Below are 213,784 nucleotides of genomic sequence, written 5' to 3'. Positions count from 1 at the left end.
TGCTCATTTTGTAGGTCTGATAAGACGCGGCAAGCATCGCATCAGGCATCTGAGCACAGTGCCGGATGCGGCGTGAACGCCTTATCCGGCCTACGGGCTGCCTATTTTGTAGGCCTGATAAGACGCGGCAAGCGTCGCATCAGGCATGATGCACCAGTTGCCTGGTTTTTTTACTCTTGTGGCCATAACCATGCGGCGCCGCGTACGCCGCTCGAATCCCCATGCTTCGCCTTACGCACGGGCGTTTCACATTCGCCACCGAAGACAAATTGTTTAATCAGCGGTGGAACTGTTTGATATAAACGGTCAACATTGCTCATCCCTCCGCCCAGGACAATCACATCCGGGTCGAGAATATTCACCACATGCGCCAGCGACTTCGCCAGTCGTAGCTCATAACGACGTAATGCCAACTCAGCAACCGGATCGTTTTCTTCAACCAGGCGGATAATTTCACTGCCTTTCAGCGCATGTCCGCTCAAACGACGATAATCCGTCGCGAATCCCGTGCCCGAAATAAAGGTTTCAATACAGCCTTGTTTACCGCAATAACAAGGGACTTCCTCGCGATAACGTAGTTCGTCTTCGTCCATCCACGGTAGCGGATTGTGTCCCCACTCGCCTGCCGTGCCATTGCCGCCGATATGCGCCCGACCATTGAACGCCACGCCCGCGCCGCATCCCGTGCCGATAATCACAGCAAATACCGTCTGCGCTCCCGCTGCTGCGCCATCTACCGCTTCCGAAACCGCCAGACAGTTGGCGTCATTTGCCAGCCGCACTTCCCGCTGCAACCGCGCGCTTAAGTCTTTATCGAATGGCTGACCGTTAAGCCAGGTTGAATTGGCATTTTTCACCACGCCGGTGTAAGGCGAAATCGAGCCTGGGATCCCCATCCCTACTGTTCCACGCTGTCCTGTCGCCTGCTCCGCCATCTCTACCAACGTGGCGATCGTTTCTATGGTCTGCCGGTAATCATCACGCGGCGTGGGCAGACGATGACGGTACAACTGCTCCCCTGCATCGCCCAGTGCAATCACTTCAGTTTTGGTGCCGCCTAAATCGATACCTATACGCACGGTACTCTCCTTATTTTTTTCAATATCAATAGCGTAGAGACGGACAACCGGATTGGCAATGCAAGGCCGCCGACAATTCGTTATCATGCCCGCTAAATTTAACGACAAGGCCGTGGAAATTATCATGCTGTGGTTCAAAAATTTAATGGTTTACCGTCTTAGCCGCGAGATTTCGCTGCGTGCAGAAGAGATGGAAAAACAGCTAGCCTCGATGGCATTTACCCCATGCGGCAGCCAGGATATGGCGAAGATGGGCTGGGTTCCTCCGATGGGATCGCACAGCGATGCGTTAACGCACGTTGCCAATGGTCAAATTGTCATCTGCGCGCGCAAAGAAGAAAAAATTCTCCCGTCTCCGGTCATTAAACAGGCGCTGGAAGCGAAAATCGCCAAACTGGAAGCTGAACAAGCGCGTAAGCTGAAGAAAACCGAAAAAGATTCGCTGAAAGACGAAGTGCTGCACTCTCTGCTGCCGCGTGCTTTCAGCCGTTTTAGCCAAACCATGATGTGGATCGACACGGTGAACGGTTTGATTATGGTGGACTGCGCCAGCGCCAAAAAAGCGGAAGATACGCTGGCACTGCTGCGTAAAAGCCTGGGGTCGTTACCGGTTGTGCCATTGAGCATGGAAACCCCGATTGAACTGACGCTGACCGAATGGGTACGCTCCGGTAGCGCGGCACAGGGCTTCCAGCTGCTTGATGAAGCCGAGCTGAAATCGCTGCTGGAAGATGGCGGCGTGATCCGCGCGAAGAAACAAGATCTGACCAGCGAAGAGATCACCAATCACATTGAAGCCGGAAAAGTGGTGACTAAACTGGCGCTCGACTGGCAGCAGCGCGTTCAGTTTGTGATGTGCGACGATGGTTCGCTCAAGCGCCTGAAGTTCTGCGACGAACTGCGCGATCAAAACGAAGACATCGACCGCGAAGATTTTGCCCAACGCTTTGACGCCGATTTCATCCTGATGACCGGCGAACTGGCAGCGTTAATTCAAAACCTGATCGAAGGATTGGGCGGCGAAGCGCAACGTTAATAGCTGGTTTGCCTTCAATGCCGGATGCGACGCCTCGGTGCGTCTTATCCGGCGTACGAAGCCATGCCAGGCATTAATCTAATCATTCGCTACGTCGGATGATGATTTTTAACGCTGCAATATTGTGTGTTTTACGCCGTAACCTCATTTTAATTCCTCAAGCTTATTGCGCGCTTCACTGCGAATTTGCCGTGTTGATCCGGTTTTAACTAATTCACGTAATTGTTGTGGATCCGGATGATCGGCAAATAACAGTAATGACGGATCCTCTTTTAACCACGCCGTTTTCACCTCAGCAGGCAGTTGCGGATTGGCAATCGCTCCCTGACGATCCTGCGGTGTAACCAATGCTGTGAATGCGGAAGTCGGCGTATGCGCATTAATCAACGCCGTTTTACGTAATTGTTCATGCCGACTTTGCAGTAATGCCAGCCAAAACTCGTCATCAGGCTTATCTGTCAGCTTATCCAGCTCGATTAAAATAACGCTATCATCATCATTCCAGCGACGTAATCCTCTATCACACTGCCTACGATTACTATTTGTCATGTCTGTAACAGACAGCGCCCAGTCAGCATTAAAGCGATATTGCTTATCAAGACGGGTAATAATCTCTGAGGGTAAATCATTTTTATCAAATAACTGATTGCGCATCCGGTAACGATATTCAGCCGGTAAATCAGGCAGCAAATCGATGGCGTCATTGAGCATTGCTTCATCTACCATGCCATTATCAATCAGTTCCAGTTGTATATCATACGCCTGCTCCTGATCTTCTTGCCGTTTGCTCATCATTAATTGCAATGTGCGCTGCCACAATTTTTTCTTATATTCCAACGGCAGCAGTTTATCGTGTGCTAATTCATTCCAGACAGCGGGGTTATCATGATGTGTCAGGAGATAGTTAATCACTTCAGTTGACGTCAGATAACGCGCACCTTCACGTAAATGTTGTATATCTTCTTTTGCCAGCGACAGTTGGCGCGCTTCAGGTAAAGCAATAAATAATGCCATCACGATATTTTTATGGTCTTTATTATCGAGATACATTTGATCTGCAATACGTTCAATATCGGGAATACTCATGTTTGCAGAAAGTCGCGTAACTTTGAGTTCCGCAAGGGCATGAGCTACGGCTTCACGGACCTTAAGTGATTGATCGTTACTCAGCGCCACGGCTTGTCGTGTAGTCAAATCGGCACCAGCAATTCGTTCGCGTAGTTCATCATCATCGCTATTTATCAGTTCATCCACCACAGATGTTGGCGCCAGCCACGCGTAATCGTACTGGCTGACTAACGTCTTACGCACAATCGGAAACGGACTCTGACTTAATAGGGCAATGATTTCCGGAGAAAGATTATCCTGTCTGGCCTGTTCGAGTTGGACGCTCTCGACAGGAGTCGACATTAATTTTTCATTCACTTCTGGTGAAATATCGCTGTTTTTAATCAGTCCTTTCGCCACTGCCTGGTCTTTAATAAAAGGCGCGGTGAGTAAATGCATTTGCCTGGCGGGCCAACGCTGCGCCATATATTCTCGTGTCTGGTCATCAGGATGCTGTAGCAATTGCAGCATAACATCGGTTGGCAGACTCTCCATGCGAGTCAGAAAACGCGCCACCAGCGGATCTTCATGCTTAACGTTGCCTGCCGCAAATTTTTCGACCTTGCCCTGTTCAATCCACTGCAATTTTTCACTTAACCCCGATACAGGTTTATCGCGAAACAACGGCAATCCCTGGACAATACTGGCCGCTACGCTGTCATAATCAGGATAGGCATTTAAAACATTGTCGGTTTCAATTTCAGTAATCTCATAGAGATCGGGCTCAAACAGAGAATACGCTTTTCGAATATTCGCATCCCAGTCATAATTTTCATTGCTGGTATCTTCGTTGATATAAAACTCAGCGTTATTAACCTCAAATTGCGTCGCCTTGTCTGAAACAATAATTCCGCGAGCCGTAATACCTTTCATTACTTCAAAGTTATGATCATTATAATCAGCATAGACTAAACCTTTCGCTTGCATCTCACCTTTGACGTATGCGAAATCATGATTAATAAAGTTATCGACAATCACATTGCCCAACACTATGAGTTGACCATCACCTGCCGAATAATCATCATAATCACCATTAATGGTTAAATTCCCCTTGACCACCAGAGTATGCTTATTACTAAAATTGCTGGGTATTGATAAATCTCCATTATGGTAATACCAACGAATGTTATTTTTAAGCATATAAGAGGCTTCCATACTATCACTGGTTTCCTCTTTCACTCCATTACGTTCTTCTGCGGTCATGATATGGAAATCTGACTTAATAAGATCATCGCTAGTGATCCACTCTGCAGCATAAACATTTTCGGTGGCAATAAATACAACCATACAGACGATCAATATTTTTATTTTATTCATAATCTTCACTGATATTAATATCAACCTTGATAGATTATGAATATATCGAAAATAGAAAAATTAGCAGCAACGGAGATTTTATTATTCGTGAAATAAGGAATATTTCAGAAAAATGCCCTCCCATTCAGACGGGAAGGCGCGATATTACAGATAGCGGCACAAATAGGAGGTCGGTTCGGCAACTTGCAGATGGAACTCGCTGTGGCCGGGAACATTAAATACTTCACCAGCTTCATACACGCGCCAGTCGGTAGCGCCAGGCAGCAAAACATTCAGCGCCCCGCTGACCACCGTCATCTCTTCGGGTTCCGCAGTACTGAACGTGTATTCACCTTCAACCATCACACCGACGCTGGCGCGGCCAGTATCGCTGCTGGTAAAGCCGATCGATTTCACTTTTCCGGAAAAGTATTCGTTACTTTGAAGCATAAACTGGCCCTGTCAGGTGGTTTAACATCTTCTTCACTATAGGGGCCAAAGGTGCTAACTGTCACGTAAAATTACACCAGCAATTCCGCCGCCAGCCTTGCAATCAATACGTTAGAGAGCAAAACAGGTACATCGAGCTTTTTTTGCAGTAAATCGCGATGACGCTGATTAAATCCTAAACAATCCAGCATGATGACATCCGCCCCATTCGCCAGCAATTCTTTCCCGGCATCAACGATTTTCTGTTCAGAATCGTGAATGGGATTTCCCAGCGAAAATAGTGGTGTTCTCTGCAAAATTTGCCATTTTTGCGCCTGAACGGCCAAAAGCTCTTCTACTGGAACAATAACACCGACCTGGTGACCTTCAACAATGGAGGAAACCAACGGTGGGAGAATGCGCAAAGGCTCGAGGAAGATCGTATTTCGCGCTGTCATATTACTAATGTTGGCCGTACTCATTAGCAAAATAACGTCATAATCCTGATTATCGAGTACCTCAATCACGCTTTGTAGATCACGCTCCACTTTACGGCGTGAAACGTGGGCCAGCTGGTTGTCATTTAATAATGTAAGAATAGTTTCTTCGCCTGCTTCTGGCGCATACTCCGCCATCACCTCTTCGCGGCTTAATTTCCCCAGCAGGCTATGATGGGAAATATTATTTTCGTCAATGTACTCCGTCAGAAGCGGCAAAACTTCATGCATTGGTACAATGCCGATGGTCAGAATCGCCAACGACGCGCTCATTGTCTTCCACCTTTCTTTTTCGTCGTTAATTACCGGGCAAATACTAAGCACCACAGCGGGCGCTTGCCGATGCTACAAATGCAAAAAAGCGTAGCAGCAGACGCGCACGGCATAATGTAAAGATTCCCAATAGTTCCAGTAATGGATTGTTATTGTTTAATATTCTAATTATTTGAAAAACATGAATTGTGAAAAGTGTGATGCAGGTCCGTTGTAATAGCACTCAGAGTCCCTTCCGAGCAGTCTGATGCGGTCACTCTTTATCAGGATCCTCATAGCGTTTTTTAGCATCCATCGCCTCCTGGGCCGTAGGATGTTCGCTGATCAAAGAGTCTGGTTTGGGATGTTCGGCTCGCAGCTGATACCAGGTCACAGTCTGTCCTTGCTGGCCTTTTTCTACCGTAACAATTCTGGCTTCTCGGGGATAAGGCGGTTTCGTTGGCATTGTTCTTCCTTATTTCACGGGATGAACATTAAGTATAGGTGCCAGGACAATGACAATTTGCCGTTTGTGCCAAAGCGGTTCGAATTTCAGAGATCACCTGACTGGGTTCGTTGTTAGCATCGACGATAATATGCGCAACTTCACGATATAATGCATCGCGTTCTTCCAGTACTTCCTGAACTTCTTCACTTAACGGTTTTCCTGTAAGTGTTGGCCGTAAATCCTCTTCTGGCGCAGCTTGCAGACGATTTACCAGCACTGACACCGGCGCGCACAAGTAAACCACAATCCCGTTATTACGCATGTAATGGCGATTAAATTCCGTCAGAATAATACCGCCGCCCGTCGCGATAACGGTGGATGGTGCAGTTACTGCTTCCAGAGCGGCGCTCTCCCTCGCGCGAAATCCTGCCCACTCTTCCCTTTCGACGATCTCTGCTACCGTCATATTGAGTTGTGATTGCAACCATTGGTCGGTATCAACAAACCGACAGTTGAGCGAATCGGCAAGGGCCATTCCGACCGTTGTTTTACCACAGCCCCGAGGCCCGATCAGAAAAAGAGGTTGTGTCATCGTGGGTTTTCCCCAAAAGGTCGCAATGCGGCGAAAGCCGGTTTCGTAAGAATAACGATCATACCATCAAACTAGTACAATTTCGATTGTAAAGAAATAATTCCACTTAAGGAGCGAACTTCAATACATTCCTTACTATATCAAGAAATGAGCGAGAAAGAAGTGTAAATAATATATTACATTTACGAACAGTTACGTTGAACTTCCAGCCACCATTTTTCAAGTTCAGCCGCAAATGCCTGGCGGTCACGTTGCGAAAGACTATCTGGCCCTCCGGTCTGGATCCCGCTGGCTCTAAGGGTATCCATAAAATCGCGCATCGTCAGACGTTCACGAATAGTCGCAGGTGTGTACCGTTCGCCACGCGGATTAAGTACTGCCGCGCCTTTCTCGATGGCTTCAGCAGCCAAAGGAATATCTGCGGTTATTACCAAATCGCCCGCCTCACACTGACGTACAATTTCATTATCGGCCACGTCAAAACCTGCCGCGACGCGCAGCGTGCGAATAAACCGCGATGGCGGCACGCGTAAACTCTGATTTGCCACCAACACCAGCGGCATCTGCATACGTTCTGCCGCGCGATACAGAATCTCTTTAATTACATTGGGACACGCATCGGCGTCCACCCATATTGTCATAAGGCTATCCTCTGTTGGGTAATCTTCTATTGTGTCGCGCTTTTGCCTTCCGGCATAGTTCTGTTTATGCTTCTGACCAGGCGCTTTTCAAAATAATGAATTCACGGCAGGAGTGTGCAATGGAAAAGAAAATCGGTTTTATTGGCTGCGGCAATATGGGAAAAGCCATTCTCGGCGGTCTGATTGCCAGCGGTCAGGTCCTTCCAGGGCAAATCTGGGTGTATACCCCCTCCCCGGATAAAGTTGCCGCCTTACATGAACAGTTTGGTATCAACGCTGCAGAATCGGCACAGGAAGTGGCGCAAATCACCGATATCGTCTTTGCTGCCGTCAAACCGGGCATCATGATTAAAGTCCTTAGCGAAATCACTTCCAGCCTGAATAAAGACTCTCTGGTGGTTTCTATCGCCGCAGGCGTTACGCTCGACCAACTTGCCCGGGCGCTGGGTCACGACCGGAAAATTATTCGCGCCATGCCGAACACCCCCGCGTTGGTCAATGCCGGGATGACATCCGTAACGCCAAACGCGTTGGTCACTCCTGAAGATACTGCCGATGTGCTGAATATTTTCCGTTGCTTTGGCGAGGCGGAAGTCATTGCTGAGCCGATGATCCACCCAGTGGTTGGCGTGAGCGGTTCTTCGCCAGCCTATGTCTTTATGTTTATCGAAGCGATGGCCGACGCCGCCGTGCTGGGCGGGATGCCACGCGCGCAGGCTTACAAGTTTGCCGCCCAGGCGGTAATGGGTTCCGCGAAAATGGTGCTGGAAACCGGCGAACATCCGGGCGCCTTGAAAGATATGGTCTGCTCACCAGGAGGCACAACCATTGAAGCGGTACGCGTTCTGGAAGAGAAAGGATTCCGTTCCGCGGTAATCGAAGCGATGACGAAGTGTATGGAAAAATCAGAAAAACTTAGCAAGTCCTGATGACTCTCACCGGACGTCAGGCCGCCACTTCAGTACGGTTACGTCCGGCTCTCTTTGCTTTGTAGAGCGCCATATCAGCCGATTTCAGCCACTCACGGTAGTGACTCATTTGCGGATTCAGCGGCGCGATACCGACGCTTATCCGTAATATCACCTGCGGCGTATTTGGCAGGCGTAATGCATTTAATCCTTCATGCACACGTAACATAGCGGTAATGGCGTTTTCGGCTGGCGTACCTGACATAATTACCGCAAATTCATCACCACCAAAACGACCAATCACATCGCTGCCACGCAGGGTAATTTGTAATTGTCGGGTAAGGGCAACGATGGCTTCATCACCCACATCGTGACCCCATGTATCGTTGATACTCTTAAAATGGTCGATATCAATAATCAATAGCGTCGCATCGCGATTGTGTCGGCGACAGTTATCAAACTCATTACGTAGCATGATTTCCCAGTGACGCCGGTTGTAAACGCCCGTCATGCCGTCGCGGGTACTCATGACCTGCAATCGTCGTTTATGTTCAGCCAGTTTGGTCGCTGTCTGGTAGCTAACCCAGCCAAACAGCAGAGGATAAATGACGATAATGGGAAGGGAGAGCCACCATTCCAGCGGCGCACTCTTGAGCGACACAGTGATCCCCGTGAGTTCGAGTGTGACAAGGCAGGAAACGACCATCAACACCAAACCGGCGACAAACAGACGGGGGCCGCCTGCCCCCATCAAATTCAGGCACATAATCATCAGCATTGCGATCGAAGGCAGCACGTTTACGCCCATCACGCCTACCCACATACCGGCTAACACTGCATCAGTTTTTAAGTTGTATATTTCCCGGCCAAGCGGATCAACGGCCCTGCTCGCCAACTGCCAGGCTAAATGTGGCCAGACAAATGCCCAGCCAACCAACACCAGCCACCACCAGCCTGACAGCGGGTGCGAAACCAACGTCGAGGCGATTGGTAAGAACATCCCAGCCAGTCCTACCGCCCGCGGTAGTCTGACGCGACGGGCGAAGCGCAGCCCGGATCGCTGATGTTCGTTTTGAGGAGTTATTGGTGGTATCTCCCCGTGTGCCGCCGCTTTTTTGTAAAAATTTTCATCATTCATTATTTTTGGGAACATTCAGAAACAATTTTCCCAAATTATAGAGATGGGGCGAAAGGCGGGAGTATGATATTTCGGGTGAGCCATTTTCTTAACTCACCCGTTAGCACTATAGGTATTACGCGGCTTTCTTGAGGCAGGTACTCATAAACTTATTACGATCATCACCTTTCAGAGATTGCTGCGTCGCCTGACTATTACATTCGCGCATCTTCTGCTGCTGCGGTGTCAAACTCTTTTCACCGGGCGCAGATTTGCTGTTCTTCAGGCAATCACTCATGTATGTCTTACGGGCATCCCCTTTCAACGCCTGCGCTGTCGCCTGTTGATTACAGGAGGTCATACGCTGTTGTTGTGGGGTTAACGTTCTCTCGGCAGCGCCGACAGTGGTTAAAAAAACCAGGCCGAATAGCAGGGTAACCAGTAATGTTATTTTCATAGCACCATCCCTCTTCACATTTTAACCAGGAGCGTTTGCGCCCTTGATCTGCTTTTAAGTCTGGTTGCTAACAGCAAAAAAACCACCCGACAGCCAAAATTAGCCGCCGGGTTCGGTGTTATTTCAGCCCCAGTGCAGCTTTCATGGTGTAGAAGAGATCGGTCTGATCGGTCAAACCAACCACATTCGCAGCCTGCGGACCATATGCAGCAATACGCAACTGGCTACCGGTATGCTCTTGTGAATCCTCTTCGGAATTCCCGTAACTCATCACCATCACTGCGCCATCTTTGGTGTTTAACGCCTGAGTCAGACCCGGTGCTTTGGTATCTGGCGCGACAATCTGGCTGGCGTGGGCGTGGTCAGCGGTGACCACCACCAGTGTGTTGCCATCCTTTTTGGCAAATTCCAGCGCCCGCTGTACGGCTTCATCGAGATCGACCGTCTCGCCAATTTGGCCACAAGGATTCGCGGCGTGATCCTGTTTATCGATCGACGCGCCTTCAACTTGCAGGAAGAATCCTTTCTCATTTTTGCTCAGTAGTTCAATGGCTTTATCGGTCATCTGCGCCAGCGTAGGCACACTGTCATTGCGTTGCGGATTCGGGGTACAGGTGACTGCGGGCTTATCGATATTACCGTGGTACGTTGCTTTCGGTCCTTGCCAGCGCACTGGCATATTGCCGTCAGCAAACAGTCCAAGCAGGGGTTTTTGCTGGTTCGCTTCCGTCACCGCATTCAGCGATGCGGTATCGCTGACTAACTGATAACCACGCGCCTGCGCCTGTTCACGCAGCGTTTTTCCCTGCCATTCACCGGCGGTAGCCGTTTCAGCAAAGGTTTTTGCGCCGCCGCCAAGCGTAACATCCGCACGGGCGTTAAGCAGTTGTTCAGTAATCGATCCTTTTCCACCTTTTTCCAGCGCGTTGCTCGGGCATTTTTCGCTGGTAACGCTCGGACCATAGCATTTGCGCGAGGTCACATGTGCCACTAGCGCGGCGGGAGTGGCATCCTGTATTTCAGCCGTTGAAACGTTGCCGGTCGCCAGCCCTGCGGCTTTTGCCAATTCCAGAATCGTTGGATGATCTTTTTCATGAATATCGACACCCAGCGCGCCGTTATACGTTTTGACGCCAGTTGACCAGGCCGTTGCTGACGCTGCGGAGTCGGTCACGTAGTCTGGTTTTCCGGTTTTTTTATCCAGCGCATAATGGGTGTATTGTCCGGTAAGCGGTAAGGCATCGATCCCTTTAAAAAAACCGCCCGCGCCTTCAGCATAATTGCGTGCGGCAGTGATTTCCGAATCCCCCATCCCATCACCAATCAATAAAATAATATTTTTCGCGGGTTTATCGCTAAGAGAATCGCGTAAGGCAGCTGTCTGATCGCTCGTTAATCGGCGAGCACCGCCAGGTGCGGTAATATCCCCCTGTGCCGCCCGGTTTTCCAGAATTGGCATCTCTGGGGTCCGGGCTTTAGTAACAGGGGTAAACAGTAACGGCAAGAGAGCCAGTGCAATAGTGCTTTGTTTCACTTTATTTTCTCCATGTACAAATACATTAAAAAATAAAAACAAAGCGACTATAAGTCTCTGGCATGACAGCATTATGACAACTGTTGGAAGGCTTAACTTTTTACTGACGAGGATGCCTCAATAACTTCTTTACGTAATCGCGCAGCAGCTCCGTATCGTCATCAGGAATGCTGGCATCGGGCTTTACCGAGTATAGCGCCCCTTCAACCTGATCAATCAACCGCTGTTGGTCATTTTGCGCCATATTGCGAAGCATCGCAGTAACGATAATCTCTAGTGCTTCGACCTGTGCGCACAATTCTTTCGATTCCTCTTCCTTTTGGGCAAGCTTAAATAACAACTCAGCAATGAGATTTTTCATATCTGTATTTCCTTATCCAAAGTATGGAGAAGTTAACATTATGTTTCACAACTGCATAGAGTCTTGATGTAGTATTTTTATGACAGAGGAAATAGTTTTAGCAAATATTTTTTTCACATTTATCAGCGAAACGTTTCTCTATTTTTAAATAATTCCACACATAAAATATAGGTATACAATTATTAATGTTTTTATAATAAAAAGTTATGCAATATATCCTCTTGGTTAACTTATTATTACGTATAATAACCATCCGGGCAGCAATTCACACCAGGAATAAATTAGTTTCCCGTTCATCATTTTTGTGATCTTACGCACATAATTTAGTCAGCGATGAATCTTACCCCGCAAGCTGCACGGTTTATCAGCAGAAGATTGCAACAAACTGTCAGAAGGCCGCGAATCCCCCGTTTTGTCGTGGTAATGTATGCTCTTTGTGTTCTACGGGATAGGTTTTTAAGATGGAAAAACTGCGGGTAGGAATCGTTTTTGGTGGAAAGTCAGCAGAACATGAAGTGTCTCTGCAATCGGCAAAAAACATTGTCGATGCCATTGATAAAAGTCGCTTTGACGTTGTGCTGCTGGGCATTGATAAACAAGGGCAATGGCATGTCAGCGATGCCAGCAATTATTTGCTGAACGCAGACGATCCTGCCCATATTGCGCTGCGCCCTTCGGCCACCAGTCTCGCGCAGGTGCCGGGTAAACATGAACAACAACTTATTGATGCGCAGAACGGCCAGCCGTTGCCGACGGTGGATGTCATTTTCCCAATTGTCCACGGTACGTTGGGTGAAGATGGTTCCTTGCAGGGAATGCTGCGGGTCGCCAATCTACCGTTTGTCGGTTCCGATGTTCTGGCTTCTGCTGCATGCATGGATAAAGACGTAACCAAACGTCTGCTGCGTGACGCTGGATTGAACATCGCGCCATTTATTACCCTGACGCGCGCCAATCGCCACAAAATCAGCTTCGCCGAAGTGAAGTCTAAACTTGGGTTGCCGCTGTTTGTAAAACCAGCTAATCAGGGTTCCTCTGTTGGCGTCAGCAAAGTGACCAGCGAAGAGCAGTATGCCCTTGCTGTCGATCTAGCGTTCGAATTCGATCACAAAGTGATCGTTGAGCAAGGGATCAAAGGTCGTGAGATCGAATGCGCGGTATTGGGTAATGACAATCCGCAAGCCAGTACCTGTGGCGAGATCGTACTGACCAGCGATTTCTACGCCTACGACACCAAGTACATTGACGAAGATGGCGCGAAAGTGGTGGTTCCGGCGGACATCGCGCCGGAAATCAACGATAAAATTCGGGCGATTGCCGTTCAGGCTTACCAGGCGTTGGGATGTGCTGGCATGGCGCGTGTAGATGTCTTTTTAACGCCGGAAAACGAGGTGGTGATCAACGAGATCAACACGCTGCCAGGCTTTACCAACATCAGTATGTATCCGAAGCTGTGGCAAGCCAGTGGCCTGGGCTACACCGACCTGATCACGCGTTTGATTGAGCTGGCGCTGGAGCGTCACGCAGCGGATAACGCATTGAAAACCACCATGTAATTTTTGGATGCCCAATAACTTTTTTGTTGGGCATTTCAGGCTGATGGCAAACGTAAGATTGCCTGATGCGCTTCGCTTATCAGGCCTACCAGATAATTGCAATATACTGATTTTGTATGATTTTGTATGATTTTGTATGATTTTGTATGATTTTGTAGGCAGGATAAGGCGTTTACGCCGCATCCGGCATAAACAACGAGCACTTTGCCAGCACTCCAGAACGCCCAATCTTCTGTTATTGGGCGTTTTCAGTATCGTCATCGCGACGACGAATAATCAGCCCCGCCAGCCAGAAACTCATCACCCACGTCACCAGACCGACGGCATAGGTCTGCCAACCTTTAGCTTCAAACCCCAGCAACCCCACCACGCCATTAAGAATGAATATAAGGCCAATGGCGAACGCATAGTAATGCCAGTCGCGGCGGATTTTTACAGGCAGATTCATGGCAGCTCCGTTAACGAAAAACAACATCCTTGCATATTCTGCAACATCCGTCTGTGGTATAGACAGCATTTCCAGAACCGTTAAAAAAATTTAACTTAAGGTTGCAATTTTGTGACTCATAACGAAGATTCTCGCTTCGGGAATATTCCCAACACCAATTTACCATGATTCTGATATTGACAATCCCAATGACCTGTCAGACTTGCCATAAGCCGCTGGTATCACACCAGAAGAGAAGCAGATGACTTCCGGAGGTTTTTATGGCTGATTTCACCCTGTCAAAATCGCTGTTTAGCGGAAAATATCGCGATGCCTCTTCAACGCCTGGCAACATTGCCTATGCATTGTTTGTGCTGTTTTGCTTTTGGGCTGGAGCGCAATTGCTGAATTTGTTGGTACATGCGCCAGGTGTCTATGAGCATTTAATGCAGGTCCAGGAGACAGGCCGCCCACGGGTGGAAATTGGTCTGGGAGTCGGCACCATTTTCGGGCTGATCCCGTTTTTGGTTGGCTGCTTCATCTTTGCGGTGGTTGCGGTGTGGCTGCACTGGCGACATCGCCGCCAGTAAGATTTATTTGGCCAGATGCGACGTAAACATCTGGCCTACGATTACCTATTGGTCACGGCTTCATACAGCGCGCTCGTCTTTCATCGACGCGCTTCGCAAACCATGCGGTGGTAAGGTTACGGGTGATTTTCGGGCTTTCCAGTTGAATACCCGGCAACATTTCACGCGGTAGCGATTTACCCGTTTTCGCTTCGGCGAGTTGATAAACCTTCTTATACAACGCCGTCTCTTCAAAAGAGAAACTATCCCCTTTCTCGAGCTGACGACGAATTTCGCTGTCGCTCATTCCCAGTTTGCCCGCCAGCTTACGCGTCGCCAGTTCTGTTTTACCCGGCTCTTTACTGTCATAACGAATCAAATCACCATCCAGCGCCAGCTTCACGCCGCTGGCTTTGCTGACCGCATTCTGAAACGCGGCATTACGACTGGCGTACCAACCAGCATTAAAATCGGCGAAACGGAAAATCGGCGCGCTATAGCTGGCAGGATAATTGAGTAAATGGTAAGTCCCGAACCATAATCCGCCGCGACGACTGAAGACCTCCTGACGTACCGTACCGTCCATTTTCCACGGATACCCCCTGGTATGCTGTTCGGCAAAAGCAATGCTGACCTGCATCGGCCCACCGGTGCGCACCGGGTTAAGCGAACCAAACAGCGTCTGCCCCATCGGCACCATGCTGATCAGATCGTCAAAAATTGCACTCAGCTGCTTTTCCGTGCGCACGGAATCTAACCGTTCGCTGTAGCTTTTGCCGTTTGGCGATTTGATTTTTAGCGCGGTATGAACCAGAAAAGCAGGAATGTGCATCCGTTCGGCGCGGCGGTCAATCTCTTGCCAGGCGATTTTACTTAATCCAGGAACGACCGGATCCGCCTGATAATTTGACTCCTGCTGCGCCACCGCCAGCACCGAGCAGACATTTTCCAGTGTCGGTGCCAGCCCCTGGCTTTCAAAAGTGGTGGCAAGATCTTTCGCCCAGGCATCGCGGTCTTTTACGCTGGCGGGTAACTTCTGCCGCACCACGCTCGCCACATCTATCGCTTTTTCGCCCTTTTTCAACGGCTGTGGCGCCTGACTGCTACACCCCGCTAAAACCAGAACCGCCAACAATGAAAGCGAAGACAGATGATTGACTCGCGACATTACCTCTCCTTTTTAACTCAATGTATGGGTTACTTCCTGAATTTTGTCATTATCCAGTTCATGTTCAAAGCTGCGCAGACGTTTGTAGATCGACATCAACTCGACCAGCGTGGTCCATGAGTTAATCAGATACTGGAAAGCGCCGCGAACCTGACCAAAAACGTTGGTTATTTGGGTCATCAGGCCGAGCGTAATCGTACCGGCAACAATCGACGGAAACAGCAAGAACAAACCGAAAACGTTATCGACCTGCAGGTAGAGAATGCGGGCGATGTTGAAATACATATAGTGAAAATAGAGGCGGAAATAGTTCTTCCGTACCGCACTGAATAACTCGCGCACCGTTGGCGGTGTCGCACGCGTGGCGTCGTCTTCACCATAGACCAGCTCTTTACGGTAAGCTGCCTCTACTCGCTGGTTTTTAAACTCAAGTCCCGGCAGTTTGATCCCCACAACCGCCAGTAATCCGGTCCCCATCAGCGACCAGATAATCGCGGCAATCACCAAACCATACGGAATGTGCCCCACAATCGGCAACTCTGGCACGTGTGCGGAGAGCGTCACCAACACCGGCAAGAAGGCGATCAGCGTCATGATGGCGTTAATAAAGCTGACGCCCATATTCTCAAGCGTTGAGGCAAAACGCATGGTGTCTTCCTGCACACGCTGCGCGGCCCCTTCGATATGGCGCAGTTGCTGCCAGTTCGCCATGTAGTATTCGTTCATCGCCGTACGCCAGCGAAACACGTAGTGGCTGACAAAGAAATTGTTCAACACACTGATAACCACCGCGATCAGCGCTATCCCCAGAAAGACACCCACCTCGCGATAAAACTGTTCGATGGTCACTTTATGCGGCGAACTGAGCGCGGTTTGAATCAGGTCATAAAACGGTGCATACCAGGCGTTAACTGCAACCCCAACTTCCACCAGAAACCAGGTCACGAAGATAATTAGCGCAGTGCCGAGTATTGACCAGTATTGCCAACGATGTGGGCTGTAGATAAACCAGAACAGCGCGAAAAGTCCTACGCAAACAATGTAATAAGCGTAAAAAACCAGGAAGTCTAACGACCAGAAACGGGCAGCGCTAATCGGTATCTGCCCAGAAGCCCCGGTGATGTGGGCAACCCAGTCACCTCCTCCGGCTTGCCAGAAGATGACGGCAATCAATGCCCAAACAAAGGCCGAGAGAAAAAAGGCTCCCGGTTTTGGGAAAAAAGACTTAAACATATGCTCTCCTGCTAGCTTCTTATCGTTTTAGCAACTGCTGTGTATTAACCGCATGGCCGCTTCAAAGAATCAGCCAAATGAAACCGCCCATTGTGACCAGCCGCGGGGCGCTTAGTTCGTCCTCCTGACGGGAAGAATTGTTTCGACGGATTTCACAAACAAAGGATTGTTTACATAAGCGCATTAACACGAACAGGATCACAAATGCAGACATTGGTGAGCAGGAAAAAGATCGTGTTTACGCGCCGTTACGTTTTTAACACTATTATTGCACTAATTTGCGCTTTGCAATCCATCAACGAGTAGTATAAATACGCTCAGTTACCTTCATTTAATTTATGGACACCACCGTTGAAACGTAGTCTGCTTTTTTCTGCCGTGCTGTGTGCGGCGTCATTGACCTCTGTCCACGCGGCGCAACCTATCGCCGAACCTGAATTCGCCTCTGATATTGTTGATCGCTATGCCGATCATATTTTTTACGGCAGCGGTGCCACCGGGATGGCGCTGGTCGTTATCGACGGTAATCAGCGTGTCTTTCGCAGTTATGGTGAAACTCGCCCTGGTAATAACGTTCGCCCGCAGTTGGATTCGGTAGTACGTATTGCTTCGCTCACCAAGTTGATGACCAGTGAGATGCTGGTGAAATTGCTGGACCAGGGGACAGTGAAGTTAAACGATCCACTGAGTAAATATGCCCCGCCAGGCGCACGCGTGCCAACTTACAACGGAGCCCCCATCACATTGGTGAATCTGGCAACCCACACCAGCGCCCTGCCCCGTGAACAGCCCGGCGGCGCGGCAAATCGTCCGGTGTTTGTCTGGCCGACGCGAGAGCAACGCTGGAAATATCTTTCTACGGCGAAGCTAAAAGCCGCGCCAGGCAGCCAGGCCGCGTACTCCAACCTTGCGTTCGACCTGCTGGCGGATGCGCTGGCGAATGCGTCCGGTAAGCCTTATACCCAATTGTTTGAAGAGCAGATTACCCGTCCGCTGGGGATGAAAGACACCACCTATACACCATCACCGGACCAGTGCCGCCGTTTGATGGTTGCCGAGCGCGGCGCCAGTCCGTGTAACAATACGCTGGCGGCCATTGGCAGCGGCGGCGTTTATTCCACACCTGGCGATATGATGCGCTGGATGCAGCAATATTTGTCTTCTGATTTTTATCAGCGCAGTAACCAGGCGGATCGCATGCAGACGCTGATTTATCAGCGTGCACAGTTTACGAAAGTGATTGGCATGGATGTGCCAGGCAGAGCGGATGCACTCGGTTTAGGCTGGGTGTATATGGCACCGAAGGACGGACGTCCGGGTATTATTCAGAAGACCGGTGGTGGCGGTGGTTTCATTACCTATATGGCGATGATCCCGCAAAAAAATATCGGTGCGTTTGTGGTCGTGACCCGCTCACCATTAACACGGTTTAAAAATATGAGCGATGGCATCAATGATTTGGTGACCGAACTTAGCGGGAATAAACCGATGGTCATTCCCGCGTCCTGATTAATACTCTGAAGGCAAACGGTTGATGGCGACCAGTTTGCCTTTATTCATTTCGATATAGCCGCCCTTGCGTAAAGCCGCAAGAACTTCTGCCACGACGGAACGTGATATGCGTGTACGTTGATGGATATAATTCATTACACCAATGCGTGATCGTAACTCATCATTCCAATCAATCATTGATAATAACGTCGCACGGATTTGCTCGTAGGAATTATGCCCAATGAGTTGAACGTCGCGTAATTCCAGAATTTTATTTTGCCAGGCTAACCAGTAAAAAGCGTCGCGCCAGAGTTGATTTTGTTCAATAAGAGTAATGGTTTGTTTGGCTGGTAGATGATATCCCGTACAGTTTCCTTCTGATATTAATTTGTATGGTATATCGTTTTTCATTAAACCATCAGTCAGTCCCATAATATAGGGGGCCTGCGTAATACCGATAAGTACGTTTTCTTCTCTACGGAGAGAGATAACACCTTCTAAAATAACGAATGTGTCTTCGCTGTTTACATCACTGGAGAATATGACTTGTTTTTCATTATTAAACTCGAAGCGCGTGCCGTATCTGGACAAACATTTATCGAGCTTACCAAATTCCTGAAGAGGTTTAACTACAGATAACATTTGCGCGTCCTTTGCAGTAATGCCCGTCAAATCCTTGACGGGCATTATTTAGATTAAATTACCAGTATTTCTTCAGAGTGAAGAATATTACCAGGTATATTTAACACCCACGTTCGCGGACCAATCTTGATCTACGTCACCACCACCGAGGTAGCTAGCATCGGTATAGGCGCTGAAGTTCTTGGTGAAGCTGAACTGAGTACCCAGACCAACACGTACCGCAGACCCTTCAGTACCGTTATCGATGGAATCGCCGTTCACATCGTTATCGTTGTTAGAGTCGTCGTAGACGTAAGCCAGTTTGAAGTACGGAGTCAGAGCCTGGTCTTCGCTGTAAGTGAAGGTATAACCTGCATCTACACCCAGTTCATAACGCATGCTGTCGTAAGACTGACCGTCAACTTTCATGTCGTTGCTCAGCTGGTAGTCATCACCAGACTGGAACAGACCAGAAATGCTACCGTAAGGAGTTACGTAACCAGCATCACCCAGTTTGAAGTCGTAACCGGCTTTCAAACCGAAGCCCCATGCGTCAGAGTTGGTGCTACCGTCAACGTAAGTACCGTTGCTCATGGTTGCAGACAGATCGTTGTTGAAGTGAGAGTAGCTCAAGCTACCATCAACAAAGATGTTGTTCGCGAAGCGAGCAGAAGAGTAGATGTAGGCAGACTGGCTGTCTTGATCCACCTGACCAGAACGGTCATTCATGTCGCCTTTACCGAAGCCTGCAGCCGCACCGACGATCCACTTAGCGTTGTTACCATCAATTTTGGTATCAACACCGACCATGATGCCGTTAACATCCTGATCGTAGTCAATGGTACCGTTGTTGCCGTTGAAGTTACCACCGAAGTAGCTTACCCATGCGCCGCCGTTATCAGCCAGACCATGACGAGAGTTGGTCAAACGAGTACCAACGGTGTCTTGTTCCAGGTTCCAGATATTGGTGTTTGCAGACGGGATGCTCAGCGCCATGTTAGCGTAGTCAGTCAACTCGGTCTGATGCAGAACAACGGTGTTACCTTCCTGACGAGCTTCGTAGGTGTATGCACCCAGGTCAGCTTTGTTAGCAGCAGAGAAGGTCGCGTCGCTGTTTTTGTCGTTAACGTAGATCAGCTCGTTGCCGTTGTAGTCAGCGATAGAACCAGCACCAGTAGCGTTGTCGATACGAACTTTGTAGTTACCGGTTGCAGCTGCAACATGGTCACCATTGTTATCAACTTCGTTCTGACCAGCTTCGATAGAAGCAGTGTTATCGTTATCGCCGTTACCGTTAATGGTCAGGTGACCATCAGAGTTCATTGCGATTAAGCCATAACCGTAGTTTGACTTGGTAGTGTCGTTGGTACGGTCGTTGGTCAGGTCTGCATCAAGTACGAAGCGGTTGCTTTCGATGTTGAATACACCAGCGTGAATGTTACCACTGGTATCAGTGGTGCTGGTCAGGTTCAGAGTATCAACCTGAAGAGCATTAGCTGCTGTGTTACCTACATCCAGAATACCGTCGTTAGTAACGTTGATGGTATTCGCATACAGAGCGGCATCACCTACAGCCCAACCAGCAGTAACTTCATCAGAGATAGTTACGGTACTGTTATCGATAGTCAGTGAATCAGTTGCAACGTGACCATCTTCGTTGATGTTCAGCGCAGAAAGACCTGTCAGAGAGATAGAATCAGAAATCAGCGTTGAATCAGCAACATTAACAGTTGAACCACTGTTGATGCTCAGAGTATCAATCAGAGAAGTTTTGGTGGTATCCCACTGTGAACCGGTATTCAGGGTCACATTGAACAGACCGCTCTGGTAAACTTCGTTACCGATGATGTGATCAAATTCGCTGTATTCAGAGTCGCTGTTTTCTACACCAACAGTTGATGAAGGCCACAGGCTGTTAGCTGCGATGTCGATCAGAGTTGCAGTGGCATCGGAACCCATCGCATAAGCATCGTAAATGCCATCCAGCGGACTGTCTTTATCGATCTTACCATCGAGGGTATCGTTATCAGCATAACCATCGCCATTAAGATCTGTCCCAATATCTGAACCCAGATCAACCTGATGCGCAGACATTGCTGCACCAACCCACTTGCTGCCATTGTTCAGGGTCAGATCCAGGCGATCAGTACCATCCCAACCGTTAGTATCTACATCACCGTCAGCATCACGGTAGCTATCACGACCATGTGGGAAGAAGTTCTCATCAAAGTTGCTTGAGAAGAAAACATCACCCATCAGTGTGGAGTTATCGAATGTTGCAGTAGTCTGCATTGCGTTATCAGCATCAGGATGTGCAATAACAGCTAATGCGATATCGTCAGCATTCCAGCCATTACCGTTGTAATCACTGGCATTGCTGGTATTACCAAACCAACCAGTAGTACCTTCATCAGTCCATGAACCAGAGGTCACGGTAGAATCTTTAACAGTGATGGTGTTATTAAACACTTCGCTGCTATTTACACCGGTGCTGACAGTGTTGTCGTCGATATCTTCCCACTCATAACCCTGAGTCAGCGTAATACCTGCTACGTGAGAGTTATTAGAGATGGACAGATCAACTTCCTGATCCAGAGTGATGGCAGTACCGATGTTATAAACGTCTACAACATGAGTATCAGCGGCATTATTGTAGGTGCCGTTATATGTGTAGTGTTCGTAGTTGTCGTCGATCGTTGAATTATCAACAGTCAGCGCCAGACGGTCATGGTAGTAATCATCCGCACGATCAGCACAATCTGTTGTCATGCACTCGGAATAAATCATACCGTGAATAGTGCTGTTTTTGATTGTCAGACTATTGGCGTTGGTATTGGTAGAAATACCGTCGTCCAGATAGTAGGTAGAAATTACGCCGTTAACGGTAGCGTTATTAATGACCGGGTAGATATCGCCGTTGTAATAGCTATCAGCGGCATAGTTGTTCCAGCCTACATAACCATCATAGTAAACGTCATCAGCATAAGTGGTGTCGTTGTAGTGATGAAAAGTATTGTAAGTTTGACCAGAAATATCGTTGGTCGCTGCATTAGCCTGAGAGGTGATAGCCAGAGTGCAAGCCAATGCTAATTGTGATACTACAAGTTTCTTTTTCCAGGAGTGCATTTGTCATCCCTCCTCAGGGACGTAATAAGTTGATCCATCAATTATCAATGCATAGAAAACATCTTATGTTTCGCGTTTACGATTATGCGGCGTTATAGAGGAATGGTTCAATTATTCTTTCCCCTAAGTCCGATTGTGGACATATATAAAAAACATCTACACACGCAAAGAAAAAACTGACAAAAACACAGTTTTTCAACACGTTAATGAAAGCGTTAATTTTGAATTATAGCTTCTAAAAATATCAAACCAACAAATCAGATAAATAATTTATCAATAAACAATGAACTTTAAGCCATTCAATTTTTGACAGCTCAACCAAATCAACAAAAACAATAATTGAAGATTATAAATAAAAATTAAAAATATTTGCAGTGAATATAAAATCATTGCTATTTCTATTACAAAGATGTCCTGACCTCTCTTTCGTTCTCTTCTTATCAACATCGCGACAACTTTCGTAAAACACTCCGGCCCCGCTTCAGGTATACTGTGCGCCTTAATTCCACAAACATCAGGCAGACCATGACAGACTTAATCCAACGCCCTCGTCGCCTGCGCAAATCTCCTGCGCTGCGCGCTATGTTTGAAGAGACAACACTTAGCCTTAACGACCTGGTGTTGCCGATCTTTGTTGAAGAAGAAATTGACGACTACAAAGCCGTTGAAGCCATGCCTGGCGTGATGCGCATTCCAGAGAAACATCTGGCACGCGAAATTGAACGCATCGCCAACGCCGGTATTCGTTCGGTGATGACTTTCGGCATCTCTCACCATACTGATGAAACCGGCAGTGATGCCTGGCGGGAAGATGGTCTGGTGGCGCGTATGTCGCGCATCTGCAAGCAGACCGTGCCTGAAATGATCGTCATGTCAGACACCTGTTTCTGTGAATACACTTCTCACGGACACTGCGGCGTGCTGTGCGAGCATGGCGTCGACAACGACGCGACTCTGGAAAATTTAGGCAAGCAAGCCGTGGTTGCTGCTGCTGCAGGCGCAGACTTCATCGCCCCTTCCGCCGCGATGGACGGCCAGGTACAGGCGATTCGCCAGGCGCTGGACGCTGCGGGCTTTAAAGATACGGCGATTATGTCGTATTCGACCAAATTCGCCTCTTCCTTTTATGGACCGTTCCGTGAAGCTGCCGGAAGCGCATTAAAAGGCGATCGCAAAAGCTATCAGATGAACCCAATGAACCGTCGTGAGGCGATTCGTGAGTCACTGCTGGATGAAGCCCAGGGCGCAGACTGCCTGATGGTTAAACCAGCTGGTGCGTACCTCGACATCGTGCGTGAGCTGCGTGAACGTACGGAATTGCCGATTGGCGCGTATCAGGTGAGTGGCGAGTACGCGATGATTAAATTCGCCGCGCTGGCAGGTGCTATAGATGAAGAGAAAGTGGTGCTCGAAAGCTTAGGTTCGATTAAGCGTGCGGGTGCGGATCTGATTTTCAGCTACTTTGCGCTGGATCTGGCTGAGAAGAAGATTCTGCGTTAATGATCATTATGCCGGGTTATCCCAACCCGGCATTTCCCCTTCACCCCGCCCGATAAAATGGTTTATCCCCGAGAATCGTCGCGCGATGCATAATCCGCCGCTGTGGCAAATAATCGGCATTAGCATAGTGCTGAGTCACGCGGTTATCCCAAATCGCAATATCATTCGGTTGCCAGCGCCAACGCACCTGAAACTCCGGTTTGGTGATATGGGCAAACAAAAAGCCTAACAAGGCTTCGCTCTCTTTCTCGCTGACATCGACAATTCGCGTGGTAAATCCTTCATTAACAAACAGTGCCTGTTTGCCGCTCACCGGATGCGTACGCACCACTGGATGTAACAACGGCGGATTCTTCGCGGCCGCCTCGCGCCAACGTTGATGTTCCTCTTCGGTTTTGCGGTACTTGTATTCCGGGAACGATTTACGGAAATCATGCTCCGCACGCAGCCCGCTCAAAAGCTGGCGGAAAGGAACAGAAAGCGCCTCATAGGCAGCAATACCGCTGGTCCAGAGCGTATCGCCGCCGAACGATGGCAACTCTTTCGCTGCGAGAATCGCCCCTGCTGGCGGCGTCTCAATAAATGTCACATCGGTGTGCCAGTTGTCGTTATCCGGCGGATTATCGTTATGGGTGTCCAGTACGATGATCTCGTCAACCCCTTCGGCATGAGGATAAACAGGATGAATATGCAGTTCGCCAAAACGCCGGGCCAGCGCACGTTGCTGCAGTGGCGTTATCGCCTGTTCACGCAGAAAAACCACCTGATGACGCAGCACCGCATGGTAAAGCTGTTCAAACTGATTATCGCTTAACGGGCGCGTCAGGTCGGCACCCGAAATTTGTGCGCCAATATACGGCCCCAGCGGGGTAATGCTCAGACGTTCACTCATTGTACTTCTCCATGCCAGGGCGTCAGGCGGCGTTGTAACGCACGCAGACCCAGTTCTAAAAGAAAGGCGATAATCGCAATCACCGCGATCCCCGCCAGCACCACGTCAGTCGCGAGGAATTCACCTGCTGACTGGACCATAAAACCTAAGCCCCGCGTTGCGGCAATCAGCTCCGCCGCCACCAACGTAGACCAGCCCACACCCAGACCAATGCGTAATCCGGTGAGGATTTCCGGCAGCGCGCCAGGCAAAATGACAAACCACAGCACCTGTATACGGCTGGCCCCCAGCGACTGCGCGGCACGAATGCGAACCTGCTGCACGCTTTTCACCCCCGCCAGCGCCGACATCGCCACCGGTGCAAAAATCGCTAAATAGATCAGTAAGATCTTCGACGTTTCGCCAATACCAAACCAGATCACCATCAGCGGCAAATAGGCCAGCGGCGGCACCGGACGATAAAGCTCGATTACCGGATCCAGAATGCCGCGTACCGTAGGGCTAAGTCCCATCGCGATCCCGACCGGAATACCGATCAACACCGCGGCAAATAGCGCCAGCATAATGCGCGTCAGGCTGGCTGCCAGATGCTGCCACAGCGTGGCGTCCATAAAGCCTTGCGGTCCGGCAATGGTGAGTAGTTTTTCCAGTACCTGTTGCGGCGGCGGCAAAAATAGCGGGCTAATCAGTTGCAGCGTCGCCACCGTCCACCATATGGTGAGTAAAACCGCTAACGTACCAATGCTTAAGGTCACTTGCCGTGAGAGCGGCCAGCGCCATTTCAACCGACTCGAATGCAGTTTTTCGTTAATGAGCACACTCATGAGAACGCCTCCCGTTGCTCAAATACGCGGCTTAAAACATATTCGCGAATGGCAATAAACTGTGGATCGGACTTGATGCTGCGACTCGATTCTCCCGCAACAAAGCGGCGAGCGAAGTCGAGCGGAAGACGCTCCAGCACACGCCCTGGCCCTAGTGAAAGCAGAACCAGTTCAGTCGCCATAAACACCGCTTCTTCTATATCGTGGGTAATCAACAGCACCTGCTTTCCCGTCTCCTGCCAGAGTTTCAGCAACAAGGTTTGCATCTGGTCGCGGGTAAAGGCGTCCAGCGCACCAAACGGTTCGTCGAGTAATAACAGTTGGGGATTTGCCGCCAGCGCGCGGGCAATCCCCACTCGCTGACGCTGGCCTCCAGAAAGCTGCCAGATGAAGCGTTTTTCTGCGCCTTCCAGACCTACTTTTTTCAGCATCTGGAGAGCAATTTCCAGACGCTGCATTTTCTCCATCCCCGCCAGTTGCAGACCGAACGCCACGTTATCCTGCACATTGCGCCACGGTAGCAATCCTTCATTCTGAAAAACCACGCCGCGTTCTGCTCCCGGTCCCTGAATGTGTTTGCCCGCCAGTTGAATGCTGCCGTGCTGATAAGGCACAAAACCAGCAATTAAATTCAGCAACGTGGTTTTGCCGCAGCCGGACGGTCCCAGCACAACCAGCAGCTCGCTGCTTTCCAGCGTCAGGTTGATATCTTCCAGTGCTGGTTTACCGCCATAATCGGCGTAAAGATGAGAGATTTGCAGCATCTGCGCCTCCTTTTATTGCACGAAGCGAGAGGTAACGTACTGGCTGTAATCATTCGCCACGGCGGGGACTTTGCCCTGATCTTTCAAAAACTGGGCAGTGTCGATGATCGCTTTGTTCACCGGTCCGGTCAGTTCTGCCGTTTGCTGCTGCGGCGTCAGATAGGTGTTTCCCTTCACTAGCCCCGGCACATCGCCTTCCGGCACGCCGCTTAAGCGCGCCAGTTTGCTGATGTTTTCCGGCTGTTTCAGCCACGCGTCTGGGTTAGCAATGTACGGTTGCTGGGCCGCGATGGCGCTTTTGGCGAACGCTTTCACTACCTCTGGATGTTTCTCGGCAAAATCTTTCCGCACTACCCAGACGTCCAGCGTTGGCGCCCCCCACTGCCCGACCTGTTCAGAATCGGTCAGCACCTTGCCGTCTTTTTCCAGGGCGTTAACCGCCGGCGCCCAAACATAAGCGCCATCGATATCTCCCCGTTGCCAGGCGGCGATAATCGCGGGCGGCTGCAGGTTCACTATCTCCACTTGCCCAGATTTAATGCCCCAATGTTTCAGCGCCGCCAGCAGGCTGTAGTGTGTCGTGGAGATAAACGGCACGGCGATACGTTTACCAATCAAGTCTTCCGGTTTGCTGATGGCTTTCTTCACCACCAACGCCTCAGAGTTGCCCAGTTTTGACGCCAGCAAGAAGACTTCAATCGGCACCTGTTGGCTGGCAGCTACCGCCAATGGGCTGGAACCAAGATTACCGATTTGTACATCGCCCGAGGCCAAGGCCCGCACGATGCTGGCCCCGCTGTCAAACTTACGCCAGTCCACGGTTGCTCCGCTTTCTTTAGCAAAGGTGTTGTCGGCCTGAGCCACTTTCGCCGGTTCGGCGGAGGTTTGATAGGCCACGGTGACGTTCACCGCCTGCGCCTGAAAAGCGATGAATGCCAGTGCGGCAAGAAGTGTGTTACGCGATGAAATTGCCATGATTGTCTGCTCCCCTGTCTTGTTATGGGAGCAGTATTCGCGGACAAAGACATTTGATAAAAGAATTAGTCGTTATGGTACAGATGATTTTATTCTTAGCAAAAAAACAGCAAAGGAAAGGTTAATTATGCAATTGGCATCATCTCACAACTCGGGGAAATTGCTGCACTGCATTTTATTGATGCATAAAAAGTCAGATTACGAGATTTACTATCTTCTTATTTTTATTAAAACCAAAATATATGATAAAGTTATTATATTCGCATTAAATATACTACTGTATTGTTTTTCACCCACCGCATATTACATTCACAACATGTATATAAACAATATCCGTTCATTAAACATATTTTTTAAATGCAATTAATTGACAAACTAATTCACATCTAAATACAATGCACAAAAGAAAATAACTATACATAGCAAACACACAAAAACATAACATATGAACTACGTAAAAAAAACTTTACCCTGTCGATTTTCAGGCCCTCATAGCATCCTGGCACTAAGTTATTAGCAACTTTCACTACGTATAAATTTTAACGTCTGCTTGCGCCAGAGATTACGTCTCTGCGCGTATCGCTGCGCTTGCAGTATAATAATTAAAATGGAGTGTCATTAAGTGGATAAGGTTTTAAATTCTGCTCTCCTTTCTTCAAAAAATAAAAAGAAAGGTATTCTTGCTATTGGCGCACACCCTGACGATATAGAATTAGGCTGCGGCGCATCGCTCGCTCGTCTTGCGCAAAAAGGAATTTATATTGCTGCCGTAGTTATGACTACCGGCAATTCTGGTACCGATGGAATAATCGATCGCCACGCAGAGTCACGCGAAGCCCTAAAGATATTAGGATGCCAGCAGACTATTCATCTTAATTTTGCTGATACCCGTGCTCATTTACAGCTCAATGATATGATTACCGCCCTGGAAAATATCATTAAGTCTCAGATTCCGTCTGATGTTGAAATCATTCGTGTCTATACCATGCATGATGCCGATCGCCATCAGGATCATCTGGCCGTTTATCAGGCGTCAATGGTGGCCTGTCGGGCAATTCCTCAAATTCTCGGCTACGAAACGCCAAGTACCTGGCTCTCATTTATGCCCCAGGTTTTTGAATCCGTGGAAGAGAAATATTTTTCTATAAAGCTAAACGCGTTACAAAAACATAAAAGTCAGAGTCTGCGTGATTATATGCGCCCGGAACGTTTGCGTGCTGTCGCACAATTTCGCGGACAACAGGTCAATAGCGATCTGGGTGAAGGCTTTGTTATTCATAAAATGATTCTTTGAGCAGATTGCATGAAAACCTGGATCTTTATATGTATGGCCGTAGCAATATTACTATGGTTCCTGAGTACGTTAAGGCGTAAGCCCAGCCAAAAAAAAGGCTGTATTGACGCAATTATTCCTGCCTATAACGAAGGCCCTTGTCTGGCACAGTCGCTGGAAAATCTGCTACGCAACCCTTATTTTTGCCGGGTAATTTGCGTTAACGACGGCTCCACTGATAATACCGAAGCAGTCATGGCAGAAGTAAAACGTAAATGGGGCGACCGCTTTGTTGCCGTCACGCAAAAAAATACCGGTAAAGGCGGTGCGCTAATGAATGGCCTCAACTACGCCACCTGCGACCTAGTTTTTTTAAGCGATGCCGATACTTACGTCCCGCCCGATAAAAACGGCATGGGCTATATGTTGGCGGAAATTGAGCGCGGCGCTGACGCCGTAGGCGGCATTCCCTCCACCGCGTTAAAAGGCGCTGGCCTGTTGCCGCACATCCGCGCGACGGTGAAGTTGCCAATGATTGTTATGAAGCGCACGCTACAACAACTATTGGGCGGTGCGCCGTTTATTGTCAGCGGAGCCTGCGGGATGTTTCGCACCGATGTGCTGCGTAAATTTGGTTTCTCTGATCGTACCAAAGTCGAAGACCTCGACCTTACCTGGACGTTGGTGGCTAATGGCTACCGTATTCGTCAGGCGAATCGCTGCATTGTTTATCCGCAGGAATGCAATAGTCCGCTTGATGAATGGCGACGCTGGCGGCGGTGGATTGTGGGCTACGCGGTATGTATGCGCCTACATAAAAAACTTTTATTTAGCCGCTTTGGCATATTCAGTATTTTCCCCATGCTGCTGGTTGTGCTTTATGGCGTTGGGATTTATCTCACTACCTGGTTTAATGAATTCATCGCCACCGGGCCACATGGCGTAATATTGGCAATGTTTCCACTTCTCTGGGTCGGCGTAGTTTGTGTTATTGGTGCTTTTAGCGCCTGGTTTCATCGTTGCTGGTTATTGGTGCCTTTAGCGCCTTTTTCCGTTGTGTATGTATTATTAGCTTATGCCATCTGGATTATTTATGGACTTATTGCCTTTTTTACTGGACGCGAACCTCAGCGCGACAAACCCACTCGTTATACCGCACTGGTGGAAGCGCCAACCGCTTATTCCAACTCTTCTGTCGCAGGAACTGAAAAGCTATCTGAAGCTTAATGTTAAAGAGAAAAATATTCAGATTGCAGACCAGGTAATTATTGATGAGAGTGCTGGTGAAGTTATTATTGGCACCAATACCCGTATTTGCCACGGTGCAGTGATTCAAGGACCGGTAGTGATTGGCGCAAATTGCCTGATTGGCAATTATGCTTTTATTCGCCCCAACACGGTAATCAGCAATGGTGTAAAAATTGGTTTTGCCACAGAAATAAAAAATGCGGTTATTGAAGCGGAAGCAACGATTGGCCCACAATGTTTTATTGCCGACTCGGTGGTAGCAAGCGGGGCATATTTAGGCGCGCTGGTGCGTACCAGTAATCATCGCCTGGATGAACAGCCAGTATCGGTTCGCACCGCGGAAGGTACTATCGCTACTGGATGCGATAAATTAGGTTGTTATATCGGGCAGCGTTCACGCCTTGGCGTGCAGGTTATTATTTTACCGGGGCGAATTATTTCTCCGAATACACAGCTTGGTCCACACGTTATTGTAGAACGTAATTTACCTACCGGAAATTACTCACTCCGGCAAGAACTTATCCGTACAGGAGATTAAAATGATAAAACGGACGTTATTAGCGGCAGTAGTCTTTAGCGCATTGCCCGCTTATGCCGGATTAACATCTATTACCGCAGGCTACGATTTTACCGATTATTCTGGCGATCATGGTAACCGTAATTTAGCGTATGCCGAACTGGTCGCAAAAGTTGAAAACGCAACACTGCTTTTCAATCTTTCCCAGGGACGTCGAGATTACGAGACTGAAAGTTTCAATGCCACACGCGGCCAGGGTGCTGTCTGGTATAAATGGAATAACTGGCTGACGACCCGAACGGGTATTGCATTTGCGGATAATACGCCGGTCTTTGCCCGCCAGGATTTTCGTCAGGATATTAACCTGGCCCTGCTGCCAAAAACGGTGTTCACGACCGGTTATCGCTACACCAAATATTACGATGACGTTGACGTTAATGCCTGGCAAGGTGGCGTTTCGCTTTATACCGGCCCGGTGATCACCAGCTATCGCTATACCCATTATGACTCAAGCGATGCGGGCGGCAGTTACAGCAATATGATTTCCCTGCGCCTGAACGATACGCGCGGCGGTGGTTATACCCAGCTTTGGCTAACTCGCGGGACCGGAGCTTACACTTATGACTGGTCGCCAGAGACACGACACGGCAGTATGAAGAGCGTCAGTTTACAGCGTATTCAGCCTTTAACAGAGCAACTTAATTTGGGGCTGACGGCAGGTAAAGTGTGGTACGACACCCCAACCGATGATTATGACGGCTTGCAACTCGCAGCCCATCTGACCTGGAAATTTTGATTCCTTCTGCCGCCCGCTATCCAGGGCGGCCTTCCCTGCCGATTAGCGCCCAAACACTTTCCTTTTCGTTTTCCACCCACATTCACCGGATAAATTTTATTCTCCAGTGTTATATACTATAGGGGGGTATGCATTGACACATAGAATACCCCCTATAGTATATTGAGTGCAGATGATGAGGTGCGAAATGCCCAGTACTCCGGAAGAGAAGAAAAAGGTCCTTACTCGAGTTCGTCGTATTCGGGGGCAGATTGATGCTCTGGAACGGTCGCTGGAGGGTGATGCCGAATGCCGTGCCATACTCCAACAGATAGCCGCCGTTCGGGGCGCGGCTAACGGGCTGATGGCAGAAGTGCTTGAAAGCCATATCCGGGAAACGTTTGACCGAAATGACTGCTACAGCCGTGAAGTCAGCCAATCCGTTGACGACACTATTGAACTGGTTCGAGCCTATCTTAAATAGCTGAATCTATTACCATATTGAGGAAGAGCGAAAGATGAAATCACGAGCTGCCGTTGCCTTTGCTCCCGGTAAACCGCTGGAAATCGTTGAAATTGACGTTGCACCACCGAAAAAAGGTGAAGTGCTGATTAAAGTCACCCATACCGGCGTTTGCCATACCGACGCATTTACCCTCTCCGGCGATGACCCGGAAGGTGTATTCCCGGTCGTTCTTGGTCACGAAGGGGCTGGCGTTGTGGTTGAAGTCGGTGAAGGCGTAACCAGCGTCAAACCTGGCGACCATGTGATCCCGCTTTATACCGCAGAGTGCGGCGAGTGTGAGTTCTGTCGTTCCGGCAAAACCAACCTCTGTGTCGCGGTTCGCGAAACCCAGGGCAAAGGCCTGATGCCAGACGGCACCACCCGTTTTTCTTACAACGGGCAGCCGCTTTATCACTACATGGGCTGTTCTACATTCAGTGAATACACCGTGGTCGCGGAAGTGTCTCTGGCCAAAATTAATCCAGAAGCAAACCATGAACACGTCTGCCTGCTGGGCTGTGGTGTAACCACCGGCATTGGCGCGGTGCATAATACCGCTAAAGTCCAGCCAGGTGATTCTGTTGCCGTGTTTGGTCTTGGCGCGATTGGTCTGGCAGTGGTTCAGGGCGCACGTCAGGCGAAGGCGGGACGGATTATCGCTATTGATACGAACCCGAAGAAATTCGATCTGGCGCGTCGCTTCGGTGCCACCGACTGCATTAATCCGAATGACTACGACAAACCGATTAAAGATGTCCTGCTGGATATCAACAAATGGGGTATCGACCATACCTTTGAGTGCATCGGTAACGTCAATGTGATGCGTGCGGCGCTAGAAAGTGCGCACCGCGGCTGGGGTCAGTCGGTGATCATCGGGGTAGCAGGTTCTGGTCAGGAAATCTCCACCCGTCCATTCCAGTTGGTCACCGGTCGCGTATGGAAAGGTTCCGCGTTTGGCGGCGTGAAAGGTCGTTCCCAGTTACCGGGGATGGTTGAAGATGCAATGAAAGGTGATATCGACCTGGAACCGTTTGTTACGCATACCATGAGCCTGGATGAAATTAATGACGCCTTCGACCTGATGCATGAAGGCAAATCCATTCGAACCGTAATTCGTTACTGATTTCCCGCAGGTTTGCCCCGTCCAGTTCAGACGAGGTTCTTAATACCGTCCCCGGGCAGCCGTCCGGGGAATTAACCGTGAGATAATGACTGATGGAACTCATTGAAAAACACGCCAGCTTTGGCGGTTGGCAAAATGTGTATCGGCATTATTCCCAATCACTGAAACGTGAAATGAATGTCGGCGTCTATCTCCCACCAAAAGCCGCGAATGAAAAATTGCCGGTGCTGTACTGGCTTTCGGGCCTGACCTGCAACGAGCAGAATTTCATTACTAAATCGGGGATGCAGCGTTACGCGGCTGAACACAACATTATTGTTGTTGCGCCGGACACCAGTCCGCGAGGCAGTCATGTCGCAGATGCCGACCGTTACGATCTCGGGCAAGGTGCTGGTTTTTACCTGAACGCGACGCAAGCGCCGTGGAAAGAGCATTACAAAATGTATGACTATATCCGCAGCGAGCTGCCGGATTTAGTGATGCAACATTTTCCGGCAACGGCCAGAAAGTCTATCTCAGGTCATTCTATGGGCGGGCTGGGCGCGCTGGTACTGGCGCTGCGTAACCCAGATGAGTATGTCAGCGTCTCGGCGTTTTCGCCCATTGTTTCCCCTTCGCAAGTACCGTGGGGCCAGCAAGCCTTTGCCGCGTATCTTGGTGAAAATAAATATGCCTGGTTGGATTACGATCCGGTGAGCCTCATTTCACAAGGTCAACGCGTTGCGGAAATCATGGTTGATCAGGGGTTGAGTGATGATTTTTACGCGGAACAGTTGCGGACTCAAAATCTTGAAAAGGTCTGTCAGGAGATGAATATCAAGGCGCTAATCCGTTATCACGAAGGTTACGACCACAGCTATTATTTTGTCTCCAGTTTTATTGGCGAGCATATTGCGTACCACGCCAATAAATTGAATATGCGTTGAGCATTTGCGCACGCCTGCCGGATGCGGCGTGAACGCCTTATCCACCTACATTTCGCCCGTAAACCGTAGGCCTGATAAGACGCGCAAGCGTCGCATCAGGCATCTGCGCACGACTGCCGGATGCGGCGTGAACGCCTTATCCGGCCTACATTTCGCCCATAAATCGTAGGCCTGATAAGACGCGAAAAGCGTCGCATCAGGTATTTGCGCACGGCTTATCTATGTTTACCACATCAAATCATCAGGCACTTTGAAGTCGGCATACGGATCATCTTCATTCTGCTCTTCGGCGCTGAGTGCACTATGCAACACAATACTACTGGCATCACGCTGAGCAATTTTATCGGCAACGCTGGCGGGAATAATGGCGTATTCACCTTCGCTATTGTTATCGGCCAACAAGCGGGCAATCGCCAGACGACCATTAATCAACTGCGCCTGTGTGAGCTTATCAACAAAAATCTTCTTAATCAGATTACCATCGGTAAAGTTAAAACCAATATCGCCATTGGCAATGGTGATTCGGTTCATTTCAATAAGCTGCTTCACCTGGGCTTTATATTCTTTCGCCAACGCCGCTTGTTTTTGTTGCTCGCTAAGCTGTTTATCACGCTCAAGCTGTGCCTTTTTATTTTCTTCTACCGCCGCCCGAGCTTCACGCGCCTGAACGCGCGATTTTTTCGCCGTTCTCTCGACCTTCGCCGCTTTTTTGCTGGTGACTAATCCTGCTTTGAGCAACTGCTCTTGTAAGGTAAGTTTTGCCATCTTTGTTTCCAAACCCGCTGAATAATTTTTAGCGAGTATACCTGTAAACGCCGTAGGTGTATTGAGGGCAAGTTCCTTTCGCCCCTGCTTAATAAGGCGCGTCAGGCATCGGCGCACGCCTGCATTCTTGATTTTCGACTCATCAAAATAAACACCGCCAACCCAGCAACAAGAATACCCGGCGCAGAAGCGGCCATTACGCCAACCGTGCCAGTGCCTAATGCCAGCATTTTCCCGGCCAGCAACGGGCCGCTCATAGCCCCCAGACGCCCTACCGCCACGGCTGTTCCCACACCTGTTGCGCGGATCTGCGAGCTGTAAAACAACGGTGCCAGGGCATACAAAACGCTTTGCCCACCTGTCGCAAACAACCCCGCGACAAATCCCGCCAGCAACATACCGTTAAATGACGACACCGTTCCCAGCGCCAGCAGCGAAGCTAACATGCCGCTATAAATCAGTAGCGACATGGTTACTGGACGCAGCTTATCCATCAATGCGCCCAACATTAACGTCCCGCTCGCCGCCCCCATTTGCAGTGCAAACATCACCCCTGCCGCCTGCGATGGCTGGAATCCTTGCTCCACCAAAAGCAGCGGCAGCCAGTTGATCAACATGTAGACCACTAGCAGAGTGAAGAAATAACACAACCACAGCAGCAGCGTCGCGGTGGCCGTTTCTGGCGCAAATAACGCACGCAGTGGTGGCGCAGCCTGTTTTTCGCCAGCGAAAACCGCCGACTCCGGCAGCCAGCGCATTAATAGCGGCACCAGAATCAACGGCACCACACCACCTACCCAAAACACCGTTTGCCAGGCTAAGTTTGCCCCCGCGAAACCCAGCGTCGCCGCCAGCGCCGCGCCAATGGGAACACCGCAATACATCAGGCTCACTGCCGTCCCACGAAAACGTGGACCCGCGGCTTCAGACGTCAGGGCGATAAGATTCGGCAACGCGGCCCCCAGTCCGACACCGGTCATCAGTCGTGCAAAGACCAGTGAGGGGAAATCCCAGGCAATCGCCGTTGCCAGCGAGAACAAACCAAACAGCGCAACTGAGCTAATCAAGATACGCTTACGACCATAACGGTCCGCCAGCATTCCGCCAACCAGCGCGCCGGGTAGCAAACCGAGTATTCCGGCGCTGAATATCCAGCCCATTTGCATTTTATCGAGTGCGAAAGCCTGTGCGATGCCACCCGCAGCAATGCCAGCCGCCTGAAGATCCAGCCCTTCCATCAGGGCGACCAAAAAACAAAGCCCGATGGTCAGCATCAGGCGGGATGAAGATGATGAAGGGGTACGAGTCGACATAAGATGAACCTCGTTGTGAGTGCAGGTGAATCGCGGCTGATACATTGCCAGCCGCGTAATCAGAACCATTTAATGACAGCCTGCAGGCGAAATGTAGGCCGGATAAGGCGTTCACGCCGCATCCGGCAGTCGTGCGCAGACGCCTGATGCGACGCTTGCGCGTCTTATCATGCCTGGGATGGGCATACAAAATGCACGTTCTCGGCAGTCATCATTATTTGTTGTTGCGCAGATCAAGCGCCACGTCGACGATCATATCCTCCTGGCCGCCAACCATCCGGCGTTTGCCCAGCTCAACGAGAATATCCACCGCGCTTAAGCCATAACGCGCCGCCGCCGTTTCGCAGTGACGCAGGAAGCTGGAGTAAACACCAGCGTATCCCAGCGCCAGCGTTTCGCGATCGACTCGTACCGGACGATCCTGCAACGGACGCACCAGGTCGTCAGCGGCATCCATTAACGCATAGAGATCGGTCCCATGCTGCCAGCCCAGTTTATCCGCGGCGGCAATAAACACTTCCAGCGGCGCGTTACCTGCGCCCGCCCCCATTCCCGCGAGACTGGCGTCGATTCGGTCACAGCCCTCTTCCACCGCCGCGATAGAGTTCGCCACGCCAAGACTCAGGTTATGGTGAGCATGCATGCCGGTTTGCGTTTCCGGTTTCAGCACTGCTTTCAGGGCGCGGAAACGGTCACGGATATCGCTCATGTTCATCGCACCGCCAGAATCCACCACATAAATACAGGTCGCACCGTAGCCTTCCATCAGCTTTGCCTGCTTCGCGAGATTTTCCGGCGTGGTCATATGGCTCATCATCAGAAAACCAACGGTGTCCATTCCGAGCTCGCGGGCATACTGAATATGCTGGGCGGAAACATCAGCTTCGGTACAGTGCGTAGCCACACGAACCACCCGCGCGCCAGCCTGCCAGGCATTTTTCAGATCGTGAATAGTGCCGATGCCTGGCAGCAACAACGTCGCGATTTTGGCGTGCTTCACCACATCCGCCGCCGCTTCAATCCATTCAAGGTCGCTATGTGCGCCGAAACCATAGTTAAAGCTGGACCCCAGCAAACCGTCGCCGTGGGCCACTTCAATCGAATCCACACGAGCATCATCCAGTGCTTTGGCAATCTGGCGAACGTTTTCCAGCGAATACTGATGACGAATGGCGTGCATACCGTCACGCAACGTGACGTCCGAAATATATAGTTTTTTACCGTTCATGCCGCTTCTCCTGCCTTGCGCGCCAGTGACTGGGCCATTTTTTCTGCTGTCGCCAGCGCACTGGAAGTCATAATGTCGAGGTTGCCCGCATAGGCAGGCAGATAATGCGCTGCGCCTTCGACTTCCAGCCAGACCGCCGTTTTCAGCCCGGAGAACTGCCCCACGCCCGGTAAATTAACCGGTTTATCCTGCGGGATGACTTCAAACTGCACGCGCTGTTTCAGGCGATAACCCGGTACGTAAGCCTGCACCGCCTCAGCCATTTCATTGATTGAGGCTTCGATATCATCTTGTGAAGCTTCGTCGCTCAATACATACACCGTGTCACGCATCATCAACGGTGGCTCTGCTGGGTTAAGCACAATAATCGCCTTCCCTTTTGCCGCGCCGCCCACCACTTCAATGGCTCGGGAAGTGGTTTCCGTAAATTCATCGATATTGGCACGCGTGCCAGGTCCGGCAGATTTACTGGCGATAGAAGCGATAATTTCGGCGTAATGAACACGCGCCACGCGTGAAACTGCCGCCACCATTGGAATGGTGGCCTGGCCGCCGCAGGTGACCATATTGACGTTCAGTTGTTCGACATTCGCATCAAGGTTGACCACCGGCACGCAGTAAGGACCGATGGCAGCAGGCGTCAGGTCGATTAAGCGAATATCCGGTTTCGCTTCGCGCAAAGCGGCATCGTTTTTCACATGCGCGCCCGCGCTGGTCGCATCAAATACAATGTCGATATCAGCAAATTCAGGCATGTTCATCAGCCCGATAACCCCTTCATGGGTAGTGGCGACGCCCATGCGTCTGGCACGCGCCAGCCCGTCGGACTGGGGATCAATGCCGACCATCACCGCCATCTCCAGATGCTGACCGTGACGCAAAATTTTAATCATCAGATCGGTGCCAATATTGCCAGAACCGATAATGGCGACTTTACGCTTACTCATGACTGACTTCCTTTTGTAGCTGCGTTTGAAAATGTCGCAGCAACTGAACCTATGCCTTCGATATGGGCTTCAAAACGATCGCCCGCATTCACCGCCACCATCGGACCTAATGCCCCGGTAAGAATGATATCTCCGGCGCGCAGCGGTTCACCCAGGCTGGCCATTTTGCGTGCCAGCCAGACAGCGGCGTTAAGTGGATGCCCCAGGCATTCGCTGCCGCGCCCGCTGGAAACCTCTTCGTTATTACGCGCCATCTTCATGGCGCAGTTTTTCAGATCTAACCCCGCCAGACGTTGCGCCGGACCGCCGATGACATACACCCCGCAGGAGGCGTTATCTGCCACGGTATCGACAAACTGAATCGACCAGTCGCGGATGCGGCTACCCACCACTTCCAGCGCCGGAAGTACCCATTCAATGGCGTTATACAGTTCGTTAAACGTGGTATCGGTCGCGGGCAAATCGCGGTTCAAAACCAGTGCGATTTCCGCTTCAATGCGCGGTTGCAAGACGCGGGAAAAAGGAATGGTTTCATTATCGCCATAACACATGTCGGCAAATAACGTCCCATAATCCGGTTGATCAACGCCCAGTTGTTGTTGCACTTTCGGATGCGTCAGTCCCACTTTGCGCCCCACCACTCGCCGTCCCTGAGCGACGTCATGTTGCACATTGATGCGCTGAATGGCGTAGGCGGCTTTCGCGTTTTCAATACCAATCAGATCGCGCAGCGGCGCAATCGCTTCGCCCTGCTCTGCGGCGCGGCGTAAATCCGCCGCCAGTTGCTCAAGAGTATGCTTCGTCATGACCATTCCTTAAGGGCGTGCGAGGAAATTCAGCACCAGTTGATTGAAAGCGCCGGCATGTTCCCACTGCGCCCAGTGACCACAGTCGCGGAAGATATGCAGTTCAGAACCGGCAATGCCGGAAAGCAGACGCAGCCCCGCATCCATCGGCACAAAGCGGTCGTTGCGCCCCCAGACAATCAGGGTTTGTGCTTTGATTTCCGCCAGACGTGGACCAAAATCCGGGAACTGTTTCGGATTGGCCTCCAGGCTCTTAACGAAGTTTTCCAGGTGATCGCGACGCGACAGCATATTATTCAGGCGCGCTTCAAACAGGGCGTCGGTCAAATCGCTGGTATCAAAAACGAAGATATCCATCATCAGCTTCAGGTTTTCGATAGTAGGCTGACGATAAAGCTGATTCAGTCGCTTAATACCTTCGGTTGGCATCGGCGTAAACAAACTCATGCCGCCCGTACCGCCGCCCATCAGCACCAGTTTGCCGACGCGCTCCGGCCAGTTAAGGGTGAACGCCACAGAACTATGGCCGCCCATCGAGTTGCCCAGCAGGTGGATTTTGGCGATATCCAGTTGATCCACCACGCTTTTCAGGATTCGTGCATTAAGATCCGATCGCGAACCACTATTAACGATCGAATCGCTCTTGCCCCAACCCGGACAATCCAGCAGGATCACCCGATAGCCCGCCTCTACCAGCGGATCGATATTGCGGCTGAAGTTCGCCCAGCCAGTAGCACCCGGGCCGGAACCATGCAGCAGGACAACGGTTTCGTCGCCTTGTCCGCAGTCATTAAAATGGATGCGCAGCGTTTTACCCGCTTCTTCTACATTCAGAAAACGGCTGGTGGCGGCTTCGGTTTGTGGCTGATAACTCATCATCTTCTCCTGCATATTCAGTTCTCTGTTCTGGCGCTTAACGAGCCAAATCCGGCAATCCACTCCGGGATTGGGCGGTAATAACGCCCTTCGCTACGCCAGTTGCCAAACGCAGAAATAGCGGCAAAAGCGGCGACCCAGGTTTTGATTTCATGTGTCGACTTTCCGGCAATGGCGGAAAGCTCTTCGTTACTGACGGCATCCAGTTCCTGTATGCGTCCCTGCTCCAGCAAAGTCATGAACTGGTTATCCCAAATCGGGTTGAGCGGATGCAGAGTTCTCTGATCCTCAACAAACTTCTCAGCGGCGCTGATCACCCGTTGCTGGCGCATTTCGCGCTCACTGGCGGGTAAATCTTTCCCGCTCCCCAACAGACGGTCGCGCATATGGGCATCGGCTTTCGCCAGTTCGGGCACCGGCGGCTGATGGGAAAGCCCACCGGACCCAAGGAACAGCACGCGTTTATTGAGAGTGCTGGTGAAACGTCCAATGGCTTCACCCAACATGCGGGTACGCTGGAAACCGGGCAGTGGCGTGGCGACACCGTTGATGAACACAGGCAGAACTGGCACCTTATCCAGCCCACCGAGCAGGAACTCCAGCGGCTGGGCGAACCCGTGGTCCACCTGCATACAGTAAGAAACGGCAAGATCGATCCCGCTCTTCATGACGGCATGCGCACAGGCCTCCGCCAGCTCCACAGGCACGGCCAGCTCTCCTGCCGCACTGCCGAAATCACCAATTGCCGTCGCCCCAACGCCTAAACAGAACGGTGGCATCACGTCATAGAAAAAACCGTTGTAGTGATCTGGCGCAAACAGCACCACCAGTTCAGGGGAGAAAGCCGCAATACGCTCGCGGGCACTGGCAATCACGCCATTGACCTCATCGAGTACCTCTTGCGCCGGGTCGACATACCCCACCAGCGGCGAGTGGGAAAGACAGTGAAGATAAGCGTGCATATCAGGCTACCTTTTCGACAGAAACGTCGGCATCAGGGCGAGTCAGCGTCATCACCGACGCCAGTTTATTCAGCGTATTGCCCAGAGTTTGCGGAATGGCGGTGGCGGCAACAAAGCGATCCGGGCGCATCACCACCAGCGAAGCATTGTGTTGTGCGAACCAGCTACGCAGGCGACCTTGCGTATCGCCCACGCGTAGCACGCCGTCGTGGTTATCCTGTGCGGTATGAATTTGCACTTCCGGCACCACCTGAATGAAGCGTGTGCCCAGCGCGCGCCACTGCTGGATTTGCTCGTCGCTCATCCCCCACAGTGGATTGCATCCCCAGCCAATTACCGCGAAGTTCGCGCCAATCGCGTTATCGAGCAGCGTCACGTCGCCGTTTTCCAGCGTGACTTTCGGCTGAATAAACATCTTGCCAACCGGAGAGTGCTTCGCTTCGCCCTCACGCACCAGCGCACCGCCGTAATATTGCGGCATCGGCTTGAAGCGCATTTCGAGGAAGTAGCGTTTTACTGGCGGCAGATAATTCAGCAGCCAGGAAACGCCGTCACGTAACGAACCCTGCCAGCGTTTCGGCGGAGCCAGCACGTTGCCCGCCGTCACGGACAGGTCAATCATCGCTTTGGCGTGATCGCGACGTTCTTGTTGATAGGTATCGAGCAGCGCATCACGGGCTTTCCCCTGGATAACCAACGCCAGTTTCCAGGCGAGATTAAAGGCGTCGCGCATACCACTGTTATAGCCCTGCCCCTGCCACACCGGCATGATGTGCGCGGCATCGCCCGCCAGCAGTACGCGATCAATACGAAAACGTTGCGCCAGTCGCGCGTTGTGGGTGTAGACACGCTGGCGAATCAATTCAACATTGTCCGGATTAGGCAGCACTTTGCTTAACAGCTTGCGCATATTTTGCGGCTCACGCAGCTGTTCTTCGGTTTCTCCTGGCATCACCATAAATTCAAAGCGACGTACCGCATGAGGCAGCGCGGCAGAAACATACGGGCGCACCGGATCGCAACACAAATAGATGTGCGGCGTACTTAACGGATCGTTGGCGATATCTACCACAATCCACTGATTTGGCGCAGTTTTACCTTCAAACGGCACATTCAGAGTGCGACGGACAAAACTTGCTCCACCGTCACAGGCTACCAGCCACTGGGCTTTGACCGTTTCCCGCTGCCCTTCTGCCGTTTTCAGGTGCAAGGTCACTTCGTCATTTTGCTGGCTGAAGGCCTCCAGCTCGCGGGCAAACAAGCAGCGCACATTCGGAAAACGCGACAACCCTTCCAGCATCACCGCATCGACCTGCGGCTGAATAAAGGCGTTACGGCGCGGCCAGCCAAATTCATCGGTCATTGGCTGAATATCAGCAAAACAGCGGCCTTTCGGGGTGAGAAAACGCATCGCGTGCCACGGCGTAGTGTGCGGCAGAACATTCTCGACCAGGCCAACCGACTGCATGGTGCGCAGCGCCTCGTCATCAATACCAATCGCACGGGGGTAGTCGATCAACTTATCGAGTTTCTCCACCACCAGCACGTCAATGCCCATCTGGCCGAGATAGTTCGCCATCATCAGCCCGACCGGACCGGCACCAGCGATCGCCACCTGAACGCTATGGTTAACAGCAGGCTGGATGTCAGGGTGTTGTATTGCCATTTCAGTACCTCACGACTCGGACAAAATGCCGTTGCGCGCACAGTACAGCGCAACTTATTTTGTTAAAAACATGTAAATGATTTTTTATTGTTCGCTCAGTATAGGAAGGGTGTTTTCGGCTACAATCAAAACATGCCCGAATGTGCACCAGGTGCACAACGTTGTTTTAACTATAGAAATGTCAATGAATATGCAGAACGATGAGCAGACGGAATACAAAACCGTGCGCGGATTAACCCGCGGTCTAATGTTATTAAATATGTTAAATAAACTTGACGGCGGTGCCAGCGTCGGGCTGCTGGCGGAACTCAGCGGTCTGCATCGCACCACTGTGCGGCGACTGCTGGAGACGTTACTGGAAGAGGGATATGTCCGGCGCAGTACCTCCGATGACAGTTTTCGTCTGACCATCAAAGTGCGGCAATTAAGCGAAGGGTTTCGTGACGAACAGTGGATTTCTGCACTGGCGGCCCCGCTGCTGGGCGATCTGTTGCGCGAAGTGGTATGGCCGACAGATGTGTCCACGCTGGATGTTGATGCAATGGTGGTACGCGAAACCACTCACCGTTTCAGTCGATTATCCTTTCACCGGGCAATGGTCGGGCGGCGTTTACCGCTCCTGAAAACCGCCTCGGGCCTGACCTGGCTGGCCTTTTGCCCGGAAAAAGAACGCCAGGCGTTAATCGAAATGTTAGCCACCCGCCCCGGTGATGACTATCAACTGGCGCGGGAACCGTTAAAGCTGGAAGCCATTCTGGCGCGCGCGCGCAAAGAGGGGTACGGACAGAACTACCGCGGCTGGGATCAAGAAGAAAAGATCGCCTCTATCGCCGTACCGCTGCGCAGTGAACAACGGGTGATTGGCTGTCTGAATCTGGTGTATATGGCCAGTGCGATGACCATCGAACAGGCGGCAGAAAAACATCTTCCGGCGCTGCAACGGGTAGCAAAACAGATTGAAGAAGGGGTTGAATCGCAGGCTATTCTGGTGGCCGGAAGACGAAGCGGCGTGCATTTGCGTTAACGCCGCCGAATGGCGAAAAACCTTCCGTGGTATGGCATGATAGCACTCGGAAGAAAGTGAATTCAGGGTGGTGAATGTGAAACCAGTAACGCTATACGATGTCGCAGAGTATGCCGGAGTCTCTTATCAGACCGTTTCCCGCGTGGTGAATCAGGCCAGCCACGTTTCTGCGAAAACGCGGGAAAAAGTGGAAGCGGCAATGGCGGAGCTGAATTACATTCCCAACCGCGTGGCACAACAACTGGCGGGCAAACAGTCGTTGCTGATTGGCGTTGCCACCTCCAGCCTGGCCCTGCACGCACCGTCACAAATTGTCGCGGCGATTAAATCCCGCGCCGACCAACTGGGTGCCAGCGTGGTGGTGTCGATGGTAGAACGAAGCGGCGTCGAAGCCTGTAAAGCGGCGGTACACAATCTTCTCGCGCAACGCGTTAGCGGTCTGATCATCAACTATCCGCTGGATGAACAAGATGCCATTGCGGTGGAAGCCGCCTGTGGTAACGTGCCAGCGTTATTCCTTGATGTCTCCGACCAGGCCCCCATCAACAGTATTATTTTTTCCCATGAAGACGGTACGCGGCTTGGCGTGGAGCATTTGGTCGCATTAGGTCACCAGCAAATCGCCCTGTTAGCGGGCCCATTAAGTTCTGTCTCGGCGCGTCTGCGTCTGGCGGGCTGGCACAAATATCTCAAACACAATCAAATTCAGCCGATAGCAGAACTGGAAGGCGACTGGAGCGCCATGTCCGGTTTTCAACAAACCATGCAGATGCTGAATGAGGGTATTATTCCCACCGCGATGCTGGTTGCCAACGATCAGATGGCGTTGGGCGCAATGCGCGCCATTACCGAGTTCGGGCTGCGCGTCGGCGCGGATATCTCGGTAGTGGGATACGACGATACCGAAGACAGCTCATGTTATATCCCGCCGTTAACCACCATCAAACAGGATTTTCGTCTGCTGGGGAAAACCAGCGTAGACCGCTTGCTGCAACTTTCTCAGGGGCAGGCGGTGAAGGGAAATCAGCTACTGCCCGTCTCACTGGTGAAAAGAAAAACCACCCTGCCACCCAATACGCAAACCGCCTCTCCCCGCGCACTGGCGGATTCATTAATGCAGCTGGCAAGGCAAATTTCCCGTCTGGAAAGCGGACAGTGAGCGCAACGCAATTAATGTGAGTCAGCTCACTCATTAGGTTCCCCAGGCTTTACACTCTATGCGTCAGGCTCGTATGTTGTGTGAAATTGTGAGCGGATAACAATTTCACACAGGATACAGCTATGACCATGATTACGGATTCACTGGCCGTCGTATTACAACGTCGTGACTGGGAAAACCCTGGCGTTACACAACTTAATCGCCTTGCGGCACATCCCCCTTTCGCCAGCTGGCGTAATAGCGAAGAAGCCCGCACCGATCGCCCTTCCCCGCAGTTGCGCAGCCTGAATGGTGAGTGGCAATTTGTCTGGTTTCCGGCACCAGAAGCGGTGCCGGAAAGCTGGCTGGAGTGCGATCTTCCTGACGCCGATACTGTCGTCGTCCCCTCAAACTGGCAGATGCACGGTTACGACGCGCCCATCTACACCAACGTGACCTATCCCATTGCGGTCAATCCGCCATTTGTTCCCGCAGAAAATCCGACTGGCTGTTACTCGCTCACATTTAATGTTGATGAAAGCTGGCTACAGGAAGGCCAGACGCGAATTATTTTTGATGGCGTTAACTCGGCGTTTCATCTGTGGTGCAACGGGCGCTGGGTCGGTTACGGGCAGGACAGTCGTTTGCCGTCTGAATTTGACCTGAGCGCCTTTTTACACGCCGGAGAAAACCGCCTCGCCGTTATGGTGCTGCGCTGGAGTGACGGTAGTTATCTGGAAGATCAGGATATGTGGCGGATGAGCGGCATTTTCCGTGACGTCTCGTTGCTGCATAAACCGACCACACAAATCAGCGATTTCCATGTTGCCACTCGCTTTAATGATGATTTCAGCCGCGCTGTACTGGAGGCTGAAGTTCAGATGTGCGGCGAGTTGCGTGACTACCTACGGGTAACAGTTTCTTTATGGCAGGGTGAAACGCAGGTCGCCAGCGGCACCGCGCCTTTCGGCGGTGAAATTATCGATGAGCGTGGTGGTTATGCCAATCGCGTCACACTACGTCTGAACGTCGAAAACCCGAAACTGTGGAGCGCCGAAATCCCGAATCTCTATCGTGCGGTGGTTGAACTGCACACCACCGACGGCACGCTGATTGAAGCAGAAGCCTGCGATGTCGGTTTCCGCGAGGTGCGGATTGAAAATGGCCTGCTGCTGCTGAACGGCAAGCCGTTGCTGATTCGCGGCGTTAACCGTCACGAGCATCATCCTCTGCATGGTCAGGTCATGGATGAGCAGACGATGGTGCAGGATATCCTGCTGATGAAGCAGAACAACTTTAACGCCGTGCGCTGTTCGCATTATCCGAACCATCCGCTGTGGTACACGCTGTGCGACCGCTACGGCCTGTATGTGGTGGATGAGGCCAATATTGAAACCCACGGCATGGTGCCAATGAATCGTCTGACCGATGATCCGCACTGGCTTCCCGCGATGAGCGAACGCGTAACGCGAATGGTGCAGCGCGATCGTAATCACCCGAGTGTGATCATCTGGTCGCTGGGGAATGAATCAGGCCACGGCGCTAATCACGACGCACTCTATCGCTGGATCAAATCTGTCGATCCTTCCCGCCCGGTGCAGTATGAAGGCGGCGGAGCCGACACCTCCGCAACCGATATTATTTGCCCGATGTACGCGCGCGTGGATGAAGACCAGCCCTTCCCGGCTGTGCCGAAATGGTCCATCAAAAAATGGCTCTCGCTGCCTGGAGAGACGCGCCCGCTGATCCTTTGCGAATACGCCCACGCGATGGGTAACAGTCTTGGCGGCTTCGCTAAATACTGGCAGGCGTTTCGTCAGTACCCCCGTTTACAGGGCGGCTTCGTCTGGGACTGGGTGGATCAGTCGCTGATTAAATATGATGAAAACGGCACCCCGTGGTCGGCTTACGGCGGTGATTTTGGCGATACGCCAAACGATCGCCAGTTCTGCATGAACGGTCTGGTCTTTGCCGACCGCACGCCGCATCCGGCGCTGACAGAAGCAAAACACCAGCAGCAGTTTTTCCAGTTCCGTTTATCCGGGCGAACCATCGAAGTGACCAGCGAATACCTGTTCCGTCATAGTGATAACGAGCTCCTGCACTGGATGGTGGCGCTGGATGGCAAGCCGCTGGCAAGCGGTGAAGTGCCTCTGGATGTCGCTCCACAAGGTAAACAGGTGATTGAACTGCCTGAACTACCGCAGCCGGAAAGCACCGGGCAACTCTGGCTAACGGTTCACGTAGTGCAACCGAACGCAACCGCATGGTCAGAAGCCGGACACATCAGCGCCTGGCAGCAGTGGCGACTGGCGGAAAACCTCAGTGTGGCACTCCCCTCCGCGCCCCACGCCATCCCGCAACTGACCACCAGCGAAATGGATTTTTGCATCGAGCTGGGTAATAAGCGTTGGCAATTTAACCGCCAGTCAGGCTTTCTTTCACAGATGTGGATTGGCGATGAAAAACAACTGCTGACGCCGCTGCGCGATCAGTTCACCCGCGCACCGCTGGATAACGACATTGGCGTAAGTGAAGCGACCCGCATTGACCCTAACGCCTGGGTCGAACGCTGGAAGGCGGCGGGCCATTACCAGGCCGAAGTGGCGTTGTTGCAGTGCACGGCAGATATACTTGCCGACGCGGTGCTGATTACGACCGCTCACGCGTGGCAGCATCAGGGGAAAACCTTATTTATCAGCCGGAAAACCTACCGGATTGATGGTAGTGGTCAAATGGCGATTACCGTTGATGTTGAAGTAGCGAGCGATACACCGCATCCGGCACGGATTGGCCTGACCTGCCAGCTGGCGCAGGTCGCAGAGCGGGTAAACTGGCTCGGATTAGGGCCGCAAGAAAACTATCCCGACCGCCTTACTGCCGCCTGTTTTGACCGCTGGGATCTGCCATTGTCAGACATGTATACCCCGTACGTCTTCCCGAGCGAAAACGGTCTGCGCTGCGGGACGCGCGAATTGAATTATGGCCCACACCAGTGGCGCGGCGACTTCCAGTTCAACATCAGCCGCTACAGCCAACAACAACTGATGGAAACCAGCCATCGCCATCTGCTGCACGCGGAAGAAGGCAGCTGGCTGAATATCGACGGTTTCCATATGGGGATTGGTGGCGACGACTCCTGGAGCCCGTCCGTTTCGGCAGAATACCAACTGAGCGCAGGGCGCTACCATTACCAGTTGGTCTGGCGTCAAAAATAATAATAACCGGGCAGGCCATGTCTGCCCGTATTTCGCGTAAGGAAATCCATTATGTTCTATCTAAAAAACACAAACTTTTGGATGTTCGGCTTATTCTTTTTCTTTTACTTTTTTATCATGGGTGCCTATTTCCCGTTTTTCCCGATTTGGCTACATGACATCAACCATATCAGCAAAAGTGATACGGGTATTATTTTTGCCGCTATTTCTCTGTTCTCGCTATTATTCCAACCACTGTTTGGTCTGCTTTCTGACAAACTCGGGCTGCGCAAATACCTGCTGTGGATTATTACCGGCATGTTAGTGATGTTTGCGCCGTTCTTTATTTTTATCTTCGGCCCGCTGTTACAGTACAACATTTTAGTAGGATCGATTGTTGGTGGTATTTATCTTGGCTTTTGTTTTAACGCCGGTGCGCCAGCAGTAGAGGCATTTATCGAGAAAGTCAGCCGTCGCAGTAATTTCGAATTTGGTCGCGCGCGGATGTTTGGCTGTGTTGGCTGGGCGCTGTGTGCCTCGATTGTCGGCATCATGTTCACCATCAATAACCAGTTTGTTTTCTGGCTGGGTTCTGGCTGTGCGCTCATCCTCGCCGTTTTGCTCTTTTTTGCCAGAACGGATGCCCCTTCTTCCGCCACGGTTGCCAATGCGGTAGGTGCCAACCATTCGGCATTTAGCCTTAAGCTGGCGCTGGAATTGTTCAGACAGCCAAAACTGTGGTTTTTGTCACTGTATGTTATTGGCGTTTCCTGCACCTACGATGTTTTTGACCAACAGTTTGCTAATTTCTTTACTTCGTTCTTTGCCACCGGTGAACAGGGTACGCGGGTATTTGGCTACGTAACGACAATGGGCGAATTACTTAACGCCTCGATTATGTTCTTTGCGCCACTGATCATTAACCGCATCGGTGGGAAAAACGCCCTGCTGCTGGCTGGCGCTATTATGTCTGTACGTATTATTGGCTCATCGTTCGCCACTTCAGCGCTGGAAGTGGTCATTCTGAAAACGCTGCATATGTTTGAAGTACCGTTCCTGCTGGTGGGCTGCTTTAAATATATTACCAGCCAGTTTGAAGTGCGTTTTTCAGCGACGATTTATCTGGTCTGTTTCTGCTTCTTTAAGCAACTGGCGATGATTTTTATGTCTGTACTGGCGGGCAATATGTATGAAAGCATCGGTTTCCAGGGCGCTTATCTGGTGCTGGGTCTGGTGGCGCTGGGCTTCACCTTAATTTCCGTGTTCACGCTTAGCGGCCCCGGCCCGCTTTCCCTGCTGCGTCGCCAGGTGAATGAAGTCGCTTAAGCAATTAATGTCGGATGCGGCGCGAGCGCCTTATCCGACCAACATATCAGGATGGAATGATCGCAATGAACATGCCAATGACCGAAAGAATAAAAGCAGGCAAGCTATTTACCGATATGTGCGAAGGCTTACCTGAAAAAAGACTTCGTGGGAAAACGTTAATGTATGAGTTTAATCACTCGCATCCATCAGAAGTTGAAAAAAGGGAAAGCCTGATTAAAGAAATGTTTGCCACAGTAGGGGAAAATGCCTGGATAGAACCACCTGTCTATTTCTCTTACGGTTCCAACATCCATATAGGCCGCAATTTTTATGCAAATTTCAATTTAACCATTGTCGATGACTACACGGTAACGATCGGTGATAACGTATTGATTGCACCCAATGTTACTCTTTCCGTTACGGGACACCCTGTACACCATGAATTGAGAAAAAACGGTGAGATGTACTCTTTTCCGATAACGATTGGCAATAACGTCTGGATCGGTAGCCATGTGGTCATTAATCCAGGCGTCACCATCGGGGATAATTCTGTTATTGGCGCGGGTAGTGTCGTCACAAAAGACATTCCACCAAACGTCGTGGCTGCTGGCGTTCCTTGTCGGGTTATTCGCGAAATAAACGACCGGGATAAGCAATATTATTACAAAGATTACAAAGTTGAATCGTCACTTTAAATTATAAAAATTGCCTGATGCGCTTCGCTTATCAGGCCTACAAGTTCAGTGATCTACGTAGGCCACATCCGGCATGAACAAAGCGTAGGAACAAGCGTCTCATCATGCCTCTTTGACCCACAGCTGCGGAAAACGTGCTGGTGCAAAACGCAGGGTTATGATCATCAGCCCAACGACGCACAGCGCATGAAACGCCCAGTCCATCAGGTAATTGCCGCTGATACTACGCAGCACACCAGAAAACCACGGGGCAAGCCCGGCGATGATAAAACCGATCCCCTGCATAAACGCCACCAGCTTGCCAGCAATAGCAGGTTGCGCAGAGTGATCGAGCGCCAGCAGCAAACAGAGCGGAAACGCGCCGCCCAGACCTAAACCACACACCATCGCCCACAAGACCGGCAATTGCAGCGGCAGCCAGATAAAGCCGCAGAAACCCACCAGTTGTAACACCAGCGCCAGCATTAACAGTTTGCGTCGGTCCTGATGGCGAGCCATAGCAGGCATTAGCAATGCTCCTGCGGCTTGCCCAAGCGTCATCAACGCCAGCAAGGAACCGCTGTACTGCGCGCTGGCACCAATCTCAATATAGAAAGCGGGTAACCAGGCAATCAGGCTAGCGTAACCACCGTTAATCAGACCGAAGTAAAGGCCCAGCGTCCACGCGCGGGGAGTGAATACCACGCGAACCGGAGTGGTTGTTGTCCTGTGGGAAGAGGCGGTCTGGCGGGCGCTTTGCCACCACCAGGCGAAGAACGCAACAACGGCAGGCAGCGCCCACCAGGCGAGTGTTTTATACCAGGTTTCGCTATGTTGAACTAACCAGGGCGTCACGGCGGCGCCAAGTCCCCCACCGCCCATTAGTGCTGCGGACCACAGCCCCATCACCAGTGGCGTTCGCTGCTGAAACCGCCGTTTAATCACCGAAGGCATCACCGCCTGAATGATGCCGATCCCCACCCCACCAAGCAGTGCGCTGCTAAGCAGCAGCGCACTTTGGGGGTAAAGCTCACGCATCAATGCACCGACGGCAATCAGCAACAGACTGATGGCGACGCTGCGACGTTCGCTGACATGCTGATGAAGCCAGCTTCCGGCCAGCGCCAGCCCGCCCATGGTGACCACCGGCAGAGCCGTCAACAGGGCAGCCACGCTAAAGCTCATTCCGCTCGCCTGGCGCAATTGCGGTAGCAGTGGCCCGACGGAGGTGAGCAGTGGTCGCATATTAAGACCAATCAGCACCAGAACCAACAGCATCGTGAACGTCTTTTGATGGTCGCGCATGACTGTCAGAACGGTTTGGTCGGCAGATATTTACCATCTAAGGTGATGACCGCACGTTCGCCACCTTCCGGGTCCGCCACTTTCTTAACGTCGAGTTTGAAGTTAATCGCGCTGATAATGCCATCGCCAAACTTCTCATGAACCAACGCTTTCAGGGTTGTGCCGTACACCTGCAACATTTCATAGAAACGATACATCGTTGGGTCGGTTGGAATACGGTCATCAATGCAGCCACGCAGTGGAATCATCTGCAACAGTAGAATGGCGTCTTCGTCGAGATCCAGCTTCGCCCCGACCTGGCGGGCGGCGTCGGCAGGAAGCGCCTGCTGCCCCAGCAAAGCCGCGGTTACGAAGGCTTCTGCCAGACCGGTACCGTCGGCAATCTCGGCAAATGAGAGATCTTTTTTAGCTTTGCTGAGCAAAATGGCATCGGCAAGATCAAGACGAATATTGCGGTTAATTTGCGACTGAATCATGGTGAATCTCCTGATGGATTAATAAAAAAAGTTACGCTGCGGTTGGCTGGCGTAGCGGTATGGCACAAACGCGAGGATTAGCTGCCAGTGGCACAAACTGGCGGGTTACGCCGTCAAAAGCTGCGATGCTGCCGCTTTCAATGTCGTAGACCCAGCCGTGCAGGGCGATCCGCCCCTCTTCGAGCGCCAGGCGCACCGATGGATGAGTTTGCAAATTAGCCAACTGAGCAATGACGTTTTCACGTACCATCGCCGCAGCTTTTGACGGTAAATCGTGATGCGGGCGCGCCTCATTAACGACGCGGGCTGAATCGGCATAACGCAGCCAGTGGGAGACGGCCGGCATATGGTCCATGCACTGACAGCTGGCAATGGCGGTCATCGCGCCACAGTTGGAATGACCGCAAATCACAATGTCAGATACCCGAAGCGCAGCGACGGCATACTCCACCGAAGCAGAAACGCCACCGGGTTCCGGTCCGTAGGAAGGGACAATATTGCCTGCGTTGCGAATAACGAACAGATCGCCAGGCTCACGTTGCGTCACCAGCTCAGGGACCAGACGGCTGTCGGAGCAGGAGATAAAAAGTGTGCGCGGGCTTTGCTGTGTCGCCAGCTGTTTAAACAAGGCTTCCCGCTTCGGAAATGCCTCGCGCTGGAATTTAAGGAATCCATCAATAATCTCTTTCACCGTTAACCTCTGTCTGTCTCTGGAATGAGAGGCAGACTACTCGCCGATTGTCATAAGGTAAAAGTCTCATTTATGATGAGTTCTATTGGATTTACTTATAGGTTGGCGAATGCTCTCTCGACATATCAATTACTTTCTTGCCGTGGCTGAACATGGCAGCTTCACCCGTGCAGCCAGTGCGTTGCACGTCTCCCAGCCTGCGCTTTCCCAGCAGATTCGCCAGTTAGAGGAAAGTTTGGGCGTGCCGCTGTTTGACCGTAGCGGGCGAACGATTCGTCTCACCGATGCGGGGGAAGTCTGGCGACAGTACGCCAGCCGGGCGTACAGGAACTGGGGGCGGGGTAAACGGGCGATTCATGATGTTGCCGATCTGACGCGAGGATCGCTGCGTATCGCCGTCACCCCCACCTTTACGAGCTACTTTATCGGCCCCTTAATGGCGGATTTCTATGCGCGCTACCCCGGCATCACGCTCCAGCTACAGGAAATGTCGCAGGAGAAAATCGAAGATATGCTTTGCCGCGACGAGTTGGACGTTGGGATTGCCTTCGCGCCTGTGCATTCGCCGGAGCTGGAGGCAATTCCTTTACTGACAGAAAGTTTAGCGTTAGTCGTGGCGCAACATCATCCGCTGGCTGCCTGTGAACAGGTGGCGTTGAGTCGCTTGCATGATGAAAAACTGGTCCTGCTCAGCGCGGAATTTGCCACCAGAGAGCAAATTGACCACTACTGCGAGAAAGCGGGGCTACATCCACAGGTGGTAATTGAGGCGAACTCAATTAGCGCGGTTCTGGAGCTGATTCGCCGCGCTTCCCTTTCCACATTGTTACCAGCAGCGATTGCCACACAACATGATGGGCTTAAAGCGATTTCTCTTGCCCCGCCACTACTGGAGAGAACGGCGGTTTTGTTGCGGAGGAAAAATAGCTGGCAGACAGCCGCCGCGAAGGCATTTTTGCACATGGCGTTGGAGGAATGCGCGGATGTTGGCGGGAATGAATCACGGTAGCCACTGACACAGGTCAGTGGCTCTTCAACACAGAGGAAATTACCGTTTGTAATCGATGGCTTCTGGCTGCTCCAGATATACGGTGGTTTGTGCCGGTTGTGTGCTGGCAATCACTTTACCGCCACGTACCGAATAACGTACCGGAACCTGACGGCGCAGCGCATCAAACCCATTTTCAGCCGGCACGATAATCAGGTTGGCGCTGTTTCCGGCGGCAATGCCGTAATCCTGCAAATTCAACGTCCTGGCGCTGTGGTGGGTGATCAAATTCAAGCCGTCGTTAATCTGCCCGTAGCCCATCAACTGACAAACATGCAGCCCCATATGCAGCACTTGCAGCATATTCGCCGTTCCCAGCGGATACCACGGATCGAAGACATCATCGTGACCAAAGCAGACGTTAATGCCGGACTCCAGCATCTCTTTAACGCGCGTGATGCCGCGACGTTTTGGATACGTATCGAATCGTCCTTGCAGATGAATATTGACCAGCGGGTTGGCGACAAAGTTAATACCGGACATTTTCAGCAAGCGGAACAGGCGTGAGGTATACGCCCCGTTATAGGAGTGCATTGCCGTGGTGTGGCTGGCGGTGACTCGCGCACCCATGCCTTCACGGTGCGCCAGGGCAGCAACGGTTTCGACAAAGCGTGACTGTTCATCATCGATCTCATCACAGTGAACGTCGATGAGACGGTCGTATTTTTGCGCCAGGGCGAAGGTTTTATGCAGCGACTCCACGCCGTATTCACGGGTAAATTCAAAATGCGGAATCGCCCCCACTACGTCTGCCCCTAAGCGTAACGCCTCTTCCAGCAACGCTTCACCGTTGGGATACGACAAAATCCCTTCCTGCGGGAAGGCGACGATTTGCAGATCAATCCACGGCGCGACTTCCTGCTTCACTTCCAGCATTGCTTTCAGCGCAGTTAGCGTGGCATCCGAAACATCGACATGGGTACGCACATGCTGAATGCCGTTGGCAATCTGCCATTTCAGCGTTTGCCAGGCGCGTTGTTTCACATCGTCATGGGTTAATAACGCTTTGCGCTCGGCCCAGCGTTCAATGCCTTCAAACAGCGTGCCGGACTGATTCCAGTTCGGTTGTCCGGCGGTTTGCGTGGTGTCCAGGTGAATATGTGGCTCCACAAACGGCGGTAAAACTAAACCTTGTTCGGCATCCAGGCTGTTTTCAGTTATGGGCATCACGCCGGATTGCGCATCAATGGCGCTGATTTTTCTGTCCAGCAGATGAATCTGCCACAGCCCCTCTTTGCCGGGTAACCGGGCGTTAATAATTGTTTGTAAAGCGTTATTCGACACTGTTAGCCTCCACATGCGTCATTGCAGCTGTCGTTTTACGATTCAAAATCGGGTTAAGGATCAGATAGCTCAGCGCGCCACCTAATACAGCATTGACCGGAACAATTCCCGGTAACCAGTGGCCTGCGGCAATCCCCAGCCCGACCGCCAGAATCGCCACCCAATTGACACTCATCATACGCGTGGTCGCAAAGTGCTCATAGCGGCGACGGTTCATCAGATAGTCGGCGATGATCACGCCCCCTACCGGAGGAATAGCTGCCGAAAGGAAGGTCAACCAGCCGACAAAATTGTTATACAGCCATAATGCGCAGACCGTACCGATAATACCGTTAATCACCGAAAGGGTTTTGCTCGACATACCGGTAATGTTGGCGAAACCTAAACCCGACGCATAGAGCGCGTTATCGTTGGTGGTCCAGATATTCAGCCCCAGCACCACAATCGCAGGCAGCAGCAGGCCCTGAGCAATCATCACATCAGAGATATCTGCCATCCCCAGTGCCGCAGCGCCCGCTGCACCGAAAATAAACATCAACGAGTTGCCGAGGAAAAAGGCCACCATCGCCACCAGCACCGCCAGTTTGGCATTGCGACCAAAGCGGACAAAGTCAGCGGTGAGCGTACCCGCACTGATAAATGACCCCACAACCAGCGCCAGCGCGACATTGAAATCTAACGGTTGTGCGGGAACGACCGCTTTTAATGCGTCCAGGCCGCCCATGCCGTTAACAGCCAGCCACACGGAATAACCGCCAAGGCAGGCGATAGCCGGAACTGCAATCACCGAAAGAACCGTCAGCGCCGAAATGCCAAAGAAGACGGTGACGGTCATCAGTAAACCGGAAACGGCAATCAGCAAATTAATATCCAGCCCAGTTGCCTTGCCCACCGGAATAGCAAACATCGCCACACCAACGCCAAACCAGCCAACCTGGGTGCCGCCCAGCAGCAGTGAAGGCAGCCATGAGCCTTTAACACCAAAAGAGAAGCGAGCAAGAAGATGAGTGGTCAGGCCGGTTTTTGCGCCAATGTAACCAAGAAATGAAGTGTAAATACCGAGGAGAAGATTACCGATGAGGACTGCGAGGAAGAAATCATGATAGCTAAGACCGGTTCCGAGAGTGCCGCCGGTCCACATGCTGGCGGAAAAGAAGGTTAATCCCAGCATGACGAACGTCAATGCCAATACCCCTTTCCGCGCCGACTGCGGGACTGGCCCCTGGCTAAAGTTGTTATCTTGCGACACGAAATTCCTCCTTTTTGCTGTTTGAAACCCAAAAAATCCGCCGCATTCTATTCATCTGAAGATAAAAAGCAATCGTTTTCGTAGGGAGATATATTTTTTATATGAATGAGTGCAAAAAGGTGGGGGAAAATTATCGGTGTAAAAACAGTGGGTAGGCATGATAAGACGCGTCAGCGTCGCATCAGGCATCTGCGCATCAGGCATCTGCGCATCAGGCATCGGCGCATGGTGTCGGATGCGCCACCCGACGCATCCGACACTAACCTACTCTTCCATCGCCTGGCGGATCTGATCCAACGACGCAGGATCATCAATGGTCGTCAGATCCCCCGGATCGCGTCCTTCGCAAATTGCCTGGATCGTGCGGCGCAGCATTTTTCCGGATCGCGTTTTTGGCAATTGCGAGACAAACCAGACGTGCGCCGGGCGGCCAAAGTTGCCAATCTGGCTGTCCACCAGCGCCATAATCGCCTTCTCTTGCGAATGCGCCACATCACGATCTTCCAGACTGTCGCTCTCTTTCGGAATGACAAACGCCACCGCCACCTGCCCTTTCAGCGCATCTTTTACCCCAACCACCGCCACTTCGGCAACGCCGGATGACTGGAGATACTCTCTTCAATCTCGCGCGTCCCCAGCCGATGCCCGGCAACGTTAATCACATCGTCAGTGCGCCCGAGAATAAAATGATAACCGTCAGCATCGCGGATACCCCAGTCAAAAGTGGCGTACACCGGGCGGGAAAACAGCGACCAGTACGTCTTCACAAAGCGGTCGTCGTCGCCCCAGATGGTCTGAATACAGCCCGGCGGCAACGGCCCTTCCACCACCAGCATCCCTTTCTCATTGACGCCGCACGGTTCGCCGGTGACTTCATTGAGCAACTGCACGTTATAGCCATACATCGGCACGCCGGGGCTTCCCAGGCGCGTCGGCCTGTCATCCAGACCGCGAGCAATCGCCATAATCGGCCAGCCGGATTCGGTCTGCCAGTAGTTGTCGATGACCGGCACATCCAGCGTATTGCTCACCCAACTGGCGGTCGGCTCGTCCAGCGGTTCTCCAGCCAGATAGAGCACTTCCAGCGACGAGAGATCGTGTTTGCGAATTTCAGCGGTAGGGAATTTTTTCAGCACGCGAATGGCGGTCGGCGCTGAGAACATCCGGCTAACCTGATATTTCTCGACGATTTTCCACCACACGCCGCAGTCCGGCCAGGTCGGTAATCCTTCGTAAACGATAGTCGCCATCCCCGCCAGCAGCGGCGCGTAGACGATATACGAATGCCCCACCACCCAGCCGATATCCGAAGCACAAAAGAACACGCCGCCCGCTTTGCCGCCAAAAATGGTGTCCATCGAGGTCGCCAGCGCTACCGCATAACCGCCGACGTCACGCTGCACGCCTTTAGGTTTGCCGGTGGTGCCGGAGGTGTAGAGAATGCAGGAGGTTTCGTTGGATTCCAGCCACGCCACCGGCACCCGCGCGCCGATGTGTTGATGGCGCAACGACGCGAAATCGACATCCCGCCCGCTGACGCGCGCCATTTTCGCCAGCCCGCGATCCACCAGCAAAACGTGGCGCGGCTGGTGCTGTGCCTGACTTATCGCATCGTCGAGCAATTTTTTATACGGAATGATTTTGCCACCGCGCGCTCCGGCATCTGCCGAAACAATCAGCACCGGTTTAGCGTCATCAATTCGCGCCGCCACGCTGTGCGAGGCAAAACCACCAAATACCACCGAATGAATAGCGCCAATGCGCGCGCAGGCCAGCAGGATAATATGCGCTTCGGCAATCATCGGCATATACACCAGCACCCGATCGCCACGCTGCACGCCCAGCGAGCGCAGCATTGACGCCACCGCGTTCACTTCGTCATGCAGCTGGCGAAAGGTAAAGGTGCGCTCTTCTTCTGTTTCCGAAGAGACGGCAATCAGCGCCAGCGCCTCTGGCTGTTTCTCCAGCCAGCGGTCGATAGCGTTGTGGCACAAGTTGGTTCGGCCTTCACAAAACCAACGGGCAAACGGCGGATTGCTGTGATCGAGCGTTTGCGTAAAGGGCGTCTGCCAGTCAATACGCCGGGCCTGCTCGGCCCAGAATTGCTCCGGTTCGTTAATCGAACGCTGATAAAATTCGCTAAAAGACATAATGCTCTCCTGTTGAACTTACGCCTTACCGCCGTTTACTTAAATGACGTACAGGTCGAGATACTCATTGACCGGCATCTGTTCGAGGCGAGTTCTGTCGAGAGAAACCTCCAGAATGCGCTGCTGTTGGCGAGTCGGGAACTGGCGCGCGAGATTGATTTTGAATTTATCGACCAGTTTCGGAATACCATCCTGACGGCGGCGAGCATGACCAATGGGGTACTCCACCACCACTTCTTCAAAGCGCGTACCGTCGGTGAACTCAAGGGTTATGGCATTGGCGATGGCGCGTTTTTCCGGGTCGTGGTAGTCAGCGGTAAACGCCGGATCTTCAAAGCAATTGATCTTCTCGCGCAGGGCGTCAATGCGTTTATCTTGCGCAACGTTGTCCTCGTAATCTGCCGCCGTTAAGCGCCCGAATAGCAGCGGGATCGCCACCATGTACTGAATGCAGTGATCGCGGTCTGCCGGGTTATTGAGCGGCCCTTTTTTGTCGATGATGCGAATACAGGCTTCGTGGGTGCGAATGGTCACTTTTTCGATATCCGCCGCCGTTTTGCCTGCTGCCTGCATCTGTTCATAGAGCGTCATCGCTGCTTCAACTGCCGTCTGGGAGTGGAACTCCGCCGGGAAGGAGATTTTGAACAGCACATTTTCCATCACGTAAGAACCGTACGGACGCTGGAAGCGGAACGACTCACCTTTAAAGGAGACGTCGTAGAAACCCCACACTGGCGCAGTCAGGGCTGACGGATAACCCATTTCGCCCGTTTTCGCCATCAGTGCCAGACGTACCGCGCGGGAAGTGGCATCGCCCGCCGCCCATGATTTACGCGTGCCGGTGTTCGGCGCATGGCGATAGGTGCGCAGCGACTGACCGTCCACCCACGCCAGCGAAACAGCGTTGAGAATTTCCTCGCGGGTCAGGCCGAGCATTTCGGCGACCACGGCGGTGGAAGCCACTTTCACTAACAGAACGTGGTCGAGGCCGACGCGGTTAAAGGAGTTTTCCAGCGCGATGCAGCCCTGAATTTCATGAGCTTTAATCATTCCGGTCAGCACTTGTTTCATGGTCAACGGCGCTTTGCCGCTGGCGACCGCGTTGCGCGAAAGCCAGTCCGCCGTTGCCAGAATGCCGCCGAGGTTGTCGGAAGGATGCCCCCACTCCGCCGCCAGCCAGGTATCGTTGAAATCGAGCCAGCGGATCATCGCGCCGATGTTAAATGCCGCCTGGACGGGGTCGAGCTGGAACTGAGTTCCGGGGACGCGCACGCCGTTGGGTACGACGGTGCCGGGGACAATTGGCCCCAACAGTTTTTTACAGGCCGGGTATTCGAGAGCTTCCAGACCGCAGCCGAGAGTGTCGAGCAGGCAGTAATGGGCGGTGTCGTAGGCTACTTTGGAGCTGATTTCGTAGTTCATCACGTAATCGACGATATCAACGATTTCACGGTCGAATTCCGGGCGGATGTTGTTGATTTGAGCTGACATTGGGTACGTTTCCTTATTGTTATGCGTAGAGGTTTACTGGCGCTTATCCAGCGCGACAAACTGGCGGTCTTCCGGTCCAACGTAATTGGCGGAAGGACGGATAATTTTGTTGTCCTGACGTTGTTCGATAATGTGCGCCGCCCAGCCGGTGACGCGGGCGATAACAAACAGTGGTGTGAACATCTCGGTGGGAACGCCCATCATGTTGTAGGAAACGGCGGAGAACCAGTCGAGATTGGGGAACATTTTTTTGCTCTCCCACATCACCGTTTCCAGGCGATCGGCGATGTTGTACATCTTCAGCGAGCCGCCTTCCTGCGAGAGCTGCTTCGCCACGCGTTTGATCACCTGATGACGCGGGTCGGCGATGGTATAAACCGGATGACCAAAACCAATGACCACTTCTTTGTTTTCCACCCGCTTGCGGATATCGGCTTCGGCTTCGTCCGGCGTTTCGTAGCGTTGCTGGATCTCCAGCGACACTTCATTCGCTCCGCCGTGTTTCGGCCCGCGCAGTGCGCCAATCGCGCCAATAATGGCTGAGTACATATCCGAGCCTGTACCCGCAATAACCCGGCTGGTAAAGGTGGAGGCGTTAAACTCGTGTTCGGCGTACAGCACCAGCGAGATATGCATCGCCTTTTCCCAGCTTTGCGATGGCTTTTCGCCGTGCAGCAGATGCAGGAAGTGACCGCCGATGGAGTCGTCATCGGTTTCCGGCTGGATACGTTCGCCGTTATGGCTGTAGTGATACCAATAAAGGAGAATCGAGCTAAGTGATGCCAGCAGTTTGTCGGCAATATCCCGCGCACCAGAGATGGTATGCCCCTCTTTTTCCGGCAGCGTGCAGCCGAGCGCGGAAACCCCGGTGCGCATAACATCCATCGGGTGCGACGCCGCCGGTAAGGCTTCCAGCACGGTACGCACGTTAGCCGGTAAACCGCGCAGGGCTTTCAGTTTTGTTTTGTAAGCGGCGAGTTCGTCACGGGTCGGCAGTTTGCCGTGGATCAGCAGATGCGCCACTTCTTCAAATTCGCAATGTTCCGCCAGATCAAGAATATCGTAACCACGGTAATGCAAGTCATTGCCACTTTTACCCACGGTGCAGAGCGCCGTATTGCCCGCCGGAACGCCAGAAAGTGCTACCGATTTTTTCGGTTTAATGACATGGGTACTGTTTTGCAGGATCGTTGTGTCGCTCATGTTGTCCTCGTCATTGTTATCATTTGTAGGGTCGAGATTGTTGTCGGATGCGACGCCATGCGTCTTATCCGACCTACAGTTCAGTTCACCCCGTAGGCCTGATAAGTCGCGTCAGCGGCGCATCAGGCATCGGTTGTCGAATACAACCAACGGGCGTTTTTATTTCACCTGGCTACGGGCAAACAGGTCGTCGAGCTTATCTTCGTACTGGTAGTAGTTGATGCTTTCGTACAGCTCGTTGCGGGTCTGCATGGTGTCGATGACGCTTTTCTGCGTGCCTTCCTGACGCAGGACGTTGTAGACATGTTCGGCGGCGCGGTTCATGGCGCGAAACGCTGAAAGCGGGTACAGCGCCATCGCGACATGAGCGCTGCGTAATTCGTCGGTGGTAAACAGCGGCGTGGCGCCAAATTCGGTAATGTTGGCGAGGATCGGCACCTGCACCGCATCGGCAAACTGGCGGTACATGGTAAGTTCGGTAATCGCTTCCGGGAACAGCATCTCGGCACCGGCTTCAACGTAGGCTTGCGCGCGCTCAATCGCCGCATCCAGCCCCTCTACCGCCAGCGCATCGGTGCGCGCCATGATCACAAAATCAGGATCGGTTTTCGCATCCACCGCCGCGCGGATCCGATCCACCATTTCTTCTTTCGAGACGATCGCTTTATTCGGGCGATGGCCGCAGCGTTTCGCGCCGATCTGATCTTCAATATGCAATCCCGCCGCGCCCGCTTTAATCATCGATTTCACGGTGCGGGCGACGTTAAAAGCCGAAGAACCAAAACCGATGTCTGCATCCACCAGCAGCGGCAGCGAACAAACGTCGGTGATACGACGGATATCGGTCAGCACATCATCAAGGGTAGAAATACCGAGATCGGGCAGCCCCAGCGAACCTGCCGCCACGCCACCACCGGAGAGATAAATCGCCTGATATCCGGCACGCTGTGCCAGCAGCGCATGGTTAGCGTTGATGGTGCCGACAATTTGCAACGGGGTTTCTTTGCTTAGTGCAGCGCGAAACGCTTTACCTGGAGAGTGTAGAGACATAGCCCATCCTTTGTTATCAACTTGTTATTTGCATTGATAAACACAAAGCAAGGGGTATGCCACAATTGCCTTAATAAAATTAAATGTTTAATTTCAATCTGTTAAATATAAAGTCATGAAGTAATCTGCAAATATGCGTTTCAGTTAACGTTTCAGGCAATGTTTCACCGCGTTTCATTGCAACATTTATGAAACAAGGCTAAACCCAATATTCGGTTTCTTAACTTTGCGGTGCGCTATGGCACATCCACCACGGCTGAATGACGACAAACCAGTTATCTGGACGGTATCTGTAACGCGCCTGTTCGAGCTGTTTCGCGATATCAGCCTCGAGTTTGATCACCTGGCGAATATCACCCCTATCCAGCTTGGCTTTGAAAAAGCGGTGACCTACATCCGCAAGAAACTGGCCAACGAACGCTGCGACGCCATCATCGCTGCTGGCTCTAACGGCGCATATCTTAAAAGTCGCCTGTCAGTGCCAGTTATTTTGATTAAACCGAGCGGCTACGATGTGTTACAGGCACTGGCAAAAGCCGGAAAACTCACCTCTTCTATCGGCGTTGTCACCTATCAGGAAACCATTCCAGCGCTGGTGGCGTTTCAAAAAACCTTTAATTTGCGCCTCGATCAACGTAGCTACATCACGGAAGAAGACGCGCGCGGGCAGATTAACGAGCTAAAAGCTAACGGCACCGAAGCGGTGGTCGGCGCGGGGCTGATTACCGATCTGGCAGAAGAAGCCGGAATGACTGGAATTTTTATCTATTCCGCCGCCACCGTGCGCCAGGCGTTCAGCGATGCGCTGGATATGACGCGCATGTCGTTACGCCATAACACTCACGATGCCACCCGTAACGCCCTGCGTACTCGTTACGTGCTGGGCGATATGCTCGGTCAATCACCACAGATGGAACAGGTACGGCAGACTATTTTGCTGTATGCCCGCTCCAGTGCGGCGGTGTTGATTGAGGGGGAAACGGGAACGGGCAAAGAGCTGGCGGCCCAGGCGATTCATCGGGAATATTTTGCCCGCCACGATGCGCGACAGGGCAAAAAGTCGCATCCGTTTGTTGCCGTTAACTGCGGGGCGATTGCCGAATCGCTGCTGGAAGCGGAGCTGTTTGGCTATGAGGAAGGGGCGTTTACCGGCTCGCGACGCGGAGGACGCGCCGGGCTGTTTGAAATCGCCCACGGCGGCACGCTGTTTCTGGATGAGATAGGCGAAATGCCTCTGCCATTGCAGACTCGCCTGTTACGAGTGCTGGAAGAAAAAGAGGTCACCCGCGTCGGCGGGCATCAGCCTGTTCCGGTGGATGTACGGGTTATTAGCGCCACTCACTGCAATCTGGAAGAAGATATGCAGCAAGGACGTTTTCGCCGTGATCTGTTTTATCGGCTGAGTATTTTGCGTCTGCAATTGCCACCACTGCGCGAGCGGGTGGCGGATATTCTTCCGCTGGCGGAAAGCTTTTTGAAAGTGTCTCTGGCGGCGCTCTCCGCCCCGTTTTCTGCCGCATTACGCCAGGGGTTACAGGCAAGTGAAACTGTGCTGCTGCGCTACGACTGGCCGGGCAATATTCGAGAACTGCGCAATATGATGGAGCGACTGGCGCTGTTTTTAAGTGTGGAACCGACGCCGGATTTAACGCCGCAATTTTTGCAGCAATTATTACCAGAGCTGACACAAAAATCAGGTAACGTCATCGCCCCACCCTTGCTGACACCACGACAGGCACTGGACAAATTTAATGGTGATAAAACAGCAGCAGCGAATTATTTAGGCATCAGCCGGACGACGTTCTGGCGGCGGCTAAAAAATTAAATTGCCGGATGCAGCGTTAACGCCTTATCCGGCCGACAAAAACATGAATTTCAATATATTGCGTTCACCGATAGACGTGCGCATCGGGCTTGTTTACATGAGCTTCAGAATTACTTCTTCTTATAAAGATCTGCCGTGCCGTGGATCTTATTGTCAGTCTGACCGGAGGTCAGAACCAACACATCCGCACCTTTTTCATCCGCTTTTTTGATCAGATCTTCTTTTGCATCTGCGGTCGACATTTCATTACTGGTTGAAATATCACCTATTTTTTCATATTGCGATTCAACTTTTTCAAATTCCGCTTTGGTCATCAATTCAGCGGCATAGACATTTGTGACAACAAAAGCTAACGCACCAACTAAGAGCTTAGTTCCAGTTTTCATCGATGAACTCCATAATGTGTGATTGGCCAATGCCCTGAAGCTAACAGTCATCATCAGGGTTGATTAATAAGTAGTTCAGCGGTTAGGAAAAATCTATAGGAAAAGAGAATATATTTGTATTTTTCTCAACGATAGCCACATTCCCCCAGTTGTTTAATAACGCTCACTACAATTATCGCAGGTGTTCCTTAAATTAATTTTCATAAAAATCTTAAATTCCTTCTTCCGCTAAAATCCAATATAAAATTCACATGAGCCGTATTACTTTTCTGAACAATAAACCACCAACTATATATTGATATGATTTCCATACCTTTTCTTTATTTCACTTACATGCAGTTTAGGATTATTAGATGTATTTTTTCTAAACGACATAAAAAAAACCGCATTAACTCCACTTACAAACCACTAAAACCAATCAATGCAATGAACAACTAACACTTTAATAAATTTATTACATCTAATATTACAGATATTCTTATTTAGTAACTTGCATGTTTGTGCCTTACAAGGCTTCAGGAAGAAAAACAGTGCAATAAAAAGCATCTCGCCATTTAATTTTTAAGGATAAAAGTGAGTGATATGAAACCAGCAAAAAAAAGCTTATCGACACGGGCGATAGCCATTTCTACCATATTATTTACGCCAGTATCCTTGGCTATTACCCCACCTACAAATTCAGATAGTAATGTTATCATTAATAATAATGAAGAGATAAAACTCATTGCGTCAGAAGGCTACGATCCCGGATGGGAGCATTTTAACTCATTGAAAGTAGGTGAAGACTCTAATGGTTCATTACTCATTGATAATCTTTCACTTACCACTTCAGCAGCCAGCATTGGTAATAATGCTGAAGGCTCCGTCACTTTAACAAACCATACCAACTGGCAGTTCGACACCACTACCTCCAATATTTTTTTAGGCACTAACGAAGGCTCCGGTACGTTATACGTGTTAGAAGGTAGTAAGATAAGTGGCCTGCAATCAATAAGAGTTGGTGAGTTTTATGGTGACGCCAGGGGGACGTTGGTTATTGATGGGGAAAGCTCATCAGTCACCTCTAACATTGCTATTGTTGGCGATCAGGGAACAGGGAAAGTATCTGTTACTAACGGCGGTACACTCACTTCCCTGACTCAACTGAATATTGGTTATGTTGACGCCCATTCTCCTCTGTCAGCTAACCAGAGTAGTTATGGAGAAGTTCAGGTTGCCGATAAAAATTCAACAGTGAATGCCCCAAATATACTTATTGGCGGATATAACACATCTTCTACTTCTGATACTACCGGAGTTCTCACTGTCAGCAACGATGGTGTAATCAATGCGAATTCATATATCTGGGTTGGTGTCTCCTCTAACGGAACAGGAATATTAAATATTGGAGGTGCGCAAGGTGAGTCTGCCCAACCTGCTGGTTCAATTAATACTCCCCGAATTTATTTAGGGGGGACAAATGCATCAACCACTTCAATATTAAACTTTAATCACACCAACGCTGATTTTGTTCTGACCTCGTACATAGACGGTAAAGGCCAGGTTAACCAGGTAGGTTCCGGGACAACCACATTATCCGGCGCGAATATCTATACCGGTAATACTTATATTAGCAACGGAAGTCTGCGCGCTGGCACGGTTGATACTTTCAGCCCAAACTCCGATTATATTGTCGACAGTGAAGGCCATCTCGATTTAAACACTTATTCGCAAACATTAAATACTCTGGCGCTGGCTGGAACAGCAACGTTGTCTTCGTATGAACAGGGTCACGCGTTCACGCCGACCACGCTGACCATTAACGGCAACTATACTGCCAATGATGGCCTGTTAGTCATGCATACTGTATTAGGCGATGATAATTCCGTAACGGATAAACTCATCGTAAAAGGGGATACTTCCGGTAGTACCCGCGTCATGGTCAACAATGCGGGCGGTCTGGGCGCGGATACCCTGGAAGGAATAAAAATTGTCGAGGTTGACGGCCTGTCAGAGGGCGTTTTCAGTAAAGAAGGTCGTATTGTTGCCGGTCCCTATGACTACAACGTGGTAAAAAGCGACAACCAGAACTGGTTTTTAACCAGTGAAATTCCCGCAGGACCGTATACTCCGGTACTACCCGTCATCCCGGACCCCGATCCTGAGCCACCTGTAACACCTGAGCCCCCTGTAACACCAGAACCGCCTGTGACACCGGAGCCGCCTGTTACGCCATCTGTTCCACAACCAGAACGAAAACATCTGTATCGCCCGGAGATTGGTAGCTATCTGGCCAATATTCAGGCGGCAAATACGCTGTTTAATACCCGGCTGCATGACCGTCTGGGGGAAACACAATACACCGACCTGCTCACTGGCGAACAGAAAGCGACCAGTTTGTGGATGCGTAACATTGGCGGACATAATCGCTTTAAAGATCGTTCGGATGAATTGAGCACTCAGAGCAACCGTTATGTTCTGCAACTGGGTGGTGACCTCGCACAATGGAGCAGTAATGACCTTGATCGCTGGCATCTCGGCCTGATGGCTGGCTATGCCAACAGCAAGAGTCACACGCATTCCAATCTGACCGGGTACAGCTCACGTGGGCAAATCGACGGCTACAGTGTGGGCATGTATGGCACCTGGTACGCTAATGAAGCGGACAAAACAGGGACTTATGTTGACAGCTGGTTGCTCTATAACTGGTTTGATAACACCGTCTCCGGCGAGTATCTGCCCAGTGAGAAATATCACTCTGACGGCATCACCGCCGCCATTGAAGCGGGTTATACCTTCCGTCTTGGTGAAAGCGCAGATGCCCGCACCAGCTACTGGTTGCAGCCCAAAATGCAACTGACATGGATGGATGTGAAGGCAGACAACCATACGGAAGACAATGGCACGCTTGTTGAGGACAGCACCGAAGGCAACCTGCAAACGCGTCTGGGGGTGAAAGCGTATCTGCAGGGTCATCATGCTATTGATGATCATAAAGAGCGTTCTTTCCAGCCTTTCGTGGAAGCCAACTGGATTTATAACTCCCGCAATTACAGCGTGAAGATGGATCACATCGGCGATGAGATCATCGGCGCGCGTAACACTGGCGAGTTAAAAGCGGGGGTGGAAGGTCAGATTACTCCGCGTCTGCAACTGTGGGGCAACGTCGCCCAGCAGTTGGGTGACAACGGTTACAGCGATACCCAGGGAATGTTGGGCATGAAATATCTCTTTTAATGCCACTTTGCCACCTGTCACGTACAGGTGGCTCTCTTTTTAGATCCACGGCCTTTGTTAGGAAAAATCTACAGAAAAAGGGAATATATTTGTATTTTTCTCAACAATAGCCACATCTCTCCTGTTGTTTAATAACGCTCATGACAATTATCGCTGGTGTTCCTTAAATTAATTTTCATAAAAATCCCAAATTCCTGCGTCCGCTAAAATCCAATATGAAATTCACATAAGCCGCATTATTTTTCTGAACAAAAAAGCCACCAACCATCTATTAATGTGATTTTCATACCTTTTTTTATTTCACTTACATAAGCTTTAGGATTATTAGATGTGCTTTTTTCTTAAACGACATAAAAAAAACCGCATTAACTCCACGTACAAACCACTAAAACCTATCAATGCAATGAACAACTAACACTTTAATAAATTTATTGCATCTAATATTACAGATATTCTTATTTAGCAACTTGCATGTTTACGCCTTACAAGGCTTCAGGAAGAAAAACAGTGCAATAAGAAACATCTCGCCATTTAATTTTTAAGGATGAAAGTGAGTGATATGAAGTTAACAAAACATGCTTTATCAACCCTGTCCATAGCCATTTCAACGATATTATTTACACCCATATCCCTGGCCGTAACCCCACCCACAGATGTAGATAGCGTTGTTATCATTAATAATGGCGAAGAGGTAAAAATCATTGCCTCTGAAGGTTACGATCCCGGATGGGATAATTTTACTTCTTTGACTGTAGGTAAAGACTCTAATGGCTCATTACTTATTGATAATCTTTCATTTATTACTGCCAGTGCTACCGTAGGTAATAACTCTGAAGGTACCCTCACTTTATCCAACCATACCAACTGGCAGTTTAATAGTTCTACATCCAACTTGTATTTGGGTACAAATGAAGGTTCCGGCACGGTATATGTGTTAGAAGGCAGTAAGATAAGTGGCCTGCAGGAACTAAGGATTGGTGAGTATTATGGTGATGCCAAAGGGTTGATGGTTATTGATGGGGAAAACTCATCGGTTTCCTCTAACATTGCTCTTGTTGGCGATCAGGGAATTGGCAATTTACGTATTACGAATGGCGGTACACTCACTACCTCAGCTCAGGTAGCTATTGGATATTCTTATCCAGGCAATAGTGCATCAAAAAATCGTGATAGTTATGGCGAGGTTCTGGTTGATGGTAAAAATTCAACATTGAATGCTAAATATGTTTATCTTGGTGGATTCAGCCCAGATGTTGCTTTTAATACTACCGGTATCCTTACCGTTAATAATGGTGCAACAATCAATGCCAATTCGTTTATCTGGGTTACTCTCGCACCTGGCGCCACAGGCGTTTTAAATATTGGTGGTGCGCAAGGTGAGGCTGAACAGGCTGCTGGTTCGATTAATACGCCATTTATTCATTTGGGAGCCGCAGATGCTTCTTCCTCTTCGATAGTAAACTTTAATCACTCCAGTACCGATTTTATCCTGGCCTCACCTATCCAGGGGAACGGCCAGGTTAACCAGGTAGGTTCCGGGACAACCACATTATCCGGCTCGAATAACTATGCTGGTGATACCTATATAACCAAAGGCAGCCTACGCGCAGGTAAAGAAAATACCTTCAGCCCAAAATCCGATTATATTGTCGACAGTGAAGGCCATCTCGATTTAAACGGTTATTCGCAAACATTAAATACTCTGACGCTGGCTGGAACAGCAACGTTGTCTTCGTATGAAAATGGCCACGCGTTCACGCCGACCACGCTGACCATTAACGGCAACTATACTGCCAATGATGGCGTGTTAGTCATGCATACTGTATTAGGCGATGATAATTCCGTAACGGATAAACTCATCGTAAAAGGTGATACTTCCGGTAGTACCCGCGTCATGGTCAACAATGCGGGCGGCCTGGGCGCGGATACTCTGGAAGGGATAAAAATTGTCGAGGTTGACGGCCTGTCAGAGGGCGTTTTCAGTAAAGAAGGTCGTATTGTTGCCGGTCCTTATGATTACAACGTGGTAAAAAGCGACAACCAGAACTGGTTTTTAACCAGTGAAATTCCCGCAGGACCATATACTCCACCAGAACTGCCCGTCATCCCGGACCCCGATCCTGAGCCACCTGTAACACCTGAGCCCCCTGTAACACCAGAACCGCCTGTGACACCGGAGCCGCCTGTTACGCCATCTGTTCCACAACCAGAACGAAAACATCTGTATCGCCCGGAAATTGGTAGCTATGTGGCCAATATTCAGGCGGCAAATACGCTGTTTAATACCCGACTTCATGACCGTCTGGGGGAAACACAATACACCGACCTGCTCACTGGCGAACAGAAAGTGACCAGTCTGTGGATGCGTAACATTGGCGGACATAATCGCTTTAAAGATCGCTCGGATGAACTGAGTACCCAGAGCAACCGTTATGTTCTGCAACTTGGCGGCGATCTTGCGCAATGGAGCAGTAACGCACTCGATCGCTGGCATCTCGGGCTGATGGCTGGCTATGCCAACAGCAAGAGTCACACGCATTCCAGCCTGACCGGGTACAACTCACGTGGGCAAATCGACGGCTACAGTGTGGGCGTGTATGGCACCTGGTACGCTAACGAAGCAGACAAAACCGGAACTTATGTTGACAGCTGGTTGCTCTATAACTGGTTTGATAACACCGTCTCTGGCGAGTACCTGCCGAGTGAGAAATATCACTCTGACGGCATCACCGCCGCCATTGAAGCGGGTTATACCTTCCGTCTTGGTGAAAGCGCAGATGCCCGCACCAGCTACTGGCTGCAGCCCAAAATGCAACTGACATGGATGGATGTGAAGGCAGACAACCATACGGAAGACAATGGCACGCTGGTTGAGGACAGCACCGAAGGCAACCTGCAAACGCGCCTGGGGGTGAAAGCGTATCTGCAGGGTCATCATGCTATTGATGATCATAAAGAGCGTTCTTTCCAGCCTTTCGTGGAAGCCAACTGGATTTATAACTCCCGCAATTACAGCGTGAAGATGGATCACATCGGCGATGAGATTATCGGCGCGCGTAACACTGGCGAGTTAAAAGCAGGGGTGGAAGGTCAGATTACTCCGCGTCTGCAACTGTGGGGCAACGTCGCCCAGCAGTTGGGTGACAACGGTTACAGTGATACCCAGGGAATGTTGGGCATGAAATATCTCTTTTAATGCCACTTTGCCACCTGTCACGTACAGGTGGCTCTCTTTTTAGATCCACGGTCTTTGTGATCGCGCTCGCATTCAGTCATTTTTACTATAAATATGATGAAGTTAATTCAGCTTATTTATGGGTGAAATCACTATGGACCCTTTGCACGCCGTTTACCTGACCGTCGGACTGTTCGTCATCACCTTTTTTAATCCTGGGGCAAATCTTTTTGTCGTGGTACAAACCAGCCTGGCCTCAGGCCGTCGTGCAGGTGTACTCACCGGGCTTGGCGTGGCGCTTGGCGATGCCATCTATTCCGGGTTGGGATTGTTTGGGATGGCGACGCTCATTACCCAGTGTGAAGAGATATTCTCACTCATTAAAATCGTCGGCGGCGCTTATCTTTTATGGTTTGCCTGGAACAGTATGCGCCGACAATCAACACCACAGATGAGTGCATTACAGCAGCCGCTTAATGCTCCCTGGTATGTATTTTTCCGCCGTGGACTCATTACCGATCTTTCTAATCCACAGACAGTTTTATTTTTTATCAGTATTTTCTCAGTGACGTTAAGCGCTGAAACGCCGACCTGGGCGCGGTTTATGGCCTGGGCGGGGATTGTGCTCGCATCTATTATCTGGCGTGTATTTCTTAGTCAGGCGTTTTCTTTACCCGCCGTGCGTCGTGCATACGGGCGTATGCAGCGCGTTGCCAGTCGGGTTATTGGTGCGATTATTGGTGTCTTTGCGCTACGGCTGATTTATGAAGGAGTGACACATCGGTGAGCTGATAATTGTAACCAACCCAATTGAGAAATTGGACCGCCATCGAGGCCTCGAACCCCGTACCATACAACAATCCTGGTTGTCGTCTGCTCTTCCTGATGAGCTAATGGCGGTTTTTTGATACGAACCTTACAGCATATTTCCTGTCAGGCCCTGGTGCGATGCATAAGATACAGAAACTGCCCTACGCGAACATGACGGAATTATGATTTTTTTCATATGAATGTCAACTCATACATTCACAAAATATCTTTGTTGATCATTTAGTAAGCAACACTGAGTTTATGTCGGCTGAGCACTTTACACAGGCAGCGAACTCTTGCCCCTGCGCTGAATGTTGTCGCTCTCTTAGTGCCGGAGAGCGACGTTATATGCAGCACTATGCGCTATATTTAATTTTTCAGTCCGTTAGCGTGCCATTATCAATCACAAAGCGATATTTCACATCGCCGCGCAACATTCGCTCATAGGCTTCGTTAATTTGATCGGCCCGAATCATCTCTATATCAGCAACGATGCCATGTTCGGCGCAAAAATCGAGCATCTCCTGAGTTTCTGGAATGCCGCCAATCATCGAGCCGGCAATCGAGCGACGTTTCATGATCAGGTTGAAAACCTCCGGCGACTTATGCGGCGTTGCGGGAGCGCCAACCAGCGTCATGGTGCCATCGCGTTTCAGCAAAATCGTAAAATCATCGAGATTATGCGGCGCAGCAACTGTATTTAAAATGAAATCGAAACTCTTCACGTGGGCCGCCATTTCATCGGCATTACGCGAGTTAACGACTTCATCAGCCCCCAGGGCTTTTGCCGCTTCGCGTTTTGATTCAGAAGTGGTAAACGCCACCACATGCGCCCCCATAGCGTGGGCCAGCTTGATTCCCATATGCCCCAGACCGCCAATGCCGACCACGCCCACTTTTTTACCTGGCCCGGCCTGCCAGTGGCGCAACGGTGAATAGGTCGTAATGCCTGCACACAGCAACGGCGCAACGGCGGCAAGCTGCTCTTGCGGGTGGCGAATACGCAAAACGTAACGCTCATGAACAACAATTTGCTGCGAATAACCGCCCAGAGTATGGCCCGGCTCGTCTGGCGTCGGCGCGTTATAGGTCCCTGTCATGTGATCACAGTAATTTTCCAGCCCGTCTTCACACTCTTCGCAGTGTTTACAACTGTCGACAATACAGCCGACGCCCACCAGATCGCCTGGCGCATGTTTTTCCACCTGATCACCAACGGCCACCACGCGACCCACAATTTCATGGCCTGGCACGCAGGGATAAACCGTCCCCGCCCACTCCGAACGGACCTGGTGGATATCGGAATGACAGACGCCACAATAAGCGATTTCGATTTTGACATCATGCGGTCCCGGTTCACGTCGGGTGATGTTCATCGGTTCCAGCGGTTGTTTAGCGGAATATGCACCAATAGCTTTGATCTTCATTGCGTTTACTCCTGGTTAGCTATGTGTGTTTGGCGATGCCTGATATGTCATCGCGGCAAAACGCGTCCATTGAATATAGCCAATATTTAAGCCACCCGATCCAGCCCCAACATACCGCGTACCTGAATGAAACAGAGCAGCAACGTTCCCCATAAGGCGAGCGCCTATAAGTGTGATATTTGCTATCCGTAAAAGACTAAAATCGGCAAAACTGATGATATTTTCACGTAGACAAATAGTTATCTACACAACGTCAATAAGGGCATATTCCTCAAAGATAATGTCCATTTCTGCCGACACACTCATATTCAGATAGCCCCACTCCCTGGGGCTTAAATCTCTTACTGTTCACCGTTGCAGACATATCAAATGCGTATCAACCTGCCACACTCCCCCACACCAGTTGTCCTTTATGGAACGTCGCCGTTCTCGGCGAGATACGCGCCACCGCCTCGGCGGAACAGGAGGCGTCCACCAGCACAAAGCTGGCGTCATCCTGCGCTTTAGGCCACACACGCTCGCCTTTTTCGTTGAGCGGCAATACATCGCCAGTGGCTAAAAACAGCGAACGGGAGAGGTTCTGTTCGTTAGGACGAATATAGAGCTGCGCGTACAGGTTGGCTTTTTCCAACATGTCGCCCAGGCCGTAAGGCGACCAGTGGTCGATAACGCTGTCGGTGCCAGTCATCACTTTTACGCCTTTGTCGTGGAGCTGTTTGAGCGGCATATGCAACGTGCCAATCGGCACCGTCGAGGCGATAGAAATTTGCTGCGCCACCATCCGGTTCGCCAGTTCATCAACCTGTTGCTCGTTGAGCGTTGCCAGCGCAAAGGCGTGACTGATGGTCAGCTTGCCTTTCAGCTGCGGCGTTTTCTCTACCGTTTCAACCATATAATTGATGGCTGCCACGCCCGCCGGAGTGGTTTCGTGCAGGTGAATATCGACGCCTTTGTCGTAGTCCAGCGCAATCTGGAACATGGTGTCGAGGGATTTTTCCATCGCGCCATCAACACTGGTCGGGTCCAGCCCGCCGACGTAATGTGCGCCTGCCTGCATCGCTTCGCGCATCAAAGGTTCTGATTTCGACAGCAGCAAACCGTGCTGCGGGAAGGCGACGATTTCACACTCGAAGCCCGCCTGACGTCGCGCCAGCACCGCCTGCAAATTTTGCAGATTTTTCAGGCCGGAAACCGGTTCGATATTGCAGTGGCTGCGGGCAATGGTAGTACCTTTCGACTGCAATAAATCGATCAGTTTTTCCGCCCGCTCCTGAGTGTACGGTTGCAACTCCGGCAGCATTTTCTGCTCGAGTTTGATCATGTCCTGGATGGTGGTGCCTGCCGGGCGATTGAGCGAGCGCCACGGCCCGCCGTAAAAGGTTTTGTCGAGATGAATATGCATGTCGCGGGTGGTGGGCAGCATCAACTTACCGCCAGCATCATAGTGCGGCAGCGTGGCGTCAGGATGCTGTTTGTTCTCGCGCAGGGCGACAATTTTACCGTCCTGAATCTCCACGGTCTGGCGCGCTGTGCGGGTCTGCACCGCCACGCCATTTTCGTAGTCAAATCCAGTTTCCAGCAGCACGTTGTCGAGATAGTAATGCGGGTCAGTGATTTTCATGATGTTGTTCGCTTCGCAGTTTAGGGTGCCAGCTACCGCCGCATGGGCGAGCGGCACAGAGGTACCAAACAGCGCGGCGGCGGTGACCATCTTACCGCTCTGACTCAGAAACTCACGGCGGCTATTGCTTTCTTTCATCTTACGTCCTTACGTTTTAATAATATGGGTGCCCGTTTCACCGCGCAGCGCCGCAGGCAGGCATTCCGGCGTGGTGATAATCACTTCTTTGCCGCCCTGTTCCAGGAACGTCAGGCTGGCGATGATTTTTGGCAACATGCTGCCGGGCGGGAAATGCCCTTCCTGCATATAGCGGGTCATGGTGGCAATATCTACGCGATCCAGCGCCTGCTGCTCGGGTTTGCCAAAGTGAATACACACTTTTTCCACGCCGGTGGTGATCACCAGAATGTCGGCGTGAATTTCGCGAGCCAGTAGCGCGGTAGAGAGATCTTTGTCGATAACCGCGTCCACGCTTTGGTAATCCCCCGCTTCGCTGCGCACCACTGGAATTCCGCCGCCGCCCGCGCCAATCACTACAAAGCCTTGTTGGATCAGTGCCTTAATGGCAGGTGCTTCGACAATACGTTTCGGTTCCGGCGAGGCGACTACGCGGCGATAGCCCCGTCCGGCATCTTCAACAAAACGCCAGTCAGGGTTTGCCTTTTGTAATTCGTCACGCTGGCTTTCACTGAAGAATGCGCCGATGGGCTTGGTGGGATGGGCAAACCCCGGATCGTTTTTATCCACTTCCACCTGAGTCACCACGGTGACGGCTTTTTTCTCGCTGTGACGCGCCAGTCGGTTGTTCAGCGCCTGCTGGATCAAGTAGCCGATGCCGCCTTGCGTATCTGCCACACAGTTCGCCAGCGGCGTTAAGGGCAGCCCTTCACGCTCGTGGGCTATCTCCGCACGGCGTAAATCCAGCCCGACCTGCGGCCCGTTGCCGTGGGTCAGCACAATGTCGTAATCGGAAGCCAGCATTTCCAGCACCGTATCGGCGACGGCTTTCACCGCCTCCGCCTGATGCTCAATCGACTGGCTGGCGTTATCTTTGATAATGCTGTTGCCACCAATGGCAACGACCACAAGTTCTTTCATGTTGTTATGTCCGCTACAGAGGGTGATGGGGTCATGACCAACGCCAGACTGCCTGATGCGCTACGCTTATCAGGCCTACAGATTCTTGCGCCATCCGTAGGCCGGATAAGGCGTTCACGCCGCATCCGGCAGAAACAACGCGCACTTTACAGTTCAGACGCCGTAACGTTCGCACCAGCCAAGAATGGCTTTCTCGAAGCAGGCGAATGGTGGATGCACAATGCCCGCACCAATCATGCCGACGCCCGCATCTTTATGGGCAATGGCGGTGTTGATCACCGGCAGAATGCCGCTGCTACCGACGCGGGTGATGTCGATAGCCGACGGCACGCCCATAAAACCGAGCAGCGGAATGGTGACGTTCGGGTTTTCACCGAGGGTGATTTCACGCATCTGACGGGAGAAATCGATAGCTTCTTCCACCGTGCCGCCCACCAGCGCGACGATTGCAGGCGCGGTCGCCATAGCAAATCCGCCAATACCGTAGGTTTCGGTGATGGCGCTGTCGCCGATATCCAGCCCCGAATCTTCCGGCTTATAACCGGCAAACATCGGGCCGATCACCTGCTGCGCCGGACCGGTAAACCATTGCCCCGGTAATCCGCTGACCCGCAGGCCAAACTCGACGCCGTTACGCGCCATCGTGGTGACCACGGTGCTGTATTCGATGCCGTGCGCCGCATCCATCGCCGCTTTACACATCGCCATCCACGTCGGGCCGGAGAAGTAGTCGCTGCTGGCGACAAACTCAAACACTTCGCGCTGTTGCTCGACGGAATAACCGGCCTGAATAATCCCCGGCGTCAGCGCCTGAATCAGCAGCGTCGTCCCGGCGTTATTGCGGTTATGGCACTCATCGCCCATATGCAGCGCCTGCGCCAGCATTAAGCGCAGATCGATCTCGCCGATAATTTTCATCGCGTCGCGCAGCATTGGCCCCTGCACATCGCGCATCCAGTTGAGGCGGTCAATCACGCTCTGATCGTTGGCACCCATACGCAAAATCTTCGCCATCTGCTCGCTCATGTTGGTGTAAGCGACGTTGCCGTAGGTTTTGTTTTTCACGATGTGCATAAACATCGAGGCCGAGGTGACACCCGCCATTGATCCCACACAGTCGTGTTCGTGGCACGGCGAGAAGGTGATCTCCCCGGAAGCCGCCAGTTCAGCCGCCTCGTCGAGATCTTTCGCCAGCCCTTCGAACACCAGTGCCCCGGTGACCGCGCCTTTCATCGCGCCGCACATTTTTTCCCAGGTAACCGGCGGCCCGGCGTGAAGAATGGTTTTCGGCGTCATGCCCGGTACCACGTTGATCGCCTGATCAAAACCAATCAGCACCGGATGCGACTGGATAATGCGCTCCAGCGCCTGCTGGTTAGCGGCGGCGATTTTGTCTGCCAGCGGCGAATCGGCAATGTTATCCAGCGCCTGTACCACCTGCATATTGCCCTGCCCCGGCGGCGTCCAGTCGAGTTGAGTCACTTCTACATGCTGCATTTTCAGGTCATCGCTAAACATGGCGATACCGACGTTAATAACGTTCAACGGTTGGCTAAACAGTGACGGGCTCATCAGGCTTCCTCCCCTTTGCAGATAAATTCACGCGCCAGCAATCCGGTATTGGTGCTGCTGCTGGCCAGAATCACTCCGGCATCAAGCAGCATCTGGCTTTGTTGTGTTAACGATGGCGTATCGAGATCGGTACCCAGCACATAGGCGAGAATGATCAACTCGCGCCCTTCGGCAGCGGCGATCGCTTTCGCTTCTTTGATCGCCTCAATGGTGGAGCCGACCGGATCTTCATGCGATCCAAACCCGAGCACAAAATCCATCACGATCACCGCCACTTCTGGATCGCGCGCTTCTTCGATCAAACGGCTGATACGGTTGGTCGGGTCAATCATCGGGTGCGGCTTGCCGTTGGTGAAGTCGTCATCGCCAAAGTCGAGGAAGGTGTGTTTGATGCTGCGGTTGATATCTTTCAGGCGGAATTCAGGATCGGGCTGAATGTTGCTGTAGACATCGCCATGTTTTTCCATCACCGCGAACATGGTTTCGTCACATAGCGTGCCGCCGCAGAACAGGCCACGAATGTACTTCTGCTGCGGTTGCAGACGCGCACGCACATCAGCAATCAACGGCTGGTTCAGGGTATGCAGGTCGAGATGTTCCTGTTTCACGCCGGAGAGCATCACTGCTTTCAGCGCCGCCTCTTTGGTGCCGCGGGCAAACTGTAGCCCCTGCTCGTCCACTGGCGTTTCACCACGACCGAGGAAGCAGACCACCACTGGCTTACGGCAGGTGCGCGCGCGTTCCAGCACTTTGCGGGCCACCGCAGGCGCAGGCGGTTTGGAGATCAGCGCGATGATTTCAGTTTGCGGATCGTTTTCCAGCATCCCGATAGCGTCGAGCATCATCAGGCCGCCGATTTTCTCGCTCAGGTCGCGCCCGCCGGTGCCGATCAGTTGTGAAACGCCGCCGCCAAATTCATGGATACGGACGCTCAGTTCCTGGCTACCAGTGCCGGATGCGCCAACAATACCGATATTGCCGCGACGCACGGCGTTACCAAAACAGAGCGCCGCGCCGTTAATAATCGCCGTGCCGCAGTCTGGCCCCATCATCAGCAGCCCTTTTTCGTGGGCCAGTTGCTTGAGCGCCAGTTCATCTTCAACCGAGACGTTATCGGAAAACAGCATTACGTTAAGATCGTTTTGCAGCGCCTGACGCGCTTCGCGAGCGGCAAACAGACCGTTGACCGAAATCACCGCCAGGTTACTTTCCGGGATATGCTTTTTGGCGCTGGCAATAGTGGCGTAACGCGCCTCGTGCGACCCGCTTTGCGCTTTGGTGTTGAACAGCTCTTCAATCTCCACCAGCAACTGCTCGTTGTCCGCGCCCGCTTTACCGTTGATGACAATCATCAGGTCGCCGTTTTTCGCCTGTTCCAGCTCCGGCGTCAGCAATCCTAAATTTTTCAGCACACCTTTGTTCATTTCGGTCGCCATCGCCACAAATGCCTGCTCGACGCCGTCGAGTTTATTTGCACGCGTGGAGATAGACATCAGCGAGACAGAATCAAAATAGGTATTCGGTTTAATGACTATTTTAACTGACATAATTCCCTCCGTAGGTTTGGCTCAGCGCACAACCATCGGCCATGCCATACAGCATGTCGCAGCCGGAACTGGAGCCAATATGTTTAATTTTTTCTATTGCCTGAGTTGCGTTCCCAGGGATGTCATAAATAATGTTGTGAATAAAGCGATGAATATTTTCCCGGCAACGTTGTTGTAATGCGGCTTCCAGCGTTATGGCACTTAATAACGTGGTATTATTTTTGCCGCGTTGCAGACCGAGATAAAATTCCTCTTTGTATTTTTCCGCCGGATGCCCGGATATAAATAAAATAAGTGCCAGACCTGTTAAATAATCGTCGGCTGATGGCGTAAGGCCAATCCCTAAGCCCATCATACTGGCGACCGCTGCGGCGATATTTTGTTTTTCGTTTACTGCCTGAATAACTGCCCGTCGTTTAATATGTAATTCTTTATTTAACGCCTGATAAAACGGATTATCGCCGCGATAATTAAACAGGGTTTCATTTTCCCCCAGGTGCTGATGAATAATGTCGTGCCACTGTTGCCAGGCGATAAGGTGAAAATTCACAGCGGTCATTTGCAAGGTTGGGGACAGCCAACGCCGACAACGACTCATCTCTATATGAAGATGTTGACCAACCGTAATGCCTTGATCGTCAAACTGAACCTTATCACCATGCCGGAACAGACCATCAAAGTGAGTGAGTGCCAACCGACAACTGTTTGGCGCATTGTCGTACTCTTCACAAAGCAGCGTCAGCAACTGCTGGCGGGCCGGGAGTGCGATATTTACCGCTCTGGCAAAGACCTGTTCGACCTGTCCTTGCCCCCGCTGCGCCAGAAAATCCGCATCCGCAGTTAGCGCCCACACACACCGTCTTTCTGGTGTGTCGATAGCCAGCCTCCTGGTTTATGCGCCTGCGGCAATCAGTAACTGCGCAATCTCTTCAAAGCCCCGTTCCCGCGCCAGTTCCAGCGGCGTTTTGCCATATTTATCCGTCATGTGCGGGCTGGCACCGTGTTCCAGCAATAGCTGGACAATCGCCTGCTGTTTAATCCCGCCATCGTTAAGCACAATCGCTTCCAGTAGCGGCGTCCAGCAACATGGTTGGTCTGGTTAACGTTAATCTCCGTATGTGCCAAAAGCTCTTTTACAATACTTAAATGGCCTTTTTCACAGGCAGGCGTCAGGCCGACACCACCGAAACGGGTGACGCAATTAAGGTCTGGTTTAGCCGGTAAAATAATTCGTAGCAGCGTTAAATCACCGTTCAGGCAACTCATTAAAAAAGGATTTAAACATGTCAGGTCTTGTTTATTAATATCCGCTCCGGCATCAATTAATGCCTGAACGCAAGCATATTGCTGATATAAACTTGCCAGCGTAATTGCCGTTTTCCCCTGGCGATCGCAGGTATTAATATCGACACCCAGCGCAAGACAGGTTTTTACTTTATCGATATCGCCCTGTTGTGCAGCCAATAAATAGTCGGCAGGTAGATTTTTTATCGTCATTCACATTCCCCTGGTTTTTGTGGCTGTTTTCGATGAATTGAGAATAGCAACGATAATCTGATAAAAGAACCCGCTTAAATTTAATTCGCCGTATTTCGCCTTTTTGTTGAATGATGTTCAACAATCTTTTCGCAGTGTGCGGTAGTGCAATATTTGTTTCTTTGACCCGATACCCTTTCACTCAATCAGGTTTTATTTCTCTATAGTCTGCACATGTAAGAGTAGCTTTCGTCCATGTCTAACCAGAGGGGAACAAGATGAACGGACTCACGGCAACGGGTGTCACCGTCGGTATTTGTGCAGGGCTTTGGCAGTTAGTGTCTTCACATGTCGGGCTCTCTCAGGGATGGGAATTATTAGGTACGATTGGGTTCGTCGCCTTTTGCAGTTTTTATGCCGCAGGCGGCGGTAAATCGGGGTTTATCAGAAGTCTGGCGGTTAATTATTCCGGGATGGTGTGGGCGTTTTTCGCCGCACTGGCTGCCGGTTGGCTGGCCTCTGTAAGTGGACTGTCCGCGTTCTGGGCGAGCGTAATTACTACCGTACCCTTCTCGGCGGTGGTGGTCTGGCAAGGGCGTTTCTGGTTACTGTCATTTATTCCCGGTGGCTTTCTCGGCATGACGCTGTTTTTTGCCAGCGGGATGAACTGGACGGTGACGTTACTGGGTTTTCTGGCGGGTAACTGCGTGGGGATAATTTCAGAATATGGCGGACAAAAATTAAGCGAAGCGACGACTAAACGCGACGGGTATTAAAAGTTATTCAAAAATGATTATCTATCTTTAACCGATACCTCTACAGTCATAGCTGGAGAAATTCATAGTAGATAATGGCGGGAATGGTTTAATGAACTCAATTTTTACCGAAGAGAATCTGTTGGCATTTACTACCGCTGCGCGTTTTGGCAGTTTCAGTAAAGCGGCAGAAGAGTTGGGTTTAACCACTTCCGCCATTAGCTACACCATCAAGCGTATGGAGACGGGGCTGGATGTGGTGCTGTTTACTCGCAACACCCGCAGCATTGAGTTAACCGAGTCCGGGCGTTATTTTTTCCGCAAAGCTACCGACCTGCTGAATGATTTTCACGCCATTAAACGCAGTATCGATACTATTTCGCAGGGCATAGAAGCACGGGTGCGCATTTGTATTAACCAACTGCTTTATACGCCCAAACACACCGCACGCTTATTACAGGTGCTGAAAAAGCAGTTTCCTACCTGCCAGATTACCGTCACCACCGAAGTATATAACGGCGTCTGGGATGCAATTATTAATAATCAGGCAAATATCGCCATCGGCGCACCCGATACACTACTGGACGGCGGCGGTATTGATTACACTGAAATTGGCGCGATTCGCTGGGCTTTTGCTATCGCGCCGGATCACCCGTTAGCCTTTGTGCCGGAACCCATCGCCGAAAGCCAACTGCGTCTCTATCCTAATATCATGGTGGAGGACACCGCGCATACGATTAATAAAAAAGTGGGCTGGTTGCTGCACGGGCAGGAGTCAATTCTGGTGCCAGATTTCAATACCAAATGTCAGTGCCAGATTTTAGGTGAAGGGATTGGTTTTTTGCCGGATTACATGGTCCGTGAGGCGATGACGCAATCCCTGCTGGTTACCCGACAAATCCATAATCCGCGCCAGGATTCGCGCATGTTACTGGCGACTCAGCATTCTGCTACGGGTCAGGTGACGCAGTGGATTAAAAAACAATTTGCGCCAAATGGCATATTAACGGGGATCTATCAGGATTTACTGCATCGGGAGAATTAATCGCTGCCAACCTCCCGATGCGCTGTGAATAGCGGTTTACATCAACCACCTGCTTTCATTACCCATTCAGAGATAAATTTATTACCCGGAACTGGCGGGGAGTACAAATAGCCCTGCAAAAAGTGAACGCCTTTACCGATCATTAAATCCGCCTGCTCCTGGGTTTCTACCCCTTCCGCTACGATACTCAGACCAGGCTTACGCGCCAGTTCGACAATATTGTCGACAATATGACCGGAGATTTCGTCCACGCTCGCCATTTGCACAAATGACTTATCGATCTTAATAAAATCGACCGGGAACGCCTGCAAGTAACGATAGGTCGCATAACCCGTACCAAAGTCATCCAGCGCAAAGGTAATATTGTGCTGATGAAGGCTATCAAATATCGCTCTGGCTTCTGGCGTTACCGGAATAGGATTACGTTCCGTCAGCTCAAGAACCAGTTTGATTTTATCGTTACCTAATTTCTTAACCAGGTTCAGACACTCTTTTTCAAATCCCGCAGCCAAAAAACAGCCCGCCGAGACGTTGATACCAATATGGAAGTTGTCCGGCAGCAAATGTTTTACCGGCATCAGAATATCCGCAGTCTGTTTCATCAACTGGCGGGTCATTATGACGATAAGACCAGATGACTCCGCCAGAGGAATAAATTGATCCGGCGGGATGATTCCCGTTTGCGGATGTTCCCAGCGAACAAGCACTTCACAACCTGTCAGTACCCCTGTCTGAGCACAAAATACCGGTTGGATCCACGGTTTGAATTCATGGTTTTCCAGCGCCAGACTGATGGCTTCAGGTGTGACAATATGGTGACAACGGTTGTCAGGAAGATAAATTTTATTTTTATTTCCCGTAGCAGTGGTTACCTGCGGGTGATACTGAAAAAAGATATCCCGCCAGAAGGTAATATCACTCTGGATGCCTAATTTCTCATACAACTGCTTCTTTTGATGTGAAATTGTCTTTGCACTGCGATTTCTGTACTGTGAGATTTCTGTAACCGACATCCCCTCCATTAGCAGCTTGAGTAAAAGCCGTTCTTTTTCGGACACAATACCAGGCAACGTCAAATTCACCGTTGCGCCGAACTCTTCCAAAAAAACACTCAAATCATGCGAAGCCATTTAACACACCTTGATTAAATCTTGTGCGCCAGCTTAATCTGCTTGTCTTCACTCTGGCAGGAAAAGCTGGCTGCAAGAAAATGACACAGAGAGCCGAATTAGCACCCATTCGGCTCTCTCCTTTTACTTATTATTCAGATCAGAATTGCCACTTAACGCCAACCATTGCAGAGGTGTCATTATATCCCTTATCAGCAACCTGAACGCCCACATTTCCCCAGACATTCAGGTTGGCATTTAGCTGTCCTTCAACACCCGTCTTTATCTCGGCAATATTTCGGGCTCCATCCTGAGTGACTGACACGCCATCCATACTGGTGCTGAAATCCTTACTGTTATGCAACCAGTTCACTTCTACAAACGGCTGGAACTCGCGGGATTTACCGTCGTCCATTTTATGATGACTCTTCAGCCAGGTTTTTACACCAAGTCGAGTCTGAATGTTGCCATCACCGTTGCTATGAACGAGGGTTCCGTTGCTTTCGCGGTGCTTATCGGCTTTGACTCCCATCCAGGTAACCTGTGCTTGTGGCTGAACATACCATTCATTACGCGTTCCCTGGCTGCCATTAAATTCAGCTAATTTGTGTTTGTATCCAGCTTCCAGTGAAGCGGTAAATCCTTTTGATTTATAGGATTCACTTTGTAAGTCATCCCCTTTCACTGTGTTATCAAACCAGCTGTACTGCGCCCAACTGTCGAGATACGCGCCATTATGCGATTCGTCATCGGCATACCAGGTGGCATACAGGCCGGTGCTATATCCGTTCACACTCGCTTTTGCACGATAACCGGTTCGCGAGGAAATGGTTTTGCTGTCGCTGTTGCCATATCCCGCCATGACCCCAACATGCCAGCGGTCGCTGCCGTTTTGGCTCCACTGCGCGATATCGCCTCCCAGTTGCAGAACATAGCGATTGCTTTGGGTTTTCAGCTGGCCGCTGCCATCGCGCCATTTATTATGACCACCTTCATGGCGCATCCACATAGCGGTTTGTTTCTGCTCACCCGTCACCATGTCGGTATAGTCCGTATTACCCAGACGCTCATGCAGACGCGTGGTGAACATGGTATTCGCTGCTGCAAGGTTCGCGATGTAGCTACCCGCCTCCGGTCGCAGGTCATTATCCACATTCAGATCCGGACCCGGCGTAGGTGTCGGGTTAGGGTTCGGCTCTGGATTCGGGGTTGGCTCCGGATTCGGGTTTGGCTCCGGGTTCGGCATCGGCTCTGGCTCCGGTTGCGGTTCAGCTGAATCACCACCACTGGTCAGATACCAGTTTCCGCTGTTTGCCCCCTTACCACGCGCGAGAGTGTAGTCATATGCGCCCGCAACGATACGTCCCGCCTGAACAAATTCCCCCTCAGACTTACCATCAACATGGATAAGTTCAATGCCGTTAAGCGTTTTAGCACCTGTACCACCAGCGTTATTCACCGTAACGGAGGTCGTGCCGCTGGTATCGCCCTCAACAACCAGTTTATCCGTCACTGAATCATCGCCATTCAGTGCTGTATTCATCACCAGTCGGCCGTTATCACTATGGTAGTTCCCCTTCACCACTAACGCGTTGCCCGCTTGCTGTCCAGACTCTCCGGTCATCAGCGTACCGTTGTTGGTCAGATTGCCGCCCAGGGTGTAATTCACAGGCACAGCCGCTCTTTTTTCAGCGCTATTATTCAACACCAGGGTACCGTTGTTCTCAACGTTTGCGCCCCCCAATCCCTGTGCATGACTTACCAGCACTTTAGCCGAGCTGGCAATATTCATATTAGCCGTCAGGTTGCTGTTATCGCCCGCGACGTCCAGCGTGCCGCTCTGAATATTCAGCTCTCCGTTCCCCGTTAACGAACCTGCTGAAGTCCCCCCGTTGGCAAGCGTCAGACTGCCGCCGTTTAAGTTCAGCAGCGAATCGGCGCCGCCATTGAGCGTACCCACGGTCTGGCTGTGACCATTCATATCCAGTTCAGTCTCCGCCGCCAGACGCAGTTCCTGGGTATTACCCAACACGTTATCGTTATTCAACAAGAGCGTCCCGCTGCGCAGATCGGTAATACCGGTATAGTCGTTGTCTTTGTTAGAAAGCGATACGGTCTGACCTTTCTGGCTGCTGAATGCCAGGTCACCACTGCCGGTAATCTTTGCGCTGAGATCGGCGGCATTCTCGCTTTTACCGTTAGAGCTCAGCACCAGAGCATCGCTGTCGGTAGCGTGTAAATCAAGCTGGGTCAGGCCGTAACCGATATACAGACCGTCATTGTTTACCCCACTCGTCAGACGATAGTCGTAAGTGCCGACGGCGGCTTTTTTCCCATTCTGCTGAATATCACGTTGGGCGTTGCTGGAGAGGATTTGCCCATTTTTATCCTGCAATTGCAGATTGCCCGCATCCCCCAGAACTTCCGCACCTTGCGCATCAACCAGCTTAATGGCGCTGTTACCATCATCAACTTCAGTAAGCGATAACGCGGAGTCAATATCACGAGATACTGAGCGGACAACATCACTGTCAGAAACCTGAATCACACCCTCGCCGCGCAAATCCAGCGTTTTACTAACGTTGACTGTCCCTTCTGTCATCTGTGCACCCGCTGTCAGGGCACCAAAATCAACGGTTCCGCCGGAGAATCCCAAAGTGCTAATGGAGTGAGCGCCCTTACCCACTGTTACCTGGCTTCCCTGACCCGCAGTGATCCCGCCTCTCTGCAGAAACTCAGCATTCTTTTCCAGGTTAAATGTCGTGTTCTGGAACGCCAGTGAACCCTGGAACCAGTCTGTATAAGCAAAATCATCGAAGGAGAATTCGTGATTCCCCATGTTTATTTCAACAATGCCTTTACCTTCAAGATCGTTATCAAATACCCAATCTTTGTTGGCATTAATTTGCAATTTGCCATCAACATCCAGATCCGCGTTGCCAATGTTTTTTTCTTCAGAAATAACCGCGACAGCATCGGAAGCAACATCAATATATCCGCTGAATGCATAGTTATTGCCGGTCAACTCCACCGTCCCACTGTCGATACTTATTGTACCGTTGCCGGAGATCTTATTGGCAAAGGTCATGCTATCGTCAGCCTTCAGGTGTAATTTCCCGCGGTTGTTGATCTCTGCTGTACCTATATTTTGGGTGATCCCTAAAGCGCCATTTTGCTCAATTTTGACTTTACCGCTAAAGGCAGAGTTATCACCGGTTAAGTAAGTCGTGCCATTGAGCGCATTGATATAGCCCAGGCCCTCGCTGCCACTAACAATATCCGCGGAAATAGTCGCATCTTTATCCGTGTGGTTTAAGGTGATTTTCTTATCGGATGTCGAAGCCCACACAAACTCAATTTTTTCGGCATCAATAATCCCTGCTGCCTTCGCAGTACTTCCTTCCTGTGCACCTAACGCTAACTCAGAGTTGGTACTTAAACTAATAGTCGGCGCAGAAATTTTACCACCTTCCGAAACGGCAAGTGTGGTATCGGAGTTTTGATTATAATAGCCCAGGCTAATTTGCTTCCTGGCATTAACTTCACCGCCGTTATTAACTGACAGGTACTGATCACCACCGTAACTGCTGTAAACGCCCATAAAGAAGGTTTCGGAATTTACCTGGCTACCTTCACCACTGACATTTCCCTGCGTATAAGTCAGACGGCTGGTGCCCTTAACATGAATTTTGCCGCCGTTGGAGACGTTAAAATAGCCGCGATCATGTCTCATGCCTGAGTTTGACTCATACAAATCATCAGCATATAACTCGCTGCCAGCATTGGAGACATTCAGGAATCCCGTACCTTTCAGCAAAAAGTTAAGTGGGCCATTGATACGCACCTTCCCTCCGGTGATATCCAGCCCACCACCAGAGTCGAGCGTAAAACGTGGACGAGAAGATTCTGTCGCATTGATAACCAGATTAGCATTATTGGTCACCGTAATATGGTAATCAATGCTCTTGTTCTCTTTGCCAAAATCAATAGTCGCATCCTGGTTTACGATGACATTATCAGCGAACGCCAGAGATGAATATAAACTTATCGCGCTAATTAAAACAGCCCGGGACTTTTTTCCTTTTATTTTGCTTCCCAGTTCAGAGCAGACGCTCCAACAGTTACGGGACCTGTTCCACTTTAGCCGATATATTTTATTCATCACAATCTCCAGCAATACATCCAAATAAAACCAAGATTGCATAAACAGCAACGTATAAAATGCCATCCCGGTTGCTGCTCATGGCATATATAAATTCAAAAAAATCGCATAACATTGATAACCACATACCTGGGTATGCAGTTCAGAGAGTAATAATAGATTAACTTACTACCGGATACCTATTTCAAATTAACAATCTTAACTTTATCCTTACATTAGCACCCAGTCTCGAACATATGAGCATTATATGTATCTAAGAGCTCAAATCAACTCAAAATATAAACAAGAAGCAGGCGTTACACATTTAATATATAACCAACAAAGGTGATAACTCTTATTGGGTATTTAATTATAAGAATTGTCTTATTAATAAATATATATGCGCATAAGACTGAATCCATTCAGCTTTCATTCATATAAAACCGTTAATTAATAGAATATAAGATTTAAAAGTGTCTAAGAGGAATTACAAGATATGAAGTTACAACTATATATAATATATGCATAAAATTCTACAGTGGTTCAATGATTCCCGTACCATATGCAGACATGGCGCAGTTTTATGCACGTCCTGGAACATCACACTATTCCCTGTGTGTCGATTGTCAGACCGATGAACACCTCAACGAACTTGTGCGTAATTGCACCGAAAACGCCTTTCCCCCGTGCGATGCGTACAGAACAGACTACGACGAGACGGCGGGCCGTATACGAACTGGAAGGCCTGCGCGTGGTGGAAGCATCAATTATGATTGGCGAGAAGCACGGCTGCGTATTTTGTGGCGAATAGAATACTGCTAGAGCTAAAAATTCAGTCGCGACTTGATTTGACTGTAGGCTTTGCAAGGTTGAGAGTTACCGTTTTGATACGGGACCGAATCCTGCTATAAAAACGTGAGGTAACTCTCATGTTACTCTCTCTCAGCAATCCTCAATAATCAGGTATACCGCTTTCACCGGGCCATGAACCCCGACGACTTTGATAAGCTCAATATCCGCCGTTGAACTAGGGCCGCTAATGATGTTAATGCAGGACGGCATACGTTCACCGGACTGCGCTTTCTGATGCAATTTTTCTGCGAGTTGCGCCACACGTGGCAGGATGGTGCTTTTACGCAGGATAAAAATTGAGGACTCAGGGAGCAAACTCAACGAGCGCCCACGCTCAGCAGCGGAAAAAAGCACCACGCCTCCCGATTCTGTTAAGCCATATTCAGCATACACTACGCCAACTTTAGCCTGCTCTGCCTGCGAGATATTCTCGGCACCTTTCAGCGGATCCCACACGGCGGCATTGCATTCCTGTTGTAAACGCTCACGGATCCCCAGCTCTTCCAGTCGCCTGTCACCGCTAATCACCACCGACTGCTCTCCCAGCTCTTTACACAGGCGTAATGCAGCATCCGCGGCCTGCGCCTCGCTGGTCAGTTCACAACGCGTCAACATGACATCACTGGCAAACTGGATAAACGCGTCACAGCGCTGTTGCTGGTTAAGTTCAGTAAGACGCTCGTTTGCATAGTTGTTAAGCGGCACATCTTCCGTTTGCGGTTCGAGTCGCAGCGGGCGGCCCAGTGCCTGAGCAACGTTTTGCAAAAATTCGCTTCGATTATCCATTCTTTTTCTCCTGCGCCTGATGTTTCTTAAACCAACTACGGAAACTCTCGCCGTCAGCTTCAGGAAGATCGCGGGCTTCCATCCAGTCGCTAATCGCACCGATCCTGAGTGGTGTTTTGCCACCACTGATAAACCAGCTTGCCGCATGAGCGCCTGCCATCATTCCGACTTTCCACAATCCCGGATGACTATTGGCATAAGCGAACATTTTAATCGCCCGTTGCCCTGCTTTTGCGGTGATCCCTTTTTCAGCCATCACCCGACGATGGCGCAAAATCAGTTTTGACAGAGGAATACGCACCGGACACACGCTGTCACAGGCCGTGCATAAAGAGCAGGCGTAAGGTAAATCTTTAAAATCTTTATAGCCGCCAAGTAGTGGAGAAATCACCGCGCCGATTGGCCCTGGGTAAATAGATCCGTATCCGTGACCTCCAATGTGGCGATATGCCGGACAAGTATTCATACAGGCTCCGCAGCGAATACAGCGCAGCACATCCCGAAATTCAGAGGCCAGCACTTCAGAACGCCCGTTATCAACAATAACCAGATGAAACTCTTCAGGCCCGTCCACATGCCCCGCTTCGCGCGGCCCTGTCAGCCAGGTGTTGTATCCCGTCAAACGTGCGCCAACGGCACTACGCGCCAACATGGTGATCAATACATCAACCTCGGCAAACGTGGGGGCAATACGCTCCATCCCCATCACCGCGATGTGCGTTTTAGGTAGCGTGGTACACATTCGCGCATTGCCTTCATTGGTCACCAGGCATACCGAACCGGTTTCTGCTACCGCGAAATTACAGCCGGTTATACCGATTTCGGCACTGAGGAAATCTTCACGGATCTTTTGACGAATGAATAAGGTCATCGCTTCAGGCGTCTCCGGGCCATCATAGCCCAGACGTTCGTGTAGCACCCGGCGGATCTGGTGGCGATCTTTATGGATAGCCGGAACCACAACATGAGATGGCGGATCTTGATCCAACTGAAGAATGTATTCACCCAGATCGGTTTCAATCACCTGAATGCCAGCATCCTGCAACACATGATTGACGCCAATCTCTTCGGTCACCATCGATTTAGATTTCACCACCTTCCGGGCATTTTTGCGTTGGGCGACCTGTAAAATGTAGCGGGTCGCGTCTTCTTTGGTTTTTGCAAACCAGACGTGACCGCCGTTTTGCGTCACTTTTTCGGAGAGCTGATACAGATAAGCGTCGAGATTACTCAGAACATGATCACGTATCTGGCTGGCACGATCGCGCCACTCCTCCCAGTGACCTAATTCATCGACCATTTTTTGCCGATTTGCCCCAATACGCTGCTGCGCGTTTGCCACCGCTTTGCGCATGATCGGATCTTCAATTTGCTGACGGATGCGTGTCTTGAATTCTGTATTACTGGTTTTGATCGACATCTTTATACCCTCAGCGGCTCATCAGCACTTCAGCAATATGCATCACTTTGACTTTCTGCCCTTCCCGTTGTAATCGCCCACTTATATTCAGCAAGCAACTAATGTCGGCACCAATTAAATACTCAGGACAAACCTCCATCAGGTGTGAAACCTTTTCTTTCACCATCTCGCCGGAAATTTCGGCCATTTTGACCGAGAACGTACCGCCAAACCCGCAGCAAGTATCCTGTTCGGCAAAGGGCAACAGCTCCAGTCCACGTACATTTTTTAGCAGCGTAAGTGGTTCTTCCTTCACACCCAGCTTACGGGCCAGACTACAGGATGGATGATATACCGCCCTCCCTTGCAAGCTGGCGCCTACATCGACTACCCCTAATGTATTGACAATAAAAGAAGTGAGATCCTGCATACGCGCGGCAACCTTTTCTGCACGTGATGCCCATTCTGGTTCGTCAGCCAGATATGTTGGGTAACTTTTTACGGCGTAAGTGCAGGAACCGGCGGGAGAAATAATGGGATCGTCGTTATCTTCAAGTGCAGCGATCAGATTTTTCATTCCTGGGATCGCTTCTTTGATATAACCACTATTGATCGCAGGCTGACCGCAGCATCCCTGTTTCTCAGGAAAATTTACGCGACAGCCGAGTTTTTCCAGGAGCAGCACGGAGTCGCGTGCCATCCTTGATTTCAGGGCATCACCGATACAGGTAACAAAGAAATTTACATTCACAACCAATACTCCATTGCTTCATTTCTATTTATGCCTGATCGCAACCACTCCTTCCGGGTTATCAGACATCAATAAAAATGGCGGCTTTTTTATTGGGTAGCAGAATACAAATTCAAACTGATTTGTATGACAAATCAATAATCCATCATTGGATACCTGGATGCAATAGCTAATTTTATTTCTTTCGGCGTCGCTCACATTTTTATAATGATCGCCACTAACAACACGGAATCATGCATTCGATAAAATAACGTATTGAATTTCATTGGATTTATCTTGAATGCCTATTTAAAGATACTCATTTGGTATCTATTAGAACAGTCCCCCAAATGAGTATAAATGAAATTATTAACAATAATTTCATAATCATTAATAACTGTAATTTTATCTTACTGAAGCGATTCAGTGTGCATTTTTACTTTTATAATGAGATCCCGCCTTCGGAAAATATATAATAACATCTGCTATAAGTTATATTTTCAGAGTGCGGGTCAGGTAGCATCCTGATAAGTCTAATTAGTTATGTATTTTTACGCCAAGACAGCCACGAACAAACTCAGGATTAAAATGTTTTACGGATTCGCCAACATACCCTAGATCAAGTGAGCTTATTTGCGCCATTTCTTTCTCTGTCAGTGAAAAATCCCAGATAGCGAAGTTCTCTTCAATACGATGCTGATGAGTCGATTTTGGAATAACAACCACTCCCCGTTGAATATTCCAGCGTAGAATTACCTGAGAAATCGATTTTTGGTGGGCATTTGCAATACCCTGAAGCAGGCTGTTTTCAAATGGTTTATGTCTTCCACCGCCTAATGGTGCCCATGCTTCAGGCTGCACGTTGTAGTACTTCATGGTTGCCAGCGCTTCTGGTTGGGCAAAATAGGGATGCAACTCAACCTGGTTGACCATTGGCTTAATTCTGACTGTTTCACAAAAGTTTGCCAGAGCATGAGGATAGAAATTGGAAACCCCAATCGCTTTCAGTTTGCCCTCTTCATAGGCCTCTTCCAGTGCACGCCATGCACTGAAATAATCGCGCATTGCCTGGTGCAATAAATAGAGATCAAAGTATTCAAGTCCCGATTTTTTTAATGACGCTTCAATACCTGCTTTTGCCGTATCCTGATCAACCATGTCCTGTACCCACAATTTAGACGTAATAAATAACTCCTCGCGGGTACAGAAACCTTCCGAAATGGCTTCACGAATAGCGTCGCCGACGGCGTCTTCATTACCATATACCGCTGCAGTGTCGATGAGTCGATAACCGGTTCGGATAGCATTCAACACTGATTGTTTACATACTTCTTTATCGGTAACCTGAAAAACACCAAATCCCATCATCGGCATTTTCAGATTGTTGCTTAATACGGAAAATTCCACTAGCAGTCCCTCCATTACGTATGAATCATTAGTCTACGTTAAAACATGACCGCAGATTAGTATGTGGATTTTGATATCACTTATGTAAAAATTTCATTAATAATAGGGGACTGTAATTTCTCTATTATGGGAAAAATGAAGCAGACACGATGAGATTGATGACAAGCACAAAATTGCCTGATGCGCTATGATTATCATGCCGACCAGAGAATCGCAATTTATTGAATTTGCGCTATTTTGTAGGCTGAATAAGTTCCGGTATACACAACAAGCATTTGTCAACAATCTGAGATACTGTCAGTCGCCTGGCCTCGGACCTTTCTGTTTTTGATACACTAATAGCCTTTGTCATACGAAAAATGTACGAAATGGCGAAGGGTAAATGGAGAATGTTATGATCAGGCAGAAGATTTTGCAGCAACTCCTGGAGTGGATTGAGTGCAATCTCGGTAACCCTATCTCAATCGAAGATATCGCACAGAAATCTGGCTACAGTAGACGCAATATCCAGCTCCTGTTCAGAAACTTCATGCATGTGCCGCTGGGAGAATACATTCGCAAACGAAGACTTTGCCGGGCAGCTATTCTTGTCCGACTCACAGCGAAATCTATGCTTGATATTGCACTATCTTTGCATTTTGATTCACAGCAGTCATTCAGTCGCGAATTTAAAAAGTTGTTCGGATGCTCTCCCCGAGAATACCGGCTCCGTGATTATTGGGATCTGGAAAATATCTTCCCTCCATTTTTAGCACGCCAACATACAAAAACTGATTGCACATTAATTCATTTCCCTGAAACACGTATTTTTGGCAATTCATTTAAGTATGATACTGAAATATCGAACAAATCACCGGATGAAGAAGTCAAATTGCGGCGTCATCATTTAGCCAAGTGCATGAAGGATTTTAAGACGGATATCTATTTCGTCTCAACGTTTAAACCATCAACAAAGTCGGTCGATTTACTCACAGTTGAAACCTTTGCTGGTACGGTATGTGAATATGCTGACATGCCGAAAGAGTGGACAACGACCCGAGGACTTTATGCATCTTTCCGTTATGAAGGAAACTGGGAACATTATCCTGACTGGGTGCGGAACATCTATCTGATAGAGTTGCCTGCCAGGGGGTTAGCCAGAGTGAACGGCAGCGATATTGAGCGATTTTATTACAATGAAGATTTCGTAGAAAAGGATGGCAATGATGTTGTTTGCGAAATTTTTATCCCCGTTCGTCCGGTTTAGTTTGTCGCTATGTCTTATTGAGTTTTATCCTGGCCTGCTACTGTTTAATCAGTATCAGGCCAGGTATTCAGTGAATAATGGCGTTGAACATGTCAACACCATTATTCTTTATTAGATCGTAACGTTCATACTATTCAAATTATGGCATCTCCTCCTCGCCCTTTTCAGTATCTGCAGCCTCGGCGTTAATTGTCACCTTCACAGGCGTCATTTCGTACCCGCCATACGTCAGTGCGTGGAATGTGAACGTATAGAGACCCGGCTTCTTGGTACTAAATGTACGCGTAATTTTCCCGCTCGAGAAATGGTCGGCCTTCGACGGCAGGAATTGATAATCCGCCTCTGTCACGTCTTTCGGAGCCTCAATGTCGACCCACATAGTTCCTCCTACGGGGTTGTTTGCCGAGAACAGGGTAACCGTCATTGTTGCGGTCGTTACCCCATCCGCCACCAGAGACTCATCAGATGATACGGCGAGCTTCGCGTTTTTATCATCCGCGACGAATTTAGATTCGGCAGTTTTCGTCGATACCTGACCGTTGGCCTGTTCCACTTTAGCCGTAAGTGTATATTTCGCTGCGACAGTGGTCGTGGCGGTGAAAATAGCCTGCCCTTGCTCATTAGTTTTCGCCGTCCCATCGGGATCCAGAGCTAAATTCGCCGGGCTGGCAGTCAGCGTCACGTCACTATCTTTCAACAGGTTGTTATTGGCATCAGTCACCGTAACTTTATACGTCTGTTTGGCTTTGCCATCCGCCAGTGCATAGTTGCCAATCACCTCAATACCGGAGACGGTTGCGGTAGCCTTATCGGCCACAAACGTTATAGTCTGCGCATCCGAAGGCTTGTCATTTCCTGCCGACGCCGTGACCTCATACGTTCCGGCAGTCACGGAAACCACTTTCAGTTCCGCTTTACCCTCCTCGTTGGCGTTCACCATGATATTACCGTCTGCAAACGGTTTGACGCCCCGAGGCAGATTAAAGACGACCACAGCGCCAGGAAGAAGGTTGTCGTATTGATCCTTAACCGTTGCCGTCAGCGTAAAGGCATCTTTGTCGTTTGCCACTTTTGGCGCGGCGCTATCAACCTCCAGGCTCGCCTGACCGGTACTGAAATCCGCCTTGAATTTCACCGTAACCGTCTTCTTAGCACCATTCACCGAAGCCGCGATGCTGTGTTCCCCGGCAACCGTTGACATCAGCTCAATGTCGGCTTTACCTGCCGCATCGGTTGTTACCGTATTCCCCGTCTTGCTGGTCACTCCTTCCGGCAGAGTCAGCGTCACATTTTGTCCCTGCAACGGGTTGCCATAGTTGTCCACAACGGTCAGGGTTACCTGGTTAGCAGACTGTCCATTAGCCACTTGGTTATCAACCTTCACCGTCATATCACGTATCTCAGCCTTAGATGCGTCACCTGCAACATTCAGCACCAGTGGCTGAGCAACGGCATTTTGGCCGTTCACTCGCGGCATCACAGACAACTGACCCGCGGCAGAGCCCAGAGTTAAGGTCGCCACATAGACCCCGTTACTTTTCTCTGCCCAGTTTCCTGCTGAAGGACGCTCAGTCCCCGTGCTGGCGGCACCACTAAACTGCGGTGCATCTGGCTTCAGCCCGGTGACAAGGTTCCCGTACGCATCCTTCGCGGTGAAGGTGAGTTCCGTCGTCGCTTTGACGGTCGGAGCATCATTATCCGCAACAAGCGTAGAGTTCGCTGATGACATATCCCCGGCGACGACAGTCAAATGCGCAGCATCGGTGGCTGCTGGCTGGCCGTTGAATAGCGGCATGACGAGAAGCTCACCTGTCTTTCCGCCTGTGGTCAGCGTAGCGACATAGGAACCATCGCCTTGCTCGGTCCAGTTGGATACAGTCGCCCCTTCAGATGCAACACCCGTCAGGCTTGCCGACAGGGAAAGGCCACTGATAGCGTTGCCATGCGCATCTTTTGCAATAAGCGTCACGGTTGTGCTTTCGCCTGCTTTTACGCGATCTTTTGCCACAGAGACTGTCGACTGGTTCGAAGATAACGCATCAGCTACCACGGTTACTTTCGCCGCCTTTGCTGCCGCGTCCTGCCCATTGAGCTTCGGCATAACCTCTAATTCCCCCGCCGTAGTGCCGAGAGTAATCTGCGCAGTCCAGGTCCCGTCGCCATTATCCGTCCAGCCTGAGGCCTTAGAACCTGCAGCGGCTGCGCCCGATAATGACGGTGCATCCGGATTGAGGCCAGTTACAGGGTTGTCATTAGCATCTTTTGCCGACCAGATTGCCGTAACTGTACCGCCAACCACCGGTTTATCCGGATTCAGGGCGATGGTCGAATGTGCTGCATCAAGCGGCCCGGCGACAAACTTCAGCGTTTGTTGTAATGAGCCCAACTGATACTGCTCGCTAAAGGCACGCACAACAACGTTTCCGGCACGGGTCGAAGAAACCGTAGCGCTGTAAACGCCTGGTTTTACCTCCGAAATGGTACCAATGGTGACACCATTGCTATCCTGCGGAACAAATCGCAAGCGGCTGGCCTCTCCCGTCACCGGGTTGCCATCAGTATCCACCGCAGTCAGCATCAGCGTGTGGGATTGCTGACCATCGGCAACCACGTCTCCTGAAGATTCATTCACGCTCAGAGTAGACTTCGACACATCCATCATCGTAGCGCGCAATTCTGCAGTGACGGTTTTGCTCATGCCATCAACGCTAACCGTAATCGTTGCCTCACCTGATTGCGTTCCGGTAGTAAAGACAGACTGGTACACCCCAGCTTCAGTTTCGGTGAACTCACTCAGTGTTGGCTGTGCCTGTGATTTAGTGGCCTTCAGGGTACGAGTCACAATATTTCCAGCTGGCTTGAACGTCAGCTCAGACTTGATCTGATCTTTCATACCCGTGACTGGCTGCCCCTCGGCGTCGCGCAGAGAAAGCACCAGTGGCTTTTGCTCACTACCGTTAGCAAGCATTTGGATACGGCTCTGACCGTCAAGCGTTAACGCCGTGCGCTCGGCACTCATACCTGCTCCGGTAATGACCACCTCTGTCTGCACGCGTTTTGAGGCATTGCCTTTGTTATCGTAGGCAACCGCAGAAATCGCATAATAATTGTTTTTGCCTGCCTGGTAAGCCGGGAGCGTCACTTGCCACTGATTGCCCTGCCCGGTAATTTTTCCGCCTGCGGCCAGCAAAGATGGCGCTTCCCATTGAACATTTTTCAGACCGTAAGTTGCTTTACTCACCACAAGCCCCAGGGAAACCGTCTGCCCGCCCTTACCTGCAATACGCTCAGGCAGAGCAATACGGATCACTTCAGATTTGCGATACTCAAGAACGATATTGTTATTACGCTCAACCAGGTCATAGCGGCTGCCTGCCAGTACCCGACGCTCGCGAATGCTATCCGTATCGAGTTGTTTCGCCAAAGGTTCGCCAATTCGGTAGTTAACTTCCAGGCCAAAGCGAGTGTCATTCTCACCGCTCTTGCCCTGCTTATGCCCGGCGCTCAGTGTCAGAAGAGGCACTGGCGTATAGGTCACCTCGGCAGAAATAGCATGCGGGTCTTTCTGGCGCTTATCTTTACCAAACAGCCCGACTTCATCGCCATAATACTGTTCATACATCAGGCTTGCGCCAAGCTGCGGCCAGGCAGGTAAATAGCCCTCTGCGCGGATATCCCAACCATTCGCCGGGCGTTCCTGATAATCCTCAATATCCGGCGATTTTTTCCAGCCAGAAGCGCGGATATAACCATTGGCGCTCAGTTTCAAATAATCGCGCCAGTATTCCGCACCAACACCAATACGGGTATGATTACGGGATAAATCATGGTCAATAAAGGTGTTCACTCCCGCCATCCATTCATTACCTGAAAAATGACGCCAGCCAAAACCAATATTTGACTGAGTACGATCGTCTGTACGATGTATTGCCCCCTGAGTGAACAACATATTTGTCGGCGTATCATAAATCGGATAAAGCATTTCCAGCGAAGAATCCTTCAGCGAGAAATCTTTATCGACATTCAGTTTAACGCGCGCAGTACCATATTTCCCGAGCCACTCCTGGATTTCCTGGGTAGCTTTAGTGGTGGCCATCCCGGTAATAAAATTACGTGTCGCATCGCTATCTGGCTGACTACTCAAAAATGTCCCGGCATTTGCGGCAAACGACGCGACATTTTTCTCCACATTATTATCAGCAGTTACCGTAGTATTTTCCATGCTCAACCGTGGCTGAACCGCATTCTGCGCACGTGCCGCCATTACTGGCGTAAAGGTGACTGCAAGTGGAAAAAGAACCTGAACAGAGATATTTGCCCACGCCACGCAGCGGGCCAGAACTGAATAACGAAATCGTGGTTGTTTATGACCTGTTTTATAACGTGACATTGAGATAATTTCCTGATGAACGAATTAACGAACATAGGCAGACACAAATAATGGCGTCCGCTTGTCAGAAAAACCGGGAATTTCCCGGTTTCCTTTTCCGCAGAAAAGGAAATACCTTTATGTAAGAAAGTACACCGCCACCTAATATATCCAGTGTCTGTAGCCACTCATCAGGTGGTTGGGCGCGGGATTATATTTTTATTTATGGGTGAAAATTTAGCTTTTTGTGCAACTCATTAAATAGCTACCTAAGTTATATTTCTTACTCTGCGGACAGTGAATAATTCATTATTCAGAGTGAATAATAATGACCTGTCTTTAATTTGCCACGATTGGCAATACGTCGAAGTAGGTATATACGCCAGGATAAACCAATATATTTTTTATGGATATTCATTTTCCTTCATCGGACTGTAAATTCCGGGGATATCGAACTTGCACGACTCATCTCAACACTCAAACAGATTTATGAATTTCGTTCATAACCCCTGACAAATCCTGCCGTCTAATCGAGCTCTTCCCTTTACGTTATGCTTCTCATGAACGATAACGGAAGGATAACACCATGCAAAAAGTAAAACTGAACAACGGTATTGAAATGCCTCTGCTGGGCTTTGGTGTATTTCAGATGACCGATGCCGCCGAATGCGAAAGAGCGGTCATTGACGCTATTAACACCGGTTATCGACTGATTGACACCGCCGCCTCCTATCAAAATGAAACCCAGGTCGGGAACGCACTGAAACAAAGCGGCATTGCGCGTAACGAACTCTTTGTCACCACGAAACTCTGGTTGCAGGATACCAGTTACGAAGGGGCCAAAGCCCAGTTCGAACGCTCTCTGAATCGACTGCAACTTGATTACGTTGACCTGTATTTGATTCATCAGCCTTACGGTGATGTCCACGGTGCCTGGCGCGCCATGGAAGAACTGCAACAGGCAGGCAAGATCCGCGCTATTGGCGTCAGTAACTTCCATCCTGACCGACTGGCTGACCTTATCGCCTTTAATAACGTCGTTCCGGCGGTAAACCAGATTGAAGTTAACCCCTTCAACCAGCAATTACAGGCCGTTCCGTGGATGCAAAGTCGTGGTATTCAGCCAGAAGCCTGGGCACCGTTTGCGGAAGGGAAAAATGGTCTGTTCCAGCATCCTGTTCTCACGGCAATTGGCGAGAAGTATGGCAAAAGCGTGGGCCAGGTTGTTCTGCGCTGGATCTACCAACGAGGCATTGTTTCACTGGCAAAATCAGTGCGCAAAGAACGCATGGAAGAGAACATCAACATTCTCGATTTTGAACTCAGCCCTGAAGATATGCTGCAAATTACCGCCCTGGATACCGCAACCAGCGCGTTCTTCTCTCACCGCGATCCCGCAATGGTGGAATGGCTGACAGGCCGCAAACTTGATGTTTAAGCCGCGATAAAAGAGGTATTCATTCAATGCAAAAACGTTATCTGGGTAAATCCGGACTCGAAGTCTCCGCCCTTGGGCTCGGTTGCATGGGCTTAAGCCACGGCTACGGCCCGGCGACCGATACCCGTCAGGCTATCGAACTTATTCGTGCTGCGGTTGAACGTGGCGTCACCTTCTTCGATACCGCCGAAGTGTATGGTCCGTATCTGAATGAAGAAGTGGTCGGCGAAGCCTTAAAACCGTTTCGTGACCGTGTGGTGATTGCCACTAAATTCGGTTTTACCTTCGGCGATGATAATAAGCAGCAGATTTTAAACAGCCGCCCGGAACATATCCGTGAAGCCGTTGAAGGCTCATTACGCCGCCTTAAGACAGATGTTATTGACCTTCTGTATCAACACCGTGTTGATCCGGATGTTCCTATTGAAGATGTTGCAGGAACGGTGAAAGACCTAATTGCAGAAGGTAAGGTCAAACATTTCGGCCTGTCTGAAGCGGGAGCACAAACCATTCGTCGTGCACATGCGGTACAACCTGTCACCGCCCTGCAAAGCGAATATTCCATGTGGTGGCGTGAGCCTGAACAGGAAATTCTGCCGTTGCTGGAGGAACTGGGGATTGGTTTTGTCCCCTTCAGCCCACTAGGTAAAGGTTTCCTGACGGGGTCAATTAAGCCAGGAACCACTTTCGGCAAGGATGATTACCGTAGCACCGTACCGCGTTTCGCGGCACAAGCCATTGAAGCCAATGAAAAACTGGTCACCTTGTTAGGTGAACTGGCCGCGGAGAAAGGGGTAACATCTGCACAAATCGCACTGGCATGGCTGTTAGCACAAAAGCCGTGGATTGTTCCCATCCCTGGCACCACTAAACTGCATCGGCTGGAAGAAAACCTGGATGCTGTCGACATTGTTCTTTCGCAGAAAGATACGCAGCAGATAACCGAGGCACTGGAAACAATTAAAATCGTCGGTGAACGTTACTCGCCTGAGCACCAGGCACGCGTAGGCCGCTAATACCCAAACGGGTCCACAACAAAATGTGGACCCGTTACTCTGAATAGCGAAGTGCATCGATCAACAGCGCAAAAGCTGGCGGATGCTGCTTGCGGCTGGGGTAGTAAAGGTAATATCCGGGAAAAGTTGGACACCACTCCTGCAACACCTGAATAAGCTTGCCTGACTTTACATACTTCTGAACCATGTCTTCAGGGACACTCATGAAGGGGCTCATAGATGCAATTATTTTAGCCACATTATTGGTGATAATGATAATTGATATTATGGCTGTAGCGAAAACAAGCATTAATTATCAGAATATTTATTATGAAAACGCGTCCTCACGATGGTGTTATTCTTCTTACCGATATTCGCCCAGAATAATCATCAATTACACATATCATCAATTTTCGAGTTTTACTCTTTTCTCCACCATAAAATCAATAAAAGCACGAACTTTAGAGGGCATTCTCACTCGTGAGGAAACATAAATATAAAATCCAGGAAATGAAACGGCCCAATCCTCAAGAATCAGCTGTAACTTGCCCGCATTGATATGTTCGGCGATGGCAAAATCCAGATGTTGGATGATACCGGTCCCATTAAGCGCCATTCGTATCATGCTTTCGTCATCATTAGAAATATACTTACCTGACACCTCTATTTCGAACTCTTCATTATTCCCCGTGACATTAGAAAACTCCCATGCTGAGAGTGCTCCGCTACTTTTATGCCGCAATCGAAGGCAATTATGGTTACTCAGTTCCTGAGGCGTTTCAGGAATACCGTGTTCTCTTAAATAATCTGGCGATGCCACGGTAACCAGTTTAATAAGCGGAGAAACAGGAACGGCAGTCATATGCTCATCCAGTCCTTGCTCAAGGCGTATGCCCACATCACAGCCGTCCGCAATAATGTTAGATAAACCGTCATCCATAATGAGTTCTATCTTTGTTTTGGGGTAACGAGTAAGAAACTCGCCAATATGAGGCTCAACAAGCATCCTTGCTGCAACACGGGAGGAATTTATTCTCAACAGGCCAGTAGGTTCAAGTTGGGTATCACCGACATCTTTCAAAGCATCATCAATTTGCCCCAAAGCCGACACCAGCACTTCATACAGACGCTGGCCTTCCTCGGTAAGCGACATATTGCGGGTCGTACGGTATATCAGCTTGGTGTTAAGACGTTCCTCAAGAGATTTTAAATTCTGGGACAATGCGGCCCGCGTAATACCCATTTCAGAGGCTGCTCTGGAGAAACTTCCGGCGCGAACAATCAGCGCAAACCAGGCAAGAGAAGGCAAAATTGAAGGCTCTATTTTCATCATTGTAAACCTTAACTTAACACTGTGATAGATATTAGACCATTGATGATAACCAATACAAGTCATACTATTACGCCGTTCGCGATAAGAACACGAATGCCAGTTGCGGATAATAGAAATGATATTTAAATCTGTTTAGGCAAATCCCCGGAGCTTGAAATGAAAACTGTTTCGATAAAACACACTTACTGGGATATAGCTGCTGATATCTATTTCCCTGACGATTTTAATAGTGAAATAAAGTATCCAGCCATTATCAGCGCCCATCCAATTGGAAGCTGCAAAGAACAGACATCGGGTAGCGTGTATGGTGCCGCCCTGGCAAAAGCTGGCTTTATCGTCATTGCTTTTGATGCCAGTTTTCAGGGAAGCAGCGGTGGAGAACCGCGTTATCTGGAAGATCCAACAATGCGAGTAAAAGACTTCAGCATTGTCGTTGATTACCTTAGCACCTTACCTTACGTTGATGCCGGGCGTATTGGCGTCCTGGGCATTTGCGGGGGTGGTGGATATGCCATTAATGCTGCAATGACAGAACGTCGAATTAAAGCCATTGGTACTGTCACGGGTGCAAACTACGGGCGTCTTATGCGTGAAGGTTTTTCGGCATTTAACCCTGTCGGAGCACTCGAAGCAATGGCGCAACAAAGAACAGACGAAGCTAACGGCGCAAAACTTCGCGTAGATGATTTACTCCCTTCTTCTCCGGATGCAGCTCTTGAAGCGGGATTAACAGAAATAGACCTTTTTGAAGCCACAGAATATTATCGTTCGCCACGAGGCTGTGCGCCTAATGGGGTAAATCGTTCGCTATTTTCACATCAGACTGTTGCAGTGGGCTGGGATGCTTTTCATCTTGCAGAAGTCCTGTTAACTCAACCACTAATGGTTGTAGTGGGTGATAGAGTGGGCGCTTTTGGTGCCTATCGTGACGGCTGCGAAATTATTGGCCGCGCTGCTTCAAAACATAAAGAGCTGGTCGTGGTTGAAGGTTATTCACATTACGACCTGTATGATAAGCCAGAACCTGTGAAACAGGCGCTCGATAAATTAATTCCTTTTTATAAAACACATTTATAAAAATGCTGCAGGGAGATTCACTATCTCCCTGATATTTATCCTTTATTGACTACACGACAATAATAAAATCACTCAAAAAGAAATTTTATCAAAGAAACAAAAGCATCAAAAAAGCAGCAATTCAACTTATTAAAATTATAAGCAACTCTTTGAAGTAATTATAAATAAAATCAAACCAGAAATCGTGGTTCCAAAGCTGGCAACAACTCACCAGTTAAAATATACGCATCAAAATCAGATAAACATTTGAGGTATTGTTATGTCAAATAAACGCCCATCATTGTTTTCTCCTTTTATGCTGACAGAAAAAATAAAGCTACGTAATCGTATCGTTATGGCGCCTATGACGACCTGGTCAGCGAATCCTGATGGAACCATCTCTGAGCAAGAACTCGAATTTTATAAACGTCGCTCACAAAATGTTGGTTTAGTAATAACAGGATGTACCTATGTCACACCAAGCGGCATTGGGTTTACTCATGAATTTGCCGCGTATGACGACCGTTTCATTAACAGCCTTGAAAAGTTAGCGACTGCTGCCAAAAGTGGCGGTGCTCCGGCTATTTTGCAGATTTTCCACGCCGGTAATAAAGCCATCCCGGAGCTTGTGCCAAATAACGATGTTATTAGTGCCAGCGCATCAAGCGTAAAATCTGGTGACTTTATGAAGAGAGTAGTACAAAGCAGGGAAATGACTGAAAACGAAATTCAGGAAACCATTAGAGCATTCGGAGATGTCACAAAAAGGGCGATTAAAGCAGGTTTTGATGGCGTTGAACTTCATGGCGCGCACGGATTCCTTCTGCAGAATTTCTTCTCCCCTCTATTTAACCAGCGTAATGACCGATGGGGAGGAGATCTCGAAGGACGTATGCGCTTCCCGCTGGCCGTATTACAGGAAGTAAAAAATGTCGTCTATGAATATGCGACAAAGCCCTTTGCCATCGGTTACAGAATATCTCCTGAAGAATCTGCAACAGGGGGACTGCGGATAGAGGATACTTATAAACTCCTTGATCGGCTCATTTCATCCGGTATTTCGTATATACATACCTCACTGGTCAGTGTTAACGATAGCTACCCTGTAGAATCGCCAAATGGCCCCCGAACCATTGAGCTGATTTTAAATCATATTGCAGGCAGAGTGCCGGTAATCGCCGCAGGTAAAATACGCACACCGTCTCAGGCTCAAGAAGCAATTTCCGCTGGCCTGCCACTTGTTGCGATCGGTAAAGGGCTAGTGATAAATCCAGAATGGGTGGCTTTAGCTGAATCAGGAAAAAGTCATGAAATTCAAACAACCCTTAATCCACAACTCGTTCCTGAATTAACCATTCCGGATAAACTATGGGATCAAATTCAGGCATCGAAAGGAACTGGCTGGTTCCCATTAATGGATTAAATATCTATTTTTTGCTTAGAGAGGTGATTATCACTAATTCACCCGGTAGTAAAACGATTGAACAAATTCGAACTCTATATGTATTCCAGATCTCCAGTATCGATATCTACAGCTCAGTTCACCCCGTAGGCCTGATAAGTCGCGTCAGCGGCGCATCAGGCATCGGTTGTCGGATGCGACGCCACGCGTCTTATCCGACCTTGTATAACACCCTGAGAGCTGCGGCACTCTGAAGAGGTGCAGTGTGCTCACTCTGCGCCTGCGAACGCCAGGATAAGGCCGCTCGGGAGAACAGACTCATCCCCGGATCTGATTTCAGGTGGCGTATATCGATGATTTTGGTGCAATAAATAACAGTTGATGTAATACATCTATTCAAATTTGTGATACATCTCAAAAAACTGGTTGACCAAACTCGTTATTTATATAGGGACGCTTACGAAGCGCACTATTTTTAAAGCGAGGAACTACAAATGAAAGAGAATAATATACACAGAATCAGTAATAAACTGATCAATATCGTTGTTTTTGTTGCCGTTGTAGAGTACGCCTATTTGTTCCTCCACTTCTATTAATAACGTCATAAAACAATTTACTTTAGTGATATTTAAAATAAGCATCCTTTCACTGTTTTTCACGCTATTCAGCGGCGTAAGAAAAAGTGTTGATTATGAATTAGACGGTTTAACAATATCTGTCTGATTGGCAATCATCTGTGATTAATGCTGGCCTATTCATTACGCCAGCATTAACCTCTTATTTCTTCGGACTGAACAATGCAAAACATCATGAATCTTGCTATGCAAAACAGAAGGATATATAAATTTTGCTCTCGATTTATTTAATAAAACGTGAATATAAACGTTATCCTTCAGTTTGCAGACGCGGTGGGTCTGATGGTAATTTCGGTTGTATCAACGCTTTCGGGAGATTCAATAATATGCCTTACAGCACGGGCAATATCCACGGGTTGAAGTGCAACAGAACGGTAGGCGTCCATTGCCTTCATGGTTTCCACATGGGTAATGGTGGAAGCCAGTTCACTTTCGACAACGCCAGGATTTACGCAGGTCACGCGGATTTTCGAGCTTTCCTGCCGTAAGCCATCAGAAATAGCCCGTACTGCAAATTTTGATGCACAATAGACTGCGCCCGTGGGCACAACTGAAAGGGCACCAATAGAACCAAGATTGATTATCTGACCGGAGCCCTGCGCTTCCATCACTGGAAGTACAGCGCCAATTCCCCAGAGTACCCCCTTGATATTCACATCAATAGTGAGCTCCCATTCATCCTGTTTTCCTGCTGCAAGCGGTGAAAGCGGCATAACGCCCGCATTATTGATAAGAACATCAACTCGCCCCCAGCTATCCAGCGCTGCTTGCACGAAATCTGCCATGGACTGTCGGTCTGTGACATCCAACTCCCGCGCTTTAGCAATTCCTCCTGCGCGGCAGATTTCTGTTGCAATGGCATCGATACGCTCAAGTCTGCGTGCTCCCAGTAAAACCTTTGCACCTGTCGTTCCCAGCTCTCTGGCAATGCCTTCCCCAATACCACTTGATGCGCCGGTGATTAATATGACCTTATCCATTACGTTCTCCTTCAAATGTGTTCGGAGAGAGAATAGAACTTTATGATTGGTTCCAGTATCCTGCTTTCAATGTACTCAGTGGTTAGCGGCATTAAACAATGAAAATCGATCTTAATCTTTTACCCATTTTTATCGCGGTAGCAGAAGAGAGTAATTTCAGTAAAGCCGCTGCACGGCTTGGCGTTACCCGTTCAGCGGTCAGTCAGGGAATAAGACGCCTTGAAGATGCATTCGGGACAATGCTTGTAATGCGGACCACGCGCTCAGTTAATTTGACGGAAGCGGGAGAACGGCTGCATAAATCGCTGTCATTACCTTTATCCGGTATTGAGGCAGCGTTCGAAGAGATGGTTTCTGATCATGTACCACGTGGACTTCTCAGAATCGCGGTGACGTCGATAGCTGAAGAATTTCTTTCAGGTCCGCTAATCGCTTCGTTTGCAACAGCCAATCCAGCCGTTACGCTTGATATTGTTGTCACGGATGAGGAATTCGATATCGTGGCCGCAGGTTACGATGCTGGCGTAAGGCTCGGAGAAGTCATTGAAAAAGACATGATTGCGGTTCCCCTTACCGGCAGGCAGCGTGAAATGGTCGTTGCCTCTCCCTCCTATCTCGCAGCCAACAGCACACCTGTTCATCCGCGTGAACTTGTGAATCATAAGTGTATCGGCTGGCGTCAATCCTCGGATGTTGCGCCTTATCGCTGGCCATTTGAAGAAAACGGGAGAGCTTTCGACCTTGCGATTGAACCGCAGATTACGACTAATGATCTGCGTCTGATGTTGAAGCTGGCTCTTGCCGGCGCAGGCATAACAATTGCCACTCAGGAAACTTTCAGGCCGTATATTGAAAGCGGTAAGCTTGTATCGCTGCTTGATGACTTTCTTCCACAATTTCCAGGCTTCTATCTGTATTTCCCTCAGCGTCGCAATATTGCACCAAAGCTCCGCGCCCTGATTGACCACGTCAAAGAATGGCGGCAGCAATTGGCTTAAATATCTGCACCTGCACTCTACAGGCTGTGCTGAGTATCTGGATGCGCCAGAACGGCTTATAGAACTTCTGTTGAACCATGTTCCGAAAGACAGATTAATCAGAACTTATCAGGTCGGGCAGCAGGCGGAAAAATTACGGGATCTTTTTTTGAAATGGGGGGATTTTATTGAGCATGAGATCATCAGATCTAACAATGATGCTCCGGATAATGTTATTCAGATCAGCTTTGGTAAGAGATAGTTTCGTATTTCCATGAGCAGAGATCGTCTAATCACTCAGCGATCTCTTACTCGATGGTGCTATGTATTGAATTAAATGAATATGTTTGAATTATTGCAACGAAGTTATTCATATAACCAAAGCACCATGGCCCATTTCAGAGTCCATGGACAGCGCTAAGAATATTGCTCCAGTACCCTCTCTAGCTTATTCACCGCCGCCACATACTTCGCCGGATTTTTATCTTTCAGCACCGCCAGATTGCGCTGCTTCCAGCGAATAGCGGGAAGATGCTGAATTTCAGAATAGCGATACCGCGACCAGTCAGGGCTGTTTTGCTTAAAACTGAGCAAGAACTCGCGATCCCGATCCGTAAGATGTGACTTCAACGCCTGCGGCAGCAAAGTCGTTACTGACAGCAGCGATTCCAGCGGCGTTTCCTGCTGAGTCATCCCCGAAAATTCCTGAGCGTATAACGTGGCAATCCGATCTGTATCCCAATTTGGGGCCAGCAACTCGCCAATGGGGCCGGGATGGCCTGCCAGATAACAAAGAAAACCGTCAAAGATCTCCCGCATCAGTCCCGGTTTCTCCAGCATATTCAGCACATCAAACAGATCGCGCGGGTGCTGACGATCAAGCGCTGCGCAGATTTTACCGCCATAAAGATCCGCCAGCGAAACGACACTCATAGTGGTGAAGCCATACTCCATTTCCACACGTTCGCACACCGACATTTCTGCCGGAGGCAACAACAGCCCACGCCAGACCGGACTAACCTCGATCTTAATCTGGGCATCAGCCGTATTCACAATGATGCGCTTTTCATCCGTTTTATTTTCCTGCCGAATCGCGGTAATCCCCGGTTTACTGTTCAGCGATGCAGTAATTCTCTTCAAAGCGTCGTTGATCGCCGCCAAATCGGTATCGCGATCCGCAAAAGTCTTATACGCCAGATCGATATCCACCGACAGACGGGGAAAATCCTGCACAAACAAATTGATTGCGGTGCCGCCTTTTAATGCGAAACAGGACTCCTTCGCCACATGCGGCAGAGCTGCCATCAACAGTTTGACCTGCCGGGTATAGCTATCACGCAGATCCATCTTCGACTCCTTCCGGTTTAAATTCGCGTGGAACAGTAATTTGATAATCCGGCTCCAGCCAGCCACCGGGTATGATTTGCCGCTTTCCCGTACCTGTTTCTATACCGCTTTGATCAAGATACTGAAAATAAGGGTGTCCATTACGCCGGGCAAGGTAAAGCATCACCCGGTTGGTTTTAACCGAATGGCTGGCGCGAAGCAGTACCTGTAATTTACGTGGGCTGAGAAGATTCAACCCCTGAAACAACGCATCGGCATGTTCGAACGAGATTAACGAAGGAACCCCGCAGGCGATCTCATACGCGGCCAGTTCCGGAACACTGCCCGCTAACTGCCGATCGCCAATTTTCAGCTCCGTGATAAATGACGTTACATCAACGGTAAGGCCCGATGTATACAGCGTGATAAATGTGGCAGATTGTTCGAAGGCAGCAAACGATCCCGGCAGTTTGACGTAAGCCGGAAGCGCGAGCCAGACCTGCGGCTTACCCGGTTCGGTATAGTGCGCATGGCCCTGAAGCGCAAGGCTGGTTAGCCCCGCCACCCGAACAGGCTTTTCCCACTGTGTTTGAAGGCAGTAAACCGCGTCTACCCAATCCGGCTCACGGCCCGTCCGGCAGTACACACCGTGAGCGATGCGCCTGAGCCAGCCATTCTGAACATAGAGATAAGAAAGCTTACGATCTACGCCGTTGCGGGTAAGCCATGACTGGAGCAGCACCTGACCGGGTAGTGTATGCTGCATCAGCCAGTTTAGATAGTTTGGCAAATGTCGCTCCTGAATAGACATTAGTACAAATATTTAAACCAGTGTAGGTTCAGGGATACCCCACAGCAAGAAATAGTTTACTTATTCCTTATTTTGTCTATTTAAAATCGACATTAAACAAAAAATTCAAACCTACCCATATTCGGGCAAAGTGCGACAAATATATGCTCGGACTGGTTGCGGGGAGCGTGTAACATGGATACAAATCAAGATTATTGCCAGCCTCACTGATGGATTACTGGTGTCAAGAGCACCCCTTCGGGCATGAAACGGCTGGCTAATTCTGTACAGACTGTAATCTAAGGACGATAACGCATGACATATCAGGCAATTTTCACTGGCTGGGATGATCTGACGATTGAAGACCTTCTGGTCGCTTACCGGAAGGCAAAAGCCGATAGCTTCTTTGAGAATACATTTCCTGTTGCTATCAAATTTGCCGAGTATGAGCAGGAATTACTTGAAAACCTGCAAAAACTCTTAGATCTTTTGCAGAGCGAAGATGGATTCAGTAGCAATAAGAAGTTGATTGGCAAATTTCGTTTGTTACCGAAAAAATTAACCACAAAGAAAAAACATGAATCCCAAAATGGACACGTCCACTTTTCTAATCCTAAACGAGCAGCCGACCATTTATTTAATAATTTTGATCTGATACCAGAGTTTCGTATTATTGGTGACTTCCCGGTTGATAGTCACATTATCTCTGCACTATGGATTAACATGGTCGGGCATAAATTTGATGCCAGCTTAGATAACTGTTGCTATGGCGCGCGGCTAAAACGTATTCGTAATGATCAATTATTTAGCAATGAGCAGGATAATCCATTCCATATCAGTGCCGTGGGTTCTTTTAGCCCCTACTTCCAGCCCTACCAAAAATGGCGTGGTGATGGCTTAAAAGCTATACGTGACGAGTTGGAAAAAGATCGTGACATTATCGCCGCCTCACTGGATTTAAAAAGTTACTATCATTTTATTGATCCACTGGCTATAACCTCTGATGATCTCTATAACACACTAAACATAAAACTGACTGAGGATGAAAAAGCGTTTACTGCACAGTTAGCCGTATTCTTAAAGCACTGGTCTGACGGCGCAGCGGCATTTGGAAAGAAAATAGCGTACAAAACACCTGTTATTAATGGTGGTCTGGTCATTGGATTAACAGCCAGTCGGATCATTTCAAATATATTGCTACACCATTGGGATAAATTAGTCATTGAAAAACTATCACCAATTCACTACGGTCGTTATGTCGATGATATGTTCCTTGTAATACGCGATACAGGGAAAATTACTAATAATTACGAATTTATGTTATTGCTGCAAGATAGGCTTGGCAATGATTGCGTTTATTTGAAAAACGAGCAAAAACAAATATGGCAAATACAGCAGGGCGAGCATTTCCAGGGTAAGACCACCATCCAGTTACAATCCGATAAGCAAAAACTTTTCGTGCTTCAAGGGAGGGCTGGAATAGACCTGCTCGACAGTATCGAAAAGGAGATCTACGAGCTTTCTAGTGAACACCGCTTGATGCCTTCACCGGATCAACTGGAACACTCTACCGCAGCTAAAGTCCTTTCCGCTGCCGGTAGTGTAGGTGAAAATGCCGATACTCTGCGCCGTGCGGATGGATTAACCATTCGGCGTTTGGGCTGGTCACTGCAATTACGCTACGTTGAAACACTGGCACGAGATCTGCCTCCAAGTGAATGGAAAGAACAGCGGGAAGAGTTTTATCAGTTTGCCTACAACCATATTCTTAGGGCTGATAATCTATTTGCACATTTTAGTTATCTGCCAAGGCTGCTTGGCTTTGCTATCAGTATGAATGAATGGCAGCACGCGGAAAAAATTGTACTTAAAGCTTACGAATCCATCAACCTGTTGGCATCGGTGATTACTTCAGGTAAAGAAGTGAATATAAATGGTTGCAAAACTCGAGCAGTAAATGATCTTTGGCGCTGTATAAAAGGCACATTAAGCTGGTTATTTGTTGATGCAGCGACACGATATTACAGTCCTGACAGATTATTTCTTGATAAACGGTCAAAGAAAGAAGAGTGCCTTGCGGATACATTTTTTAATCATATTTCACAAAGTCTGACGAATCTAAAGGATTTACTGGATCTTCGCTTTGATTCAGCAGATTTTTATTTAAAAGCGCCATTGGTAGCTCGAGCTGATTTAGCAAAGGAACCTTATAAACAGATCGTAAAGAGTCAGTCGGCAGAAAAACTTGTTAATCAGCGTGATAGTAAAAAAGAAGTTAAAATACTGAAATTAATGAGCGACTCATCGCTTATTGATATTGACGTTATTAAGCTATTTTTGAAATCAACCAAGAATACCCGACTGGAAAAAGTGGCTAAAGGAAATCGTAAGAACGAAAGTTACCTGCCTTACATTTTCCCTACACGTCCTTTAACACCCGCTGAAATATCAGAACTGGCCCCCGAATGTGTTGGATTACCCTCCACATCCGACAAAAAACCAGATGAGAGACCGTCCACCATTTGGGCAAAATATACTCAAGCATTACGCGGAGTATGGATCAAACCGACGTTACTAGCATCGGAGCAGGACTCAGATGAAGCGACAAAAAAAGCTCGGCCTAAGAAATTTATTCATATTGGCACAGACAGGAAACATAAAGTTGTCGTTGCGCTAACCAGCATTAAAACAGAGGAGGACGACTGGGCTAAAATGGCCTGCAATAAATCTAACTTGTCCCGTTCAAGGTACCAGCGGATTTCTGAACTGGTTAATGCAACATTGAAACTATCTCCTAAACCTGATTATGTTTTATTCCCTGAGCTTTCAATCCCGTTACGCTGGGTTAACAGTATTGCTGATCGTTTGAGTTCGGCGGGTATCAGTCTAATTGCGGGAACAGAATACCGCCACTTAGACGATAATCAACTGAAGAGTGAGGCCGTACTTGTCCTTTCAGATAATAGACTCGGCTATCCAGCGAGTGTCAAAATATGGCAACCCAAGCTGGAACCCGCCGTAGGTGAAGATGAGGCATTATTTTCAACTTATGGTAAGTCTTGGGACTCGACACTTAATGTTAAACAACGTAAGCCGGTATATATTCATCACGGCGTCAATTTTGGCGTTATGATTTGCTCTGAACTCCAGAATAGTAAAGCGAGGATCCGTTTTCAGGGCGCACTCGATGCATTAATGGTATTGAGCTGGAATAAAGATCTAGATACGTTTGCATCGTTGATTGAATCAGCAGCGCTGGATATTCATGCCTATACTATTTTAGTGAATAACCGAAAATACGGCGATAGTCGCGTACGTTCCCCGGCAAAAGAACCCTTTATGCGTGATATTGCTCGTGTGAAGGGCGGTGATAATGACTTTGTGGTCGCTGCAACGCTGGATATCGACTCGTTAAGGGCATTTCAGAGCAGGGCAAAACGCTGGCCTAAAGGCGGCGATAAATTCAAACCGTTACCTGAAGGATTCCAGTTGGCAAAGAACCGCAAAAAGCTACCGCCAAAATAAGAAACTGATTTTCGCTATTAATAATCAGGGTATTTTTGCGTGAGATGTCGGTAAACATGATGTAGCCCTTGCCACTCATGACCAATCGCAGTATCTTTCTCCCGCGCCTGCAAAATCAGGCGTCGGGATTGGAACCCTGAATTACTTCATCGACGACATATGGCGCGTTAGCGCTTTTTTTGTGTCGTGCGTTCGGCTACACCTCAATGGCGGGCCGGGCGGGGGCGTCGCAAGACGCGCCGGTGTCGATGAGGCCGGTAGTTCCAACCCCGTCCGGTTCCGCCACCCAAGAGATTGGAACCTCTGGTGGTGGTAAACATTACTCATCGGAGGTTGCCCCATGGCTACAACCCTCACCCCTGACTGCGGTTTACTCGATCTGCTGTCCGTTCCCTTCAATGCCACCACGGATTTCACTGTCCTTGCTGACTACTGCGCCCGCTTTGCCGAAACCCTGATTGAAACCGACGATCCAGCGCTACGACTGGCGCTCTGTGGGCGGCTTTACGCGGCTCTTGCGCTATTGCAACCCACACTACACGACCCCATCCCACCGCATCTTACCGAAAGCCTGACCGTGGATACCCTTCCCGCCACACCAGAGCACTTTATTTCCGAACCTGATTCCTTGTGCGAATACTGCCTCGCACTACTCCAGCTTCTGCTGGAACGTCCGGCGGAACCAAAAATGGAGCAAACCCTGACCGGGCTGCTGTGTGAGCTGGTCTGGTATTTCACGGAAGGACTCAAAGCCCCGCGCTGGCTGCGTACCGCCGACGGCGTAAAATTTATCAGTGAGGTGGCCGCATGATGCAACAGGACTGGCATTCCGCCTACATTATTGCGGTGCTGAAAAAGCGAGGAACGTCTCTGGCGGCACAGAGAAAAACTCATTGCGGAAGCGCTGTAAATATCGCCAGAAATCATCTGGTCCTCAAGGTACTTTGATAGCAAAGGCAAGCTGGCTGGTTCAGTCCGGAGTCTCTCTTCTTGCACTTAAAGAGATGGGAGGATGGGAAACTCTCAAAAAGGTTCAGAGATACGCTCACCTTTCAGCCGGGCATCTCCCCGAGCACGCAAGCAAAATCGGCACGATCATAAGTCGCAATGGCACAAATACGGCACAGGAGGAAACGTGGTGTATTTAAATATGGGGTAACTTATTGATTTAAATGGTGCCGATAATAGGAGTCGAACCTACGACCTTCGCATTACGAATTATAAGAATCCGATTCTAATTCAAAGCATTACCCCATCAACACTGCGCTCACACGTCCCACCACATCAAAACATGTAAAGCCTTGCAAGCCATTGTGAGGCCTTATGTGTCTCAGTTTTGTCCCATCTTGTATTACGACTCGCATAGCTAATGAAGATAAACGTGACGACAAACGGCGAAGCAGTCTTCTTTTCTTTCGCTGCTTCCCCACACCCAGCATGCATACCTTTCCGTCATAACTGGAGTGAATGTCTGTTATGAGCGAGGAGCGGACATTTTTCAGCAACCCATAGTTTGTTAACTTAGCTCCAGGGGAGATGGGCAGTGACTGCATTCTCAATACTTGGAATAACGCGATTAAATCAGGTGACATTTTCACACTCCTTCAATCTGAGAGGGGGGCTAGATGACGCAACTGCCAACATTCAGGTAGTCAATTGCATAGCCCGATTTCATTTTTAATAAAAGGTGTTTAAAATAGATCTAATATAGTACTTTAAGGCGTTATGTGAATAAATAAGTATTGTTAATTTTTTAATAAGAGGGTACATGAATAAAAAAATAGATACAAACCATCAAGGTCAGATTGGAGTCGCTTGGGTGCAATGGATTGTTGAAGGATTGTGGGGTGCTGGTTTGGAAGTACTCTCGGCACATAATGATGATGGTGTCGATGTTATCCTTCTCCTAAAAATCAGAAAGCACAAACAAACAGCCAATTCAACAGGGGATATTATTTTTGCACAAATTAAAACAGGTTATGTTTCTCAGGTACCAAGTAAAGATTATAATTTGAATTTAGGCAAGAAGCATATTGATTTGCATATGAGTCGTTGGCGTGCTTATCCGGGGCCAGTTATAATGATAAACGTTATTCCTCCGAGGATTACCAAAGGGGACCCCGTAGCGTACTGGACGAATTTACGTTCAGAAAAAAACAAACTTTCAGATGGTTCAATACACTTTGAAATTAAGGATAAGTTTGATGCTGCAGCTAAAGTTAATATATATAATTTATGTTGGCAGTGGGCAAGATTAAGGAGCCTGCCTCGTTTGTCAGCAAATATCCCCACATCACCTGCAATAGATGAAACAGCATTTTCAAAAATAAGCCCTTATGCAGAGAATTTGTATTTAATAGCAAAAGAGTATTATAAAAATCTTATGAAAGAATCTAAATCGCCTTTAAACCCTTTTCAGGTTGTTTTTACCCGTAGAGGATGGGAGCACATAACTAGAAAAAGCCGACCTAGTGAGACAAAAATACAGTCCTTAATTTTACTACCTGTAGCTATGAGAATCTTGCTTAAAACAACTCAAAGTGAGTCAAAAAAGATAACCTTCACGGATGAAAAAAGTGTTGGGCAATTAAGAAGACGGTGGTATGAAAGTCGAACATGTAACGCTACTTTCTATGCTCGAGATGCTGCTGTAGTTAGGGTAATTATTGAAAGGACACAATTATTCCATAAAGGCATATTGAAGCAAGACGTTAGCGTATTTTATTCAGTGCATGAGGTTGCTCGTAGAAGATCATTTGTATGAGGCGAAGCGTCGTGTCTGACATCTAACATCGTACCGAAGTGCTTGTGCTCATTTGAGCACCGCTACCTTCTTGATTACGTCCAGTGACACTAGCTCCACCCCATACAGCGTCTTATTGTAAGATCATATACTGTCGCTGTCGACAGCTATCATCTTATATGGGGAATGGCCATGTTTGGATTAAACACTCTTTATGCTTTTTTAGCGACATCAAGGTGTAAACGGATGCCAAATATCAAGCAGGCAAATCGCCGAATTTTCATATAAAAGTGCTTAGGCTACTTCTGCTTTTGGCACAGGGCTGCCGTTGCAGCCCTGACAACCTTAGACTTCAATCGATTCAGAAATCTCTAACGCATCATCGACTTCAATGCCCAGATAACGGACTGTACTTTCCAGTTTCTTATGACCCAACAGAAGTTGGATCACCCGGAGATTCTTAGTTTTCTTGTAGATAAGGTAAGGTTTTGGAGAAAAAATAGGGGGCTTTACATCCAGATACGAAGGGAGCGACCGGAGTGTCCTATTAAACTCTAAAGCAATCATCATCCCACCTCACCAAAGCTGAAAATAGTCTCACTCTAATGATTGATTAGTTATTCTATGCCTACAGCCGCTTATGACACGAAGCGGGCTGTAGGACAGTTCTTCAAGGATAGGTAAGTAATCTAGGAGGATTAATCGGCTTATAATGGTGTTACCCCATAAATTCACAGTAATACTTTAAAACCTATATCGTTGTCGGCATATACAACCAAAGAGTACAAATTACTAAAAGTAATGTACTCTAAGAGCACATATAAAATAAATTCCTATGTGAAAGTTACTCTTTAACGATAGCTGCAAGCCGATTAACCTCTTGTGTAGCCAATTTAAAAGCGGCTTCACATATTTTCAAAACCTCTTGAGAGCCTTGATCAAGCTCATTGTAAGAATCAATAGTTGGCTTGTTATTTTCAGTATGTAGTGACTCCTCCATACACCGCTCCCATAAGGTTGCTATTTCCTCGAGAGATGGACCTATAGCCAACAGATCTAGAGCTAACATCCCCTCTGGTATTTCAAATAAATTTAAATTATCAATTGCACGTTTTGTATTACGCATAGTCCAAGGAGACACTTGCTGAAAGTCGCTTTCTTCGCCACGCTCAATTGCCTGACGAACCTCATTCATTAAAGTTAACGAACGTATTATCAGCGCTCTTACTATATGCATTTTAGACAAATCTGACTCTGCTACCTTTCTCTTTTCAAGCTGTTTCTCATGTTTAATTTGATTGGCCGAGATCATACCGGCAATAATAATTGCTAAAATGCTACCAATGGCTTGAATCCAAGCAGGAATGATTGACTTGATCATGTCTTTTTCAGAAAAATCAATATAGGCGATACATCTTAACGCCAATAATAAAGCCACAGCCAAAGAAAAAGTATATATTATTTTTTTCATGATGATTAATCCCTCTATACTTCTTCACATCATATCATATCATATCATATCATATAATTTTCATCATCTTAAACAAAGAAAAGAATTACGAATACTAAAATCTTTATATAACGAGCTTATGATAAAGTAATGACTAATGGATTTCACCATTTATTATCCACTTGGCGCTAATACGAATGAATTCAAGCCTAGCGATCACTAGTCTGCTACTGGCACATAGCAGTCCTAGAGACAGTGGCGTAAAGTCATGGAGGATCGGTGGGAGGAAGCGCTAATCCTTTCATACAAAAAATATGTAAAATCAATAACGGCTGTAAATCATTCAATACTCGCACTATCGGAAGTTCACCAGCCAGCCGCAGCACGTTCTTGCATACGACGAGCCTGCGGTTTCATTTATCTCCGACCGGAAACATCTTATACAGTGTCGATACACCAACATCATAGATGATCGCCACCTTCTGGCGAGGAACGCCTGATGCAATTAATCGCCCGGCCTGCGCCCATTGTTCTGGTGTAAGTTTGGGACGACGTCCACCAATTCGTCCCTGTGCGCGAGCAGCTTCCAGTCCAGCTTTTGTTCGTTCAACAATCAGTTCTCGTTCCATTTCAGCCAGGGCTCCCATGACATGAAAAAAGAAACGGCCCATTGGGGTACTGGTATCAATACTGTCAGTCAGGCTTCGGAAATTCACGCCACGCTGGCGCAACTCTTCTATCAGCGTAACAAGATGCCGCATACTGCGCCCCAACCTGTCCAGCTTCCAGACAACCAGAGTGTCACCTGCCGATAATGTCCTGAGCAGTTTTTTCAGTCCGGGCCTTTCGGACTTCGTACCGCTTATCTTGTCTTCAAAAATCAGTTCACATCCTACACAGTTCAACGCATTACGTTGTAGATCGGTGTTCTGGTCATTTGTTGATACGCGTACATAGCCAATAAGCATGGTGGATCTCCCTGACAAAAGCAGGAATGATGCCATTTGCTCGTTATTTCTGCATTTTCATAAACGTTGGTTTGGGAGAAGGCTCTGCATTACCTGTTGGTGTCCCTGTTCCGTGGCCTTCAGCCACTCCGCCAACAGGCTGGCTGAAATGCAATGGTGCGGCTTTTTCCGCTGAAGAATACCCAGAACTGGCAAAGGCTTACCCGACAAATAAATTGCCTGATTTACGCGGTGAGTTTATTCGTGGCTGGGATGACGGTCGTTCAGTAGATACTGGTCGCAGCGTTATGTCTGCACAGAGCGCGCGTGTTGGTTATATTAAATTTGATATGGGAATTTATGGTATTCCTGCAGGTACAGGCTCACTTATTTTGTCCAATGATATCTTAATTACGGGTCATGACAGTAATGGCTCAAGCCTATTGCTGAACAACTCTAATGAGCGGGCAATTGGTGAAATGTATGTCGTTCCTGCCGATACTCGCCCACGGAATATTGCATTTAACTATATCGTGAGGGCAGCCTGATGAATAAAGCCGTATTAAATATCGAGCTTATTGCCACGAAGGCGGGGAATATTACCGTCTATAACTATGATGGCGAAACACGGGAATATATTTCCACATCAAATGAATATATCGCTGTCGGCGTCGGTATCCCGGCAAGTTCCTGTTTAGATGCTCCTGGCTCATATAAAGCTGGTTATGCAATTTGCCGTTCTGCAGATTTTAACTCATGGGAATATGTGCCAGACCATCGCGGTGAAACGGTCTATAGCACTGAAACAGGAGAATCAAAAGAAATCACAGCTCCGGGTGATTACCCTGAAAATACAACCACTATCGCCCCATTAACGCCATACGATAAATGGGATGGTGAGAAATGGGTGACCGATACTGAGGCACAGCATAGCGCCGCAGTAGACGCGGCAGAAGCACAGCGCCAGTCACTGATTGATGCTGCAATGGCTTCCATTAGTCTGATTCAGCTGAAATTACAGGCCGGACGGAAACTGACGCAGGCAGAAACAACCCGGCTTAACGCTGTGCTGGATTACATTGACGCGGTGACGGCAACAGATACCAGCACCGCGCCGAATGTCATCTGGCCTGAACTGCCGGAGGCGTAGGCCATTCAATATCTGGAGCACTGGAGGGATCAACCAGTTCCAGTGCGTCTAGATAATCCAGCCATAAATTATATTGCTCCAGCTCGTTACCTTTCAGACGACCAATAGCAGCTTTGCCAGGCCACTGATGGGTGTTGATGTAGGTATTGGCTTCTGAAACCAAAGATATTTTTTTCATTTCAGCCATCAACACCTCATCCTCTTTTGAAGGCGGTGGGGAATTAATCCATATTGGCCGTCCTGAACTGTCAGCGCCAATTTCTTTCCCTTCTGGATGCAGCCCAAGAAATTGCTCATATGTTTCTCGGGTAATTTCAATAACATCATCTGGAAGCGTTCCCGCATCCTCATATTCTGGAAACAATTCTTGTAGATAAAAACTTTTACTTCCGGGTGAAAAGAATACTGAGTTCATTATTACCGTCCAATGATTAACGCTGAGACGCTGGTATCTGAAGGAAAGGCTGCATTCAGTGGTTTGTCGACTTTGAATACAATCGTATTATTCCCCCGGACAGCGGCAAAAGAACAAACCGCCGTCGCGTATGAACCTGTAATATTACTGGATACACCACCATAGGTTGTTGTTGATACCAGAGGGATAACGCCCAGCACCTTATTAGGAAATACAAAGGGCAATGTGGCTGTGGCAATATAAGACTTATTAGAACCTGTAATGGCATAAGCATTATCAGTCATTCCATTCATCGCCACTGGACCGCTTATACTTACAGTAACCATCTGAGTGATTAGCCCGTCAGGTTGACGAATCACAAAATTTCCATTGCCACCAGTAACCGTCCAGAAAGACATATCAGGGATTTGGTTTTCCCCGTTGCCCACATTCCGTTTTGCCGCTTCTCCCAAACCAAGGTTTTCGAGAGCCGTTTTCACCGTGCCATCCGATTTGATATCGCCAAACGGATTCTTGCGGCTTAACAGCAGCGCACGAAGCGCGGTAAGCAACTGGTCGTGCCGCGCCTTCTCCAGGCTGGCACCGGATGCCTCCACCACGCTGCAGAGTTCTTCCTGCAACATATCAAAGTAGTCATCATCCAGATCGGTGGCAGGCGTGCCAGTCTGGGGGTTACCACGGGTAAAACCGTTCTTACCCGCGCCGAACTTATCCTTCTGCGCGGTTTTCGTGTCTATACGATGCATGGATTACTCCGGATATTTAAAAATTACGTAGGTATGCGACGGGCAGAGTTTGTTAAGCACACACTCGACAACGGTGTCACCCCAGATACGCAGTGCGGAATCACAGGGATCGCCACATGTCATCCAGGTGGTGTTGGTGTTGGTGGTGGTTGGCATGTTGACCTGCCAGTAATACCGCCATTCCGGCGCATTCACCGCGTCAGTACAGGCCGATGAGCAGGTGAACGTGCTTTTGTCGTATCGCGTGATGGTGGCATCTGGTCTGCCCAGGGCAGCAAGCTGTGCAAGATAAAAATCCTCGTTGATGCCGCCCGCCAGGTTAACCTTCGCATCCAGCCGTTGCTGACGCTGGCGAAGGGTCTGCGTTCCCGCCGGAATACATTCATCCGGCAGACCGCACAGACGCTCCCAGCGGTTTATCAGTTCAGTGGTGGTGCGCGGATCCAGCTCCCGCATCAGGGCATCCGCACGCTGATGAACACGGGTTAATGACGGTGCCGCACCGGCAATCGCCGGATCGCTGGCTGACCACGCCGGACCGGGCGGCAACAGTGCCGATAACAGGCGGATGTAATCATCGTTTGTCACGTCCATGAAATCGTCCCCAGTACCGCCAGTTCATTTTTTGCAATGGAGATATTGTCCGCCGGAGCAAGCAACTGATGGCTGTATTCCCCGTTCGCACCGGAAATCGCTTCACTGATACGCGATACCTTAAGCTCTCCCTGCGGATAACCATCACGCAGCAGGAATGAACGCAACTCCGCGGTGATGGCAGCCCGTATTTCCGGTGTGTCCGGCGTCACGCGGATATGAAAATCCACTTTGTGCGCCACCGGCCTGAATACATACAAATCAGAGCCTGCCACCGGGGCCAGTGGCTCGATATGTTGTCTTGCCGCCGTTTCCGTTGATTCTTCCGGAATGGGGTTAATCAGGTCACTGCTGGCAATCATCACACCGACAGTCCCCGTTCCCATCCAGTGTCGGTATGTCCATGCGCGGGTAATGCCGGGCACTTCTTTAGCCCAGACGACATAGTCCCCGTCAGCCCCGCCCTGAGGCGTCCAGTAATACCGCTCAATGACGCGGGCGCGCCACGTTTCCAGCTCTTCAGTATCAAATCCACCTGTCAGGGTATCTGCCTCGCCGGAAGACGGCAGACCATTAACCGGCGTGACCAGGATTAATGACGTACCGTCGTCAGCGTTACCGACCGCGCCTGCACTTGAGCAGGCGATCGGCACGCGCAGGACACCACCGGTGCTGGTTGCATCGGCAGTTGCCGTGTACTGAACCAGGTCATCGCGCTGAATAACACTTCCGGCGGTCACCTTCAGGCCATCGCTGACACCTTCCCAGCGCATATACCCGCTGGCAGCCGTGGCCCCCTTGCGCGGACACCGTTTCATCGCAGCATGTCGCGCCAGCCAGGACTCATCGCACAGGTCAGGCAGCATGTTCATTGCCAGATAATCGATGTACCCGTAAACCGTATGCAGCGCCGCCGCATACACCTTTGCCCGCACGTCTTCATCCATGCGCCGGAGCGTGTCGCTGACGTCCAGCCTGGCGAATAAATCGTTACGGAGCATACTGATATTTTCTGCCAGCGTCGGGCGCTGAAATTCACTGTCCGCCATGCGTTATCGCACTCCACAGATAATCAAAAGAAATCATTACCGGTCCGTCACGACGCCAGAGAGTGATACTGTTACCCAGTTCATTAATCCCGGTGCGGCGGATATCCAGATCAATACGGGACACCACGCCGTCATCAATCATCCATTGCAGGCATTCGCGGATATACCCCCTTACCGTCTGCACCAGTTGATTGGTCAGTTTGCTGCGCTGAAGCAGCCACAGTCGGGAGCCGTAACGGTCATTCTGTCACCGCAGGCCAGGTATCCCCCCACCATCCCATCGGGACGTCGGCATTGTCATCAGGCTCCGCCCGCCGCCAGGTAAACAGGGAAATCACCACGGCGCGGGTCAGCGGATCCAGCGGTGCGCTGGCGCAGGTGCGTTTACCGTTCACCGTCAGCCACAGTTCCATCATGCCTCCATCGCTTTATCAGGTTTGTCGGTGTTACTGCCCTGACCGTTCTCTCTGTGACGATGCCCGTTATAGGCAAGCCGCATCGCTGACATGGTGGTGCCGCCGGAGTCGCACAGGTCTTTCACCTGTCCGGTCACTTCAAGGTCCATTTCAAAACGTGCTTTAGGTGAATTGCAAAACGTGATCGTTTTACCTGCACCGTCCACCACGATCCCCTCCCGGGTCAGCGTCACGGACTGCCCCTGATCGTCATAGACAGCCACCTCACCCGTCTGCAGCCCTTTCAGGCGGTAGCGCCGGTCCGACACCGTAACAACCACCGCATGAGAACGGTCGCCATCCGGAAACAACACCACCGCTTCCGCACCGCTGTTTGCCCTTGCGGTAAAACCGTAGGGTTCAAGATGTTCAACCCCGGCTTTGGGTTCACCGGCAATCAGGGACACATCCACGGTCTGACATTTCGTGGCGGCACTGATGCTTTTCACCACGGCCCGCCCAATCAGGCCGAGGAGTTGTCGCTGCATGGCTTCAATCGTACTCATCAGAACGGGTCCTCCTGTACTCTGGCTTTTTTCTTTTTCCGCGCGCCGGGGGCTTCGGGTTCAGGCAGATAAGCATCAGGTGGGCCGACACGGATTTCCGTCAGGGTGCCGTTCTGGTCCTGAGTAAACGTGACTTCCGAGACAAGCAGTTCGGTATTGTCGAAACCACAGACCGGATCGAAGACAATCACCCGCTGGTTGGGCTGCCACAGCGTACCGTTACCCTGTCGCCAGCCCTGCACCACATAGGTGGTTTCATCCGTCCGCGCCGCCCGTTGTCGGGCTTCAAAGTCAGCACGGGCAATACAGCCTGCCCCCGTGGCCTGCCCTGTCTGCCTGATATACATCGGACGGTAACGGGAAATAAATGCGTCCTCTGTGCGGGCCCGCAGCGCGGTGGTGGTGGCCTCACCGAAATCATCGTCGTTTCCGGCACGCTGCCCCGCCACCTGGTAAACAGAAAACCGCTCCCGGATACTCTTCTCCGTATCGCAGGAAAGGATGTTTTCCCCGAGTACCAGCGCGGTATGTGCCCGCGTTGAGCCAATACCGCCAATCACCAGCCTGCCGTGCGGGTCGTCGTAAGCCAGTGCCTGCTGCTGACCGAGTATTTTGTTGATCACCTCAATCACCGTTTCGCCGTGATCAGGCTGGACATCAGGAATAACGCCCGACGGCGCACCGTTGTTCACCACCTCAATGCCGAAAGGCGCAGCAAGCGCCTGCGCAATCTGTACCAGCGATCGTCCGTTAAACTGTGTCGGTTCGGCTGCACAGTCAATCAGGTCAGCGGTCAGACTACGTCCGGCAATACCGGTGCTGACCGAACGGGCATCGTAACGAACGGGAGTCGCCTCCACCCAGCCGGTGATCACCAGCTCATCACCAATCAGCACTTCCACTTTTGAACCGTTTTTAATGCGCGGCTGAAGCGTGGTGATACCCTCATCTCCCGGCCACTGGCGGGTGATCTCCACACTGAAATCCCGCGCCAGCCGTTCAATACCGGCACCGATGCGCACCGATGTCCAGCCATTCCACTCCCGGCCATTTACCCGTAGCGTGACATTGTCGTTCATTGCACTGGCACCTTCAGAGGGATCACCGGCACAAAGCCGGGATGCGTAATGGCATTACGCCGGATAATGTCCGCGTCACGCGCCGCGTTATCAAACCAAGTCGCCGCCAGCACCAGCGCGGGTAAAACCTCATCCGGCGTGCGCTGAATGATCCGAGCAGACTGTTCAAGGCGCGTGTTGATATCCGCATTCAGATCTGCTTTCACCCGGCGCAGCGCCAGAAACAGCGCATCACTGGTTGTACGGGACAACTCCTTATCAATTGCCGTATTCAGTGTGTCGCGAATGTCGGTCAGTTCTTCCCACGTTGGCAGGTCAACCGTGTTTTTCACCGCCGGTGCATTGTTCAGCACCGGATGCGTGACGGCAGGCCAGCCGGAGCTCTGCGCGGGTGTTGTTGACTGCCCCACTGCGGCATTCTGCATCACCGCAGAAGTTGTTGGCGCAGGCAATCGGGTAACGGCATACGCCGCTTCGCTGATTGCAGTCGTACGAAGGGTGCTGGCAACCATGTTACGCTGCTGCGTCGCTGTGGCGGTGGTTTTACTGTCCGTTTTCCAGACGCCGCGCGGTTGCAAATCGCTGCCGAGGCTGACACCAGAAAGCGTTTTGATCATGGTGACCAGGTCGCTGGCGTTACCATAAAGGCGTTTCCCGGTACGCCACATTTTCTGCACCTGCTCAACGAAATTTTTTCCTGACGATGGCGGCGGCATAAGTACCGAGATATCCCCCTGCAACAGCCTGGCGGCATCCGATACAGCAGAATCCACCACTTTCATCGCATCAGAAACATACCCAAGCATTGTGCTGGCATTACCGATAACGTCGTTCTGCACAAAATCCGCCACGCCATCGATACTGAAACCGCTGAAGCTGTCACTGATGCAGTCATCCAGTGCAGAACAGGATGACATCAGCGTCTGCGCCGTCGCCACGCCTGATGTGGGGTAAGAGAGTTCTCCCGCTTCGACAAACTTCAGGTCAAAGCGGACAATACGCCCTTCACTTTTCGATGTGCTGACCCGAACTTCCCCGTCAACACAGACTTTCAGCTCACCATATGTCGGGTGGACAAGCGTGCCGGGACCTGGTTTATTCAGCGCTTCAATCAGGCGATCGCGCTGGTCAAAGCAGTCATCTCCCACCACATAAGCTGTGATGGACGGGCGGAAAGTGACTTTTCCCAGATCTTCGGTATAGGGCTTGTCGCGGTTCGGGTATTCATGTGTTTCCACACGGCGACCGGTTCCCGCACTTTCTTCTTCAACCTTAAACGGCACACCTCGAAATGACGCATCCTGAAGCCTGTCTTTCCACGTCATATACACTCCGAAAATAAAAAAGCCACCTATTAGAAGGTGGCCTTGTAATGAATTTTATTAATTAGCGAGTCAGAAACAACGAATCTTTATACTTTTGCTGTTGTTCATTTAAATACTTAGCTGTTTCATCGCTGGCAAATGGAAATATTACCGTATTTTTAGGCATGGTAATTTCTTTTTTGTCCAGCGTCAGAGTAAACATAGGAACATACTGAGCAGAGTAACGCACCGCAGAAACGAGCTCTAGTTTAGACTCTTCAATAACACTTAAATTATCCAGGCTAACTTTCTCTTCATCTTTTTTCTTTGACGCATTTAAAGTTTTTATTACTTTATTTAATTTCTCCTGAAAATCCTCCTTAAAGTTTTCAGGATTGCCGTCGACAACAAGAATCTGTTCACCCTGATTATCTGGAAAAATAATCTTTGCACTTATCAATTTATTTTCTTTATAAACATCACCAAGTTTTATGGCTCCTCCAGATAACTGAATAATATGTTCATCTTTAAAGGAGATGTTGCCAGAGATTATGAGAGATGAAAAAATAGCCGCTGCTCCAAGAATTACACTTGCTGTGATATAGCCTTTCATTTTTCGCCTATTAACATTTTTCTAAATGTGCATTAATTCTATCACTCTATTTATGACTTACAACCAGCAATACATGTGAGGGGAATCCTGCCTACCAAAATCGGGTATAGCCAACATCGTGATTTATATCAATGCCACTGGAGCGTGTTTCCGTAACCCGCATACCTGGTGGCATATTTATAAATGATACCTTGATCTCACCATCAACTTTTGGCGCGGTAGCTTTATTAATCATGAAGGGATTCGAGCCTGTGGCATCGGAGGCGTTGTTTGCCTGAGCCGGATCCACCGCCGGATAAGGAGTGTATCCCCGTGCCGGTATTCCCGTCCCATAAGCATCATAAGCACCCGCGCCCCACTGCGCCGAGTTAATGGTATCGTCCGTGTCACCGGAACTGTCGGTAAACCATTCAATAATCGGCTTCAGCTTATCCCACATATCCTGAAACCACTTAACAACCGGTCCCCAGTTATTGATCACCATCCCCAGCGGCGACCAGGCAAAAACCTTCTTCAGAAGTTCCCGGCCAGCCTCAAAATAAGGACCAATGGTTTCCCAGAGCTTCTTGAAATAAGGTCCGACAACATCCCAGTTAGTGATAATTAATCCCGCAGCCAGAGCAATCGCCGTCGCAATCATGCCAATCGGCGTCATCGACATGATCCTGCTGACAATACTGATGGCACTGCCCACGCCCATCCATCCCAGTTTCAGAATCGCAAGACCGGCAGCAAGCCCGACGACGCCGCGAATAACCCGGGGATTTTCATCCGCAAACTTCGTGAATTTTTCCCCCAACTCCCCCAGCCATTGCGTGATATTTTTAGCGTCACCAGAAAATGCGCCGCCAATAGCTGCAAGACCGTTAGTTGCGGTCCCCGTCATTGCCTCCCACAGGTTGGACAGCGTACCAAGCTGTGCCTGAACACGTTTATTCAGGCTGGCCTGTTTATTCATCTTCTGCTGGATCTGATCGTAACCATCCTTTCCTTTATCGATCAGAGCATTGACCACCTGAAGGGTTTCGGCATCATCACCAAATATTGCCTTAAGTACACCTGTTCGCTTAACGTCGGTCAGTTTTCGCAGCTTTGCCAGTTGCTTAAACATGTTATCAAGACCGCCAAAACTCCCTTTGCCATCAGTAAAATCGAGCTGTACCCCGAGTTTCTGGCGGGCCATGATTTTATTGACGTCCCTGATTTTCTTAACGCTTAATCCGGACTGGATAACTTTTCGCAGGGCATTACCTGCCGACTCCCCGTTCATCCCCATCTGATCCATCATGACACTGATGGGGGCAAGACTCTGTGCAGCCTGAAGACCGTCCTTATTCACCATCTTCAGAACAGAGCTGGTTTTAGTGAAGAAGGACAACATGTTGGTATCGTCAACGCCCAGATAAAACGCCTTCTGGATAGTGTCGAACAGCCCCATCATGTCTTCTGACGCCGTTCCGGTAGCATCCTGCATCTTTGCAGCAAACTCAGCAGCCGCTTCCGGTGTTTTTTTCAGTTGTACCGCAAGATAAGCTGTCGCTTTACCCACACCACCCAGAATGTTTTCTGCCGGGATCCCCTGACGCACCAGCATCTGCATCATGTTCTGGAAATCAGCCGTTGTACCGGGAAGCTGGTTACCCAGGCCAATAGCCAGTTTATTGATGTCCTGAAAGCTCTTTCCAACCTCGCCATTCGCATCCATCATGGCGACTTTCAGCCCGGTGGCGGCGTTTTCCTGATCGGCATAAGATTTCAGGGAAAGCGTCAGCCCCGCTGCCAGTCCTCCACCAAGCGCCAGCCCACCCTGTGACGCTTCTTCCGCCTGGCGTTTAAATCCCCGGATTTTCTTTTGCATTTTCGACAGCGCGGGTGAAAGCCTGTCGACACCGGTGATCAACGCCTTAAGCTCAAATTCAGCCATGTGTGCGTTTCTCCTGCTCTATCCTGTTTGCCTGACTGACCAGCAAGGGAATTTCACTGATCGGCATATTCAGCAATTCGAAGGGATTAATGCGCCAGTAGCTGGCGCAGTCAAAGAAGCGATCAGTGAGGTATTCAGCCGTCAGGCCTGGAGGAAAAAACCAGCCACAAGCCACGCCGCTGCATTCAGGTCTGCCGGAGACATCTGGTCGACAGAGCTTTGCGGCACTTTCGCCAGCCGCACAATGTATTTCGACACCACATGCGCCAGAAGTCTGACGGACTCATCCTGATTCATCTGGTAGGGATACCCCAGCTCGCGGACATCCTTCCCGGTGGGTTCATCAAACTCCAGTACGGAGAGTGTCTCACCATGAGCGATAATCGGTTTCTTTAACTCAAGCTCTTTCATTACTGGTAATCCCCTTCTTCACCGTGGAACTCAAGATCAACCGTGCCTTCTTCGGCATTATGGTTCGCTTCGCCGTGCAGCCAGGCGGACGACAATACATAGACCTGACCGTTCGCCAGCTCGGCAGTGATGGTCATCTCATCAGACGAGGTGATTTTGCTCACCGGAAAATTCTTCGGTACCTTGAAGGTCCCTTTGACATAAGGTGCACGGTGAGTTTCCTTGCGGTCCACTGAACCGTCCAGACCGATGATGTCATCATTAACCGTTTTGTTCATGGGCACCTCAATGCCGCCGGTCAGCGATAGCTGCTGACCGTCAATTTTGAAATAACAGGTTCCCCCGATACGGGCCATTATGCGGACTCCTCTGAATACTGAAGACGGAACTGGTTAACCACGGCAAAGACACGCAGCTGGTTAACATAGTCAGGTGGGAACAGCGTGTTCAGGCGATTTGGATCGCTGGCATCACGCTCCACAACCAGGTACTGCTTAAAGAGTTCGTAGTTTTCCACGATGCCCGCACGCTCGAGCTGACGGTAGGTTGCCAGCAGTTCCCCTTTGATCACCGCCGGGGTGACAATCGCCTGACCGGGACCAAAGCGGGTACCGTCGCTGGCAAGCTTGTGACGCCCGTACTTACTGGTAATGACGGATTTCAGTTTGCGCAGTACATACGCACTGGTATGCAGCGTCTCGCTGTCGAGGTAGCTGTTATCCGCAACCCCGTAAGCGTTTTTCCTGTACGTGGTGACATCACGCTGAATGCGCAGTACCCCACTTTCGACATACGCCGTTGCCACGCCATGAGACAGCAGGGTCTGTTGTTCTGTCATCGTGAACCGTTTCCCCTTCGGCGCAGGCAGCATACCCACCAGCTCACCGGTCTGCGTGGGACGTGCCGGATCGTTGCGGATAAACACCGCTGCGCGGGCGGTACGGCTTGCCGCCAGCTCGTCGGCAGGTGTCTGGGTTTCTTTTTCGTACCCCGCCAGGGTAATGTGCTGCTGGTTAAACTGGTCACCTGCGGTCACCAGTTCTGACAGCGTGCCGGTCTTTGCCGTATACACATGACCATACAGCTGACGCGCATAGCTCCAGCGACCGCTGGTATCGTTCATCTCGGTCACCAGCGTGTTAACGGAGGCCGTGTCGTTGAACGGCAGACCGATATAATCAAACGGCTCATCCGCCATTGCAGCCACCGCACCGGTGAGAACAGGAGCGCCCGTTCCGGCGGTACCCGTCGCCACAGCAATCTGTACGCCCGCTGGCAGCACTTCGCCCCCACCAAAGCCGTAGTAATTGAGGCTGACAGGAATTTCATTCCCGCAAAGCCCCTTATGACGCGCGGTCAGTGTGACCACGCCTGCCGAAGATGAGGCCGTAAACGGCAGGGTCGGAACGGCATTGATGGCATCCTGGATACTGCTGGCAATCGTCGTGACGTTATCGCCATTGGTCACCGGTGCCTGCACGCGGGTACGTCCCACATACACATTCACCGTGCCGGTTTCGGTTGCCGCCCCGGTCACCGTCAGCGTAACCGTTGCCGCCGCGCCTGTGGATTCAGGAACGGCAATCACATACAGCTCGCCAAACGGGTCAGTCTGGCGATAAGCCTCGACCATACGCGCCAGCTGACTTCCCGCACCACAAATCAGGCGTGCATAGTCTGCCGACGGCATCAGTACCAGACTGTTGGCAACAATCTCTGCACCGTTATTGGCATGACCAATCAGCAGCGATGCTCCGCTGTCCTGTGCAGTATTCGCCGCCTGGTTATCCATTTCCGCATAAAACAACGGAACCAGCGTATTCGACGGAATGGTGTTAAAGCTTATCGTCATCGGTATTCACCTTTTTATTCACGCGCCGGATATCACCCGCTGCTTCACGGCGCAGCCAGTAGTTGTTCTCGTCAACATTTCGCCCTTCGGCGGGCAAAAGGTCGCCGCGGGCAGGGTCAGGAACTGACCGCCCTTTAACAGGTTTGACAAACATGAGGCTCCTCAGGAAGGAAGGGTTATTTCGGTGTGATGTTCGATATCGCCGTCAGGCCCGTTACCGGGCTCGAGATAATCAACATCAATCGCCAGCGTTTGCAGTTCATCCAGACTGTTCAGATCATCCTGCTGGCGGGTATCGTCTTCAGTCAGCTCGCTGATGACCGAAAAATCGAACTGATAAATCAGCTCATGACGATTCAGATCCAGCAGCGTGCCGCCGTCATAGGTAATCGGGTTACCGCACGCCTCCGGGTTCCAGCCCAGCAGAGCCTTAAAGAGCATCTGCCGGACATCGTCCACCACATCATACGAGGCAAACTGACCGCGCTCATCATGCCCGTTACTCAGTATGACAACCACGGAGAAACCCTCTTTCAGCTCCTGCCAGTAGTCGGTCTGGCTTTTGTTTTCTCCCGGAGAATCATCACCCGGTACAACATATGCCGCCGGGAGTTTCAGCTTTCCGACCTCCGGCAGATTTTTGAACTGGGCCGCGCCTGCAACCCGGTTTTCAAAATATGGACAGCGGGCACGCAGTGCAGCAATAACAGGCGTCAGTTTCATCTGTGTCGTCGCTCCGGCTTCAGTGATTTACGCAATTCCCGCGCCAGAAAATAGCGTGTCCAGCTGCGGTTCTTTTCAAGAGTTTCCACCATGAAGTTATTACGTGGAGCCAGTCGCCAGCCGCTGCCACCGGATGCACCACGATGATGGCTGCGACGACGCTTTGCCCCTCGCCTCACGCCATAGAACAAAAAAGCCGGATAAAAATCACCGGTGATACGGCGGTTTCCCTCTCCATTACGCTGGTTAGGGGCTATACGTGCCATAAAACCAGGGCGATGTTTACTGGCTCTGGGTACCATGTAACCAATTGAACGAGCCAGGCGTCCGGTCTGATAACCGGGGTTTTCACCCGGTGCCGACCGCGCACGGCGCATCACCAGCCGACGGGCATCACGCATATGACGCTGACCAATCGTGACAAACGCCCGCCGGACACGGGCGCGGTTAAAGCGCATCTCCGCGGGCTGCTGAAAATCAACGTGCAAAAAGGAAGTCGTCATTGTTGCCTCCGTGACTCTGCCTACATTCGCCCAGCTCCGTACACTCCAGCAGCAGAAAGCGCCGCGCCCCGTTCAGATCGCGCTGACGTTTCACCCGGTACACACTGTCACCGCAGACCACCTCATAATCAGCGGTGATCCCCCGGCGGTAACGAATGGTGATGTAATGGGTGATGGCGTCCCCGGTCTGCGCGGTTTCCTGCCAGGTGGTGGCACTGGTCTGGATAACCTTCGCCCATGTCCGAAACGTAACCGGGTATTGAGACTCCACGCCAAAGTTATCCGCGGGCATATCCACCCGCAGGCGGATCAGGACGCGTTTATTCAGTTCACCGGGGTCCGGCAGAATGTAGGTTGCGCTGGTCTGCGCCTGACGAATTTTCATTGCGGAAAGTACCTGTACGGGCCGACAAGCCAGCCAAAACTCTGCGGCATGTCGAGTTTCTCCACTTCCGTAACCGACGAGCGGTTTTCGTAAAAATGGCTGATAAGCATCAGCATCCCCAGACGAATATCATCCGGCAGGTGCAGCCCGTCCGGATCGCTGTCCGGAATGGATTCATCCGGTGCATAGAGCTTCCGGTTCAGATACGTTTCCGTCCGCTTTTGCGCCGCACAGGCCAGCAGTTGCAGATGGCGGTCATCAGCATCGAAATCCTCATCCAGCCGGAGTTGGGCTTTAATCTCTTCCATTGTCAGAAGCATACTCAGCTCTCTTTACTGGTCGTGGCTTTTTTCTCTTTTGCCGCTTTACTGCTTTTTGCACTGGTTCCGCGCTCAGCTAACCCGGCCTGAAGTGCAATCTCCTGCACCCGGGCAGGAAGCGCCCCGTCGTCATACTCACCGGCCCGAATGACCTCAACACGCATACCGTCCGGTGACCATTTCAGATCTTGTTTCAGGATCATGATTCTTCACCCGTCAGAACAGGGGGCGCGGTTCCGCGCCCCTGAATGATTACGCCGCTGCAATCTTCAGCAGTTTGATGGCCTGCGAATCGACCAACATCCCGCCGGTGCGCTTGGTGGTATAAAAACCGACAAACGGTTTATTGGTGTACGGATCACGCAGAATGCGGGTGCCGATACGGTCAACGATGGTGTAACCCCGTTTGAAGTTACCAAATGCAATGGCTTTCGCATCAGCGGCGATATCCGGCATCTGTTCGTTTTCAGCGATACCGTAACCCGCCAGAGAGGACGGCTGCCCCAGTTCCAGCCCCGGACGCCACAGATAGTTACCCTCGGTGTCTTTCAGCAGACGGATGGCAAACAGGCTGTTGTTGTTCATCATGAACTTCGCGCCAGTGCGGTGTGCCTTTCGCAGCGTGTAAATCAGTTTGATAATGGCGTCTGCGGTCACCGCAGTCGCGTCGCCGGATACAATATGCTGAAGTTTGCCGAACGCCCGGACCTTATCGGTTTCATCCGTGGATTCATACGCCAGGAACCCTTTCGGCTTCTTGGTACCATCGCCGGTGGTAAAGGCAATTTCTTCCTGTTCGGCAAATTCGGTTGCCAGCTCGCTGTTGATCCAGGCCTCCACGTTGAAAAAGGCATCATCCAGCATTTTCTGGGTGGCCTGCGGGTTACCGTAGATTTCCCCCATGAAAGGTTCAATCAGCCCCAGTTTTGAGGTGGCAGTCTGGGAGCGCGCGTCAGTCTCGCCAACCCATCCGGAATCCGTGCTGCCCAGATTCACCAGTTTTTTGTAGTCGGAACCACCAACGGTGATCACCGTGGCTTCCTGACGCATCACCACTTCATCTTTCAGCAAGGTCAGAATGTTGCGATCCAGCGCTTCCGGCACGGCATAGCCACCGTCTTCATCGGTGCCCACCTGTAATGCCTTGCGCTCCAGATCGCGCAGACCATCTTCACGGCCTTTACGCAGGAAGCCCACAAACGCTTCTTTATGCTCGGTGGCCAGTTTATTTTGCGCACCACCTGCCGGACGTTTCAGCTCAAGCAGCTCTTTTTCAAGGTCGCTTTTGAGATTTTCCAGCTCGCTGAGTTTTCCGTTCAGGGTTTCCACCTGCCCGGCAAGTTTGCCTTTTTCCTGCTCAATCGCCTCAACGCGCTTGTCGTTCTTTGCTTTGAAGTCGTCAAACTTCTGCTGCAGCTCCTGCGCGACCTGTTCGACATCTTTAATATCAACCGCCATCGTATTTCTCCTGATTAGAAGTTCAGATTTTTCAGTGCATTCAGTGCAGAGCCCACATCCTCAGCCTCGCGCAGGGACAGTGCGCCATAGCCCCCGGCCATGAATGCTTTGGCCTGGGTACGGGAGAGTCCGACATCACGCAGGACTCTTTCGATTTTTTTCTGTTCGGGGATTTCCCCGCGGGCCAGTGCGTTCTTGACGTCGCTGATCCGCGCCTCGTCGTTAGACGGGAATGTCACCAGACTGACTTCCCAGAGGTCGATTTCTTTCAGCAGAAAGGCTTCTTTCGTCCGGTCGTATTCCCAGTCCTTTAGGACGTACCCAATAGAAAGGCCGGTTAACGAACCGGCCTTCATGTGTGCATGTGCGCGTTTTGCCAGGGGATCATCATCAATGAGCAACCGCCCCCTGACGTAAAGCCCGACATCGTCTTCCTTCATTTCGGTGTAAACACCGATGGGCTCATCCATGCGGTGCTGCCAGAGCAGCGCAGGTAACGCTTTTCTGTCACTCCACACCCGCAGGGAAGCAGCAAATGCCCCGGACATCACCACATCATCGTGGCTGTCCTTTACACCAAAGACGGAGCCATACCCTTCAAACTCACCGGAGTCACTGACAGATTTCAGACTCAGCGGTACATCAAGACGTTGTTTCGTCTGCATTGGCGTTATCCTTCTGCTTACCGGCTTTACTGCCATCGGAGGGTTTCGTGGTCATGTTCATCGGTGTGAGATAGACATCACCACCGGGACGTGGATTCATATCTTCCAGGTCGCGGCAGTCATTGGGAGAGTAAATTCCCCAGTTGATCCCGGTGGCGTAGGCTTCAAAACGGGACTTCATATCCCCGCGCAGTAACGCCCCGGCGTTAAATTTGGCGTAATAAACGCCCTGCTTACTTTTTCGTACCAGTCCGGTGTTGATCCGCTGTTCGATGCGGGTCAGATACGGCACCAGTGAATAGTTGATAAATCCCAGCCCCAGCTCTTCGATATTGTTGAAGGTGGCGCGATCGGTGTTCTGCACCATGTGCAACGGCACCCGGAACAGACGACAGATTTCTTCAAGCTGAAACTTGCGGGTTTCCAGGAACTGGCTGTCCTCGGCGTTCAGCGCCATCGACTTCCAGTCCAGCCCCATCTCAAGGATCATCGGGCGGTGAGCATTGCCAAGCCCGGTGTGACGCTCCTCAAAATCTTTCTTCAGGCGCTCATAAGCCTGATCTGACAGCGTCTGCTCTGTACGCAACACACCCGACGTCACCGCGCCATTGCTGAACAGTCTGGCCCCGTGCTCTTCGGTCGCTGCCGCCAGCGATATTGCCTCGCGGGCATAGGCGATGGGATTCAGCCCCACCAGTCCGTCCAGCGTCAGCGTGCGCACATGCCAGATATCCTCCTGGCTCAGTACATCCGTGGAGCCATCCGGGAATGTGACCTGATAGACCGGCTCCCAGCTACTGTTAAGCTTCGGTACCACACAGCCGGGATCGACGGGCAGCAGTTCAGCCACTTCGCCAAATGCTTTCACTTTGTAGGCGTAAAAGTTTCCCCGCAGGCACAGACAGGTGACCACCAGCTCCCAGAACTCCTGCGGCGTCATATAGCCATTGGGATGCGTGGAGATCAGCTTATGCAGACGTTCGCCAGTGGCTCTCTGCTTCAGGCTGCCGTTCAGGTGATACAGGTTGCAGGGCAACATCCCGACCGACTCCGCCAGCACCCTGACACAGGAAAAAACCGCCGTCAGTCGCATGGCCCGCTGGCTGCTGATCTGCTTTCCGGTATAGGTGTCGTAGGACAACCCGATAGCATCCGCCAGCTCTGCTGGCGTGGTCACCGGTGCGTCACTTTTTCGTTGAAATAATCCCGAAAAGAACACTATTTACCTCCGCCGACAGACGACTGTGTACGGTCGAGATATCGCGCCACCAGCCACGACCAGAACAGACACAACGCCCCGGCAACAACAAACCCCGCCGGGGGATAAATCAGCCAGGCACCATACGCCAGCAAAAGCGCCCCCAGCACGCCCACCAGAGGCGCGAGAATCAGCATGATCATAATTACCTCAGTTAAAGCGAGCGGATCCCATAGGACTCAATGTGGTCAGACAGCGTGTCTTCTTTCTCGTACAGCATGGCTCTGCCAACCGCCATAATCAGCGCAACTGCACCATCGATTTTGTTTTCCGCCTGCTCTTTGACGGGTTTCACCACATCATCGTTACCCGGAATGGTTTTGCCGACCACGTTGCCGATACACCAGGTCATGATGGGATTGCCGTCATGATGAAAGCGCCCCGATTCAATTGCCGCTTCCAGCTCTTTCATCGGGTCGGACATGTTGGTGTAGTTCTGAATGATAGTGATGGGGTTCAGGTCTTCATCAGCAAGGTCATGTGACAACCCGGTCGCCCCGAAGGGGTCGATGGGTGACTCACTGACCGGGCTGATTTTGTTCGCCGCTTTGGCCTCCTCGAGGAGGTAGCGATAATCCACCTCTGCACCATCGGTAACGGTCAGGACGCCCATTTCCACCCATTTCTGAAAGCGTTCGGCTGTCCGTCGATCTTCATTTTTCTCGACGCTGTACACCGTGTCATACGGTACCCAGAAACGCGGGGCCACACTGTAGTAATGCGTTTTACCGTCAATCTCGCGGGTATAAAGTCGCGCCATGCTGTTCATATCCAGCTTACGCGCCAGGTCAAAGGCCAGAATGCACGGCTGCCCCTCGAACTGCTCAAGGGTCAGTGATTTATCCTCGCAGCTCTGCCAGCTTACCAGGTTGAAATACGCCGAACGCGCCGACACCCAGATATTGAGGTGTTTTGTTTTAAAGACGTTTGCCAGACGGGCGTTATTTTTCGCACGCTGCTGCTGACTTAACAAAAATTCGCGATAAACCGACACGCCAATATTTGGATTGGCTTTTTCCAGCACCTGCGGGTCGGTCCAGTCGTCACCTTCATCAACGGTATAGATGATCCCGAACAGTTCATCGTTAGGCACCGAGCCGTTGAGCATCTCGATGACTTCCCGCCGTTTGTCGTAGCACGGCCCCTCAATGTTGTACCCGGCGGTAGTGATAGCCCACATCAGTGGCTGACGTCGCGCCCCCATCCCGGTAAGCATCGTGGTGTAAAGCGCATCTGTGGCGTGCTCGTGATATTCATCCACCACCGCACAGTGGGGTGATGAACCATCACCGGGGTTACCGATCAGCGGTTCAAAACGCGCACCATCCTCCGGACGGTTCATGTTTGAGGCGTTAACCTCAATCCCGAACGCTTCCGTCAGCATGGGTGTGCGTTTACACATCAGTCTTGCCGGACGAAAGACTTCCCATGCCTGTTTCTCCGTCGTGGCACCGGAATACACTTCCGCGCCGAACTCGTTATCACAGGCAAAACAATACAGGGCGACACCGGCAGAGATTGCCGATTTGCCGTTCTTACGGGGGATTTCGGTATACACCTCACGGAAGCGGCGCAGCCGGGAGCCTTTATTGACCCAGCCAAACGCGCAGCAGATCACAAAGAGCTGCCACGGCTCCAGCGTGATGGGCATCCTCTTAAATGCCCACTCACCCTTGGTGTGCGGCAACAGCTGAATAAATTTGGCGGCCCGTTCAGCCAGGTCCTTGTCGAAGCGGTAACGAAACGACTTACTTTTTTCCGCCATCAGGTCATCAAGATGGCGCTGGCAGGCCTGAATCACAAACTGGCAGGCCACAATCTTTCCGCGCACGACATCCCGGGCATACTGATTGGCAGCATTTACGTTGGGGTAAGATTTCCGGCTCATGACTCGATGATTTTCAGAAACGGGTTAGTGGCTTTCTTCTGCCCCGCCAGGCCAATCAGACGCTGGCGGCTGCTGGGGTCGAGTCCGAGCATTGCCCCCGTGCTGCTCATCTCGGACTCCTGTTCTTTTTTGGCGGTCAGCTCCGGATTTTTGACCCTGCCGCCCATTGCACCGGTGATGGTGTTGCCCTGTATGGCAATATTTTTCACGGCACGTCGCCAGAACTCATAGGCCACGCACCACCGCTCAAGCACCGCGAGGTCAGTCACGCACAGCAGGCCCTGACCGCAGAGTTCTTTAGTTGTCAGTTGCCACATGATCGTGGCGAGAGGGAGATCTTCTTCAGCGAACCACTCCGGTGGCTCAACACCTTTGATGGGCGTAAAAACAGGTTCATCTTTATTCAGGGCTCGCTTGCCGGGGTTTCCGGCCAGCGCCTTGCGCGCCGTTGGCTTGGGGCGACGCCCGGAACGCCCCGCCGTTCCAGCCATATGCGGCACTCCTGGTTAAATTTCATTTTTCGCGGGTATAAAAAAACGATGGGGCGGGCAGTCCGGAAGACGTCAGGCCGCAGGGATTTGACCCGCCCCTCCCCTCTGGCAGTGGGAACTGGTTCTTACTTCAACCGTTCACGGGCCGTCTTCGCCTTATGACACGGCCAGCACAGGCTCTGCAGATTGCTGTCGGCATCAGTGCCGCCATGCGCTTTAGGGATGATGTGGTCAACGGTTTTCGCCTCACGCACCACACCGGCACGCAGACATAACTGACATAAACCTTTGTCACGCTTCAGCACACGCGCGCGGATAACATCCCACTTCGAACCGTAGCCGCGCTGATGACGGGATTGTCCTGGCTTGTATTGCTTCCAGCCTTCGCTTTTGTGGCTTTCGCAATAACCTGACGGGTCAGTGGTGGTATGGCGGCACCCGCGAACACTGCAGGCTTTTGGTGTGCGTGGTGGCATTATCCGTCCTTCGGTGATGTAGCTGCTTCTGTTGGGTTCATAGTTGAAATCCTGTTACGCCATAGCAATGTATCTGCCATCATAATGGCAATAAAAAAAGCCCCGCGATTGCGGGGCTGATGGTTATATAAAATATTAGCCAATTAAGTCGTCAATTTTTTTCTGAATATAACCATCCAGCAAACGCCTTGAAACGTCAACTAATGTTCCAATGCTTGCATCTTTAAAGCCGGTCTTGAGAGAATTCCAAACCTCTTTATTCCTGAGAGCTTCAAGGAAGTCATGACCGCTTGAAGTTAATCGTAACGGTATAACGAACCATGATCCTCCATCAGCAGCCTCAGAGAAACCAAACCCATACTTGCCGTCTGTTCTAGCAATTAGTTGACGATCAGCCAATAAACGCATATGGAATAAAAATTCATCGGTGCTGTAGTCATACCCAGCCAGCTGCAGCTGCTTTATATCAGTATGCGGCTCTTCAGACGCCTCGAAAGCTTCCAAAAGACCTTTCAAATACTCGTGATCTATTTTCATAACATTCCCTTTTATGAATGAGGGAATAATTTAACATTAAACTAGGCACTTGATGAATACTTGGCGTAATGTCGCTAGTGGTCGAGTTGCAATACACCGTGATTCAGTAACTCTAAATAAGCGATGAGCCCGGCATAAACGGGGATAAACTCACAATCATCTTCGAATTCTGGGATTATTCCGGTTGCGATGGTGTATTGAGGCTGGCTATCTTCCTTCGCGAAGGATGCAAGGTCTTCAAACTGCTTAGCTGTAAGAACCACTGTCATACCTCTGTCGTTAAAAAGCCTCGCTATTGCGAGGCTTGGTTCGGAAGCTGATTATTACTTGGTGAAGTGTCTGATAGCCTTCTCAACTTTTTCGTCAGTGACCATACCGTCACAACGTGCGACGTTATAACTTATCCCGTCTAGTTCGTACTCCTCGATAGGCATAGTAAGCACGCCGCCCTTGTCACCCCTGAAGGTAACAATCTCCAGGTCGTCCTGGACAACAACATGATCAAACGCGTCACCCGGTAAAATAGCTATGACATTCTTTGGCATTTTTATCCCCTTTTTTTTGCGGAGGATTAAATTACCACATTCATTCACTTATGAACCAGATTCAGCTTCAAACCACAGTAGTGTGTCTTCCGACTCTTTGATAGCTTTCGTCGTTCTGGCTACCAGCCCGCTTTCAGATGTTACCCAGCTTAACTGGTTCACAAAGATTTGATACTTCAACGGATCCTCACCAACAAACTTAATCGCGTCTGCTGCAGCGGCGGTGTCATAGTTCAGTTTCGCCAGCAGGTTTAAGCGGATCTGCTATGCAGGTGTAACCGTGATTTTAGACATTGTTTATCCCCTGGTGGGTATATTTATTGTCTTATCCGCTTGTTGGGATATCCATTATCAAAGCCACTCTGCAAGGAATGGCTTTTATGATGGCAATAAAAACAGTCGTAGGAGGTTAGATTAAGTCTTCACGTTTTTCATATTCATCGATATGATAAAGATGCATAAACTTTTCATCATGCCCACCAAATATCTGTGTTATCGATTCGTCATCCCGGCCTTCAACAATTAAATGCTTTTCATGTGTTCCTGGCATAAATAACGCCTTTACAACATATTCTAAGTGGTGTTTGAACTGTACGTGAAGCTCTCTTGCATCCTCAAAAGGAATATTTTCGGTAAGTTCAAAATAACGAAATGCCATATCTACCTCCCGTATAATGAGAGCTCATCATTAATGAATTTTCTTGTCATGACAATGACAAATTATTTCAGGTTCCATTAGATATAGCTTTGTAATGAACTGGCACTTATCTCAACACAGCCCTTACCGCGCGCCAGATGCTCAATATCAAGCATCAGCAATGAGATGTTTAATCTGGATTCGCTCCAGAAGTAAGCACCACCCTGTCTACAGAGCCAGATGTGAAGGATGATGAGTAAAATTATCGCTATCATCGAAGGCATTGCGTCCTGATGTATTCCTGCAGGTAGTTAACCTGCGCGGTTATCCTGTCGATTCCACTTCGGAGACGGTAATAATTGAGTTCAGCATCTGCTGTAAGTCCTGGGCTTTCTCCATCGCCCATGCTGCTGGCTCCGGTCGTTGACTTTGCACAGGTGGCGGCGACTTGCAGGCGCTTACGCCCAGCAGAAACATCAGCACGGAGACTTTCGATAGTCGCGTTAGCATCAGCAAGCTCCTTTGTATATCTGGCGTCGAGTTCTGCTACATCACGTTGACGCTTCTGCATGTCAGCGATGATGGATGTGGCTTTATCGCGCTGCTCTTTGTAGGCGATGGCGTTATCACGGTAATGATTAACAGCCCATGACAGGCAGACGATGATGCAGATAATCAGAGCGGAGATAATCGCGGTGACTCTGCTCATACCTTAATCTCTCTGACCGTTCCGCCAGCCTCTTTGAATTTTGCAATCAGGCTGTCAGCCTTATGCTCGAACTGGCCATAACCAGCGCCCGGCAGTGAAGCCCAGATATTGCTGCAACGGTCGATAGCCTGACGAATATCACCGCGATCAATCATCGGTAAAGCGCCACGCTCCTTAATCTGCTGCAATGCCACAGCGTCCTGGCTTTTTGGAGAGAAGTCTTTCAGGCCAAGCTGCTTACGGTAGGCATCCCACCAACGGGAAAGAAGCTGGTAACGTCCGGCGGCTGTTGATTTGAGTTTTGGGTTTAGCGTGACAAGTTTGCGAGGGTGATCGGAGTAATCAGTGAACAGTTCGCCACCAACAATAACATCATAACCGTGGTTACGTGTCGGTTGTCGCCCGTTATCCGTTCCTTCTGACCATGCCACCATATCGAGGAAAGCTTTACGCTGGGAATTTAGTACCTGCATAAATTACTCCTTAGAGCCACCAAACTTATTACCGATTACTCTCATTGCAGCCCCACGAATAGCATCGACACCGATCAGCCCCACCCCACCACCAATGGCAACAGAAAGCGATTTAGGCCATCCGACATACTCAAGAGCGGATGCAAAAGTCAGCGTCAGAGCGCCACAGAGTAGAATTTCGAGTGTTTTTCGCTTCCAGCCACCACCACCGCCAAAATAGGCAATGCGCAAACCAGCCATAACAATCGACATAATCACTGCGCCCAGCGGTGTGTCTCCACGCCACCAGCTCTGGACCAACTCCAGCCAAGTATTTGGGTTATGAGGCATTTGTAGTTATCTCTCACCTCGCCGATACAAGAGGTGCAAATTGAGGGAGTACCACGAACCGCAAATCAGAAGCGGAAACGTAAAAGAAGCCGAGCCAATGGATAAGAGCTAGATAGACCAAGCCCAACGAATACCAAAGCCCAGAAACGACAAAACCCGCTCGACGGCGGGTTTAAGCTGTGTGGCGAAGTAACCACTCTTAACAGAGTACCGTATTTTTTGCGTACGCATTAGTATTTTTTGAAGTATTATCAACACCAATTGTTCAAAACCATTAAAAGGATGTTGTTATGACTGCATCAGCGACCCCCACTAATATCACTCATAAGTTTATTGTTCACATTATGAACAAGGAACAACAGGGGTTAGCCACCATTATTCCTTGTCCTTCAGAAAAACCTGTTCAGCAAGCATCAAAAGACCTCTCTAACGCACTTACTGAAAGGTACTCTGGGAGAGCAGGTAAAGGATATGGGAAATTTGAAGATGACCGCGATAGTTACCCTATGGGTAATATCGTTGATGATTATTTCGTAAATAAAACACATAGTTTTTATGATACTAGTATCCGAATGATCAATCATTTAAAAGCCAGAGCCGATGATGAATCAATGTCTACTGGTGGTTATGTAATAATTGCCCATAATGAGGTAAATGGAAATCATTATTTGATGGTTGCAATCCTAACATCAGCAGTTGGCTCTTCAGTCCACGATTTTGAAATTCAAGAAAGTGAATATCTAGACATTGCTAAACTTCGAGTAGCGGGACGAATTGACTTAACTGGGCGCCAGAATGGCAAAGAGAGATATATTAGCTTTCTAAAGGGGCAAAATTCAGTAGCAGGTTATTTCAAAAAGTTTTTAGGTTGCAACGATATTCTAATTGCCAAACAAGAAACAACAAAATTACGGAATGCACTTTTAGAATTTGCTACTGAAAGAGGTTTTGAACCAGAGGCACGTGAAGAGTTCCTAAATAAGGCTCATGAAAAATTAAAAAATTTAAATCGTTCTGGTGAAACTTTCGACACTCAAATTTTTGCAAACGAGATATGGCCAACTGCTCCTGAGTTGTTAGTTGAAAAGTTAACCAATGACGATCTGGAGTTCTCTGATGGGTTCGTGCCTGATGGCAACGTTATACGTGGGCTTGTTAGTTTCAAAGGAAAGTCCAAACATTGGTCTCTGAAATTCGAGCGTGCGGCCTTGCATGATGGCAGCGTTCTTTATGATTCAGAAAACGATAAATTGATACTTACCGAGATTCCGGATACGCTAAGATCAGAGATCTTATCAGAATTAGGTGAAGAGGATGAGCAGTAACAATCAGAGAACCTTCAAAGACTTAGTGACTATTTACAAGGCCGCTACATTTGCAGGTACCCTATCTGAAGCATCACTCATTCTTTCAAACGAGGAGCTCTGTGACATCATCAACGATATCACAGAGAATCCCCATGATTTTGGCATCACCCTTGAATCTGGCAACATTAAGTTAGGCCAAACTATAACCTTACATATAACCCCCCCCAAATTACGATTGGGGCAGCTACATTTCTCTTTTAATGAGTATTTAAAAAATCCTAAAAATAGGATAAAGGAAGCCAGTAACTTCTTTATAATCGAACTTAATTATCACAACAGGGATAAAAAGTCGCCTGCTATTATATCCAAGTACAGAGATGTTTTGAGCTTAATTACTTTATTCAAAGATTGTTCTGCTTATTTAGATGAAACAAATTTTGAATTGGTATTCGTCGAATCCAACGTACTAAAAATTCCAGTAAATTATTCTAGCGATGATCTTATGAATGTTAATGGAGATCTGATTCATAATTTGATCGCAAACTTTGCAGAAGATACGCATAAAGATCAAAAACTTACTATTTTAGCAAGTAGTATAAAATCATCATGTGAATCTAAAACTAAAGAAACCTCTTTTTCCTTCATGTTAAGGGATTTAGGACAACTTTATGAAAGTTATCAAAAAGGATACAAAGTATTCGTTTCTGGTTTTTCTTACGAGAAAATACTGGATCAGTTACGAGTAGCCAAAATAGAAGAGATGGGGAAAATACATAAAGTATTCAGTGACATACAAAATCAGATATTAGGTATCCCCGTCGCAACAATTATCGTTGCGACTCAAATGAAGCAGGCTAATGGTTGGGATAGTCAAGCATTAATAAACACAGCTGTAGTGTTGGGTGCATTGTTCTTCACTATTATGATTCTATTTGTTCTATTTAATCAATGGCAAACTTTAACAGCAATAAATGATGAGTTAAATCATAAAAAACAACAAGCAGAATATAACTTCAAGGCTATTTACGAAGATATAAAGGATACATTTGATAGTTTAACCACAAGATTGCTTGTTCAGAAAGTTGTTTTTGCCTCATTAGGAATTATAGTTTTATGTGGCTTATATCTTACATTTAGATTCTACTTTTTACTTACGCCTTATGCTATTACATATTTATTTAGCTGACGGCCAATATGGCCGTCTAATAAATTACCCATGTATTATATATATAACTGCATCAATAAATCCCAATGCAGCTTGCAACTTTTTTCTTATAGTCCCATCAGAGCATTTTCTCTTCTTCGCAATAGTGCGTAATGAGATACCGATAACAAAGTGAGCAATTATCAGCTCATACTCTTCCGGCTTATATTTACGCAACCTAGCCACACAACTATCTATCATGATGCCTTCATCATCATCACACTGGAGACGTGACTTTTTACCGTGTGGTAAAAGTCCCTTGAAACCAGCCGCTATCGGCTGCCAGTCCACACCACTATTTTCTGCTGCAGCCCATGCTCCCCAGCGGTCCAATACTTCATACATATCACGCATCAACTTTCTCCACCAAATCAGGCCAGCACGCCAATTGCCAGCGCACGATCAATAAAACGAAATATCAGCTCCAACTGGGAGCCATACTTCTCTTCAAATACCACGGTATCCGCATGCAGCTCGTCGTGATGCTTTCTGCACAAAGGCAACACAAAAAGGTCATGCGCTTTTGTACCCATTCCACCCTGACCGTGACCTATCAGGTGGTGGGCATCATCAGCAGGCTTTCCACAACATGCGCACGGCTGCGTCTTAACCCAGCGCGTGTACTTTTCATTAACCCAGCGGCGACGTTTGGGGCGTAACATAAAAGACTCCGGCGACTCCGGATCCACTTTCAGCGCCAGCATCTTTTTCGCCTTATCCTGGATGATGCTGGTGGCAGGAACCGAAGGCACAAGGTCACTTTCCCGGGTGACAGACGGCACAACAGGCTTCGGTAATCTCAGTGCCTTACGGGCTGCACTTTCCGGTAAGGCATCCGCCAGATCATTACGAATCAGCCACCAGCACAGTTCCGGCATTGTCACAACGTGACTGTCATCAAAACCGAGATCCCGACGCACAACAGACAACACCCAGCGGGCACAGTTATCCGTTGCCATTGATTCCAGCCGTTCCGTGAACTGATCGCGCAGCTGGTTATCGCAGTGCCAGCACAGACGGATTGCGCCCGGAGCGTGTCGCATTGTGGTAATGTTCTCGCTGTGCCAGTCGGAATGAGGCCACTGACAGCCCTTTTCACGAAGTAACCAGCTTTCAAGACATTCCACGCCACCAGCACGACGGATCACTGCCTCATTGCGGAACACGGCCCGAACGGCAGGATCATCCACCAGCGGTTGTGATGCCGCCGGAACGGCACCACTGGCGAAAGATGAATAACGTTCCGGCTCAGGCTCCAGCAGGACACGCCCCTGCATAAACAGGGGCATCAGCTCTGAACCTGGCCTGAACAATACGATCCCCATACGCGGGGCAATTTCAGGAGTCAGTAGTGCTCTCACGGTCACCTCAATGAACGGTATCGAGCAGCTTTAACAGCTCAGGGAATCGGGATTCGAAGAAATGCGGCTGCGTCTCGCGCGGATTTGCGGGACTGGTGATGTTCTTGCCGAACATGCAGCCTTTCGCTGTCAGCGACCAGAATTTTTTGATGTTGTTAATCGCGGTACGGCTGTATCGTTCGCGCTGCTCGACGATCCCCAGCTTCACCATCTGGTGATATGCCTGATTAGCCGTCAGGCGGATACCATACTGTTTCAGCAGTGCACTCAGCGACAGCGTGGGGCGACTTGAGCCATCAGGCGCGTCAGCAGGAGCATCAATGGCATAGCGCGGTGCCAGATTCGGTAAGCCAACAGCCTCCTGGAGTTTCTGACAGGCACCAAGCACTGATGAGTTAGACAGGTTTAATTCCCGGCGCATAAAGTCCAGCAGAATCACGCCAGCCTGCATCTTGTCAGCAGCCTGTCCGGATAATTTTTCAGGTGCGCTGGTTACCATGTCGAAAGTACGGATCACCTTCAGATGGAATGACGGGCTGATCCACATTGCATAGGCATACACCAGTTCTTTGCAGACATACGTCCCCTGGTTATTTCCGCCACGAATAACGTTAACTGGCTCTATATTGACCGAGTTGCAAATCTGCAACTCGCTTATTAAACGTTCAGTTTGCTCATTGCGGAGCCAGAATGCAGGCTTATGCTTATCCAGAGAACCGGCAGCCCTGTGCAGATCGTTCAGGCTGTAACGACCATAAGCATCACGACGAACTTCAATACCATCAATGACCATCAGATTATTCATACTTCGTTTCTCCTCTTAATCAGGCGGCTGCACCCGCCGTTTTCTCGTACTTACTTATAGTGATCTCGACCTTCCCTTCCGGGATAACCGGTCCCCACTCCACCAGCATTCTTTTCACCTGACTGTCGTCTTCCCACACACCCGCGTGGGTCAGAGCGTCAAACAGCGCCTTGTTATAGTTGTCCAGATCGCGGATCCGGTTATCCGGAGGAAACAACACGATCTCCACTGAAGCAGGTGCCGACGTTGGTTTTGGCAGACGACGTAACTGCTCAACTATTGCTGCACACGCCGCGCTCTGGAATTTGCGCCCCGCCGCGCTTATCAGGCTCTTACCTGCAAACGCCCCTTTGTTGGGGTGTCGCCAGTACGTGTTCACGCTGGGCGGGAAAGGCAGGATCAGCTTCATACTTTCAGGCCCCTCTCATGTAACCAGTGGGCTGCACGCAGCCTGGCGTTTTCCTCACCGACAAGCAGTGAGCGGATAATCCCGACCGCCTCGCTGTCGTCGTCCTTCACCGCGGTATGAAGCGTGATGCCCCGGGCCACGCCACGCTTTATCGTGATGACGCCTTTTTTCTCCAGTGCGCGAAGATGTTCTACCGCTGCATTCACTGAACGGTATCCCAGCATGGTTGCCACCTCCTGATTGGTTGGCGGGAAGCCACGTTCTTTCTGATAAGAAATCAGCATATCCAGCACCTGCTGCTGGCATTGAGTTAACGTCGTCATGCCACCATCTCCCTGACCAGTTTTTCTGCCTGCTGGCGAACCTGCGCCAGAAAGGCCTCACCACATGCCTCAAGTTCATCGCGCCCGATGTAGCTGATTGCCGGTCCCTTCCAGGTCTTGTCGAAAACAGCAATAGCACCAGCGAAGAAAGCTCCTGTCGGCACCTGCTTCTCATCCTTCGGGATAAACCAGGCTGGCAGTTCAAAACCAATACGCCCGCGAATAAAAGCAATATGGTCTGCATCTTCCGGCCACCAAACTTCGCTGGTGGCAGCTTTGATCAGGAAAACATAGCGCCCGCCTTTATCACGCATAGCACTGGCATGTTTCATGATGTAACGCATGCCGGTGATGTATTGCCCCTCATGCTGACTGGCGCGGCTGTACGGGGGATTACCAAAGGCAGCACCTTTAAGCTCCGCAAGACGTTCAGACCAGTCATGCGCCAGCGCGTTGTCTTCCGCAGTGTAATAAGCGGCACATTTGGCGTTATCACCATCAGTGAACAGATCCAGAACAAACGGGCCAAACAGGGTGTTAATTCCCCAGAAAATGTTGTCCGGCGTGCGCCACTGATCGCCCACTTCCTTCAGTTCATGGGCTGGTTTGTTCCGCAGCTCCACCAGCGCCTGGCAATATTTATTACTCATTAAGCCCCCACGTAATTCCCTGACAGATACCACTCTTCACCCGATGCAGCGCGCTTGCTGCTTTTCCGTAAGCACCACTCTCGATGCGCCAGAAAATTGTTTCGTTCTGGCTGGGAGTGGCTTTCACGGAATGCCTCCATCCACACCGTTGCAGCTCGACGGAATAAGCCCCTGGACTCCAGTTCTTCAGCCTGGCGGGTCAGGCACAAAATCACCCGGGGGTCGTTAGTGCCGACATAGAAATTGCGCACAGGTCTGGTTTCACGAACTGGTTGTGGTTCCGGCTCCTGCGCTCTCTCAGTCAGGCGCGGGAAATGTCTGCGTGTATCCCCTTCACAACGGTGAGCCACACGCCCACTCTGACGTAACTTGCTTGCTGACTGCAGAACGCGCTGCCGTGAGTAACCAGCAAAAGCATCCGCAATGTCTCCGGAAGTACACCCCGGATGGGCTTCAATGAATTTCTGAACGTCATTTAACAGACTCATGATCACCCCCTGAATCCTGCTGGGATCTGGCTGTAGTCCACGTTGTCGTAACTGGCTTTGAAGTACGGGTCTTCACGTTTTTCGGTGTACGTGCTGACGGACGGCGATAAGCGCAGGGAAAGCTCATCCCATTTTTCCCGCAACTTCGACGGGCTGAGCACGTTACGGCACCAGAACGGATCGCGGCTGACGCGGCTGTACATCTCGCAGATTTGTTTGTGAGTACGACCATCCTGCACACACATCAGGCGAATTTCGTTTGCCCAGGCTGTCCAGTTCGGTTCTTTGGGACGAACCACCTCGCCGTCACATTCGGCGGCCTGCTCGTACAGGGCGATGATTTTTTTCCAGAGCCACTGTGCGCAGGTCAAATCATCCTGCGTTCCCCACTGGCGCTTTTTAGGGCTGAATACAACCGCATCAGGATGGCGAGTTAAAAACTCCTGTTCAGCCGTCTGCGTGTCCGGTTGCGAAGCGTCCGGACGAGAAGTTTTTTTATCTGACGGATCATGTTTTGATTTTACTGACGGATCCCCGCCAGATTCTGACGGGTGAAAACCCGCTTTTTTGCCAGATTTCGACGCATCAAATTTTGACGGGTCAGATTTTGATGCGTCAGATTTTGACGGGTCAGAATCTGACAGTTGAGAAAATGCCGCTGCCTGAAGCTTCGCAACGTTAAGCTGATAAACATTCGACGCATTGCGGTTACCCTGCCGACGCGCCTTACGCGTTAACCAGCCTTCTGCTTCCAGCCGTGCGATAGCCGTTCTGACGGTACTCATTCCCGCGCCAATCTGGCGGGCAATGGTTTCAATTGATGGCCAGCACACACCTTCGTCATTACTGAAATCAGCCAGGCGGGCCATAATTGCCACGCTGGATAATTTCATGCCTGATGCAGCGCAACCATCCCATACATAGCCGGTTAATTTAGTGCTCATGACCGACCTCTATTTCCCTGAATTTACGACGAAACTGTTCGAGCGGGCTGAAGCACTCATGCTCATAGCCTTCGCGGAGGTAGATAACACGTTGTGTTTCCGGCTCCCAACGAATGACTCTGACGGGCACTCCGTAGTGATCTTTGAACCAGCGGTTAACTTGTCGCAAAGGACTGTCTCCTTCTGCCGGTTGAAATCACCCACAGCCCACTCTGCAAAGCTGTGGGTTACAATTTCCCTGTCACCTGGTACATTTACTGCATAGCAATACTCCACCTTCGCTTTTCCACCCGGTACAGGAAGCGCAATCAGTTGCGAGCGACGGTAGTGTGTTGTTAAACTGTTCATGCGTTAGTTTCTCCACAGTCACGACACGCCACGGCGCCCGGAGCTGCACACTCGCGGGCGTCACTACTTTCTGAAACGCAAAAGATTTTGTAGACCAGAGCTGCATGCTCCTGCAGCTTCGAAATTGAGAGGTACAGCTCATCGTTAATTGCTGTCTTCTCATGCGGTTCCACTACACCGTCTTCAATTGCTGAACGAATCTGTTTTGAATAACTGCCGATCTGTTCAATGACTTCCAGCAGGCGTTGGTTGATATCGGCGTTGTCCACATCCTCGACATCAGGAAGAGACACAAAGACGCCATTTGCAGACTGCGCCACAGCGTCAGCAATGAAGTGAGTTCCACCAGCACGTTGCAAAATCATTGCCCATCCCAGCGGGAAAATCTGATCGCCATCGGCACGAAGGCGGTTAAATAATGCGTGCTCTGTTACATCCAGCCAGTCAGCAGCTTCAGCGTACCCCCCCGGCAACGCTGCGATAGTTTTTCTGACAGCTTTCACGTACCACTCAGGCTGTTTTTCTACTTTCCAGTGATGCTTACCCACGGTTCACCTCCTGTTCCTGTGGTTTAAACCCATTCTGGTTTTGGCTAGATTGAAAACGTGCCGGATAAAGAATCTGCATTTCGCTGACTTCACCCTTAAAAAAATTGGCTAAACGTTCTGCAAGCTCGATAGATGGAATCTGCTCCAGCCTCTCAATACGACTCAACGTCGCTGGATTGACTTGAACACCTGCAGCAACATGCTGCAAAGTGAAACCATGCGCCTTACGCACATTTCGTAATGGTGATTGCATACGCCCTCCAAATATTGCGCGTTATGCATGTTATTTCACGCAATTATTTTGCGCAAGTTGATTTGCTTATCACGCAATAAAGAAATGTAATAAACGCATGAACATAGGAAACCGAGTCAGACAACTTCGCCAAGCGAAGAACATGAAAATCGCCGATCTCGCTGAAGCAATAGGAGTAGATGCGGCGAACATCTCGCGCTTAGAAACGGGTAAGCAAAAACAATTTACCGAACAAACACTGAGTAATATTGCCAAGAGCTTAGGTGTTGATATTGCTGATCTCTTTACCTCTGCCCACAAAAGTAATACTGTATATAAAAACAGTAATGATGAGGATGTTGCGCAGGTGAAGGATGTGTTCCGTATTGAAATGCTGGATATCAGTGCCAGTGCGGGAAATGGCCTTATCCAGGGCGGTGATGTCATTGATGTGATTCATGCCATCGAATACAGAACTGATAATGCTGTATCAATGTTCGGCGGACGACCAGCCAATCACATCAAAGTTATCAACGTTCGTGGGGACAGTATGTGTCCAACCATTGAGCCAGGAGATCTCATCTTCGTTGATGTCAGCATCAATCAGTTTGATGGTGATGGTATATATGTCTTTGGTTTTGATGACAAAATATACGTTAAAAGACTTCAAATGATTCCTGACAAACTGCTGGTGATTTCTGATAACCAGATTTACCGTGAATGGGGAATTACTAGCGAAAACGAACACCGATTCATGGTCTTTGGAAAGGTCTTAATCAGTCAGTCGCAAACCCTTAAGAGACATAATTAACCTCAATATCCTTCCATCGGCCACCGAAAGGTGGCTTTTTATTACCTATCAATTTGCATATCACGCAAATACCACTTGCATATATCGCAATTTAATTTTATCTTTTGTTCCAGACCAACTACAGGATTACAACAAAATCTGGTTGCAACACGGTGCATGTGTCGTAAGCAGTCAGTAAATGTCAAAAACGAACAGGCAGGACGCCCACGAAGTAGCCGCCTGGGGCATATGAAGTCCAGGATGATTCGTTGAGTCATGTTGTGCCACTAGGCACTCATGTTAAAGCAGGTGTATGAAATGAAAGTCCAGATTTTAAACAATAACTGTGAAGTCGTTTGGTCATACGACATAGCCGCCCCTGTAGATCAGAGCGGCGATAGCTGGACCAATGGGAAACATCAGATTATGGCTGGAGTTGTGTTCTCTTTACGCCGTGCTTTGGAACAGGCTGAAGTATTTCCATCAGACCCTGAATGGAAATGGCCTTTTTCTATTTGTCCAAATTCGGAGAGCACATTTCAGAAAATTGGTCAGAAAGTCGCACTCGAAGAGCATCAGCCAACTGTTTCCTGATTTTTTCAGGTAACTCGTCGGCATCGCAGAAACAACAACGCTCGATCATGTTGAAAGCCGATTCGTAGAACTGTTTCTGCTGAGTGTCGCTGAGACAGGAAAAGAGCGACGTTACGATGATTTTATTAATTGCATTATCAAGTTCTTTTTCATCAAAAGTCATTTGATTTTCCTTTTATGTATACGGGCTTAAAAGGATACCACCGAGCCTGAAGTGGTGAAAAGACAGGCACATAACAGCTAAGTATTTTCAACCAAAGAGAATCCTTAGCGTTGTGGTGAATGCGGCTCAGCGCACGCGGGTTAAGGTTGAGGCTGACAGTCGACCTTCTGTGGATACCCACCCGCCTGGTGTGCAACCTTCGCCAGGCACCGGGAGGCACCCGGCACCACAACTTTATGCTGTGTGTAGTCCTGGCGGTACCAGCTTGTACCCTTGCTTCCGGCTGGTACCGTCCTTTTTACAAAACAGAGAAGAGCATCACCGGACGACGGGCTCATAACCCAATCCATCCGGGCGGCTGCCACCGCAGGTGTTCTTCTCTGTTTTGTGGAGAAACTAATCGGCCTTGCAGGGTCGATATGATGAGGAGCAGCAAAATGGCTAGCGAACGCAGTACTGATGTGCAGGCATTTATCGGGGAGCTGGACGGCGGCGTATTTGAAACCAAAATCGGCGCAGTTCTCAGTGAAGTCGCTTCCGGTGTGATGAACACGAAAACCAAAGGTAAGGTCTCACTCAACCTGGAAATCGAACCATTTGATGAGAACCGTGTGAAAATCAAACACAAACTCTCATATGTTCGCCCGACTAACCGCGGGAAAATTTCCGAAGAAGACACCACCGAAACGCCGATGTATGTCAATCGCGGTGGTCGCCTGACTATTCTGCAGGAAGACCAGGGACAGTTACTGACTCTTGCCGGTGAACCTGACGGAAAACTCCGCGCAGCAGGTCGTTAATATCGTTTTTAATTAACTGATTATTTATCTCATCACTGAATATCTTTATATAGTGAGGACTTATTATGTCTCAGAACTTAGACGCAACCGCAATTAATCAAATCCATGCCCTTATTTCTGCTCAGGGTGTTAATGAAATTATCAGTAAGATTGGTGCCGATGCTGTGGCATTGCCTGAGAATTTCCGCATTCATGATCTGGAAAAATTTAATTTAAATCGCTTCCGTTTCCGTGGTGCGCTTTCCACTGCCAGCATCGATGACTTTACCCGTTATTCTAAAGATCTTGCAGATGAAGGCACCCGCTGCTTTATCGATGCTGATAATATGCGTGCCGTCAGTGTGCTTAACCTGGGTACTATTGATGAACCAGGTCACGCAGATAACACCGCCACACTCAAACTGAAAAAGACAGCACCGTTCTCTGCTCTGTTGTCTGTTAACGGCGAGCGTAACTCCCAGAAGTCACTGGCAGAATGGATTGAAGACTGGGCCGACTATCTTGTGGGCTTTGATGCTAATGGTGACGCTATTCAGGCAACAAAAGCGGCTGCGGCTGTCCGTAAAATCACGATTGAAGCAAACCAGACCGCTGATTTTGAAGATAATGACTTCAGCGGCAAACGCTCCCTGATGGAGTCTGTCGAAGCGAAGACCAAAGACATTATGCCAGTGGCATTTGAATTTAAATGCGTTCCGTTTGAAGGTCTGAAAGAACGTCCGTTTAAATTACGCCTTAGTATTATCACTGGCGATCGTCCTGTACTGGTTCTGCGCATTATTCAGCTGGAGGCGGTGCAGGAAGAAATGGCTAACGAATTTCGTGATCTGCTTGTTGAGAAATTCAAGGACAGCAAAGTAGAAACCTTTATTGGTACTTTCACCGCCTGATTTCATTACTGCAAATGCCCCTGCGGGGGCATTTATGGAAACGTAATTTACTCAATAATCGCCGGATGGTGAGGGATTCTTTTTACCAGAATTCAGCGCGGTGCAGCGCATATACGTGGAGAACAAAATGTCATTTATTAAAACTTTTTCCGGGAAGCATTTTTATTATGACAGGATAAATAAAGACGACATCGATATTAACGATATCGCGGTTTCCCTTTCAAATATCTGTCGCTTTGCCGGTCATCTTTCGCACTTCTACAGCGTCGCCCAACATGCGGTTCTTTGCAGCCAGCTGGTGCCGCAGGAATTTGCTTTTGAAGCGTTAATGCATGATGCAACAGAAGCGTATTGCCAGGACATTCCCGCACCACTGAAACGCCTTCTTCCTGACTATAAACAAATGGAAGAAAAAATAGACGCCGTAATCCGTGAGAAATACGGGTTACCCCCAGTTATGAGTACGCCCGTGAAATATGCCGATCTCATCATGCTGGCAACCGAACGCCGCGATCTCGGGCTTGATGATGGCTCTTTCTGGCCTGTACTGGAAGGTATCCCGGCAACAGAGATGTTCAACGTGATTCCACTGGCACCGGGCCATGCCTACGGGATGTTTATGGAACGCTTTAACGAGTTATCGGAGTTACGCAAATGCGCATGAATGTTTTCGAAATGGAAGGGTTTCTTCGTGGGAGATGTGTACCGCGAGATCTGAAAGTAAATGAAACAGATGCTGAATACCTGGTGCGTAAATTCGATGCGCTTGAAGCTAAATGTGCAGCACAGGAAAACAAAGTAATACCAGTGTCAACTGAACTGCCACCAGCAAATGAAAGTGTTTTGTTATTCGATGCTAACGGAGAAGGCTGGCTAATTGGCTGGCGTTCTCTCTGGTACACCTGGGGACAAAAAGAAACCGGAGAATGGCAGTGGACATTTCAGGTCGGGGACCTTGAAAACGTCAATATCACTCACTGGGCAGTAATGCCAAAAGCACCGGAGGCTGGAGCATAATGACCACTTTTACCGACAAAGAACTGATTAAAGAAATTAAAGAGCGTATCAGCAGCCTTGACGTGCGAGACGATATTGAGCGCCGTGCTTATGAAATCGCACTCCTATCTCTGGAAGTAGAACCAGATGAACGCGAAGCTTATGAATTATTCATGGAAAAGCGTTTCGGTGACTTAGTAGATCGTCGGAGAGCAAAAAACGGCGATAACGAATACATGGCATGGGATATGACTCTCGGTTGGATCGTCTGGCAGCAACGAGCTGGTATCCATTTTTCAACAATGTCACAGCAAGAGGTGAAATAATGGAGCCATACAGCCTCACACTCGATGAGGCCTGTCATTTTCTCAAGATATCCAGACCGACTGCCATTAACTGGATACGCACAGGGCGTCTTCAGGCAACACGCAAAGATCCCACTAAGAATAAATCTCCTTACCTCACAACACGACAAGCCTGCATTGCGGCTCTTCAGTCTCCGCTGCATACTGTCCAGGTGAGCGCGGGTGATGGCATAACAGAGGAAAGAAAATGTCACTCTTCCGCAGAGGTGAAATATGGTACGCCAGTTTCACATTGCCGAACGGTAAAAGATTTAAACAGTCTCTTGGAACAAAGGACAAAAGGCAGGCGACAGAACTCCATGACAAGCTAAAGGCTGAAGCATGGCGGGTCAGCAAACTTGGTGAAATACCTGATATAACGTTCGAGGAAGCGTGTGTCAGGTGGCTTGAAGAGAAAGCACATAAAAAATCACTGGACGATGACAAAAGCCGGATCGGATTCTGGCTTCAACATTTCGCAGGAATGCAACTAAGAGACATTACTGAATCAAAAATTTATTCAGCAATGCAGAAAATGACGAACCGGCGTCATGAGGAAAACTGGAAACTCAGGGCAGAAGCATGCAGAAAAAAAGGGAAACCTGTTCCAGAATACACGCCAAAACCAGCGTCCGTTGCAACGAAGGCTACGCATCTTTCATTTATAAAGGCCCTACTAAGAGCCGCAGAGCGTGAATGGAAAATGCTGGATAAGGCACCAATTATTAAAGTGCCTCAACCAAAGAATAAACGGATCCGCTGGCTGGAGCCCCATGAAGCACAAAGGCTGATTGATGAATGTCCGGAGCCATTAAAGTCTGTTGTTGAATTTGCACTGGCAACAGGCTTAAGACGCTCGAACATCATCAACCTTGAATGGCAACAAATAGATATGCAGCGCCGGGTGGCATGGATAAACCCGGAAGAGAGTAAATCAAACCGCGCAATTGGCGTTGCGCTGAATGATACTGCATGTCGCGTATTGAAAAAACAAATCGGGAATCATCACCGTTGGGTATTTGTGTACAAGGAAAGCTGTACCAAACCAGACGGAACGAAAGCGCCAACAGTAAGGAAGATGCGGTATGACGCAAACACAGCCTGGAAAGCGGCGCTGAGACGGGCTGGTATTGATGATTTCAGATTTCACGACTTGAGACACACCTGGGCAAGTTGGCTGGTTCAAGCCGGAGTCCCATTGTCAGTGTTACAGGAAATGGGAGGCTGGGAGTCTATCGAAATGGTTCGTCGATATGCTCACCTTGCACCTAATCACCTTACCGAACACGCACGGCAAATAGACTCGATCCTGAACCCATCGGTCCCAAATTTGTCCCAGTCAAAAAATAAGGAAGGTACTAATGATGTGTAACTTATTGATTTTAATGGTGCCGATAATAGGAGTCGAACCTACGACCTTCGCATTACGAATGCGCTGCTCTACCAACTGAGCTATATCGGCCCTGAAAGGACATGTTCACGAACGTGAATCACGGTGGACAAGGTTAAAACTAACCGGGCGATGCGTCAATGGCCTTGTGAATCAAATGGCTACTTTTGCATCACCCGTTTTTATTTACGCACGAATGGTGTAATCACCAATGCCGATCCACTTGTAAGTGGTCAGTGCTTCCAGCCCCATTGGGCCACGCGCGTGAAGTTTTTGTGTGCTTACCGCGACTTCCGCCCCCAGACCAAACTGGCCGCCGTCGGTAAAACGCGTAGAGGCGTTAACGTAAACAGCGGACGAATCCACTTCGTTGACAAAACGCTGGGCGTTGCGCATATCGCGGGTCAGGATCGCATCGGAGTGTTGTGTGCCGTGTTCACGAATATGGGCGATGGCATCGTCAAGATCGCTGACGATTTTGACGTTCAAATCTAATGACAGAAATTCATCGTCATACTCTTCGGCTTTAACTGCCACCACCTTCGCGGGACCTGCCTGCAACTGCGCCAGCGCGGCAGCATCTGCGTGTAATGTCACGCCGCTTTCCGCCATTTGTTTGCTTAATTCGGGCAGGAAGCTTTCAGCGATGCTTTTATTCACCAGCAACGTTTCTACCGTATTACATGTGCTCGGACGCTGGGTTTTCGCGTTGACGATCACTTTCAATGCTTCAGCGATCTCTGCACTTTCATCAACGTAAATATGGCAGACGCCAATGCCACCAGTGATCACCGGAATCGTCGACTGTTCGCGGCACAGCTTGTGCAGGCCAGCGCCACCGCGCGGGATTAGCATGTCGATGTATTTATCCATACGCAGCATTTCACTGACCAGTGCGCGATCCGGATTATCAATCGCCTGCACGGCACCCGCCGGTAAGCCACAGGATTTCAGGGCGTCCTGAATCACCGCCACCGTTGCCGCGTTAGTGCGACAGGTTTCTTTACCGCCACGTAGAATCACTGCGTTACCGGTTTTCAGGCACAGTGAAGCAACATCAACCGTCACGTTCGGGCGCGCTTCATAAATCACGCCAATCACCCCCAGCGGCACGCGACGACGCTCCAGACGCAGGCCGCTGTCCAGCACGCCGCCATCAATCACCTGCCCCACCGGATCGGCGAGGTTACACACCTGGCGCACATCATCGGCAATGCCTTTCAGCCGTGCGGGCGTCAGTGCCAGACGGTCAAGCATCGCTTCGCTAAGGCCATTAGCACGCGCGTCAGCAACATCCTGCGCGTTAGCGTTGAGAATGCTTTCGCTTTGTGCTTCCAGTGCATCGGCAATCTTCTCCAGCACACGATTTTTTTCGCGGCTGGAGAGTTGCGCTAATTTATACGAGGCTTGCTTCGCGGCAATGCCCATTTGTTCCAGCATCGGCCAGCTCCTTAACGGGTAATCATGTCATCACGGTGAACGGCAACCGGGCCGTATTCATATCCCAGTATTGCATCAATTTCTTGCGAGTGGTGTCCGGCAATACGGCGTAATGCATCGCTGTTGTAACGACTGACGCCGTGGGCAATATCACGACCTTTGAGGTTACAAATGCGGATGACTTCACCACGCGAGAAATTGCCAGTCACGCTTTTAATGCCTTTCGGCAACAGGGAGCTGCCGCGTTCCAGAATGGCGGCAGTTGCCCCTTCATCTACCGTGATTTCACCCGCAGGCGGCGCACCGAAAATCCAGCGTTTACGGTTTTCAAGCGGAGTCGCCTGGGCATGGAACAGCGTACCGACGGAAATGCCTTCCATCACATCACCAATGACGCCCGGCTTGCTGCCCGCGGCAATAATGGTGTCGATGCCCGCACGGCAAGCCACGTCCGCGGCCTGCAATTTAGTGCTCATGCCGCCGGTTCCAAGACCTGAAACGCTGTCACCGGCGATCGCGCGCAGTGCGTCATCAATGCCGTACACATCTTTAATCAGTTCTGCCTGCGGATTGCTGCGCGGGTCAGCGGTATACAAACCTTTTTGATCGGTCAGCAGCAACAGTTTATCGGCACCCGCCAGAATCGCCGCCAGCGCAGAAAGGTTATCGTTATCACCGACCTTAATCTCTGCCGTAGCGACAGCATCGTTCTCATTAATTACCGGAACGATATTGTTATCGAGCAACGCACGCAGGGTATCGCGGGCGTTCAGGAAGCGTTCACGATCTTCCATATCAGCACGGGTCAGCAACATCTGCCCGACATGAATGCCGTAAATTGAAAACAGCTGTTCCCACAGTTGAATCAGTCGACTCTGCCCTACCGCCGCCAGCAGCTGTTTTGAAGCGATAGTCGCTGGCAGTTCCGGGTAACCCAGGTGCTCACGTCCGGCGGCAATCGCGCCCGACGTCACAATAACAATCCGATGCCCGGCGGCATGTAACTGCGCGCACTGGCGAACAAGTTCAACGATATGGGCACGGTTCAGGCGGCGCGATCCGCCTGTTAGCACACTGGTGCCGAGTTTTACCACCAGCGTCTGGCTGTCACTCATGATTCTCTGCCATTCAATTTTAGGAAAAAATGATATCAAACGAACGTTTTAGCAGGACTGTCGTCGGTTGCCAACCATCTGCGAGCAAAGCATGGCGTTTTGTTGCGCGGGATCAGCAAGCGTAACGGCAGTTGTTTACGCTTTTATTACAGATTTAATAAATTAGCACATTTTAAGAATATTATTAAGCTGTAATATATCTTTAACAATTTCACGTTAAAAACTTTCCTGTTTTCAACGGGACTCTCCCGAAGAATATTCGCGCGTTAATTAAAATCAGGAATGAAAATGAAAAAGAGCACTCTGGCATTAGTGGTGATGGGCATTGTGGCATCTGCATCCGTACAGGCCGCAGAAGTATATAACAAAGACGGTAATAAACTGGATATTTATGGCAAAGTTAAAGCCATGCATTATATGAGTGATAATGACAGTAAAGATGGCGACCAGAGTTATATCCGCTTTGGTTTTAAAGGTGAAACACAAATTAACGATCAACTGACTGGTTATGGTCGTTGGGAAGCAGAGTTTGCTGGTAATAAAGCAGAGAGCGATACCGCACAGCAAAAAACACGTCTCGCTTTTGCCGGATTGAAATATAAAGATTTAGGTTCTTTCGATTATGGTCGCAACCTGGGCGCGTTGTATGACGTGGAAGCCTGGACCGATATGTTCCCGGAATTTGGTGGCGACTCCTCGGCGCAGACCGATAACTTTATGACCAAACGCGCCAGCGGGCTGGCGACTTATCGTAACACCGACTTCTTCGGCGTTATCGATGGCTTGAATTTAACCTTGCAATATCAAGGGAAAAACGAAAATCGCGATGTGAAAAAGCAGAATGGCGATGGCTTCGGCACCTCGTTAACCTATGACTTCGGCGGCAGCGATTTCGCCATCAGTGGGGCCTATACCAACTCTGATCGCACCAACGAGCAAAACCAGCAAAGCCGTGGCACGGGCAAGCGCGCAGAAGCGTGGGCAACGGGCCTGAAATACGATGCTAATAATATTTACCTCGCAACCTTCTATTCTGAAACACGCAAAATGACGCCAATCTCTGGCGGCTTTGCCAATAAGACGCAGAACTTTGAAGCGGTCGCACAATATCAATTCGACTTTGGTCTGCGTCCGTCGTTGGGTTATGTCTTATCGAAAGGGAAAGATATTGAAGGAATCGGCGATGAAGATCTGGTCAATTACATCGATGTCGGTGCTACGTATTATTTCAACAAAAATATGTCAGCGTTTGTTGATTATAAAATCAATCAACTGGATAGTGATAATAAGCTGAATATCAACAATGATGATATTGTCGCGGTTGGGATGACGTATCAGTTTTAATGAATATTGCCGGATGCGGCGTGAACGCCTTATCCGGCCAACGAAAACCAATATTTCAGGCCGGAAGAGATGCTCTAACATCGCATCCGGCACATTTCACTCACGCCGTTAACTTCACCGGCTCATCGCGAAAATCATCCGCCGGTTCCAGCTTAAGATTCAGCGTCGTCAGCAATTCACGCAGCTTCTCATGAAACTCACGCAGGGTGTGCTCCAGTCGCTCAACCACTTCCGCATCTTTTACCTGAACACGCGTCCAGTCACCTGCTTTATCAAACAGACCGAACTGGTAACTGTAGGTAAAACGGGATTCCTGCGCTTCCAGTTCCATCCACCAGCCCCAGAACTCACGCACTTCCGGCGCTGGTTTCACGTTGACGCATACAGCCAGACAATCGAAAAAGAATCGATTATCTTCGCACTTACCTTCACGAATATACGGGCCTAGTGCGGTAAATTTTTTGATCAATCTGCTTTTCGGGTGTCCACTCGGTAACGTCATTGCGATCTCCTGTTGTGATGCAACTGTTTTACCAAATTGACAAAATTTAGCAAATTTTTAACACAATCGCTTTTCGATCCAGTCAGTGATTTCCTGAAGCGCCTTGTCAAAATTCCGATACACGGGGTTAAACGGAATCTCTAACAATTTACCATCAGCAGATGACGACGTGATTAAGCGTGAGTCCTCTTCCGGGCTGAACGGATCGTTCTTCCAGTAGCCTGATAACATTGGCGTTGGGCAACGACGCCCCAGCAATCCTTGCACTTTTAATGAGTAGCGATTCAGCTCAACACGCAACGCTTCATCAGATGCATCATGCATTCCCAGTCGGCTTGCCAGAACGTCAAGATACATTTCTGGCACTTGTTGCTGGCACTTAAAATCACTCAGCAAAGTGTGAACCACCGGGCCAAGACAGGCCACCGCTTTCAAACGTGATGCCTCGAGATAAGCCAGGCGTACAGCAACGTTAGCACCAAAACGGAAACCAAAGGCTGCGACGCGCGTGTGATCCACCCACGGCACGTTAGGCAGTGCCTTTAAGACATGCTGATGCAGTAGGCTGGAATCCTGGGTGAGTTTCCATTTTGAGGAAAAACCGACCGAAGGCATATCAATAGTCAGCATCGCAATGCCGCGCGGTGCAAAATAGCGCTCATAAAGGGAGTAATAGTCTGTTTGCATCGCATCCAGACCACCACACATTAATACTGTCGGGAATGGGCCATCACCTTTTGGCATATGCAAAAAGCCAGTGATGGGCGCGCCCCCCGGAACGGTAAACTCCATTTGCCGCATTGTTCCAGGCAGACGTTGCGCAGCTTCTTCATACGCGCGATTTGACAACGCCTGTACCTGTTCAGCCAGATCATCGCCCTTCAAGTGCGGATAGGCGGCAATATTGTACAACGTAGCTGCGTGCAGCCAGTGACGCCCGCTGAGTTGCGGATCTTCTTCCGCACAGGCTTTCTGTTGCCACACCATCGCCTGGGTGGCCCACTCGTAAATCCAGTTGCCGCCGCGGTAGCCAATCACCGTATCGTATAAATCATTGTCGGTGCGTTCAGCATCGCTCATCACAATGCGCGCCTGAACGTCGAGGATTTCACGCGGATCAACACCGCGCCAGATCCACATCAGGCGGTTAATCATGCGATACCAATGAGGAATATTTTTGCCATCGAGGGCCGACTGCACCGACGGTTGCGCACCGTGGTTAAAACGGCGGACTAGCGTCGAGGTTTCAGGATGTTTAAAGCGGGGTTTGAACAGGGTTTCGCTCAGGTTAGCCTGTGTCATGGATGCAACCTCCAGGAATACTTACTGGAAGCTATTGTAACCTGCCTGACGTTAAAAAGAACAACGCCCGGCAGTGCCAGGCGTTGAAAAGGTTAGCGGCCAGAGATAGGCGGAACGAACACAACGCCCATATCCCACGGTTGCTCAATCCAGGTATCTTGTGGGATATCAACCACATAATCATCTACCAGAGGACGACCAGCCGGTTTCGCGAAGATAGTCACAAAGTGTGCTTTAGGATACATTTCACGAATCGCAACCGCAGTACCACCAGTATCTACCAGGTCATCAATGACGATAAAGCCTTCACCGTCACCTTCTGCGCGTTTCAGTACTTTCAGTTCGCGCTGGTTGTCGTGATCGTAGCTGGAAATACATACGGTATCGACATGACGAATACCCAGTTCACGCGCCAGTAACGCACCCGGTACCAGACCGCCACGGCTTACGGCAATAATGCCTTTCCATTGTTCAGAAGGCATCAGTCGGCTTGCGAGTTTACGTGCATGGATCTGCAACATGTCCCAGGTGACGATGTATTTTTCGCTCATGTGAAGTGTCCCAGCCTGTTTATCTACGGCTTAAAAAGTGTTCGAGGGGAAAATAGGTTGCGCGAGATTATAGAGATCTGGCGCACTAAAAACCAGTATTTCACATAAGTCCGCGTCTTTTTACGCACTGCTACTACCTGTCGCTAGATAAAGTGGTATTCTCAAACATATCTCGCAAGCCTGACTTGTGCTGACAACATTTTCTGCTAACCCTGTGACCTGCAATACTGTTTTGCGGGTGATCGACAAGGAGACTTAACGTGTCTGAACTGTCTCAATTATCTCCACAGCCGCTGTGGGATATTTTTGCAAAAATCTGTTCTATTCCTCACCCGTCCTATCATGAAGAGCAACTCGCTGAATACATTGTAGGTTGGGCAAAAGAAAAAGGTTTCCACGTCGAACGCGATCAAGTGGGGAATATCCTGATTCGTAAACCTGCCACCGCAGGTATGGAAAACCGTAAACCGGTTGTCCTGCAGGCTCACCTCGATATGGTGCCGCAAAAAAACAACGACACCGTGCACGACTTCACCAAAGATCCTATCCAGCCTTATATTGATGGCGAATGGGTTAAAGCGCGTGGCACCACGCTGGGTGCAGATAACGGCATTGGCATGGCGTCTGCGCTGGCGGTTCTGGCTGACGAAAACGTGGTTCACGGCCCGCTGGAAGTGCTGCTGACTATGACCGAAGAAGCCGGTATGGACGGCGCATTCGGTTTACAAAGCAACTGGTTGCAGGCTGACATTCTGATTAACACCGACTCCGAAGAAGAAGGTGAAATCTACATGGGATGTGCGGGGGGTATCGACTTCACCTCCAACCTGCATTTAGATCGTGAAGCGGTTCCAGCTGGCTTTGAAACCTTCAAGTTAACCTTAAAAGGTCTGAAAGGCGGTCACTCTGGTGGCGAAATCCACGTTGGCCTGGGTAACGCGAACAAACTGCTGGTTCGCTTCCTGGCGGGTCATGCGGAAGAACTGGATCTGCGTCTTATCGACTTCAACGGCGGCACACTGCGTAACGCCATCCCGCGTGAAGCCTTTGCGACCATCGCTGTCGCAGCTGATAAAGTCGACGCACTGAAATCTCTGGTGAATACCTATCAGGAGATCCTGAAAAACGAGCTGGCAGAGAAAGAGAAAAATCTGGCCTTGTTGCTGGACTCTGTTGCGAACGATAAAGCTGCCCTGATTGCGAAATCTCGCGATACCTTTATTCGTCTGCTGAACGCCACCCCGAACGGTGTGATTCGTAACTCCGATGTAGCCAAAGGTGTGGTTGAAACCTCCCTGAACGTCGGTGTGGTGACCATGACCGACAACAACGTAGAAATTCACTGCCTGATCCGTTCTCTGATCGACAGCGGTAAAGACTACGTGGTGAGCATGCTGGATTCGCTGGGTAAACTGGCTGGCGCGAAAACCGAAGCGAAAGGCGCATATCCTGGCTGGCAGCCGGACGCTAATTCTCCGGTGATGCATCTGGTACGTGAAACCTATCAGCGTCTGTTCAACAAGACGCCGAACATCCAGATTATCCATGCGGGTCTGGAATGTGGTCTGTTCAAAAAACCGTATCCGGAAATGGACATGGTTTCTATCGGGCCAACAATCACCGGTCCACACTCTCCGGATGAACAAGTTCACATCGAAAGCGTAGGTCATTACTGGACACTGCTGACTGAACTGCTGAAAGAAATTCCGGCGAAGTAATTATTTGATTTGCTGCCGGATGGCGTTTAATCGCCTTCCGGCAGTTTCATCCTTCATTATCCTTCGATAAATGCCATCCCTGTGAACGTTCGTCGTGGGTTGCCACGTTCAATCTGGTGATGGAACATTCGCCGCTGTGATTTCAGCACCGCGCTATTTTCCTGTTGCTGCTGCTCCAGCTTCCAGGCAAGCAGCAATCGCGCCAGCCGTTTGTTAGCATGCTGGCTGCGCTCTGACTGAACCTTCACGCTAATCCCGGTAGCCAGATGCGTGGCACGTACTGCCGAGTCGGTTTTATTGACATGTTGACCGCCCGGCCCCGACGAACGCAGCGTCTCATACCGGATCGCATCCGATTGTTCCTGCTCATCAGCGGTAAAACGCCCAATGCCCAGAAACCAGTTTTTGCGCCCATGATGAGGCCGATACGGACTCGGACAAATCCACTGAATAGTGCCACACCAACTTTCGCTTAACGCCCATGCGTTGTCGCCATCCAGAGAAACCAGCGCCGAACGCAGCGTGTCAGAGTCGCGGCCCGTTTCTGTTTCCAGCACCGTTACCGCGACGTCTTGTCGGGTAAAAACGACCAACAGAGAAGAACGCTGCGCCAATCGGGTAGCCGCGTCCGGGGTGTAAATCTGGCATCCCCACTACGCGCTGCATGTTGGGTAAATTTGCCGTGGTGTGTAATTGTTGGATCGCTAAACTCTCGATCCACAGGTCATCAGATGCGATGGTAAATACCGCATCGGATAAGGGACGAATATATTTGCCCATGTACCATTCCATTTATACTCGTCATACTTCAAGTTGCATGTACTGCGACTGCGTTCGTTCACCCCAGTCACTTACTTTAGTAAGCTCCTGGCGATTCACTCGCTTGTCACCTTCCTGCAACTCGAATTATTTAGAGTATATAAATATTAAAAATCAGGAAATGGCAGACGAATCCAGGGCAAGAAAAAAAGAATTAATCCTGGAAAGGTCTGCAAAGAGTCATTGATAAAGGATTTGTCATGATTTACCTCCTTGCAGTTTGTGGAATAAGAAAACGCGCACATATTAGTCGGGCGTTATTTTCATTGCAAGCTGGATTTAATGTTGCGGTTTATAACGCATATAAAAATTAATAAACCACGCTCCCCGGCATTCAACGCGCAGCTGCTTAACTGTCTGAAAACCATAACGTTCAAAAAAGGGTTTTGCGGTTATGCTTGCGTCCACCGTAAGTTCGGATTCAGACTTAATCAAAGGTTTTAACAAAGCGCTGGCAACCCCACGGCGGGTGTATTCAGGGTCAACAAATAACATATCGATATAGTGTTCAACGCAGGTAATAAAGCCGACCAGTTTTGCATTAATGACTGCAACCCGCACTTGTGATTTCGCGAGTTTCTCCTTCCAGCGAGATTCGTCAATCTGCGCCCAGGCGGCAATTTGTTGTGGTGAATAATGCTGACTGGCGGTCATCGTAACCGCTCTAATGAAAATAGCGCATAGTTGCTGAAAATCGCCAGGCTGATAATCTCTTATTTGTATGTTATTCATAATATAAATTCAAAAACGCATGCGAAACGCTTCTGCCATTTTTCCAATTTTATGCATTTGGTTGTTATCTCGAGCCAGTTTATGAGGTTCAGGCTTCAGAATGGCAATGAGCAACCATGCTTGCTCATCAAACGCACCCTGACAATATACCAAATGCGCTTCGTCATTCGTTCTGCTGAATTGGCGCAACTGTGGCGGAAATGGATTATTCACATTTGCCAGATGAATATGAGCAACTCGCTCAAATTTGATTAATGGCCAGGTAAACGAGTCGTCGTAGAGTGCATCGCGACCAAATATATCTGGCAAAACACCGTCACGCTTATAGGAAATAAAATCCGCCGTTAACGCATCAAGTTCCTCTGCTGTAAGTTGCAGGCGAATAAGTTTTGTTTTGAATACCCGCATCCTTATTCCTTAAAGTCATTGAAATCATCATCCGTCATATCATTAAGATATTGTTCAGCGCGGCGTGTAATTTCCTCTAATCTTGCAGCACTCGGACGAAAGTGCGCCTTTATGGGCTTTTTCTCCTCTTGTTCAGCAAGCATGTCCATTAATGCTTCAAATGCGCTGGCACTTAAGAGATATCCTGCGGGGCGATTATTAGAAAGAACCGCAACCGGTTGATCAATAAAGTATTTAGCTGGGTTTTTACGTAACTCAGTGATATTGACCGATTTTTCAGCGAGAATTCGATGCATACAGTGATCCCCTCATAATAATGCACACTATAATAGACATAATAGTATACATCATAATCCCAGCACCAGTTGTCTTTCCATTTGCGGGTCAAGCAACGTCACATGCAGCCCCACCAGCCGCACACCGCGCCCGCCGCGACGTTCATCCCAGGTTTTACGCGCGGTGGCGATTAAGTCAGCTTTATTCAGCCGCGGCCAGACGTGCTCCTGAGTGGTTTGCTGAAAATCATCAAACTTTAATTTCACTCCCTGACGGGCGATCAGCAAATCAGGTTTTACCTTTGCCAGACGGCGTTCAAGTTCCGGATACAGCCGCTCGATAATCGCTTCACATTCAGACCAGTGATGAATATCTTCCGCCATCGTGCGTTCCACGCCGACGGATTTTCGCAACCGTTCGCTGTTAACGTCGCGCTCGTCAATCCCCTGACTACGCTCCCACAAAATGCGGCCAAATTTGCCAAAGCGTTTAAGCAGAATCACCAGATCACACTTTTGTACATCACCGCAGGTTCGTAGCCCCATCGCTTCCAGTTTTGCCGCCGAGACTTTGCCTACGCCGGGAATTTTTGCCAGCGGTAAGGTTTGCAGAAATGCCGGAACTTCTGCCGGCGTAATCACAAACTGGCCGTTGGGTTTATTCATGTCGGAGGCGATTTTGGCGAGAAACTTGACCGGCGCAACGCCCGCAGATGCCGTCAGTTGCAGCTCGTAGAAAATCGTCTGGCGGATTTCCTGGGCGATGAGGGTCGCAGAACCGTGGCAATGGACGCTATCGGTGACATCGAGATAAGCCTCATCCAGTGACAACGGTTCAATGCGCGAGGTGTAGCGCGAGAAAATTTCGCGAATATGATTTGAGGCTTCTTTGTAGGCGTCAAAGCGCCCCGGAAGCAAGGTGAGATGTGGGCATAATTTGAGCGCCATCCCTGTCGGCATAGCGCTGCGTACGCCAAATTTACGCGCGGGATAATTGGCGGTGCTGATCACCCCCCGACGTTCGCGGCTGCCGCCAATAGCAATAGGGATATCGCGCAGGGCGGGATTGTCGCGCATCTCCACCGCTGCGAAAAAGCAGTCCATATCCACATGAATGATTTTACGCATTGCTCACCTCTCAACACTGGTAAAGTATACAGTGATTTCAGGGTTTGAGAAATGCGTAAAGATTCAGCATTTAACGCGTTCGCTGCGAAAGCACCTGCTGCTTATCCAGCTTTTGCACCAGTGGCTGCACCACTTTATCTCCATGCTGACCAAAGTATTGATACAGCGTATCGGACGCACTTTTGGTCAGCACCATAATCTCAATGCGCCGGTTGCCCGCGCTTTGCGGATTTTTGGCATCCAGCAGCATCTGGTCCGCCATTGCGCTCACCTGCATCACTTTATCTTCCGGCATTCCGGCCTCTTCCAGCACCCGACGAGCCGAAAGCGCGCGATCGCCCGAAAGGTTCCAGTTGTTGTAGATATTGTTTTTGTAGGCCATCGCATCGGTATGCCCGGTAATAATAATTTTGTTATCGAGCGAGTCGAACACTGGCGCGAGCTCCACCAGCAGCGTTTTAAAGAACGGCATAATCTTCGCGCTGCCACGTTCAAACATATTGCGGTTCTGGTCGTCTTTAATCAGCACGCGTAATCCCTGGGGAACAATCTCCATCTCCAGATTCGCTTCCATATGTGCATCACGGGCAATGGTGTTGATACTGGTTGCCAGCTCGCCAAGCTCGGTGGCGGATTTCTTCTTCAGCAGCGCCGTTTTCTCGTTGACGTCACGCACTTTTTTCTCCGTCTCTTCCGGCACCGCCACGGTGGCAGGTTTTGGCGGATGAGACGGGCTGATTTTATTTAACGGCGACAGCCCGCCGCCATTGAAAATCGACTGCCCGTGCAGCGCGGCGATAATGCTTTCACGCTCGGATTTACTGACGCTGTTGACAATCCACAGCGTCATAAACAGCGCCATCATTGCCAAAGTAAAGTCGGCGAACGCCACCTTCCACGCCCCGCCGTGATGCCCGGCATGATTCTTTTTGATCTGCCGCCGGACGATGGTGGTTTTTGCCCCACGCTCGCGGCGGTTACCCGTCTTTCTCATGCTTATTCTTGCTCCAGCATCGCATTCACCCACGCGTCGAGGTTAGCGAAGGTCGGTTTGGACGCCAGATGCAGCAGCTTACGCCCGGCGTCCACCGCCAGCAGCGTCGGTTTGCCGCCTGCCTGCGCCACCAGCACGGTGCGCACGCATTCCAGCAAAGAATGTTCCGCCCGCGCCTGTTGTTCCATGGCGTTGGCGAGCGGGTCCATCAGGCAGTAGCAGATAAACACGCCTAAAAACGTCCCCACCAGCGCCGCCGCCACTTTCAGGCCAATCAGGGCGATAGATCCATCAATCGACTGCATGGTGATGATGATGCCCAACACCGCCGCGCAAATACCAAATCCCGGCATCGCTTCGGCGGTACGTTGCAGCGAGCGCGATGGCGTTAACAGCGACTCTTCCGCGGTGTCCAGTTCCTGATCGAGAATGCCTTCCAGTTCATGGGCGTCAATCTTGCCCATCGCCATCAGGCGAAAGTTATCGGCAATAAAGGTCACCAGCCGCTTCTGGGTTAATACCAACGGGTATTTCTGGAAAACGGTGCTCTCTTCCGGCTGCTCAATATGCTGATCCAACATGCGCAGACCGCCGTTTTGTACCATTTCAAGCAACTCATACAGGCACATTAATAGCTGGCGCTGAAACTCCGGCCCGAGCTGTTTTTTACTGATCACACCTTTAATTTGATGGGCAATCTCTTTCAGCACATGTTTCGGATTACCAATAATCATCGCCCCGAAACCTGCGCCCAAAATAATGATCATCTCCGCCGGTTGCCAGATAGCCACTAATTGCCCGCCCGCTTCAAAATATCCGCCAAATACGCAGCCGAGCACCACCAGTAAACCTAATATTTTTTGCATGATTTTTTCACTTTAATTCGGATAGACAAAATCACGAATTTTCTGCGCGATCTGTTTATTCAGTTGACAAATTCGGGCCTCAGTTAGCCCTAATACCAGCGCAATCTCTTTGAGATTCATCTCATGCTGGTAATACATGGAGAGGATCAGTTGCTCTTTTTCGCTTAATTGTGAAAGCGCCTGTTGCAACATTTGCTGGGTGACAAACTGATCTTCCAGTTCCCGGCCAGCAAGCGGAATGCCAGGCCCTTCGCCGTTCAGCAGTTCGTCAAGGCTGGCGAGCGTTTCCGCCCCTTCCAGTTGCTGATATTCGAGATAATCTTCATGCGAGATCCCTTCCACGGCCAGTTCTGACCACTCAGGCTCGTGCCCCAGTTTTTTACGCGTTTCGCGAATCAGGTCTTTCATCTGATGATATTTCTGTCGCAGCTGGCGCGGTCGCCAGTCGAGAGCGCGCAGCTCATCCAGGATCGCGCCGCGAATACGGTGCACGGCATAGCCCGCAAAACCTTCGTCCGGCAGCCCGTAGCGGCGAATGGCGTTAAGCAGCCCTATTAATGCCGTTTGTTCCATGTCCTGACGATCAATAATGCAATTACACTGCGGGGCAAGGTGTCGCACCACTTTACGCACCAACGGTAAATAGGCCTGCAAGTAGTGGCTCTCCTGCTGCGGGGTTAATACCGGCGCGGCAGCAAATTCTTCTGACTCGAATACGTCCTGTAGCATGTTTATATCCGCCTGGTGATTACTGGAAGACCACTTTTTTCACCAGCAAATCCTTATACGGTGCACTCATTTTGCGACGCTGAAGATCTTTCTTTAACGCGTCAGAAATCAGTTTGCGGATGGCTGATATTTTCATGCCGCGCAAATCTTCAAATTTCATTTCCGTCAGGCATTCAACCGCAATACTTTGATACAGCGGCTCCTGATGTTTTATTTTTTCCGCTTCTTTGTCACTGGCGACCACCATCACTAATTCCGCCGACAAATAATGGTCCGCGCCGTTGTTGTCATGCAGCGTGACAATGGTTTCCGGCAACGTCACAAACACGCTTTTGCTTTCATCCAGGGTTTCCACCGCTTCCGCCCGTGCAACGGCCGTCGGTTTTCCTTTTCCGGCATAATGATGCCAGACACTCCATCCAGCTCCGGCCCCCACCACCAACGCCAGAACGGCGCTGACCACGCCCGCCACCACGATTTTCTTCATATTGCCTTTACACTTTGATCAAAACGGATTCGTTCTGTTGAAATTGAGGCGCATCATCAAGCTGTAAGGCGGCACTCACCTCTTCCTGCTGATGGCCCGACTGTTGTTGCTGCTGCGACTGCCCTTCGGAGGAAACCTGTACGTTCACCTCCATAAAATTTTGCGCCGTCAGATGCTGGCGGAGATCGTCGCTAAACTGCTGTAACGCGCGGCAAACTTCACTTTGGTTCGCGCCGATGTGCACCATCAGTTTGCCGTTGTCGAGTTGTACGGCGATCTCGAGCTTGCCAAGCGACGGTGGATCGAGACGGATGGTGGAGATCTGCTGTTGTTTGTTGAGCTGAAAGTGGATCTGATCTTTCAACAGCGTCGTCAGTTTTTCGCCCAGTTCGTCCATCGAAAGCGTGGCTGGTTTGGCGACAATCTCCTGATGATCGCTGACCAGCTCCGGCGTTTTAACCTGCAACACCGCACGCGCAATAACCGGTTCGCTGTCTGCTACTTTTTCCGTTTTACGCTCGACCTGCGGGCGTACGGTCACACGGGTTAGTTCAGGTTTCGGGCGAGCTGGCTGTGTTGAGACGCGCGGCTGCGTCGGCGCAATGGCATGTAAATCTTCACTGGCGTAAGTCGCTAATCTGGCCTGCTGTTCGGGCTTCGCCTGCGGCAACTGACTGATCAGTTCCTGCAACTGCGGCGGCAACGGCGTGAGTTCCTGCTGTTGCGTCGGGCGTTGCGGCGCGTTTTGCACCACCGCTTTCGTCAATTGCTGGATAACCGGCGATGTTGCGACGTTTCGCGGCTGCGGCGTGTCCTGATGCGGCGCGGCAGATCGCGGAAGTAACAGCGCCATTAGCGCCTGCATCGCCACCGGATCGTTCTCCTGCGGGCGCGTCGCCTGTTGCTGACTGGTTTTAGCGCTATGAACGCGCTCCGCCACCGCCGCGACCGCCATTTTCGGCAGGGTAAACGCGGGCGCGTTTTCACCGCTCACCGGCGGTAAAATATCCGCCTTCAACGAAGCGGTTTCCGCAAGCGTTCCGAGCGTGGCAAGCAATGCCGGATTCATGACTTCTCCGAAAGTAAATTAACAATTGAGTAGGCCAGTACGCCTTCCTGATGCCGCTGATGCTGTTCCATACGCGCCTTCAACACTTCTGCGCGCTGCTCGCGCCGTTTAATCAGGGCATTAAACGCGTCATACAGCCGCGCCTTCACCGCATCCAACTGCGCCGCGTCGGTTTCCGCCGCCGCGTAATCGTGAAACTGGCGCATCAACTGCTGATGCAGTGCCGGAAGGCGTCGCCAGCGTTGCTTGTCGAGGGCTTCATTCATCGCCTCAACCAGCGCGAAAAGTTGCCTGCGTTGTTTTTCCATCGTCTTAACCCAGCTTGCCCGAAAGCCCTTCCCAGCCTTCGCGCAGGTTGCTTAAGATCAGCATCACTTCATCGATTTTCTCTGCCGACAGTTCGCCGCTGGCTTCATACAATCGGTAAACGCAGTGGTCATAGAGTCGCGAAAGGTTGACCACCAGCTCGCCGCCAGTTTCAAACTCCAGCGAACTGGTGAGCGCATTAAGAATGTCGATGCATTTATTGATGCTCTGGGCTTTCTTCTCGAAACGCCGCCCTTCAATATGGCTTTTGGCGCGTTCCAGCTCGTCCATCAGGCCAGAAAACAGCACCAGCACCAGTTCCAGAGGCGATGCCGCCGCAGTACGCGCCGCGAGATCGATCTCTTTGTATTGCGAATAACCATCCTGTACTTCATACATCTTTAGGGATATTCCTTATGAATTACGCGAATGCCGCCATGCTGGCTTTCATGGTGTACACCTCAACCAGCGTGTTGGTGTACTCCTCCAGATAACGGTCGTAGTTGGCGTTATAGGTATCGGTCAGCTGATCGCCTTCGTCCTGAATTTTGCTCATCTGATCGTCAATGTTCTGCTGGCGCAGGGTGATGATGCCGTTGCTGGAGTCCGTGTAGGTGTTAATCAGGTCGTCCATCTGCGCCACCATGCTGTTGTCACCAACGAAAATAGACGTCAGGCCATCAGGATTTTTCGCCATTTCGTCGCTGAACTGGTCGGAGTCGATCTGTAAGTGGCCGTGAGAATCGAGGGTGATGCCATAGTCAACAATCGACACGCCGTTGTAGCTGGCATGGGCGATGTCATCGAGCTGGTTCGCCAGAGAACTGAGTCCTGCGTCGCCTGCAAATACCCCGGCGCTGGTACTGTCATCACCGTGAGTGGTCAGCGAATCAACCGTATCAATCAAGGTGTTATAGGCATCAACAAAGGTCTGTACTTTCTCCTGGCTGGCGCTGGAATCTTCGCTGATGTTAAAGGTGGTGAGATCGCTGTCAGAATCGCTGACTTCGGTGAAAGTCATGGTGACGCCGGGGATCACATCATCAAACGTATTGCTGCTGTTGGTGATCTCTGGCCCTGTGGCGCTACCGAGATGAATAATCGCGTCCTGAGCGGAGGAAACATCCGTGGCAACGGGCGCGCTGGCGCTATCGTTGCTGGCGTCATGCCCCGTTACGCTCACCGAAAACGCGCTCTGCGCCCCGGTGCTGTCTGAGGTCAGCATAATCGTGGTGGTGCCGTCGGTTTTTACCAGTGCCGCCGACACGCCCGGATTGTCATCGGAGTCGTTAATCGCATTCACCAGTTCGCTGGCGTCGATAAAACCGTCGCCATCACCGTTCTGATCCGCCGCCGACAGATCGATATCCATGGTGCTGTCGCCCATCGTCAGTTCAAAAGTGCCGGTGGCGGAAAAAGCGTCGTCGCCCATACTGAACGTGGTTTGCTGCCCCTGCGCCAGTTGCTCAACGAAAAATGAGTAGCTTCCCGCCTGCGCCTGCGAGTTAGCGGAAACAGTTGCCGAGTCATTATTGCTGGTGGCGGCAAACGTCACCGGGCCGTCGGTATCGCTGTTCAGCGCATCGACGGCGCTCTGGAAATCGCTCAACGCCGAGCTGAGCGAGTCCAGGCCGCTGCTTTCAGCATCCAGCTCCGTTTGCTTCTCCTGCAAATTTGCTGCCTGAGTGGCGACATCTGCATAAGCGATTTCTTGCGCAATGGTTCTTGGGTTGATCATTGATGACTCCGGATAACGATGTCAGGTTATTGGCAAAAGGCGTGCCAATATTTTTTATGTGAATAATCAATAGATTGAAAAACATGCGGAAATGGCGTTTCCGGCCTGGCGGAAGAGTGTCTGCCGCAGAAAGCACAACACCGCCCGCAGGCGGTGTTGTTCGTGGCCGGATAAGGCATTTACGCCGCATCCGGCAATCCCGCACTACTGCAGCAGGCTGGAAACCATGCTGGACATGCTGTTGGACTGTTTCAGCATGGTGATACCAGTCTGCATCAGCACTTGCTGTTTGGTCATATTGGACGCTTCCGTCGCGTAGTCGGTATCCATGATGTTACCGATAGCAACTTCGGTGTTGTCCTGCATGCTGGTCAGGTTATTAGCCGTGTCGTTCAGACGGTTGATAGACGCACCCAGCTTGGACTGGATCTGCGAAACATCATCCATCGCGGTAGAAATGCTGGTGATCATCTGGTTAGCCGAGCCAGACGCAGTCAGTTCAGTACCGCCAGACACGCCTGCAGTGCCGGTGGTGTCTGCCTGATCCGCACTAAAGGAGTTGCTGATAGCAGAAAGGTCAGTCACCAGCGTGTTCAGTTGGCTTGAAATGTTCACGGTCATGGTGTCGGAAGATTCCGCGCCCACCTGGAAAGTTACCGCGCTCTGGAACAGGCCGTCAGTACCGGTGTTGCTGGTGCCGGAAACACCGAACAGGTTGGTGCCGCCGTAAGTGGTGTTTTGCAGCATGTCAGACATCTGCTGGCCCAGTTCGTCGTATTCGTCCTGCATCGCCTGCAGGTCGTCATCGCTGTAGGTGCCGTTCGCTGCCTGAGTAGACAGGTCTTTCATACGACCCAGCACGTCAGACATTTCATCGAACATGCTGTCGGCGGTTTGCAGCATCGCGGTGGCATCATTAATGTTGCTCAGCGCCACGCCCATACCGCTGGACTGTGCAGTCAGACGGTTAGCAATTTGTTTGCCCGCGGCGTCATCGGCAGAAGAGTTAATCCGGTTACCTGTCGCCAGGCGTTCCATAGATGTAGACAGAGAAGAGCTGCTTTTGCTGATTGCATTAACGGCGGCCATTGAGGCGTTATTGGTGTTAATAGATAACATGATACTGCTCCTTGGGATTAATCGTTTTCATTTCGATACCCTGTAAAAACGACACCTAAGGAGCAAACTTAAAATCGCCGTTAAAATTTTTTCGCCACATATTATCCGATGCCACTTTTAGCTAAAAAAAGCAGAAGTTAAATTCAGATAAAAAGATTATTAGCAATATCTGCCACATGGCCAGGTGTCAAAATATGTCGTTATCAATTGCTTGATATGATTAAGATTACTTTCAGTAAAATCGTTTTTTTCTCAATGTACTGATGCCAAAACTTACATTGCGTTGCAAATAGTACACATTTTACTATTGTGACGGACCCGCCATTTCGTTACATTCCACCACATAGTGATTAGGAATAATCCTATTACCATAAAATATTAATTATCACGTAAACAAATCATCTTCTCAGGGACGCATAAAACACTGTTCTATGCAGTGTGCTATCAGGAAACATTTATCCCTTGCTAAGGTAAACTCAACCATGAGTATTATTATCAACAACTGGCGGATGGACCCGTCGCTTAATGCCTTAATACATTGCGAAACGGGTGAAACACGTCGTCTCGGCGAATACCATTTTATTTTGCTGGAAACATTAGCAAAAAATGCCGATGTGGTTTTATCGCGATCTTATTTATGTGCCGAAGTATGGAAGAACCGCATTGTCGGCGGTAACAGTCTGCCGACGGCGATCCATGCGTTGCGCGTTGCTATCGATGATGATGGCAAACAACAGAACATTATCAAAACCATCCCGAAAAAAGGTTACTTGTGCAATAAAGAGTATGTGTCTTTGCCGGAGTCATCGCCTGCGGAAGAGATGATTATTACCGATCACGTACAGGAAACTGTGCCGCCTGTTCCGGAAGAAATACAGCCAACAGCACCACCTGTGACGGGAAGAAAAAAACATAAAGGACTGATGGGGTTAGCGTTAATTGCGGCAGTTATATTTGTTGGTTCGACCGTGGGCTATTCTCATATAAAAAATACGCCTGACGCCCCGCAACTGGTAAAAGAATCCGTTAATAGCCCAAGAATAAAAATATTTCATCTTAGTTCTGGAAAAGAAAATAATTCCATACCGTTACTGTCACAAACCCTCGCACCAGGAAAAGACAAACTCGATAATTTATTGTCAGCGCATAATATGACCATGACAACCTATTATAAATATGTTCGTAACCGACTGGAGAGTGATATCGTTCTGCGTAACCAGTGCAACGGTAGCTGGCAATTAACGTTTAATGTGGAAAGCTGGCAGAATAGTGATATTAATAGCGCGATGTATCAGAATTTAGAGAAGTTGTTAAATACTGTGCAGAAGTGCTGATGAGTGCCAATATATGCCGGATACGACGCTAAAGGCGTCTTATCCGGCCTACGCCCCCCGAATGAAATCAATCGGAATTGCTGATAGTTTTAGTTATTGGTAACTCTTGCTTTTTATTAATGACAGTTTGCCGGATTCGTTCCGCTTTTTTTATTATTCGTCTACGACTTTCAGGGCTTTGCTTATCCATCAGTTGCTTGAGAGTGGCCATTTCATTCCTTTTTTAACCCGCAGAGTTATAGCATATTCTGCACTGAAATGATTTTTTACGACAGCCTCATTTGATTGATTTTCAATAACCCTAACCCAATAAATTCCTCACCGTCTGGCTGGAAATTCGCGCCTGACCGTTCACCGCCTGCAATAAAACCTGATAGTTATGATTGGCGCTATCGAGCACGCCGCCGAGGTTCTCCGATGCCTGCACCGCGTTTTCCGTTTGCGGGAAGCGCGACATGCCGTCGATCAACTGCCGCGCCTTTTCCTGCTGTACCGCCATCTGCGCACGCTGCTGATTAATGCTTTCTAACGTCTGAGAAATCCCCGCTCCGCCCTGTTGCAGGCTTTGCACTAAGCGGTCCGCCTGCGACGGTTCGGCAAAGGTTTTTAGTGGCATAAACGCTGATTTATCACCATCGGTGCGCACGCTTAAGGTGCTTTCAATGTTGGGCCACTGTTTTTCAGTGGTGGAGAAACTTATACCATCGGCGTTTTGATGCATCTGCACGCCCACGCGGCGCAGGGCGTTGGTCAGCCGCGTCTGGTACTGCCCAGCGCTGTCATCCTCAGACAGCATCACCGCCGAAAGCTGGGTCTGCCGCCCGTCAGAGACGCTGAACATGCGCGTTCCCGGCGTGGGATTGTTTACCAGATTCGCCAGATCCGGCGAGTGAAAGCTCACTCGCGCTTCGCCCTGCAACACCGGCTGCAACTGGCGGTCCACCGCGCCGCCGGAAAGCGCGGTGCGTTTGTCCAGCATCTGCATCAGCGCTGAACTCTGCGCCTGCCCGCCCTTACGCTGGCTATGACGATAATCGAGCAACTGCTGTTCCAGTTGCCCGAGGTAGTGATCCGCCTGCTGCAACGTGGTGAGCTGATCGTTAAGCTGTACGCTGTAACGCTGCGGGCGAGTGGTAATCAGCGGCGAGGCCGGATATTCACTCGCCGTCGCCGGGAGTTTTTGCCGCACCGCCTGAGTGGGCGCAACGGTTGACGACGATACCGCAGCGCTATGCGCGCCGCCGGTGGCGAGTGATGAAGATGTAAGTCCGACCTGCATACTGTTCCTGAAAGAGTTAGAGAACGCTGAATAAATTCAACTCACTCACTTTCGAGTAAGTCTTGAGGGTAGCTTCCATTGCCACTTCCAGTCCGGTAAAGGTGATCGACGCCGGGCCGTAATCGAGATCCTGTAGTGAACCAATCAACTCATCATTAGAGGTAGAGATATCGGTCTGCGCATCGCTCAGCATCGACATGGTGTTTTGCGTCTCGCCGAGCGACGCAATCGAGGCGTTGAGGTCATCCGAAGCGGTGTCCACCACATCAACGGCGTTCTGAATATCGCTCTGCACCTGCGGATCTGCCGGGTCAACGTCCGGGTTTTGCAGCTCCTGCGACAGGGAATTAAGCGTGTTGAGCACGTCTAAATTGCTGCCGAAGAAATCGCTCGCCGCCACGTTGGTGTCCACTTCCACGCCGTTCGACACGGTAGTCTGGCGGTGATCGCTGTTGCCCTGATAGCTGTAGCTGTCGGTCACGCCGTCGCCGTCGTCGTCCACTGCCACAATCGGCGGCTGGTCGTTGATAGTGCCGCTAAACACGTAGTGCCCGTCTTCATCCTGATAGTTCAGCGCCGCGACCATCGATTCGGTGAGCGACTGAATATCCTGCCCGAGGCTTGCGAGCGAATCAGCGGTATTGGTGCCGTTCGCCGCTTCCAGCAGATCATCGCGCACCGCCAGCAGGCTGTTGTTGACGCCATCGAGAATCGATTCCTGCTGGCTTAAGCCCGCCGATGCGGAGTCGATATTGCTCTGATACTGCTCAATCGCTGACTGCTGGCGGTTCAACTGGGTGATACGCGTGGCGGCGATGGGATCGTCCGACGGCTGCAAAATTTCCTTGCCGGTTGCCATCTGCTCGACCACATGCGCCAGATCGCTGGAGAGATTATTAAAACTTTGCGTCATCGAGACGTAGGTTTGTTGGGTGGTTACTCGCATTCTCGCGCTCCCGCTTAGCTGCACATTTCCAGCACCGAATCGAAAATCTCGGCCCCGGCGGAAATGACTTTCAGATTGGCTTCATAAATTTGTTGATAAGTGATGAGGTTCACCGCCTCTTCGTCCATGCTGACGCCGCTGACGCTGCTCTGCTGGTTTTGCGCTGCGGAATAGACATTGGACGCGGCATCGACTTCCGTCTGATTTTGCTGACTGTAAATGCCGATATTGCTGATGATTGACGAGCACGCCTGCCCAACCGTCACGCTGCCAAGATTGTCTATCTCCAGCGGTTCGCTGGAGATGTTGATCAGCGCCTGGAGGTTGTCGCTGTTCCCGCTTTCATCCGGCGAACTGGAAAACGCCAGCTCATCGGCGGTGATATCCGGGTTAACGGTCAGCGGGCCATCGGCATTGCTGGCGTCGTAAATAAACAGCGGCTCGCCGGGGTTACCGTTGAGATCGTAGCCCTGCGCCAGCTGGTTGTTGACCGCATCGGCGAACTGCGACGCCATGCTGTTGATGGTGTCAGTCAGCGGCGTCAGCACATCGTTTTGATAATCAAACAGTGCGCCTAATGAACCGCCGGTGTCGGTGGTCATCGTCGAGGTGGTGCCGGCGAAGGTCAGCGACATGGTCGGCGTGCCATCGGCATTGGTTTCCAGCGCGATGGTCGAGCTTTGCTGCCCGCTTACCAGCGGCTGACCGTTTTGCAGAGTAACGTTGTAGTTGCCCTGGTCGTCGATATTGACCTGCACATCCATCATCCCGCTGAGTTCTTCCACCATCTGATCGCGAGCGTCGTACAGCGCGGAGGCGTTATCGCCGTTGGCTTCGGCCTGAGCGATTTGCTGGTTATAGCTGGCGATGCCGCTGGTGAGCGTATTGATTTGCGACACCATCGCCTGCTGCTGGCTGATGATTTCCGTGCTTTGCGAGTCGACGTAATCGAGCGTGTTATCGATACGCAACGACAGCGCCCCGGCTTCGCTGATCACCTGCTCGCGCAGGGCGGAATCATCGGGGCTGGTGGTCGCTTCGTTAAGGGCGGCGAAGAAGTTATCGAAGCCGCCGCTCAGGCTGCTGTTATCGTCGCTTAGTACCGCTTCCAGTTGGCTGAGATACCCCTGCTGGGTGCTGTAATAGCCGTAATCGCTGGCGGCATACCACACCTGATTCACCTGATACTGGTTGGAGACGCGGCGAATGCTGTCCACCTGTACGCCGTTACCGGCGCTGTTCGGCGAACCGCCGCTGGCACCGATGGTGCTGATCTCCGCCACCTGACGGGTGTAGCCCGTGGTCATGGCGTTAGCGGTGTTTTGCGCCGTGACGTTCAGCTCCACCTGCGCGGTTGATGCGCCGCTGTAGCCGATGTTAATCATGTCCATGTTGGATCCTTACCGGTAAATCGTGCCGGTTAAAAGCGGCGTGAAGATGGGGATTCTTAAGTTCCCGTAAACCGGGTGCCGAACGCCGGATGCGGCGTACATACGGGCGCAAACATAAAAATATGCGCGGACTCGTAGGCCTGATAAGACGCGACAGCGTCGCATCAGGCATCGTGCACCGAACGCCGAAGCTCATTTATGCTTCGGCGACAACTGCTTCACAATCATCGCCGCAATCCCAATCCCGTGCTGCTGCGCCAGGGTGTTACACAACTCATCGTCATAAAACCCCTGCATCATGCGCACCGAATCGCTGTTAAACGGGTTATCTTTCGAATCGAACAACTCGTTGGTTTTACGCATCTCTTTGAGCATGTTGCGTAAAAAAATCGCCTCAAACTGTTCCGCGGCCTGCTTGATATCATTGGCCTGAACCTTCGGCCCCATTAACGCATCGCTGCCGTCAATCCCGCCGCTGGCGTTAACTTTCATCAGATCACCTCCAGATCGGCATCCAGCGCGCCCGCTTCATGCAGCGCCTGCAAAATCGACATAATGTCATCCGGTGTTGCGCCTAAACTGTTCAACGCATTGACCAGCGTTTTCAGGTTGCTCGACTCCGGCAAACTCACCACGCCAGGGCGGGCATGATTCACCGCGATATTGCTCTGCGGCGTTACCGCCGTGCGCCCGCCTGCAAAGGCATTCGGCTGGCTGACGTTGCTGGTTTCGTTAATCGAGACGGTCAAACTGCCGTGCGACACCGCCGCCGCGTGTAGCGCAACGCCATCGCCCATCACCACCGTGCCGGTACGCGAGTTAAACACCACGCGGGCGCGGATTTTCTCCGCCTGCACCTGTACATCGTCCAGTTGCGACATAAACGCCACCCGCGCGCCGGGGCTGGTGGGCGCGCGCACGGTAACGTTGGTGGAACTCTGCGCGGTGGCAATGCCGCCAAACGAGGCGTTAATCGCCGCCGCAATGTTGTTAGCGTCTTTAAACGACGGACGTTTCAGGTTGAGGGTGATTGTATCGCCCATCTGAAAATCGCTGGGGATCTCGCGCTCCACCGTCGCGCCGTTGGGAATTAACCCAGCGGTTGGCGTATTAACCGTTACGCTCGAACCGCTGGCCCCGGTGGCGTTCATCCCGCCGACTACCACGCTGCCCTGCGCCAGGGCATAAACTTCGCCATCCGCGCCGTGCAGCTGGGTCAGCAACAAGGTGCCGCCGCGAATACTTTTCGCATCACCAATCGACGAAACGGTGACATCAATGGTCTGCCCGCGCGAGTACATCGGCGGCAACGTGGCGCTCACCGCCACTGCGGCGACGTTTTTCACCTTCGGGTCGATTTTATTCGGCAATTGCACGCCAAACTGGCGCAGCATATTGGTGATGGTCTGGTTGGTGAATTTGACCTGATTTTTATCGCCAGTGCCGTCGAGGCCCACCACCAGGCTATAGCCGACCAGTTGGTTTTCGCGCACGCCCTGTACATTGACCAGCGACTCCAGCGATTGCGCCAGCGCCACGCCGGGCAGCGTCAGGCTTACGGCTACCACCACCGTTTTTATCCAGTTTTGCATTGCACTCTCCGGCATTAAATCGGGAACAGAGGATGGTTAAACAGCCGCGTCAGCCAGCCTGCGGCGTTGGCGTCGCTTAACGCGCCGCGTCCGGCATAGGAGATGCGGGCATCGGCGATCCGCTGGGAGGAAACCGAGTTGTCGTTCTGGATATCGTCGGCGCGCACCAGGCCGCTTAAGCGGATGTACTCATCGCCCTGGTTGAGGGTCAGCCATTTTTCGCCGCGAATTTCCAGGATGCCGTTAGGCTGCACACCATGTACAGAAACGGTGATCTCCCCGCGCAGGCTGTTCTGCTGCTGGGAAGTTGCGCTGCCGTCAAAGTCGCGGTTGGCGTCGATGGAACCGGAAAGCTTATCTTTGGTGTGACCAAAAATCGTCGGCGCGCCAATATCGACAGTGTTGTTTTTGCCGAAGTTGGTTTTCGCCTGTTTGCTCGACTGGGTGGATTCTTCGAGGATCACCGTCAGAATATCGCCCACGCGATAAGCCCGCCGGTCGGCGGTCAGCGACCAGTTGTAGCCGGTTTCAAACACGCCCCCGGCACGCCCGTCTGCCGGAGGCGGCGCTTCGGTGGTTGGTGGCGCAAAGTATGCGTCGTCTTTTTTGACCAGAATGGCCTGCGATTCACACCCGCTAAGCAGGGGAAGCAGCGCCACCAGCCAGAGATAATTTTTCACGTTCTGCCTGTTTTAAATACAGTGAGTTATGTGCTCTTGTAGGTCGGATAAGACGCGTCAGCGTCGCATCCGACAACAAGCATGTGCACATTGCCCGATGCGCGTGTGGACAGTTTATTAACGGTTAATCAACCAAACTATGTGCACCGTCCACTCGCTTATCGTGCCTGGAAGGGCGTCAGCGTCGCATCCGACATTTCGCCTTACAGCGTCTGGCTGATGTACTGCAACATATCGTCCGCCGCCGACACCATTTTGGCGTTCATCTCGTACGCGCGTTGCACCGTAATCATCGCCACCATTTCGTTGACGATGTCCACGTTCGATCCTTCCAGCGCGTTGTCCTGCAAAGTGCCAAGCCCATCTTCGCCCGGCACACCTTCGGTCGGCTGACCGCTGGCGGCGGTTTCCAGATAAAGGTTGTCGCCTTCAGCAGAAAGCCCCGCCGGGTTGGCGAAGTTCACCAGCGTCAGTTGCCCTAACTCGGTCACGTCGCTGTCGCCGGGTAAGATCGCCGTCACCGTGCCATCCTCACCAAACGCGACGCTGGTCGCCCCCGCCGGAACGTCGATTTCAGGCTGCAACGGCAAGCCCTGCGAGTTGGTTAGTACGCCATCGGCGTTCACCTGCAAATTGCCGTCGCGGGTATAGGCGATATCACCGTTGGCCTTTTGCACCTGCAAAAATCCCTGCCCCATAATGGCGACATTCATCGCGTTGTCGGTGGTTTCGACGTTGCCTTCGGTAAAGGTTTTCTGAGTGCCGACAATGCGCACGCCGCTACCGAATTGCAGCCCGGTCGGCATGATGTTGTTCTGGTCGAGCATCGCGCCCGGCGCTTCCTGGGTCTGGTAAAACAGATCCTGAAACATCACCCGGTCGCGCTTAAAGCCAGTGGTGTTAACGTTGGCGATGTTGTTGGCAATCGCGCTCATTTCAGCATCCTGCGCCGAGAGGCCGGTTTTGCTGATCCATAATGCTGCGTTCATGGTGGTAAATTCCGTGTTATTTTTGGGCTGCTGTTGCCGGATGCGGCGTGAACGCCTTATCCGGCCTACGATGTGCGGTTACGAGCCGCGCAATAAGCGGTTGCCCGCGTCGCTGATATCTTCGGCGGTTTTCATCATCTTGATCTGCGCTTCAAACTGGCGGTTCATGGCGATGGACGACATCATTTCGCTCACCGCCGAGACGTTGCTGCCCTCGAGAAAACCGCCGCTGACTTTGATATTTTCATCGCGCTGGGCCGGAACGCCGTCCGCCGTTATCAACATCCCTTCAGGATTTTTCGCCAGGTTAGCGACCGGGATATCCACCAGCTTCAGGCGGTCGATATCCATCGTCGCGGTCACGTCGCCGTCATCGGGCGTCACCGACAGCGTGCCGTCGCTGCCAAACGAAGCAATGGCGTTCGGCGGCAGAATGATCGGCCCGTTATCTCCCAGCACCAGATTGCCGTCGATGGTCAGCTGCCCCTGGTCGTCCTGCTGAATATTGCCGTTGCGGGTATACACTTCGTTGCCGTTTTTATCCTGCACCGCAATGTAACCCGCGCCCTGAATCGCCACGTCCAACGGGCGTTCGGTTTTCTCCGCTACACCCGTGCTGTCGTTCACGCCGCTGGCCCCTTCCTGCGCCATATAGCGCGTGTCGAAGCCGACGCCTTTCACCTTGTCGTTGGTCGCCATCGCCATATCGGCGCGAAAACCGTTGGTGTTGACGTTCGCCAGGTTGTTGGCGCTAATCTGCTGCTCGTACAAAGTCTGAGAAGCCCCGCTCAGGGCGGTATAAATCAAACGGTCCATTACATTGCCTGGAACAGCGCGTCATCGAGCTGCGTGCTGGTGGCGATAACTTTAGTGTTGGCCTGATAGTTACGCTGGGCGGTCATCAGGTTGACCAGTTCGCTGGTGATATCGACGTTAGAGCTTTCGAGCACGCCCGACGACAGCGTGCCGCAGGTGCCGGAGCCGGGAACGCCAATCAGCGGGGTACCGGATTCGCCGGTTTGTACCCATGCGGTGCCGCTCACCGCTTCGAGGCCGTTTTCATTCGGGAAGGTCGCCAGCACCACCTGCCCCTGCAACATGCGCTCGCCGTTGCTGTAGGTAGCGTAAACTTTGCCATCGTCATCGACCTGCACACCGTTTTGAGTCGCGGAAGCGTAGCCGTTGGCAGAGTTGGTGGTGACCGAGAAGTCCGAGCCGTATTGCGTACAGGTCGAGTAATCGACGGTTAAATCGATGGGTGCAGCGGCGTCGGTCTGAAACTCAATGGTCTGCGGCGTGGTTGGCGAAGTCAGCTTCCCGGTGTTCGGGTCGAAGGTTAACGTCGTCGCCGGAACGCCGGTCTGCTGCTGACCGTCGAAGGTGTACTGCACTTCCCAGGTGTTATCGCTGGTTTTGGTGAAGTACTGGCATACCGAATGTTCGTTGCCTAATGAGTCATATACCGTGGTGGTGTAGCTGTCGGTGTACGAGCTGCTGTTGGTCGCGTCGAACGGCACGGTGGTGCGGTCGATAGCCGCATCGCTGGCATCGAAGTTGGCAGTAAAAGTCAGGCTGCTACTGGCCTGCGCCGGGATATTGCCGGTTTTGATCTGGATGTCTGTGACCGTACCAGTTTGCAGGGTGCCAGTGTCATCCACCGGATACCCCTGCAAATAAGCGCCTGAGGCGTTGACGATATAGCCGTTTTTGTCGGTTTCAAACGATCCGGCGCGGGTATAAGAAATGTTGCCCGCGCTGTCGCAGGTAACAAAAAAGCCGTCGTCGTTAATCGCCAGATCCAGCGCGTTGCCGGTCGATACCAGAGAACCGCCGCGAGAGATACTTTGCGCGGTACCCGCCACGCTGACGCCCATCGCCTGACTTCCGGCATACATGGCGGAAAACTGGGTGGTCATCGACTTATAGCCCACCGTTCCGGCGTTGGCGATGTTGTTACTGATCCCGTCCAGCTGTTCGTTAACGGCATTCAGCCCCGTTGCGGCAATTTCATAACTCATTGTTTCTTCCTGTTAATTCAGATTTTTGACAGCGTGCCCGTTGTTTTGCCGGATGCGGCGTGAACGCCTTATCCGGCCTACAAAACCATGCAGATTCATGTAGGCCTGATAAGCGAAGCGCATCAGGCAATTTGGCACCGGACATCACGCCACATCACTGTCGGCATCGGGTACACCAAACTGGCTAATCATGGTGAACGGCACTTCGCCTACACCTGCAACATTGAGCACCGGAGAGCTGCCGTCGAGCGGGATGCGCACATCTTCCACTTCGCCGGAAACTTCAATCGGCACCTCTTCTTCCCCGGTGTTGGTCACCACCGAGACGTCGTAATCACCAGGCGGGATGCCGTAATCCGCCGGATTCACCGAGAAATCAACCGGGCCTGGTCCAACGGACGAACTACCCTGCGGGATCAGCGACACCGTGTAGTCATCGCCTGCGGCATCGGTAAAGTGGAGATCGGCGGTAGTACAGGCGTCGTCCAGCGTGGCGCGACCGTTAATGGTCTGGTCGCTCACCTGCAAAGCGGTGGTCTGCACCATAATGTCGTCGCCCACCAGGTTGCCGAGCGCCATCACCTGAATGTTGCTCATCAGCACCGCGTTAGTGTTGGCCTGCACGCTCATCTCTTCCATCATCGCCACCTGTGCCATTGACGAAAGCTGGTCGATATATTCAGTGGCGTCGGTTGGGTCGGTCGGGTCCTGGTTTTGGATCTCGGCGACAAACAGCGTCAGAAAGGTATCAACGGGTGACGAATCCGTGGACGTTGTCGTACTGCTGGTATCGGTGGTAGCTGCACTATCGCCCACATTACTGCTTTGCGTGGTCGCCCCTACATTGTTTTGCGCCACCGCACTACTTCCCACAGAGGAAGAGTGCGCCTGTGATTGCGCATTCAGCGCCAGGGTATTCATCAGGCTTCTCCCAGTTTCAGCAGGCTTTGCTGCATACTTTTCACGTTGTTGAGCACATCGACGTTGGTTTCAAAATCGCGCGAAGCCGACATCATGTCCGCCATCTGTTCCACCACGTTGACGTCGGGATACCAGACATCGCCGTTAGCGTCGGCGAGCGGCGAATGCGGTTCATAGCGTTTCAGCGCCCCGCCGGTTTGCAGCACGTCCTGCACCTGCACGCTGGCACCGTCAATGGCATGACGATGTGTACCCGCCAGCAAGCTGTGGTGATACACCGCCGCAAACACCGGGCTGCGCGCTTTATACGCCTGCGCCTCGCTGCTGGCGGGCGCATTGGCATTCGCCAGGTTACTGGCAACGGTATTCAGACGTAGCGTTTGCGCCGTCATCGCCGAGCCGGAAATCTGATAGATATCAGTAAAAGACATGCTTATTTCCCTTCAATGGCCTCTCTGATGCCGCTGATTTGCAGATTCAGAAAGGTCAGACTGCTTTGATAATCCATACTATTTTGTGAAAACCGCGCCTGTTCGCTGTTCAGTTCCACGGTGTTGCCATCTTCCGACGGCTGCATCGGTACGCGGTACTGGACATCCACCGCCGCGTTATTTGCCCGTTGCATCTCCCTGGCAAAATCAATATCTTTAGCCTTGAAATTTGGCGTATCGACGTTCGCCAGATTCGCAGTCAGTAGCTCGGTCCTCTCAAGACGTAACTTCACTGCCTGCGGATGCACTCCCAATGCCTGTTGAAAACTGATCCCCATTTCCTGCGTCACTCCTGCTTCAATCCGCATACGCTAAGCAATCGCCGTGCCATTTTTTAAGTGACTGATGAGAAAGGGTTTATGAGTTTTCAATTTTGCAGGCGGAAGTTTTATTTCCTCCTGGCGCTGGCCTTACCGGGCTACGCCGCCGTCCATCCCGTGCAACACAGCGCGCGGGAACAAGTCAACGCCCAGGTGCTGAATGCCGCCAGCCAGCAGATTAAATCGCTGGCGCAGCAGCGGCATTGGCATGACTATCGCTACACTTTTAACGTCTACATTCCCTCGCAGATTGCGACCGCCGCGCCCTGTGCTACAGCACCCGCCGTAACACTGACGTCGCCTGCGGAAATCGCGCTCAACCGGATGAACTTCACCGTCAGTTGCCCGCAAAGCTGGCAGATAAACGTGGCGGTGCGCCCGGATGTGCTGGTGCCGGTGGTGATGACAAAGTCACTGGTTGCCCGCGATACGCCGCTCACCGCGAATGATGTGGAGCTTAAGCCCTACAACGTCAGCGCCCAGCGCCGCGATGTGTTGATGGATCTCGATGATGCGATTGGTTTAAGCAGTAAGCACGCGCTGCAACCGGGCAGGCCGCTCACCAAAGAAGAGTTGGTTTCGCCTGTGCTGGTCGAACGCGATCAGCCGGTGATGATTGTTTACCAGAACGCGGGGATCACCGCCTCGATGCCCGGCGTGGCGCTGAAAAATGGTCGTAAGGGCGAGATGGTGAAAGTACGTAACGCCAGCAGCCAGCGGGTCATCAGCGCAATGGTGGAGGAAAGCGGCGTGGTGACAACGGTAAGCGCGGAGTAATTTGCGCAGGCGATTAAAGTTTTGCCGCCTGTTAACCGCTTTACCGGAGTAACCCACCCAAATACCGAGACGAGGTTGCGATGAAAATCACCCCGACTATGCCAGGCAATCGCCCGACAGCCACGACGGCAGGCGCCAGCCAGCCGCGCAAAAGCACGGCGACCACCGCCACGACGATAAGTGCCGACGACATTACCCAGGCGGGATTGCAGTCCGCCCAGCAAACGCTGAACGACCAGCAAGAAAGCGATATCGACAGCGACAAAGTGGCGCAAATGCAGGCGATGCTGGCCTCCGGTAGCCGGCAAGTAGATACCGAACAGTTAGCCAGCGATATGCTGAGTTTTTTCCAGAACTAAGAGGCCGATGAAGTGAGTATCCGGTTACAACAGGTGAAGGCGCTGCTGCAGGGCATTCGCGACGACGACGTGCGGTATGATTGCCTGCGTGAACTTCTCCAGCGCCAGCGGATCTACATGATTCGCCGCGCCAGCGAGGAGTTGCTGGCGGTAAACGATGAGATTACGCATCACTATGAGCAGTTACACAGCCATAGCCATCAGCGGCACAACCTGCTGAAAATGCTCAACGTTAGCGTAAATCGTGACGGTCTGGCGCAGGTTTTCGCCTGGCTTCCGGCGGTACAAAAAGCGGCAGCACAGCAGTTGTGGCAACGCCTTGAGCAAAAAGCGGAACGCTGCAAAGCCTACAACGATAAAAACGGCGAGCTGTTGATTCGCCAGTATGAATTTATTCAGTCTTTTTTAGGCAGCGAAGCAGATTTTCTCTATCAGGAATAACGACAATTCCTTCCCCCATCGCGGAAACGGATTTTCCGCCTGATTCTCAATCCTTTGTTTTTGATTACAAAAATTCCCGGCACGCTTATTGCACATTCCGCGAAGTAATAAAGACTGGAAGCCACCTATGAGTTTTATTGAATGTTACGAACCGGAATATGTGCGCAATTTTTTGGCGCAGCACCCCGGTTCACCTTTATATGTCCGTAAGGTCTGGAAGAATGAGATTCGTCAGAGCCTGATGCTGACAGAGTCAGAAAGCTGCGAAGCGGTGCTCAACGATGCCAGGGCCTTTGATTTACAGCTCACCTATCGCCCTGTGGAAGAAAATACCGCGGAACTCTCCGCGCGCGATGCGATAGTAAACCAGGTGATTTTGAGCACCCTTACGCTACCCGGTTTAACACCAGAGCTTTCACTGTATGCCGTCGGTATCCTGCTCTCCCGCGCCAGTAAAATGCCAGGCAGGGATGGCGATACTCTTGCCCGACTGACAACGCTGCCACAGGCGCTGGCCGATCATGCGAAAAAAGGCACGCTGCAGGCACAGTTCGCCCAGCTCCCGCCCGTGCCACAGCTGGCACGGCAGCTGGTGACGCTGCTCGGAAGTTTTGCATTTGACTGGTCGATTCTGCCGGAAAGCCCGCGCAAAGCCTCGCTGCCGTTGCAGGTTACCTTACTGACGCTGCATGACGCCAACAGCGAAGCCCTGTTACAACAGCAGCTTCAGGCGCAGTGGCAAACCACGTGGCAACAGCATTTTGCCGCCGCACCGTGGATGATGCGCAACTGGCTGATTTACCGGGTTTACCACGATGTGATTGGCCAGGCTGACGGGGCGGATTATTTCCTGCTGGTATGTGATTTTTATCTCATCCGCACGTTAATCAGTTTGTGGACGCTGGATGATTCACCGCTACGACAGGAGGATATTTTCGCCCTCTTCGCGGTGTTTGAACGCTGGCGAGAGAGTGAAAATGCGCTGCTGATTCGCCAACAAATTCAGGCTGAATGTTGCGCAGAGCCGCTGCTTTATGCGTTTTCGCTGCTACCTTGCTAACGCTTTCAGGCCGGTTTTTCCCGGCCTTATCTACTTCGTAAACATATCATGCAAACCGTCATCAAAACACTCGCCACCCACCGCGAAAAACCGTTCGTCAGCGTCGTCACGCCAACCTGGAACCGCGGCGCATTTCTGCCGTACCTGCTTTACATGTACCGCTATCAGGATTACCCGGCAAACCGCCGCGAACTGGTCATCCTCGACGACTCGCCGCAAAGCCATCAGTACATCATCGACCGTTTGACCGATGGCACGCCGGAAGCCTTTAACATCCGCTACATCCATCATCAGGAAAGACTGCCGCTGGGCAAAAAACGTAACATGCTCAATGAACTGGCAGTGGGGGAATATATCCTCTGCATGGATGACGACGACTACTACCCGGCAGATAAAATCTCCTGGACCATCGCCATGATGCAAAAACACCGGGCGCTCATCTCCGGCTCCGACCAGATCCCCATCTGGTACAACCACATCAACCGTATCTTTCAAAGCCGCAGCTTTGGCCCGCATAACATCCTCAACGGCACCTTTTGCTATCACCGTAACTACCTGAAAAAACACCGTTACGACGATGATTGCAATTTAGGCGAAGAGAAAAGTTTCACCGACAATTTCAGCGTAAACCCGCTGCAACTGCCCGGAGAGCGCACGATTCTGTGTATCTCACACAGCCACAACACCTTTGATAAAGACTTTATTCTCGGAGCCAGCACGCCGGTAAACGCGGCGCTTACGGATATCGTCCGCGATCCGCTGCTACGCAACGCTTATCTGAGTCTGCATAACGCCACTCATCATCAGGCGATCAATCATCAGGCGATCGATCAGATCGTTCTGCTGAATCTGGATAAACGCCCGGATCGCTTACAACAGATCCGTGAAGAACTGGCATTGCTGCATATTCCACCCGAGAAGATCACCCGCCTTGCCGCCTGTGAAGATGAAAACGGTCAACGGGGCCGCCGCCAGTCACACTTGCAGGCGCTGCGCCTGGCGCAACAGCACGGCTGGCAAAACTATCTGCTGCTGGAAGATGACGCGGTTATTCTGAAGCAGGAGAAACATATTCAGGTGCTGAACACGCTGCTGGCGAGCCTGGCGAAAATTCCCTGGCAGGTGATGATCCTTGGCGGCGAAATTTCGCAGGGAACGATGCTAAAAAGTTTGCCTGGGTTGGTGCACGCGCGGGACTGCCGCAAAGTGTGCGCTTATCTGGTGAACAGCCGCTACTACCCGCAACTGGCGCAGCAGATGAGCAACGATGAGCACTCGCTGGAAGCCTGCTGGCAGCCGCTGCTACGCGCCGACAAATGGCTGGCCTGTTATCCGAGCCTTTGCTACCAGCGACCAGGCTTTAGTGATATCGAGAAAAAAACAACCGACAATATTGGCCACTATTTCAATAAGTTATCCGTAACTACAAAGCCATCTACATTACCCATCGCCGACACCATCGGCTTTTTTATGGAAACCTCATTCCACTACGCGCTGTACCGCCAAATCATCACCGCCCTGCAGGCGCAGGGGCAGAGCTGCACGCTGGTGATCAATGACCGCGTGTTTAAACCGTTTCTTGATGAAATGCTGGAGACGCTAAAAAGCATCGACGACCCACAACTTAAAGGTATGCGTCTGTCAGAAATGCAGGCACATGGTCAGCGGGTGAAATGCCTGGTCAGCCCCTACCACACGCCCGCGCTCAATGGCCTGGCAGCGGTGAACGTCCGCGCTATGTACGGCTTAGCCAAAGAAACGTGGAACCATGCAGACTGGAACCGTTTTTATCAACGCATTTTGTGTTACAGCCACTACAGCCAGCAGGCGCTGGAACATTTCGGCAGTGCGAAAGTGGTCGGCAACCCGCGCTTCGACGCCTGGCATAACGGCACGTTCGATCGTTCGTTGCCGGAAAATATCCAACCCGATTACCGTAAACCTACGGTGCTCTACGCCCCTACGTTTGGCGCATTAAGCTCCCTGCCCCACTGGGCAGAAAAATTGGGGCGCTTAAGCGGTGATGTGAACCTGATTTGCAAACTGCACCACGGCACCTGCTCGCGCCCGGAAGAAGCTGCATCGCTGGCCCTGGCGCGCAGGCATTTAAAACAGCGCACCGACTCTGCCCGCTACACGCTGACGCTACTGGCAAAGGCCGATTACGTGCTGACCGATAACAGCGGCTTTATTTTCGATGCTATCCACGTTGATAAGCGGGTGATCCTGCTCGATTTTCCGGGCATGACGGAACTGCTCGACGGCGAGAAAAGCTACTCCACACCGGAGAGTGCAGACCAGCGAATCCGCGAAGTATTGCCGGTCGCTCATGATATGGCAGAACTGCGTTACTTGTTGTCAGAGGCGTTTGACTGGGGTGCGTTGCTGGCGAGGCTTACGGAAATTCACCATCACTATTGCGATGCGTTTATGGATGGCAAGGCGGGAGAACGGGCGGCGATGGTGATTGTGGAGGCGCTGGCGGGCAAGGAACCGTCAGGGATATGTCGATAAAATTCGATTTTTTAAACATGTCGTTGGAATACGTTTATGCCATCGACATGTTTTGGCGATATGTCGAAAAAACGCGATTATTTAAACATATTTAACATAGCCAAACGGCAGACGGCATCATCTTCTCTCACTGCGGGAATTAAATCAGTAGGTGGCTTATGTATGTTCCCCCCTAATCACCTCAATAATCCCCGTCGTCGACACCGACGGCGTGCGGGGAAAATACACCACCTCACAGACACACGAGAAATCGTCAAACTTCCCCGCCCAATCATCGCCCATCACTAAAATATCCGCACTGTACCCCCGCAAATACTCCGCTTTCTGCTCCAGCGATTCCTCCAGAAATACACCATCCACGCACTCCAGCCCGGCGATAATCGCCATGCGGTCATCCTGATGGTAAACCGGCGCTCTGCCCTTTTTGGCAATATTTAAGGCGTCGGACGATACGCCGACCAGCAGTTGCTCACCCAGCGAGCGGGCGCGTTGTAAAAGGCGCAGATGACCGACATGAAATACATCGAAGGTGCCGAAGGTGATGACCGTTTTCATGGCTACTCCGCTAATTTATGCCGCAGCCAGCACTGCACGGCAATATCGTCCACCGCTTTTTGCGCTTTCGCGGTGGCACTTTCCTGTTGCTCGCGACGTTTGTCGTCCAGCGTCAGGGCCACCACTTTCTCTTCGCACGCCGCCGCCGTCAGGTTTTTCTGCATTCGCGTGGCTTTGATGTTAGCCAGCGTTTTTTCCTGTTCCTGCCAGGCGATTACCTTGCGCAATGTGCCTTTGTAGCCGCTGACGTTTTTCAGCGATTCCACCGACGCCGCCGCGCCCGCAGACGTTTTTTCGACAAGGTAGCCTAATGCTTTGATATTGTTGTCATAGCCCGCGCAAATCTGTTTTTGCTTTGCCAGCTCAACGGTTTTGTCTTTGACCGATTTATCCCGCAGGCGCTGCAATTGCGCCAGGGTGTCAATGATTTGTCGCATAGTTACTGTTCTGCCTTTTTGGCACCAGGAAAGAGAATTTGCAGGCGGCTTTGCACCAGTTCGAGGGAGGCGGGTTCGCGCATCTCCTGGCGCAAAAATCGCTCGATTGCAGGGAACATTTTCACCGCTTTGTCGACGCTGGCGTCCGCGCCTGCCACGTAGCCACCGAGTGGGATCAGCGGTTTGATCTCCATATAGGCGGCGTAGTTTTGCTTTAACGCGCGGGCGGATTGCTGATGTTCCAGGCTGGTGACCTGGTTCATGCAGCGGCTGATCGACTGGCCGATATCAATGGCCGGATAGTGCCCCGCTTCCGCCAGTTTGCGGGTTAATACGATATGCCCGTCCAGCACCGCGCGGGCGCAGTCGACGATGGGATCTTGCTGATCGTCGCCTTCCGCCAGCACGGTGTAGATGGCGGTCATCGATCCTGCGCTTTCGCTGTTGCCTGCGCTCTCGACCAGTTTGGGGATCATGCCGAATGCCGATGGCGGATAACCTTTGGTGGCGGGTGGTTCGCCGAGCGAGAGGGCGATTTCCCGCTGGGCCATCGCGTAGCGGGTCAGGGAATCCACCAGCAGTAAAACGTGATGCCCGCGGTCGCGAAACCAGGCGGCGATGGAGTGACACAGTTCGGTGGCTTTCAGGCGCATCAGCGGCGATTCATCGGCAGGCGCGACAACAACGATAGACTTTGCCAGCCCGTCCTCGCCCAGCGAGTGGTCGATAAACTCTTTCACTTCGCGCCCGCGTTCGCCAATCAGCCCGACCACCACGATGTCGGCTTTGGTCTGGCGGGTAATCATCCCCAGCAGCACGCTTTTCCCGACGCCGCTGCCCGCCATCAGCCCGACGCGCTGGCCTTTGCCGATGGTCAGCAGGCCGTTGATCGCTTTCACGCCCACATCCAGCGGTTCGTCCACTGAACGGCGAGTTAAGGGATTAACCGAGGGCGGCAGCGGCGGCAGAAGGTCGTTGCCGTTCAGGCGGCCTTTGCCATCCAGCGGTTCGCCGAGGCCATTCACCACGCGGCCTAACCAGCTTTCGCCAATCAGGATGTCGTGGGCTTTTTCTTCCGGGAAGACGCGTGCGCCCGCCATCAGCCCGACCGGCTGTTTAAACGGCATTAAGTAGGTGATGTCGCGATTAAAGCCCACGGCCTGCGCATCGATCAGCGTGTGATTGGCGCTTTCGATGCGGCACAGCTGCCCGGTCATTAGCGGGCAGCCGACGCTCTCCAGCAGAATGCCGTTAAGGCGCACCAGCCGCCCGGCGACGCGGGCCAGCGGGATCGACTCCAGCGAGCGCAGCGCGTTATCGAAAGCGGAAAAATCACTCACCCTGCGACTCCGGCGTCAGCGTCTCTTTCAGCGCGGTCATGCACTGTTCCAGGCGGTGCTCGCAGCCGATATCCAGTTCCGATTTGTCGGTGATCACCCGGCATTCGCCCGGCGGCAGATCCGGCGAAGGCGTCAGCCCCCATTCGCTGACCTTTTCCGGCACCGCGTCGCGCAGGCGGTTAAATTCTTCCGTGCTCAGCATCACCTGTAATGTTTCCGGCATTGCCTGGAAGGCCGCCAGCGCCTCTTCCACCAGCGCCAGCAACTGCGTGGGTTGCAGCGCCAGTTCACAGCGGATCACCTGGCGGGTGACTTTTTCCACCAGTTGCAGCAAATCTTCCCGCTGTTTACGTTCGATATGGGCGAGGAAGTCGTTCACTTTACCGGTGATGGCTTCCAGCGGCTGCGCCGCGTCAACAAACTGTTTGCGCCCTTCCTGCTGCCCGGCGAGGCTGCCTTCGGTGTAGCCCTGACGTCGCCCCTCGGCAAAACCTTGCTGATGACCTTCGCTAAAGCCCTGCTCCTGGCCTTCGGTCATTCCCTGAGCAAACCCTTTTTGCAGCCCTTCCTGAAAACCGTCCATCAACTGGCGCTGGTAATCGGCAGCGCTGATGCTGGCGGTAAGCGGTTCTCCGGTCACCGCACGCTGGCGCGGCGGAAAACGGTGCAGGCGATAGCGCCCGCGCAGTGTTTCAATGGTCATGGGTTACTCCGCCGTCTGTTCCGCAAACAGCTGTAGCTGAAGTTCGCCCGCCTCTTCCAGTTCACGGGCGATGCCCATGATTTCGCGGCGGATCTGTTCGATACGGCTGACCGGCACCGGCCCCAGACGCGCGGTGATCGCTTCCAGTTGCTGCGCCTGCCGTTTTGGCATTACCGCGTAAATCGAGCGGCGCAGCAGGGCTTCGGTACCTTTCAGCGCCACCGCCCAGTCTTCCATCGGCACTTCGTCGAGCAGACGTCGACGCACCTCTTCGTTCTGGCGGCTGAGGATAAAGAAGTCGTACATCTCATCCTGGAGCTGCTCCAGCACGTTTTCGTCGCGCTCGCGCATCTGGTCGAGGATCACCTGCTGGTTACCCTGGAAACGGTTGACGATATCCGCCGCCTGTTTGATGCCTTTCACCTTTGAGCCATGTTCAGACAGCACCGACAGGCCGCGTTCGATCAGACGATCCAGTTCATCCACCACGTCGCGGTTAACGTCGTTGAGTTTCGCCACCCGATAGAGAATTTCGTTTTGCACCGATTCGTTGAGATACGAGAGCACCGCCGCTGAGATTTCCGGCGTCAGAAACGCGAGGAATACCGCCTGCAATTGCAGATGTTCTTCGGAGATCAGCATCGCCAACTGGCGTGGTTCCACCCATTGCAGGCGCGCCATCCGCGAGCGGATCTCATCGCCGTAGATGCCGTTGATCACGCTGCTGGCGATCTCGGTGCCCAGCGCTTTGTTGAGAATACCCTGCAACATGGATCGCGATGCGCCGTTGATCCCGCTCTGTTCGCGGAACTCATCAAAGAAGTTATTGATCACTTTGCGCGCCATGCTGGTTTTGACGCCGGAAAGCCGCGCCATGTTTTCGCTCAGGCGCACCACTTCTTCACGGCTGAGTTTTTGCATCACCGTCGCCGCCGCCTCTTCGCCCAGACACAGCAGTAGGATCGCCGCCTGTTCCAGGTAGCTGTTGCTCTTATTTATTGTCAATTCGCTCATTGCTGGTGATCCATTGTCTGAGAACTTCGGCTACGCGATCGGTGTCGCTCATGGCCAGTTTTTGCAGGAACTCGAGTTTTACTTCGAGGCCGGAACTCTGGGACGGCAGGCTGTCATCGCCGGGCAGCGACGGCAGATCGACGTTTTTACGCTCCTCTTCCGGCATGGCGATCCACGGTTCGCTGACGGTTTCCGGTTCTGGTGTGATAACCGGCGCACGCACCGCCGTCAGGCGTTTCATTACCGGGCGCACCACAAAGAACAGCAACAACAGCGCCAGCAGGCCGCAGCCAATCAGGCGTACCCAGGCCAGAACGCTGTCATCTTTCCAAAGCGGAATGACGGGTTCGATCGGCACCGCCTGCGGGACAAAGTTAAGCAGTGAAAGCGTCAGGTTGTCCCCACGTTGCGCGTCGATCCCGGCGGCATTGTTCAGCAATGCGGTAAGCTGTGTGGTCTGCTCCGGTTTCCAGTTTTTCAGCGCCGGGGCGTTTTGATTGAGCACCACCGCCACGTTGAGGCGTTTCACCGCAAAGCCGGGATGCTGAATATGCTGGACGCTGCGGTCGTAAGAGTAATCGCGCTTGCTTTCGCTGTGTTTGGATAACGCTTCGGGCGAGCGATTTTCTTCCGTACCGTTGGTCATTTGATTCGCCGCAACCGGCGGACGGTTGCTGAGCGAACCAGGCACGCCCATCGCCACCTGATTGGTGTCGCTGTCCAGCACGCTCTCTTCGCGGTTGATTTTCGGCGCGTCGCCGTAGTGTTCCTGGGTTTCGTCGATGGTGCTGAGGTCGAGATCCGGCATCACGCTGACGCGGTAATTCCCCGTGCCAACCAGCGAATCCAGCACGTTTGCCACGCTGGCGCGGGTTTTGTCCTGGATATCTTTGAGGATCTGATCGCGTTTACGGGTAGCGGCAGAAACCGCCTCGCCCGCGCCAATGCCGTCGGTGAGCAAATTTCCCGCCTGATCGACGACGCTGACTTTGCTGGCGTGCAGCCCCGGAATGCTGCCGGACACCAGATGCACAATGGCGTTCACCTGGTCCATATTCAGCTTCGCACCGTAGTGCAGACGCACCACCACCGAGGCACTGTTTTGCGGCTCATCGCTGACTACAAACGAGCTTTCTTCGTTGAGCGCCAGATGCACCCGCGCGCTCTCCACCGCGTCCAGCGACATAATGCTCTGCGCCAGTTCCCCTTCGAGGCTGCGTTTATAGCGCACGTTCTGCACGAACTGGCTGCTGCCGAGCACTTCGTCTTTGTCCATCAGCTCGTAGCCGCTGGGCAATATCGCCTGCACGCCTTTGGCGGCAAGGGTCATGCGCGTTTTCGACAGCGCCTCTTCCGGCACCAGAATTTGCCCGCTCTGCGGGTCGATGCGGTAGCTGAGCTTTTCGCCATCCAGCACGGTGACAATCTGCGACACGGGCAGATTTTCCTGGCGTCCGTAGAGCGAGACGTAGCCGCGATTACCGGTCCACAGCACGCTGACGATAATCGCCGTCGCCGCAACGGCAAGCCCCACACCCGCCATCAGCGCCCAGCATTTGTTATCTGCGAGACGCAGTCGAAACGCCGGAAACGCCTGGGTCAACTTTTTGATCAGTTCATTCATAGTGTTAGATCGACATGCTCATCAGATCGTTAAATCCGGTGGCAATTTTGTTGCGCACCTGCACCAGCGCGGAGAAAGAGAGCGACGCCTGCTGGCTGGCGATCATCGCACCTGCCAGATCATCGCTTTTGCCCATGTCGATAGCCGTTTGCTGCTGCTCCGCCACCTGCTGGAACTGGTCAACGTGTCCGAGCGCGCCATACATAATGCGGTTAAACGAAACGTCCGGGTCGGTGGAACTGAAGGTCATGGGGGGCAGCACCGGCGCCTGGGCGTTAGCCTGCATCCGCTGCACGTCCTGCATGATTTGCGCCTGCATGGTGCTGTTGATTGTGGTAATGCTCATTTTTAACTTCCGGGTCAGGAGAAAACTTCGATACCTTGCTTGCGCATGGAGGCCAGTCGATAGCGCAGTGCGCGCGGGGTAATGCCTAACAGGTCGGCAATTTTGCTGCGGTTGCCCTGATATTTACGCATCAGGTCGGCAATATATTGATACTGCGCGCTTCGTCCGTGCTGGCCTAAATCGCTGGTTTCGGCAATGTGGACGGCGGGCTGAACAGGCCATTGCAGTTCGCTGCGGTCGGCAACGTCAGTTTCCGGCAGGCCTAAGGCATCCGGGTAAATTACGCCGTCGCGGTTCAGGATCATTCCCCGCTGAATGGCGTTCTCCAGCTGGCGCACGTTACCGGGCCAGCGGTAATTCAGCAGCGCGCGGCGGGTAGATTCTGAAAGGGTGATATTTTTCACCAGCACCGTGGAGTATTTTTTAATAAATGACTCTGCCAGCGGAATAATATCGTTCAGACGTTCACGCAGCGGCGGCATGGTAATAGGAATAACCGCCAAACGATAATAGAGATCTTCACGAAAACGCCCTTCGGCGACTTCCTGCTCAAGGTTTTTATTGGTGCAGGCAATCAGGCGAAAATTGAGTTTAATTTGTCGGTTGCTGCCTAATCGCTCAACCTGCTGTTCCTGTAATACGCGTAATATTTTGGCCTGTAGCGCCAGCGGCATTTCACCAATTTCATCAAGCAATAAGGTGCCGTTATTTGCCAGTTCCATTTTGCCTGGTACGCTGGCAATTGCGCCGGTAAATGCGCCTTTGTCGTAGCCAAATAGCGTGGCTTCCAGCATATTTTCCGGAATCGCCGCGCAGTTCACGCCGATATAGGGCGCATTATCATTTTCACCAAAGGCTACGGTGTGAATATATTTCGCCACGCATTCTTTGCCCGCACCGGTTTCGCCCTGAATGAGCACCGGCACGTTAAAGGCGGCGACACGCTTTGCCAGAGTAAAAGCGTTAATGCTGGAAGCGGCAGTTGCAATAAGTTCAGACATAGGGTGAACGATATCAGTAGCGACAGAAAACAGGATGTTCTGAAGCGTATCACCGGCGGGATTAACAAGTTTGAATTAAACGATAATAAAAATATTATTTGTTTATAAACAACGAGTTATCCATGTAGGCCGGATAAGGCGTTTACGCCGCATCCGGCAATTGTGCACCGATGCCTGATGCGACGCTAACGCGTCTTATCAGGCCTACCGTTCGTGCAATGTTTTATGACGATGCCCGAATCACTCCCTTTAATAATTTAATTATTTTTTCTCCCTATTAATAATTTGCCCCTTTCACGCCCCCTCTATTTAATACCTCACCTTGTGTCACTGCCGGAATTGCGTGCACAAAAACGCCCACACCATTACAGCAGAGAAAGTAAGCTATGCTGAAGTACAGTAAAACGCCAGGCATCTTTAAATTAGAAGGTAATCGGCTCGGACGCCCCTACCATCGCCTGCCGACCCTGTTTACGGGGAATTTTGACGTGATTGATTCGCATCTTGGCAGCTACTTTCTCAAAAAGCATCGCAGCAATATCACCTTAAAAAAGATTGGCTGCGAAATGGATATTATCAATAAAAACGCCGAACTGATGGTTTCCCAGGTCGGGCATCTGGCGTTTGATATTGATCGCTCCTTATTGTTAATGCTGCTGGGCAATTTTTATGGTCTGGAGTCCTCTCTTGAAGAGGCGAAAGCGCATAACGGCCTGCCGACCAAAACCGAAACGCGATTAAAAAACCGCCTCGCGCTGGATATCTGCACGCTGATTTTTAATCTGCAAACCTCCGGTATTGCGCTGAAGTTAAAGCTGGACAGCAGCACGGTGATTACCCACTGGGCGTATCAATTAACCTTTACCCTTGCGGGCGATGAAGAGAGCAGTTTTCGTATTTTGCTCGACGACGCCCACACCGATTTTATTTTAAATCTGATCCGCCACAGTGAGCACAGTAAACCGCAGCAGGTGGCGAAATCGGTCAACAAACCGGCATTAATTAAAGAAATCATCCGCTCCCTGCCGTTGACTCTGAACGTCAAAATCGCCGAGCTGTCGCTGAATGTCGCAGATCTCACGCAGATAAAAGCCGGGGATATTTTACCCATATCACTGGGAGAAACCTTCCCGGTGGCGATTGGGCAATCTGAATTATTTAGCGCCCTGATTGTGGAAGACAAAGACAAACTGTTTTTGTCGGAGCTGGCGGGCAAAAATGAGAATAGCCATGAGTAAACAAGACGATATTTTAGCCGGGGATTTTGGCCTCACCGATGAAGTTGCGCCTGTCGTGAAATCCGCCGACGCCGCAACGCGGGTCACCCGCCAGGAAGACCGTTTTTCCGACTCGATGACGCTGCTGAAACGCATTCCGGTGACCTTAACGCTGGAAGTGTCGTCGGTGGAAATCATGTTAGCCGACCTGCTTAACATCGACGACGACACGGTGATTGAGCTGGATAAACTCGCCGGGGAGCCGCTGGATATCAAAGTGAATAATATCCTGCTGGGCAAAGCGGAAGTGGTGGTGGTTAACGAGAAGTACGGCCTGCGCGTGCTGGAATTTAACACCCGCGACATCAACGAACTGGCACCATGAAACGCCGCATTCAACTGACGCTGGGCCTTGGGCTGCTGGCGCTTGCGCCGCTGGCGTTGGCCCAGGGTGGCGATATTGCGCTGCTTAACGTGGTGACCCACGGCAACACTCAGGAGTACAGCGTCAAAATTCAGGTGCTAATTCTGATGACCCTCGTCGGTTTGCTGCCGACGATGGTACTGATGATGACCTGCTTTACGCGTTTTATTATCGTGCTGTCGCTGCTGCGCCAGGCGTTGGGGCTGCAACAAACGCCGCCGAACCGCATTCTGATTGGCATTGCGCTCTCCCTCACCATGCTGGTGATGCGCCCTATCTGGCTCAATATTTACGACCACGCGGTGGTGCCGTTTGAAAACGATCAGATTACCCTGACCGATGCGTTAAGCACCGCCGCGACGCCGCTCAAACGCTTTATGCTGGCGCAGACCGATAAAAAAGCGATGGCGCAAATCATGACCATCGGCGGCGCGAAAGGCAATGCCGCTGATCAGGATCTCACGATTGTGGTGCCCGCCTATGTGTTGAGCGAGCTGAAAACCGCCTTCCAGATTGGCTTTATGATTTACATCCCGTTTCTGGTTATCGACCTGATTGTCGCCAGCGTATTGATGGCGATGGGGATGATGATGCTGTCGCCGCTGATCGTTTCGCTGCCGTTTAAACTGATGCTGTTTGTGCTGATCGACGGCTGGTCGCTGACCATCGGCACGCTCACCACCAGCATTCGCGGGCTGGGGCTGGGCTGATTATGTTGACCGTAGACGTAGCCGCCGACATTGTCGCCAGCGGCATAAAAGTGGTGATTTTACTGGTTTCGGTACTGGTGGTGCCAAGCCTGCTGGTCGGCCTGCTGGTGAGCGTGTTCCAGGCGGTGACGCAGATTAACGAACAGACCCTGAGCTTTTTGCCGAGGCTGATTGTCACGCTGGTGGTGCTGGGGGTGTGCGGCAAATGGATGATTATCCAGTTGCATGATCTGTGCATTCATCTGTTTACCCAGGCCGCCCTGCTGGTTCATTAAGATGCGCACAAGCGACGTTACACAACTGACGGATATGGCGCTGGGACTGTGGTTTCCCTTCGTGCGCATTATGGCGTTTCTGCGCTATGTGCCGGTGCTGGATAACAGCGCCCTGACCGTGCGAGTGCGGATTATTTTGTCGCTGGCGCTGGCAATCATCATCACGCCGTTGATCCCCCATCCCATTCCCCACGATCTGCTTTCGCTCAACAGCCTGATCCTGACGGTGGAACAAATTTTATGGGGCATGTTATTCGGGCTGATGTTTCAGTTTCTGTTTCTGGCGCTGCAGCTGGCGGGGCAAATTCTCTCGTTCAATATGGGGATGAGCATGGCGGTGATGAACGACCCGAGCAGCGGCGCATCGACCACCGTGCTGGCGGAGCTTATCAACGTCTACGCGATCCTGCTGTTTTTTGCGATGGACGGGCATCTGCTGCTGGTAAGCGTGCTGTATAAGGGCTTCACTTACTGGCCGATTGGCAACGCGCTGCATCCACAAACCCTGCGCACCATCGCGCTGACCTTTAGCTGGGTGCTGGCGTCGGCATCGCTGCTGGCGCTGCCGACCACTTTTATTATGCTGATTGTGCAGGGCTGCTTTGGCCTGCTCAATCGCATTGCGCCGCCGCTGAACCTCTTTTCGCTCGGCTTTCCCATCAACATGCTGGCGGGGCTGGTCTGTTTTGCCACCCTGCTCTACAACCTGCCGGATCACTATCTGCATCTGGCGAATTTCGTCCTGCAACAACTCGACGCGCTGAAAGGTCACTATGGCGGATAGCAGCAGCGAAGAAAAAACAGAGAAACCCTCGGCGCAAAAGCTGCGTAAAGCGCGTGAAGAGGGGCAACTGCCGCGCTCGAAGGATATGGGGCTGGCGGCGAGCCTGTTTGCGGCGTTTGTGGTGATCTCCAGTAGTTTCCCGTGGTATGCCGATTTTGTACGCGAGAGTTTTATCAGCGTGCATCAGTATGCGCAGGAGATTAATAACCCAGAGGTGATCGGCCAGTTTTTGCGCCATCACCTGTTAATTCTCGGCAAGTTTATTCTCACGCTGCTGCCGATGCCCGCCGCCGCGCTGCTCTCTTCGCTGGTGCCTGGCGGCTGGCTGTTTCTGCCGAAAAAAATCCTCCCGGATTTCAGCAAAATCAGCCCGTTAAAGGGCATTGGGCGGCTGTTTTCCAGTGAACATCTGGCGGAAACGGGAAAGATGACGGTGAAGTCGGTGGTGGTGCTGGTGATGCTGTGGATTAGCCTGCGCAATAACTTTCTCGCCTTTCTTGGCCTGCAGGCACTGCCGTTCAAACTGGCGATGAATGAGGGTTTATCGCTCTACGCCAGCGTGATGCGCAACTTTGTCATCCTGTTTATCTTCTTTGCGCTGATCGACGTGCCGCTGGCGAAAGCCCTGTTTACCAAAGGGCTGAAGATGACTAAGCAGGAGCTGAAAGAAGAGTACAAAAATCAGGAAGGTAAGCCGGAAGTGAAGGCGCGCGTGCGGCGGCTGCAACGGCAGCTGGCGATGGGGCAAATCCGCAAAGTGGTGCCGAAAGCCAACGTGGTGATCACCAACCCGACCCACTACGCCGTGGCGTTGCAGTATGACTCGTCGCGTGCCGCCGCGCCGTTTGTGGTGGCGAAAGGCACCGATGAAATCGCCCTCTATATACGCCAGGTCGCTGCTGAGAATCAGGTGGAAGTGGTCGAGTTCCCGCGGCTGGCGCGCTCGGTTTACTACACCACGCAGGTGAACCAGCAAATTCCGTTTCAGCTTTACCGGGCCATCGCCCACGTTCTGACCTACGTCCTGCAAATGAAACACTGGCGCAAGGGCGCACAGCCGCGCCCGGCCCTGAACAGACATATTTCCATTCCCAAAGAGGTGCTTAAACTGGATGGCGAAAACAACTAAATCGTTCCTCGCGCTGCTGCGCGGCGGCAATCTCGGCGTGCCGCTGGTGATCCTGTGTATTCTGGCGATGGTTATTCTGCCGCTGCCGCCTGCGCTGCTGGATATTCTGTTCACCTTCAACATTGTGCTGGCAGTGATGGTACTGCTGGTGGCGGTGTCAGCGAAAAGGCCGCTGGAATTCAGCCTGTTCCCGACCATTTTGCTGATCACCACCTTAATGCGTCTGACGCTTAACGTTGCCTCTACGCGCGTGGTGCTGCTGCACGGGCATCTCGGCGCGGGTGCGGCGGGTAAGGTGATTGAGTCGTTTGGTCAGGTGGTGATTGGCGGCAACTTTGTCGTCGGCTTCGTGGTGTTTATCATCCTGATGATCATCAACTTTATCGTCGTCACCAAAGGGGCCGAGCGTATTTCCGAGGTTTCTGCCCGCTTTACCCTGGACGCGATGCCCGGCAAACAGATGGCGATTGACGCCGATCTTAACGCCGGGTTGATCAACCAGGCGCAGGCACAAACCCGGCGTAAAGATGTTGCCAGCGAGGCCGATTTCTACGGCGCGATGGACGGGGCATCGAAGTTTGTGCGCGGGGATGCCATCGCCGGGATGATGATTCTGGCGATTAACCTGATCGGCGGCGTCTGTATCGGGATCTTCAAATACAACCTGAGCGCCGATGCCGCCTTCCAGCAGTATGTGCTGATGACCATCGGCGACGGCCTGGTGGCGCAGATCCCTTCCCTGCTGCTCTCCACCGCGGCGGCGATTATCGTCACCCGCGTCAGCGATAACGGCGATATCGCCCATGACGTGCGCCACCAGCTGCTGGCAAGCCCGTCGGTGCTCTACACCGCCACCGGAATTATGTTTGTGCTGGCGGTGGTGCCGGGGATGCCGCACCTGCCGTTTTTGATGTTCAGCGTCCTGCTGGGTTTTACCGGCTGGCGAATGAGCAAACAGCCGCAGGCGGCGGAGGCGGAAGAGAAAAGCCTCGAAACGCTGACCCGCACCATCACCGAAACCAGCGAGCAACAGGTCAGTTGGGAAACCATTCCGCTGATCGAGCCCATCAGTTTAAGCCTCGGTTACAAACTGGTGGCGCTGGTAGATAAAGCGCAGGGCAACCCGCTCACCCAGCGGATTCGCGGCGTGCGGCAGGTGATTTCCGACGGCAACGGCGTGCTGCTGCCGGAGATCCGCATTCGGGAAAATTTCCGCCTCAAGCCCAGTCAGTACGCCATTTTCATCAACGGCATAAAGGCCGATGAAGCGGATATTCCGGCGGATAAACTGATGGCCCTGCCCTCCAGCGAAACCTACGGCGAGATTGACGGCGTGCTGGGGAACGACCCGGCGTACGGGATGCCGGTCACCTGGATCCAGCCCACGCAGAAAGCGAAGGCGCTGAATATGGGGTATCAGGTGATCGACAGCGCCAGCGTGATTGCTACCCATGTAAATAAGATTGTGCGCAGCTATATTCCTGATTTGTTTAACTATGACGACATCACGCAGTTGCATAACCGTTTGTCGTCGATGGCACCGCGCCTGGCGGAAGATTTGAGCGCGGCGCTGAATTACAGCCAGTTGCTGAAAGTGTACCGGGCGCTGCTGACCGAAGGCGTTTCCCTGCGCGATATCGTCACCATCGCCACCGTGCTGGTCGCCAGTAGCACGGTGACTAAAGATCATATTCTGCTGGCGGCTGATGTGCGCCTGGCGCTGCGGCGCAGCATTACCCATCCGTTCGTTCGCAAGCAGGAGCTGACGGTATATACGCTGAATAATGAGCTGGAAAATCTGCTGACCAACGTGGTGAATCAGGCGCAACAGGCCGGCAAAGTGATGCTCGACAGCGTGCCGGTTGACCCGAATATGCTCAACCAGTTCCAGAGTACGATGCCGCAGGTGAAGGAGCAGATGAAAGCGGCGGGGAAAGACCCGGTGCTGCTGGTGCCACCGCAGCTGCGCCCTTTGCTGGCGCGTTATGCAAGGTTGTTTGCGCCGGGGCTGCATGTGCTGTCATATAACGAAGTGCCGGATGAGCTGGAGTTGAAGATTATGGGGGCGTTGAGTTGATTGGGGATTCTTTTCCATGCTTTGCACCATCTGACACCATTGATTGACGTCACACTGCAAACAGACTACGATGACACCATACAATGACGTCATGGATTGATAGTATGATTAAGGTCAGCGCGCTAGGCTCTCGTCATAGAAAAACATTCGACGATGTAATGACGGAGCCGCCAAAATCTGGAATTAAATGGGATGATGTTGTTGCACTCATTAAAGCGGTGGGTGGAACAATAAAAAATAACAATGGTTCCAGAAGGAAATTTCAGATTGGTACGACCAAATTCAGTACTCATGAGCCACATCCAAAGAATGTGATGGATAAAGGCGCAGTAACAGGTCTTAAGGAGTGATTTGTTAACTGTGTAGGGGTAGATTATGAATAAAGCATCAAACATTATCACCATTAAAGGTCAACCGGCTGCAGTAACATTTGAAGCTGATATCAACGCATTTCGCGGCAAATTCCTCAATGTAAATGGTTATTGCGACTTTGTGGCGACAAGCATTGAGGCATTGTACCGGGAAGGTGAAAGTGCGCTGGATGAGTGGATGGCGGATTGTGAAGAGGACGGCATTTCCCCTTTTCGTGAAGAAGAAGAGCAAAAACGCCTGACGCTTCGTGTTCCTCATCACATCGATTCACGGCTGACCATTGTCGCCAGACAACATTCCATTTCAAAAAATCAGCTTATTGTTGATGTATTAGAACGTGAGTTTTCATCCCAGATGTAAACAGGTCGGATGCCATATGGCATCCGATTTTTTGCCTGATCGTCAGTATTCTCCATTTACAAAATCGTCTCTTCCGTCAAAATCCGCCGCGCGCCCAAAAAATGGTTCTGCCAGAAAGGTTCGGATAATCGGCTTATCCGAATGGTTTCGCCGGTACGTGGCGACTCGATAAATTGCCCATCGCCCAGATACACGCCCATATGATCGGCTATCTCGCGGCTGTGGATATGGAAAAACAGCAAATCTCCCCGGCGCAGGTCGTGATTCGCCACAATCGTTGCCCGATGGTAGTGATACATCTCATTGGCCGTTCGCGGGAGCTTCGCATCGAGGATCTTGTTGTAGGCATAAAAAACCAACCCGCTACAGTCGAAGCCTTGATCGGGCCGCGTACCGCCCCAGACGTAAGGCTTGCCAATCTGCTGCTCCAGGCGGTGAATCGCCACTTCGGTAATATTGTGCAGATGGTCGCTGCTTAAGAAGTGGTTGTTTTCCGCCAGCGCCTGCCAGCGTCTGTCACTCGCCTTGAGCGGCGCAGGAAACCATTCTGGATGCTGTTTTATCTGTTCCCGGTTGTGCTGGCGTAGCGCCCTTCTGCTTTCGGCATTGCCTTCCACAATGTAGCTGGCCTGTTTTTTCAGATGTGCCTGGTACAGTTTGAGTACCCGCGCACGGTTTTGCATCCGCTGGCGGGCGGCGTAGCTGAAAGAGATATGTGATGTGGTGGCGCTGGCAAGTAAAGGAAGCAAAAGGGACAAAGAAAACACGCCCAGGCGCAGCAATCTGTCGTGAGAGAACAAATACATGAAGGATATAAACCGGCTGAATGAAGATGAGAATATTAGAGGAAAGGAAGGAGAAGCGGGATTATTAATTGCTTATTTGCATATTACTATCGAGGTTTCATAACATTAGGAAATAAGAAATAAACCCGCTTTACATGCGCTTTTCGGACTTTTGAAAATCGCCACTTATGCTAAATTTGTAAACCCAGCGCCGACAGGCTTGCGTAAAACTCTTTTGGTGATAATGTGAGCCTTCCAAATCCAGACTATTCCGATTTGGGATCTATTTTGCCGTCCTGGCGTGTATAACCGTTTTATCAAGGAATAAGCAGTATGCGTAAAATCGCATTAATTCTTGCGATGTTGTTGATCCCGTGCGTTTCATTTGCCGGTTTGCTGGGCAGCAGTAGCTCTACCACGCCAGTGAGCAAAGAGTATAAGCAGCAGTTGATGGGATCCCCTGTCTACATCCAGATCTTCAAGGAAGAACGTACGCTCGATCTCTACGTCAAAATGGGCGAGCAATATCAGCTGCTCGACAGTTATAAAATCTGTAAATATTCCGGCGGCTTAGGCCCAAAACAGCGTCAGGGCGATTTTAAAAGTCCGGAAGGGTTTTATAGCGTTCAGCGTAATCAGTTAAAACCAGACAGCCGTTACTACAAAGCGATTAATATTGGTTTCCCCAATGCCTATGACCGGGCGCATGGTTATGAAGGGAAATACCTGATGATCCACGGCGATTGTGTTTCCATCGGCTGCTACGCAATGACCAATCAGGGTATTGATGAGATCTTCCAGTTCGTTACTGGTGCGCTGGTGTTTGGTCAGTCAAGTGTGCAGGTGAGCATTTACCCATTTCGCATGACCGACGCCAACATGCAGCGTCATAAGTATTCCAACTTTAAGGACTTCTGGGAGCAACTGAAGCCGGGCTATGACTACTTTGAACAGACCCGTAAGCCACCGACCGTTTCTGTGGTCAATGGTCGTTACGTGGTCAGCAAGCCGTTGAGCCACGAAGTGGTGCAACCACAGCTGGCATCAAACTACACGCTCCCCGAGGCAAAATAAGCGCCATTCGCCTGGCATAATCTTTTGCCAGGTTTCATTGCCCGTCAGCGGCTGTGTCGCAATCACCGTGACCACATCATTCGGTGTGGTCTGCGAGCTGAAGTCGATTTCCACATCCTGATCCAGCAACGTTGCCACGCCAAACGGCGCACGGCGGGTGATCCAGTGCAGATTGGTCGAGCAATACGCCATTACATAGCGCCCGTCCGAAAGCAGCATGTTGAAAACGCCCTTCTGCCGCAGTTCGTCCGCCAGTGAGGCGATATATTTAAACACTGCTGCCATGTTGCCCGGCGTGCGCGGGTAACGCTGCGTTAATTTATGCAGCAGCCAGCAAAAGGCTTTTTCGCTATCGGTTTCACCGACCGGACGGAAGTTGCCGGTTTCCAGTGATTTGTAGCCCGTCAATTGCCCGTTATGGGCGTACGTCCAGTTGCGTCCCCATAACTCGCGGGTAAATGGGTGAGTATTTTCCAGCGCCACCTCGCCCCGATTGGCCTGGCGAATATGAGCCACAACCGAACAGGATTTTATCGGGTAGTCCTGGACCAGTTTGGCGATGGGGGAATTAAAGCTGGGTTGTGGATCTTTAAATGTGCGACAGCCTTTACCTTCGTAAAAGGTGATGCCCCAGCCATCTTTATGTGGCCCGGTTCCACCACCACGCTGCACAAGCCCGGTGAAACTAAAGCAGATATCGGTAGGGACGTTGGCGCTCATCCCGAGCAATTCGCACATGGGTAACCTCCACAACAGCGGGAGCGCATGGCCCCCGGCGAAGATTGATTTAAGAATTTTCAGGTCGGATGCGGCGTAATGAACGCATTATCCGGCCTACGGTTCGGGTACAGATTTGTAGGCATGATAAGACGCGTCAGCGTCGCATCAGGCATCAGAGCACAAATGCCGGATGCGGCGTAAACGCCTTATCCGGCCTACGCCAGATTTACTTAACCATCTCTTTTTCAATCAACTGGATCAGGATATGGATCACTTTAATGTGGATCTCCTGAATGCGGTCGGCATAACCAAAGTGCGGAACGCGAATTTCGATATCCGCCGTGCCAGCCATTTTTCCGCCGTCTTTACCGGTCAGGGTGATCACTTTCATCCCCTTCTCACGCGCCGCCGCAATCGCTTTGATCACGTTTGCAGAGTTACCAGAGGTGGAGATCCCCAGCAGCACATCGCCTTCGCGTCCTACTGCTTCAACGTAGCGGGAGAAAATATCGTTAAAGCCAAAATCGTTGCCAACACAGGTGATGTGGCTGACATCTGAAATGGCAATCGCCGGATAGCCCGGACGGTTTTCACGGTAGCGACCGGTCAGTTCTTCTGCAAAGTGCATGGCGTCGCAATGGGAGCCGCCGTTGCCACAGGAAAGCACCTTGCCACCGGCTTTAAAGCTGTCTGCTAACAGGACCGCCGCGCGCTGAATGGCGTGAATATTGGCGTCATCTTTTAAAAAGTTAGCCAGCGTTTCCGCCGCTTCGTTCAGTTCGTTACGAATAAGATCCTGGTACATGAGGATATCCTTCAGCATAAATGAATTAGACAAAATGCAGTGTACCGGATACCACCAAAAGCGAGAAGACCAGCGCGGTGGAATGACCAGGACTTTTTGACCCGAAGTGCGGATAAAAACAGCAACAATGTGAGCTTCGTTGTAATTATATTGTAAACACATTGCTAAATGTTTTTACATCCACTACAACCATATCATCACAAGTGGTCGGACCTCCTACAAGTAAGGGGCTTTTCGTTATGATGATTTTGAGTATTCTCGCTACGGTTGTCCTGCTCGGCGCGTTGTTCTATCACCGCGTGAGCTTATTTATTAGCAGTCTGATTTTGCTCGCCTGGACAGCCGCCCTCGGCGTTGCTGGTCTGTGGTCGGCGTGGGTACTGGTGCCTCTGGCCATTATCCTTGTGCCGTTTAACTTTTCGCCTATGCGTAAGTCGATGATTTCCGCGCCGGTATTTCGCGGTTTCCGTAAAGTGATGCCGCCGATGTCGCGCACTGAGAAAGAAGCGATCGACGCAGGCACCACATGGTGGGAAGGCGATTTGTTCCAGGGCAAGCCGGACTGGAAAAAGCTGCACAACTATCCGCAGCCGCGCCTGACTGCCGAAGAGCAAGCGTTTCTCGACGGCCCGGTAGAAGAAGCCTGCCGGATGGCGAATGATTTCCAGATTACTCATGAGCTGGCGGATCTGCCGCCGGAGTTGTGGGCGTACCTTAAAGAGCATCGCTTCTTCGCGATGATCATCAAAAAAGAGTACGGCGGACTGGAGTTCTCAGCTTATGCCCAGTCTCGCGTGCTGCAAAAACTCTCCGGCGTGAGCGGGATCCTGGCGATTACCGTCGGCGTGCCAAACTCATTAGGCCCGGGCGAGCTGTTGCAACATTACGGCACTGACGAGCAGAAAAATCACTATCTGCCGCGTCTGGCGCGTGGTCAGGAGATCCCTTGCTTTGCACTGACCAGCCCGGAAGCGGGTTCCGATGCGGGCGCTATTCCGGATACCGGGATTGTCTGCATGGGCGAATGGCAGGGCCAGCAGGTGCTGGGGATGCGTCTGACCTGGAACAAACGCTACATTACGCTGGCACCGATTGCGACCGTGCTTGGTCTGGCGTTTAAACTCTCCGACCCGGAAAAACTGCTGGGTGGCGCAGAAGATTTAGGTATTACCTGTGCGCTGATCCCGACCACCACGCCGGGCGTGGAAATTGGTCGTCGCCACTTCCCGCTGAACGTGCCGTTCCAGAATGGACCGACGCGCGGTAAAGATGTCTTCGTACCGATCGATTACATTATCGGCGGGCCGAAAATGGCCGGGCAAGGCTGGCGGATGCTGGTGGAGTGTCTCTCGGTAGGCCGCGGCATCACCCTGCCTTCCAACTCAACCGGCGGCGTGAAGTCGGTTGCGCTGGCAACGGGCGCGTATGCGCACATTCGCCGTCAGTTCAAAATCTCTATCGGTAAGATGGAAGGGATTGAAGAACCGCTGGCGCGTATTGCCGGTAATGCGTACGTAATGGATGCTGCGGCATCGCTGATTACCTACGGCATTATGCTCGGTGAGAAACCTGCCGTGCTGTCGGCTATCGTTAAGTATCACTGTACCCACCGCGGGCAGCAGTCGATTATTGATGCGATGGATATTACCGGCGGTAAAGGCATTATGCTCGGGCAGAGCAACTTCCTGGCGCGTGCTTACCAGGGTGCACCGATTGCCATCACCGTTGAAGGGGCCAACATTCTGACCCGCAGCATGATGATCTTCGGCCAGGGGGCGATTCGTTGCCATCCGTACGTGCTGGAAGAGATGGAAGCGGCGAAGAATAATGACGTCAACGCGTTCGATAAACTGCTGTTCAAACATATCGGCCACGTCGGCAGTAACAAAGTTCGCAGCTTCTGGCTGGGCCTGACGCGCGGTTTAACCAGCAGCACGCCAACCGGCGATGCCACTAAACGCTACTATCAGCACCTGAACCGCCTGAGCGCCAACCTCGCCCTGCTTTCTGATGTCTCGATGGCGGTGCTGGGCGGCAGCCTGAAACGTCGCGAGCGCATCTCGGCCCGTCTGGGTGATATTTTAAGCCAGCTCTACCTCGCCTCTGCCGTGCTGAAGCGTTATGACGACGAAGGCCGTAATGAAGCCGACCTGCCGCTGGTGCACTGGGGCGTACAAGATGCGCTGTATCAGGCTGAACAGGCGATGGATGATTTACTGCAAAACTTCCCGAACCGCGTGGTTGCCGGGCTGCTGAATGTGGTGATCTTCCCGACCGGACGTCATTATCTGGCACCTTCTGATAAGCTGGATCATAAGGTGGCGAAGATTTTACAAGTGCCGAACGCCACTCGTTCACGTATTGGTCGCGGTCAGTACCTGACGCCAAGCGAGCATAACCCGGTTGGTTTACTGGAAGAGGCGTTGGTGGATGTGATTGCCGCCGACCCGATTCATCAGCGGATCTGTAAAGAGCTGGGTAAAAACCTGCCATTTACCCGTCTGGATGAACTGGCGCACAACGCGCTGGCGAAGGGGCTGATTGATAAAGATGAAGCCGCTATTCTGGTGAAAGCTGAAGAAAGCCGTCTGCGCAGTATTAACGTTGATGACTTTGATCCGGAAGAGCTGGCGACGAAGCCAGTAAAGTTGCCGGAGAAAGTGCGGAAAGTTGAAGCCGCGTAATTGAATAACGGAGCCGAAAGGCTCCGTTTCTTTATCCGCTAATTATTTAAAATTAAAGCCATCCGGATGGTTTTCCAGGCTGCCGGTCAACGCCGCGAACAGCACCGTTTTACCATCAATCGAAAGCGCATCGTTCACATTCAACCAGGTGAGTTTCTCTTGCGACGTTTTCTCATCAATAGTCGAGAACAGCCCCGTCATCTGATTAGATTTCTCGGACCACATCACAGCGATACGTTGCGAGCCACAGTCATGCGGTTTGCACGCGCTCATCACCTGATACGTCTCATCTCCCAACGTTACGTTTTGTGCGGGAGTATACGTACCGCCTTTCATCACCCAGGCAGGCAGCTTATGCCCTTGCACCATCTGATTAAATGCAGCTTTGGTGGTTTCGCCCTTTGCCAGGCTGCTAATAGTTAAATCATCCTGCGCCATTGCACTGGTGGCGATGACCAGTGCTGCGATTGTCGTTATTGCCTTAAACATCATTCCTCCCGAGCTTATCCTGCCCATGTTATTAACCTCCTAAAGCCTGGCGATAACACGATAATTTGCAAATCAGATATTTCCAATATCAGCATTTGTTATCAATTTATTCCGCAGTAAGGTAATAGCCTGATAAGGTGTTAAAGTTATAAAACCCTTCGCATAAAGGAGTTGTACACCGTGCCTGGTTTGAAGATTACGCTTTTGCAGCAACCGTTGGTGTGGATGGATGGTCCTGCCAACCTGCGCCATTTTGATCGTCAACTGGAAGGTATTACCGGGCGCGATGTGATCGTTCTACCGGAGATGTTTACCAGCGGCTTTGCCATGGAAGCGGCAGCTTCGTCGCTAGCACAAGATGACGTAGTGAGCTGGATGACCGCCAAAGCGCAGCAGTGCAATGCACTGATTGCAGGCAGTGTTGCATTACAAACGGAGTCTGGTTCGGTTAACCGCTTTTTGCTGGTTGAGCCGGGCGGCACGGTACATTTTTATGATAAGCGTCATCTGTTCCGAATGGCAGATGAGCATCTGCATTATAAAGCGGGCAATGCGCGAGTGATTGTGGAATGGCGCGGCTGGCGTATTTTGCCGCTGGTGTGCTACGACTTACGTTTTCCGGTGTGGTCGCGCAATCTCAACGATTACGACCTCGCCCTGTACGTCGCCAACTGGCCTGCCCCGCGCTCTCTGCACTGGCAGGCATTGCTGACGGCCCGCGCGATTGAGAATCAGGCGTATGTGGCGGGATGCAATCGCGTCGGCAGCGATGGCAACGGCTGCCATTATCGCGGTGACAGCCGGGTGATTAATCCACAGGGCGAGATTATCGCTACTGCCGACGCGCATCAGGCAACGCGCATTGATGCGGAGCTGTCGATGGTGGCATTACGGGAATATAGAGAAAAGTTTCCGGCATGGCGGGATGCGGATGAGTTTAGGTTGTGGTGAAATCAGCGCCAGATAGGTGAGAGAAGCGGGAGTTGAGATCGGCACGGGCCTTACCGTGAAGATCTCGGAGGGATGCCTAAGCCTGATCGCTGAAAGCGACGAAGTGCAGAAACTGAGGAAGGAACTTTATCAGATTAAACAGGTGGTTAAGGGGATGCGGGACGGGATGTTTAGTGTGCTGAACGAGAATTAAATAATAAAAAAGCCGGCAAGATAATGATTAACGACAGCTAATCTGGTTTCGGGAGAATATTTTGGCTTTGCCATAAAAAACTGCACCTTAATCAGTTGGGTGTCCAACTTTTGGGGTGCAGTCCAAATACACGGAGATGTTTCCCGGCTTTTTATTTAACTTTCATGCTATAGATTAATAATTATCCTTCATCAATTTAACCTCCCATGAGGTACTATCTGATATAGTTATTAAAGCCAAGCAATGTGATAAATCACCATTGTCTAGCACGCTATATTTAACTGGCTTCACTAACGCAACTAAAAAGCAATTCTTTATGTCACTTAATGAGTTGGAAAAATTTTCAACCTCATCCCATGATAATTTAAATCCGGTATCCATGGATAAAACTCGTTGCTCAAAATCAGGCATTGACATGTCTCGCGGCGCAATGCCAATCGCTTCTATTTCATATAGATACCAGTCCCATTCATTAGTTGGTACTTTATCTAATAAATGAGATAAGCGGACCTTTTCTCCATTGTTCCACATCGCCCCTTTACTCACATTCATTATGGGATCTCCAGATCTTTTGCAGGACCATGTTGCGGCGTTCCTCCTGTAGGGTTAGGAATATAATCATGCTGATGAGGATTGGGATGTTCCCAGGGCAAGATTACGAAAGCCCGCTCCCCGCAAGGACTGACGCGAGATAGTTTCTGTCCATGGCTGCTTTTCGCATCTTACGTCTTAACCCTGCCTTGAATACCTTATCATTCGTCAAAATATTAATAGCAATGTGCCGTATCCCTGAAAATAATTCTGCTGCATTTCCTCTTCTTATTTTGCAGTCGTCTTCATTCATTACCACGTCCAGACGCCAGTGCAGCTTATTCTCCACGTGCCAGTGATTTCGGATCGCTGTGGCGAACTTCTCAGCGGTTAAATCAGCAGAACTGATATAATATCTGACCGTCATTTCTGGCTCTTTCTTTTGTTCTGCTATTATGGACCGAAAGGAGACTGCCACGCATAATTTCTTCAGCCCTTTCCATTCAAACGTGAAATCAATAAGTTCATCAGGGACATCGCAAACAATATGAAGACGGATCTCTTCTCTGCCGTGACTCTTTTCACTAATTGCGTAACTGTCATGCTCTGGATTATTTAATTCTTTCAGCGGAAATTTTTCC

At 50.9% G+C, this 213,784-nt stretch carries 214 protein-coding genes, 1 tRNA gene and 13 pseudogenes (1 of these 228 cut by a window edge); 73 read left to right on the top strand and 155 right to left on the bottom strand.

Going from position 1 to position 213,784, the window contains the following annotated elements; translation table 11 throughout:
* Window positions 1-170: 170 nt before the first annotated feature.
* Window positions 171-1,079: a fructokinase gene (gene mak / locus FFT88_RS06985; protein ID WP_135384910.1), complete on the bottom strand. Its 909-nt coding sequence runs from the start codon at window positions 1,077-1,079 to the stop codon at window positions 171-173.
* A gap of 124 nt (window positions 1,080-1,203) precedes the next feature.
* Here mak and rdgC point away from each other — a divergent pair, with 124 nt between their 5' ends.
* A complete protein-coding gene (rdgC, locus tag FFT88_RS06980) occupies window positions 1,204-2,115 on the top strand; it encodes a recombination-associated protein RdgC (protein ID WP_135404451.1) in 912 nt (303 codons plus the stop codon).
* Between the two features lie 144 nt (window positions 2,116-2,259).
* On the opposite strand, the gene FFT88_RS06970 is transcribed toward rdgC, so the two are convergent.
* From FFT88_RS06970 to FFT88_RS06945, 6 genes are all read right to left on the bottom strand, one after another.
* Window positions 2,260-4,539, bottom strand: a complete 2,280-nt coding sequence (locus FFT88_RS06970; RefSeq protein WP_135404450.1) for a DUF2773 domain-containing protein — start codon at window positions 4,537-4,539, stop codon at window positions 2,260-2,262.
* Window positions 4,540-4,683: 144 nt separating this feature from the next.
* Window positions 4,684-4,968 (bottom strand): pyrimidine/purine nucleoside phosphorylase, encoded by a 285-nt coding sequence (ppnP, locus tag FFT88_RS06965; RefSeq protein WP_064527100.1) that lies wholly within the window; start codon window positions 4,966-4,968, stop codon window positions 4,684-4,686.
* Between the two features lie 71 nt (window positions 4,969-5,039).
* A complete protein-coding gene (locus FFT88_RS06960; protein WP_130206197.1) occupies window positions 5,040-5,717 on the bottom strand; it encodes an AroM family protein in 678 nt (225 codons plus the stop codon).
* Window positions 5,718-5,970: 253 nt separating this feature from the next.
* Window positions 5,971-6,162, bottom strand: coding sequence for a protein YaiA (gene yaiA, locus FFT88_RS06955; protein WP_135404449.1), 192 nt, complete (start codon window positions 6,160-6,162; stop codon window positions 5,971-5,973).
* A gap of 28 nt (window positions 6,163-6,190) precedes the next feature.
* Entirely contained in the window at window positions 6,191-6,736 is a 546-nt protein-coding gene (gene aroL / locus FFT88_RS06950; protein WP_130223263.1) for a shikimate kinase AroL, read from the bottom strand.
* A 182-nt stretch (window positions 6,737-6,918) separates the two neighbouring features.
* Entirely contained in the window at window positions 6,919-7,377 is a 459-nt protein-coding gene (locus tag FFT88_RS06945; RefSeq protein ID WP_135404448.1) for a YaiI/YqxD family protein, read from the bottom strand.
* A gap of 119 nt (window positions 7,378-7,496) precedes the next feature.
* Here FFT88_RS06945 and proC point away from each other — a divergent pair, with 119 nt between their 5' ends.
* Entirely contained in the window at window positions 7,497-8,306 is an 810-nt protein-coding gene (gene proC / locus FFT88_RS06940; RefSeq protein ID WP_130206189.1) for a pyrroline-5-carboxylate reductase, read from the top strand.
* A gap of 16 nt (window positions 8,307-8,322) precedes the next feature.
* Here the strand turns inward: proC and adrA are convergent, their stop codons facing one another.
* The 4 genes from adrA to iraP form a co-directional block, all read right to left on the bottom strand.
* Window positions 8,323-9,438 (bottom strand): diguanylate cyclase AdrA, encoded by a 1,116-nt coding sequence (gene adrA, locus FFT88_RS06935; protein WP_135404447.1) that lies wholly within the window; start codon window positions 9,436-9,438, stop codon window positions 8,323-8,325.
* A gap of 100 nt (window positions 9,439-9,538) precedes the next feature.
* A complete protein-coding gene (gene psiF, locus FFT88_RS06930; protein WP_130206185.1) occupies window positions 9,539-9,859 on the bottom strand; it encodes a phosphate starvation-inducible protein PsiF in 321 nt (106 codons plus the stop codon).
* 118 nt (window positions 9,860-9,977) lie between these two features.
* A complete protein-coding gene (gene phoA / locus FFT88_RS06925) occupies window positions 9,978-11,393 on the bottom strand; it encodes an alkaline phosphatase (RefSeq protein ID WP_130215400.1) in 1,416 nt (471 codons plus the stop codon).
* Window positions 11,394-11,493: 100 nt separating this feature from the next.
* Window positions 11,494-11,754, bottom strand: coding sequence for an anti-adapter protein IraP (iraP, locus tag FFT88_RS06920; protein WP_064527081.1), 261 nt, complete (start codon window positions 11,752-11,754; stop codon window positions 11,494-11,496).
* A 461-nt stretch (window positions 11,755-12,215) separates the two neighbouring features.
* On the opposite strand from iraP, the gene ddlA reads away from it, so the two are divergent.
* On the top strand, window positions 12,216-13,310 hold the full coding sequence (ddlA, locus tag FFT88_RS06915; RefSeq protein WP_130215396.1) for a D-alanine--D-alanine ligase: 1,095 nt from the start codon (window positions 12,216-12,218) through the stop codon (window positions 13,308-13,310).
* A 235-nt stretch (window positions 13,311-13,545) separates the two neighbouring features.
* On the opposite strand, the gene FFT88_RS06910 is transcribed toward ddlA, so the two are convergent.
* Complete coding sequence (locus tag FFT88_RS06910; RefSeq protein ID WP_130206179.1) at window positions 13,546-13,758, bottom strand: DUF2754 domain-containing protein; 213 nt, start codon at window positions 13,756-13,758, stop codon at window positions 13,546-13,548.
* Window positions 13,759-14,018: 260 nt separating this feature from the next.
* Here FFT88_RS06910 and FFT88_RS06905 point away from each other — a divergent pair, with 260 nt between their 5' ends.
* Complete coding sequence (locus FFT88_RS06905; RefSeq protein ID WP_130215394.1) at window positions 14,019-14,327, top strand: YaiY family protein; 309 nt, start codon at window positions 14,019-14,021, stop codon at window positions 14,325-14,327.
* A 52-nt stretch (window positions 14,328-14,379) separates the two neighbouring features.
* Here the strand turns inward: FFT88_RS06905 and yaiW are convergent, their stop codons facing one another.
* Together yaiW and sbmA are read right to left on the bottom strand one after the other, a co-directional pair.
* Entirely contained in the window at window positions 14,380-15,474 is a 1,095-nt protein-coding gene (gene yaiW / locus FFT88_RS06900) for a surface-exposed outer membrane lipoprotein YaiW (RefSeq protein WP_130215392.1), read from the bottom strand.
* A gap of 12 nt (window positions 15,475-15,486) precedes the next feature.
* Window positions 15,487-16,707: a peptide antibiotic transporter SbmA gene (gene sbmA, locus FFT88_RS06895; protein ID WP_130215390.1), complete on the bottom strand. Its 1,221-nt coding sequence runs from the start codon at window positions 16,705-16,707 to the stop codon at window positions 15,487-15,489.
* Window positions 16,708-17,058: 351 nt separating this feature from the next.
* On the opposite strand from sbmA, the gene ampH reads away from it, so the two are divergent.
* Window positions 17,059-18,216: a D-alanyl-D-alanine-carboxypeptidase/endopeptidase AmpH gene (gene ampH, locus FFT88_RS06890; protein WP_130215388.1), complete on the top strand. Its 1,158-nt coding sequence runs from the start codon at window positions 17,059-17,061 to the stop codon at window positions 18,214-18,216.
* Here ampH and iprA read toward each other — a convergent pair whose 3' ends face one another.
* Together iprA and ehaB are read right to left on the bottom strand one after the other, a co-directional pair.
* Window positions 18,217-18,840: a hydrogen peroxide resistance inhibitor IprA gene (iprA, locus tag FFT88_RS06885; RefSeq protein ID WP_130206171.1), complete on the bottom strand. Its 624-nt coding sequence runs from the start codon at window positions 18,838-18,840 to the stop codon at window positions 18,217-18,219.
* 87 nt (window positions 18,841-18,927) lie between these two features.
* Complete coding sequence (ehaB, locus tag FFT88_RS06880) at window positions 18,928-21,945, bottom strand: autotransporter adhesin EhaB (protein ID WP_130223275.1); 3,018 nt, start codon at window positions 21,943-21,945, stop codon at window positions 18,928-18,930.
* Between the two features lie 525 nt (window positions 21,946-22,470).
* Here ehaB and hemB point away from each other — a divergent pair.
* Window positions 22,471-23,445, top strand: coding sequence for a porphobilinogen synthase (gene hemB, locus FFT88_RS06875; protein WP_001295337.1), 975 nt, complete (start codon window positions 22,471-22,473; stop codon window positions 23,443-23,445).
* A 40-nt stretch (window positions 23,446-23,485) separates the two neighbouring features.
* Here the strand turns inward: hemB and tauD are convergent, their stop codons facing one another.
* Genes tauD through tauA form a run of 4 tightly spaced genes read right to left on the bottom strand, consistent with a single transcriptional unit; the run spans window position 23,486 to window position 26,900 of the window.
* Window positions 23,486-24,337, bottom strand: a complete 852-nt coding sequence (tauD, locus tag FFT88_RS06870) for a taurine dioxygenase (protein WP_135404446.1) — start codon at window positions 24,335-24,337, stop codon at window positions 23,486-23,488.
* A complete protein-coding gene (gene tauC / locus FFT88_RS06865; RefSeq protein ID WP_135404445.1) occupies window positions 24,334-25,161 on the bottom strand; it encodes a taurine ABC transporter permease TauC in 828 nt (275 codons plus the stop codon). The genes tauD and tauC overlap by 4 nt, the downstream gene beginning before the upstream one ends.
* Window positions 25,158-25,925 carry a taurine ABC transporter ATP-binding subunit gene (tauB, locus tag FFT88_RS06860; RefSeq protein ID WP_135404444.1) on the bottom strand — a complete coding sequence of 256 codons (768 nt, stop codon included), beginning with the start codon at window positions 25,923-25,925 and terminating at the stop codon, window positions 25,158-25,160. The genes tauC and tauB overlap by 4 nt, the downstream gene beginning before the upstream one ends.
* A gap of 12 nt (window positions 25,926-25,937) precedes the next feature.
* Entirely contained in the window at window positions 25,938-26,900 is a 963-nt protein-coding gene (tauA, locus tag FFT88_RS06855) for a taurine ABC transporter substrate-binding protein (protein WP_135404443.1), read from the bottom strand.
* Between the two features lie 622 nt (window positions 26,901-27,522).
* On the opposite strand from tauA, the gene FFT88_RS06850 reads away from it, so the two are divergent.
* The 7 genes from FFT88_RS06850 to fghA all read left to right on the top strand — a co-directional run bounded on the left by FFT88_RS06850 (window position 27,523) and on the right by fghA (window position 33,267).
* On the top strand, window positions 27,523-28,194 hold the full coding sequence (locus FFT88_RS06850; RefSeq protein ID WP_130215374.1) for a PIG-L deacetylase family protein: 672 nt from the start codon (window positions 27,523-27,525) through the stop codon (window positions 28,192-28,194).
* 9 nt (window positions 28,195-28,203) lie between these two features.
* Complete coding sequence (locus FFT88_RS06845) at window positions 28,204-29,400, top strand: glycosyltransferase family 2 protein (RefSeq protein WP_135404442.1); 1,197 nt, start codon at window positions 28,204-28,206, stop codon at window positions 29,398-29,400.
* Complete coding sequence (locus tag FFT88_RS06840) at window positions 29,366-29,959, top strand: acetyltransferase (protein ID WP_240731065.1); 594 nt, start codon at window positions 29,366-29,368, stop codon at window positions 29,957-29,959. Before FFT88_RS06845 ends, FFT88_RS06840 begins: the two co-directional genes overlap by 35 nt.
* A gap of 1 nt (window position 29,960) precedes the next feature.
* Window positions 29,961-30,734 (top strand): YaiO family outer membrane beta-barrel protein, encoded by a 774-nt coding sequence (locus tag FFT88_RS06835; protein ID WP_135404441.1) that lies wholly within the window; start codon window positions 29,961-29,963, stop codon window positions 30,732-30,734.
* A 187-nt stretch (window positions 30,735-30,921) separates the two neighbouring features.
* Window positions 30,922-31,197 carry a formaldehyde-responsive transcriptional repressor FrmR gene (gene frmR, locus FFT88_RS06830; protein WP_001141271.1) on the top strand — a complete coding sequence of 92 codons (276 nt, stop codon included), beginning with the start codon at window positions 30,922-30,924 and terminating at the stop codon, window positions 31,195-31,197.
* A gap of 34 nt (window positions 31,198-31,231) precedes the next feature.
* Complete coding sequence (gene frmA, locus FFT88_RS06825) at window positions 31,232-32,341, top strand: S-(hydroxymethyl)glutathione dehydrogenase (RefSeq protein ID WP_000842102.1); 1,110 nt, start codon at window positions 31,232-31,234, stop codon at window positions 32,339-32,341.
* 92 nt (window positions 32,342-32,433) lie between these two features.
* A complete protein-coding gene (fghA, locus tag FFT88_RS06820) occupies window positions 32,434-33,267 on the top strand; it encodes an S-formylglutathione hydrolase (protein ID WP_135404440.1) in 834 nt (277 codons plus the stop codon).
* Window positions 33,268-33,492: 225 nt separating this feature from the next.
* Here fghA and FFT88_RS06815 read toward each other — a convergent pair whose 3' ends face one another.
* From FFT88_RS06815 to FFT88_RS06780, 8 genes are all read right to left on the bottom strand, one after another.
* Window positions 33,493-34,032 carry a DUF2058 domain-containing protein gene (locus tag FFT88_RS06815; protein ID WP_130206149.1) on the bottom strand — a complete coding sequence of 180 codons (540 nt, stop codon included), beginning with the start codon at window positions 34,030-34,032 and terminating at the stop codon, window positions 33,493-33,495.
* A gap of 101 nt (window positions 34,033-34,133) precedes the next feature.
* On the bottom strand, window positions 34,134-35,345 hold the full coding sequence (gene mhpT / locus FFT88_RS06810) for a 3-(3-hydroxy-phenyl)propionate transporter MhpT (RefSeq protein ID WP_130258517.1): 1,212 nt from the start codon (window positions 35,343-35,345) through the stop codon (window positions 34,134-34,136).
* A 214-nt stretch (window positions 35,346-35,559) separates the two neighbouring features.
* Window positions 35,560-36,573 (bottom strand): 4-hydroxy-2-oxovalerate aldolase, encoded by a 1,014-nt coding sequence (mhpE, locus tag FFT88_RS06805; protein ID WP_135404439.1) that lies wholly within the window; start codon window positions 36,571-36,573, stop codon window positions 35,560-35,562.
* On the bottom strand, window positions 36,570-37,520 hold the full coding sequence (gene mhpF, locus FFT88_RS06800) for an acetaldehyde dehydrogenase (RefSeq protein WP_000044308.1): 951 nt from the start codon (window positions 37,518-37,520) through the stop codon (window positions 36,570-36,572). The genes mhpE and mhpF overlap by 4 nt, the downstream gene beginning before the upstream one ends.
* Complete coding sequence (gene mhpD / locus FFT88_RS06795) at window positions 37,517-38,326, bottom strand: 2-keto-4-pentenoate hydratase (protein WP_135404438.1); 810 nt, start codon at window positions 38,324-38,326, stop codon at window positions 37,517-37,519. The genes mhpF and mhpD overlap by 4 nt, the downstream gene beginning before the upstream one ends.
* 9 nt (window positions 38,327-38,335) lie before the next feature.
* Complete coding sequence (gene mhpC, locus FFT88_RS06790; RefSeq protein ID WP_135404477.1) at window positions 38,336-39,202, bottom strand: 2-hydroxy-6-oxonona-2,4-dienedioate hydrolase; 867 nt, start codon at window positions 39,200-39,202, stop codon at window positions 38,336-38,338.
* A gap of 17 nt (window positions 39,203-39,219) precedes the next feature.
* On the bottom strand, window positions 39,220-40,164 hold the full coding sequence (gene mhpB, locus FFT88_RS06785; protein WP_135404437.1) for a 2,3-dihydroxyphenylpropionate/2,3-dihydroxicinnamic acid 1,2-dioxygenase: 945 nt from the start codon (window positions 40,162-40,164) through the stop codon (window positions 39,220-39,222).
* A 1-nt stretch (window position 40,165) separates the two neighbouring features.
* Complete coding sequence (locus FFT88_RS06780) at window positions 40,166-41,830, bottom strand: bifunctional 3-(3-hydroxy-phenyl)propionate/3-hydroxycinnamic acid hydroxylase (RefSeq protein WP_135404436.1); 1,665 nt, start codon at window positions 41,828-41,830, stop codon at window positions 40,166-40,168.
* Between the two features lie 190 nt (window positions 41,831-42,020).
* Between FFT88_RS06780 and FFT88_RS06775 the strand changes: the two genes are divergently transcribed.
* The 5 genes from FFT88_RS06775 (at window position 42,021) to lacA (ending at window position 49,192) form a co-directional block, all read left to right on the top strand.
* Window positions 42,021-42,854 carry a DNA-binding transcriptional regulator gene (locus FFT88_RS06775; RefSeq protein WP_217355972.1) on the top strand — a complete coding sequence of 278 codons (834 nt, stop codon included), beginning with the start codon at window positions 42,021-42,023 and terminating at the stop codon, window positions 42,852-42,854.
* A 76-nt stretch (window positions 42,855-42,930) separates the two neighbouring features.
* Complete coding sequence (gene lacI / locus FFT88_RS06770; protein ID WP_135404434.1) at window positions 42,931-44,013, top strand: DNA-binding transcriptional repressor LacI; 1,083 nt, start codon at window positions 42,931-42,933, stop codon at window positions 44,011-44,013.
* Window positions 44,014-44,135: 122 nt separating this feature from the next.
* Complete coding sequence (gene lacZ, locus FFT88_RS06765; protein ID WP_135404433.1) at window positions 44,136-47,210, top strand: beta-galactosidase; 3,075 nt, start codon at window positions 44,136-44,138, stop codon at window positions 47,208-47,210.
* A gap of 51 nt (window positions 47,211-47,261) precedes the next feature.
* Window positions 47,262-48,515 carry a lactose permease gene (lacY, locus tag FFT88_RS06760; protein WP_135404432.1) on the top strand — a complete coding sequence of 418 codons (1,254 nt, stop codon included), beginning with the start codon at window positions 47,262-47,264 and terminating at the stop codon, window positions 48,513-48,515.
* Window positions 48,516-48,580: 65 nt separating this feature from the next.
* Window positions 48,581-49,192: a galactoside O-acetyltransferase gene (gene lacA / locus FFT88_RS06755; RefSeq protein ID WP_135404476.1), complete on the top strand. Its 612-nt coding sequence runs from the start codon at window positions 48,581-48,583 to the stop codon at window positions 49,190-49,192.
* Between the two features lie 102 nt (window positions 49,193-49,294).
* Here lacA and cynX read toward each other — a convergent pair whose 3' ends face one another.
* Genes cynX through cynT form a run of 3 tightly spaced genes read right to left on the bottom strand, consistent with a single transcriptional unit; the run spans window position 49,295 to window position 51,643 of the window.
* Window positions 49,295-50,476 (bottom strand): cyanate transporter CynX, encoded by a 1,182-nt coding sequence (cynX, locus tag FFT88_RS06750; protein ID WP_135404431.1) that lies wholly within the window; start codon window positions 50,474-50,476, stop codon window positions 49,295-49,297.
* A 5-nt stretch (window positions 50,477-50,481) separates the two neighbouring features.
* Window positions 50,482-50,952: a cyanase gene (gene cynS / locus FFT88_RS06745; RefSeq protein ID WP_000616247.1), complete on the bottom strand. Its 471-nt coding sequence runs from the start codon at window positions 50,950-50,952 to the stop codon at window positions 50,482-50,484.
* A 31-nt stretch (window positions 50,953-50,983) separates the two neighbouring features.
* Window positions 50,984-51,643, bottom strand: a complete 660-nt coding sequence (gene cynT / locus FFT88_RS06740; RefSeq protein ID WP_135404430.1) for a carbonic anhydrase CynT — start codon at window positions 51,641-51,643, stop codon at window positions 50,984-50,986.
* A gap of 109 nt (window positions 51,644-51,752) precedes the next feature.
* Between cynT and cynR the strand changes: the two genes are divergently transcribed.
* Window positions 51,753-52,652 carry a transcriptional regulator CynR gene (cynR, locus tag FFT88_RS06735; protein WP_135404475.1) on the top strand — a complete coding sequence of 300 codons (900 nt, stop codon included), beginning with the start codon at window positions 51,753-51,755 and terminating at the stop codon, window positions 52,650-52,652.
* A gap of 39 nt (window positions 52,653-52,691) precedes the next feature.
* Here the strand turns inward: cynR and codA are convergent, their stop codons facing one another.
* The 6 genes and pseudogenes from codA to prpB all read right to left on the bottom strand — a co-directional run bounded on the left by codA (window position 52,692) and on the right by prpB (window position 61,118).
* Window positions 52,692-53,975 (bottom strand): cytosine/isoguanine deaminase, encoded by a 1,284-nt coding sequence (codA, locus tag FFT88_RS06730; RefSeq protein ID WP_135404429.1) that lies wholly within the window; start codon window positions 53,973-53,975, stop codon window positions 52,692-52,694.
* A complete protein-coding gene (gene codB, locus FFT88_RS06725) occupies window positions 53,965-55,224 on the bottom strand; it encodes a cytosine permease (protein ID WP_135404428.1) in 1,260 nt (419 codons plus the stop codon). The genes codA and codB overlap by 11 nt, the downstream gene beginning before the upstream one ends.
* A 264-nt stretch (window positions 55,225-55,488) precedes the next feature.
* Window positions 55,489-57,374, bottom strand: a pseudogene (prpE, locus tag FFT88_RS06720) (propionate--CoA ligase).
* Between the two features lie 39 nt (window positions 57,375-57,413).
* A complete protein-coding gene (prpD, locus tag FFT88_RS06715; protein ID WP_001275873.1) occupies window positions 57,414-58,865 on the bottom strand; it encodes a 2-methylcitrate dehydratase in 1,452 nt (483 codons plus the stop codon).
* 33 nt (window positions 58,866-58,898) lie between these two features.
* Window positions 58,899-60,068, bottom strand: coding sequence for a 2-methylcitrate synthase (prpC, locus tag FFT88_RS06710; protein WP_089520455.1), 1,170 nt, complete (start codon window positions 60,066-60,068; stop codon window positions 58,899-58,901).
* Between the two features lie 159 nt (window positions 60,069-60,227).
* On the bottom strand, window positions 60,228-61,118 hold the full coding sequence (gene prpB, locus FFT88_RS06705) for a methylisocitrate lyase (protein WP_135404427.1): 891 nt from the start codon (window positions 61,116-61,118) through the stop codon (window positions 60,228-60,230).
* A 238-nt stretch (window positions 61,119-61,356) separates the two neighbouring features.
* Here prpB and prpR point away from each other — a divergent pair, with 238 nt between their 5' ends.
* Window positions 61,357-62,943 (top strand): propionate catabolism operon regulatory protein PrpR, encoded by a 1,587-nt coding sequence (gene prpR, locus FFT88_RS06700; RefSeq protein WP_135404426.1) that lies wholly within the window; start codon window positions 61,357-61,359, stop codon window positions 62,941-62,943.
* Between the two features lie 110 nt (window positions 62,944-63,053).
* On the opposite strand, the gene yahO is transcribed toward prpR, so the two are convergent.
* A complete protein-coding gene (gene yahO, locus FFT88_RS06695; protein WP_130206111.1) occupies window positions 63,054-63,329 on the bottom strand; it encodes a DUF1471 family periplasmic protein YahO in 276 nt (91 codons plus the stop codon).
* 573 nt (window positions 63,330-63,902) lie between these two features.
* Between yahO and FFT88_RS06690 the strand changes: the two genes are divergently transcribed.
* The 3 genes from FFT88_RS06690 (at window position 63,903) to FFT88_RS06680 (ending at window position 70,507) form a co-directional block, all read left to right on the top strand.
* Window positions 63,903-66,545: an autotransporter outer membrane beta-barrel domain-containing protein gene (locus FFT88_RS06690; protein ID WP_135404425.1), complete on the top strand. Its 2,643-nt coding sequence runs from the start codon at window positions 63,903-63,905 to the stop codon at window positions 66,543-66,545.
* Between the two features lie 559 nt (window positions 66,546-67,104).
* On the top strand, window positions 67,105-69,741 hold the full coding sequence (locus FFT88_RS06685; protein WP_167851610.1) for an autotransporter outer membrane beta-barrel domain-containing protein: 2,637 nt from the start codon (window positions 67,105-67,107) through the stop codon (window positions 69,739-69,741).
* 133 nt (window positions 69,742-69,874) lie between these two features.
* Window positions 69,875-70,507 carry a LysE family transporter gene (locus FFT88_RS06680; RefSeq protein ID WP_130218317.1) on the top strand — a complete coding sequence of 211 codons (633 nt, stop codon included), beginning with the start codon at window positions 69,875-69,877 and terminating at the stop codon, window positions 70,505-70,507.
* Window positions 70,508-70,907: 400 nt separating this feature from the next.
* Here the strand turns inward: FFT88_RS06680 and yahK are convergent, their stop codons facing one another.
* From yahK to FFT88_RS06645, 9 genes and pseudogenes are all read right to left on the bottom strand, one after another.
* Window positions 70,908-71,957 (bottom strand): NADPH-dependent aldehyde reductase YahK, encoded by a 1,050-nt coding sequence (gene yahK, locus FFT88_RS06675; protein ID WP_130224219.1) that lies wholly within the window; start codon window positions 71,955-71,957, stop codon window positions 70,908-70,910.
* Between the two features lie 86 nt (window positions 71,958-72,043).
* Window positions 72,044-72,118, bottom strand: a pseudogene (locus tag FFT88_RS25570) (hypothetical protein); the annotation flags it as partial.
* 215 nt (window positions 72,119-72,333) lie between these two features.
* Window positions 72,334-73,716 (bottom strand): amidohydrolase family protein, encoded by a 1,383-nt coding sequence (locus FFT88_RS06670; protein WP_135404423.1) that lies wholly within the window; start codon window positions 73,714-73,716, stop codon window positions 72,334-72,336.
* A gap of 9 nt (window positions 73,717-73,725) precedes the next feature.
* Window positions 73,726-74,676 (bottom strand): carbamate kinase family protein, encoded by a 951-nt coding sequence (locus tag FFT88_RS06665; RefSeq protein ID WP_135404422.1) that lies wholly within the window; start codon window positions 74,674-74,676, stop codon window positions 73,726-73,728.
* A gap of 49 nt (window positions 74,677-74,725) precedes the next feature.
* Window positions 74,726-74,806, bottom strand: a pseudogene (gene yahH, locus FFT88_RS25815) (protein YahH); the annotation flags it as partial.
* A 23-nt stretch (window positions 74,807-74,829) separates the two neighbouring features.
* Window positions 74,830-76,248 carry a DUF1116 domain-containing protein gene (locus FFT88_RS06660; RefSeq protein WP_135404421.1) on the bottom strand — a complete coding sequence of 473 codons (1,419 nt, stop codon included), beginning with the start codon at window positions 76,246-76,248 and terminating at the stop codon, window positions 74,830-74,832.
* A complete protein-coding gene (gene fdrA / locus FFT88_RS06655) occupies window positions 76,248-77,795 on the bottom strand; it encodes an acyl-CoA synthetase FdrA (RefSeq protein WP_135404420.1) in 1,548 nt (515 codons plus the stop codon). Before fdrA ends, FFT88_RS06660 begins: the two co-directional genes overlap by 1 nt.
* Window positions 77,785-78,648: a DUF2877 domain-containing protein gene (locus FFT88_RS06650; protein ID WP_135404419.1), complete on the bottom strand. Its 864-nt coding sequence runs from the start codon at window positions 78,646-78,648 to the stop codon at window positions 77,785-77,787. The genes fdrA and FFT88_RS06650 overlap by 11 nt, the downstream gene beginning before the upstream one ends.
* Before the next feature lie 39 nt (window positions 78,649-78,687).
* Window positions 78,688-79,292 (bottom strand): annotated as a pseudogene (locus tag FFT88_RS06645) (ankyrin repeat domain-containing protein).
* A gap of 257 nt (window positions 79,293-79,549) precedes the next feature.
* Between FFT88_RS06645 and FFT88_RS06640 the strand changes: the two are divergent.
* Complete coding sequence (locus tag FFT88_RS06640) at window positions 79,550-80,047, top strand: DUF1097 domain-containing protein (RefSeq protein ID WP_001013880.1); 498 nt, start codon at window positions 79,550-79,552, stop codon at window positions 80,045-80,047.
* Between the two features lie 91 nt (window positions 80,048-80,138).
* On the top strand, window positions 80,139-81,071 hold the full coding sequence (locus tag FFT88_RS06635; RefSeq protein ID WP_063069923.1) for a LysR substrate-binding domain-containing protein: 933 nt from the start codon (window positions 80,139-80,141) through the stop codon (window positions 81,069-81,071).
* A 41-nt stretch (window positions 81,072-81,112) separates the two neighbouring features.
* Here FFT88_RS06635 and FFT88_RS06630 read toward each other — a convergent pair whose 3' ends face one another.
* Window positions 81,113-82,201, bottom strand: a complete 1,089-nt coding sequence (locus tag FFT88_RS06630; protein WP_130209778.1) for an EAL domain-containing protein — start codon at window positions 82,199-82,201, stop codon at window positions 81,113-81,115.
* A gap of 139 nt (window positions 82,202-82,340) precedes the next feature.
* Window positions 82,341-86,342 carry an autotransporter adhesin EhaA gene (gene ehaA / locus FFT88_RS06625; RefSeq protein ID WP_135404418.1) on the bottom strand — a complete coding sequence of 1,334 codons (4,002 nt, stop codon included), beginning with the start codon at window positions 86,340-86,342 and terminating at the stop codon, window positions 82,341-82,343.
* A gap of 597 nt (window positions 86,343-86,939) precedes the next feature.
* Here ehaA and FFT88_RS06620 point away from each other — a divergent pair.
* A pseudogene (locus FFT88_RS06620) lies at window positions 86,940-87,232 on the top strand (hypothetical protein); the annotation flags it as partial.
* A gap of 31 nt (window positions 87,233-87,263) precedes the next feature.
* Here the strand turns inward: FFT88_RS06620 and FFT88_RS06615 are convergent.
* The 4 genes from FFT88_RS06615 to FFT88_RS06600 form a co-directional block, all read right to left on the bottom strand.
* Window positions 87,264-87,959 carry a lactate utilization protein C gene (locus tag FFT88_RS06615; protein WP_135404416.1) on the bottom strand — a complete coding sequence of 232 codons (696 nt, stop codon included), beginning with the start codon at window positions 87,957-87,959 and terminating at the stop codon, window positions 87,264-87,266.
* The gene (locus FFT88_RS06610; protein WP_135404415.1) at window positions 87,952-89,379 is read right to left on the bottom strand and encodes a LutB/LldF family L-lactate oxidation iron-sulfur protein; all 1,428 of its coding nucleotides are present in this window, start codon (window positions 89,377-89,379) and stop codon (window positions 87,952-87,954) included. Before FFT88_RS06610 ends, FFT88_RS06615 begins: the two co-directional genes overlap by 8 nt.
* Window positions 89,380-89,389: 10 nt before the next feature.
* Window positions 89,390-90,109 carry a (Fe-S)-binding protein gene (locus FFT88_RS06605; RefSeq protein ID WP_130224195.1) on the bottom strand — a complete coding sequence of 240 codons (720 nt, stop codon included), beginning with the start codon at window positions 90,107-90,109 and terminating at the stop codon, window positions 89,390-89,392.
* A gap of 516 nt (window positions 90,110-90,625) precedes the next feature.
* Complete coding sequence (locus FFT88_RS06600; RefSeq protein ID WP_135404414.1) at window positions 90,626-91,495, bottom strand: aldo/keto reductase; 870 nt, start codon at window positions 91,493-91,495, stop codon at window positions 90,626-90,628.
* A gap of 394 nt (window positions 91,496-91,889) precedes the next feature.
* Between FFT88_RS06600 and FFT88_RS06595 the strand changes: the two genes are divergently transcribed.
* Window positions 91,890-92,741, top strand: coding sequence for a helix-turn-helix domain-containing protein (locus tag FFT88_RS06595; RefSeq protein ID WP_135404413.1), 852 nt, complete (start codon window positions 91,890-91,892; stop codon window positions 92,739-92,741).
* 139 nt (window positions 92,742-92,880) lie between these two features.
* Here FFT88_RS06595 and fdeC read toward each other — a convergent pair whose 3' ends face one another.
* Window positions 92,881-97,131 (bottom strand): inverse autotransporter adhesin FdeC, encoded by a 4,251-nt coding sequence (fdeC, locus tag FFT88_RS06590; protein ID WP_135404412.1) that lies wholly within the window; start codon window positions 97,129-97,131, stop codon window positions 92,881-92,883.
* Between the two features lie 565 nt (window positions 97,132-97,696).
* Here fdeC and FFT88_RS06585 point away from each other — a divergent pair.
* Together FFT88_RS06585 and FFT88_RS06580 are read left to right on the top strand one after the other, a co-directional pair.
* Window positions 97,697-98,548 (top strand): aldo/keto reductase, encoded by an 852-nt coding sequence (locus FFT88_RS06585; RefSeq protein WP_130224187.1) that lies wholly within the window; start codon window positions 97,697-97,699, stop codon window positions 98,546-98,548.
* A 26-nt stretch (window positions 98,549-98,574) separates the two neighbouring features.
* Window positions 98,575-99,564, top strand: a complete 990-nt coding sequence (locus tag FFT88_RS06580; protein WP_135404411.1) for an aldo/keto reductase — start codon at window positions 98,575-98,577, stop codon at window positions 99,562-99,564.
* A gap of 34 nt (window positions 99,565-99,598) precedes the next feature.
* Here the strand turns inward: FFT88_RS06580 and FFT88_RS06575 are convergent.
* Window positions 99,599-99,796 (bottom strand): annotated as a pseudogene (locus tag FFT88_RS06575) (LysR substrate-binding domain-containing protein); the annotation flags it as partial.
* A gap of 153 nt (window positions 99,797-99,949) precedes the next feature.
* Window positions 99,950-100,876 carry a LysR family transcriptional regulator gene (locus FFT88_RS06570; protein ID WP_135404409.1) on the bottom strand — a complete coding sequence of 309 codons (927 nt, stop codon included), beginning with the start codon at window positions 100,874-100,876 and terminating at the stop codon, window positions 99,950-99,952.
* A 156-nt stretch (window positions 100,877-101,032) separates the two neighbouring features.
* On the opposite strand from FFT88_RS06570, the gene FFT88_RS06565 reads away from it, so the two are divergent.
* From FFT88_RS06565 to ykgR, 3 genes are all read left to right on the top strand, one after another.
* Window positions 101,033-101,953: an alpha/beta hydrolase gene (locus tag FFT88_RS06565; protein WP_135404408.1), complete on the top strand. Its 921-nt coding sequence runs from the start codon at window positions 101,033-101,035 to the stop codon at window positions 101,951-101,953.
* Window positions 101,954-102,212: 259 nt separating this feature from the next.
* Window positions 102,213-103,355, top strand: a complete 1,143-nt coding sequence (locus tag FFT88_RS06555) for an NADH-dependent flavin oxidoreductase (protein ID WP_130259185.1) — start codon at window positions 102,213-102,215, stop codon at window positions 103,353-103,355.
* Between the two features lie 473 nt (window positions 103,356-103,828).
* The gene (gene ykgR, locus FFT88_RS06550; protein WP_135404474.1) at window positions 103,829-103,930 is read left to right on the top strand and encodes a small membrane protein YkgR; all 102 of its coding nucleotides are present in this window, start codon (window positions 103,829-103,831) and stop codon (window positions 103,928-103,930) included.
* Window positions 103,931-104,226: 296 nt separating this feature from the next.
* On the opposite strand, the gene FFT88_RS06545 is transcribed toward ykgR, so the two are convergent.
* Window positions 104,227-104,949, bottom strand: a complete 723-nt coding sequence (locus tag FFT88_RS06545) for an SDR family oxidoreductase (protein ID WP_135404407.1) — start codon at window positions 104,947-104,949, stop codon at window positions 104,227-104,229.
* 98 nt (window positions 104,950-105,047) lie between these two features.
* On the opposite strand from FFT88_RS06545, the gene FFT88_RS06540 reads away from it, so the two are divergent.
* Window positions 105,048-105,947 (top strand): LysR family transcriptional regulator, encoded by a 900-nt coding sequence (locus FFT88_RS06540; RefSeq protein WP_135404406.1) that lies wholly within the window; start codon window positions 105,048-105,050, stop codon window positions 105,945-105,947.
* Between the two features lie 16 nt (window positions 105,948-105,963).
* A pseudogene (locus FFT88_RS25920) lies at window positions 105,964-106,188 on the top strand (integrase); the annotation flags it as partial.
* Between the two features lie 155 nt (window positions 106,189-106,343).
* Here the strand turns inward: FFT88_RS25920 and FFT88_RS06530 are convergent.
* Together FFT88_RS06530 and FFT88_RS06525 are read right to left on the bottom strand one after the other, a co-directional pair.
* Window positions 106,344-107,273: a nucleotidyl transferase AbiEii/AbiGii toxin family protein gene (locus FFT88_RS06530; RefSeq protein ID WP_135404405.1), complete on the bottom strand. Its 930-nt coding sequence runs from the start codon at window positions 107,271-107,273 to the stop codon at window positions 106,344-106,346.
* The gene (locus tag FFT88_RS06525) at window positions 107,260-108,042 is read right to left on the bottom strand and encodes a type IV toxin-antitoxin system AbiEi family antitoxin domain-containing protein (protein ID WP_171026927.1); all 783 of its coding nucleotides are present in this window, start codon (window positions 108,040-108,042) and stop codon (window positions 107,260-107,262) included. Before FFT88_RS06525 ends, FFT88_RS06530 begins: the two co-directional genes overlap by 14 nt.
* 315 nt (window positions 108,043-108,357) lie before the next feature.
* Between FFT88_RS06525 and FFT88_RS06520 the strand changes: the two genes are divergently transcribed.
* From FFT88_RS06520 to FFT88_RS06500, 5 genes and pseudogenes are all read left to right on the top strand, one after another.
* Complete coding sequence (locus FFT88_RS06520; protein ID WP_135404403.1) at window positions 108,358-111,567, top strand: hypothetical protein; 3,210 nt, start codon at window positions 108,358-108,360, stop codon at window positions 111,565-111,567.
* A 340-nt stretch (window positions 111,568-111,907) separates the two neighbouring features.
* Window positions 111,908-112,378: a hypothetical protein gene (locus FFT88_RS06515; RefSeq protein ID WP_135404402.1), complete on the top strand. Its 471-nt coding sequence runs from the start codon at window positions 111,908-111,910 to the stop codon at window positions 112,376-112,378.
* Window positions 112,375-112,474, top strand: a pseudogene (locus FFT88_RS06510) (transcriptional regulator); the annotation flags it as partial. The gene FFT88_RS06515 and the pseudogene FFT88_RS06510, both read left to right, overlap by 4 nt.
* Before the next feature lie 49 nt (window positions 112,475-112,523).
* Window positions 112,524-112,715 (top strand): annotated as a pseudogene (locus FFT88_RS25565) (integrase); the annotation flags it as partial.
* Window positions 112,716-113,335: 620 nt separating this feature from the next.
* On the top strand, window positions 113,336-114,331 hold the full coding sequence (locus FFT88_RS06500; RefSeq protein ID WP_135404401.1) for a DUF4365 domain-containing protein: 996 nt from the start codon (window positions 113,336-113,338) through the stop codon (window positions 114,329-114,331).
* Between the two features lie 324 nt (window positions 114,332-114,655).
* Here the strand turns inward: FFT88_RS06500 and FFT88_RS25560 are convergent, their stop codons facing one another.
* The 3 genes from FFT88_RS25560 to pinE form a co-directional block, all read right to left on the bottom strand.
* On the bottom strand, window positions 114,656-114,760 hold the full coding sequence (locus FFT88_RS25560) for a hypothetical protein (RefSeq protein ID WP_024189247.1): 105 nt from the start codon (window positions 114,758-114,760) through the stop codon (window positions 114,656-114,658).
* A 394-nt stretch (window positions 114,761-115,154) separates the two neighbouring features.
* Window positions 115,155-115,781, bottom strand: coding sequence for a hypothetical protein (locus FFT88_RS06490; protein ID WP_000721149.1), 627 nt, complete (start codon window positions 115,779-115,781; stop codon window positions 115,155-115,157).
* A 392-nt stretch (window positions 115,782-116,173) separates the two neighbouring features.
* The gene (pinE, locus tag FFT88_RS06485; protein WP_000905044.1) at window positions 116,174-116,728 is read right to left on the bottom strand and encodes a site-specific DNA recombinase; all 555 of its coding nucleotides are present in this window, start codon (window positions 116,726-116,728) and stop codon (window positions 116,174-116,176) included.
* 29 nt (window positions 116,729-116,757) lie between these two features.
* Here pinE and FFT88_RS06480 point away from each other — a divergent pair, with 29 nt between their 5' ends.
* The gene (locus FFT88_RS06480) at window positions 116,758-117,255 is read left to right on the top strand and encodes a phage tail protein (RefSeq protein ID WP_032223436.1); all 498 of its coding nucleotides are present in this window, start codon (window positions 116,758-116,760) and stop codon (window positions 117,253-117,255) included.
* Window positions 117,255-117,857 (top strand): tail fiber assembly protein, encoded by a 603-nt coding sequence (locus tag FFT88_RS06475; protein ID WP_096981905.1) that lies wholly within the window; start codon window positions 117,255-117,257, stop codon window positions 117,855-117,857. The genes FFT88_RS06480 and FFT88_RS06475 overlap by 1 nt, the downstream gene beginning before the upstream one ends.
* Here the strand turns inward: FFT88_RS06475 and FFT88_RS06470 are convergent.
* The 35 genes and pseudogenes from FFT88_RS06470 to FFT88_RS06295 all read right to left on the bottom strand — a co-directional run bounded on the left by FFT88_RS06470 (window position 117,829) and on the right by FFT88_RS06295 (window position 140,203).
* Window positions 117,829-118,272 carry a tail fiber assembly protein gene (locus tag FFT88_RS06470; protein ID WP_001089533.1) on the bottom strand — a complete coding sequence of 148 codons (444 nt, stop codon included), beginning with the start codon at window positions 118,270-118,272 and terminating at the stop codon, window positions 117,829-117,831. The two genes, FFT88_RS06475 and FFT88_RS06470, sit on opposite strands and share 29 nt — an antisense overlap.
* A 2-nt stretch (window positions 118,273-118,274) precedes the next feature.
* Complete coding sequence (locus FFT88_RS06465) at window positions 118,275-119,018, bottom strand: hypothetical protein (protein WP_096981904.1); 744 nt, start codon at window positions 119,016-119,018, stop codon at window positions 118,275-118,277.
* Window positions 119,019-119,021: 3 nt separating this feature from the next.
* A complete protein-coding gene (locus FFT88_RS06460; protein WP_000383553.1) occupies window positions 119,022-119,612 on the bottom strand; it encodes a YmfQ family protein in 591 nt (196 codons plus the stop codon).
* Complete coding sequence (locus FFT88_RS06455; protein WP_000785318.1) at window positions 119,603-120,661, bottom strand: baseplate J/gp47 family protein; 1,059 nt, start codon at window positions 120,659-120,661, stop codon at window positions 119,603-119,605. Before FFT88_RS06455 ends, FFT88_RS06460 begins: the two co-directional genes overlap by 10 nt.
* Window positions 120,648-121,074, bottom strand: a pseudogene (locus tag FFT88_RS06450) (phage GP46 family protein). Before FFT88_RS06450 ends, FFT88_RS06455 begins: the two are co-directional and overlap by 14 nt.
* Entirely contained in the window at window positions 121,074-121,622 is a 549-nt protein-coding gene (locus FFT88_RS06445; RefSeq protein WP_074558911.1) for a phage baseplate assembly protein V, read from the bottom strand. Before FFT88_RS06445 ends, FFT88_RS06450 begins: the two are co-directional and overlap by 1 nt.
* Window positions 121,622-122,701 (bottom strand): phage baseplate assembly protein, encoded by a 1,080-nt coding sequence (locus tag FFT88_RS06440; protein ID WP_000999501.1) that lies wholly within the window; start codon window positions 122,699-122,701, stop codon window positions 121,622-121,624. Before FFT88_RS06440 ends, FFT88_RS06445 begins: the two co-directional genes overlap by 1 nt.
* Window positions 122,698-124,026 carry a DNA circularization N-terminal domain-containing protein gene (locus FFT88_RS06435; RefSeq protein WP_024182267.1) on the bottom strand — a complete coding sequence of 443 codons (1,329 nt, stop codon included), beginning with the start codon at window positions 124,024-124,026 and terminating at the stop codon, window positions 122,698-122,700. Before FFT88_RS06435 ends, FFT88_RS06440 begins: the two co-directional genes overlap by 4 nt.
* Before the next feature lie 61 nt (window positions 124,027-124,087).
* Entirely contained in the window at window positions 124,088-124,618 is a 531-nt protein-coding gene (locus tag FFT88_RS06430; RefSeq protein ID WP_000679479.1) for a hypothetical protein, read from the bottom strand.
* A gap of 91 nt (window positions 124,619-124,709) precedes the next feature.
* Window positions 124,710-126,542 carry a phage tail tape measure protein gene (locus FFT88_RS06425; RefSeq protein WP_135404400.1) on the bottom strand — a complete coding sequence of 611 codons (1,833 nt, stop codon included), beginning with the start codon at window positions 126,540-126,542 and terminating at the stop codon, window positions 124,710-124,712.
* 141 nt (window positions 126,543-126,683) lie between these two features.
* Window positions 126,684-126,953: a phage tail assembly protein gene (locus tag FFT88_RS06415; RefSeq protein ID WP_000661047.1), complete on the bottom strand. Its 270-nt coding sequence runs from the start codon at window positions 126,951-126,953 to the stop codon at window positions 126,684-126,686.
* Entirely contained in the window at window positions 126,953-127,309 is a 357-nt protein-coding gene (locus FFT88_RS06410) for a phage tail tube protein (protein WP_000090993.1), read from the bottom strand. Before FFT88_RS06410 ends, FFT88_RS06415 begins: the two co-directional genes overlap by 1 nt.
* Entirely contained in the window at window positions 127,309-128,805 is a 1,497-nt protein-coding gene (locus FFT88_RS06405; RefSeq protein WP_135404399.1) for a phage tail sheath subtilisin-like domain-containing protein, read from the bottom strand. The genes FFT88_RS06410 and FFT88_RS06405 overlap by 1 nt, the downstream gene beginning before the upstream one ends.
* Entirely contained in the window at window positions 128,789-128,959 is a 171-nt protein-coding gene (locus FFT88_RS06400) for a DUF2635 domain-containing protein (RefSeq protein ID WP_000497751.1), read from the bottom strand. The genes FFT88_RS06405 and FFT88_RS06400 overlap by 17 nt, the downstream gene beginning before the upstream one ends.
* Window positions 128,960-128,967: 8 nt before the next feature.
* Window positions 128,968-129,528: a hypothetical protein gene (locus tag FFT88_RS06395; protein ID WP_023568697.1), complete on the bottom strand. Its 561-nt coding sequence runs from the start codon at window positions 129,526-129,528 to the stop codon at window positions 128,968-128,970.
* A complete protein-coding gene (locus FFT88_RS06390) occupies window positions 129,525-130,031 on the bottom strand; it encodes a hypothetical protein (RefSeq protein ID WP_000213502.1) in 507 nt (168 codons plus the stop codon). The genes FFT88_RS06395 and FFT88_RS06390 overlap by 4 nt, the downstream gene beginning before the upstream one ends.
* Entirely contained in the window at window positions 130,006-130,416 is a 411-nt protein-coding gene (locus tag FFT88_RS06385; RefSeq protein WP_074417138.1) for a phage head closure protein, read from the bottom strand. Before FFT88_RS06385 ends, FFT88_RS06390 begins: the two co-directional genes overlap by 26 nt.
* Window positions 130,413-130,736: a head-tail connector protein gene (locus FFT88_RS06380; RefSeq protein WP_000927707.1), complete on the bottom strand. Its 324-nt coding sequence runs from the start codon at window positions 130,734-130,736 to the stop codon at window positions 130,413-130,415. Before FFT88_RS06380 ends, FFT88_RS06385 begins: the two co-directional genes overlap by 4 nt.
* A 2-nt stretch (window positions 130,737-130,738) precedes the next feature.
* Entirely contained in the window at window positions 130,739-130,939 is a 201-nt protein-coding gene (locus FFT88_RS06375; RefSeq protein ID WP_000601364.1) for a hypothetical protein, read from the bottom strand.
* A 49-nt stretch (window positions 130,940-130,988) separates the two neighbouring features.
* Window positions 130,989-132,194: a phage major capsid protein gene (locus FFT88_RS06370; protein WP_135404398.1), complete on the bottom strand. Its 1,206-nt coding sequence runs from the start codon at window positions 132,192-132,194 to the stop codon at window positions 130,989-130,991.
* Window positions 132,195-132,208: 14 nt separating this feature from the next.
* On the bottom strand, window positions 132,209-132,859 hold the full coding sequence (locus FFT88_RS06365) for an HK97 family phage prohead protease (protein WP_135404397.1): 651 nt from the start codon (window positions 132,857-132,859) through the stop codon (window positions 132,209-132,211).
* Window positions 132,837-134,078: a phage portal protein gene (locus FFT88_RS06360; protein ID WP_000466255.1), complete on the bottom strand. Its 1,242-nt coding sequence runs from the start codon at window positions 134,076-134,078 to the stop codon at window positions 132,837-132,839. Before FFT88_RS06360 ends, FFT88_RS06365 begins: the two co-directional genes overlap by 23 nt.
* Window positions 134,078-134,260 (bottom strand): protein YmfR, encoded by a 183-nt coding sequence (gene ymfR / locus FFT88_RS06355; RefSeq protein ID WP_000605606.1) that lies wholly within the window; start codon window positions 134,258-134,260, stop codon window positions 134,078-134,080. The genes FFT88_RS06360 and ymfR overlap by 1 nt, the downstream gene beginning before the upstream one ends.
* Window positions 134,261-134,271: 11 nt before the next feature.
* Window positions 134,272-136,005: a terminase large subunit gene (locus tag FFT88_RS06350; RefSeq protein WP_240731060.1), complete on the bottom strand. Its 1,734-nt coding sequence runs from the start codon at window positions 136,003-136,005 to the stop codon at window positions 134,272-134,274.
* A complete protein-coding gene (locus FFT88_RS06345) occupies window positions 136,002-136,496 on the bottom strand; it encodes a phage terminase small subunit P27 family (RefSeq protein ID WP_000929172.1) in 495 nt (164 codons plus the stop codon). Before FFT88_RS06345 ends, FFT88_RS06350 begins: the two co-directional genes overlap by 4 nt.
* A gap of 125 nt (window positions 136,497-136,621) precedes the next feature.
* Window positions 136,622-136,972, bottom strand: coding sequence for an HNH endonuclease signature motif containing protein (locus FFT88_RS06340; protein WP_032170744.1), 351 nt, complete (start codon window positions 136,970-136,972; stop codon window positions 136,622-136,624).
* Window positions 136,973-137,107: 135 nt separating this feature from the next.
* On the bottom strand, window positions 137,108-137,509 hold the full coding sequence (locus FFT88_RS06335; RefSeq protein WP_000686855.1) for a DUF2513 domain-containing protein: 402 nt from the start codon (window positions 137,507-137,509) through the stop codon (window positions 137,108-137,110).
* Window positions 137,510-137,583: 74 nt separating this feature from the next.
* The gene (locus FFT88_RS06330) at window positions 137,584-137,778 is read right to left on the bottom strand and encodes a hypothetical protein (RefSeq protein ID WP_000219368.1); all 195 of its coding nucleotides are present in this window, start codon (window positions 137,776-137,778) and stop codon (window positions 137,584-137,586) included.
* A gap of 54 nt (window positions 137,779-137,832) precedes the next feature.
* On the bottom strand, window positions 137,833-138,054 hold the full coding sequence (locus tag FFT88_RS06325; RefSeq protein WP_001125701.1) for a hypothetical protein: 222 nt from the start codon (window positions 138,052-138,054) through the stop codon (window positions 137,833-137,835).
* Between the two features lie 48 nt (window positions 138,055-138,102).
* Window positions 138,103-138,315, bottom strand: a complete 213-nt coding sequence (locus FFT88_RS06320; protein ID WP_240731064.1) for a DUF2560 family protein — start codon at window positions 138,313-138,315, stop codon at window positions 138,103-138,105.
* Window positions 138,316-138,463: 148 nt separating this feature from the next.
* Entirely contained in the window at window positions 138,464-138,712 is a 249-nt protein-coding gene (locus tag FFT88_RS06315) for a hypothetical protein (RefSeq protein ID WP_000885689.1), read from the bottom strand.
* 77 nt (window positions 138,713-138,789) lie between these two features.
* Entirely contained in the window at window positions 138,790-138,975 is a 186-nt protein-coding gene (locus FFT88_RS06310; RefSeq protein WP_001447355.1) for a hypothetical protein, read from the bottom strand.
* Complete coding sequence (locus FFT88_RS06305; RefSeq protein ID WP_016249561.1) at window positions 138,963-139,400, bottom strand: lysis protein; 438 nt, start codon at window positions 139,398-139,400, stop codon at window positions 138,963-138,965. Before FFT88_RS06305 ends, FFT88_RS06310 begins: the two co-directional genes overlap by 13 nt.
* On the bottom strand, window positions 139,397-139,873 hold the full coding sequence (locus tag FFT88_RS06300) for a glycoside hydrolase family protein (protein WP_032170741.1): 477 nt from the start codon (window positions 139,871-139,873) through the stop codon (window positions 139,397-139,399). Before FFT88_RS06300 ends, FFT88_RS06305 begins: the two co-directional genes overlap by 4 nt.
* Window positions 139,874-139,876: 3 nt before the next feature.
* Entirely contained in the window at window positions 139,877-140,203 is a 327-nt protein-coding gene (locus FFT88_RS06295) for a phage holin, lambda family (protein ID WP_001120496.1), read from the bottom strand.
* 290 nt (window positions 140,204-140,493) lie between these two features.
* Between FFT88_RS06295 and FFT88_RS06290 the strand changes: the two genes are divergently transcribed.
* Together FFT88_RS06290 and FFT88_RS06285 are read left to right on the top strand one after the other, a co-directional pair.
* On the top strand, window positions 140,494-141,528 hold the full coding sequence (locus FFT88_RS06290; protein ID WP_000127202.1) for a nucleoid-associated protein: 1,035 nt from the start codon (window positions 140,494-140,496) through the stop codon (window positions 141,526-141,528).
* Window positions 141,518-142,696: a hypothetical protein gene (locus tag FFT88_RS06285; RefSeq protein ID WP_135404396.1), complete on the top strand. Its 1,179-nt coding sequence runs from the start codon at window positions 141,518-141,520 to the stop codon at window positions 142,694-142,696. The genes FFT88_RS06290 and FFT88_RS06285 overlap by 11 nt, the downstream gene beginning before the upstream one ends.
* A 24-nt stretch (window positions 142,697-142,720) precedes the next feature.
* Here the strand turns inward: FFT88_RS06285 and FFT88_RS06280 are convergent, their stop codons facing one another.
* The 11 genes from FFT88_RS06280 to FFT88_RS06230 all read right to left on the bottom strand — a co-directional run bounded on the left by FFT88_RS06280 (window position 142,721) and on the right by FFT88_RS06230 (window position 148,843).
* Window positions 142,721-143,068: an antiterminator Q family protein gene (locus FFT88_RS06280; RefSeq protein ID WP_001205465.1), complete on the bottom strand. Its 348-nt coding sequence runs from the start codon at window positions 143,066-143,068 to the stop codon at window positions 142,721-142,723.
* 17 nt (window positions 143,069-143,085) lie between these two features.
* Window positions 143,086-144,075, bottom strand: a complete 990-nt coding sequence (locus FFT88_RS06275; protein WP_135404395.1) for a DUF968 domain-containing protein — start codon at window positions 144,073-144,075, stop codon at window positions 143,086-143,088.
* A gap of 7 nt (window positions 144,076-144,082) precedes the next feature.
* The gene (locus FFT88_RS06270; RefSeq protein WP_001061404.1) at window positions 144,083-144,880 is read right to left on the bottom strand and encodes a KilA-N domain-containing protein; all 798 of its coding nucleotides are present in this window, start codon (window positions 144,878-144,880) and stop codon (window positions 144,083-144,085) included.
* A gap of 19 nt (window positions 144,881-144,899) precedes the next feature.
* Window positions 144,900-145,289, bottom strand: a complete 390-nt coding sequence (locus tag FFT88_RS06265; RefSeq protein WP_000767113.1) for a RusA family crossover junction endodeoxyribonuclease — start codon at window positions 145,287-145,289, stop codon at window positions 144,900-144,902.
* The gene (locus FFT88_RS06260) at window positions 145,286-145,612 is read right to left on the bottom strand and encodes a LexA family transcriptional regulator (protein WP_000210173.1); all 327 of its coding nucleotides are present in this window, start codon (window positions 145,610-145,612) and stop codon (window positions 145,286-145,288) included. The genes FFT88_RS06265 and FFT88_RS06260 overlap by 4 nt, the downstream gene beginning before the upstream one ends.
* A complete protein-coding gene (locus tag FFT88_RS06255) occupies window positions 145,609-146,262 on the bottom strand; it encodes a phage N-6-adenine-methyltransferase (RefSeq protein WP_000066918.1) in 654 nt (217 codons plus the stop codon). Before FFT88_RS06255 ends, FFT88_RS06260 begins: the two co-directional genes overlap by 4 nt.
* Window positions 146,262-146,756: a PerC family transcriptional regulator gene (locus FFT88_RS06250; RefSeq protein WP_135404394.1), complete on the bottom strand. Its 495-nt coding sequence runs from the start codon at window positions 146,754-146,756 to the stop codon at window positions 146,262-146,264. Before FFT88_RS06250 ends, FFT88_RS06255 begins: the two co-directional genes overlap by 1 nt.
* Window positions 146,753-147,694 (bottom strand): helix-turn-helix domain-containing protein, encoded by a 942-nt coding sequence (locus FFT88_RS06245; RefSeq protein ID WP_000104967.1) that lies wholly within the window; start codon window positions 147,692-147,694, stop codon window positions 146,753-146,755. The genes FFT88_RS06250 and FFT88_RS06245 overlap by 4 nt, the downstream gene beginning before the upstream one ends.
* Window positions 147,684-147,863 carry a DUF4222 domain-containing protein gene (locus FFT88_RS06240; RefSeq protein ID WP_001250269.1) on the bottom strand — a complete coding sequence of 60 codons (180 nt, stop codon included), beginning with the start codon at window positions 147,861-147,863 and terminating at the stop codon, window positions 147,684-147,686. The genes FFT88_RS06245 and FFT88_RS06240 overlap by 11 nt, the downstream gene beginning before the upstream one ends.
* A gap of 175 nt (window positions 147,864-148,038) precedes the next feature.
* Window positions 148,039-148,590 carry a protein YmfL gene (ymfL, locus tag FFT88_RS06235; protein WP_000515843.1) on the bottom strand — a complete coding sequence of 184 codons (552 nt, stop codon included), beginning with the start codon at window positions 148,588-148,590 and terminating at the stop codon, window positions 148,039-148,041.
* Window positions 148,583-148,843: a helix-turn-helix transcriptional regulator gene (locus FFT88_RS06230; RefSeq protein ID WP_001191674.1), complete on the bottom strand. Its 261-nt coding sequence runs from the start codon at window positions 148,841-148,843 to the stop codon at window positions 148,583-148,585. Before FFT88_RS06230 ends, ymfL begins: the two co-directional genes overlap by 8 nt.
* A 97-nt stretch (window positions 148,844-148,940) precedes the next feature.
* Here FFT88_RS06230 and FFT88_RS06220 point away from each other — a divergent pair, with 97 nt between their 5' ends.
* The 10 genes and pseudogenes from FFT88_RS06220 to FFT88_RS06170 all read left to right on the top strand — a co-directional run bounded on the left by FFT88_RS06220 (window position 148,941) and on the right by FFT88_RS06170 (window position 154,771).
* Window positions 148,941-149,633, top strand: a complete 693-nt coding sequence (locus FFT88_RS06220) for a S24 family peptidase (protein ID WP_032150191.1) — start codon at window positions 148,941-148,943, stop codon at window positions 149,631-149,633.
* A 297-nt stretch (window positions 149,634-149,930) separates the two neighbouring features.
* Window positions 149,931-150,206 (top strand): hypothetical protein, encoded by a 276-nt coding sequence (locus FFT88_RS06215; RefSeq protein ID WP_021563905.1) that lies wholly within the window; start codon window positions 149,931-149,933, stop codon window positions 150,204-150,206.
* 275 nt (window positions 150,207-150,481) lie between these two features.
* A pseudogene (locus FFT88_RS06205) lies at window positions 150,482-150,792 on the top strand (hypothetical protein).
* Between the two features lie 14 nt (window positions 150,793-150,806).
* Window positions 150,807-151,169: a protein YfdP gene (yfdP, locus tag FFT88_RS06200; RefSeq protein WP_000135682.1), complete on the top strand. Its 363-nt coding sequence runs from the start codon at window positions 150,807-150,809 to the stop codon at window positions 151,167-151,169.
* Between the two features lie 65 nt (window positions 151,170-151,234).
* Window positions 151,235-152,059, top strand: a complete 825-nt coding sequence (locus FFT88_RS06195; protein WP_000081287.1) for a DUF2303 family protein — start codon at window positions 151,235-151,237, stop codon at window positions 152,057-152,059.
* Between the two features lie 127 nt (window positions 152,060-152,186).
* The gene (yfdR, locus tag FFT88_RS06190; RefSeq protein ID WP_000008200.1) at window positions 152,187-152,723 is read left to right on the top strand and encodes a 5'-deoxynucleotidase; all 537 of its coding nucleotides are present in this window, start codon (window positions 152,187-152,189) and stop codon (window positions 152,721-152,723) included.
* Entirely contained in the window at window positions 152,714-153,076 is a 363-nt protein-coding gene (locus tag FFT88_RS06185) for a phage protein (protein ID WP_001242749.1), read from the top strand. The genes yfdR and FFT88_RS06185 overlap by 10 nt, the downstream gene beginning before the upstream one ends.
* Window positions 153,076-153,381 carry a protein YfdT gene (gene yfdT, locus FFT88_RS06180; protein ID WP_000206732.1) on the top strand — a complete coding sequence of 102 codons (306 nt, stop codon included), beginning with the start codon at window positions 153,076-153,078 and terminating at the stop codon, window positions 153,379-153,381. Before FFT88_RS06185 ends, yfdT begins: the two co-directional genes overlap by 1 nt.
* Window positions 153,297-153,731: a helix-turn-helix domain-containing protein gene (locus tag FFT88_RS25555; protein ID WP_077873866.1), complete on the top strand. Its 435-nt coding sequence runs from the start codon at window positions 153,297-153,299 to the stop codon at window positions 153,729-153,731. Before yfdT ends, FFT88_RS25555 begins: the two co-directional genes overlap by 85 nt.
* Window positions 153,653-154,771 (top strand): tyrosine-type recombinase/integrase, encoded by a 1,119-nt coding sequence (locus tag FFT88_RS06170; RefSeq protein WP_001132557.1) that lies wholly within the window; start codon window positions 153,653-153,655, stop codon window positions 154,769-154,771. The genes FFT88_RS25555 and FFT88_RS06170 overlap by 79 nt, the downstream gene beginning before the upstream one ends.
* A gap of 14 nt (window positions 154,772-154,785) precedes the next feature.
* Here the strand turns inward: FFT88_RS06170 and FFT88_RS06165 are convergent.
* The 3 genes from FFT88_RS06165 to proB form a co-directional block, all read right to left on the bottom strand.
* Window positions 154,786-154,861: transfer RNA gene (locus FFT88_RS06165), tRNA-Thr, on the bottom strand.
* A gap of 114 nt (window positions 154,862-154,975) precedes the next feature.
* A complete protein-coding gene (gene proA / locus FFT88_RS06160; RefSeq protein ID WP_135404393.1) occupies window positions 154,976-156,229 on the bottom strand; it encodes a glutamate-5-semialdehyde dehydrogenase in 1,254 nt (417 codons plus the stop codon).
* Window positions 156,230-156,240: 11 nt separating this feature from the next.
* Window positions 156,241-157,344: a glutamate 5-kinase gene (gene proB, locus FFT88_RS06155; RefSeq protein ID WP_135404392.1), complete on the bottom strand. Its 1,104-nt coding sequence runs from the start codon at window positions 157,342-157,344 to the stop codon at window positions 156,241-156,243.
* 288 nt (window positions 157,345-157,632) lie between these two features.
* Here proB and phoE point away from each other — a divergent pair, with 288 nt between their 5' ends.
* The gene (gene phoE, locus FFT88_RS06150) at window positions 157,633-158,688 is read left to right on the top strand and encodes a phosphoporin PhoE (protein WP_130218396.1); all 1,056 of its coding nucleotides are present in this window, start codon (window positions 157,633-157,635) and stop codon (window positions 158,686-158,688) included.
* A gap of 100 nt (window positions 158,689-158,788) precedes the next feature.
* On the opposite strand, the gene crl is transcribed toward phoE, so the two are convergent.
* The 3 genes from crl to gpt all read right to left on the bottom strand — a co-directional run bounded on the left by crl (window position 158,789) and on the right by gpt (window position 161,043).
* Window positions 158,789-159,190: a sigma factor-binding protein Crl gene (gene crl, locus FFT88_RS06145; protein WP_135404391.1), complete on the bottom strand. Its 402-nt coding sequence runs from the start codon at window positions 159,188-159,190 to the stop codon at window positions 158,789-158,791.
* 57 nt (window positions 159,191-159,247) lie between these two features.
* Window positions 159,248-160,492, bottom strand: a complete 1,245-nt coding sequence (gene frsA, locus FFT88_RS06140; RefSeq protein ID WP_130218398.1) for an esterase FrsA — start codon at window positions 160,490-160,492, stop codon at window positions 159,248-159,250.
* 92 nt (window positions 160,493-160,584) lie between these two features.
* Window positions 160,585-161,043: a xanthine phosphoribosyltransferase gene (gene gpt, locus FFT88_RS06135; RefSeq protein WP_001291990.1), complete on the bottom strand. Its 459-nt coding sequence runs from the start codon at window positions 161,041-161,043 to the stop codon at window positions 160,585-160,587.
* A 260-nt stretch (window positions 161,044-161,303) separates the two neighbouring features.
* Between gpt and pepD the strand changes: the two genes are divergently transcribed.
* Window positions 161,304-162,761 carry a cytosol nonspecific dipeptidase gene (gene pepD, locus FFT88_RS06130; RefSeq protein ID WP_001293009.1) on the top strand — a complete coding sequence of 486 codons (1,458 nt, stop codon included), beginning with the start codon at window positions 161,304-161,306 and terminating at the stop codon, window positions 162,759-162,761.
* A 56-nt stretch (window positions 162,762-162,817) separates the two neighbouring features.
* Here the strand turns inward: pepD and prfH are convergent.
* From prfH to lafA, 15 genes and pseudogenes are all read right to left on the bottom strand, one after another.
* Window positions 162,818-163,339 (bottom strand): annotated as a pseudogene (gene prfH, locus FFT88_RS06125) (peptide chain release factor H); the annotation flags it as partial.
* A pseudogene (locus tag FFT88_RS06120) lies at window positions 163,338-163,541 on the bottom strand (RtcB family protein); the annotation flags it as partial. The pseudogenes prfH and FFT88_RS06120, both read right to left, overlap by 2 nt.
* Before the next feature lie 318 nt (window positions 163,542-163,859).
* The gene (locus tag FFT88_RS06115) at window positions 163,860-164,312 is read right to left on the bottom strand and encodes a GNAT family N-acetyltransferase (protein ID WP_135404389.1); all 453 of its coding nucleotides are present in this window, start codon (window positions 164,310-164,312) and stop codon (window positions 163,860-163,862) included.
* 9 nt (window positions 164,313-164,321) lie between these two features.
* On the bottom strand, window positions 164,322-164,720 hold the full coding sequence (yafO, locus tag FFT88_RS06110) for a type II toxin-antitoxin system mRNA interferase toxin YafO (protein ID WP_001263491.1): 399 nt from the start codon (window positions 164,718-164,720) through the stop codon (window positions 164,322-164,324).
* A 2-nt stretch (window positions 164,721-164,722) separates the two neighbouring features.
* Window positions 164,723-165,016, bottom strand: a complete 294-nt coding sequence (gene yafN / locus FFT88_RS06105; RefSeq protein WP_135404388.1) for a type I toxin-antitoxin system antitoxin YafN — start codon at window positions 165,014-165,016, stop codon at window positions 164,723-164,725.
* Window positions 165,017-165,067: 51 nt separating this feature from the next.
* Window positions 165,068-166,123 carry a DNA polymerase IV gene (dinB, locus tag FFT88_RS06100; RefSeq protein ID WP_135404387.1) on the bottom strand — a complete coding sequence of 352 codons (1,056 nt, stop codon included), beginning with the start codon at window positions 166,121-166,123 and terminating at the stop codon, window positions 165,068-165,070.
* A 70-nt stretch (window positions 166,124-166,193) separates the two neighbouring features.
* Window positions 166,194-167,117, bottom strand: coding sequence for a putative lateral flagellar export/assembly protein LafU (gene lafU / locus FFT88_RS06095; RefSeq protein ID WP_135404386.1), 924 nt, complete (start codon window positions 167,115-167,117; stop codon window positions 166,194-166,196).
* Window positions 167,118-167,119: 2 nt separating this feature from the next.
* Window positions 167,120-167,983 carry a flagellar motor stator protein MotA gene (gene motA / locus FFT88_RS06090; RefSeq protein ID WP_001169519.1) on the bottom strand — a complete coding sequence of 288 codons (864 nt, stop codon included), beginning with the start codon at window positions 167,981-167,983 and terminating at the stop codon, window positions 167,120-167,122.
* 12 nt (window positions 167,984-167,995) lie between these two features.
* A complete protein-coding gene (locus tag FFT88_RS06085; protein ID WP_135404385.1) occupies window positions 167,996-168,712 on the bottom strand; it encodes a FliA/WhiG family RNA polymerase sigma factor in 717 nt (238 codons plus the stop codon).
* Between the two features lie 19 nt (window positions 168,713-168,731).
* The gene (locus FFT88_RS06080) at window positions 168,732-169,199 is read right to left on the bottom strand and encodes a flagellar basal body-associated FliL family protein (RefSeq protein WP_130218410.1); all 468 of its coding nucleotides are present in this window, start codon (window positions 169,197-169,199) and stop codon (window positions 168,732-168,734) included.
* A gap of 7 nt (window positions 169,200-169,206) precedes the next feature.
* Window positions 169,207-170,268: a flagellar hook-length control protein FliK gene (locus tag FFT88_RS06075; protein WP_135404384.1), complete on the bottom strand. Its 1,062-nt coding sequence runs from the start codon at window positions 170,266-170,268 to the stop codon at window positions 169,207-169,209.
* Entirely contained in the window at window positions 170,265-170,576 is a 312-nt protein-coding gene (locus FFT88_RS06070) for a flagellar protein FliT (RefSeq protein WP_135404383.1), read from the bottom strand. Before FFT88_RS06070 ends, FFT88_RS06075 begins: the two co-directional genes overlap by 4 nt.
* Before the next feature lie 4 nt (window positions 170,577-170,580).
* On the bottom strand, window positions 170,581-170,973 hold the full coding sequence (gene fliS / locus FFT88_RS06065; RefSeq protein ID WP_038355497.1) for a flagellar export chaperone FliS: 393 nt from the start codon (window positions 170,971-170,973) through the stop codon (window positions 170,581-170,583).
* Between the two features lie 22 nt (window positions 170,974-170,995).
* Window positions 170,996-172,312, bottom strand: a complete 1,317-nt coding sequence (gene fliD / locus FFT88_RS06060; RefSeq protein WP_135404382.1) for a flagellar filament capping protein FliD — start codon at window positions 172,310-172,312, stop codon at window positions 170,996-170,998.
* Between the two features lie 204 nt (window positions 172,313-172,516).
* Window positions 172,517-173,431 carry a lateral flagellin LafA gene (lafA, locus tag FFT88_RS06050; protein ID WP_000949083.1) on the bottom strand — a complete coding sequence of 305 codons (915 nt, stop codon included), beginning with the start codon at window positions 173,429-173,431 and terminating at the stop codon, window positions 172,517-172,519.
* A gap of 482 nt (window positions 173,432-173,913) precedes the next feature.
* On the opposite strand from lafA, the gene FFT88_RS06045 reads away from it, so the two are divergent.
* Entirely contained in the window at window positions 173,914-174,765 is an 852-nt protein-coding gene (locus tag FFT88_RS06045) for a winged helix-turn-helix domain-containing protein (protein ID WP_135404381.1), read from the top strand.
* A gap of 301 nt (window positions 174,766-175,066) precedes the next feature.
* On the opposite strand, the gene FFT88_RS06040 is transcribed toward FFT88_RS06045, so the two are convergent.
* The 12 genes from FFT88_RS06040 to FFT88_RS05985 form a co-directional block, all read right to left on the bottom strand.
* Window positions 175,067-176,044 (bottom strand): flagellar hook-associated protein, encoded by a 978-nt coding sequence (locus FFT88_RS06040; protein WP_135404380.1) that lies wholly within the window; start codon window positions 176,042-176,044, stop codon window positions 175,067-175,069.
* A 16-nt stretch (window positions 176,045-176,060) separates the two neighbouring features.
* Window positions 176,061-176,990, bottom strand: a complete 930-nt coding sequence (gene flgL / locus FFT88_RS06035; protein ID WP_135404379.1) for a flagellar hook-associated protein FlgL — start codon at window positions 176,988-176,990, stop codon at window positions 176,061-176,063.
* 14 nt (window positions 176,991-177,004) lie between these two features.
* Window positions 177,005-178,381 (bottom strand): flagellar hook-associated protein FlgK, encoded by a 1,377-nt coding sequence (gene flgK / locus FFT88_RS06030; protein WP_135404378.1) that lies wholly within the window; start codon window positions 178,379-178,381, stop codon window positions 177,005-177,007.
* A 192-nt stretch (window positions 178,382-178,573) separates the two neighbouring features.
* Window positions 178,574-178,873 carry a rod-binding protein gene (locus FFT88_RS06025; RefSeq protein WP_000867179.1) on the bottom strand — a complete coding sequence of 100 codons (300 nt, stop codon included), beginning with the start codon at window positions 178,871-178,873 and terminating at the stop codon, window positions 178,574-178,576.
* Entirely contained in the window at window positions 178,873-179,973 is a 1,101-nt protein-coding gene (locus FFT88_RS06020; protein WP_135404377.1) for a flagellar basal body P-ring protein FlgI, read from the bottom strand. The genes FFT88_RS06025 and FFT88_RS06020 overlap by 1 nt, the downstream gene beginning before the upstream one ends.
* A 14-nt stretch (window positions 179,974-179,987) precedes the next feature.
* Window positions 179,988-180,653: a flagellar basal body L-ring protein FlgH gene (gene flgH / locus FFT88_RS06015; protein ID WP_135404376.1), complete on the bottom strand. Its 666-nt coding sequence runs from the start codon at window positions 180,651-180,653 to the stop codon at window positions 179,988-179,990.
* Between the two features lie 203 nt (window positions 180,654-180,856).
* Window positions 180,857-181,642, bottom strand: coding sequence for a flagellar basal-body rod protein FlgG (flgG, locus tag FFT88_RS06010; RefSeq protein ID WP_135404375.1), 786 nt, complete (start codon window positions 181,640-181,642; stop codon window positions 180,857-180,859).
* Window positions 181,643-181,720: 78 nt separating this feature from the next.
* A complete protein-coding gene (locus FFT88_RS06005; protein ID WP_135404374.1) occupies window positions 181,721-182,458 on the bottom strand; it encodes a flagellar basal body rod protein FlgF in 738 nt (245 codons plus the stop codon).
* The gene (gene flgE, locus FFT88_RS06000) at window positions 182,458-183,660 is read right to left on the bottom strand and encodes a flagellar hook protein FlgE (protein WP_135404373.1); all 1,203 of its coding nucleotides are present in this window, start codon (window positions 183,658-183,660) and stop codon (window positions 182,458-182,460) included. The genes FFT88_RS06005 and flgE overlap by 1 nt, the downstream gene beginning before the upstream one ends.
* A 144-nt stretch (window positions 183,661-183,804) precedes the next feature.
* Window positions 183,805-184,581: a flagellar hook capping FlgD N-terminal domain-containing protein gene (locus FFT88_RS05995; protein WP_135404372.1), complete on the bottom strand. Its 777-nt coding sequence runs from the start codon at window positions 184,579-184,581 to the stop codon at window positions 183,805-183,807.
* Entirely contained in the window at window positions 184,581-185,012 is a 432-nt protein-coding gene (gene flgC / locus FFT88_RS05990) for a flagellar basal body rod protein FlgC (RefSeq protein WP_000010947.1), read from the bottom strand. The genes FFT88_RS05995 and flgC overlap by 1 nt, the downstream gene beginning before the upstream one ends.
* Before the next feature lie 2 nt (window positions 185,013-185,014).
* Entirely contained in the window at window positions 185,015-185,350 is a 336-nt protein-coding gene (locus FFT88_RS05985; RefSeq protein ID WP_000512950.1) for a flagellar basal body protein, read from the bottom strand.
* A gap of 81 nt (window positions 185,351-185,431) precedes the next feature.
* On the opposite strand from FFT88_RS05985, the gene flgA reads away from it, so the two are divergent.
* From flgA to FFT88_RS05960, 5 genes are all read left to right on the top strand, one after another.
* A complete protein-coding gene (gene flgA, locus FFT88_RS05980; protein ID WP_135404371.1) occupies window positions 185,432-186,169 on the top strand; it encodes a flagellar basal body P-ring formation chaperone FlgA in 738 nt (245 codons plus the stop codon).
* An 80-nt stretch (window positions 186,170-186,249) separates the two neighbouring features.
* Window positions 186,250-186,528 (top strand): flagellar biosynthesis anti-sigma factor FlgM, encoded by a 279-nt coding sequence (gene flgM, locus FFT88_RS05975; RefSeq protein ID WP_135404370.1) that lies wholly within the window; start codon window positions 186,250-186,252, stop codon window positions 186,526-186,528.
* 12 nt (window positions 186,529-186,540) lie between these two features.
* Complete coding sequence (locus FFT88_RS05970; protein ID WP_135404369.1) at window positions 186,541-186,969, top strand: flagellar protein FlgN; 429 nt, start codon at window positions 186,541-186,543, stop codon at window positions 186,967-186,969.
* 127 nt (window positions 186,970-187,096) lie between these two features.
* Window positions 187,097-188,029, top strand: a complete 933-nt coding sequence (locus FFT88_RS05965) for a lysine-N-methylase (protein WP_135404368.1) — start codon at window positions 187,097-187,099, stop codon at window positions 188,027-188,029.
* Between the two features lie 48 nt (window positions 188,030-188,077).
* On the top strand, window positions 188,078-190,543 hold the full coding sequence (locus FFT88_RS05960) for a glycosyltransferase (RefSeq protein WP_135404367.1): 2,466 nt from the start codon (window positions 188,078-188,080) through the stop codon (window positions 190,541-190,543).
* 156 nt (window positions 190,544-190,699) lie between these two features.
* Here the strand turns inward: FFT88_RS05960 and FFT88_RS05955 are convergent, their stop codons facing one another.
* From FFT88_RS05955 to FFT88_RS05920, 8 genes are read right to left on the bottom strand one after another with little or no spacing between them, the layout of a single operon-like run.
* On the bottom strand, window positions 190,700-191,098 hold the full coding sequence (locus FFT88_RS05955) for an adenylyltransferase/cytidyltransferase family protein (RefSeq protein WP_135404366.1): 399 nt from the start codon (window positions 191,096-191,098) through the stop codon (window positions 190,700-190,702).
* A 2-nt stretch (window positions 191,099-191,100) separates the two neighbouring features.
* Entirely contained in the window at window positions 191,101-191,535 is a 435-nt protein-coding gene (fliJ, locus tag FFT88_RS05950) for a flagellar export protein FliJ (protein WP_001248919.1), read from the bottom strand.
* Between the two features lie 2 nt (window positions 191,536-191,537).
* Window positions 191,538-192,875, bottom strand: a complete 1,338-nt coding sequence (gene fliI / locus FFT88_RS05945; RefSeq protein WP_135404365.1) for a flagellar protein export ATPase FliI — start codon at window positions 192,873-192,875, stop codon at window positions 191,538-191,540.
* Complete coding sequence (gene fliH, locus FFT88_RS05940) at window positions 192,868-193,578, bottom strand: flagellar assembly protein FliH (protein WP_135404364.1); 711 nt, start codon at window positions 193,576-193,578, stop codon at window positions 192,868-192,870. Before fliH ends, fliI begins: the two co-directional genes overlap by 8 nt.
* Before the next feature lie 3 nt (window positions 193,579-193,581).
* Window positions 193,582-194,592 carry a flagellar motor switch protein FliG gene (locus FFT88_RS05935; protein ID WP_135404363.1) on the bottom strand — a complete coding sequence of 337 codons (1,011 nt, stop codon included), beginning with the start codon at window positions 194,590-194,592 and terminating at the stop codon, window positions 193,582-193,584.
* Complete coding sequence (fliF, locus tag FFT88_RS05930) at window positions 194,570-196,216, bottom strand: flagellar basal-body MS-ring/collar protein FliF (RefSeq protein WP_135404362.1); 1,647 nt, start codon at window positions 196,214-196,216, stop codon at window positions 194,570-194,572. Before fliF ends, FFT88_RS05935 begins: the two co-directional genes overlap by 23 nt.
* Before the next feature lie 4 nt (window positions 196,217-196,220).
* The gene (locus FFT88_RS05925) at window positions 196,221-196,562 is read right to left on the bottom strand and encodes a flagellar hook-basal body complex protein FliE (RefSeq protein WP_135404361.1); all 342 of its coding nucleotides are present in this window, start codon (window positions 196,560-196,562) and stop codon (window positions 196,221-196,223) included.
* Window positions 196,563-196,576: 14 nt separating this feature from the next.
* The gene (locus FFT88_RS05920; RefSeq protein WP_135404360.1) at window positions 196,577-197,563 is read right to left on the bottom strand and encodes a sigma-54 dependent transcriptional regulator; all 987 of its coding nucleotides are present in this window, start codon (window positions 197,561-197,563) and stop codon (window positions 196,577-196,579) included.
* Between the two features lie 386 nt (window positions 197,564-197,949).
* Here FFT88_RS05920 and FFT88_RS05915 point away from each other — a divergent pair, with 386 nt between their 5' ends.
* The 9 genes from FFT88_RS05915 to FFT88_RS05875 all read left to right on the top strand — a co-directional run bounded on the left by FFT88_RS05915 (window position 197,950) and on the right by FFT88_RS05875 (window position 204,911).
* The gene (locus tag FFT88_RS05915; RefSeq protein ID WP_000922509.1) at window positions 197,950-198,801 is read left to right on the top strand and encodes a FliM/FliN family flagellar motor switch protein; all 852 of its coding nucleotides are present in this window, start codon (window positions 197,950-197,952) and stop codon (window positions 198,799-198,801) included.
* Entirely contained in the window at window positions 198,794-199,165 is a 372-nt protein-coding gene (locus FFT88_RS05910; protein ID WP_135404359.1) for a FliM/FliN family flagellar motor switch protein, read from the top strand. Before FFT88_RS05915 ends, FFT88_RS05910 begins: the two co-directional genes overlap by 8 nt.
* Entirely contained in the window at window positions 199,162-199,914 is a 753-nt protein-coding gene (fliP, locus tag FFT88_RS05905) for a flagellar type III secretion system pore protein FliP (RefSeq protein WP_130218468.1), read from the top strand. The genes FFT88_RS05910 and fliP overlap by 4 nt, the downstream gene beginning before the upstream one ends.
* 2 nt (window positions 199,915-199,916) lie before the next feature.
* Window positions 199,917-200,189 (top strand): flagellar biosynthetic protein FliQ, encoded by a 273-nt coding sequence (locus FFT88_RS05900; protein WP_000958542.1) that lies wholly within the window; start codon window positions 199,917-199,919, stop codon window positions 200,187-200,189.
* 1 nt (window position 200,190) lies between these two features.
* Window positions 200,191-200,973 carry a flagellar biosynthetic protein FliR gene (gene fliR, locus FFT88_RS05895; protein WP_135404358.1) on the top strand — a complete coding sequence of 261 codons (783 nt, stop codon included), beginning with the start codon at window positions 200,191-200,193 and terminating at the stop codon, window positions 200,971-200,973.
* A complete protein-coding gene (locus FFT88_RS05890) occupies window positions 200,963-202,102 on the top strand; it encodes a flagellar type III secretion system protein FlhB (RefSeq protein ID WP_135404357.1) in 1,140 nt (379 codons plus the stop codon). Before fliR ends, FFT88_RS05890 begins: the two co-directional genes overlap by 11 nt.
* Window positions 202,086-204,179 (top strand): flagellar biosynthesis protein FlhA, encoded by a 2,094-nt coding sequence (gene flhA / locus FFT88_RS05885; RefSeq protein WP_135404356.1) that lies wholly within the window; start codon window positions 202,086-202,088, stop codon window positions 204,177-204,179. The genes FFT88_RS05890 and flhA overlap by 17 nt, the downstream gene beginning before the upstream one ends.
* 104 nt (window positions 204,180-204,283) lie before the next feature.
* Window positions 204,284-204,529, top strand: coding sequence for a type II toxin-antitoxin system HicA family toxin (locus tag FFT88_RS05880; RefSeq protein WP_135404355.1), 246 nt, complete (start codon window positions 204,284-204,286; stop codon window positions 204,527-204,529).
* Window positions 204,530-204,554: 25 nt separating this feature from the next.
* Complete coding sequence (locus tag FFT88_RS05875; protein ID WP_130224098.1) at window positions 204,555-204,911, top strand: type II toxin-antitoxin system HicB family antitoxin; 357 nt, start codon at window positions 204,555-204,557, stop codon at window positions 204,909-204,911.
* A gap of 56 nt (window positions 204,912-204,967) precedes the next feature.
* Here the strand turns inward: FFT88_RS05875 and FFT88_RS05870 are convergent, their stop codons facing one another.
* Window positions 204,968-205,717 (bottom strand): C40 family peptidase, encoded by a 750-nt coding sequence (locus FFT88_RS05870; protein ID WP_135404354.1) that lies wholly within the window; start codon window positions 205,715-205,717, stop codon window positions 204,968-204,970.
* Window positions 205,718-206,029: 312 nt separating this feature from the next.
* On the opposite strand from FFT88_RS05870, the gene dpaA reads away from it, so the two are divergent.
* Complete coding sequence (gene dpaA, locus FFT88_RS05865; RefSeq protein WP_001225684.1) at window positions 206,030-206,770, top strand: peptidoglycan meso-diaminopimelic acid protein amidase; 741 nt, start codon at window positions 206,030-206,032, stop codon at window positions 206,768-206,770.
* On the opposite strand, the gene FFT88_RS05860 is transcribed toward dpaA, so the two are convergent.
* Both FFT88_RS05860 and lpcA read right to left on the bottom strand, forming a co-directional pair.
* Window positions 206,741-207,508 carry a class II glutamine amidotransferase gene (locus FFT88_RS05860; protein WP_000333380.1) on the bottom strand — a complete coding sequence of 256 codons (768 nt, stop codon included), beginning with the start codon at window positions 207,506-207,508 and terminating at the stop codon, window positions 206,741-206,743. The two genes, dpaA and FFT88_RS05860, sit on opposite strands and share 30 nt — an antisense overlap.
* A 208-nt stretch (window positions 207,509-207,716) precedes the next feature.
* Window positions 207,717-208,295: a D-sedoheptulose 7-phosphate isomerase gene (lpcA, locus tag FFT88_RS05855; RefSeq protein WP_016159301.1), complete on the bottom strand. Its 579-nt coding sequence runs from the start codon at window positions 208,293-208,295 to the stop codon at window positions 207,717-207,719.
* 239 nt (window positions 208,296-208,534) lie between these two features.
* Between lpcA and fadE the strand changes: the two genes are divergently transcribed.
* Window positions 208,535-210,979 carry an acyl-CoA dehydrogenase FadE gene (gene fadE / locus FFT88_RS05850; RefSeq protein WP_135404353.1) on the top strand — a complete coding sequence of 815 codons (2,445 nt, stop codon included), beginning with the start codon at window positions 208,535-208,537 and terminating at the stop codon, window positions 210,977-210,979.
* A gap of 42 nt (window positions 210,980-211,021) precedes the next feature.
* Here the strand turns inward: fadE and ivy are convergent, their stop codons facing one another.
* Window positions 211,022-211,468 (bottom strand): Ivy family C-type lysozyme inhibitor, encoded by a 447-nt coding sequence (ivy, locus tag FFT88_RS05845; RefSeq protein WP_205714155.1) that lies wholly within the window; start codon window positions 211,466-211,468, stop codon window positions 211,022-211,024.
* A 180-nt stretch (window positions 211,469-211,648) separates the two neighbouring features.
* Here ivy and yafV point away from each other — a divergent pair, with 180 nt between their 5' ends.
* Complete coding sequence (yafV, locus tag FFT88_RS05840) at window positions 211,649-212,419, top strand: 2-oxoglutaramate amidase (RefSeq protein ID WP_135404351.1); 771 nt, start codon at window positions 211,649-211,651, stop codon at window positions 212,417-212,419.
* Window positions 212,420-212,786: 367 nt separating this feature from the next.
* Here yafV and FFT88_RS05830 read toward each other — a convergent pair whose 3' ends face one another.
* Window positions 212,787-213,164: a hypothetical protein gene (locus FFT88_RS05830; RefSeq protein ID WP_135404350.1), complete on the bottom strand. Its 378-nt coding sequence runs from the start codon at window positions 213,162-213,164 to the stop codon at window positions 212,787-212,789.
* 103 nt (window positions 213,165-213,267) lie between these two features.
* Window positions 213,268-213,784, bottom strand: partial view of an ISAs1-like element ISEc1 family transposase gene (locus FFT88_RS05825; protein ID WP_135404349.1) — the 3' portion only. 620 nt of this gene lie beyond the right edge of the window; the window shows 517 of its 1,137 coding nt (coding positions 621-1,137); the start codon falls outside the window, past its right edge; its stop codon occupies window positions 213,268-213,270.

The sequence above is a fragment of the Escherichia sp. E4930 genome (assembly GCF_005845405.1).
Classification (GTDB): Bacteria; Pseudomonadota; Gammaproteobacteria; order Enterobacterales; family Enterobacteriaceae; genus Escherichia.
Note: the sequence above shows the minus strand (reverse complement) of the source record. Positions and strands in the feature narration are given on the sequence as shown.

What these genes read in the sequence shown, in the direction of transcription:
- FFT88_RS05920 (WP_135404360.1), bottom strand. Translation starts at nt 197,563, where the DNA reads ATGTCTGAACTTATTGCAACTGCCGCTTCCAGCATTAACGCTTTTACT.
- lpcA (WP_016159301.1), bottom strand. Translation starts at nt 208,295, where the DNA reads ATGTACCAGGATCTTATTCGTAACGAACTGAACGAAGCGGCGGAAACG.
- FFT88_RS06775 (WP_217355972.1), top strand. Translation starts at nt 42,021, where the DNA reads ATGCAGAACGATGAGCAGACGGAATACAAAACCGTGCGCGGATTAACC.
- FFT88_RS06580 (WP_135404411.1), top strand. Translation starts at nt 98,575, where the DNA reads ATGCAAAAACGTTATCTGGGTAAATCCGGACTCGAAGTCTCCGCCCTT.
- FFT88_RS05860 (WP_000333380.1), bottom strand. Translation starts at nt 207,508, where the DNA reads ATGTGCGAATTGCTCGGGATGAGCGCCAACGTCCCTACCGATATCTGC.
- FFT88_RS06025 (WP_000867179.1), bottom strand. Translation starts at nt 178,873, where the DNA reads ATGAAAGTTAACGCCAGCGGCGGGATTGACGGCAGCGATGCGTTAATG.
- yafN (WP_135404388.1), bottom strand. Translation starts at nt 165,016, where the DNA reads ATGCATCGAATTCTCGCTGAAAAATCGGTCAATATCACTGAGTTACGT.
- FFT88_RS06280 (WP_001205465.1), bottom strand. Translation starts at nt 143,068, where the DNA reads ATGCGTGATATGTATGAAGTATTGGACCGCTGGGGAGCATGGGCTGCA.
- FFT88_RS06315 (WP_000885689.1), bottom strand. Translation starts at nt 138,712, where the DNA reads ATGGCATTTCGTTATTTTGAACTTACCGAAAATATTCCTTTTGAGGAT.
- fliH (WP_135404364.1), bottom strand. Translation starts at nt 193,578, where the DNA reads ATGACCATTGAAACACTGCGCGGGCGCTATCGCCTGCACCGTTTTCCG.
- FFT88_RS06215 (WP_021563905.1), top strand. Translation starts at nt 149,931, where the DNA reads ATGAAAGTCCAGATTTTAAACAATAACTGTGAAGTCGTTTGGTCATAC.
- flgG (WP_135404375.1), bottom strand. Translation starts at nt 181,642, where the DNA reads ATGAACGCAGCATTATGGATCAGCAAAACCGGCCTCTCGGCGCAGGAT.
- ehaB (WP_130223275.1), bottom strand. Translation starts at nt 21,945, where the DNA reads ATGCACTCCTGGAAAAAGAAACTTGTAGTATCACAATTAGCATTGGCT.
- FFT88_RS06390 (WP_000213502.1), bottom strand. Translation starts at nt 130,031, where the DNA reads ATGACGACTTCCTTTTTGCACGTTGATTTTCAGCAGCCCGCGGAGATG.
- FFT88_RS06425 (WP_135404400.1), bottom strand. Translation starts at nt 126,542, where the DNA reads ATGGCTGAATTTGAGCTTAAGGCGTTGATCACCGGTGTCGACAGGCTT.
- frsA (WP_130218398.1), bottom strand. Translation starts at nt 160,492, where the DNA reads ATGACACAGGCTAACCTGAGCGAAACCCTGTTCAAACCCCGCTTTAAA.
- FFT88_RS06300 (WP_032170741.1), bottom strand. Translation starts at nt 139,873, where the DNA reads ATGCAGGTACTAAATTCCCAGCGTAAAGCTTTCCTCGATATGGTGGCA.
- FFT88_RS06615 (WP_135404416.1), bottom strand. Translation starts at nt 87,959, where the DNA reads ATGGATAATCGAAGCGAATTTTTGCAAAACGTTGCTCAGGCACTGGGC.
- FFT88_RS06410 (WP_000090993.1), bottom strand. Translation starts at nt 127,309, where the DNA reads ATGGCCCGTATCGGGGGAACCTGTTATTTCAAAATTGACGGTCAGCAG.
- fdeC (WP_135404412.1), bottom strand. Translation starts at nt 97,131, where the DNA reads ATGTCACGTTATAAAACAGGTCATAAACAACCACGATTTCGTTATTCA.
- FFT88_RS06345 (WP_000929172.1), bottom strand. Translation starts at nt 136,496, where the DNA reads ATGGCTGGAACGGCGGGGCGTTCCGGGCGTCGCCCCAAGCCAACGGCG.
- flgE (WP_135404373.1), bottom strand. Translation starts at nt 183,660, where the DNA reads ATGAGTTATGAAATTGCCGCAACGGGGCTGAATGCCGTTAACGAACAG.
- FFT88_RS06555 (WP_130259185.1), top strand. Translation starts at nt 102,213, where the DNA reads ATGTCAAATAAACGCCCATCATTGTTTTCTCCTTTTATGCTGACAGAA.
- FFT88_RS06540 (WP_135404406.1), top strand. Translation starts at nt 105,048, where the DNA reads ATGAAAATCGATCTTAATCTTTTACCCATTTTTATCGCGGTAGCAGAA.
- FFT88_RS06640 (WP_001013880.1), top strand. Translation starts at nt 79,550, where the DNA reads ATGAACGGACTCACGGCAACGGGTGTCACCGTCGGTATTTGTGCAGGG.
- FFT88_RS06045 (WP_135404381.1), top strand. Translation starts at nt 173,914, where the DNA reads ATGAGTATTATTATCAACAACTGGCGGATGGACCCGTCGCTTAATGCC.
- FFT88_RS06400 (WP_000497751.1), bottom strand. Translation starts at nt 128,959, where the DNA reads ATGTTTGTCAAACCTGTTAAAGGGCGGTCAGTTCCTGACCCTGCCCGC.
- fadE (WP_135404353.1), top strand. Translation starts at nt 208,535, where the DNA reads ATGATGATTTTGAGTATTCTCGCTACGGTTGTCCTGCTCGGCGCGTTG.
- prpD (WP_001275873.1), bottom strand. Translation starts at nt 58,865, where the DNA reads ATGTCAGCTCAAATCAACAACATCCGCCCGGAATTCGACCGTGAAATC.
- ehaA (WP_135404418.1), bottom strand. Translation starts at nt 86,342, where the DNA reads ATGAATAAAATATATCGGCTAAAGTGGAACAGGTCCCGTAACTGTTGG.
- FFT88_RS06835 (WP_135404441.1), top strand. Translation starts at nt 29,961, where the DNA reads ATGATAAAACGGACGTTATTAGCGGCAGTAGTCTTTAGCGCATTGCCC.
- FFT88_RS06375 (WP_000601364.1), bottom strand. Translation starts at nt 130,939, where the DNA reads ATGATCCTGAAACAAGATCTGAAATGGTCACCGGACGGTATGCGTGTT.
- FFT88_RS06520 (WP_135404403.1), top strand. Translation starts at nt 108,358, where the DNA reads ATGACATATCAGGCAATTTTCACTGGCTGGGATGATCTGACGATTGAA.
- fliS (WP_038355497.1), bottom strand. Translation starts at nt 170,973, where the DNA reads ATGTATGAAGTACAGGATGGTTATTCGCAATACAAAGAGATCGATCTC.
- FFT88_RS06070 (WP_135404383.1), bottom strand. Translation starts at nt 170,576, where the DNA reads ATGGAAAAACAACGCAGGCAACTTTTCGCGCTGGTTGAGGCGATGAAT.
- FFT88_RS06680 (WP_130218317.1), top strand. Translation starts at nt 69,875, where the DNA reads ATGGACCCTTTGCACGCCGTTTACCTGACCGTCGGACTGTTCGTCATC.
- mhpE (WP_135404439.1), bottom strand. Translation starts at nt 36,573, where the DNA reads ATGAACGGTAAAAAACTATATATTTCGGACGTCACGTTGCGTGACGGT.
- FFT88_RS06325 (WP_001125701.1), bottom strand. Translation starts at nt 138,054, where the DNA reads ATGCCAAAGAATGTCATAGCTATTTTACCGGGTGACGCGTTTGATCAT.
- mhpB (WP_135404437.1), bottom strand. Translation starts at nt 40,164, where the DNA reads ATGCACGCTTATCTTCACTGTCTTTCCCACTCGCCGCTGGTGGGGTAT.
- FFT88_RS06460 (WP_000383553.1), bottom strand. Translation starts at nt 119,612, where the DNA reads ATGGACGTGACAAACGATGATTACATCCGCCTGTTATCGGCACTGTTG.
- FFT88_RS06440 (WP_000999501.1), bottom strand. Translation starts at nt 122,701, where the DNA reads ATGAACGACAATGTCACGCTACGGGTAAATGGCCGGGAGTGGAATGGC.
- prpC (WP_089520455.1), bottom strand. Translation starts at nt 60,068, where the DNA reads ATGAGCGACACAACGATCCTGCAAAACAGTACCCATGTCATTAAACCG.
- tauB (WP_135404444.1), bottom strand. Translation starts at nt 25,925, where the DNA reads ATGCTGCAAATCTCTCATCTTTACGCCGATTATGGCGGTAAACCAGCA.
- frmA (WP_000842102.1), top strand. Translation starts at nt 31,232, where the DNA reads ATGAAATCACGAGCTGCCGTTGCCTTTGCTCCCGGTAAACCGCTGGAA.
- FFT88_RS06040 (WP_135404380.1), bottom strand. Translation starts at nt 176,044, where the DNA reads ATGCAGGTCGGACTTACATCTTCATCACTCGCCACCGGCGGCGCGCAT.
- FFT88_RS05915 (WP_000922509.1), top strand. Translation starts at nt 197,950, where the DNA reads ATGCTGAAGTACAGTAAAACGCCAGGCATCTTTAAATTAGAAGGTAAT.
- FFT88_RS06020 (WP_135404377.1), bottom strand. Translation starts at nt 179,973, where the DNA reads ATGCAAAACTGGATAAAAACGGTGGTGGTAGCCGTAAGCCTGACGCTG.
- FFT88_RS06475 (WP_096981905.1), top strand. Translation starts at nt 117,255, where the DNA reads ATGAATAAAGCCGTATTAAATATCGAGCTTATTGCCACGAAGGCGGGG.
- lacZ (WP_135404433.1), top strand. Translation starts at nt 44,136, where the DNA reads ATGACCATGATTACGGATTCACTGGCCGTCGTATTACAACGTCGTGAC.
- crl (WP_135404391.1), bottom strand. Translation starts at nt 159,190, where the DNA reads ATGACGTTACCGAGTGGACACCCGAAAAGCAGATTGATCAAAAAATTT.
- FFT88_RS05875 (WP_130224098.1), top strand. Translation starts at nt 204,555, where the DNA reads ATGAATAAAGCATCAAACATTATCACCATTAAAGGTCAACCGGCTGCA.
- FFT88_RS25555 (WP_077873866.1), top strand. Translation starts at nt 153,297, where the DNA reads ATGGGATATGACTCTCGGTTGGATCGTCTGGCAGCAACGAGCTGGTAT.
- dpaA (WP_001225684.1), top strand. Translation starts at nt 206,030, where the DNA reads ATGCGTAAAATCGCATTAATTCTTGCGATGTTGTTGATCCCGTGCGTT.
- FFT88_RS06295 (WP_001120496.1), bottom strand. Translation starts at nt 140,203, where the DNA reads ATGCCTCATAACCCAAATACTTGGCTGGAGTTGGTCCAGAGCTGGTGG.
- FFT88_RS06330 (WP_000219368.1), bottom strand. Translation starts at nt 137,778, where the DNA reads ATGACAGTGGTTCTTACAGCTAAGCAGTTTGAAGACCTTGCATCCTTC.
- ymfR (WP_000605606.1), bottom strand. Translation starts at nt 134,260, where the DNA reads ATGATCATGCTGATTCTCGCGCCTCTGGTGGGCGTGCTGGGGGCGCTT.
- FFT88_RS05995 (WP_135404372.1), bottom strand. Translation starts at nt 184,581, where the DNA reads ATGAATACCCTGGCGCTGAATGCGCAATCACAGGCGCACTCTTCCTCT.
- iraP (WP_064527081.1), bottom strand. Translation starts at nt 11,754, where the DNA reads ATGAAAAATCTCATTGCTGAGTTGTTATTTAAGCTTGCCCAAAAGGAA.
- FFT88_RS05935 (WP_135404363.1), bottom strand. Translation starts at nt 194,592, where the DNA reads ATGAGCGAATTGACAATAAATAAGAGCAACAGCTACCTGGAACAGGCG.
- FFT88_RS06260 (WP_000210173.1), bottom strand. Translation starts at nt 145,612, where the DNA reads ATGACGACGTTAACTCAATGCCAGCAGCAGGTGCTGGATATGCTGATT.
- cynS (WP_000616247.1), bottom strand. Translation starts at nt 50,952, where the DNA reads ATGATTCAGTCGCAAATTAACCGCAATATTCGTCTTGATCTTGCCGAT.
- FFT88_RS06380 (WP_000927707.1), bottom strand. Translation starts at nt 130,736, where the DNA reads ATGCTTCTGACAATGGAAGAGATTAAAGCCCAACTCCGGCTGGATGAG.
- FFT88_RS06230 (WP_001191674.1), bottom strand. Translation starts at nt 148,843, where the DNA reads ATGCAATCACCATTACGAAATGTGCGTAAGGCGCATGGTTTCACTTTG.
- FFT88_RS06005 (WP_135404374.1), bottom strand. Translation starts at nt 182,458, where the DNA reads ATGGACCGTTTGATTTATACCGCCCTGAGCGGGGCTTCTCAGACTTTG.
- yfdT (WP_000206732.1), top strand. Translation starts at nt 153,076, where the DNA reads ATGACCACTTTTACCGACAAAGAACTGATTAAAGAAATTAAAGAGCGT.
- gpt (WP_001291990.1), bottom strand. Translation starts at nt 161,043, where the DNA reads ATGAGCGAAAAATACATCGTCACCTGGGACATGTTGCAGATCCATGCA.
- FFT88_RS06960 (WP_130206197.1), bottom strand. Translation starts at nt 5,717, where the DNA reads ATGAGCGCGTCGTTGGCGATTCTGACCATCGGCATTGTACCAATGCAT.
- fliJ (WP_001248919.1), bottom strand. Translation starts at nt 191,535, where the DNA reads ATGCGACAAATCATTGACACCCTGGCGCAATTGCAGCGCCTGCGGGAT.
- FFT88_RS06285 (WP_135404396.1), top strand. Translation starts at nt 141,518, where the DNA reads ATGAGCAGTAACAATCAGAGAACCTTCAAAGACTTAGTGACTATTTAC.
- FFT88_RS06365 (WP_135404397.1), bottom strand. Translation starts at nt 132,859, where the DNA reads ATGCAGACGAAACAACGTCTTGATGTACCGCTGAGTCTGAAATCTGTC.
- FFT88_RS06515 (WP_135404402.1), top strand. Translation starts at nt 111,908, where the DNA reads ATGGCTACAACCCTCACCCCTGACTGCGGTTTACTCGATCTGCTGTCC.
- FFT88_RS05955 (WP_135404366.1), bottom strand. Translation starts at nt 191,098, where the DNA reads ATGAAAACGGTCATCACCTTCGGCACCTTCGATGTATTTCATGTCGGT.
- dinB (WP_135404387.1), bottom strand. Translation starts at nt 166,123, where the DNA reads ATGCGTAAAATCATTCATGTGGATATGGACTGCTTTTTCGCAGCGGTG.
- yaiW (WP_130215392.1), bottom strand. Translation starts at nt 15,474, where the DNA reads ATGTCGCGAGTCAATCATCTGTCTTCGCTTTCATTGTTGGCGGTTCTG.
- fdrA (WP_135404420.1), bottom strand. Translation starts at nt 77,795, where the DNA reads ATGTCAGTTAAAATAGTCATTAAACCGAATACCTATTTTGATTCTGTC.
- adrA (WP_135404447.1), bottom strand. Translation starts at nt 9,438, where the DNA reads ATGTTCCCAAAAATAATGAATGATGAAAATTTTTACAAAAAAGCGGCG.
- FFT88_RS05910 (WP_135404359.1), top strand. Translation starts at nt 198,794, where the DNA reads ATGAGTAAACAAGACGATATTTTAGCCGGGGATTTTGGCCTCACCGAT.
- yaiA (WP_135404449.1), bottom strand. Translation starts at nt 6,162, where the DNA reads ATGCCAACGAAACCGCCTTATCCCCGAGAAGCCAGAATTGTTACGGTA.
- FFT88_RS06405 (WP_135404399.1), bottom strand. Translation starts at nt 128,805, where the DNA reads ATGACGATAAGCTTTAACACCATTCCGTCGAATACGCTGGTTCCGTTG.
- yahO (WP_130206111.1), bottom strand. Translation starts at nt 63,329, where the DNA reads ATGAAAACTGGAACTAAGCTCTTAGTTGGTGCGTTAGCTTTTGTTGTC.
- FFT88_RS06350 (WP_240731060.1), bottom strand. Translation starts at nt 136,005, where the DNA reads ATGAGCCGGAAATCTTACCCCAACGTAAATGCTGCCAATCAGTATGCC.
- aroL (WP_130223263.1), bottom strand. Translation starts at nt 6,736, where the DNA reads ATGACACAACCTCTTTTTCTGATCGGGCCTCGGGGCTGTGGTAAAACA.
- ykgR (WP_135404474.1), top strand. Translation starts at nt 103,829, where the DNA reads ATGAAAGAGAATAATATACACAGAATCAGTAATAAACTGATCAATATC.
- fliD (WP_135404382.1), bottom strand. Translation starts at nt 172,312, where the DNA reads ATGATCAACCCAAGAACCATTGCGCAAGAAATCGCTTATGCAGATGTC.
- flgC (WP_000010947.1), bottom strand. Translation starts at nt 185,012, where the DNA reads ATGTCTTTTACTGATATCTATCAGATTTCCGGCTCGGCGATGACGGCG.
- yfdR (WP_000008200.1), top strand. Translation starts at nt 152,187, where the DNA reads ATGTCATTTATTAAAACTTTTTCCGGGAAGCATTTTTATTATGACAGG.
- FFT88_RS06545 (WP_135404407.1), bottom strand. Translation starts at nt 104,949, where the DNA reads ATGGATAAGGTCATATTAATCACCGGCGCATCAAGTGGTATTGGGGAA.
- FFT88_RS06565 (WP_135404408.1), top strand. Translation starts at nt 101,033, where the DNA reads ATGAAAACTGTTTCGATAAAACACACTTACTGGGATATAGCTGCTGAT.
- FFT88_RS05985 (WP_000512950.1), bottom strand. Translation starts at nt 185,350, where the DNA reads ATGGGGATCAGTTTTCAACAGGCATTGGGAGTGCATCCGCAGGCAGTG.
- FFT88_RS06270 (WP_001061404.1), bottom strand. Translation starts at nt 144,880, where the DNA reads ATGAATAATCTGATGGTCATTGATGGTATTGAAGTTCGTCGTGATGCT.
- ivy (WP_205714155.1), bottom strand. Translation starts at nt 211,468, where the DNA reads ATGTTTAAGGCAATAACGACAATCGCAGCACTGGTCATCGCCACCAGT.
- FFT88_RS06595 (WP_135404413.1), top strand. Translation starts at nt 91,890, where the DNA reads ATGATCAGGCAGAAGATTTTGCAGCAACTCCTGGAGTGGATTGAGTGC.
- FFT88_RS05830 (WP_135404350.1), bottom strand. Translation starts at nt 213,164, where the DNA reads ATGAATGTGAGTAAAGGGGCGATGTGGAACAATGGAGAAAAGGTCCGC.
- fliR (WP_135404358.1), top strand. Translation starts at nt 200,191, where the DNA reads ATGCGCACAAGCGACGTTACACAACTGACGGATATGGCGCTGGGACTG.
- FFT88_RS06570 (WP_135404409.1), bottom strand. Translation starts at nt 100,876, where the DNA reads ATGATGAAAATAGAGCCTTCAATTTTGCCTTCTCTTGCCTGGTTTGCG.
- rdgC (WP_135404451.1), top strand. Translation starts at nt 1,204, where the DNA reads ATGCTGTGGTTCAAAAATTTAATGGTTTACCGTCTTAGCCGCGAGATT.
- pinE (WP_000905044.1), bottom strand. Translation starts at nt 116,728, where the DNA reads ATGCTTATTGGCTATGTACGCGTATCAACAAATGACCAGAACACCGAT.
- FFT88_RS06585 (WP_130224187.1), top strand. Translation starts at nt 97,697, where the DNA reads ATGCAAAAAGTAAAACTGAACAACGGTATTGAAATGCCTCTGCTGGGC.
- mhpT (WP_130258517.1), bottom strand. Translation starts at nt 35,345, where the DNA reads ATGTCGACTCGTACCCCTTCATCATCTTCATCCCGCCTGATGCTGACC.
- FFT88_RS06670 (WP_135404423.1), bottom strand. Translation starts at nt 73,716, where the DNA reads ATGAAAGAAAGCAATAGCCGCCGTGAGTTTCTGAGTCAGAGCGGTAAG.
- frmR (WP_001141271.1), top strand. Translation starts at nt 30,922, where the DNA reads ATGCCCAGTACTCCGGAAGAGAAGAAAAAGGTCCTTACTCGAGTTCGT.
- FFT88_RS06395 (WP_023568697.1), bottom strand. Translation starts at nt 129,528, where the DNA reads ATGAAACTGACGCCTGTTATTGCTGCACTGCGTGCCCGCTGTCCATAT.
- FFT88_RS06115 (WP_135404389.1), bottom strand. Translation starts at nt 164,312, where the DNA reads ATGAATAACATACAAATAAGAGATTATCAGCCTGGCGATTTTCAGCAA.
- lafU (WP_135404386.1), bottom strand. Translation starts at nt 167,117, where the DNA reads ATGAGAAAGACGGGTAACCGCCGCGAGCGTGGGGCAAAAACCACCATC.
- lacY (WP_135404432.1), top strand. Translation starts at nt 47,262, where the DNA reads ATGTTCTATCTAAAAAACACAAACTTTTGGATGTTCGGCTTATTCTTT.
- FFT88_RS06490 (WP_000721149.1), bottom strand. Translation starts at nt 115,781, where the DNA reads ATGAAAAAAATAATATATACTTTTTCTTTGGCTGTGGCTTTATTATTG.
- FFT88_RS06415 (WP_000661047.1), bottom strand. Translation starts at nt 126,953, where the DNA reads ATGAAAGAGCTTGAGTTAAAGAAACCGATTATCGCTCATGGTGAGACA.
- FFT88_RS06635 (WP_063069923.1), top strand. Translation starts at nt 80,139, where the DNA reads ATGAACTCAATTTTTACCGAAGAGAATCTGTTGGCATTTACTACCGCT.
- FFT88_RS06085 (WP_135404385.1), bottom strand. Translation starts at nt 168,712, where the DNA reads ATGCTACAGGACGTATTCGAGTCAGAAGAATTTGCTGCCGCGCCGGTA.
- FFT88_RS06305 (WP_016249561.1), bottom strand. Translation starts at nt 139,400, where the DNA reads ATGAGCAGAGTCACCGCGATTATCTCCGCTCTGATTATCTGCATCATC.
- FFT88_RS05900 (WP_000958542.1), top strand. Translation starts at nt 199,917, where the DNA reads ATGTTGACCGTAGACGTAGCCGCCGACATTGTCGCCAGCGGCATAAAA.
- lacA (WP_135404476.1), top strand. Translation starts at nt 48,581, where the DNA reads ATGAACATGCCAATGACCGAAAGAATAAAAGCAGGCAAGCTATTTACC.
- mhpF (WP_000044308.1), bottom strand. Translation starts at nt 37,520, where the DNA reads ATGAGTAAGCGTAAAGTCGCCATTATCGGTTCTGGCAATATTGGCACC.
- FFT88_RS05965 (WP_135404368.1), top strand. Translation starts at nt 187,097, where the DNA reads ATGAGTTTTATTGAATGTTACGAACCGGAATATGTGCGCAATTTTTTG.
- flgL (WP_135404379.1), bottom strand. Translation starts at nt 176,990, where the DNA reads ATGCGAGTAACCACCCAACAAACCTACGTCTCGATGACGCAAAGTTTT.
- FFT88_RS06780 (WP_135404436.1), bottom strand. Translation starts at nt 41,830, where the DNA reads ATGGCAATACAACACCCTGACATCCAGCCTGCTGTTAACCATAGCGTT.
- fliP (WP_130218468.1), top strand. Translation starts at nt 199,162, where the DNA reads ATGAAACGCCGCATTCAACTGACGCTGGGCCTTGGGCTGCTGGCGCTT.
- tauC (WP_135404445.1), bottom strand. Translation starts at nt 25,161, where the DNA reads ATGAGTGTGCTCATTAACGAAAAACTGCATTCGAGTCGGTTGAAATGG.
- FFT88_RS06630 (WP_130209778.1), bottom strand. Translation starts at nt 82,201, where the DNA reads ATGGCTTCGCATGATTTGAGTGTTTTTTTGGAAGAGTTCGGCGCAACG.
- FFT88_RS06385 (WP_074417138.1), bottom strand. Translation starts at nt 130,416, where the DNA reads ATGAAAATTCGTCAGGCGCAGACCAGCGCAACCTACATTCTGCCGGAC.
- tauA (WP_135404443.1), bottom strand. Translation starts at nt 26,900, where the DNA reads ATGGCAATTTCATCGCGTAACACACTTCTTGCCGCACTGGCATTCATC.
- proB (WP_135404392.1), bottom strand. Translation starts at nt 157,344, where the DNA reads ATGAGTGACAGCCAGACGCTGGTGGTAAAACTCGGCACCAGTGTGCTA.
- ppnP (WP_064527100.1), bottom strand. Translation starts at nt 4,968, where the DNA reads ATGCTTCAAAGTAACGAATACTTTTCCGGAAAAGTGAAATCGATCGGC.
- FFT88_RS06465 (WP_096981904.1), bottom strand. Translation starts at nt 119,018, where the DNA reads ATGCATCGTATAGACACGAAAACCGCGCAGAAGGATAAGTTCGGCGCG.
- FFT88_RS06185 (WP_001242749.1), top strand. Translation starts at nt 152,714, where the DNA reads ATGCGCATGAATGTTTTCGAAATGGAAGGGTTTCTTCGTGGGAGATGT.
- FFT88_RS05925 (WP_135404361.1), bottom strand. Translation starts at nt 196,562, where the DNA reads ATGAGCATTACCACAATCAACAGCACCATGCAGGCGCAAATCATGCAG.
- cynR (WP_135404475.1), top strand. Translation starts at nt 51,753, where the DNA reads ATGCTCTCTCGACATATCAATTACTTTCTTGCCGTGGCTGAACATGGC.
- flgK (WP_135404378.1), bottom strand. Translation starts at nt 178,381, where the DNA reads ATGGACATGATTAACATCGGCTACAGCGGCGCATCAACCGCGCAGGTG.
- fghA (WP_135404440.1), top strand. Translation starts at nt 32,434, where the DNA reads ATGGAACTCATTGAAAAACACGCCAGCTTTGGCGGTTGGCAAAATGTG.
- FFT88_RS06310 (WP_001447355.1), bottom strand. Translation starts at nt 138,975, where the DNA reads ATGCCTTCGATGATAGCGATAATTTTACTCATCATCCTTCACATCTGG.
- flhA (WP_135404356.1), top strand. Translation starts at nt 202,086, where the DNA reads ATGGCGAAAACAACTAAATCGTTCCTCGCGCTGCTGCGCGGCGGCAAT.
- mhpC (WP_135404477.1), bottom strand. Translation starts at nt 39,202, where the DNA reads ATGAGTTATCAGCCACAAACCGAAGCCGCCACCAGCCGTTTTCTGAAT.
- hemB (WP_001295337.1), top strand. Translation starts at nt 22,471, where the DNA reads ATGACAGACTTAATCCAACGCCCTCGTCGCCTGCGCAAATCTCCTGCG.
- FFT88_RS06340 (WP_032170744.1), bottom strand. Translation starts at nt 136,972, where the DNA reads ATGCCACCACGCACACCAAAAGCCTGCAGTGTTCGCGGGTGCCGCCAT.
- FFT88_RS06335 (WP_000686855.1), bottom strand. Translation starts at nt 137,509, where the DNA reads ATGAAAATAGATCACGAGTATTTGAAAGGTCTTTTGGAAGCTTTCGAG.
- mhpD (WP_135404438.1), bottom strand. Translation starts at nt 38,326, where the DNA reads ATGACGAAGCATACTCTTGAGCAACTGGCGGCGGATTTACGCCGCGCC.
- FFT88_RS06910 (WP_130206179.1), bottom strand. Translation starts at nt 13,758, where the DNA reads ATGAATCTGCCTGTAAAAATCCGCCGCGACTGGCATTACTATGCGTTC.
- FFT88_RS06080 (WP_130218410.1), bottom strand. Translation starts at nt 169,199, where the DNA reads ATGAAGAAAATCGTGGTGGCGGGCGTGGTCAGCGCCGTTCTGGCGTTG.
- FFT88_RS06815 (WP_130206149.1), bottom strand. Translation starts at nt 34,032, where the DNA reads ATGGCAAAACTTACCTTACAAGAGCAGTTGCTCAAAGCAGGATTAGTC.
- fliF (WP_135404362.1), bottom strand. Translation starts at nt 196,216, where the DNA reads ATGAATGAACTGATCAAAAAGTTGACCCAGGCGTTTCCGGCGTTTCGA.
- yfdP (WP_000135682.1), top strand. Translation starts at nt 150,807, where the DNA reads ATGGCTAGCGAACGCAGTACTGATGTGCAGGCATTTATCGGGGAGCTG.
- FFT88_RS06445 (WP_074558911.1), bottom strand. Translation starts at nt 121,622, where the DNA reads ATGAGTACGATTGAAGCCATGCAGCGACAACTCCTCGGCCTGATTGGG.
- FFT88_RS06245 (WP_000104967.1), bottom strand. Translation starts at nt 147,694, where the DNA reads ATGAGCACTAAATTAACCGGCTATGTATGGGATGGTTGCGCTGCATCA.
- ddlA (WP_130215396.1), top strand. Translation starts at nt 12,216, where the DNA reads ATGGAAAAACTGCGGGTAGGAATCGTTTTTGGTGGAAAGTCAGCAGAA.
- phoE (WP_130218396.1), top strand. Translation starts at nt 157,633, where the DNA reads ATGAAAAAGAGCACTCTGGCATTAGTGGTGATGGGCATTGTGGCATCT.
- FFT88_RS06905 (WP_130215394.1), top strand. Translation starts at nt 14,019, where the DNA reads ATGGCTGATTTCACCCTGTCAAAATCGCTGTTTAGCGGAAAATATCGC.
- FFT88_RS06970 (WP_135404450.1), bottom strand. Translation starts at nt 4,539, where the DNA reads ATGAATAAAATAAAAATATTGATCGTCTGTATGGTTGTATTTATTGCC.
- FFT88_RS06945 (WP_135404448.1), bottom strand. Translation starts at nt 7,377, where the DNA reads ATGACAATATGGGTGGACGCCGATGCGTGTCCCAATGTAATTAAAGAG.
- cynX (WP_135404431.1), bottom strand. Translation starts at nt 50,476, where the DNA reads ATGCGCGACCATCAAAAGACGTTCACGATGCTGTTGGTTCTGGTGCTG.
- FFT88_RS06685 (WP_167851610.1), top strand. Translation starts at nt 67,105, where the DNA reads ATGAAGTTAACAAAACATGCTTTATCAACCCTGTCCATAGCCATTTCA.
- FFT88_RS05890 (WP_135404357.1), top strand. Translation starts at nt 200,963, where the DNA reads ATGGCGGATAGCAGCAGCGAAGAAAAAACAGAGAAACCCTCGGCGCAA.
- psiF (WP_130206185.1), bottom strand. Translation starts at nt 9,859, where the DNA reads ATGAAAATAACATTACTGGTTACCCTGCTATTCGGCCTGGTTTTTTTA.
- flgA (WP_135404371.1), top strand. Translation starts at nt 185,432, where the DNA reads ATGAGTTTTCAATTTTGCAGGCGGAAGTTTTATTTCCTCCTGGCGCTG.
- FFT88_RS06480 (WP_032223436.1), top strand. Translation starts at nt 116,758, where the DNA reads ATGCCATTTGCTCGTTATTTCTGCATTTTCATAAACGTTGGTTTGGGA.
- lafA (WP_000949083.1), bottom strand. Translation starts at nt 173,431, where the DNA reads ATGTTATCTATTAACACCAATAACGCCTCAATGGCCGCCGTTAATGCA.
- FFT88_RS06370 (WP_135404398.1), bottom strand. Translation starts at nt 132,194, where the DNA reads ATGGCGGTTGATATTAAAGATGTCGAACAGGTCGCGCAGGAGCTGCAG.
- sbmA (WP_130215390.1), bottom strand. Translation starts at nt 16,707, where the DNA reads ATGTTTAAGTCTTTTTTCCCAAAACCGGGAGCCTTTTTTCTCTCGGCC.
- FFT88_RS06610 (WP_135404415.1), bottom strand. Translation starts at nt 89,379, where the DNA reads ATGTCGATCAAAACCAGTAATACAGAATTCAAGACACGCATCCGTCAG.
- FFT88_RS06470 (WP_001089533.1), bottom strand. Translation starts at nt 118,272, where the DNA reads ATGAACTCAGTATTCTTTTCACCCGGAAGTAAAAGTTTTTATCTACAA.
- FFT88_RS06530 (WP_135404405.1), bottom strand. Translation starts at nt 107,273, where the DNA reads ATGGATCTGCGTGATAGCTATACCCGGCAGGTCAAACTGTTGATGGCA.
- FFT88_RS05880 (WP_135404355.1), top strand. Translation starts at nt 204,284, where the DNA reads ATGATTAAGGTCAGCGCGCTAGGCTCTCGTCATAGAAAAACATTCGAC.
- yahK (WP_130224219.1), bottom strand. Translation starts at nt 71,957, where the DNA reads ATGAAGATCAAAGCTATTGGTGCATATTCCGCTAAACAACCGCTGGAA.
- FFT88_RS06075 (WP_135404384.1), bottom strand. Translation starts at nt 170,268, where the DNA reads ATGAATCCGGCATTGCTTGCCACGCTCGGAACGCTTGCGGAAACCGCT.
- tauD (WP_135404446.1), bottom strand. Translation starts at nt 24,337, where the DNA reads ATGAGTGAACGTCTGAGCATTACCCCGCTGGGGCCGTATATTGGCGCA.
- FFT88_RS06665 (WP_135404422.1), bottom strand. Translation starts at nt 74,676, where the DNA reads ATGAAAGAACTTGTGGTCGTTGCCATTGGTGGCAACAGCATTATCAAA.
- FFT88_RS06255 (WP_000066918.1), bottom strand. Translation starts at nt 146,262, where the DNA reads ATGAGTAATAAATATTGCCAGGCGCTGGTGGAGCTGCGGAACAAACCA.
- FFT88_RS06195 (WP_000081287.1), top strand. Translation starts at nt 151,235, where the DNA reads ATGTCTCAGAACTTAGACGCAACCGCAATTAATCAAATCCATGCCCTT.
- FFT88_RS06660 (WP_135404421.1), bottom strand. Translation starts at nt 76,248, where the DNA reads ATGAGCCCGTCACTGTTTAGCCAACCGTTGAACGTTATTAACGTCGGT.
- FFT88_RS05960 (WP_135404367.1), top strand. Translation starts at nt 188,078, where the DNA reads ATGCAAACCGTCATCAAAACACTCGCCACCCACCGCGAAAAACCGTTC.
- motA (WP_001169519.1), bottom strand. Translation starts at nt 167,983, where the DNA reads ATGCAAAAAATATTAGGTTTACTGGTGGTGCTCGGCTGCGTATTTGGC.
- proC (WP_130206189.1), top strand. Translation starts at nt 7,497, where the DNA reads ATGGAAAAGAAAATCGGTTTTATTGGCTGCGGCAATATGGGAAAAGCC.
- FFT88_RS06455 (WP_000785318.1), bottom strand. Translation starts at nt 120,661, where the DNA reads ATGGCGGACAGTGAATTTCAGCGCCCGACGCTGGCAGAAAATATCAGT.
- FFT88_RS06435 (WP_024182267.1), bottom strand. Translation starts at nt 124,026, where the DNA reads ATGACGTGGAAAGACAGGCTTCAGGATGCGTCATTTCGAGGTGTGCCG.
- iprA (WP_130206171.1), bottom strand. Translation starts at nt 18,840, where the DNA reads ATGTTATCTGTAGTTAAACCTCTTCAGGAATTTGGTAAGCTCGATAAA.
- prpB (WP_135404427.1), bottom strand. Translation starts at nt 61,118, where the DNA reads ATGTCTCTACACTCTCCAGGTAAAGCGTTTCGCGCTGCACTAAGCAAA.
- FFT88_RS06265 (WP_000767113.1), bottom strand. Translation starts at nt 145,289, where the DNA reads ATGAAGCTGATCCTGCCTTTCCCGCCCAGCGTGAACACGTACTGGCGA.
- flgM (WP_135404370.1), top strand. Translation starts at nt 186,250, where the DNA reads ATGAAAATCACCCCGACTATGCCAGGCAATCGCCCGACAGCCACGACG.
- yafO (WP_001263491.1), bottom strand. Translation starts at nt 164,720, where the DNA reads ATGCGGGTATTCAAAACAAAACTTATTCGCCTGCAACTTACAGCAGAG.
- FFT88_RS06845 (WP_135404442.1), top strand. Translation starts at nt 28,204, where the DNA reads ATGAAAACCTGGATCTTTATATGTATGGCCGTAGCAATATTACTATGG.
- prpR (WP_135404426.1), top strand. Translation starts at nt 61,357, where the DNA reads ATGGCACATCCACCACGGCTGAATGACGACAAACCAGTTATCTGGACG.
- FFT88_RS06430 (WP_000679479.1), bottom strand. Translation starts at nt 124,618, where the DNA reads ATGAAAGGCTATATCACAGCAAGTGTAATTCTTGGAGCAGCGGCTATT.
- FFT88_RS06290 (WP_000127202.1), top strand. Translation starts at nt 140,494, where the DNA reads ATGACTGCATCAGCGACCCCCACTAATATCACTCATAAGTTTATTGTT.
- proA (WP_135404393.1), bottom strand. Translation starts at nt 156,229, where the DNA reads ATGCTGGAACAAATGGGCATTGCCGCGAAGCAAGCCTCGTATAAATTA.
- FFT88_RS06220 (WP_032150191.1), top strand. Translation starts at nt 148,941, where the DNA reads ATGAACATAGGAAACCGAGTCAGACAACTTCGCCAAGCGAAGAACATG.
- FFT88_RS06500 (WP_135404401.1), top strand. Translation starts at nt 113,336, where the DNA reads ATGAATAAAAAAATAGATACAAACCATCAAGGTCAGATTGGAGTCGCT.
- FFT88_RS05870 (WP_135404354.1), bottom strand. Translation starts at nt 205,717, where the DNA reads ATGTATTTGTTCTCTCACGACAGATTGCTGCGCCTGGGCGTGTTTTCT.